Here is a 230,686-nt window from a genome sequence, read left to right as displayed (position 1 = left end):
GATAGATCGAGGGATCGCGCACAAGCGCGCGGCCGATGGCGACCCGCTGCATCTCACCTCCCGACAGACGGGTGGCGCGATTGTTCAGCTTGCTGGCGATATGCAGCAGTTCCGCCGTCTGCTCGACACGCTCGCGGATCAGCGGCTCCGGCACGCGCCGCGCCGGAGAGCGCAGCGGGAACGCCAAATTGTCGTAGACCGACAAATGCGGATACAGCGAATATTGCTGGAACACGAATGCGATGTCCCGTGCACCCGGCGGATCATGCGTCACGTCGCGCCCGTCGATCATGACCGAACCGGCGTCGGGGCTCTCGAGCCCGGTGATCAACCGCAGCGTCGTGGTCTTGCCGGCGCCGCTCGGCCCGAGCAGGACGAGGAATTCGCCGTCGTTCACCGTCAGCGAGAGGTCGCGCACCGCGTCCACCGCGCCGAAGCGCTTGCTGATATTGCGCAAGCTGACGTCAACCATGGCGCATGCCCTCCTCCCTGGCGGTCCTGATTGCAAGGCCGCTGCCGGCATCGAACAGCGAGAGCCGATCGGAGTTGAATTCGAGGCCGACGGTCTCGCCGATCCGCACCGAGGCGCTCGAAGGTAGCCGCGCCGCGACCCGCCCATACGCCGTGTCGATCGTGACGATCTGCGTCGTGCCGAGATATTCCGCGCCGAACACCTCGCCACGAACGGATCCGGCGTCGGCGAAGCGGATATGCTCCGGACGAACCCCGAGCGCCAGCGCCGCGCTTGCGCGGTCCTCGCGGATCTCGGGCACCGCGAGCCTGGTGTCGTGAAAATTGATCGCCCGGTCACCGGATCGCAGCCCGCCCTCGAAATGCAGGAAGTTCATCGACGGCGAGCCGATGAAGTCCGCGACGAACATGCAGGCGGGCCGGTCATAGACCTCCTGCGGCGTGCCGATCTGTTCCACGCGCCCCTTGTTCATGATCGCGATCTGGTCGGCCATCGACATCGCCTCCAGCTGGTCGTGGGTGACATAGACCGTGGTCGCCTTGATGCGATCGTGCAGGTCGCGCAGCTCGCCGCACATCAGATGACGAAACTCGGCGTCGAGCGCGCCCAGCGGCTCGTCCATCAGGAAGGCCTTCGGGCGCCGCACCATGGCTCGCCCGAGCGCGACGCGCTGGCGGTCGCCGCCCGAGAGCTTTGACGTCTTGCTCGACAGCAGATGCTCGATCCGCAGCATCCGCGCGGTCTCCTGCACCCGCTCGCGAATCTCGTGCCGCGCCATGCCCTGGCACTTTAGCGGGAAGCCGATGTTCTGCCCGACATTCATGTGCGGATAGAGCGCAAACAGCTGGAACACGAACGCGATGTCGCGGGCGGCGGCACGGTGGAACGTGACGTCCTCCCCGTCGAGCAGAATCTTGCCCTCGGTCGGCAGCTCGAGGCCGGCAATCATGCGCAACGTGGTGGTCTTGCCGCAGCCGGAGGGGCCGAGCAACGCGAAGAAGGTGCCGTCGTCGATGGTGAATGTCGAGCCTTCCACCGCCGTGAACTGATCGAACGACTTGCGAAGATATTCGATGCGGATCTGAGCCATGGCCTCATTCCGGAAAGTGGCTGACGATGACGAAGCCGACAGTGCCGGCGAGGATCGTCACGAATGAATAGCTGTACAGATCTATCGAGAAGGGTTGCACCAGCATGAAGATGCCGCCCCCGATCAGGGTCATCGCAACGGCCTCCCAGCGCCCGCGGCCGAAGAAGCGATGCAATGTCCCCTTGGCGCCCTTGGCAACGGCAGAATCGCTCATTTGCGCATCGCTCCGAAGGTGATGCCGCGCAACAGATGCTTGCGCAACAGCACGGTGAACATGACGATCGGGACGACGAACAGCGTGGTCGCGGCGGCAACCGCCGGCCAGTCCTGCCCGCCCTCCCCGATGATGAAGGGAATGAAGGGCGGCATGGTCTGCGCCTCGCCGCTGGTCAGCAGGACTGCGAAGGCGTATTCGTTCCAGGAGAAGATCAGGCAGAAGATCGCGGTTGCCGCAATTCCGGTGACGGCCTGCGGCAACACCACCTTGCGCAGCGCCTGCAGTCGCGTGTAGCCGTCGACGAGGGCCGCCTCCTCATACTCGCGCGGAATCTCGTCGATGAAGCCCTTGAGCAGCCAGACCGCAAGCGAGACGTTCACGGCGGTGTAGAGCAGGATCATGCCGAGCCTGGTGTCGGTCAGATTGAGCTGCCGGTACATCAAATAGATCGGTATCGCAACCGCGACCGGCGGCATCATCCGCGTCGACAGGATGAAGAACAGCAGATCGTCGGCCAGCGGAATGCGGAAGCGCGAAAAAGCGTAGGCCGCGAGCGTGCCGAGGAAGACGGCGAGGAAGGTCGAACCGAAGCCGATGATCAGCGAGTTGACGAAGCGCGGCACGACCTTGGACGGTCCGGCAATCACCATGTCATGCTTGCGGACGAGCTTGTCATACCAGGTCTCCGGCGGCGGCAACTTGGCGATGAAATCCGGTGTCTGGCGGGTGCGCACCGTGAACAGGTTGACATAGCCTTCGAGCGTCGGCTCGAAGATCACCTTGGGCGGATAGGCGATGGCATCGCTTTGCGACTTAAAGGCGGTGGCGACGATCCAGAGCAGCGGCAGGATCGTGATCAACGCATAGAGGATGACGAGAGCACCGGCGAATGCCTTGATGCGCGGCGAGGCCTCGACGATCGAGTGTGCGGTGGATCTGGCGACGGCAGCGGTCATCGTTGCTTCACCTTGTTGAGCGCTTTGACGTAGATGTTGGCGGCACCGAACACGGTCACGAACAGGATAATGGCAAGCGCCGAGGAATAGCCGGTGCGCCACTTCTCGAACGCCGCGCGCTTCAGCGTGATGGACACGAGCTCGGTGGTCGACCCCGGTCCTCCCGACGTCAGGAGATTGACCATGTCGAACATCTTGAAGTTCTCGATCGCGCGAAACAGCACCGCCAGCATCAGGAACGGCACCGTCATCGGCAACGTGATCGACCAGAACTGCCGCCAGGCCGAGGCACGATCGACCTCAGCCGCCTCATAGATATAATCGGGGATCGAGCGTAGCCCGGCGAGACAGATCAACATCACATAGGGCGCCCACATCCAGGTGTCGACGAGCACGATGGTCCATGGCGCCAGCGCGACCTGCCCTGTCATGCTGAACGAGCTCGGCGGCACGCCAGTGAACAAGCTGATCAGATGGTTGAACGGTCCGATCTGCGGCTGCAGCAGCAGCGTCCAGAAATTGCCGACAACTGCCGGGGACAGCATCATCGGCAGGAGGATGATCGTGGTCCAGAAGCTGTGGCCGCGGAATTGGCGGTTGATCAGGAGCGCGAGCCCAAAGCCGACCACCACCTGCAGGGCAACCGAGCAGATCACGAATTGCGCCGTGGTCTGGAGCCGGAACCAGACGTCCTCGTCGTTGAGGATGTCGCTGAAATTGTCGAGCCCAACAAACCGCAGCGGCAGATAGGACATGCTGAGGTTGAGGCTGGTGAAGGAGAGCCGGATCATCCAGACCAGCGGGAAGATGTTGATCGCGAGCAGCAGCGCAATCGTCGGCGCGACGAACAGCCACGCAATGGTCCGGTCGGACAGACCGTGGGCGCGGCGCGCGGCGCGGGATTTGGCGGACTCGCTCACGCCCGCGATCGTAGCATGATCGGGTTGCAGGATCGTCGTCATGTTGTCCATCGGCTGGGCTGTTTCGGCTTCCCCGAGGCTGACCTCGGGGAAGCCAGTTCAGTTGGATCGCGGAGTTCAGGCTATCGCGAGGCGACTTCCTTGCCCTGCTCCTTGAACACCTTGGTCCAGTCCTTGACCAGGAGATCGAGCGCCTGCTGCGCCGTACCCTTGTCGGCGACGACGTAGTCGTGCACCCGCTTCTGCATGTCGAGCAGCAGTTGGGCGTAGGACGGCTCGGCCCAGAAGTCCTTGACGATGCCCATCGACTCCAGGAATTGCGGCGCGAACGCCGCGCTCTTCGGGAAGTCCGGCGCATCGACCACCGCCTTGAGCGCCGAGTAGCCGCCGATCTGCCACCATTTCTGCTGCACGGCGGGCTGCGCGAACCACTTGATATAGGCGAGCGCGTCGTCCTTGCGGTCGGAAGTCGCAACCACCGAGATGCCCTGTCCGCCGAGTTGGGTGAAGTGCCCCTTCGGGCCGGCCGGATTGACGAAGAAGCCGATCTTGTCGCCGCCGACATTCGGATCCTTGTAGAGGCCGGGGAAGAAGGCGAACCAGTTCATCTGCATCGCCACCTGGCCCGACTTGAAGGCATCGAGCCCTTCCTGCATGTAGGCGTTCGTCATGCCGGGCGCGGTGCAGCACTTGTACAGCTCCTTGTAGAATTCGAGCCCCTTGGCGGCATCGGCCGAATTGACGATGCCCTGCATCTGGTACGGCTTCTTCGGATTGTCGTAGCTGAAGCCGTAGTTGTAGAGCACGTTGGTCACGCCCATCGTGATGCCTTCGGAACCGCGCTCGGTGAAGATGTAGGCGCCATAGACCTTCTTGCCGTCGATCTCGCGGCCCTGGAAGAACTCCGCGATCTGCTTCAACTCGTCATAGGTTTTCGGCGGCGCCAGATCGCGGCCGTACTTGGCCTTGAACGCCGACTGGATGTCCGGTCGCGAGAACCAGTCCTTGCGGTAGGTCCAGCCCACGGCATCAGCCATCGCCGGCAGCGCCCAGTAGTTCGCCGAATTCTTCGGCCACTGCGAATAACCCACGACCGTCGCCGGGACGAAATCGTCCATCGAGATGTGCTCTTTGTCGAAGAACTCGTTGAGCTTGACGTACCACTTGTTCTCGGCGGCTCCGCCGATCCACTGGCTATCGCCGATGATCAGGTCGCAGAGTTTGCCGTGGGAATTGAGCTCGTTGAGGAAGCGATCCGCATAGCTCGTCCAGGGGACGAACTCGTATTTCATCTCGATGCCGGATTGCTTGGTGAAATCCTTGCCCAGCTCGACCAGCGCGTTGGCCGGATCCCATGCCGCCCAGCACAGCGTGAGCTGCTTGCCCTGAGCCGCAGCTTCGCCTCCGCCAAATATCCCCAGCAGCGCCGCCCCGAGAACCGTGGTGGCCACTGAGCTTTTCAGCCGATTGAATGTCCGCATATCCGTTTCCTCTCTCGTTGAAGCATCCAACCCGCTCAACGCGCCCCGCCGGAGCGACGCCGAGACCTTGAAACCGAGTTTGAGGAGCGATGAGTGAAGGACGAGACGGACCGCTGCCGGAGACGGCTCCGGAATGGCTTGGGCTCCTCCTACACATCGGCTCGATGCACGATGTTTAGCTTTTTTGTATTACTAAACGTAGTACTAAATTTTTGAGGCCGTCAAGCCGGTTCTCGCGCTCTTGGCGAAATATTTGCGACGCTCGCACGCACGAGCGGGGATGTTCGCGGTGCAGCAAAATGTCCGACTGTTGTAGCTAGTTTGGCGGCCCACGATTACCGATCTGGTCCGGCGGACACAATACGGCCCATCCCGACAGCAGGAGAGCCGGAAGGTTAGCCATAACCGGCATGTTTAGTAAGCTAATTTACTGAACGTTCGACAAAGCGATTGATAGCGAGCAGCCTCATCGGCCGAAATCTGCCATTGCCGCGGACCGCACCAGTTTCGCGCCAGCAACGACCTCGCCAAAGCGCAACGAACGCGATCGAACTCAAGCGCCGGCGCAGAAAAATCAACGAAGCTGACCGATGTTCTGCGGCTCATAACGGTCTGATTGCAGGTTCGCATAAGGCTGGCACGACCCGCGACTTGGTAGAGCCACTTGCATCCTATTTGCACTCCAACCCAGCCGAATTCGCTTCGTCTGGTGCATGCGCCTTTCACCGTCGTTCTTGTCTGCTCCCACGCGCGCCGTTGCCGTGTCCGGCTTCCTCGCGCGCTGATGTTTAACCGAGCTGCTTTGACGCATCGCGGAGCACGCTTGATCCCTTCTTCGCGCCTCGCGGCCAATTGACGTTCAGTCGGCGTTCATGGTTCGCAGCACAAACTCGAGTGTCAGCAATTCGGGAAGAAATGTCTGGAAAGTGTATGTGAGTTACTCTGCTCGGTGCGTGCCTCGGGCTAAGCGTTGTCGCACCGACAGGCCGCCCCGCTTGGACCGACGCCGATGTCCGTTGAGGGGCTGTTGCTACTTGCTCAAAGGCGTCCTTGATGTGCTGCTGCTCGATTACTTCAAGCGTTGCGAATTCGTGTGATGCCACGGCAAGGCAACCCGCTCAATCGCTTCAATCACCGCAATCAATGCGACGCCGAGCACCGCAAGAATGACAATCGCAGCAAAGACACGCGGCGTGTCGAACGTACCCTGCGCGGTCAGAATGACATAGCCGAGGCCGCGCTGGGACGAGACGAATTCGCCGACAATGGCGCCAACCAGAGCCAGCGACATCGCCACCTTCAGTCCGGCAAACAGATGCGGCAGCGCGCAATAGAGCTTGATGCGCAGCAGCACCTTCAGACGCGACCCACGCAAGGTCTTCGCCAGGTCGATCGTATCCGGCGACACCGATTGCAGACCAAGCGCGGTGTCGATCACCACGGCAAAGACTGCGATCAGAAAGGCAATGGCGATCTTGGGCTCCGCGCCTGTCCCGAACCAGATCAGAAAGAGCGGCGCCAGCGCCACCTTCGGCACGCTATTGAGCGCGACGAAGAGCGGGAACAGCAGACGATCCAGGATCTTCCACTCCACGATCGCAACCGCAAACAAGACGCCGAACACGACGGCGACGGCAAAACCGGCGAGCGTGATGCCCAGGGTATAGGCCGTCTGCACGGCGAACCAGCCCGGAGAGGCTGCAAGCTCCTCGATGATCAGCGACGGCGCCGGCAGCAGAATGGACCGCACGCCAAGCGCGCGCACGCCGATCTCCCACACCAAAAGGAAGATCGCAACCCCCAGTAGCGGCACGGCGGCTCGACGCGCGGCTTTCATCAAGCTCCTAGCCATGGATCAGGCCCATTTGCTCGAACAGAGCTCGGATACGGCTGGTATAGGCACCGAATTCCGGCGTTTCGCGCATCGCCAGTTTCCGCTCGGCCGGCAGGTCGATGGCGATGTCCGCGACCACGCGCCCCGGCCGTGGCGTAAAGACCACCACGCGGGTCGACAGGAACACCGCCTCGGTGATGCTGTGAGTCACGAAGACGACGGTCATCCGATGCTTGGTCCAGAGCCGATGCAGGTCGACATTGATCTGATCGCGCGTCAGCGCATCGAGCGCCCCGAACGGCTCGTCCATCAGCAGCAAACGCGGGTCGAGCAGCAGCGAGCGGCAGATCGCGACGCGCTGCCGCATGCCGCCGGACAACGCCCGAGGATAGGCGCGTGCGAATCCGTCGAGCCCCACCATCTGCAGCAATTGCCGTGCGCGCTCCTCGTATTTCTTCTTGCCGTAACCGCCGAAATCTGCCGGCAACAGGACGTTCTCCAGAACGTCGAACCATTCCAGCAAGGCATCCCGCTGGAACGCCATGCCGAGACGCTCCGGAGGACCGTCGATGGGTGCGCCATCCAGTTGCAGGCGTCCGCCGGTCGGCGCCTCAAGTCCGGCAAGACAGCGCAAGAACGTGCTCTTGCCGCAGCCGCTCGGCCCCACCAGGCTGATGAATTCGCCCTCTGCGATATCAAGCGAAACGCCTTGCAACGCAGTGACGCCGTCGGCGTCACCGTATCTTTTCACGACATCGGACGCTGCGATCATGGGGTCAACAGGATCGTGAGGGTCAGTTCTTGCCGCTGGCCACGTCCGCAACGACGCGCTCGTCGATCAGTTCATTGGTGAAGACTGCATCCGCATCGAGGCCCTTCTCGATGAGCCCGCCTTCGGCCAGCACCGCAACCGCCCGCTTCCAGTCCGCCGCAGCCATCGTGCCGAACGGCAGGTTCCGGGTTGCATCGGTGTACGCATAATCCTTCAGCGTATCGATCTGCTGCCTCAAGACGGCCGGATTGAGCTTGGCCTGCGGTCGTGCTGCGACGATCGCCTTCACGGCTTCGTCCTGATTGCCGGCAAAGATATAGGCCCAACATCCCGCGACCACACTCGCAAAACGCTTCAGCGCCTCGCGCTTCGAGGCGATCGACTTCTCGGTCGCCAGCAAGCCGAAGCTCGGGAATTCCAGCCCCTGATCGGCGAAGCGGATGGCGTTCGAGGGACGCTGGCTTGCGACGACGGCCAGAAAGAATGGTCCGGACGAGAATGCCGCGTCGGACCGGCCAGCCATGTAGAGGCCGGCTTTGCCTGCCGCGTCGACGCTGACGAGGTCGACGTCATTGCGAGTCAGCTTTCCGGCGGCGAGAAACTGGTCGATGAACGGCGCCTCGAGCGAACCGGCGGTGAAGGCGATCTTCTTGCCTTTCAAATCGGCGGGGCTGGCGATGCCGCTGTCCTTCGGAACCAACAGACCGATGTCGTTCTGCTTGATGAAGCCGGCAATCGCTTTCACCGGCAACCCCTTGGAGCGCGCGATCACCATCGGAGCCAACGACGCGTAGCCGACATCGTATTCACCATTACCGACGATCTGCACGGTGGCGACGGACCCGGTTCCGTCATCCAGCACGACATCAAGGTTGTATTTCGCGAACAATCCCTTTTGCGCCGCCAGATGAAACGGTGCCTGCGACCCCCAGGGCGTCCAGTCGAGTCGTACCGTCAGGCGGTCGGCCGCCGATGCGCTACAATTAATCAGTACACATGCAATAAGCGCTGTAACCGCAGTTAACTCTCGAAATCCCATCATGTGCACACCTCCCATATCTGCTCGGCGGTACCGCATTCCTTCAAAAGACTAACACGGCGCCTTGCCCGCGCAAGATATGATTATGTACTGATTAATTTGCCCATTGCCCAACAAGGAGGCTCGGGGGCGCGCGGCGCAGGCAACGACAGTTCAGAACGCGTCAGCCTGCGTGCTCGGTTCGGCAGTGCGGAAGGCGTCAAGTGCCATGCAGCGATCGGTGATCGCCAGCAGGATCGGATACGCGTCAACCGGACAATTGAAGCGCCGCGCGTTGAAGATCTGAGGGACGAGACATATGTCGGCCATCGTTACGGAATCGCCGTAGCAAAACCGGCCAAACAGGCGCTCGCGCCGCAGATAGTCTTCGAGTCCGGACAGCCCTTCCGCGATCCAGTGCCGATACCAGGCATTGGTGGCCGCCTCGTCCGCCTTGAACTGCGCCTTGAGATGCTTCAGCACGCGCACATTGTTCAGCGGATGAATTTCGCAACCGATGATCTGCGACACCGCCCTGACGTAGATCCGCCCGAGCGGATCCTTCGGCATCAGCGGAGGATCGGGATAGACTTCATCCAGATACTCGATCACGGCCATCGACTGGATGAGGCATCGGCCGCCTTCCACCAGAAGCGGCACCAGCCCTTGCGGATTGATATCGCAATAGGACGGGGTCCGATGCTCCATCTTCGGCAGACTGATATAGCGCGGCTCGTAGTCGAGCCGCTTGTGGGCCAGCGCGATCCGGAGACGGAACGAGGTCGAAGACCGAAAGAATGTGTAGAGTTGCCGCGACACGTCAGATCACTCTGCGGCGGCCTTCTGCAGGATGTCATCCGGCGTGGAGGATACGACCTCGACATATTTCGGGATGAACTTGCCGCCCTCGATATACTTGATGAAGGCCGGTTTGATTTCATTGGCGAGGATCTTGCGGATCCTGGCATGCTCCTCGATATCGCTCCATTCGGCGATCAGGAAGAACCGCTGCGGGTCCTCGGTATCGCGGCACAGCACGCCATCCTTCACCTGCGCCGATGATTTGTGCATCGGATTGCCTTCCGAATAGTCAAATTCCTCGAACAGCTTGATGAACTCTTCCTCATGCCCCGGCATGACGCGGAAGTCGTAGATGTGCAGATAATTGCCCTTGGTGGCGAGCGGCTCTTGCGCCATGAAAGTCTCCCGTTCCTGAACATATATGATGGTACACTGACTATCTTGGTTTCGCAACAGGCGCGATATCGCGCCGCTTTTGTGCGCAGCAGCGCTCTTCTTTTCGTCCGCAACAGCGCTCTTCACGGAGTTGCGAGCCTTAGAAATGATGTTATACTGATTATAAATTCCAGTGCGAGAGACGCCACAAATGGCATGGACGAGAGCGGCTTCGCTGAACGAGGTGCCCGAGGGCAAGGCCCTCGGCGTCGAAGTCGGCGGCATTCATATCGCGCTCTACAATCTCGACGGCAAAATCTACGCAACGCATGGCATCTGCACGCACGCGCTCGCGCTGCTGGCCGAAGGCTGGATCGAAGACGGCAAGGTGGAATGTCCGCTGCACCAGGGGCAGTTCGACATCCGCAGCGGAAAGGCCCTTTGCGCGCCGGTGACCGAGGATTTGCGGACCTATGCTGTTCGCGTCGAAGGCGATGACATTCTCATCGATCCCGACCAGCCGGCCACCGAATCCGCCTTCGAGAGCAAGCTCGCTGCCGGTGCGCCCGCGAAAGATACGACGGGTGTCGTGATCGTCGGCGCAGGTCAGGCGGCCGCGGCTGCAATCCGGGCCATGCGCACCGGCGGCTTCGATGGCAGCATCGATCTGGTAGGCGCAGAACCTCATCTTCCCTATGAGCGACCGCCGCTGTCCAAGGAATTCCTGCTGGGTACGGCCGAATTTTCATCCAGCGTTCGTTTGAGCGAGGCAGACGCGATTCAGCTCGGCGTGCGCCTGCATCTTGGCGTTGCCGCGACGACGATCGATGCCACGCAGCGCCGGATCACTCTCGCGAACGGCGAGGTTCTGGCTTACGATTCGCTCCTGCTTGCCACCGGCGGAACGCCACGGCGGCTGAGCATTCCCGGGGCGGATTTCCCGGGCGTTCACTATCTGCGCACGATCGAGGATTCCGCCGCGATCGGCGCAGCCCTTGACCGCGCGCAGCACGTCGCTGTGGTCGGCGGTGGGTTCATCGGTCTAGAACTTGCATCGACCGCAATTTCGCGCGGCGTTGCAGTAACTCTGCTCGAACGCGAACGCGAGATCATGGCGCGGATCATGCCGGCCGCCGTCGGCCGTGCCTTCCGGATCATGGCGGAGCGGCATGGCGTCGATATTCGCCGCAACGCCGGGGTTATCGAAATCACCAGGCGCGGCGAACGCCTCGGCGTCGTGACCAGCGACGACACGATCGAAGTCGACGCGGTTCTGGTCGGTATCGGCATGCAACCGGTGCTCGGCCTTGCGCTGCAGGCCGGCTGCGCCACCACGCCCGCCGGCATCGAAGTGGACGCGCAAGGACGCACCTCCGTGCCGGGCATCTGGGCGGCCGGCGATTGCGCGTTGTACCATGAGCCGATCGCAAGGCGGCGCCTCTCGCTCGAAAGTTGGCAGAACGCCGAGGAGCAAGGTGGCGCAGCCGGCCGCTCGATCGCCGGAAACAGCGCACCAGTGGCGCAAAAGCGCCCCTGGTTCTGGACCGACCAGTTCGGCTGCAATGTGCAGATGCTCGGAATTGTCGGCGCTGACGATCATGTCGCGCTCGTAGCCGCGAACGAAGCGGCCCCGGGCGCGATCTATCGCATGTTCGACAAAGCGACCGGACGGCTCACCGGCATCGTCGCGTTCTCGCACCCGCAGGCGATCCGCGCCGCGCGCGCCGAACTCGATTCCGCCCCGCCTTTCGATCCCGATATTCATGGCGCCATCATCTCATCCGATGGACAAGAAGGCGCCGATGCCATGGAGGCCAGCCTCATGAACGCCACCCCGGGACTGTCGCTCACCAAACGCTATATCTGGCCGGCCGATGGCCTCACCCGCATTCCGGATTGGGTCTATACCGACCAGGCGATCTACGAGCGCGAGGTCGAGAAGATCTTCCACGGCCGCACCTGGAATTATGTCGCGCTCGAATCCGAAATCCCCAATTCCGGCGACTTCATCCGCTCGCATGTCGGACCGACACCGGTCGTCGTCTCTCGCGCGGAAGACGGCTCGATCCATGTGTTCGAGAACCGCTGCGCGCATCGCGCCGCCGAGTTCTGCCGAGAGCTTTCCGGCAACGCAAAGGAATTCGTCTGTCCCTATCATCAATGGTCGTACGATCTGAAAGGAAATCTGGCCGGCGTTCCCTTTCGTCGCGGCGTCGGCGGCAAGGGTGGCATGCCGCCAGATTTCAGGAATGCGGATCATGGCTTGCGCCGCCTGAAAGTGACGACGCATCGCGGCGTGGTGTTCGCCTCCTATTGCGACGACATGGAGCCGCTGGCCGAATATTTCACGCCGGAGATCATGCGCGAATTCGAGGCGACCTTCGATGGCCGCAAGCTCAAGGTGCTCGGCTATTACCGCCACTCACTGCCCGGTAATTGGAAGCTCTATCATGAGAATTTGAAAGACCCCTATCACGCCACCCTGCTGCACACTTTCCTGGTCACGTTCGGCCTTCTGGTCGCGGGCAACAAGTCGCTGATGCTCGCCGATCCGAGCGGGCGTCATGGCGTGATGGCTTCGGCGAAATCCGACGGGAAAGCAGTGTCCAGCGACGCGAAGAAGGAAATGCGCGCCTACAAGGAAGGCATGACGCTGGCCGAGCCGCGCTTCATGGATTTCGTGGACGAGTTCGACAGCCCCTGGTCGGTGACAATGGCGACGATCTGGCCAAACCTGATCGTGCAGCGCGAGATGAACACACTGGGCGTACGCCAGATCGTGCCGACGGGACCGCATGAATTCATCATGAAGTGGACTATGTTCGGTTTTGAGGGCGACAGCGAGGAGATGACACGGCATCGCCTCCGGCAAGGCAATCTGATGGGGCCGGCCGGCTTCCTCGGGCTTGAAGACAACGAGGCGATCAAGTTCGTGCAGGACGGCATGCAGCGCGTGCCGAACGGCGAGCATCTGGTGAAACTCGATCCGGCAGTCGAAGCCGGCACCGCCGACAACCTGATCTCTGAAGCAGCGATCCGCGCCATGTACAAGCACTGGCGCGCCGAGATGGGACTGTGAGTCATGGATATGGCCCTTAAGCGCAACCTCTCATCCGACTCGCTCATGGATCCGCGCCTCGAGGCACTCCTGCTGCGGCACGAGATCGAGACCTTCAACGTGCGCTATGCGAACGCGCTCGACGAGCAGCGTCTCGCCGACTGGACCGAGATGTTCGCGGAGGACGCGACCTACGTCGTCCTGTCGCGCGAGAACCATGACCGCAACATGCCGGTTGGGCTGATCTATTGCGAAGGCAAAGGCATGATCCGCGACCGCGCCTTCGCTCTCAGCGAGACCGCGATGTTCGCGCCGCGTTATCTGCGGCACATCATCGGTAATCTCGACGTGCCGGGCGAAGAGCGCGACGGCACGATCAAGGCACGCGCCAACTACGTCGTGCTGCAGGTGCTGTTCGATCGGCCGGACGCTACATTGCATCAGGTTGGCGTGTATTTCGACGTGTTCCGCCGCGAGAACGGCGTGCTCAAATTGGCCAGCAGGCGCTGTGTCTATGACAACCTGCTGGTGCCGAATGCGCTTTGTCTGCCGGTGTGACCGCATATGACCTGCCGCGACGAACCGGCAGACAAGGCGCGCGGCCGGCGAACGATCTCAGCTTGGCTGAAAGACCGTGCGGCCGAGATGGTTGTTCGCATCAACCAGCCGCAGCAGCGCCGCCATCAGGGCCGCGCGCTCCTTGGGAGGCAAAGGCTCGAGCAGCCGCGCCTGCGCGCGCTGCATCGCCTTGAACATTTCCCGGGTGACCTTCTCCCCGGCCGGAGTGAGGCGCGCGAGCACGGCGCGCCGATCCTTCTCGCCCTTACGGCGCGTCAGCAAGCCGCGCTGCTCCAGACGACGCAGCACGTCGGCGACATTGGTGCGGTCGATGCCGACCTCCCGCCCGAGCGTGTGCTGATCGGTGTCGGGATTGAGGCTGAGCGTGGTCAGCAGCGCATATTGCACCGGCGTGATGTCGAAGCCTGCGCATTCCTCGAAGAACAGGGCGTAGTTGATCTGGTGCAGCCGCCGGATCAGAAAGCCGGGGCGGGCCCACAACGGCATGCTGGCATAAAGCGAGGTGTGCTCCGCCTTGTTTCCGGCGGGCTGGCTTTTCGGTTTTCGGGCCGGCTTGGATTTCCCGACTCTTTTGGGCTTTGCCAATTTCAACAATCTCCCTGCGACGGCTTCCGGCTGTTCTCTACCACCCCCAGCGTCCACTCGCATCTCCTTCGTCCCGGTTATTCATGACATGCCGCCTCACCGCGGCCTGGGGCTTAAGCATCGGCCGCCAGGAAAATAAGCAGTACGCTGTCTAATATAGGGAGGCCGCGGTGATCCGCAATCGAATGATACTTTCGCCCTTCGGCTTTAGTTTGCAGATGCAGCGCTCGGGAAACGTCCCTGATCTTATCGAAACCAAGTATTTCGATGGCATTATGCGTCCGCCCCTCATGACGCAAACGGGGCATTCCATACCCTCAACCACCACGGTCCTTCAGTTGGTGCAACTTTTGCATCTTCAAAAATAGGATATATGCTGACTAATATGCACCACACATGGCCATAGATGGCGTAACCGACATGGTTCTTGGCGAACGGGATGTAATCCACCGGCGCGATATCCGCAGCCGCCCCGCACTCGCAAGCGACGGCATTTCTCAAGCGAAGAAAGGATGGGGACTATGAATCGCCGCAAACTGCTCTTGGGCCTGGCGGGCGGGACCGCCGGCGCCGCACTCGCTGCACCGGCCATCGCCCAAACTCAACCGGCGGTCCGCTGGCGGATGGCCACCGGCTGGCCGAAGAGCCTCGATACGATTCACGGCTCGGCCGAAGACCTCTGCCGCCGCGTCAACCAGCTCACCGAAGGCCGTTTCGAGATCCGCTGCTTCGCCGGCGGCGAAGTCGTCCCGGCGCTGCAGGTGCTCGACGCCGTGCAGAACGGCACCATCGAATGCGGGCATATTCTGTCCGCCAATTACATCGGCAAGAGCCCGACCTACGCGTTCGATGCCGGTTTGCCGTTCGGCCTGAATGCGCGGCAGCAGGCCGCCTGGCTGTACGAGGGCGGCGGCCTGCCGCTTGTTCGCGCCTTCTACAAGAAATCGAACGTCATCCCCTTCCCCGTCGGCAACGTCGGCACGCAGATGGGCGGCTTCTACCGGAAGGAGATCAACACCGTGCAGGATTTGCAGGGCCTGAAGATCCGCATCGGCGGACTTGGCGGCACCATCCTGCGCAAGCTCGGCGCCGTACCGCAGCAGCTGCCGCCGTCCGATATCTATTCTGCCCTGGAGCGCGGCACCATCGACGCGTCGGAATGGATCGGCCCATACGACGACGCCAAGCTCGGCCTGAACAAAGTCGCCAAGTTCTACTACGCCCCCGGATGGTGGGAAGGCAGCGCCGGCATCACCGCGCCGGTCAGCCTGCCCGCCTGGGAAGCCCTCCCCGAGCCGTTCAAGGTCGCGTTCGAGACCGCGTGCAATGAGCAGATGATGTTCATGATCGCAAAGTATGACGCCCGCAATCCGGATGCGTTGCGGCGGATGATCGGGGAAGGCACGCAACTGCGGCTGTTCCCGCGCGCGGTTCTGGACGCGTGCTACAAGGCGAGCTTCGAGACGTTCGAAGAGATTGCCGCCAAGGACGCAGACTTCAAGACCATCTACGACCCCTGGAAGCGCTTTCTCGAAAGCTCCAATCCGTGGTTCCGGGTCGCAGAGCAGAGCCTCGACGCCTACCGCTTCACGCACGACATCCCGACGGCATCGCAATGATGCTGCACGCCCGGTGGCTACTGACGCTGCCGGGCGACGACCTTTGAGGTTCGCGGGAAGTCGGCGCGCTCACGGCGCCAGTGTAGGAGAGATCGATGCATGCCTTGCTCGCCTTTAGCCGGAAGATCGACGCCGCCAGCGCCGCATTCGGACGCATCGCGGACTGGATGGTCGGTCTGTCATGCGCTATCAGCGCCGCGAATGCCATCATTCGCTACGGCTTCAGCTACAGCTCGAATGCATGGCTGGAAGCGCAATGGTACATGCTCGCAGGTATCGTCATGCTCGGGGCGAGCCACACGCTGTTTCGCAACGAGCATGTCCGCGTCGACCTGCTCTATGGCAATTTCGGTCCGCGAACCCGGCTATATGTGGACGTTTTCGGCATCATCTTCTTCCTGCTTCCGGCGACAATCCTGCTGACATGGATGACATGGCCGTTCTTCGTCACGAGCTGGGTGACCGAGGAAGGCTCGTCCAACGCGGGCGGACTGATGCGCTGGCCGGTGAAGCTGATCCTTCCGGTCGGCTTCCTACTGCTCACCCTTCAGGGCATGTCCGAGCTGGTCAAACGCATCGCGCTGTTGCGCGGCGTGGCGCCGGAGGCCGAGGTCATGACCGAATATCACCGTATGGAACAATGACCGCTTCCGCCGCACACATCCGATCCTCGAAAGAACTGTCCCGATGCTGACGGTGGCCCATATGCCGCCGCTAATGTTCGGCGGCCTTGTTCTGTTCCTGCTGATCGGCTTTCCGGTCGCCTTCTCGCTTGCGGCCGTTGGCCTGTTTTTTGGTTTCCTGTCGGTCGGATTGGGCTTTTTTTCCGAGGCCTATCTCGGAAACCTGCCGCTGCGCATCTTCGGCATCCTGTCCAACGATCTGCTGCTGGCTATTCCCTTCTTCACGCTGATGGGCGCGATTCTCGAACGCAGCGGCCTTGCCGAAGACCTTCTGGAGGGCACCGGCCAGTTGTTCGGCGGCGTGCCCGGCGGGCTCGCTTATGCGGTCATCGTCGTCGGCGCCATCCTCGGTGCAATCACCGGAACCGTCGCCGCCTCGGTGATCGCCATGGGTATGATTTCGCTGCCGATCATGATCCGCTACGGCTACGACATGCGCATCGCGACCGGCGTGATCGCAGCCTCCGGAACGATCACGCAAGTCATACCGCCGTCGCTCGTGCTCATCGTACTCGCTGACCAGCTCGGCCGATCCGTTGGCGACATGTATGCCGGCGCGATCGGGCCTTCGATCCTTCAGGTGCTGCTGTTCCTGGCCTTCATCGCCGCTATTTCGATCATTTCGCCGCAGCGCGTCCCGCCCTTGCCCAAAGAGGCGCGCGCGCAGCGTGGATGGGTGCTGGTGCAACGCGTCTTGTGGGGCATGGTGCCGTCGATCGTCCTGATTTTCGTGGTGCTTGGCACTATTTTCATGGGCCTCGCGACGCCGACAGAAGCCGGCGCCATGGGCGCGGTCGGCGCGATCATTCTCGCCGCCTTGAACCGTCGACTAAGCTGGCCGCTGGTCAATCAGGCGATGCAGAACACCATGCGCATCACATCCATGGTGATCTTCATTCTGATTGGATCCACGGTGTTCAGCCTGGTCTTCCAGGGCGTCGACGGCTCGCGCTGGATTGAACACCTCCTGAGCCATGTGCCGGGCGGACAAGTCGGCTTTCTGATTTTCGTCAACATCTTCGTATTCTTCCTCGCCTTCTTCCTCGACTTTTTCGAGATCGCTTTCATCATCATTCCGCTGCTGGTGCCCGTCGCAGACAAGCTCGGCATCGACCTCGTCTGGTTCGGAGTACTGCTCTGCGTCAACATGCAGACGAGCTTCATGCACCCTCCCTTCGGGTTTGCACTGTTCTACCTGCGCGGCATCGCTCCGAAGGAGGTGCTGTCCCGTGACATTTACCTCGGAGCGCTGCCGTGGGTCGGATTGCAACTCGTACTGGTGGCGATCGTGATCTTCTGGCCTGCGAGCGTCACCTATTGGATCGACAAGCGATCGAACGTCGATCCGGCTGCGATCCGCATCGAGCTGCCGAAAACCGACAGCGGTGACGGCGACATGTCGACAGTAAACTTCAAATAGGAGTGGCTGCGCTCTTCTCCCGCATGGCGGCCGCTTGACAGCATGGGTGATATCGTCAGTATACCTCTCATTTAGGACCACTGACTTCAACGGCACATGCAGATCGATCTCCGCACCGGAAAGCACAGCATCGAGGACGCGATCTCCGACACGATCAAGCGCTGCCAGCAGAGCCAGCCGACACTCAACGCCTTTGTCCGGATCGACCGCGACGGCGCGCTTGCCGCAGCGCGCACCGTCGATGCGAGCGGGGCAGCCGCCGGACCGCTCGCCGGTGTTCCGGTCAGCGTCAAGGACATCCTGAATGTCTGCGGCCTGCCGACGAACTGGGGTTCGCGGCTGATGCAGGACGCCGCTCCCGCCGCGGCGGATACGATCGCGGTCGCGCGGCTGCGCAAGGCCGGAGCAATCATCATCGGCAAGAGCACGACCACCGAATTCGCCCATACCATGATGGGCTCCTCGCCCCTGACCGGACTCACCATCAATCCCTGGAATCCGGCGGCGACGTGCGGCGGATCGAGCTGCGGCGGCGGGGTGTCCGTCGCCGCGGGCCTGGTACGCCTTGCGCTCACCACGGACGCGGGCGCATCGACGCGGCTGCCGGCCGCCTGCACAGGCGTGCTCGGACTGAAACCCACGCTCGGCCGTATCCCGCACGATCTCGTGCCGGAAGGGTTTGCCAACTTCATCCATCTCGGCATGATCACGCGCAGTGTCGCGGATATGGCGCTCGCGCTCGAAACCATGGCCGGCCCGGCGCCGAGCGATCCGCATTCGCTCGGCCTGCCGCGGTTCGACGCATCACAGATCAGCACGCAGGCAGAAAACCTCACCGGCAAGCGCATCGGCCTCATCATGCAGGTCGGTAACGCGCGCGTTAGCCGCGGGATGACCGAGACGATTCGGCGTGTTGCGAAGACGTTGGAGGGGTACGGCGCCTCCGTTACGGATATCGAATGGGCGATGGACAATCCGGAACCGACCTGGCGCATCCTTCAGCAGTCGAACTGGGCGGCGCGGCTCGGCAAGATTATCGACGAGGTCGAGAACAAGATCGAGACGAGCTTGACCGAAGGCGTGCGCGTCGGTCTTTCCTATTCCGGACAGGACCTTCAGGGTGCACTCAACAAGCGTACCGCGCTGTTCCGGCATGTGCAAAAGCTGTTTGACGGGTTTGACTTCTTGCTGACGCCGGCAATGAGCCGGGAGCCGCTGGATGCGCTGCACAAGCCGCTCGATCCGATCAGCATCGACGGGGAGGTGGTCGGCGACATGCGACGCGAATGGACGCCGTATCTCAGTCTGTTCGATCTGACCGGGCATCCCGCGATCAGCGTGCCTGCCGGCCTCTCGGACAGCGGTGTTCCGCTGGCGTTCCAGCTCATCGCCCCTTGGTATGAGGAGGCCAGACTGCTCGGAGCCGTCGCATTCCATGAGCAGCACCACCCCTGGCAACTTCTCGACGCGCAGTGATGAGGTAAGGTGTCGGACCGAGCGCAGGGAGCATGACGCAGATGGCACACGACAACGACGGCGAAGGCATCGGCGCCCGGGCGCCCCGGAAAGAAGATGCCCGGCATCTACACGGCCGCGGCCAATTCACCGCCGACATTCGCATCCCGGGGATGCGCGAAGTCGCGTTCCTGCGCAGCCCCGTGGCGCACGCGCTCATCATGCGACAGAGCAAGCCGCAAGGCTCCGAGGATTGTGTCTTCTTTCACAGCGATCTCGCCGGAGTCGCGCCGATCACCACCCGCTCCTCCATTCCCGGCTACAAGGTCTCCGACTATCCCGCGCTGGCAAACGGACGCGTGCGCTTTGTCGGCGAGATCGTGGCGATGTGCGTCGCCGACAACCGGGCGGCGGCGGAAGATCTCTGCGAGCTCGTCGATGTCGATTACGATGCAATCCCTGTGATTGCATCGAGCACCGCCGGCCGCCAACGCGAGGCGACGCTGCTGCATCGCGAATGGGGCGATAATCTCTTCCTCGAAACCAACTTCGATCGCGGCATGGATGGGATCGCCCAAACGGCGCCAATTAGCGTCGAGCTGGAACTGTCGACCGCCCGGCAAGTCATGCATCCGATGGAAGGCAAGGGCCTTGTTGCGTGGTGGGACCATCGCGCTGGGCAGCTTGTCGTGCATACCTCCACGCAGGTGCCGCATCTGATCCGCATCGGTCTGGCCGAATGTCTCGGCATTCCGCAGGCGATCGTGCGCGTGGCGCCGCCCGATGTCGGTGGCGGCTTCGGCTACAAATGCATGCTGATGCCGGAGGAGATCGCGGTGGCCTGGCTGGCGCTGACGCAGAAGCAGCCGTTCCGCTGGATCGAGGACCGCCGCGAGCATCTGACCGCCGGCGCCAATGCGCGCCAGCACGAATACAAGTTGAAAGCCTATGCCGACGCACGCGGACGCCTGCTTGGTCTCGACGCCGAAGTATCGGTCGATTGCGGCGCCTACTCGGTCTGGCCGTTCTCGGCCTGTCTCGAAGCCGCGCAGGCCGGCGGAAACCTTCCGGGCCCCTACGACCTCAAATCCTATCGCTGCAAGACCTATTCGGTCGCAACCAACAAGCCGCCCTTCGCTCCATACCGAGGCGTGGCGCGACCGGGCGTCTGTTTCGCGATCGAACTGACCATCGATGCCATCGCGAAGGCGGTGGGACGCGAGGCGTGGGAAGTGCGCATGGAAAATCTCGTCGCGGCCGCGGCGATGCCCTACACCAACATCACCAACAAGCATTACGACAGCGGCGACTACCCGGCTTCGCTTCTGGAAGTAAAGCGCATGATCGATTTCGACGCGCGGCGCAAGCTGCCTGCACGCGACGACAAAGGCCGTTATCTCGGGATCGGCTTTGCGACCTATACAGAACAATCTGCGCACGGCACCAAGGTGTTTGCCGCCTGGGGGCTCCCGCTGGTGCCGGGCTTCGATCAGGCCCATGTCAAGCTCACGCCCGACGGAGCGCTCGAAGTCAAAGCCGGTATCCACACGATCGGACAAGGGCTCGAGACCACGCTGGCGCAGGTCGCGCATGAAATGACGCGCGTTCCGCTGAAGGATATCCGGGTGACGCTGGGCGACACCGCGACCACGCCCTTCTCCACGGGCGCCTATGCCTCGCGCGGTATCGTGATGACTGGCGGCGCGGTGTCACGCGCGGCGGACATCGTTGCCGGCCGCATCAAAGCCATCGCGGCGCATCTGCTGCAGGTCAAGCCGGACGATATCACTTTCCGCGACGGCCGGATTTTCGGCGGCGCCGCGAATGTCTCCTATGCGGACGTTGGCCGCGCCTGGTACATCCGCCCCGACGAATTGCCTGACGATGTCGACCGCGCCGGCCTGGAAGCGACGGCCGCCTACAAGCCCGAGGTCGACAGCGGCGTCTTCTCCTATGCGAGCCACGCCGCCTATGTCGCCGTGGACGCCAGGACCGGTCTCGTGGAAATCCTTGACTACGCCATTGTCGAGGATTGCGGGCGCATGGTGAACCCGATGATCGTCGAAGGGCAAACCTTCGGCGGGGCAGCGCAGGGTGTGGGCACAGCGCTGTTTGAAGAGAGCCCCTATGACGACAATGGCCAGCCGCTGGCCTCGACCTTGATCGATTACCTGTTGCCGGGGCCGACTGAACTGCCGCGTTTCCGCATCCATCATATGGAAACACTGTCGCCCTATTCCGCACATGGCATCAAGGGCGTCGGCGAAGGCGGCGCGATCGCGCCGTCAGCAGCGATCGTCAACGCCATCAACGATGCGCTTTCGCCGCTGAATGCCGTGCTGCGCGACATCCCGGCGACGCCGGAGCGCATACTTGCCGCCATCGCGAAAGGCGGACGCGCCAACACCAGGGATGCGGCATGAAACCGGCGGTTCTGGATTACGCGCGGGCGCGGACGCTCGACGACGCGCTCGAGTGGCTCGCCGCCGGCGATGGACAGGTCAAGGTGTTCGCCGGCGGCCAGTCGCTTGGGCCCATGCTCAATCTGCGCCTCGCGCGCCCGGCCAAACTCATCGATATCAGACACATCCCGCAATTGCGCGCGATCGAGGCGGACAGCCGCATGTTCTCGCTCGGCGCGACCTGGACGCATGCCGAGATCGAAGACGGCATGCTCGAAGACCCGACGCGCGGGCTTCTGCCTTTCGTCGCCCGCGGCATCGCCTATCGCGCGGTGCGCAATCGCGGCACAGTGGGCGGCAGCCTTTCGCACGCCGATCCAGCAGCGGACTGGGTGTCCACGATGGCCGCGATCGGAGCCATCATCGAAATCCGCAGCGCCATAGCCCCAGCGCGATCCGTCGTAGCGTACGACTTCCTGCGTGGCGCATTCACGCCGCAACTTGCGGCGGAGGACATCCTGTGCGCCGTGCAGATCCCGCGATTCTCCCCCGATATGCGTTGGGGCTATTACAAGGTCTGCCGCAAGACCGGCGAGTTTGCCAAGGCGATCGGCGCATGCGTCGTCGACCCGAGGCTGGATATCTGCCGCGTCGTCGCTGGTGCCCTGAATGGCCGCCCGCTGCTGTTGTCGCGCACGGCCGCAGCGTTACAGCAGGACGGCACGGACAAGGCCACCGCCCTTGTCCGCGACGAGATCGAGGACATGCTCGCTACGCTCGACGTCGCACATCGGCAGCAACTCGCCGTGGCTGTGGAGCGTAGCCTGGCGCAGCTCAACGATCCCTGGAGATCCTGACATGCTAGCGATCGATATCTCGCTTTCGGTGAATGGCCGATCGGTGCGCACCAGCGCGGAGCCGCGCACGCAATTGCTAGAATTGCTGCGCGAAGATCTCAACCTGACCGGCGCGCATGCCGGTTGCGAACAGGGCGTCTGCGGTGCCTGCACAGTGGTTGTCGACGGCAAGCCGCAGCGCTCTTGCATCAGCTATGCCGGAGACGCCGATGGCGCCTCGGTGACGACGATCGAGGGATTCGACAACGATCCGCTCATGGGTGAGCTGCGCGCCGCGTTCACCAGGCATCACGGCCTGCAATGCGGCTTCTGCACGCCCGGCATGCTGATCACGGCACGTGATATCGTGGTTCGCCTTGGCGAGGTTACGCCGGCGCGCATCCGCGAGGAACTGTCGGGCAATCTGTGCCGCTGTACCGGCTATGTCGGCATCGTCGAGGCGATCCTAGAGGTCAGCGCAGGCAAGCAGCCGGCCGCAACTGTCGCTGCCGCCGTAGCCACCGCGGTCCGAACCGCCCCGCCAGCGTCCGAATTCGTGAAGCAGGCTGTTTCACCAGCCAAGAGACCTGCTTCGGCAAGTGTCGCGGCCACGCCGTCACGGCAAGGATGGACCTCGATCCAACAGCGGCTTCAGATCGCCTCGTCACCGGCCGACGTATGGACGACGCTCACTGATCTGAAACAGGTCGCGACCTGCCTGCCCGGCGCGGAAATCACGACCATTGACGGCGACCACATCGAAGGCCGCATGCACATGGCGCTGGGGCCGATGAAAGTTGCGTTCAAGGGCGACGGCAATGTTACCCTGGATGCGACGGCCCGTCAGGGCCGCATGACCGGCCGCGGACGCGACACTGGATCTGGATCGAGCGCCGAGGGCGAAGTCGAATGGCACGTGTTGCCTGGCGACGCCGATCCGGCTGCCGCGAGCACCCTGGCCATCACTTTGTCATGGCGTTTGAGCGGCCGGCTGGCGCAGTTCAATCGCGCCGGTCTGGTGCAGGACGTTGTGCAGCGCCTGACGTCTGACTTCACGGCTAATCTCGAACGTTCGCTGAAGGGCGAAACGGCTTCGTCGGACCTATTCAAGCCAATCAGCTTCTGGTCCCTGGCATGGGCCATCCTGAAGGGCCGCCTGACCGGACGGCGCTGATCATCGCGATCGGGAGATCGACCTTACCTTCACCATCTGCAGTACCAACCTGCAGGAAATCGTCGGTTGACGTAGGAAATCGTTGTCTGTGTAGCGGGCGACGACTCGAAGGACAGGAATTCAACCGCCCCCACAATGGGATTGTCCGCCAGCAACGTTTTACCTGCGCGGCCGTACGGCGAGCCATTGATTGCCACGACCTCAATCGAGAAGCGGCACATGGTTCGGCTCCGTTGCATCTCCGTCATTCGGCACGATGCCGCGCTGGCGCTCACAGATAGGATTTCGGCAACAGCATATGGATGCCCTTGTTGCCGTCGACGAGCTGGGTGACCCGCAGATTTCCGGCAAGCGAGCAGAGCATATAGGCTTGGTTGCGAGACAGGTTGGTGCGCGCGCAGATGTGCTTGACCATCTCGCGCACCGCCTGCTTCGCGGCATCGTCGAGATCCTCATCGAGGCCGATCGACATCAGATGCGTCGAACTCTCGGCAAACGGCCATGACAGCTCCATGTCCTTACGCACCGTCAGGCGGAACGTGCCGGTCACGCCGGTTTCGAGCGCGGTAATGCAGACCTCGCCGTCGCCCTGCACGCCATGTCCGTCGCCGGCGAAGAACAGCGCGCCTTCATTGTAGACCGGCAGATAGAGCGTCGTGCCGGGACGAAGCTCCTTGTTGTCCATGTTGCCACCGAAGCTGCGCGGTACCGGCGAGCCGCAACGGCCCCAGGCCGCCGGCGGCGCGGTGGCAATGATGCCGAAGAACGGGTCGAGCGGGATCTCGAGGCCCCAAGGCATCACGCAGACATTGCGTTCATGATCGACCTTCGGATGAATCGTTTCGTATTCCGTGAACTCGTCCGGCAAGGTACCCAGCAGCGGCAAGATCGACACGAAGCCCCAGTCCTGCCGCACCTTCACGCTGAGAATGTCGACCTGGAGGACATCGCCGGGCCTCGCACCCTTCACGTAGACCGGGCCTGTGATGAAATGCGGGCCGGGTCCCTGAGCCAGCGTGTCCAGCGCCAGCAGATAGTCGGCCGGCACGATGCTGCGATCCTCCGGCAGGCACTCCTTTCCACCGGCGGGGAAGGAATGCAGCGTGACAGTGTCGCCGGACGCGACCTCCAGAACCGGCGGCGTGGTGCTGTCGAGATAGCCCCAGACCATGTTCTCGGGTGCGGAGGAAATTTCATGACGGCGCGACATGGGCTTGCTTTCTTGTTGTGATGTCAGATGGCGATGTGGCGACTTAACAACTCGCGGCTCGACTGATCCATTCGGCCCGCTTCGACTACCGAGCCGCGCGACAGCACGACGAAGGCGTCGGCAAGGCTGACGGCGAAGTCGAGATATTGCTCGACCAGAAGCAGCGAGATCCTGCCCTTGAACGAGGCCAGCACATCCTTGATCGCGGCCACGAGATTGGGCTGGATCCCTTCGGTCGGCTCGTCGAGGATCAAGAGGCCCGGCCTCGTGACGAGCGCGCGGGCGATCGCAAGCTGCTGCTGCTGTCCACCGGAGAGCGCGCCGCCGGCGCGTCGCCACATCTGACTGAGCGCGGGAAACAGCGCGATAGTTTCGTCCACGACGTCCGTTCCGAACGTGCCGTGCGCACGGGCCGCAGCCTCGATGTTCTCGCCGACCGTGAGTTCTGAGAAAATCTCGCGGCCCTGCGGCACGTAGGCCAGTCCGACCGCCGAGCGCCGATGCGACGACCAGTCCGATATCTCAGTGTCGTCGACCAGCACGCGGCCTCGTGACGCCGGCAGAATGCCCATCAGGCATTTCAGCAGTGTGGTCTTCCCCGCGCCGTTGCGACCGAGCACGGCAAGACACTCGCCGGGCATGATCTCGAAGCCCACCTTGCGCAGAACCTGCGCGCTGCCGTAGTGCTGATCGAGGCTCTCGACGCGGAAGCGCATGCCTATCGTCCCAGATAGACGTCGATGACGCGCGCGTCCGCCCTTGCATTCGCCATCGAGCCCTCGAACAACGTCTTTCCTTCGTGCAGGACCGTGACGCGATCGGCGATCTGCTCGACGAAATCCATGTCGTGCTCGACCACGACGATGGCACGATCGGCGCGCTTGAGACTTCGCACGAGAGCGGCCGTGCGTTCGGTCTCTTCGTCTGTCAAGCCTGCGACCGGCTCGTCCAGCATCAGCACGGACGGGTTTGACGCCAGGACCATGCCGATCTCCAGCCACTGCTTCTGTCCATGTGCGAGTTCGGATGCGGAGCGATTGGCCAGGGCCAACAGGCCGACAGCATCCAGAACCTCTGCGACGCGTTGATCGAGTTCGGCTCTCGAGAGAGACCATTTCAGCCCGCCCTGCGCACCGATCTCGATGTGCTGGCGTACGTTCAGGCCCTCGAAGATGCTCGGCTTCTGGAATTTCCGCCGGATGCCCGCACGGGCGATCTGGGATTCACCGGCGCGCAGCACATCGGTGGCGTCGCCAAAGATCACCCGGCCCTTCTTGGGTTGCGTGATGCCGGAGATCACGTCCAGCAACGTCGTTTTGCCCGCGCCGTTCGGCCCGATCACCGCCCGGACCTCGCCGAAATCGATCGCCAGCGACAGCGTGTCGATGGCACGAAAACTGCCGAACTCGACCGTCACCGCGTCGATCACCAGCGCGGTCCCGCTCACCGGTTCAGCTCCGCCGGTTCGGAAGACAGCCGTGAGATCAGCGGGCGATGAAGCCTGAACCTGGCGAGATCGACGAGCCCGTTCGGGAATACGAACACGACCAGCACGATGAGCCCCGAAAGGATGAACGGCCAGAGCTCGGGCGCCGCAGCCGACAGCCAGAACTTGATCGCATTGACCAGCACCGCGCCGATGACGGCGCCGATCAGGTGCCCTCGTCCGCCGATCGCGACCCAGACCGCGATTTCGAGCGACAGATCGGGCGCGAGCAGCCGGGGATTGATGATGCCGACCTGCGGCACATAGAGCATGCCGGCGAGTGCCGCGATCAGCGCCGACAGGCACCAGACGGCGAGCTTCAACAACAAGGTGTCATAGCCGAGCGTGCGCAGCCTCACCTCGTCGTCCCGCGCCGCGATCATGAGCATGCCGAATCGGCTCTGCAGCAGCAGGCGGCAGCCAAGCATCGTCAAGGCAAGGACAACGACCGAGATCGCCGCGATCGAGATGACGACGCCGCGCGAGCCGATCGGCCAATCGAAGATGACGGCGAACCCGGTCATGCCATTGTTGCCGCCGAAGCCGGTATCGTTGCGGAACATCAGCAGCATCGCGACATAGACCAGCGCCTGGGTGATGATCGCGAAATAGACACCGCCGACGCGGGAGCGGAACGAGACGTAGCCGAACACGCCGGAGATCAGGAGAGTCACGGCAACAGCGACAAGCGCAGCATAGACAAAGTAGCCAAAGCCCGCCCAATAGAACGGGAACGCCGTCCAGCCCATGAACTGCATGAAGTCCGGCACCTTGCCGGTGACCTCGAATGAATGCTTGAGGAGATACATCGCGACGACATAACCGCCGATGCCGAAGAACAGCCCGTGCCCGAGCGAGAGGATGCCGAGATAGCCCCAGATCAGGTCGAGCGACAGCGCCAGCACCGCGAAGGCCGCGAGTTGCCCGATGGCATTGGCGAGATAAGCGGACAAGCCGAACGGAACCGCAATGGACGTGACCAGCGACAGCGCTACCGCAAGCACTGCAGCCAACACAGCCAGGAACGGCCGGTCCGACCAGATTGAGCTCATTTCCGGCGTCCCTTGATGGCGAACAGGCCTTCCGGCCGCCATTGCAGGAAACCGATGATCATCAAGAGCACAATGACCTTGGCCGCAACCGCGCCCCACAGCGGCTCGATCAGCACATTGATCTGTCCGATGCCAAGGGCTGCGACGATCGTGCCGGCGATCGTGCCGACGCCGCCGAGCACCACCACCATGAAGCTGTCGATGACAAAGTTCTGTCCCATCTGCGGATTGACGCTGTAGATTGGCGCAAGCGCCAACCCTGCCAATCCTGCAAGTCCCGAACCAAGTCCGAACGCCAGCATGTCGACGCGGCGCACGGCGATGCCAATACAGCCGGCCATGGTCCGATTCTGGGTCACGGCCCGGATGTTCAGCCCCAGCGGGGTCAGGCGCATCAAGCCCCAGGTCAGGCCAAGCGTGACCACCGCAAACGCGATCGCAAACATGCGGTTCCAGGTAAAGATGAAATCACCGATCACGGGCACCCCGCCGGTGACGTAGAACGGCGTGACGAATTGGAGGTTCTGTGTGCCGAAGGTCACGCGCACCAGATTGATCAGGAACAGGCTGACCGCCCAGGTCGCAAGCAGGCTCATCAGCGGACGGCGATAGAGATGGCGCAGAAGGATCGCTTCCAGCACGATGCCGATCGCAGCGGTCACCAGGAAGACAGCGGGAATCGCAATGATGAGATACCACTGCAGCAGGCCGGGCGCGATCAGCCGCAAGGCTTCCTGCACCAGCCAGGTGATATAGCCGCCGAGCATGATGAACTCGCCTTGCGCGAGATTGATTACGCCCATCAGGCCGAAGATGACCGCCAGCCCGATCGCGGCCATGAACAGGATGCTCGCGAAGCTCAGGCCGTTGTAAAGCGTGGCGAGCACGTCGCCGATCGTGATGCCTCGACGGATCGCTGCGCTCGCCGCATCGACGGCGCGCCTGAAGTCGGTATTCGCGCCGTAGGCGGGATCATTGATCAGCGGTCCTACCAGCGCCAGCGCGCGCCGGTCCGGACTGGACGCGATGCGGCCGATCGCGGCGATGCGCTTGTCCATGTCGGGTGAGTTCAAAGCGGCGCCCTGCGCAACTGCCGAGATCTGCGCTTTCAGGCCAGGATTGCTCTCGTCGCGGCCGGCAGTCTCGAACAGTTGCTCGGGCAGATTCGAGGCCTGCCGTTCCAGCGTGCGCAGGGCTGCAGCGCGGCGTGCGGGATCCGGCGAGCTGCGCAAAGCGAGCGCCGCGTCGGCTGTCTCAAACACCGCTCTGTTCTTCAGGCTAAGCAATGGCAAGCGGCTGCCGTCGGCGGCGCTCCGTGCCGCCCGCGTCAGCGCGTCAACCGACCCGTCAGCCGAGGCGACGACGGCGCCCGTGGCATCGCAGGACAGTTTCCGATCCATCACGCTGCGTGCAATCGGCGCGGCCCAGGCGCGATCGTCGGGGGAGCCCTCCGCCGCGATGTCGATCATTGCGCGACCTGCCTCCCCCATCGCCGCCGCGTCGCCGCACACTTTGCCGATCAGATCGGCCCGCTCCATGGCATAAGCGGTCGAGCACCACGCGACAACGAGCACCCACAACACAAGCGCAAGGCCACGAATCATGCGCGACCATCCGAGCGAAGCCGACGGGCCAGGCGAGCCTGCGATCACGGATCAACTGTAAGGGCTAAACGGAACAGGTTTTGGCGTGTCCGTGGACTGCCAAAGAATGTCAAAGCCCTGCTTCTCGTTGACCGAACCGATGAAGACGCCACGCGAGACATAGTTGTTGTCGGCCGTCATTGAGAGCTTGTATCCGGACGGACAATCGAAGGAGAGACCCGCGAAAGCCTTCGTCACCTCCGGCACATCGAACGAATTGGCCTTGGCGGACGCCATGGCCCAGAGGTGAACCGCATCATAGGCCGAAACCATCGGATCGATGGCGACATCCGCCTTGAACGGCACGTTGTTGGCCTTCACGTAATCGGCCCACAGCTTGAGGAAAGCCGTATTCGCCGGCGCCTTCGCGTTCTGCAGATAAGCCCAGCAATTGAGATGGCCGACCAGCGGCTCCGTGTTGAGACCTTCGAGATCGGCTTCGACCATGTCGAGCCCGAGCACCGGCACGTCGGTCGCCTTGATCCCCTGATTAGCGAATTCGCGTAGGAAGTCCGGGATTGACGAACCAACCACCGTCAGCACCACGATCGGCTTGCCGCCGCCCGCGTCCGCGAAGGCGCGGATCTGGTTGACCAGCGTCTGGAAGTTGGAGAAGCCCAGCGGGACATACTCTTCCTTCCACGCGCTCTCGGCGATGCCCTTGGACTTCCAGTAACCCTTGAGCTGCTTGTTGATTGTACGCGGCCAGACGTAATCCGAGCCGAGCATGAAGAAGCGCTTGGCGCTGACACCGTCTTCGCTCATCAGATAATCGACCGCCGGCAGCACCGAGCTCGCGGGTGGCGAATTGACATAGACGACGTTCTTGGAGTTCTCGTCACCCTCGAAATGCAGCGGGTAGAACAGCAGCCCGTTGGCCTGCTCAACCACGGGAAGCACGGTTTTGCGCGAGACCGAGGTCCAGCAGCCGAACAGTGCGGCAACCTTGTCCTGGTCGAGCATCTGCTTGCCAATCTGCGCGTAGAGCGGCCAGTCGGAGGCGGGATCGGAGACCATGACCTCGATGGTGCGGCCGTTGACGCCCCCCTTCGCGTTGATTTCCGACGCGGCCATCCTCACGACGTGATTCAAGCGGCCCTCGATGTTGGCCATCGTCCCCGACGACGAAAACAGGCAGCCGAGCTTGACCGTGCCGCCGGCTGCATTTGCGGAACGCACGATTGCCGGCATAGCGACCGATGTCGTCAGCGCCGCCGCCGCGCCAAGTCCAGTTCCGCGAAGAAACGAACGCCGTGAAAACCTTGCCATGGATCGGACCTCTGCTCTCCGAGTGCTGTCCGATTTCAAATCATGGCATTTGGTCAGGCAACGCCAAATAGTATTCAGGTGTGCTCAAGCGCTCGGCAAGGACTTTGCTTCTCGAAGCGTGATGTCACTTTTGCCATTTAGGATGTTACCTTTGCCTTGCGGGGCGACCGCAATGACGCAATGTGCGCAACACCCGCGATGCATCAAACGGCGTTGCGTCATGCCGGCAGCGCAAGCATCGCGTCTCTATCAAATGGCTGAAATCTATGCGATATGCCCGTAATCGGTCATGTATGAGGGTCCACGCCGATGCGCCGCTCACAGCACACTGAACACGAAATTTTATTCCTGCTCGAAGAGGCAGATGCCGGCATTTCGATTGCCGAAATTTGTAGCACGGCCCGTGTCTCGCTGCGGACCTTCTATCGTTGGCGCAAGCGTTATGGCGGTCTCACCTCGGCCGCCCTTCGTCATCTGCGGGAGCTTGAGATCGAGAACCAGCGCCTGCGCACCATGCTCGACAAGCTGTCGGAGAACCGCCACGACGGCCGCGCGAGAGCAACGCTGGACAAAATCCCGCGTCAGGATTTCGGCTCGAGCCGGGCGTCGGTGGAAGCTGCAGAGCGGTCGCGCGGCGCCTGCCTGGGTCGTTTTGCCTCGATCCGCTACATGCGCTGACGCCTTCAAACGAGGCGGCATTTCGCTGATTTCGAACAACAATTTTGGCCCGCCCGGTATGGCTGGACGGTTGCCAAGCCGCTGGTGAGCAGCTTTGTTGCAATCGAAAGCTGAGCAGATCCGTTCCTTCCCCTGCCAGCGCTGGAGAGTATTTCATGATGACGGCGAAGCGACCCGCGAAACAATCCGATCGGGACGTCTGGCGCGTCGGCGTGCTTTTTTGGCGTACCGGTTTGATGGCGGTCTCGGAATCCGAGCATTTCTTCGACACGGCGCTCGCCATGTAGGAGATCAACGAAGCTGGCGCCATCCTCGGTCGCGAGATCGAAGTCGTCGCCTACGATCCCGGCTCGATCCCCGAAACCTATCGCAAGATGGCCGACCGACTGCGGGAGGGCGCTCGGCTGTTCGAATGGCGCAACCGTAGCGCCAGGCCCGGTCAGATCCGGGACGGACGATGGCTCATAGGAATGGGCATGGCGGCAGCGACGCGCCGGCCTGCGCGGGATTTGCGCGATCTGGAGTGCAAGCGGCAGCAGTTATAGCGCTAACCCGGGCCACGACAAGGCTCGTCACGAGCCAATAGGCAAAGAGCACCCCGAGCGATCCCTTGGACATCAGCATCGACCGCCGGAAAGCATCTTCGGCCTTGTCGCCGATGACGATCGCGAGCACCAGCGGCGCCAACGGATAGAACAGCTTCTTGAAGAGATAGCCGACGACGCCGAAGCCGAGCTTCATGACGACGTCGAGATAGGAGTTCGGCACCGAGTAGCCGCCACTACATAGATGATCACGATCAGGGGCGCGATGATGACAAACGGAATCCGCATCAAGGCGGCGAATATCGGAACGGTGAGCAGCACCAGCGCGACGGCGACCACGTTGCAGCCGAGTATCAGGTCAGGCAGCTCTGGTTGCATCTGAAATACGATACTCCGACAGGATCGCCTTCAGCGCGGCTTGATTTCCGATAATACGTCCCTTCTTCTTGAGGCACGCCCCACTGTGGGAGGATCAGCGAAGCTCAGACGAGGTTTGGCCCTGCGCCGATGCGAGAAGCCTCTCGAGAAAATGGGGATCTGTGTGCGGCACAAACCGATCGAACGCGTCGATCGTGACACTTTTGAACAGTCCCGCCCGCATGTACGGCTCGTTGGCAAGAAAGACTTCGACCGCTTCGCGCGTCTCGTGACGCAGCATCAGAAACATGCCCTCGACGACAGCGCCATCGGCTGACAACAGGGCGCCGCCCTGCTCGAGCCAGCGGCGGTTTTCGATCATGTAAGCGATATGCACATCGCGGATCGCGAGACGCTCCTCTGCACCGCCGTTTCGGTAGAGGCCGCGGATGATTGTCAGCATGGCGGCCTCATGCGACATCCGTGATGCGACCTGGGGCCGGATTCCGAATTGCCTCGAACTGCTGCAGCAGCCGCTGCTCTTCCCGCTTCGCCATCTCCGCATTCGCCCGCTTGACGTGACCGAATCCTCTTATTTTTTCCGGCAGCATTGCGAGCTTCGCCGCGATGTCGAGTGTAGCCGGCGACAGGCCGGCCAGAAGGCTGTCGACTAGCGCCTTGTAGTCATCGATCAGACGTCGCTCAAATCGCCGTTCCTCGGTATAGCCGAACGGATCGAACACCGTTCCGCGCAGGACACGCAAACGTGCGAGCACCGCGAAAGCACGCAACATCCAGGGACCAAATGCGATTTTCTGCGGCACCGCGCTTCCGGCGCGTGGCCGTGCCAGAAATGGGGGCGCGAGATGGAAACGGAGCTCGAAGTCTCCCTCGAACTGCTGCCGTAGCGCAGCGATGAATTCAGGCCTCGAATAAAGTCGGGCGACCTCGTACTCGTCTTTGTAGGCCATGAGCTTGAACAACGCGCTCGCAATGATCTTCGTCAAAACGAACCTATTGGCGTCCTTCAGCTTGTGCTGCTCCATCGCGGCGCAGTGAGCGACGAAAGTCTGATACGATGTCGCGTAGCTTGCGTTCTGGTACCGGGTGAGTTCGTCGGCTCGCCGGTCGACCAGAGCCTCCCAGCGCTCCGGCTGCATCAAGGTGACGGACTGGGTGGCGCATGTAGGGATCCCCTGTGCGGCGACAACACGACCGCAAGCAAATGCACGCTTGTTCGCATCCACCGCCACTCCGTTGAGGGTAATCGCCTGGATCATCGCGGCCTCGCTCACCGGGATCAGTCCCTGCTGCCAGGCGTGTCCGACCAGGACCATATTGGCGCCTGTCGTCTCGCCGAACTGCTCTTGAGCCAATTGCTGAGCATCGAAACTCGACACACTGTCCGCGCCGGCTGCATGACGAACTTTGGCCAAGAGGTCGTCGCGCCGTGGATCTGCATCTGGATCGCGGGTGAATTCCGCAGTCGACCCCAGATGGGTATTGACCAGGATGCGGGTCCTATCCTTCCGAACCGTCCCGAGACTGTCGGGCAGGCAACCGACGATGAGGTCGCCCATTACCACCCCGTCGGCCTCGCCCCAGTCGATGCGGGGCTGGTTGATCGCGCTCCCGCTTGCTGCGATCCGAAGGTGGCACATCACGGAGCCGCCCTTCTGCGCAAGCGCCGTGAAATCGAGCTCGGCCACCTCCAAACCGTCGAGATGGGCAGCCATTGCGATGATGGCACCAACCGTGATGATGCCGCTGCCGCCGACGCCGGCCACGAGAAGATTGTGCGGCCGCCCGTCAGGCAACTCCAACGATGGCCGCGGAAGGGAGTTGGCGTGAGCAATCCAATCCCGGCCTGACGCCGGCTGTTTGCGCAGCCCTCCGCCCAGAACAGAGACGAAGCTCGGGCAGAAGCCCTCAACGCAGGAAAAGTCCTTGTTACACGACGTCTGATCGATCGCGCGCTTGCGGCCGAGATCGGTCTCAAGCGGCACAATCGAAAGGCAGTTGGACGCCTTTCCGCAGTCGCCACATCCTTCACATACGGCGCTGTTGATGAACATCCGTCGGGCCGGATCGGGGTATGCGCCCTTCTTCCTCCGCCGACGTTTCTCCGCGGCACAGGTCTGATCATAGATTAGCACCGTGACGCCCTTGATCGCGCGCAATTCGCGCTGGACCGGATCGAGATCGAGTCGATCATGGATGGTAACCCCGTCCAGCACCGTACCCGCATAACGAGCGGTGTCGTCGGTCACGATCACCACCCTCTTCGCCCCTTCACTCGCCACCTGCCGCGCGATCTGAGGAACCGTAAGTTGGCCGTCGACCGGCTGCCCCCCCGTCATCGCCACGGCATCGTTGAACAGGATCTTGTACGTAATGTTGTGCCCCGCGGCGATCGATTGCCGGATGGCGAGATGACCGGAATGGAAGTAGGTGCCCTCGCCCATGTTCTGAAAAACGTGGGGCGTGGTGGTGAAGGCCGCCTGCCCCACCCAATCGACTCCTTCGGCGCCCATCTGGGTCAGTCCGGACGTCTGCCGATCCATCCAGCTCGCCATATAGTGACAACCCACTCCGGCAAGGGCGATGCTCCCCGCGGGAATCCTGGTGGACGAGTTGTGCGGGCAGCCTGAGCAGAAGTATGGCAGCCGCCGCATGCCGTCCGCCGCATTGCTCAACGAAACCGACCGTTCAAACAGGCCAAGCCTGTCGCTAAAGGCGAGGTCTGGCCGCATGTTGGAGAGCCAGGCCGACAGCGGCGGTGCAAGCGAAGAAGGACGATGCTGGCCAAGCGCCGTGATAAGGGGCGATCCGTCAAGGCTACCGCGCCCCCAAACGCTCGGCCTGCGATCCGCAGGCCAGTTGAAGATCGCATCCTTGATCTGCCCTTCAACGAGGTTTGCTTTCTCCTCCACGACCAGGATGTGTTTCAGTCCATGCGCGAACTGCCCCAAGCGGTCGCGATCGAGCGGAAATGTCAGACCTGGCCGCCAGATTCTGACGCCCTTCTCCACCAGAGCCTGCTGCGGCAAGCCGGCGCGCTCAAACACTTCCAGAACGTCCTTCGCGTTCTTGCCAATGGCAACAATGCCGATGTCAGCGCCTGGTGCGTCAACCAGCATTCTGTCCAACGGATTTGCCCGCGCGAACGCAGCGATCGCTTCCAGGCGATGAGCAATTCGCAGTTCAATGGCAGGGGTCAGAAAATCGCGGGTGGTATATCCGAGACCGCCTTCCGGAAAGCCGCCTCGCGACGGTACCGCAAACCGCGGCAGCACGGGAACGGCGAAGCCGCGGCTGCTCTCCACCGTTTCGGAGATCGCCTTGAAAGCAACCCAGGCACCGGAAAAGCGCGAAGCCGCCCAGCTCCACAGCCCAAATTCCACATATTCGTCGACGCTTGCCGGATGAACGATCGGAATTCCCCATCCCATCAAGGACATGTCACTGGCGTTCGGGATCGAGGAGGAGGTGGCGGCATGATCGTCGCCAACCGCGAGGACAACACCCCCCTTGACTGAAGCACCAGCGGCATGGCCGTGCCGGATAGCGTCGCCAGCGCGATCAACGCCGGGGCCCTTGCCGTACCAGAGGGCGAATACCCCTTCGACGGTCCGGTTTGGATCGTCTGCGACCCGTTGTGTGCCGGAGACGGCCGTCGCGGCCAAATCTTCGTTGATACCCGGCAGAAATCTGATGTCGTGATCCGCTAATGCGGATTTCGCCCGCCACAGCTCCGTGTCCACGCCGGCGAGCGGCGAGCCGCGATAGCCGCTGACGAAGCCTGCGGAATGGATGCCATCGCGCCGGTCCGCAAGCCGCTGCATCACCAGCATGCGGACGAGCGCCTGCGTGCCCGACGCAAAAACACGCCCTTCGGTTTTGGTGATCGCATCATGGAGGCGATAGTCGAGATCGACGCGGGTTGCAGTTTCGCGAAGGGTCATGATGGATTGCTCTTTTTTCGACTGTTCAGTACTCATGAGGCACCGCGCGATCGACGTCATTGATAGGGTTGATAGTCAGCGACGCGCAGGACCTTTCCGGGATTCATGATGTTGCGCGGATCAAGCGCACGCTTGAGCGAAGCGAGCGCCATCATCGCCGTCCCTCGCTCGGCAACAAGGTAATCCATCTTGCCGGTACCGATGCCATGTTCGCCGGTACACGTACCACCAACGGCATGGGCTCGCGCGATCATGCGGGTGTTCAGCTCCACGATCCGGCGCTTCTCGTCCTCGTCCTCGGGATTGACCAGAACGCAGAGATGAAAGTTGCCGTCGCCGACATGACCGCACAGCGGCGCAATCAGATCGAGCTCGGCAACGTCCTGGCGGGTCTGGGCGATCACGCCAGGTAGCTCGGATATCGGCACGCAGATATCGGTTGGTACTCCCCGCGATCCGGGACGGAGTGCCAGCGCTGCCCACCAGACGTCATGGCGGGCTTGCCAGAGCTTTGTCCGGTCTTCGGTCGCAGTCGCCCATCGGAATGTGCCACCGCCGAACTCCGTCGCAATCGCGGTCATCAGGCCGACCTGTTCATCGACCGCCAGCTGCGTCCCATGAAATTCCAGAAACAGCGTCGGCCGAACGGCAAGATCGAGCTTCGAATAACGGTTGCACGCCTCGATCTGCAGCGCGTCGAGCAATTCCGCGCGTGCCAGCGGGATGGCGCTCTGCGTTGCAGCGACGACGGCCGACACTGCCGCCTCCACGGTTGGAAAGGTGCAGACCGCCGCCCCGATCCGTTCCGGGATCGGTGCAAGCCGCAACGTAACCTCGGTAATGATACCGAGCGTACCTTCGGCACCGACAAACAGACGGGTCAGATCATAACCGGCGGACGATTTCCGCGCGCGAGAGCCGGTGTCGATCAGTTGGCCGTCGGCCAGCACGACGCGTAGCGACATCACCAGTTCGCGCATGGTTCCGTAGCGCACCGCGTTGGTACCGGATGCACGGGTCGATGCCATCCCGCCGATCGAGGCATCCGCTCCCGGATCGATCGGAAAGAACAGCCCCGTGTCCCGCAGGGCGGCGTTGAGCGCCTTGCGGGTCACCCCTGCCTCCACGGTGCAATCGAGATCGGCAGGCGACACCCGGACGACGCGGTTCATTCGCGACAGGTCGATCGTGAGCCCGCCATGCTCAGCGCTGATCTGCCCTTCCGTCGACGTACCGGTGCCGAATGCCACCACCGGACACCGATAGCGATGGCAGATAGTGACCGCATCCACGACGTCCTGCGTCGAGGCCGGAAACAGGACCGCATCGGGCGCGACCGTCACGTGCGAGGTGACGCTGCTCGCGTGATGGCTGCGGATCGCGGCGGACGTCGACAACTTGTCCCCGAATCGCTCGCTCAGCCTCGCGATCGCATCTGGTATGGCGCGCTTCATCCCACCTTGCCCATCTGTCGCTCATCCGGATTTGATGGAGTCGCTGCCGACATTCCAAGGTAGGCGTCGATGACGCGGCTGTCCGCAGCAACATCCGCAGCTTTCCCGGCCAATTGAATCGCTCCGCCTTCGAGCACGTAGGCACGATCGGCAAGACGCAGCGCGGCGCGCGCGTTCTGCTCGATCAGGAGAATCGACACGCCTTCGTTTTTCAGCCGTGCGATGATCCGAAACATTTCCGCGACGATCAGCGGCGCGAGCCCGAGGCTTGGCTCATCGAGCATCAGAAAGCGCGGCTTCAACATCAGAGCCCGCCCCAGAGCCAACATCTGGCGCTCCCCCCCGCTCAGTGTGCTGGCCTGCTGGTTTTGCCGTTCGTCGAGGCGAGGAAAGAGACGAAATATGCCGGCGAGTCGCGCGCGCATATCGAAGCGTGGTTCCATCCGCGCCGAGAACGCGCCGAGTTTGAGATTGTCGAGCACCGTCATCGGTCCGAACAGGTCGCGCGTTTCCGGTACCAGCGAGATCCGGGCGCGGACCCGCGCCTCGATCGACCGAGAAGCCTCCGGCCATTGCGGGAACACCAACCGACCGCCAGACGGCACGAGTCCCATCACCGCATTGACCAGAGAGGTCTTGCCAGCGCCGTTCGGTCCGATAACCGCAGTGACCTCCCCCGCCCGCGCTTCCAGCGAAACGTCATTGACCGCGGTCAGACGGCCATAGCGGACCACAAAACGCTCGAGCTGCAGCAGGACCGTCATGCAGCGACTCCCAGATACGCTTCCTGGACACCGGTGTCGGCGCGAACCTCGTCGGGATCACCGAATGCGATTCGGCGCCCGAAATTCATCACCATCAGCCGATCGGCCAGGCGGAAGACGAATTCCATATCGTGTTCAACGAGAACGATGGCGAGGCCCTCGGCTCGCAACCGCACCAGCAGCTCCGCAAGCAATGTCTTTTCGTTTGCGCGCAAGCCGGCGGCGGGCTCGTCGAGCAGCAGCAGCACCGGATCGGCCGCCAGCGCGCGTGCGATCTCCAAGATCCGCTGATGACCGAGGGACAGCGTCCCGGCAAGCTCCCACGCTCTGTCGCCGAGCCCAACACGGTCGAGAAGGTGCTGGGCCCAACCCAATAGCTGCCGCTCCTCGCGAGCATCGAGTCCCAACGACGCAGCCACAATTCCGCATCGGCCGAGATGAGTGGCGCCAATCGCGACATTCTCGATCAGGCTCATCTCCGGAACCAGCGCGGCGTGCTGAAATGTCCGCGACAGCCCACGCACGCACATGTCGCGCGCGCTCACGCGTGCCAGCGGCGCCCCGAGGAAGCTCAGCTCACCTCCGCTCCGCTGCAAGCCACCGCTGATCAGGTTGAACAGGGTGCTCTTCCCTGCCCCGTTGGGACCCAGAACGCCGAGAATTTCGCCACTTCGAACATCGAAGCTGACGTCGTCCACTGCGACGAGGCCGCCGAACATCCGCCGCAAGCCGATCGCAGTCAGGACCGGCAGCCCCTGATCGGGCCTGCCCCTCCTGCTCGTCAACGTGACGGGTGCAACCGGAGCTCGAGGCGGCATATGGGATGCGACCACCTGCTGCAGGAAGGGCCACAGGCCCTTGCGCGCCTTGTGCAGCACGATGATCATCAGCGCGGCGAAGACCAGCAGTTCAAATCGTGCCGTCGCCCCGAATAGAGGCCGGAGCAGGTCCTGCAGCTCATGCTTGATGACTGTCACCAGCCCGGCACCGACCAACGCCCCCCAGACCTGCCCACTGCCGCCGATCACTGTCATGAACAGATAGTCGATACTGGCGTTGAGACCGAAAGGCGTCGGATTGATGAAGCGTTGCACGTGCGCGTAGAGCCAGCCTGCCAGCGCGGCGACCACTGCCGCAGCGACGAATGCCAGCAAGCGATGCCGTTGCGCATTCGCTCCGAAGGTCTCCGCGATCGTGCTTCCCGTACGGAGCGAGCGCAACACGCGCCCGCAACGAGATGCCAGCAGCCGCCGGCACCAGGCAACGGATAGCACGAGCGCGACCAGGACAAGGCCGAAGGCCTGCCGCTCGGATCGCAACTCAAAACCACCGACCGTGACCGGTGGGATTCCCGTCATTCCGTTGAAACGGCCGAACGCATCGGCGTTTCCGATTCCAAAATAGAAGCTGATGCCAAAGCAAAGTGTCGCCAGCGCGAGATAATGGCCGCTCATTCGCACCGTAACCACGCCGATCAGGGCAGCGGTCGCCGCCGCGCCGATCGTCGCCCCGACAAGACCCAGCCAAGGCGACAGCCCAAACTGCGTCGACATACAGGCCGAGGTATACGCGCCGAGGCCGACGAAGGCGGCCTGTCCGAAGGAAACCATGCCCGCGATCCCGGTCATCAGCACCAATCCGGTGCATACGATCGACGCGATCATCACGTAGGTGGCCACCGACACCTGATAGGCCGGCAACACGAGCGACGCGAGGGCCGCAACTGCAACGGCGCTGAACGGCGCGAGAGCAAGAAGCCGACCGATCATTCGATTCCATCCTCCGCGTGGGGATTGACCACCGAGCGCCAGAACAGGATCGGGATGATCAGCATGAAGACGATGATATCGCGATAGGCGCTCGCCCAGAACGAGGCAAAGGACTCCACCGCTCCAACCAACACGGCACCGGCTGCCGCGAGCGGATAGATCGCGAGCCCGCCCACGATGGCGCCGACAAAGCCCTTCAAGCCAAGAATGAAGCCAGAATCATAGTAGAGCGTTGTCATCGGGCCCACCAGCAGACCCGATACCGCTCCCACGAAGCCGGCGACGATGAAGGCCGTGCGCCCGGCCGCGGCCGCGCTGATGCCCACGATCTCCGCGCCACGGCGGTTGTATGCAGCCGCCAGGAGTGCGCGGCCACGCAACGAGCGATGAAAGAACAAGTAGAGCACGAACACGAGCACGATGCTGCTGGCGACCACTCCGGCCACCTGCTGCGAGATCAACTGTCCGGCGAACGAAAGCGGCGGACCGGAGAAACCTTGCGTCCGCACTCCCTCGGCCCCGAACACCTGCAAGCCGATACTGTTCATTCCCAGATGAGTTGCGATCGCTGCAATCAGGAGCACCAAGGGCGAAGCAGACGCGATCGGCTGGAACACGATCCGATAGATCACCGGACTGATGCAGGTGACCAGTGCGCATGTGACCGCCATCTTCCACAGGAGTGGTGCATCCTTCGGGACCAGCAGAACAGCCAGCAGCGCAACAGCGACCGGCACGACGCCGAACTGAACGATCGATCGGACACAGCGCGCGCGATCGCGCCGTGCGCCTGCCTCCAGCATTTCAAGTGACAGCGCGATGGCGGCCCCGAACAATAAGATCCACACCGTGCCTGGTATGGTCCCGGCATCAAAGGCCGCCAGGGTCAGGGCTGTAAAGGCGACCAGATCCCCTTGCGGAACGAAGATCACGCGCGTCACCGTGAACACGAGGACGAGCACTGTCGCAAGCAGGATGTAGATCGCGCCATTGGCGATGCCATCCTGCAGCAGGATCGCCGCAATATCCGCAGTCATGGCAGGGCTCCGCCGTCGGGCTCACGCCTCGGCACAGCCATCGAATGAAGACGTCGGAATATCATGGGACCAGCCGCCAGCCGCCGTTGACGATCTGTGTCATGACGCGCGAGCGCTCGTCGAGACCGAGGTGATCGGTGAACGACATGTTGTAGACGCCGTTCGGACCGGCGACGTCACTGGTCGCTTCAATCGCATCCCGCAACGCAATTCGAAACGCGTCTGTCCCGGGCTGCGCCTTGACCGCGGCTGCCGCGATCGCCCTATCGAGGATAAGTTGCGCATCCCAGAGATAGGCCGCAAATGTCGAGCGGGCTCCTGCTCCGGGGATAGCCTCATAACGGCGGACGAAATCGAGCGCCGCGGCCTTGGCCGGATGGCTATCCGGCAGCTGCTCGGCGACCAGCACCGGTCCCGCCGGCACGAACGTCCCCTCGAGGGCCTTGCCACCAATACGCAGGAAGTCGTTATTGGCGACACCGTGTGTCTGGTAGACGACACCCTTGTAACCCCGATCCGCGAGCGTCATCTGTGGCAACGCTGCCGGGGTGCCGGACGCCGCAATAAAGATCGCATCGGGACTTTGCGACGTGATCTTCAGAATCTGCCCGAGCACGCTGCTGTCGGTTCGCTGGTAACGCTCAGAGCCCACCACCTTGATGCCGGCCGCCTCGGCCAGCGCCGTCATCACCTTGATCCAGCCTTCACCATACGCATCGTTGAACCCGATCAGCGCTAGCGACTTGATGCTCCGACGCTTCATATGATCGAGCACAATGGACGCCATCTGGGCATCGCTCTGCGGGGTCTTGAACACCCAGCGCCGCCGGTCAACCGGCGGCTCGACGATCAAGGCCGATCCGGCCAGGCTGATCATCGGCGTCCCGGTCTCGGCGACGATATCCAGCAGCGCGAGCGAATTCGGGGTCAGGCTCGGACCGACGATGACGTCAACGCGGTCCTCCGTAATCAGTTTGCGGGCGACCGTGACCGACGTCGAGGTGTCCGACGCATCGTCCATCAGAATGTAGCGGACATCCTGGCCGCCGAGTTTCGGCGGCAGAACACTTACCGTCCGCTGTTGCGTCACTCCGACGGATGCCGCCGGCCCCGTGGCGGACACAATGATTCCAATCCTGACCTCGGCCAGCGCAGGTGCGGCCCACGATACAGCCGCAACAAGTGCAACGATCAGCTTGTTCAATTCGACCTCCTTGAACGTTGTTTCCTCCGCCGGTTCGACCGGCTGGTTCCCTTGACGGCCATCCTTTCGGTGGCTCGCATATCTCGTTGGTGCTTTACTTAGACCAAACGTTCGGTCTAAGAAAGAGAAAAATTGCCGTGGTTTCCCAACACACGGTCGCCAGGGATGAATTCGCAGGAGGAACCCGGGATGCTTCACCCCGATATCGAATGCCTAGACTATCCGGCCATCTGCCGCCTTCAGCAGGAGCGACTGAGCAAGCTTGGCCGACGCCTCGGCGAGCGGCCGGACTGGCTCGCGCATTTCGCGGCCGCCGGCATGAAGCCCTCGGACCTCGCCGCCGCGGACGGGCTCGAGCATGCGCCGCTGCTCGACAAATCCGCCCTGCACAGCCGCTATCCATTCCCGTTCCTGGCCACGCCGATGGACTCGGTGGGGAGATTCACGGCAACCTCAGGGACGACCGGGCTGCCGGTCCTATTCGGCATGACGGAGCACGACTATGGTCAGCTCCTGCCCTATCAGATGGCACGGATCCTGACGGCCGCTGGCGTGCAGCGCGGCCAGCGCGCCTATCAGGGCTATGGTTACGGTCTCTGGATCGGAGGACCGGCACTCGATGTAGGTTTCGCGGCGCTCGACTGCACCACGTTTCCGATCGGGCCCGGTCGCGGCGAACTCGTGGTGAAATGGCTGCACGACCACAGCTACGACGTCGCCTCGATGTCACCACTTTGGCTGATGTCGCTAGTCACCACCGCCAAGCAGATGGGCATCGATCCCAAGACGGAGTGGACGATGAAGCTCGCCATTCTTGGCGGACAATCAGTATCTGCCGAATTCCGCAACCAGCTGGAAGCGGAAATGCCGGAAGGCTTCGTGAGCCAGAACATCTACGGCACAACCGAAGCCGGCGGCCCGGTGCTGGCGATTTCCACCCCCTTCACCCATGACGAGGACGAACTGCAGCTCATCAACGAAGATACGATCATCACCGAGATCCTTGATCCGGCGACGCTTCGCCCCGTTGCCCCTGGCGAGGTCGGCGAGATTGTCATCACGACGCTGTGTCGCGAAGCCTCGCCGGTCGTGCGCTGGCGCACGCGCGACCTGGTGCGGCTGTCGACCTCGCCCTTCGACTGTCGCTCCGGGCGAAGGGGCATGCGCAAGATCGGGCGCATCATTGGCCGCAGCGACGACATGATTAAAGTCAAGGGGGTCATCGTCTTCCCTTCGCAGATCGAAGACATCATCGCCGCGACGCCAGGAACAGTGAAAGAGGCCTGGCAGATCTATGTCGACAAGGAGCGCATCACGATCGGAACGATGTGCATCGCTGTCGAGGCGCAACATACGGCCGGCCGCCCCGCCGAACTGATCGTTGCGGATATCAAGCGCGAGGTGCGCGCCCGTCTCGGCATGGGCGTTGACGTCGAGTGTCTCCAGGAAGGGACCTTGCCGCGCTACGAAGCCAAGGCGACACGGGTGCTGCATCGTGCCGAGCGCGCCTGACAGGAGGGCGGCGACCTTCAGACATGTAGCGGATTCCGGCGCGGGACGGACATCATCAACCGCGCGCGCTCAGCGCGAACGCGGTCCTGATGGGACGCAACACGCCTGTACGGTGCCGCCGCCGGCGAACCCGGCATCGCCCATGTCATCTCGATCCTCGGGACCGAGCTGGAGCGCGCCATGACACTGCTCGGCACCGCGCCTGAGCGATATCTCAGCCGAGCATGTCCGCTATCTCGGCACCACCACATCTGCCATTGATCGCTGCCACGCCTGGACGGTGACGAGGCGGCGTCAAACCGGTCGCAAAATTGCCAAGTCAGCCACCGGGCGGTATAGTCCGATCGTTCGGACGATTATTTCAGGACACCTGTGACACGACCTCGCTCCCCTGACTACGACTCCATCCAGGCTTCGATCATCAAGCAGGCAGCTGGGCTGTTTGCAAACCGCGGCTATGCGGCGACGTCGATCGGCGATATCGCCGCCGCGTGCGACTGCTCTAAATCCCGCCTCTACCACTACTTCGAATCGAAAGAAGCTATCCTCGTCTTCATGCTGACGGAACATGTCGACAAGCTGCTGGCCGGCTGCGACGACATCCTTTCGGGACGCGAGGATGAGATCGCCTGTTTCCAGAAACTGATCAGGTTTTTCCTCCAGATCTATTCCGTCTCCCGTGACAAGCACGTGGTGATGCTGACCTGCATGGAGTTCCTGCCCAACAACGTGAGAAAGGACGTCATTAAGAAACAGCGCCAGCTGATCTCGATCGTCACCGACATGCTGGCGAAAATCCGCCCGGAGCGAGCGAAGGACGAGGCGAGCGCCCATGTCGATGCGATGCTGTTCTTTGGCATGATCAACTGGACATATACCTGGTTCAAGCCGGACGGCCGCATGATGCCTACTGATCTTGCCGACCGCTGCGTCAGCCTCTTCCTCGATGGCTACAGGAATTCGAGAGTATTCTGATTTCACCCGGGCCTCGCGCCTTCACGGGAGCAGACTGCGGGGATCAAACGCTTGATCGGTAAGCTTCGACGGATCGACGTTGATCCCTTGCGACAGCAGCTTTTTCGCCACCATGAAGGTACGGGCGTCGTTGATCGAATCCACCGCGACTAGGCGCCCTTCCCGGTAATACCAGTTGGACACGCCACGATCCGTGTCGCATGCAACGACCTCGGTATAGCCGCGATTCCAGCCGGCAATCTGCAGCTTGGAATCATACTGATCGGACCAGAACCAGGGCACCGGTGCGTAAGGCGCGGCCTCGCCTAGCATGTCATCAGCGACCGCTTCAGCCTGTTCGATAGCGTTCTGAACGCTCTCGAGGCGGATCAGTTCGCCGCATAGCGGAAGCCGCGCAATCCCCCGCCGCCCACACATCCGCAGCCGAGGTACGGCCGTGCTCATCCACCAGGATGCCGTCCCCTGTGTCGATACCTGCACGCGCGGCGAGCTCCGCATTGGGCAGAACGCCGATGCCGACAAGCACCAGGTCGGTTTCAAGGCGCTCACCGGAGGTCAACTCCGCTTCGCGCACGGGGCCGCCGACCACCCGTCTCACCGCACATCCCTCGACGATACGAACGCCCTTGGCGTAATGAAGCCGGCGGAAGTATTCTGATGTTGCCGGGCAGACGGCGCGTTCCAGGATGCGGGCAGCACTTTCGACAACGGTGACACGAAGGCCTGCTTCTGCGGCGACGGCGGCCGTCTCCAGTCCGACGAAGCCACCTCCGATCACCAACAGCCTGCGGCCTTTCCTGAAGTGGCGCTGCATGCGCTCGGCATCGTGCAGCGAGCGGAGCTCGCAAACGTTTTCCAAATTGGTGAGCCAGGATGGTAACGGCCGCGGCGAAGCGCCAGTAGTCAATGCGAGCTTCGTCCAAGCCGACCGAATCGTCGCCGCGCCCGAGCGTCCGGCGCACCGGGTCGAGTGACGTCACCGCGCGTCCAGCACGGATGTCGATGTCATTGTCGCTCCAACAGGATGGCGAACGAAGCAGCAACCGCTCCCTTTCCCACTCTCCGCTGAGATACTTCTTCGACAACGGCGGACGCTGATACGGGGCCCAGGGCTCATCACCATAAATCGTGATCCTGCCTCGAAACCCCTTGGTGCGCAGCCGGATTGCCAGGGCGGCAGCGGCCTGCCCGCCCCCCACCACCGCAACATGTTCCTCCGTGGCCCGAGACCTATCGTTTATTTATAGATCGAACGTTCGAACTATGTATTGTGCTTTCTTGGATTGCAAGCAGACGATTGGTGGTTGCATGAACGACAGGGATGATCTCGAAGCCGTCAAGAGCCGTATCGTGGCGGCGGTCGCTTCATGGCGTGTGGCCGCCTCGCTGACCTCCATTCGGGAGAGCTTTGATGCCCTCTTTGCCGACGGTTCCGAAACCTTGGGTGAAGCGATCCATATCGGACCCATGGCGGCCGCGTGGATCACGCCACCAGGAAGCTGCACAGACCGCGTCGTGCTGTTCTGCCATGGCGGCGGTTTCCAGGTCGGCTCGCTCCGCTCCCACAGCAGCTTGATGGTGCGCCTTGCGCGCGCCAGCGACGCACGCGTGCTCGGCTTCAATTACCGGCTTGCCCCCGAACACAAATATCCCGCAGCGGCCGAGGACGCGATCTCAGCCTATCTCTGGCTGCTCGGCCAGGGCCTGCCGTCGTCGCGCATTGTCGTCGGTGGCGATTCCGCCGGCGCTGCGCTCGCCATGAACATCGCGCTCCGCGCACGTGATATGAGCCTGCCGCTTCCGTCAGGCCTGGCGCTGATCTCGCCCTGGCTCGATCTGACCATGCGTGGTGCCAGCTATGCGAGCCGGGCCGCCCGCGATGTCTTTTCAAAACCAGCGCAACTCGCTGCAATGGCCCGCGCCTATCTCGGCCGTAACGGCAACGTATCAGCACCATCAGCCTCACCGGTCGATGCCGACCTTGCCGGCCTGCCACCGATCCTGATCCACGCCGGCGACCACGACATCACGCTCGACGATGCCTTTCTACTGGCGGCGCGGGCGCGGCAGAGCGGCGTGGACGTGAAGGTGCGCGTATGGGACCACATGTTCCATCATTTTCAGATGTTTGGTGAGTTACGGCAGAGCCACGAATCGCTGACCGAACTCGGTCGCTTCGTTGCAGAGCGAACGAGCGGCCGCTGATCCGTTCCGCGCGGCCCTCCGGCTCAGCAGACACCACACCCCATGCCGCCGGACACGCCCAACACCTCACCGGTCACGAACGATGCGGACGGCGAAGCAAAGAAGGATACCGCCGCCGCGACCTCATCCGGTTCGCCGAGACGCCTCAGCAGCGTCAGGCTTGCCATGTCGCGTCGCAGCTTGTCACCGAACTGCGCGATCGCCTCCTCGACCATCGGAGTACGGATTGGTCCCGGCAGAACGGCGTTCACTGTGATGCCGTACCGGGCGTTCTCCCTCGCAATCGACCGGGTGAATCCGATCACCCCGGCCTTGGCGGCTGCATAGACCGCCCCGCCCTTCGAACCGAGCCGCCCGGCTTCCGACGCGATGTTGATGACACGGCCATAACCCGCCCGTTGCATCGCCGGCAGGACACCGACGGTGAAGGCGAATGTGGCTTCCAAGTTCACCGCGATCAGGCGGCGCCAATCTTGCGGGCCGGTTTCGGTGAAGAAGGCGTGCTGATCGACACCGACATTGTTGACCAACACCTCGAACGGACCTCTCTTGGCAACGAAGCGCGCAACGGCGGCACTGTCCGTCGCGTCGATCGCCTCGAAATCGGCGCCGATCCCGCCGGCGACCACCCCGGCGCTTTCCGCGTCAAGGTCACAGAGCGTGACTGCGAAGCCGTCGGCGGCGAAGCGACGACAGATGGCCGCCCCGATACCCCTCGCGCCGCCGGTCACGAGAGCCCGCTGCAAGCGCCCTCCCGGCATCTTCGATCAAGCTCCGGTAAAATTCGGCGTGCGCTTTTCAAGTACGGCCGCCAAACCTTCTCGCGCATCAGCGGTGGACGACAGCTCTGCCACCGTCCGCGCCTCCTCGGGAAGGCAAGACTCGACGCTAAGGCCGATCCCGCTCCAGAGCAGCCGCTTGGCGGCCGCACTCGCCCTGGGAGCGTTGGCGGCCAGCCTCCCGACGAGCTTGCGCGTCTCTCCCGCGAGCCCATCGTCAGGAACGATACTGTTGATCAAACCAATAGCCTGGGCTTCCTCGGCTCCGAGCACGCGGTTGGTCAAAACAATCTCCGCGGCCCGCCGGAAACCCACCAAACGCGGCAGGATAACCGAGGCACCACCATCGGGCGCCATTCCGACCCGGGTGGCGCCCGCCATGAACCTGGCGGACTTCGCCGCCACGACGAGGTCGGACGCGCAGACAAGACCAAGCCCGCCCCCGCCTGCCGCATAGCCCTGCACTTCACTCACCACTGTGGCGTTCAGGCGGATCAGTCCACCCACAGCCATCTGCAGATAAGCCGTCACTGTGCGCAGGAAGTCACCCAGCGCCTCTCCCTTGGATGCGAACTCACGCACATCTCCGCCGGCACAGAAATTCGCTCCGGCACCTCGTACATGTACGACGCGCACGCGCGGGTCGCCATGGCAGCGCATCACCGCCTCGTGGATCGCCTGCATCATGGCGATATTCATCCCGTTCGAAGACTCTGGCCGGTTGAGGGTCAATGTCGCGACATGGTCAGCATAATCCAGAAGAACCGGTCCTTCTGCGACCCAGCACTCGTACCCCAAGGCCGTCTTGAGCTCTGATGTCATGTTCGCCTCCGTCGTTCGCCGCGACACTCAAATGAGAAAGGACAGGGTGAAGATCGGCTTGTGGTTGTTCACAAGACCGACCTTTTTCCGCACAAGCTTGAAACCACCATCTGTGATCCGCAGGCGATATTCATTGCGTGACGCCCAGAGGGTTTCGCCGCGCAGGTTATCCTCGAAGATGAACGCATTCGCCCTCACCTCGATCTCGTCACCGACCTGAGTGACGAGTTCGACATTCGAGATGATCCGCGCCAGCTCCGACCTCGGCGTCTGGGTATGGCGGCGCCCGGTCTTGAGCTGATCAATACGCACGCCAATACGCGAGCGGTTATCGTAGATGATCGACATCTGCCGCTCCGGATCGGTATCCGATCCATTGGCCGGCACCCAGTATGTCGCATCGTCCGCCCATAATGCCTCCCACTCGTCATAGGCATGGGTGTCCTGAAGGCGGGCTTCGAGAAACAGAAACTGCTCGACGCGTCGCAGAAGATCCGTTTGTTCCGCTTCGAGATGCAACATCGCGGTGGCTGTAGACTGCGGCATACCAACCTCACGCCGTCATCAGTTCGGTATAGTGACGCCAGATGGCGCGTTGCGGCACCTCGTCGGTCGAATGACCGACGAGGTAGCCGTTTTCGTCCCGGCGCTCGCGATGCAGGCCGCGTGTTAGCGTGACCCATTCAGGGTCATTGATCACTGCACCGCGATGATTGCGCTCATACATCTCGGTATCGTCGGCAAGCAGCAGCCCGGCCGGGCCGACCGAGCCCATGGTCTGCTGGCGCAAGCGCCGATTGAGCTCGGGCGCTCCCTTGAACTGTAGCGCGGTGACATGCTGGATTGTCTCGTCGACGGCGATCGGCTGCAGCACGAACAACTGGATTTCGGCGATGAACAGATTGGGGAAGATCATGATGTGCGGCGTCCCGTCGATCATGATCCTGCGCGCCCGCTCAGCGCCATAGGCCTGCTCCATCGCCTTCACGTATTGCGGAAAGCGCGTCTCGCTGGTGCCGAACCACTCGAGCGGCTTGCCGATCCGGCGCCACTCCGGCCGCAAGTCGAATTCGGTGTGGCCATTGCCGAAATCACGCGTGAGCGCGGTGGACTGCGGACCGTAGAGCTTGCCGATGCCACTGTCGGTAACCTGGAACACCGACCCGTGGACGAACGCCGGATGGTAGCCGTCCGTCTCGTTCTCGAGCATGAACTTCCAGTTCGCTTTGGTACGGTGCTGCAGGAAGCCTGCGGTCAGCTCGAGTTCGCCTTCGGGCGAGTTTTCCAACAGCTGGTCGATCGAGGCCGTCGCACCGCCGAGGTGTTCCTCCAGGGACGGCCCCTCGTTCGCGAAAGATCCGAAGACGAACCCCCGGTAGATGCCGACGCGCGGCACCCTGCCGAGCGAGAACCCCGACTTGTCTGCATCGCCGTAGCCGTCGGCATAGGCATAGCCGATCAGATCTCCCGTATTGGCGAATGTCCAGGAATGATAAGGGCACGTGAACGTGCCGCGGTTGCCTTGCCGGTAGGCGCAGAGCTGATTGCCGCGATGCGGACACTTGTTCAGAAGTAGACTGATCTTGCCATCGCGATCGTGAACCATCAGCACCGGAGTCGACCCGATGGATTTCGTCACATAGTCGTTTTTATTCGGGACCTCGCTGATGTGGCCGACATAGACCCACGTCCGATGCCAGATGCGCTCCAGTTCCTGCTCAAAGATCTGCGGGTCGTGATACACCACACTGCGAACCCGCGTCGGTTCAATCAGCGTGCGATAATCCGGGTTTGGCGACTGACCAGACATGACTCCTCCCTTTAACCTCCCGCGCGCTTTCTTAGATCGATCGTTCGGACTATTAATGGCACCTGCAAGAGGGCCGTGTCAAGCAGCTCCACCAAGCCGCCGAACATCGTGATGTCGCCGGCATAGCAAAATGCTAGCGCCGGGCCTGGCGTCGTCGACCACAAGCGGACCGATGCTGGTAGTCGAACCCTGGTCCTCCTGGGTGATGTTGCGTCCGGCGGAGACCAGCAGCAGTCCGGGGCCGGCGACCTCGAAATTGCCATGAGATGACATCGCGCCCCGCCGACACCAGCGAAACGTCGGTGAGATCGTTGTTCAGCATGAAGCCCGACACGTTGACGATATCCCTCCCCGCCTTTATCGAAATGGGTTTTGCTCGGTAGGACGAGACTGTGCCATCAAAGTTTGTAACGATGTCCCCCGCCGTCAGATTGAGAATGTCGCCATTCAGCGCGTAGAGACGAACCGGCACCGGATCGTCTGCATGCAACGGAATGGAATGGATTGACCAAGATCGAACGACGTACTTGGCTTGGTAATGAATCACGGGTTCAAGGGATCAAACGATGCTGATGGATCGGCTGCGCTCATGGTGACCACAGCACCGGCACCGTAGATCGAGCCGAATGCAAGCAACTCCAGCATCCCGCGCGAAGCAGGTGCGAGATCGGCGCGGCCATTGAGATAGATGCTGCCCCTGTCCGCGATTGCGAACAGCGACGGAGGCATCGGCATTATCGCGGTGTTTGCGCCGCCGAGGTTGCTGTTGGTCGAGACCTGCTATCTTCGGGACCTGGCGCAATGGACTTGCGCTCACCCGGTTTGCGCCGGACGTGCGCGATCTGCAGCGCGAGCGGAAGCAGCAACAGCGCCAGCCCGGCCAAGACAAGGCTCGTCACGAGAGGGTTGGCAAAGAACACCCCGAGCGATCCCTTGGACATCAGCATCGACTGCCGGAAGGCATCCTCGGCCTTGTCGCCGATAACGATCGCGAGCACGAGCGGGGCGAGCGGATAGAACAGCTTCTTGAAGAGATAGCCGACGACGCCGAAGCCGAGCATCATGACGACATCGAGATAGGAGTTCGACACCGAATAGGCGCCGACGACACAGATGATCACGATCAGGGGCGCAATGATGACGAACGGAATCCGCATCAAGGCCGCAAATATCGGAACGGTGAGCAGCACGAGCGCGACGGCGACAATGTTGCCCACATACATCGAGGCGATCAGGCCCCAGACGAAATCCTTCTGGTCGACGAACAGCATCGGCCCGGGATTGAGGCCCCAGATCATCAAGCCGCCCATCATTACCGCGGCGGTCGCCGAGCCGGGAATGCCGAGCGACAGCATGGGCAGAAGCGCGCTGGTGCCGGCCGCGTGATCGGCGGTCTCCGGGGAGATGATCCCCTCGACTTCGCCCGTGCCGAAATGGCGGCCGCGTCGTGAGAAGCGTCGGGCGATGCCGTAGCTCATGAAGGACGCCGCGGTCGGGCCGCCCGGCGTGATCCCCATCCAGCATCCGATGGCCGCGCTGCGCAGCAGAGCGATGCCATGCCGCGGCAGGCGGACGACCGCGCGGAAGACTTCCTTCCAGTCGATCCTTGAGGAGACCCCGCGTGCGTGAAACTCCTCTTCGACGGCAACCAGCAGCTCGCCGATGCCGAATAATCCCATCACCGCCACGACGAAGCTCACGCCTTTCACGAGCTCGTCGATCCCCATTGTCAGGCGTACGCTGCCGGAGACGGTATCGATGCCGATCGCAGCAATCGCAAAACCAATCGCGAGAGCGACCACCGTCTTGATCGGCGCCGCGCCGCCCATGCCAACGAAACTGGCAAAGGCGAGGAAATAGACGGCGAAGTACTCCGGCGGCCCGAAGGCGAGCGCAACCTGCGCCACCCACGATGCGAGGAAGGTGATCAGAATGACCCCGACCAGGGCGCCGAACGCGGCCGAACCGAAGGCGGTGGCAAGCGCCGTCGTCGGCCTGCCGTCGCGCGCCATCGGATAGCCGTCGAAAGTGGTTGCGACCGACGACGGCTCTCCGGGAATGTTGAACAGGATCGAGGTGACGGAGCCGCCGAAGAGCGCGCCCCAATACATGCTCGAAAGCAGGATGATGGCCGAGACCGGCTGCATCCCGAAGGTCAGCGGCAACAGCAACGACACGCCGTTCGGCGCGCCCAGGCCCGGCAACACGCCGACGAGAATGCCGAGCAGGACGCCAATCACCATCAGCACCAGATGCGGCACGGTGACTGCGATCGTGAAGCCGTGCACGAGCTCCTGGAGATTTTCCATTCGCTCTCCTCCTCAGAGCCCGAACGCAGCGGCGAGCGCGCCGTGCGGCAGCGTCACCTGGAACATGCGCTCGAACACCACATAAAGCGCGAGCGGCGTCGCCAATGCCATCGCCAGTGAGCGAAGCAGCGATTGATGCCTCGGCAGCGCCAGCACAGCGAAGATGTAGCCGGCTGAGGCCACATACATCCCGACGATCGGGATCAGCGCCACGAAGAGAGCGGCAGGCACGAACAGCCCTGCGAGGCGGCGCAGCTCGATTCCTGTGATGGCCACGGGCACGCTTGCCAGCGTGCCGCCCGGCAGGACACCGCGGGCGAGATTGTAGAGGCTGCCAGCAACGATGATCACACCGGTCAGCAACGGAAAGGTGCCGGCATCGACCCCGGCGGCCGACCAGCCGATGCCATTGTCGAAGCTGGACACGACCACGGCGACACCGAAGCTGCCGGTGAGAATGGCGGTCGCAATTTCGAGAGCACGGCGTGAGATCATCGACTGCTCCAGCCCGGCGCTAAGCCCCGGATAGTTTCGCTGACGTGGCCGACCGGCTCACTTGACGAGCCACCCCTGCTCGGCCGCGACCTGCCTGATATGCTCGAGGTCCTGCTTGATGTAGCTGTCGAACTCGGCTCCGGTCAGGAAGGCATCGACCTGCGAGGTTTTCTCGATGTAGTCCTTCCATTCCGGTGTCGCCCGCACCTTCTTCATGAGTTCGACATAGAAGGCAGCCTGCTCCGGCGTGACCTTGCCGGGCAGCCAGACGGTACGGGGCTGCTCATATTGCGGGATGTCGAGTCCCTGTTCGACGCAGCTCGGCACGTCGCTCCAGCCTTCGGTCGCGGTGACCTTGGGCCCCTGCGGCAATCGCTTTGGACTGAAGACACAGAGCGGGCGCTGCGTTCCGCCGCGCCACTGCCCCAGGCTTTCAGAGGGGTTGTTGACGTGAGAGTCGATATGACCGCCCGCGAGCTGCACGGCGGCCTCGGCGCCGCTCTTGAATGGAATGTAGGTCAACTTGATGTGCCCGACTTTTTCGATCATGCGGGTCAGCACCTCGTCGGTATCCTTCGACTGCGCTCCGCCCATCTTGAATTCATTCGCGGCCGCTGCCTTCAGATAGTCGTTGACGGTCTTGTACGGGGCGTCCTGCTTGACCCAGAGCAGGAACTCATCTTGCGCCATCGCGGCGATCGGAGTGAGATCTGTGTAGTTGAAGGCGACCTTGGACACGAGCGGCTGCTGCCATGCGTTCGACGTGCCGAAGATCACCTTGTGGGGATCGGCGGCCGAAGCCTTGCCGTACACATAACCTTCCGCACCGCTGCCGCCGCCCTTGTTGACGACCACGATCGGCTGGTCGGTCAGCTTGTACTTGGTGATGATGTTCTGGACCGCACGCGCCAGATTGTCGGTGCCGCCGCCCGGCCCTGCGGTCGCGACGAACTCGATCGGCTTCTGCGGCTGCCACGCCGCGCCCGCCGGAATCGTGCCGGCGAGCAGGATTGCCGCGGCAGGCAGCAGGAATCTCGACGTGACGTCCATGGTTTCCTCCGGCTGATTTTTTGCCTGTTTTACCTGTCGTATCGGCCTGTCGCGACGTTGCGCGACCGGCTTTTATCGACCACCTGCTGCCGAGACGATTGCGCCTTCTTTCTCGAGCGCTTTGATCTGACTGTCATCGAACCCATACTCGGACAGCACCTCGCGCGTATGCTCACCATAGACCGGCGCGCCCGAACGCACTTTTCCTGGTGTCACGGAGAACTTGACCGGGAGCCCAATCGTCTTCACCGGTCCGAGTGTCGAATGCTCGACCTCGACGACCATCTCGCGTGCAAGCGTCTGCGGATCGTTCAGCGCTTCCAGCATGTCGTGTACAGGACCGCATGGCACGCCCTTCTCTTCCAAGAGCGTGAGCCAGTGCGCCCGTGTCCCCGTGCGGAAGCGCTCGCTCAAGACCGCTTCGAGCTCCTTCAGATGCGCCATGCGATCAGCGCCGGTCACGAAGCGCGGATCGGATGCAAGCTCGGCTGCGCCCAGCGCCTCCAGCATCAACAGCCAATTCTTGTTATTGGCGCCCCCGACAACAAGCCAGCCGTCCGAAGCCTCGAAAGCCTGGTATGGCGCGTTGAGCGGATGCGCCGAGCCCATCGCGCGCGGTGCCGTGTTGGTGGCGAGCGCGATGGTCGATTGCCAGTAGGTCTGCACCAGCGCCGCCTCATACAGCGAGGTCTCGACCCACTGCCCTGCACCGGTCTTCAGCCGATGCGCGTACGCAGCCAGAATTCCCATGCAGGCCAAGAGGCCGGCGGTAATGTCCGATAGGGGTGGACCACACTTCACAGGCGGGCCGTCTGGCCGCTCGCCGGTGAAGCTCATGATCCCGCTCATGGCCTGGGCGACCAGATCGAAGCCGCGGCGATGCTTGTAGGGTCCGGTGCGGCCGAAGCCCGAGAGCGAGCAATAGATCAGCGCCGGGAATTCCTCGTGCAACGCCTGATAGCCGAAGCCCAGCCGCTCCATGGCACCCGGCGCGAAATTCTCGACCAGCACGTCGGCACGTGCGATCAGCCGCCGCAGCACCTCCTTCCCGCCGGCGGTTTTCAGGTCCAGCACCACGCCGCGCTTGTTGCGGTTCATCATCAGGAAAGAGGCCGCCTCGTCGCCAATCTTCGGCGGCACCGAATAGCGGGTGTCATCGCCATTCGGCCACTTCTCGATCTTGATGACATCGGCGCCCATGTCGGCGAGCATCAGCGTGCAGGTCGGTCCCGCCATGACATGGGTGAGGTCGACGACCTTGAGGCCGGCGAGCGGTCCTTGCGGACGGGCAGCGGGCTGCGATTGGTTGCCTTGCATCGTCATATCCCTATCGCCCGCGCCATTGCGGTGCGCGCTTGTTGAGAAACGCGTCCAGCCCCTCGCGAAAATCCTCGCTCATGTAACACATGACGATGAGGTCCTCGCCCTCCTCGCGCGTCAGCCGCTTCTGCAAGCGTGCGACCGCCTGCTTTGTCGCGTTGAGCGTCAGCGGTGCGTGGCCGGCGAGGAGCCGAGCGACCTCATCGGCACGCCCGTCGAGCGCCGCGAGATCATCGACCACCTCCGTGAGCAGGCCGATCGCCGCGGCCTCGGCGGCTTCGACCAGCCGCGCCGTGAAGATCAGATCCTTGACGCGTGCCGGTCCAACGAGGGCGGCGAGCCGGCTGACATTCGACATCGACAGGCAATTGCCGAGCGTGCGGGCAATGGGAAAGCCGATCCGCGCGCTTCTGGTGCCGATGCGCAGATCGCAGGCCGCGGCGATGCCGGCACCGCCGCCGGTGCAGAAGCCGCTGATCGCGGCGATCGTCGGCACGCGGCACTGCTCGAGCGTGGTGAGCACGCGGTCGATGCGGTTCTCGTAATCGACTGCATCCTGCGGTGTCGTGAAGGCACGGAACTGGTTGATGTCCGTTCCCGACGCGAAGGCCTTGTCGCCAGCGCCGCGAAGCACCAGCACCTTGATTGCCTGATCGCTGTTCGCCTGCTCGCAGATTTCGGCGAGCCGCTCGTACATTTCGAAAGTGAAGGCGTTTCTGGCCTGAGGACGATTGAACGTGACCCGTCCAATGCCGCTCGCGACCTCGAAAACGAGATCTTCCGCCACGTCCTGATCCATTTCCTCTACCCAGTCGTTTTCCTAACTTTGAATGCAAAATAGGGAATTATCAAGCTGGAACTTGGGCGATTGGGTCGATATTCTCCATTTTTGAATTCAAATCGGAGCCTCGACGAAATGCTGCATGAGGAGGTCGTCAGCCGCATTCGCGCGATCCTGCTCGACGGCGAAATTCCGCCTGGCGCCCGAATTCCCGAGCGCGATCTATGCGAACGGCTGCAGATCTCGCGCACACCGCTGCGCGAAGCCCTCAAAGTGCTGGCGGCCGAAGGCCTTGTGCAGTTGCTGCCAAACCGCGGCTCCCGCGCAGCCAGGCTTACTGACAAGGACATGCGTGACCTGTTCGAGGTCTGCCAGGGGCTCGAAGCCCTGGCCGGCGAGCTTGCATGTGAGCGCGTCACCGAGGAAGAAATCGGTGAGATCGCCGCTGCGCATGCCGCGATGGCACATCACTATCGTAACGGCGATCTGATTCAGTACTACCGCTGCAACCGGGCCATCCACGAGGCGATCGTGGCGGCGGCCGGCAATCCCGTGCTCGTCGGTCTGTACAATTCGGTCACAGCGCGCATTCGGCGCGCGCGCTATGTCACGCCGATGACGTCGGACCGTTGGGCGTTAGCGCTTCATGAGCACGAAGCGATCCTCAACGCGCTGCAGCGTCGCGATGGCGTCGGCCTCTCCCACATCTTGCGCACCCATCTCCGTCACAAGCGCGAGGAGGTTCTGCAGGCGGGGTTCGCCGAGACGGAAAGCGGCGATCCCACCATGCCGCCGGATCGAGCCCGGGTCTGAAATCGGCCAGCCTGCTCTCAGCAGGCGGCCAGTGGCTCATCCTAGCAGAGCCTTCGGAAGCTTATGCATGATTTCCATCACGCCAGGCGCTCCCTCGCCGGGCGTCAGGTGCGCCGTAGCCGCCTTGGCGGCGGCGGATGGATCCTGTTCGAGAATGGCTTGGAGGATGAGGCCATGATATTGATAAGCTTTACTGATGTAGCCCATCGCATCGAACGAATGATTGCGATAGGCGCTGGTTCGCGTACGCATGCGCAGGATCTCCTGGCGGAGATACGGATTGCGGGAGCCCGCATACAGCACCTCATGAAACGCCATGTTGGCCTGCTGCCAGCCGAGCGCGTCGTTACGTTCGACAACGCTGCGGGACGCCTTATGGGCGTCAGCCAAGGCCTCGCGCTCCTTGCTGGTCATGCGTTCGCAGGCGTAGCGGGCCGATAGCCCTTCGAGCTCCGCCAGCAACTCCCACACCGACAGGAGCTGTGCGAAATCCATCTTCGACACGATGGCGCCGCCGCGGGAGATGCTGGACACCAGCCCCTCGGCCTTGAGGCGCAGAATGGCCTCGCGCACCGGCGTACGCGACACGCCGAATTGGATCATCAGGTTTTCTTCGTCGACCGGATCCCCAGGCAGCAACTCGCGCTGGCTGATCTGCCTTTCGACAACACTGTAAATGCGGTCGCTCACCTTCATTTCGGTCACTACATGGGTCCTTGGCAACTTCGGAAGGCGATCGTCCGGGCCATGGTCGACACGTTTAGGTCCCCGACGCAAAAGGAAATAGCTTCAGTTCGAATAGCGATCGCGCTTCAGTCTGCCTCCATGCATGATCTCCACGCAAAGCGCGTTCCGTCATTGACGGGAAACCGGTACCCGGTTTCCCCCAATCCACGCAAGCCGATCAGAGCGTCAAGTTGACCGTTACGGTCTTCAACCGCGAAAAGCCCTCGAGCATCGACCCCAGCGACATTTCCTTGCCGAGCCCGCTCTGCTTGAAGCCGCCATAGGGCTGGCCCATGATCTGGCCCTTGCCCTGGTTGACCTGGACCCAGCCGGAATCGATCTCATGGGCCATGCGGATGGCGCGCGACGTGTTGCGCGAGAATACATAGCCTGCCAAGCCGTAGTGGCTGTCATTGGCCATCTTCAGCACCTCGGCCTCGTCGGTCCAGGGGATCGCCACCAGCACCGGACCGAAGATTTCCTCCTGAGCGAGACGCCAGTTGTTCGACGTGCTGGCGAACAGCGTCGGTATGGTGAAATAGCCGGCGCTCAACGGGCCCTCCTTCGGCGGCAGGCCGCCGGCGATCAGCTTGACATCCTTGTTCTTGAGGCCGTCTTCGATGTAACCGCAGACCCGACCATATTGCTTGTTGTTGATCAGGCTCCCCATGTCGGTGGCTTCGTCGAGCGGATTACCGATCTTGTAGCTGTTCATCAGCGCGACCAGCTTGTCGAGAAACTTGTCGTAGATCGACCGGTGCAAGAATAGCCGCGATCCGGCGGTGCATGACTGGCTTTGCCGCGTGAAGCGCATCGCGGATGCAACGCCCTGGACGACCCAGTCCTCGTCGGCATCTTCGCAGACGATGGCCGGGCTTTTGCCGCCAAGCTCGAGCGATACCGGCACGATGCGGTCCGCCGCGCCAGCCAGGATGCTGCGGCCGACCGCGGTCGAGCCGGTGAACGACAGCTTGCTGATGCGCGGATGGGTGGCGAGCGCTGCGCCGCATTCTGGACCAAGGCCGGTCACGATATTCAACACGCCTGGCGGCAGATGCCGATTGCAGATTTCGGCAATGAACAAGGCGGCGAACGGTGCGTCTTCGGCCAGTTTGAGCACCAGCGTGTTGCCGGCGCACACGGCCGGCGCGATCTTGATCGACGACAATGTCGCCGGCGCGTTCCAGGGCACGATGGCACCAACGACGCCGAGCGGCTCACGCCTCGTGTAGCTCAATATGTCATCGCCGAGCGGCAGCGTATCGCCCTTCAGTTCGCTGGCCAGACCGCCAAAGTAGCGGAAGACCTCCACGCAGGTCAGCGCCTCCGGACGCGCCTGGGTGCGCAGCGCATTGCCGGTTTCGTGGGCGATGATGCGGGCCAATTCTTCAACGCGGACTTCAAGCTCGTCCGCGACCTTGAGCAGCGCCTTGCCGCGCAGGGACGGCGTGACCTTCTTCCAGCTCACGAAGGCCTTTTCCGCCGCGACCACCGCGCATTCGACATCCTGCCCGGACGCACGCGGGGTGTGGGCGATCGTCTTCTTGCTGGCGGGGCATTCGACCGCCAGCGTGCGACCATCGACGCTGCCGACCCATTCGCCATTCAACAGTTGAAGCGTCGGTCCAAGGCGCACGGAGCTGTCCGCCTCGCTCACGGATGCCTTCAGCCCTCCATTGATTTGAACTTGTACAGTCATGGTCTTTCCTTCCATCGTTATAGCAGCCACCGGCCGAGCCGCATCTTTCATGAGTAGCCGGCGGAGCGATCAGGTGGCACGTACGCCCCGATCGGCAGCGGCTTTCACAGCCGTTTTCTCGGCGCTTTTCGCAGCAGCTCTATCGGCAGCTTTCCTGGCCTCGCGCCGACTGCTGGTAATCTTCATGAGCGAGCCGACGATCCCGTTCGGCATCAGAGTCATGCACGCAATCAGGATACCACCATAGACCGCACCGGAGAACGCCTGGCCGAGATCCGAGGCATAGGACGGCACGAACTGCAGGAACAGGCCGGCGACCAAAGCTCCCCAGATCGTTCCGAGCCCGCCCACGACGATCGCCGCCAGGAAGCTGATCGACAGCATCAGCGTGAACGAGTCCGGGCCAATGAAACCGATCGTAAAGGTCGCGAGCGCACCACCGACGCCGGCCAGCATCGAACCAACCCCGAACACGATCACCTTGAGCCTGTTGACATCGACGCCCATCGATGACGCGGCGAGTTCACCTTCGCGGATGCCGGCCAGCGCCCGGCCATTACTGCCGCCGACGAAGTTCCTGACCAGCCAGAAGACAACGACGGTAAACGCCAGCACCATGTAATAGATCCATGCATCTTGGCCCAGGGTGAACCATGCCGGCGGCACCGGCTTGTCGACCATCAGGCCGGCCGCGCCGCCGGTATAGGCCTTGAACTGCTTGACCAGCGGGATGACGGATACGGCGAGGATCAGCGTGATCAAGGCCAGATACAGCCCCCGCAGCCGTTTGGCCGGATACCCCGCCAGCACGCCGGCGATGAATGTGACAATCGCCGCAATCAGGACCGCCAGGACATCGTTGACGCCCAGGTACGCGACGCTGAGCACGGCGGCATACGACCCCAAAGCAAAGAAGGCATTATGGCCGAGCGAGACTTGACCGACATAGCCGGTGATCAGGTTGAGGCCCAGCGCCGCCACGGCATAGGTCATCACGCCGGTCAGTTGGAATGTCTGATATTCAGGAATCACAAGCGGCATGCCGAGCAGGATCACCGCCAGTACGAAGCCGATACCGATCTTGGTGACGGCCACATCGCCGTGCCGAACCGATTGCATGGCAGGAATTCCGATGCTGCTCATACGCGTACCACCACCGTGCTGCCGAACAGACCTTCAGGCTTGATGATCAGCACAGCGACGATCAGCATCAGCGGCAGCAGGATCTGCAGATCGGAACCGAGCCAGGGAAGATAAGCCATCGATAGGGCTTGCGAGATGCCGACGATGGCACCGCCAACAACCGCGCCGCGATAGCTCGTCAATCCGCCGACCACGGCCGCAGCGAAGGCGTAGATGATGATGGCGCCCATCATGTTCGGATCGAGCGTCAGCTTCGGGCCGACCAACAGGCCAGACACCGCCCCGAGCCCGGCCGCCAGTCCCCATCCGATCGCCATCATCGCCGTGAAGGGAACGCCGACCAGCATCGCGGATGTGGCATTGGAGGCCGAGGCGCGCAGTGCGGTGCCGAGCCGCGTATGCTGCAACAGTAGGAACATGCCGGTCGAGATCGCAATCAGAATTACGATCGTGCCGACCAGCTCGGCATTGAACCTGAGCGCGCCGATGGCGAAGCTCTTCTCGGGGAACGGGCTCGGCAATGAGAGCTGCAGAAATCCCCAGATCGCGCCGTTGAAACTATTGAAGGCCAGGAACAGGCCGAGCGTGACGATGACGATCGTCAATTCATCCCGGTGCTGAACCGACCGGACCAGCAGCAGATAGGCCAGCACGCCAACGATCATCGATACAACGATGGCAATGAGAAACGACCACCACAACGGCACGCCCCAATCGACCATCTGCCAGGCTATGTAGGCGGAGAATGTCGCCATCTCGCCTTGAGCGAAATTGGCGATGTTCGTCGTTCGATAGATCAGCACCAGGGCAAGGCCCAGCGACGCGTAGATCGCGCCATCCCCGATGCCGTTGACGATCTGCTGAAAGAAGTACTGCATCGTCAGCTTCTCTATTCAGTTATTGGAGTAGCCTGCATGAGCCAAGACCGGTCGCGGATATTCAGTTACCAAGATAGGCAGCGCGGACGCCGTCGTTCTCGGACACATCTCGGGCCGTGCCCGACAGCACCATCGAGCCGGTCTCAAGCACGTAGGCGTCATTGGCAATCTCCAAAGCCAGATTGGCGTTCTGCTCGACGATCAGCATCGCGATGCCCTGCGATCGGTTGACGCGTTGCAACGCCTCGTAGAGGTCATCGATGATGACCGGCGCGAGCCCGAGCGACGGCTCGTCGAGCAGCATTACCCGCGGCTTGAGCATCAGCGCCCGGCCGACGGCCAGCATCTGCTGTTCGCCGCCGCTGAGGCTACCCGCCTTCTGCTTGCGGCGCTCGCGCAAGCGGGGAAACAGCGCGTACATCTGCTCGATATCGGCTGCGATCTCAGCCTTGTCGCGGCGACGGAAGGCGCCGACCGCCAGATTGTCCTCGACGGTCAGGTCGCTGAAGGTGCCGCGTCCCTGCACGCCGTGGGCGATGCCCAGGCGCGCGATCCGGTCGGGGCCCAGTCCCTTCAGGTCCTTGCCGTCCAGCAGGATCTGTCCCGTATATTTGACCATACCGCTGACGGCGCGCAGCGTCGTCGTCTTGCCTGCACCGTTGGCGCCGAGCAGCACGGCGATGCTCTTTTCGCCGACCGCGAGCGAAACGTCGTGCAGCACCGGGATGCGCCCGTAGCCGGCGCTAACGCCCTTGATTTCGAGAACGTTCACGCTGTTTCCCCAAATAGGCCTGGATGACGCGAGGGTCCGACTTCACGTCGGCCGGTTTGCCTTCGGCGATCTTGTTGCCGAAGTCCAACACGACGATGTCGTCCGAGACATTCATCACCATGCCCATGTGATGCTCGACCAACAGCAAAGTCATGCCGAATTCGTCACGCACCCGGACCAGGGTCCGCGCGAGTTCATCGACCTCCGAATGCGACAGCCCACCAGCCGGCTCGTCCAGCATCAGGAGCGAGGGACGAGACGCCAGCGCGCGGGCAAGCTCGACCCGCTTGAGCGTCGGATAAGGCAGGCTGTCGATGCGTTCATCGTGCAGGTGATCGAGTTGCAGGCGCGCCAGCAACTCCATCGCCGCGCGGCGCTGGGCGGCTTCTTCGGACCGCCGCGACACCGGCACGAACGGCGCGCGCAAGAGCGAGGTGCGACCGTGGTGATAGCCGCCGAGCATCACGTTCTGCAGGACCGTCAGCGATTTCATCAGCGCCAGGTTCTGGAACGTACGAGCAATGCCGAGTTTCGCGATGTCCTTCGACCGATAGTGTGTGATGTCAGTTCCGTCGAAGGTGATCCTGCCTTCCGTCGGATTGTAGAGGCGGCTGACACAATTGAACAAACTGGTCTTGCCGGCGCCATTGGGGCCGATCAGGCCGCAGATGACGTCCCGCCTGACCTGGAACGATAGTGCATTGATCGCAACGAGGCCGCCGAACCTGAGCGACAGATTGTCCACCGCCAGCTTCGGCGGCGCCGTGGAAGCCGGCGCCGTCCGCGAGGAGAGATGAGCCGTTGAGCCGTTCATGCGATCTTCGTCCCCACCGTGAGGGCTAAGGGAAGCTGCTTCTCCAATCTCCCCGGCGTTACAGGCCGAGGGCCGCTTCAGCCTGCTTGGCGACGACCGTCATGTCCGAGCCGGGCGCCGCGCTTGCCAGCGCCTTGGCCCAGATCGCGGCCGTCGTGCGCGAGAGCTGGGCATCGGATCCCATCGCGTCGAACAGCGACATTGCCACGCGGACATCCTTCTCCATCAACGCGAGCGCGAAGCCGAACTGGAAGGTGCGGTCGATGACCGCCTTCTGCCAGACATGGGTGGTCTGGAAGCTCTGGCCGGACGACGCATCGATCACTTTGAGCATCGTCGCTGGATCAAGACCGAACTTGGCGCCGACCGCGAAGACTTCGCTGGTGGCGGCAAAGGCCGTGGCGGCGAGCAGGTTGTTCAGTGCCTTGACCGCGTGGCCCGACCCGACCTTGCCGACCAGGAAGACCTTGCCGCCCATCTTCTGCAGCACCGGCAGCGCCCGATCGAAATCAGCCTGCGCACCTCCGACCATGATCGCCAGGCTAGCGGCTTCCGCCCCCTTGACGCCGCCGGAGACCGGCGCGTCGATGAAGTGGACGCCCTTTTTGGCAGCGATCTCCGCGTTCGCGACCGAATTGGTCGGCGCGGACGAGCTCATGTCGATCACCATGGCGCCGGCGGGCAGATAATCGAGCAGTCCCCTGCCGCCATCGGCGTCATGCAGCACCTGATCGACGATCGCGCTTGTCGGCAGCATCAGGATCACCGCATCAGCCGAGCTCATGCCGCTCACACCGTCGACGATCCGGCCACCGCTTGCCCTAGCGGCCTCAGCCGCACGGGCCGCATCGGTATCGTAGACGAGAATGTCGGCGATCCCCTTCAGATGCTTCACCATCTGACTGCCCATGGCGCCCAGCCCGATGAATCCGATGGTCTTGAATGTGTTGTTGGTCATGGACGTTGTCTCCTCGTTGCGACGTGTCATTGCGACTTGGCTGGGGGTTCGTAGAGCGGCGTCTTGCCCTCGTAATTGAGGACAGGGCCGACCGGCACGAACTTCACGCCGTCGAACTGGGAGATCTGCACGGACTCGATCGGGTAGCCGTCTTCGGCACCATTGGTGTTCAGCGTGATGCCATCGAGCATCAGCGGCTCCTTCTGGTTCTTCATGCTACGAGCTGCCTTCATGAAGGCCTCGCGGGTCGGCTGCTCCATCCGCTCGAACAGGCCCTTGGTCGCGTGGCAGGCGTACCAGCCGGCCGCCGCATTCTGGTCGGCGGGATTGAGCGAGCCGCCATATTGCTTGAGCTTGGCGACGTAGAGCTTCATGTCTTCGTCGTTGGCGTAGACCGGGTTGGTCTGGTCCTTCATCCACTGGCCGCTATAGACGCCCTTGGCGGTCTCGACGCCGGCCGGCTCGAACACGCCACCGATGCTCGATCCGACACCCCAGATGATGTGCACCGGTTTCCAGTTGATTGCCGCCATCTGCTTGAGAGCCTGCACGACGAATTTTGGCGTGGTCGCATCGACGAACAGATCGGCGCCCGAAGCGGCAAGTCGGCTGATCTTCGCGTTGATCGTCGGTTCGCTATAGGTGTGTTCTTCGCGAGCGACGATGTTGAGACCAAGCTCCTTGGCCGACTTCAGGAACGCATCAGCAAAGAATGGACCGCCGCTGTCATCGTTGAGCAGCGCGATCTTGGCGTCCGGGAATTTCTGCTTGATGAACGCCGCATAGATCGCGGCTTCGGTGTTATAGGCGAGCCACGCGGCCATGGTCCAAGGGTTCTTTTCGACCTCGGACTTTGCGCCGAACATCGGGCCACCCGTTGCGATGAACATCTGCGGCACATGCTCGGCGTTATAGTACGGCCGCGATCCGAGATTGGCGCCGGTGCCGACATTGCCGACGACCGCGAACACCTTGGACTGGCTCACCAGCCGACGCGCATTCTGCACCGCACGCGCGGGCTCCATCGCATCATCCAAGATATCAAGCCGGACCTTGCGCGTCTTGCCGTCGCCGAACTTGACGCCGCCCTGCTCAGCATTGAGGTAATTGAAGCACGCTTCGGTGCCGCGGGCGATCGCGCCGTAACCCGCATTCGGGCCGGACAACGCGGCCGAGATGCCTATCACAATTTCAGTATCGGTAATGCCGTTCTCTGCGTGCGCCGGTGTGACGATGGTGGCTGTCCCCACCCCCAACGCTAACGACAACAGACAACCCCACGCATCGCGTGGCCGCGCGTGCGACATCGTCTTCCTCCCTGATATTTTTTGGATGCTGCGCACCCTTGGCGCGAATTAAGACACGAAGTATTTTTTCGATCAAGCTATATATATTTATAAAGCGCCTAAGGATATTGCGCTGCGACGTGCCCCTCCGGGCGGCGGCGCTGCCCACCGCAACAGCCATTCATTCTTGGTTGGAGCTGTCATCGTTGTACAAGCAAATCCGTCGATGTCGCGCGGATCGAGCCTGGCATCACTGCAGGCGGCGAGGATCGCCTTCAGCGCGAGCTCAAATTCCGCGTCCGGCGAGGCGCCGTGCCGATAATACTCGGTTTCACCGATCCCGACGACGGCAACGCGGCCCCGAGCGTACGATCGCTCCGCCCGCTCATGCCTGCTTGTCCGCCGATGCCGGCTGGCGACGAGCGCCGAGAGCGCCCTCTTCCGCAAGGCGTGCCAGTCGCGCGTCGTCGTAGCCGAGCACCTCGCGCAGAACTTCCTCCGTGTGCTGGCCCACGGCCGGCGCAACGACGGGATCCACGACCGGGGTTTCAGAATATCGGATCGGCAGGCTCACATTCGGCACCCATCCGACCGTGGGATGCGGGATGCGTGTCACGATCGCACGCTCCCGCGCTTCCGGAGAACGAATGGCCTCGCCGACGCTGCGCACCTGCCCGCAGGGCACGCCCGCCGCCCGCATCCGCGATTGCCAATACGACCATGGCTGCTGCGCGAAAGCTTCACCAAGAATCGCGAACAATTCGTCGCGCCGGCGAATGCGTTCGGGACCGGTCGCGTAGATTTCGGCCGTGGCCATGTCGGCGCGGCCGATCACTTGCGCCATCAGCCGCTGAAAGATCTTGTCGTTGCCGCAGTTGATATAGAAGGAGCGGTCCTGCGCCTGGAACACGCCCGACGGGCACGTATCGGGAGACGTGTTGCCATGCCGCTGTGTATCAGCGCCGCTGAACAGATGTTGCAGCGTGGCGTAACCCGTCATCAGCACCGCGGTGTCGAACAGGGACACCTCGATGGCTTGTCCGACACCGCTGCGCTGGCGCGCGACCACCGCGCCGAGGATCGCATTGGAGGCCATCATCGCCGTTGAGATATCCATGACCGGCGACAATGCGCGCACGCCTTCGCGATCGGCATAGCCGTTCATGGACACGAACCCGCTCTCGACCTGCGCGATCGGATCGAACCCGAGCCGATCGGCAAAGGCGCCGTCCCGGCCATAGGCTGACACCGAACAATAGATGACGTCACGTTTGATTCTGCGGCAATTGTCGTAGTCGAGGCCCAGTCGCTTCATCACGCCGGTCGAGAAATTCTCGACGACGACGTCCGCCGTGGCAATCAGTTCACGCGCGACCTTGAGGCCTTCCGGCGACTTCAGGTCGACCGCGACGCTGCGCTTGTTGCGGTTGGTCCAGAGAAACGGAGCGCCGTGCCTGAGATCGGGATGCAAGGGCGGATAACGGCGAAGATCGTCGCCCTTCTCCGGCGCCTCGATCTTGACGACCTCCGCACCCATGTCGGCGAGGATCATCGTGGCGAAGGGGCCGGCGATGAAGTGCGAGAAATCGATCACCCGAATTCCATCCAGCGCTTTTGGCGCATCGGAAGGGCGCGGCGCATGTTCCGGAAATTCCGCTTCGAGCTGATCCAGCATTCTTCCTCCCGTCGGTTTGTTGTTTAGATCTCCAATCACAGATCCAGCACGAGCGTCGCTGATTTCGAACCTGAGCAGCAGATCATCATTGTTTTGTTGGCCGCTCGTTCCTCCGCGCTGAGAAACTGATCGCGGTGATCGGGAATTCCCTCAATCACCCGGGTCTCGCAGGTGCCGCAGACACCTTCGGCACAGGCGTAGTTCGCTGTCATTCCTGCATCCAGGAGCGCGTTCAGGATCGTCTTGCCTGGTTCAACCGTTATCGTTCGGCCACTGCGCGCAAGCCTCACTTCAAACCCACTTTCGGCGGCCGGCTTTTCCCTTGCCTTGAAATATTCCACGTGCACGTGAGCGGCGGGCCGAGCAGTGGTCGCCGCTTCGAATGCCCCGAGCATCGACAGCGGGCCGCAGCAATACAGATGCGCTTCTGCAGGGGCGCCTTCGACGATCGCCGCAAGGTCGAGCTTGCGGCCGAGTGGCGCGTGGTCGAACGTCACGTGCAGGTTCTCTTGAACGTCCGGTCGAAGCGCATGCAGTTCGTCAAGGAACGCCGCGGCGAAACGAGTCCTGGCTGCGTAAAACAGCTCCCAGGAGCGACCTAGCATCTCGAGGCGGCGGATCATCGAAAGCAGCGGCGTGATTCCGATTCCGCCCGCGATCAGCACCGAATGCGCCGCATCCTCCTGAAGGACAAAGTTGTTCCTGGGATGCGAAATCGTCATGATATCTCCGACCCGCACCGTGTCATGGATGAGCCTGGAGCCACCCCGACCTTCAGCATCCCTGTTGATCGCGACCACATAGCGCTTCCGTTCGCTCTGGTCATTGACGAGCGAATAGCCGCGGATCATTCCGTTCGGCAGATGCAGATCGATGTGACAGCCGGCCGTGAAAGGAGCGAGATCGCCGCCTCCCGGAGCGACCAATTCGTATGAATTGATGCTCTCGGCCTCGTAGCCGATCCGTTTGACGCGGACCCGCATGGTGCTCTCAGCCATGAGCCCCGGCGCCTCCGCTTGCACGATGATTGCGCTTAATACGAGCGAACGAGCTCACAGCTTGTACCCGAAATCGGCGCCGAGCTGCGCGCGCATGAAGCGGGCGCCGACGTCGACCCACGAGTCTTCCGGCGGCAGTTGCAGCGACACGGCGCGGACCATGAACACGTCGGGGTCGGTCACGCCCTTTGGCTTGGTGCCATGATCGCGATAAGTGCCGAGCGCTTCGAGCAGGAAGCGCCGCGTCATCGCAATGCCGGTGTCGCTGGAGCAGAGGTTCTCCTTGGTACGGTCGTAGATCGGCGAAACACCGCTTTGACAAGCGCCGTCTTGCACCCACAGTCCGGGCAACCCCGAGAACCAGGTGGTCTGCTGCGCCTCATAGTCGAACTGGAAGCCGTTCTGCGGATTGTATTTGGTCCAGTATCCGGCGTAGGGAACGGTCACGGGGTGCTGGACGAGTGCATGCCTGCTGGCGTGCCCGCTCTCCCGACCGTTGTGCCCCTCTGCGAATATCTGACGGGTCTTCTGCGCCAATGGCTGCGAGGGATGATACGAGAACATGATGCACAGCGTATTCTCGTCATCGATCGGCACCCAGGCGTGCCCGCTCAAATCGGGGAACGGCGACAGTGGCGGGACGAGCGTATAGAACGGCAGGAGGAACTGGTTGACGCGCCAGTACAGTGTGTTCTCGTCGTAGTTCCGCCGGGCGGCGATGCTCATCCCGAAATCCTGCTTGATGCATTCAAACGTCGGACGGAGGTCGCGCTTCTGAATCCACGCGCTCGTGGTGCCCTGGGAGTCGAGCCGGCCGTGCAGCAGCGGCGCGTGGGCGGAATCGATCTCGCCTTCGACCGCCTGCAGCCAGTTGCACTCCTGGACGCGCACGGAGACATGCACCTGGTCCGCCGGCACCAGATTCCACTCCACGTTCGGAAGCGGCGGAGGGCTCGCAGCATCCGGCCCCATGTAGGTCCAAAGCATCCCGTTGCGCTCCTGGCAGGGATAGGCCTTGATCCGGACCCGCTCTTTCAGGCGGCTGCGAACCGGCTCGGCCGGCATGTCCGTCGCCGCGCCTGTCACATCGAACTTCCAGCCATGATAGACGCATCGCAATCCGCAATCTTCGTTGCGGCCGAAGATCAGCGGTGCGCCGCGATGCGGACATGCATGATCGACCAATCCGACGCGGCCATCGGTGTCGCGGAAGGCGACCAGATCTTCGCCCAACAACCGGATGCGCTTCGGCTCTCCGTCGTTGACGAGATCGGCTGACGGCAGAAAGGGAATCCAATACAGCCGGAACAGTTCGCCAAGTGGCGTGCCCTTCCCGACCCGGACCAGTCTTTCATTGTCTTCGTGCGATAGCATGACCTTCCTCCGCTCAATTCAACAATTCGTCGCGAGGCCTCATTTGGCCGCGCGCTCGAGGAGAGCAGCGATGCGTGGTGACAAGCCCAGATCGCGGGCGGTCCAGAGCGGATCGGATGCGGCAAGCGGCTTTCGGGGAATGGGAGGCTCACTGCCCGCCTCCACCAGGCTCACGATCTGTTCGATCCGTCGTCGTTCGAGCTCTCTGAGCGTGTCTTCGACGACAAACCCTTCTGCGATGCAGCCGGGCAGTTCCGGATAAGCGAGCCGCAGAAGCCACTTGCCTGGCTCGGTTTCGACGGCTTCAGCCTCAAGGAGATACGGGATCGACAAAAACTGGCGCAGATCCAAAACCATCCTCCCCGTGCGAACCTTGATCCATTCGCGTCCGTATTTGTTACGTGTACGTACTATATCGACGCTTGTGTTGCAAGGCCGACGCGGCGTCCAACTCGCGTTCAGATCCGGCTCGCTCTCGGCACCCGGCCCGAGGCTTGAGGACGGAACACCAAGCTGCTAACGGCTATGCCGATTTGGGGTCAGATGACGACAGCGCAGGTCGACAACGGCATGTCAGCCGACAAGACAATGAAGACGGATTCAGTTGCGGAGCTCGCCCGAAACTGGCGGCTGGAAGGTGGCATCGGCTTTCTTCTTCGGCTGCTCGAAGCCCGCTACGACGTCCTCTATCAGAAAGTGACGCGCCAGAGTGACATCACCCCCCGGCAGTTCGGCGTGCTCATGGCGCTGTATCAACGCGGCCCGCTCACGCCATCGGTCCTCGCGGAGCACATCAGTTGCGACCGGAATACGCTGAGCGAGATGCTCAAGCGGATGACGGCGCGAAAGCTGATCTCGAAAAAGAGCAATGCGGAAGACCGGCGCTCCGTGCAGGTTCAGATCACCGCCAAGGGAGAGGCTGCCCTCTTCAGCGTTGTTCCGTCCGCTGCTGAACTGCAGGACCTGATGCTGGCGCCGCTGCGCAAGGAAGATCGCGCGCATTTTCTGAAATGCATGCTGGCGATCGCAAAGGCGACGCCATCGGGCTCTTCCGGATCATCCGAGGATTGAATTCTTCTGCAGCATTGCTGGCGCGGGCGAACTATTTTCCGAACGCTCCTGCTTCTGCCAGGCTGGCGATTTCCGCGGGTGACAAGCCCAGCGCCCGTGACAGCACCTCGTCGCGGTGCGCGCCGACCGCCGACACCTCGCGCCGCATGGAGCAGTCCGCTCCCGACATCTTCCAGGGTGGATTGACGCCGAAAAACTCGCCTGCGCCGTCAGCAATCGTCGCGAAGGCGCCGCGCTGCGAAAGATGCGGATCCGTCAGCGCCGCGCCGGGATCGCGATATTCGGCGCAGGGAACGCCGGCGCGATCGAGCGCCGCGATACATTCTCGCACCGTGTGGCGCTCGGTCCACGTCCCGATTTGCCGCATCATTGCGCCCCAGTTTGCGCCGCGCGCCGGCACAGTGTTGAAGCGGGCATCCTCGGCCAAGGCGCGGTCCCCCGTCACCTCGCAAAGGGCGGCGAAATTGCGCGACGTCACCGGCGCGATCAGGATATCGCCATCGCTGGCTCGCACCGGACCATAGGTCGGCCGCGGCGCATGCACCGGAAACTGCGCCTCCTGGAGTTCGTAGACGAGCAGGTTCAGCATGCAATCCATCAGCGCGACGTCGATCCGCTGCCCCACTCCGGTGCGCGATCGCTGCACGAGTGCGGTCTGGATCGCCGAATAGCCGAAGATGCCTCCGAGCAGATCGGCGACGAACACGGCGCCCGCTGCGGGACGATCGCGATCGCCCGCATACCGCATCAGCGCACGGTCGAACCCGCTTTCTGCGTGAACGATCATGGCATAGGCCGCACGTTCCGCCGCCGGACCGGACTGGCCATAGCCGGAGATCGAACAATAGATCAGGCGCGGATTGATCTCGCGCAGCGCCTCATAGCCGAGTCCCAGCCGGTCCATGACACCGGGACGAAAATTCTCCACGACGATATCGGTCTGCTCTACCAGCCTGTGAACGAGGCCGATCGCTTCGCTGTTCTTCAGATCGAGTGCCAGACTCCGCTTTCCGGCATTGAGCTGGCCGAAATAGGCGCTGTGGCCGTCGCGGAGCGGGGCACGCAGCCGCATGTCGTCGCCCTCCGGCGGCTCGATCTTGATGACCTCCGCACCGACGTCCGAGAGCAGCCGCGCACAGTAGGGACCAGCCAGCATGATCGAGAAATCGAGCACCCTGACGCCTTCCAGGGGTGCGGTGGCGGTGTTGAGCTCCGGCATGCGGCCACTCCTATCTCGGCAACCCAAGCGCCCGTTGCGCGATCAGGCTGCGCTGAATTTCGTTGGTTCCAATGCTGATCACCCACATCAGCGAATGACGCAGGTTCTGTTCGAACCGTCCATTGTCGATTGCATCAGGCATCCCTTCGGAAAGCGCGGCGCGCTGGCCTAGAATGTCGAAGGCGGTTTCGCCGAAGCGCTCCATCAGCTCGCTGGAGAACACTTTGCTGATCGCGCCATATTCCGGCGGGGTGACGCCATCAGCCGCCAGTTCCGCGCAATGCATCATCAACTGACGGCCGACCTCGATTTCAGACGCGAGTACGGCCATTCTGTCGCGGACGATCGGGTCATCGGCAAGCACCGGCCGGTCGCTATCGGTCGCCATGATATGCCGGCGCAATTGTTCGAAGGCGTGGGCGACCTTCAGGACGATGCCGCCGCCGACCAGACCGCGCTCAAAAGCGAGCGCCCCGGTCAGCACCTTCCAGCCGCTATCGACCTCACCGACGAGGTTGTCCAAGGGAATGCGGACGTTGTCGTAGAAGATATTGGCAAAGGAGCCGTCATACATCGTCGTCGCCGGCTGGATGGAGATGCCCGGCGTGTTCATCGGCACGATGAACATGCTGATGCCGGCATGCGGCGGCTTGGCGTCCCTGTCGGTGCGCGCGGCCAGGAACATGTACTTGCCCCACCACGTCGTGGTCCAGATCTTCTGGCCGTTGATGACCCACTGATCGCCATCGCGCTCGGCACTGGTGCACAGCGCGGCGAGATCGGAGCCTGCCTGGGGTTCGCTGTAGCCCATGCCGTGCATGGCTTCGCCGCGGAGAATCTCCGGCAGATATTTTTGCTGCTGCTCCGGCGTGCCGAACATCATCAGAGCGTTGGCCTGGATCGCGGCGCCAATCCGCGGCGCTTCGCCCCGCTCCATCGTCTCGATGAGGGCGATCTGCTCCAGCGGCGAGCGCCCCTGCCCGCTGAATTTGCTCGGCCATCCCAACCCGATCCAGCCGGTCTTGCCGACATCAAGCGCGAACTCGGCATCGAACTCGCGCTTGGCGAACGGCTGCGCGTCGAAGGCGGCCTTGCGCTCGCCCGACCAGTTCTGCTCCAGCCATTGCCGGACCTGTTCGCGCAGCGCATTGCCGGCCGGACCGAGATCGTATCGCGGCAGTTCCGCACCGCCATCATCCAGCAGGAAAGAGCCTATTCCGAGCCTCGCATGTGCCGCGCCGCCGAGCGCGATCGTATCGAGATGAACCCGCTTGAAGTGCAATGGCGCCTCGTGCTCCTCGGCATAGCCGATGGCGCCGAACGTATGCTGGGTCTCGAGCGAAACACGCCGCAGCGCCTCCGCGGAAAAGGAGGCGGCGCAATCGGCGAAATACGGCCAATGACGATCGCCACGATCATGCAGTTCCGCTGCATGGCCAATGATCAGGCGCACGCCTTCGAGCAGGATGAAGCAATTGGCCAGCTTGTGCTGGATCGCCTGGAACTTTCCGATCGGCTGGCCGAATTGTCGGCGCTCCTTTGCATAGTCGACGGCCAGTTCGAACGCGCGCCGGGCGGCACCGTGCGCCCGCGCCATCAGCGCCAGCTTGGCCTCGCGCAATAGCTCATGGACGGCAAGGAATTCGACTTCGATGATGTCAGCCGGCGCAGCGTTCAGCCGAACCTGGTGAAGGCCCCAGGCGCCCATCGCGCGGGTTGGTTCAACGCCGACACCCGGGCCATCCATCGCAACAAGCGCAAGCGCCGATGGACTGATCGGCACAAGCAGATGCGTACAGCTTCCCGCCGCCTCGACAAACCGCAGCAGTCCGCTTGCCCTCATGTTCGTGACCTCGATGGCTCCAGCCGCGCGGTCCGGATCAAATGTCCCAAACGAGAGCGCGATGCGCGCGCTGCCCGCATGCAGGCGCCTTAGCAAATCGACCGAAGCCTCGGACCTTGCTCCCGCGAGCGCGAAATTGGCGAGAGCTGCCGACCACATCGGCGCCGGGCATGCGGCGCGGCCCAGCTCCGCCATCACCACCAGGACCTCGCGCAGCCCTCCCATGTCGGGATCGTTGCCAAGCGACGCAACGCCCTGACCCACGAGCTTGCTCCAGACGGCGGCGATCTCCTCGGGGCACGGGCCGTGCTTCATGGCGTCGGCGCGCCAATGCTGGCCGAGAAATCCGCGCAGGGAATCCCGGAGCATCTCCCTCGTGTCTTCAGTCGCGAGCTCGGTCGCGCGCATGACTGGGCTAAGCCTGGCCGAATTTCGGCTTGCGCTTCTCCTTGAAGGACGTGGTCGCTTCCTTGTGGTCGGCCGTCTCGAACGTCACCTGCTCCAAGGCCATAGAGGCTTCGAGCAGCATGTTGACGCGATCCTTGACGATCTGGTTGATCGACAGCTTGGTCCAACGAATGGCCCAGGTGGGGCCGTTCGCAAGCTCCACGGCGATATCGCGGGCCCTGGCCAGCACCTCCGCGCGCGGCGCCACATGGTTGACCAGCCCGATCCGCTCGGCCTCCTTGCCGCTCAGGAGCGTGCCGCGGATCAGGAATTCCTTGGCCTTGTTGATCCCAACGAGCAGCGGCCAGATCACGGTGCCTCCGTCGCCCGCGACCAGGCCGACCCGCGAGACATGCGTGTCGCCGATCCGCGCGTCTTCGGCCATCACCGTTATGTCGCACAGCAACGCGTGGGTCGCAGCAAGGCCAATCGCATCGCCGTTGATGGCAGCGATGATCGGCTTGTCGAGCTCGAGTTGGCGGGTGACCCCGCGCCGGCTGATCATGGGGTCATGGACCTCGCCCTCCTCGAGGACGTCGCCGCCCGGCCGTTCCGACATCGCCTTCACGTCGCCACCGACGCTGAAGAAATCGCCGGCACCGGTCAGCACCACGACATTGACGGCGTGATCATCGGCGAGGTCGTCCCAGATCGTCCGCAGTTCACGGATCAGCTTCTGATTGATCGCGTTGCGCGCCTGCGGGCGGTTCAAGGTCACGGTCGCCACCTTGTCCGCAACCTCGATCTTCAGGCACTCGTAATTGGCGTATCTGGACACATTTTCCTCCGTTTATATTCTTGTTCAGGCGAGGCTGGTCGTCACATGCCGCCGCTCAACGGCGGAAACCGGGCTGGACCTCCGCCAAGGCAACATGAAGTGACATGGCGCCGGGATCCTGCTCCAGCATCCGCTGCACAGATTCGAGATGCGTGCGCATCAGGCGAGTGGCGGACGAGACATTGCGCTCGCGCAGCGCGGCCAGAAACTGCCGGCGTTTCTCGGCGAGCCGGGCCATCGCGACGCCGCTCGATGCCACCTTGGCATAGACGAAGCGCATGTGAATCTCCGTGACCGAATCCATGATCATGGCGATCACCTTGTTTCCAGTCGCCGCGGCCAGCAGCTTGTAGAACTCCCGCGAGCACTCGACCCGGTCGAGCAGCCGGCCTTCGCGCGTGGCAAGTTCGGTGCGCGCGACATTCGCCTCAAGCGCGTCGAGATCGGCCGCCCGCACATTCGCACACGCCAGCCGTACGACGAGATCAAGTACATGGACACGCGCTTCAGACAATTCGCGCACTGAAATCGTGCCAAGGCTCAGCATGTCTCGCATGACGTCGTTCATGCGACTGGTATCGCCCTCGCGGATGAAGGCCCCTCCCTTGACGCCCTTCTGCAGCCGCAGCACGCCCGCCATCTCGAGGCTTCGCAGCGCCTCGCGCAGGACATTGCGGCTGACGCCGAGTTGCTGGGCCAGGTCGCGTTCGGCCGGAAGCTTGTCCCCGGGCTTCAGCACGCCAAGCGCCAATTGCTCACGAATACGCTCACAGATTTCCTCGAATGCGCGGCGGGTATGGATCGGCCGGAATTGCGGTGCAGCCGGTGCCCCGGCTGCACGGTGATCGGGGGCCCGTTCCCGCCGGTTGAGCGAGGCCAACCGCGGCCGGGTGGAGCTACGAGGGCTTGACTTGGTGTTCATCGGGTGAATTATTAAATGGTTCACCCATTCAATGGAAGTCCCTTTTTGGGCTTCTTACAAAAAAACAGGCGGAAACCCCATGAGCTTCACCGAGGAGCAGACCGCGTTTCGCGACAACATCCGGAGAATGGTCGCCCGGCATGTGGCGCCGATCGCCGCCGAGATCGACGAGACTGATCGTTTCCCACTCGATATCGTGAAGCTGTTCGGCGAGATGGGGCTGATGCAGCTTTGGGTGCCGGAACAATATGGCGGCCCGAACGGCAATCTGACGATGGCCTGCATCGCGCGCGAGGAGATCTCGAAGGTCTCGCCCGCCTGCGCCTCGATCGCAGCCCTCAACACCATGTTCATCATGCCGCTGCTTCACTTCGGCTCAGAGGAACAGCGCAAGAAATACCTGCCGATCATCGCCAAGGGCGGCGTCGTGACGGCGATCGCGATCTCCGAGCCACAGGCCGGCTCGGACGTCTCCGCGCTCAACACCCGCGCCAGGAAAGATGGCGACTGCTACGTCCTGAACGGCCGCAAGCAATGGTGCAGCTATGGCGTCGTCGCCGACTATATCGTGGTGATGGCGCGGACGAGCGACAGTGCCGGTGCGGACGGCATCAGCGCCTTCATCGTCGAACCGAAGCAGATGCCGGGCATCTCGTTCGGGCGACACGAACGAAAGCTGGGCTTTCACGGCGCTCCGAATACGCCGATCTTCTTCGACAATGTGCGGGTTCCGGCCGAGAACCTCGTCGGCGAGGAAGGCAAAGGCTTTCGCGCGTCAATGCGCGCGCTCGATCTCAACCGGCCGACCATCGGCGCCCAATCGGTGGGATTGGCGCAGGGCGCGCTCGACGCCTGCATCGCCTATGCGAAGGAACGCAAGCAGTTCAAGCGATCGATCTCGGAATTCCAGGGCGTGCAGTTCATGCTTGCGGACATGGCCATGCAGATCGAGGCCGCGCGCGCACTCGTCTACGAATGCGCGCGGGCCGGCGATGAAGGCGACTGGAAGCGATTGAACCTGCTCGCCAGCATGGCCAAATGCATCGGCAGCGACGCCGCCATGAAGGTCACCACCGATGCCGTCCAGATCTTCGGCGGCTACGGCTACACCATGGATTATCCGGTCGAACGCATGATGCGCGACGCCAAGCTGACCCAGATCTTTGAAGGCACCAACCAGATCCAGCGCGTGGTGATCGCCCGCGAGTTGCTGCGATAACAACAATGAACAATCAAATACGCATGGAGGAAACGATCTTGACCTGCACCATCTATCGGATTTGGCCTGCCGCAGCCATATCCGCGCTGCTTGCCGCAGCACCTGCCTACGCACAAAAGGCCTATGGCCCGGGAGCCAGCGACACCGAGATCAAGCTGGGACAATCGACCCCGCTCAGCGGTCCCGCCTCTGCTTTCGGTGCGGGCGCAGGACGGGCCGTCGTCGGCTATTTCGAAATGCTGAACGCACAAGGCGGGATTAACGGGCGCAAGATCAGCTTCACGCAACTGGACAACGCCTACAGTGCGCCCAAGGCGGTCGAGCAGTCGCGCAAGCTCATCGAGGACGTCGGCGTGCTCGCTGAGGTCGGCACCATCGGAACGGCGCCGAATGTCGCGATTCAGAAATATCTGAACTCCAAACAGGTGCCGCAGCTTTTCATCACCGCCGGCGGACGCCGCTTCAACGATCCCAAGGCTTTTCCGTGGACCGTGCCGCTCTACCCTGATTTCGAGACGGAAGGCCGCGTTGTCGCCAAATATATCGCGAGGGCAAAACCCGACGCCAAGATCGGCGTCTTGTACCAGAACGACGATTACGGAAAGGACTACCTCAAAGGCTTGCGGGCCGGGCTTGGCGAAAAGGCGGCGCAGATCGTCACGGCGGTTTCGTACGAACTCGCCGATCCGACGATCGATTCGCAAATCGTTCAGTTGAAAGCCGCCGGCATCGACACGCTGATTGAACAATCATCCTCGAAGGCGGCCGCGCAATCGATCCGGAAGGTCTACGAGCTCAAGTGGCGCCCGCTCCACGTAATCGGCGGCTCGACGGCATCCGTGGAGACCATCCTGAAGCCGGCGGGCCTCGAGGCATCAAAAGGTCTGGTCACGACACAGTTCCTCAAACAACCCGGCGACCCGACATGGGTCGATGACGAAGAGGTGAAGGCCTACAAGAGCTTCCTGAAGAAATATGCGCCATCAGCCAATCCGGACGACTATTCCGTCCTGGTCGCCTACATGAACGTCCACGCCGTGACGCTCGCCCTGAAGAAATGCGGCGATCAGTTGACGCGGGACAACCTCATTCGCCAGGCGACATCGCTCCATGGCGAACGGCTGCCGATGATGCTACCGGGTATCTCGATCAGCATGCATCCCGACGACTACACGCCCTTCAAGACGCTTCGGATCGCGATTTTCGACGGAGAGAGCTGGACACTGGCAGGCGATCCGCTGTCCGCCGAGTGATCCATCCGGGCGTTCGCAGCGTTGCTCGCGAATGCAGTTTCTCCATCAGAAAAGGCGAGCGCGGCATTTGCCGCCCTCGCCCAGCGGTCCCGGAGATTCGCGAGAGCTCAGGACGCAATCGCACCGAGATCGATCATGTCGCCGACGGGAATCCAGTTCCCACCATCGAAGCGGGAAATCTGCAGATTGTGGATGGCGCGATAGTCGGTTGGAGAATTTTCGACCTTGATGCCGTCGAGGAAAAGCGGCGGCAGTTCGCCCTTGAGCGACGTCGCCTGCTTCAAGAGGTTTTCCCGCGTCAGATCGTTGCCGCAACGCTTCAGAACCTGCTCGATCATGTAGGCGTTGTTGTAGCCCGGCGTCGCCGTATTGTCGTCAATGCCGACCGAGGGCATGTATTTCTTCATGAAGTCGACATAGGCCTTCACCCTTGGCTTGTCCCGGTGTCTTGGATCGGTCACGACGATCTCCCACCATGCCGAGATCAATTCCTTCGCATTGTCCAGGCCGGCCGGCGCAAGCGTGGCTCCGATCGAGCTGCAATTCGAATTGACGACGTGCAGCGGCTTCCAGCCCATTGCCGCCACCTTCCGGATGCCTTGCGCGGCAAATTTGGAGTAGGTGAGCTGGACGAACACATCGGCACCGGTCGCCCTGCAATCGGCGACCTGATTGTCGATGGTGGGCTCGGTGATCTCGTGACTGACCTCCTTGACGATGGCGCTCGCCTTGCCCCCGAGCCCCTTTTTCAGGCCGCGAAGGAAGTCCTTGCCGAGATCGTCGTTGACATATTGGACAGCGATCTTGGCGTCCGGCTTTTCATTCAGGATGAATGTGGCCAAGGCCGCACCTTGCGCGACATAGATTGGATAGAACGGAACGATCCAGGGAAACTCCTTCGGATCATTGAAGCGTTCGGCACCTGATGTCAGGAACAGGCTCGGCACCTTCTTCGCGTTGAGATATTTTTGCACGGCGGCATTGGTTGCCGTTCCCAGGAAACCGGCGATCGCAAAGACTTCCTCCGACTCCACCAGCTTTCGCGTCTGCTCGACGGCTTTCGGCGGCGAAAAGGCATTATCCAGCGAAACCAGGTTGATCTTCCGGCCGTTGATGCCACCATTATCGTTGACCATCTGGAAATAAGCGGTCTGCGCCTGTCCGTAGACGCCATAGCCGGACGCCGGCCCGCTATAGGGTGCCGTGGTCCCGAGCTTGATTTCGGTGTCGGTTACTCCAGGTCCGTAATTGTTTGCAGCGCGTGCGCGCGACGCTCGACCGAACGTGAGTGCCGCTGCGCCGAGGCCGGCGATGGTTGTTCGCCGCGAGATCAATGTCATGTCGGCTCCTCCCTTTCATTTTTGCTATAATTGAATGCTGCAACGGGCCCGCTGCTCTGCGGCAGCGAGGGGCCCCGTGAGCTACACGAACGAAACACTCACTGGAGCGAACCCCGAAATCCTGGCTTCGTAGAATTCGCCCGCGGAGACCGGCGACACCGGTCCCAGCGCGCCGGTCAGCACGGCATCGCCAGACCGCAGCGGTTGGCCGGCTTTGGCCATGGCGCGGGCAAGCCAGAGCGCGGCGCGCAGGGGATGGCCGAGACAGGCCGCGCCGCAACCGACGGAGACGATGGCGCCGTTGCGCGTCATCGTCATGCCGCAGGCCTCCAGATCGACATCAGTCAGGCGGCGCGGCGAGGCGCCGAGCACGTAGCGTGCGCTTGAGCCGTTATCGGCCACCGTATCCAGTATCGTGATCTTCCAATCGCTGATACGGCTGTCGACCACCTCGAGCGCGGGGACGACATAGGCCGTCGATCGCATCAATTCGCCGAGAGTGGTGCCACCGTCCGCAAGATCCCGCTCCAGGACCAGCGCTATCTCCGCCTCGACACGCGGCTGGATCAGTCGCGCGACCTCGATTCGCTCGCCGGTCGGGATCTCCATGTCGGCAAACAGCGCGCCGTAGTCGGGCTGATCGACCCCAAGCTGCTGCTGCACTGCTTTCGATGTGAGCCCGATCTTGCGGCCCACGAGCCGGCGGCCGCCGGCAATCCCGCGCCGCGTGACTTCGGCCTGAATCGCATAGGCCACCTCCACTCGCCCCTCGCCGATATCGCTTGCGATCGGCGCGATCGGGCGGCATGCCGCCTCGGCTTCCTGCAGGCGTGTCGCAATATTCTCGATAATATTGCTCATGGCCGGTCCAGGAAGTCAGCGACCAGCGCATTGAATTCGTCGGCCTTCTCCCACTGCGCCCAGTGCCCGCATTTGGGAAAGACGTGAAGCTGTGCGTTCGGCATGGTCTTGAGCAGGATGAAGCTTGAATCGAGCGGCACGACCCGATCCTCGCGTCCCCAGATCAGAAGCGTGCGATGCTTCAGCGCGGCGAGATTCTCACGCCAGATATCGAGCGGCGGCCGCTTGAAGATGTCGATGACATCGGGGCGGGTGGCGGCTTTGAGCCGCTCGGCCAGCAGTTCTTCGGTGATCGAGGACTGATCGAACACCAGAAGATCGATCACGCCCTTCAGCTTCTGCAACGTCGGCCCCTCGCCGCCATGGAACATCGCCATCCGCCGCAGGCCTTCGGTCGGCATCGGCGAGAAGATCGCCTGGCTTCCGCCGGTCCCCATCAGCACCAGCCGGTTGACTCGTTCAGGCGCGCGCAAGGCGACCATCAGCGACGTCGCGCCTCCGAGGGAATTGCCGACGAAGCTCGCCTCCTTGACGTCGATCGCGTCCATGAAGGCGCGGGTGAAGTCACCCATCGCTTCGAAGATCGGGCCGTCCTTCAGCTTCCCCTCGGTCTCGCCAAATCCGGGAAGGTCGAACACGATGACGCGACGGCGCGCCGCAAGAGCCTCGACGTTCTTGCGATAATTGCTCAGGCCGGAAGCCCCCGGCCCTCCGCCATGGATGAGGATAGTGGGCTCCCCTTGCCCGACGTCGTAGTAGTGCGTACGCGTACCCGCGACATCGACATGCTTACCCTTCAGTTCCACTATTGATCTCCGACTTCGATGATGAATTCTGTTAGCCTCGCGCGTTCGCCTGCAGATAGGCGTCGCGCAGTTTCCGCTTGAAGATTTTTCCGCTCGCCTCGCGCGGCAGCGCGTCATGAAACACGAACCGCTTCGGGATCTTGAATCGGGCGATATGCCCTTCCAGGAATGTCGCGATGGCTTCGGCCGCAAGCCGAATCCCGCCCTCGGCTTCGATGGCGGCGATCAGGCTTTCTCCGAACTCCTCGTCGGGTGCGCCGAACACTGCGCAGTCCCGTACGCCCGGACAGTTCACCAGGACATTTTCGATCTCCGCGGGATAGATGTTGACGCCGCCGGAGATGACCATGTCGCGCTTGCGGTCGCAGATGAAGAGATAGCCGTCAGCATCCACGTAGCCGACATCGCCGCAGGTCACGAGCCCGCCCCGATCGATCTGTTCGCGCTGCTCCGGCCTGCCGTGATAGGTGAAATCGGCATAGGCCTCCGTGCGCAGGTAGATTTCACCGATCTGTCCTGTGCCGATCTCGCGACCCTCGTCGTCGTAAATACGTAAGGTCGTGCCCGCCATCGCCCTGCCGACGGTACCCGGATGGGCAAGCCATTCATGCGAGTTGCAGCCGACGGCCGGTCCGGTTTCGGTGGCGCCATAGGTTTCGTGGATCACCGGCCCCCACCAGTCGATCATGTGCCGTTTGACATCAGGCGGGCACGCGGCGCCGGTGTGGGTCGCCCAGCGAATGGACGAAACGTCGTACTGCGATCGGACCGCGTCGCTGAGCCGAAGCAGGCGTACGAACATCGTCGGCACCATCGTGAGATGGGTGATGCGATGTTCCTCGATCGTCTTCAGCAATTCTTCGGGATCGAAATTTTGCTGCAAGACCACGAGATCGGCATGCTGAAACGCCTGCCTGGCAAACGCACCGGGTGAGGCATGATAGAGCGGGCCGCACACGAATGCGCGCATGCCTTGCTCGATGCCGTAGATCTGTCGCAGCAAGGCGGCGTTCTTGCTCACCTGCTCGGCGTTCATCGGCGCGCGACGCACGCCTTTCGGTCGGCCGGTGGTGCCGGAGGTGTAGATCATGGTCCCGCGCGGGGCGCGCGCCGGTTCCGGCCATTCGGCAAAACCGTCACGATGCGGAGCCCAGGCGCGGGCGCACGAAGGAGCGTCCGACGAGGCCATGGCACCGGACGGCGCAAAAAACGTCGGAAGGTCGGCCGGAATTGCGGCCGCAACACCCTGCAACAGGCCAGCATGGCCGATCAGCGCATGCGGCGCGCAATCGGCGAGGATGTAACGGATTTCGTCCGCGGTGCCGTGCCAGTTGAGCGGTACGACATAGGCCCCGAGCAGAGAGGCTGCCTGCATCACTTCGAAATAGATCGGATCGTTCCGGATCAGGAGTGCGATCGCATCGCCTTCGTTGACGCCGGCTGCCGCAAGCGCTGATGCAGCGCGCCTGCCCTGTGCGAGCAGCGCGTCGCACGAAACGCTGTGCGTTCCGATGACGATCGACCTGTCCCGCTTCACTCCAGGCATATCATCGCCTCGGCGCGAACAGAGGGCAGATAGACGTGGTCGAGCGCCTCGAAGTCCGCTTCCGACAAAGTGATCGACGTCGTGAATGTCAGTGGATCCATGTGGCCATTGAGCACATCGGGATAGTTCCAGCGCGTCGTCGCCACCGTGCGGTTGCCGGCCTTCAGCTCCACGGTGAGCGGTGCCGCCGCGCTCGAGCCGTGCCCGCTCTGATAGCCGTCGCCGATGCAGTAGATCTCCAGGGCGAATTCGTTGCGGCCCCGACGCTGAACGGCGATCTCCATGTCGAGCAGGCCGAACACGACGTCATCGGGCTCATCCTCGCTGTAGAAATACACATACGAGATACGCCCGTAGCGGCTGACGCCGAGCGCAGCGTCGGACGGCACCTGCGCATCGCTCCGGCCCGGTGTCCGCGGCGGAACAGGACCGAGCAGGCACATTTGTGGAAGCGACCTGCAGGCAATCATGACGCTATGCCTGCTGTGATGCGTCGGGATGACGATCGCTAGTTGCTGCATGCTGGGTTTCCAGATCGAAGGTGCGGCCAAGAAAAGCGAAGGCGTTGTCGGCGAGAACGCCCGGGCAGTCCGGCAGCGCTGCTTGGACAAATGCGCCGGGATGCGTTTGGCGAATGGTGAACGGATAGTCGGAGCCGACCACGATGCGGCTCGATCCCACGACCGAAGACATGAACTGAAGCGCGGGGCCGTCGTAGAGAATCGAGTCGTAGAAGAAGCGGCGCGCGATTTCCCTTGGCGATCTCGTCATCCGTTTCTGCATTTCGCCGCCGAGCGACCAGCCGCAGTCGAGCCGCGGCAGGATCCAGGGCAGCGCGCCCCCGCCATGGCTGAGCAGGATGCGCAGCCTGGGAAATTTCTCGAGCACGCCGGCCGCAAGCATCGACACTGCGGCAAGCGCGGTCTCGACTGGAAATGCTGCCGTCGCCGCGAATTCGGGTCCCGCCCCGATCCGCTCAACCCCGGCCGGATGCAACGGATGAACGAAGATGCAGAGGTCGAGCGCCTCAGCGGCTTCATAGAGCGGATGGAGCGCTTCGCTGCCGAGCGCGACGCCATCGATATGACTTCCGATTTCGATGCCGGCGAGACCAAGCGCCTTGATGCGCTGCAATTGCGCCAGCGCGCGCGGCACATCCTGAACACAGGCCATGCCGATTCCGGCGAACCGGCGCGGAGCCTCGCCAATCATCGCGGCGATGTGTTCGTTGATGATCTCGGCGAGGTGCTCGGCGTCATCAGCCGGCAACCAATGCGACAGCAGCTCCGGCATCGGGGACAGCACCTGCATTGCGGTGCCGTCCTCCTCCATGTCCGCCAGCCTGCGTCTGACGTCCCACGAGCGCGAGTCGATTTTGCGGAACACCTTTCCGCCAATCATCACCGCGGCCTTGTCGCCGGAAAGCTCGACGCTCGGCCACAGCGGGTCGCGCGCCTTGTCAGCCGGGAGTCGTGCAGGCACGACATGCGTATGGGCATCCACCACTGGCAATGGCGCCCTCCTTTCCTTCCCTGATCCCTGCGCTGCAGCGAACCGCTTTTCGAGTTGCGCGGGATAATTCACTTTACAAACAGGAATGATTGTTTTTATCCTGCTTGTCAAGCGGCCGCGAGAGGTGCGCTGCGAGCGGCAAAGAACCGCTCAAGGGGAGTGAACGCATTGGATCTATCCCGGACACGCATCGTCATCGTGGGCGCAGGCCAGGCCGGCGCGCGCGCTGCCGAGGCGTTGCGGGCCGCCGGGCATCGCGGGCCGATCACCTTGCTCGGCGAAGAAGAGCATCCGCCCTACGAGCGACCGCAACTTTCGAAGGCCATGCTGGTCAATGTGGACGAAGAACCGCGCTTCATCCGAAATTCGCAGGATTGGGCAGCGATCGACATCGAGCTGAGCACCTCCACGCCGACTGTTGCGATTGATTTGAATCGTCGTGCGATCGGGCTGTCGGACGGCCGCGAGATTTCATTCGATCGCCTGCTGCTAGCGACCGGCACGCGGCCGCGTCGGTTGCGCGATCTCGACGATTGCGGATTGCGCGTCTGCTATCTGCGCTGCATCGACGATGCGCGAGCACTCAGACGCAATCTCACGCAGGACGCCAAAGTGGTGCTGGTCGGTGGCGGCGTGATCGGTCTCGAGGTCGCCTCGGCGGCCATCGTCCGCGGCTGCGAGGTCACCGTGCTGGAGAAGGCCGATCGGCTGTTACCACAGGTCGGCTCGCCAGTGCTGAGCGGGTATCTGAGGCGGCTGCACAGCGACCGCGGCGTCGCTGTCTGCTGCAACGTGACCATCGTGGGCGCCACGGCCAAAGGGATTCAGTTGTCCAACGGAAGGATGGTTCCGGCCGATCTCGTCGTCGTCGGTGTCGGCGTTGAGCCTGCGGCCGACCTTGCCCGCCAGGCGGGGCTCGCAGTCGATCAAGGCATTCGTGTCGGCCCCTCCGGCATGACCGACATCGAAGGCGTCTATGCAGCCGGCGACGTCGCCGAACAATGGAGCGACTGGCACGGACGCTGGATGCGCGTGGAGAACTGGGCCAATGCGCAGAACCAGGCGATCGCGAGCGCCAGGAACATGGTCGGTCAGGATAATGCCTACGAGGCGCCGCCCTGGTTTTGGTCCGACCAATTCGAGTCGAACATCCAGGTGATCGGCCACCCCGGCGGCGCCGACGAGATCGTGCGCGGGGATGTCGAGCGCGGACGCTTCACCACCATCAGCCTCCGCGACGGCGAAGTGGTCGGCGCCGTCACCGTGAGCTCACCCAAGGACATGGCGCTGCTACGAAGGCTTGCCGCTTCCCGGAAGCGGGTCAATCCATCCGACATCGCCAATCCCGCTTTCGACTTGAAACAAGCTCTCGCGTCATGAAGAGCGCAGACGGAGGAAACGACATGCAGACCGACAGCCGTCAGCCAGCGATCCTGGTTGATCCCGCCCAGCAGATCTTCAAGGTTGCACGCCGCAACTTTACCGATCCCGAGATATTCAAGGCGGAGAAGGAGCTCGTGTTCGAGCGCTCGTGGCTCTATCTCGGCCATGCATCCGAGCTTCCCAAGCCCGGCGACTTCGTGAGCCGGACCGTGGCCGGTCGCAGCATCCTGTTCACGCGCGACAGCAAGGGGACGCTTCGCGCGCTTCTCAACACCTGCCCTCACCGCGGCGCGCAGGTCTGCCGCGAGCGGAAAGGGAATGCGAAATCGTTTCAGTGCTTCTACCACGGATGGGTGTTCGGAGCCGACGGCAAGCTGCGCAGCCAGCCCGGCGAGGAAGCCTATGCGGAAGGATTCAAAAATCGCGAATCTTCCAACATGCAAGCGGTTCCGCGCTTCGAGACCTACCGCGACTTCTGCTTCGTCTCCTTTGACAGGAACATCGTCCCTCTCGTCGATTACCTCGCCGGCGCGAAGGAATATCTCGATCTCATCTGCGATCAGACTGACGCGGGCCTCTCGATCATTGCCGGCACCCAGGAATACTCGATCCGGGCGAACTGGAAGCTTCTCACCGAGAACAGCATCGATGGCTATCATGCGACCACCACGCATGCGAGCTACTTCGACTATCTGATGAACACGACGGATGGACTTGCCGGCGGGATGGGCGGGGGCGGATATGGCTACGACCTCGGCAACGGCCACGCCGTTCTCGAATACGGCGCGCCGTGGGCGCGGCCGGTCGCGCAATGGATTCCAGCGTGGGGCGATAGCGGAAAGCAGGAAATCAGCCGCCTCTACGACAATCTGGTGCAGCGCTTCGGCAAGGAACGCGCCGACCGCATTTCCCGCAAGAACCGGAATCTCTTCATCTTCCCGAATCTCGTCGTCAACGACATTATGGCGCTGACCGTCCGCACCTACTTTCCGATGGCCGCTGATTATATGGTCATCAGCGCCTGGGCTCTGGGGCCGAACGACGAGACCTCATGGGCTCGCAAATATCGCCTGAACAACTTTCTCGAATTTCTCGGGCCCGGCGGCTTCGCGACGCCTGACGATGCCGAGGCGCTCGAACATTGCCAGCGCGGCTTCAATAATGCCAAGGAAGCGCAATGGAACGACATCTCCAAGGGAATGGGCAAGGAGCGCCCCGCCCACAATGACGAGCTTCAGATGCGCGCGTTCTGGACCCAGTGGAACGCCATGATGTTCCCGGCGCCCATCTCCAGCATCAAGAACGTCGCGGCCTGAAGGAGATCGTCATGTGCGCAATCGAACGATCAGACGTGGAAGACTTCCTGTTTCACGAAGCAGACCTGCTCGATCAATGGCGACTGCCGGAATGGCTGGAGCTCTTTACCGATGACGCAACCTACGAGGTCCCCTGCACCGATCTGCCGCCGGACGCTTCGGCGGACAACAACCTCTTCTATATAGCCGACGACCGGTTCCGGCTGGGTGAGCGGGTGAAGCGCCTGATGAAACGAACCGCGCACGCCGAATTCCCGCACTCCAAGACCAGCCGCATCGTCGGCAACGTGCGTATCCGTGGGCGAGGCGAAGATTCCGTCGACGTCAGCGCGGTGTTCCAGACCTTCCGCACCAAGGACGGCACGACCGATCTCTATTTCGGCACGAGCAATTACCGCCTGAAGGTCGATGAGAGCAGGATAAGGATCAGCGAGAAACGCTGCCTGCTTGGCGGCGAAGGCCTGCGTCCGCATGGCCGGATTTCCATTGTGCTCTGAGAGACAGCCCCGATGGAAAAACGATTTGCCGAACGGATTGTGGTGATCACCGGCGCCGCCAGCGGCATCGGCGCGGTGATCGCGCAGCATTTTGCCCGAGAGGGCGCCAGGCTGGTGCTTTCGGACCTCGACGAGAATAGGTTGACCGCTACGGCCGACGGTCTCTCCTCGCTCTGCCGCGAAAGGCCGCTGGTCCGAAGCGGCGATCTCTCGAAGGAAGATGTCGCCGGCCGATTGATCGGCGATGCCGTCAAGGCGTTCGGCACGATCGACGTCCTCGTGAATAATGCCGGCGGCGGCATCATCAAGCCGTTCCTGGAGCACACTCCTGAGACACTGCGGACGACCATCGACCGTAATCTCTGGACGATGCTGTGGTGCACGTGGCACGCCGTGCCGGTGATGAAGGCGAAGCGCTACGGCCGGATCGTCAATATCGGCGCCGACTCCGTCCGCAACGGGCTTTATGATCACGCGGCCTACAACGCGGCAAAGGGCGGCGTTCACGCCATCGCCACAGGGCTCGCGCGCGAATTCGCGACCGACGGGATCACCGTCAATGTCGTTGCACCCTGCATCGTCAATACGCCCCAGGTGCAACGCGCGGCCGCCAAGGCTCCGCAATCCATCCGAAAATTCGTCGACGTGGTGCCGATGGGACGCCCCGGCGAGATGGACGAGATCGCGTCCATGGTGTGCTATCTGGCCTCCAGGGAAGCCTCGTTCGTCACAGGCCAGGTCATCAGCGTGAATGGCGGAAGCACGATGCTATGAATACGATGACCAAAGATGTGCTGATCGGAAGGCTGGACGAGTTCCCGCCGGGAGAAGTCCGCCAGGCGACGCTGCCGGATGGCACCAACATCGCCGTGTACAATGTGGACGGAGCAATCTATGCCACGGCCGATCTGTGTACCCATGGCGAGGCTTCGCTGTCGGAAGAAGGCATTCTGACGGGGAAAATCGTCGAGTGCCCGTGGCACTTCGGCACGTTCGACGTCACCAATGGGCAGCCGACCGGCATGCCCTGCACGGTCGCGCTGAAGACCTTCCGCGTCAAACTGAGCGAAGAGGACGTTTATGTCGAATGCTGACAAGACGAAGCCAGGCGCACACGGAGGCCGGGCGTCCCTGCCCCGCACCGCGGCGCGGCAACGGCTGCAATCACGCCGCAACAGCTCGAGCGAGCCGAAATACGCCCCCAAGCGAACCCAGGCGGAGCGCAGCGAAGCGACGCAGACCCAATTGATCGAGGCCGCGGTGAAGCTGGTGCGCGCGAACGGACTGCGCGGCCTGCGCACCGTCGAGGTGGCCGAACTCGCGGGCGTCTCGCGCGGCGCCCTGCTGCATCATTTCAAGAGCAAGCACGATCTTCTGGTCGCCGTCATCAGGCACGTCAACGAAGTCTCGCTGGTGGAGAGCGCCCGCCGGGCCCACCTCGCCCAGAACAGCGGAAACGATCCAATCGAAGGGATCATCAAGGACGCGCAGGATTTCTATTTCGGCGACTATTTCTTCATCGAGCTCGCGATCGCAATGAGCGCGGACAGCGACTCGCGCATTCTCAAGCGGGAGACGTACAGGAACTCCCGCACCAGCCGGTTTTCGGTCGAGGCCGCCTGGCTCGAAGCGCTGATGTCGTCGGGCGTTCCCAAGCAACTCGCCAGCGATATCCTCTCGCTCACGCTGAGCGTGGTCCGCGGCTATTCGGTTCGAACCCTGATCGAAAAAGATCCTGAACAGTTCAGTCGCCTGCTGAAGGTGTGGCGCGACATCGTTCGCCAACACCTCCAGACGGCGATGGCGAACGACCAAAAGAACCGTGGTTGAAAATGGACGCCAAGCACTTCACCCCTATCCCGTTGATCCAGCTCTGCTATGTGAGGCTTGCGGTACAGAACGGCCCGGCCGCCGCGGCCTTCGCGACCGACATTCTGGGGCTTCAGCGCGTCACTGATGACAAGGAGCAATTTCTGTTCCGTTCCGACGAGCGCTTCCACACGCTCTGCCTCGTCGAAGGTGCTGACAGGTCAAGCATCGGCGTGGAAATTGCGTCCGCCAACGACACTGATCGAGCGGTCGACACCCTGAAGCGAGAGGGATTTGAAGTCCGCGAGGCATCGGCGGAGGAATGCAGCCGGCGTTTTGTCCGGCGCGCGCTGATCGTGCGCGACGCGAGCGGCAATGAAATCGACCTTGTGTCACGCCCGGCGGTAAGCGGCCGGCGCTACTTCCCGAGCCGCGATGCCGGTGTCACCGGCCTGCAATGCGTGGGCCTTCGCAGCCGCGCGATGGCGGATGACCTGAAGCTGTGGACCACGATCCTGGGAGCGGCGATCAGCGATTGGGTCGGCGATATTGCCTATCTCAGCATCGACCGGAAGCATCACCGGATTGCGCTCTACCCTTCCGATCGGGCGGGGCTGCTTGACGTCTGCTACGGAGTCGAAAGTCTCGATTCGATCATGCAGAACCACTATTTCGCGCAGGAGCGACAGATCAAGATCCTGCACGGCCCAGGCCGCGAAGCAGCATCCGGCCAGATCTTTCTGCGATTTGCCGGACCGGAAGGACAAGTCTTCTCGTACGGACATGGGCTGGCCGACATCGATACCCGGCACCATGCGAGGCAGTTTGCGCCGGCAGCTTCCTCACTATGCGAATGGGGAAGCGAATGCTCCGAGATTCCGGAGCTGCGGCAAGCCATCACCTGATCTCTGCAAAGGAGCGCAACCATGATCCAGCTCAAGGATGTCACCTATGCGCGGCTGGGGAGCTCGAGCCTCGAGGAAGCGGAATCATTTGCGACCAGATGCCTCGGTCTTCAGGTGAGCGAGAGATCGCGGAACTCGCTCTATCTGCGTTCAGACGAACGTGCGCATACGCTGTGCTACTTTGAGGGCGACCCGGCCGATCAGACCATCGGATTCGAAGTCGAGAACGAGAGCGAGTTGAACGAGGCCGCCACGACCCTGGACGCGCTCGGTCATCCGGTGCATGTCGGCGCGGCCGCCGAATGCTCGGCACGCAAGGTTCGCGCCTTCATTGGCTTCAAGGATCCGAGCGGCAACCAGATCGAGCTGGTTGTCCGTCCGGAGCAGCATGGCCGCCGCTATTTTGCTTCACGGGACGCCGGCATCACCGGCTTCAGCCATGTCGGCTTGAATTCGACCAATCCGGTCCGCGACGAGAAGTTCTGGACGGAGGTCTGCAACGCGCGCGTCAGCGATCGCATCGGAGATATTGCGCTGATGCGCGTGAACGCGATCCATCACACCATCGCGCTTGCGCCGGCCAGAGGTCCCGGGATCCAGCACATCAACCATCAGGTGCAAAGCAACGACGACGTGCTGCGATCCTTCTATCACTTGTCCGAGCAACGGGTGCCGATCGTCTTCGGCCCTGGCCGTCACCCGACGTCCGGCGCGCGGTTCCTTTACTTCCAGGGCCCCGACGGCATGGTGTTCGAATATTCGGTCGGGGTGGATGAGATCGAGGACGAGGAATCGCATCGGCCGCGCCAGTTCGGGTTCGAACCGACAAGCCTCTGCATGTGGGGATCGAAATCAAAGCGCGCGCGGTAGACGCGGCAAACGACACTCGGTATCGGTCCGCGGCCTGATGCGCGGGCTGCAGCCGAGCGGCCCTTTCCAAATGCCACCGGCGCGTGGGACATCAGATCGCGTCGTCGACGATCAAATGTGGCTTGCCCTGCGAACAGGATTCGATACGTGCCCTAATGCGAAAGGTTGCGGCAAGGTTTTCCGGCGTCAGGACTTCAGCCGCCGTGCCGAAATCGTGCAACGTTCCATCAGAGAGGATAGCGACCTTGTCTGCGAATTTGAGCGCCAGGTCGAGATGGTGCAGCGCGATCAGCACGAGCATACCGTCGTCATGCGCAAGGCTGCGCACCTGCCGCATCGCTTCCAACTGGCGGTGCATGTCCAGCGCGCTGGTTGGCTCGTCCAAGAGCAGCACCTGCGGTTCGCGCACGAGACATTGAGCAAGCCCGACGAGCTGGCGCTGTCCGCCGCTCAGCTCGGAAAGGATTTCATTGGCAAGATCGCCCATATCGAGTGACGCCAGCGCCTGGTCCACCGCCACAAGATCGGACCTCTCCAGACGCCAGCCGCTGACCTGCTTACGCGCAAGAAGCACGGATTCGAATACAGTCAGCACCGCGCTTGCCGTTTGGTCTTGAGGCATATAGGCGACGGCGCGATCTGCATCGCGCACACCTTCCAACCGGCACTCGCCGGGCCCCGGAAGAATGGCTGCCAGGCGCCGGAACAGCGTCGACTTGCCCGCAGCATTCGGTCCAATGACCGCCACGACCTCGCCGCCATAACAGGGCGGAAGGGTCACATCACGTAGTACCTCGCGTGATCCGAAGCGGGCGCCGAGGCGATGCGTGCTCAGCACTACCATATGTCTCTTCCGCTTTTCAGAATCAAATAGAGGAAGACCGGCAATCCGATCGCCGAGGTGACGATGCCGATCGGCAGGACGGCGCCGGGTACCGCGATTTTGGCCAGGATGGAGCTGAACGACATTATCAGCGCGCCAGTCAGCGCGCTCGCGGGCAGCAGGAAGCGCTGGTCTTCGCCGACCATCATGCGTGCGATGTGCGGAGCTACGAGACCGATAAAGCCGATCGTGCCGACAAACGCGACGGGGATCGCCGTCAAAAGAGAGACAAGGATCAGGGTTTCGAGCCGCAGGCGGCGCACGGGAATGCCGAAGCTCGCCGCGCGCGCCTCGCCAAGGCGTAAGGCCGTCAACTGCCACCGGCGGCGCAGAAAGACCGGCAAGGTTAGACCCACGACCAGCGCGGTGATGGCGAGCTTGGGCCATGTCGCCTTGGTGAGGCTGCCCATGGTCCAGAAGACGATGGCCGCGACCGCCTGCTCGGCGGCGAAATACTGGATGATAGCGAGTGCCGTATTGAAACTGAAAACCAGCGCTATACCCAAGAGCACGATCACATGGATCGAGGCTCCGCGCCGAAGGCTGGCCAAATGGATCAGGAAGGCGGTTGCCATGGCCATGACGAAAGCATTGGCCGCGACGACATAGTCGCCTGCGATGGGAACCAGCGCGACACCGAAGGCGAGCGCAAGGGCCGCGCCGAAGCTTGCACCGGCGGAAAGGCCCAGCGTGAACGGGCTCGCCAGCGGATTGTTCAAGATGGTCTGCATCTGAGCGCCGCCGATGGCAAGCGCCACACCGACCACGACGCCCATAAGGGCCGACGGCATGCGGATCGACCAGACAATGACGCGCATCTGCGCATCCGCTTCCGCCGGCAGAACGAGCGTGCGCACAACCTCTCCAAGCCTGTAGCTGGCTGGTCCAGTCGAAAGGTCACCGACCAATGCGACGCAGACACCGACCACCAGCACAAGGAGAACGATCCATCGCCTGACGCTGAGCGCTTGATAGGCGTCGCCTCCGGCTAAGGGCAGTGTTTCGGTATGGACATCGGTCATCACTGGCTGTCCGAAAGGCTGACGCTATAGCCGGGCCGGTACTCGATGGGCAGGAAGCGACGATGGTATTCGGCAAAAGTTGCATTGGGGTCCAGATTAGCAAACAGGTCGGGGTGAATCCACTTCGCCAATTGTTGGACGGCAACAAATTCGTATGGGCTGTTGTAGAACTGGTGCCAAATGCCGTGAAAATTCCGCGTCTTCTTTGCCGCGATACCGGTATAGGCGTCCCGAGTAGCGAACCATTCGAGCTTCTTGCGCGTCACCCGAGGATCCGCCCCTGGTCCAAGCGGAATCCAATGGCCCCCGGGCACATAGGCTTGCCAGTCAGCGCTGGTAACCACCACATGCTCGGGATTGGCGACGATGACCTGCTCGGGGCTGATCTGCCCGAAGGTCGAAGGAATGATATCGCTGCCGATATTATGGCCGCCAGCGAGTTCGACATATTTGCCGAAATTCTCGGCACCGAAAGACAGGCAGCAATCCTGCGAGTAGCCACCGATCCGCTCGACGAACACATTGGGGCGCTTCGGTTGTTTGGCGGCAAGGACGTTGGCAACCGCAGCCATGGCCTGGCGGCGGAACGCGATGATCTCCTCCGCACGCGCCTCGCGCCCCATGATCCTGCCCAGGAGCCGAATGGTCGGCTCGGTGTTTTCCAGGGGACGGTGACGAAAATCGATATATAGAACCGGTATGTTCAGTGCCGCGAGCTTTTCGATGTAGCTGGCGTCCTTGTTGGCCTGCATGGCTTCAAGATTGAGCAGCACCACATCAGGCTTCTGGATGATCGCCGATTCGATGTCGATCAGGCTGTCCTCCTGCCCCTTAAAGGAAGGCAGCTTCGCCAACTCGGGAAACACTACGAGATACTGCGCGTAAGTGGCCGGGTCGGCCGCGATCAGATCGGTGCGCCAGGCAACGACGTGGGCCAAGGGATCTTTGGGTTCCAGCGAGGCGATGAGATAGAGCTGCCGGCCTTCGCCCAGAAGCATCCGTTTGACAGGCGCGTTAAGCGTCACCTGGCGGCCTGCGATATCAGTGAGGGTAAGCGGCGCCTGTGTCTGTGTCAGTCCAGGTTCGCCGGCAAATGCTGCTGTTGGAAGCAAAGCGATCAGGACAATAGCCGTCACCGCGGCGTGCAGCAGCGATCGGTATTCCGTCATGGTCGACTTCCTTCTTGAGCGGAGTGCGCAGTTTTGAGCCAGATGCCGAGAGCCGACAAAAATGACAAGGCGTAAAGCGTGGCGACGAGCGGGAAAGCGGCTTCGAGACCAAAGAGCTGGGTGACCCCGACACCGGCAACGATGCCGCTCGCAGAAGCAACCTGCTGGCAGGCTTGAGCAAGGCCCAGAACCGAACCTTGCCTATCATTAGAGACAGCTGCCGAAATGAGCGCGAGAAGCACCGGCGTCGTTCCCCCAAGAAGCGCGCCCCAGATAAAATACAGGAACGCGAACACGGCAACGGAGTTCGTGCTGCCCGCCAGATGCGTAACCAAAACGCACGCGGCCGAAATCGGCACGCTCCCGCCCAGCACATAGGATGGCGTTCGTTTCTCGAAGAGCCGCGCCCATAGGGGCGCGGCCACGACAAAGCCGCACGCCAGCAGTCCGTAAGTGAGGCCGGCGACCCAGTGCGGCGCGCCAAATACCCGGGTCATGTACAGTGAGAAAGGAACCTGCAGGACCATGCGGCTGGCAAGCAGCATCCCCATCAAGGCAAGAAGAGCTCCGATCGGAGCACCTGTCGACGCCGTAGGCTTTGCGGTACCCGCGTTTCCGGGATTGGCGGCAGCAGCTCCTGGCGTCGGTACGGGCAGGCTCAACCAGGCAACGGCAGCGCACAGCGCACAAATCGCCCCGGCGGTCAGATTTACTGCAGCAAAAGGGAATCGATCGAGAATGAGCCCGCCCAGGAAGGCGCCGCCCAGCGAGCCCACATTGGTCGCAACCTGAAGCCAGGCGAACAGGCTTGCGCGATCCTTCCCGCCGGTAATCTGCACGCCATAGGCCTGCGCTGGGGCGATATAGCCGGCGCAGGCGCCCTGCAAGAAACGCAACGCGATGATCGTCCAGACATCCTGTGCAACAGCGACAAGGAGTTGCGTGACCGCTAGCCCGCCGAGCGCCCGAACCATCATCAGCCGATTGCCGTAGCGATCGCCCATTCGCCCCCAAAAGGTGCTGGTCAGCGACATACCAATCATCGGGCCCACATAGACACCCACGCCTGCGAGTCCAAAGACGCTGTCGGAAGGGCTCAACGCTTTGATTTGGATCGGCCAGAATGGACCACTCATTTCCATGGCGCCCATGGAAATGAATTGCAGCCCGAACAGCAAGACAAAAACAGGACCGAAGCCGCGAAACAAGGCAGAAGCAGTTGTCATTCCGCTCCCGCCAGTGGATTCGGCAGCTCGTGCTCAACCCGATAGTCGCGATAACGCTCCAGGTGCATCCGCAGCACGGAGCGGCTCGGCCAGGGTTTCTCAAGAAAGGCCTTGCGTTCTTCCTGCCAGAATGCGTCCGACAACATGCGCGGCTTGAGCGCATCGAAAACTGCCTCGGCCTCTTCCCGCAGGATGCGCCAAAGGCTTGTGCCCGACAGTGGATAATGTTGGTCGAGGCACAGTGCGACTTCATGAAGGTGGCAGACGAAGCAGGCATCGATGACGAATGAGCGCACAAGACTGATATTGTCATCAAATGTGGTGGGTAATATCCCCGTGCGAGTGAAGGGCTTGAGGTGGTACCCTCGTTCCTTGAACAGGGGCGCAAAACTGCGGCCGTCGCCGAAATCACGGATCAGCAGTTTTCGCGGGCGGCCGGTTTCATCGAACAGGATCGTGCTGTTTTGCTGATGCGCCTCAAAAGCAATTCCGTAAAGCAGATACATGGCGAGCGTTGGCCGGATGACAGTCCCTACATAGGCACGGAAGAACGCCGATACGGCTGCTTCACTTTCATCGCCGCTTCTGGCAATCAATTCGCAAATGAGCGGGCGGCCATCGATCGGGCTTGCCGTCAAGAGTGCCGCAACAGTGACCGGCAATAGCCCATCATTTCGCGCCAGAGCGTCGCAGTTGCGGTAGACGACCGATAGAAAGCGGCCCGGATGCTCGTCGCCCGTTACGGGGTGGTGCAGGATTGCGCCGAGCTCTTCGGTGAAGATCTCCAACCTGTCAGAAAGATCCCTCTCCTTTGACAGAATATCGGAAATCAGGGTGCTGAGACGCGGCCCCATGTAAATCGATTTGGCCTGCAGAGTGCGCTGTTCGCTGGTCATCCAGATCGCCACCGGCAGTTTGATAAAGGGCCTCGGCTCCTGTGTGTCCGGCAGCATTGTGCGGAACGACATTGACGGCAGCGTTATGACCTCCGGGCCATCCGGATCGAAAACTTCGGAACTAATCTCGGACGTGAACTCACGGCACAGGAAATTGTCAAGGTGCCAGATATGGACAGGGAGAGGCAGCCAGTCCTCGCGAGACTTTCCACGTTTATGCAATCCTTCGGCCCAGTCGCGCCAGAGCTCGGGGAAGTTCTGCGAGAACCATTCCGAATAGCTGCCGACATGCGGCATCTTCTCCACATACGACCATTCTTTGCGCAGCGCTGCTATTCGGACGCGCACGCGAGCACCGAACTCCGGCGACAAAGCCGCGACGTCCTCGGGCGAGAGGTCGGGTTTGGCCTTCCATGTCGGATAAAAGGGATGACCTTCCAGCGCGCCCCACTGATCGAGCGTCGTAGCCGCCAGATGCGGCGGCAGGCTCTTTTCCAAATATGCGAGGAATCCCTGCACGCCTGCTTCGGCTACTTTCCCTCGCAGCTCGGCGCTCCAGTGCTCCCGGTGACGACGCGCCAGGATGTCGTTGCGCATGCTGTCCTCGACGTCGCGTATGAGATGCTCGACGCCGTCCGATGCTGGCGAGATCGCCAAGGCGGGCGCGACCTGCCGGATGAGGTCGGAGGGACCACCGATCCGGTAGCGAGCACCGGTCTCGTCTAGTATTTCGACAGAACCACGATTTTGCAATGTCCCCGCAGGCGCACGACGCAGGTCGGTGAAATGCAGGACCCAGCGTGACTGCCAAAGGGGGAGCCATGCTTGGTTGCCGTCGCGCGCCCACAACAATGCATCCGGTTCAAGAAGGCGCTCGGCGAACAGGCAGCGGACCAACCGGTTGACCGCATTGCGCGATGCGTCCGACCAAAGCCGCCCGGCGCGCGCCTGAGCTTCGGCATCTGCGGAGGAAGGCATCCACTCGTCCACTACGCTTCCTCCGGCCAGTTGGCGGGCAAAAAGGCCGGCGCGCCTTCGGTGAACCCGCCATGATAGTTGAGCGCCCAGTTGTAGGTTTTCGTGATAGCGGGAGTTGCCACTTCAAGCCGCGTGGCCAATTCCACCAGCAACGCCTGCCCGAAGGCTATGTCTTCGTGGAAAGCGCGGCTTGCGCGATCGATGACAAGGCCGGGCCCGTCCGGATTGGGAACAAGTGGGGCGCGAATGCCCGCATAAGCACGGTTTGTTCGCAGCAGCGTATACATAGTCCGGTCGTCCTCGATCTGGCTGCCATAAGCGTCGATCAATTCCTGTCGGAGCGGCTTCACCGAACTCAGATCAATGCCCAGGCGCAATTCGACCGCATGGCGGATTGCCTGGTTTTCCGCATCGCAGGCCTCCAGCAATTCGGCGCCGGCGCGTGGGCAATCGCTCCACCAGCAAAGGGGACGGTCAAACGGCTTGTTTTCCCAGGGCGCGCCAGGGCCGATCAGGGCATAGAGCACGGCGGGATGCATCAATGCGTTGCCCGGTGTCAGCGTGATTTCGAGATAGTCCTGCAGCAGGGTGACGGGGGCTTCATAGATGTGACCCAGCATCGCCTGGAGCTCGGCGCGGCTCGCTGCGGTCTCGCGACGATGAAGCGCCGCGAAGAGCTGAGCCTTGGCCCCTCCCATGCGCACCCGCTCGCCTGGCACCAAGTCAAAGGCCGTATGGGGCACGTCCTTCATGCCCCAGATCACCACATTGTCCGTACCCGAAAGGGCTTCGGCTGCGAGCCAGTTGAAGCCGCAAAAGCCGGGAATCGCGCCAACATAGACGTGCTTGTCCCGGGGGAGATGCCCTGCGAAGGAGTGTAGAAGCGCAGGCCGCGCGTGGGCCGGCAGCGTCACGATCACCATGTCCGTGCCTATAAGTGCCTCGCTCGGATCGGTGCCGACATAGTCGGGCCGTCCGCTCAAGAGGTGGCCGTCCGGCGTCTGGGCCCACCAAACACCGTCTCCCCTCGTCCATCGATCGGCGACGGCAGCCGCCCCCGTCAGCACGGAAACAGTGATACCTGGACGCTGATTGAAGAGCACGGCATTCAACTGCCCAGTGCGCCCCGCACCGCAGATCGTCACCTTCATGCTGCGCGCGCCCTTCCGGTGAGCCAGGCGTCGAGCTGTGCGGCGATGGTCGGATCCAACAAATCGCGCTTGGCCATCCATTCATCGTCGAAGACCGAGCCAAGATATTTCTCGCCACCGTCGGCAACGGGCGTGACCACCGTGCCGGACAACCTGCCGGCTGCAATGAATTCCAGCGCCTTGTAGATGGTGCCCCCGGTCGAGCCCCCGACCAGAAGCGCGTGGCGCCGCGCGATAAAACGTGCTGTTTCGAAGGCCTGCGTGTCGGTGACCTGCACCCCTTCATCGATGCATCCATAGTCGAGCACCTTGCCGATTTCATCGCCGGCGGGCGTTCCCGTGCCCGACTGGTAGTAGGGATGGCCAGGCTTGCCGAAGACGATCGAGCCGGCCGGTTCCACAGCGATTGTCCGGACAGCAGGGTTAACCCGCTTCAGACGCTGGGCGATACCGGTCATTGACCCGCCGGTGCCGACACAGCCGACAAAGGCATCGATGCCGTCTGGAAGCTGTGCCAGGAGCTCGTCGACGAAACCGGCATAGCCTTCCGGGTTTGCCGGATTGTCGGACTGGTTCATGAACAACGCATCAGGAAGCTGGGCGCCGAGTTGGGCGGCCAGCCGTTGGCGCTCCACCACCGCAACCTCGTCCTCCCGATAGTCGCCTTCGACATAACGAATTTCCGCGCCCAGCGCGCGCATCATGCGGATCTTGTCCGGCGCGGCGTGATGATCGACAACGGCAATGAAGCGCAGGCCCAATTCCACTGCGGCTAACGCCAGTCCGATCCCGGTGTTTCCGGACGACGATTCGACGATCGTGCCGCCCGGCGGGAGCCGCCCGTCCTCAAGCGCGGCAAGCACCATGCTGCGCGCCATGCGGTCCTTGATGGAGCCACCCGGATTGTTCTTTTCAAGCTTCAGCACGAGCGTGGCATCGCTGTTGGGCACGGCAATCGGCATCACCGGCGTTTGGCCGATCAGCTGGCTTACGGTCCTGCAGAGCATTGTGCCTCTCCTACTGTGTCGGGGACGAGCGTTAGCTGTCCTTTTACATCCCGAACCACGCAAAGGCGGCTCGGCATCGGGTGGCGATGGAATTCGTTTTCCAGGAGGTCCATCTGCTAACCGCCGGTGTTGGCGTAAACCAGAAGGTCTCCCGCTCGCGGAGCGATGGGAAAGGTGAGCCATCTGTTGCTAAGGACGTCCTCGTCCAAGCAGCTATGGCCGGCCAGATAACCTCGGATAGATTTTGCGGCGATCGGCGGCGATGTGGCCGGAACCAGGATGGGATCGACCAAAAATTCGGAGCCAAACCAGGTTTCGCAAGCGCTGAAGCTGCTGCCTTCGACGAAGACGACATGGGCATCAGGGCCAACGGCTTTCACGCGCAACACCCGGAAGACGGAAATCGCGGCCTGATCGGCCAGTGCTCGCCCGGGCTCCATCCCCAGCACCAGCCCCTCATGGACAAGATAGTTCGCAAAGCTGCGGCCATCGGCCATCGGTGCGCTCAGCAAACAACGCAGCCACTCGGCAGCGGAAAGCTCTCCCCCGTAGGGATAGAAGGAATCCGGTATCTTCCCGGTGCGGTAGTCCTCGGGCATCTGTGCCCCAAGATGCGCCTGATAGGCGCGCTGATCGACATATTGGATCGGCAACCCGCCCCCAATGTCGATCATGCGCGGCGCAAAACCTTGTGCGCGGGATTCGCTGAGCAGACCGGCGGCCTCTCTAATCGCTTGCGCGCGAGATTCCCAACTATAGCCACTCAGGTGGAAGTGCAGCCCGTCAAAGCGCAAGCGGCCTTCGCCAGCAATGCGCGACAGACAATGCCGGATGGCCGCGGCCGGCATGCCGAAGCGACTCCGCGCCTGGTTGGTGGGACGCAAACGCAGCAGCACCGGCTGAAGCGGGCCGCTTGCCGGAAGCCCGCGGATCAGATCCTCGAGCTCTTCCGGTGAATCCACCGATATGAGCGCGTTGCAGTTGATAAGCTCGTTGTGGAATGCCGCCGTCTTCGCCGGGCCTGTCGCCACAAGTTGTGCGCCGTCGGCGCCGAGCCGTCTGGCATCCCGCAACTCATAATGGCTTGAGACGTCAATGCCGGCCCCTGCGCGCAATGCTGCGGCTAACAGCCCCGGCGATTTGTTGACTTTCGCTCCGTAGTAGACCGCGTGTGCGACACCGCTCTCCCGCAAGGCGCCTCTGAGTACCGCGATATTCCTCTGCAGCTCTTCGGGCCAGATCAGATTGACCGGCGACCCATGTCGGGCGACCCAATCGATCAGCAGCGGGCCGTTGCCGGCCAAGAGCTCCGCCGTGCTTGGCCGCAGAATCGGTGACAGGCCCGCGCCGGGCTTGTAGCAATGCAAGGTCATCGCCTCGCCCTTTCGGCATAGGCTACGGCGCGTTCTGTCGGAGCAAGGTGGCGCAAGCTCTCCAACGGCAGGTTGCAATTGGGCAGGCTTTGATCAAAAATATGTCGCGTCGTCTTGCAGGGGAATTTTCGGCCGCTGCGCGCCATCGCGAGGATGCTCGCAGGCGTGATCGTCTGGCCCGCGCGCCAGCTCTCCACCCGCACTGCGCTGTAGTCCAAGAGAATCACCGGCACCAGTGGCAGTTGCAGGCGGTGCGCGACTGCTAGCCGGTGATGACCGTCCATCACGAAGAGAGCGTCCTTCTCCGCCGTGATCGGAACAGTCCAACAACCCGCGCGGAGGATTTGCATCTGCAGCTCCGCTACCGGTTGGCATCGACCTCTTCGGTCGGGATCAAGCATGTTGGCGAAAGGAAGCGAACTTGCATATCGACCAGCCTGATTTTTTGTCAGCAGGAACCGTTCGGGAAGCGCCTTCAGGGTGGCGCTGCGTCGTTGGTGCCAACGCGCAGCGACAAGGAACAGAGGGTTTGCAGGCACGCCGGCTGTTCGCGAACGAGCTGCTCGGTCTGCGTGTCCAGCAGCGGGGTTAACGCGCGAACAAATGCGCTGACACCTCCTCCCACGACCGAGCCATCATAAGCATCCATAAAGCCTCTCACCAAACTGTAAGAGCAGCGATTACATGTCCACGGTCATCGACAGGAGATACGTGCGCGGTGCTCCCAGGAAGAACGTTCCGAATGAGGCTACGCTCGACCAGTAATTCGTACCGGTCACATTCTGAACGTTCGCGCGGAAAACCGTCCTCCTGCCGTTGATCGCCGTCGTATAGCGGGCACCGAGATCGAGACGCGTCCAATCCGGGATCGGCTGCTTGTTCGCTGTATCGACGAACTGCTTGCCCGTGTAGATGACTGCCCCATTCAAAGTGAGCCCGGTCACCCACGGGAGATCCCACTCGGCTCCAATATTGGCCTGCACGTTCGGAACGCCGATTGGCGTGTTGCCCACGTTTGCCGCGAGGGCGGTCTTCGTCAGGGTGCCATCCAGCAGCGAGAAGCCTCCGAGGACACGAATCTCGGGCATGAGTTCACCGTAGACGTTGAACTCGAGCCCACGGACTTGCTGTTCGGCGGTCGCCGCGAAGCGCCCGGCGGACAGCTCGCCGCTCGCCTTCGATATCTGGAAAGCGCTGAAGGTGGTTGCAAGCCGGCCGAAATCCACCTTGACGCCGGCCTCGTACTGCTTGGCGATGTAGGGCGGGAGCACTTCGCCGAAGTTGGAAGCGGTCTGCGGCGCAACATCGCCCCGGCTTAGACCTTCGATGTAGTTCGCGTACAGAGAGACGTTGTCCCAGGGACGGACGACGAGGCCGACCACGGGAGTGGTCGCGCTCTTGTCGTAGGACGACGTCAGTGTTCCGACATTGGAAAGATAGTTGTTCGCTTCGATGCCCTGGCGCCGGACACCCAAAGTCAACAGGACACGCTCATTCAGCACAGATAAGGTGTCAGCAATCGAGAGCCCCGTGAGTTCACTGTCCGAGAGCGGGGGGCGCCCGCTGATCTCGTTTGCGAACTGAGTTGGCGCCACGGTCGGATTGTAGATGTTCGACGCGACCAGACTGCCATTGGTGAGCCGCCGGTTCAACGCGTCATGATAGAGGGAGGCCTGGAAGGCGACCGCATGGTGGACGAAGCCGGTATCGAAGCGGGCGCGGACGCCGCCATCATATGTGTATCGATCAACGCTAAGCCCGAAGAATTGGGGCGTCGAAGTCGTGTCGCCGCTCGTATTGATGATCGTCGGAAGACCGAAGAATCGCTTGACATCGGTCCGCGATCCGCCGACGTCAGCGAACAACGTCACCTGATCGGTTACATCGTATTCGGTGCGCAACAAGGCAGACTGATCGTTGATACGCGACCATTCCCAAGGTTGCGTCACGTTCAGCCGACCGTCCGGCGCGTTCGGCACTTGTAGGCCGGGAGCCATGAGGAAAGGACGTGACGGCGCGTCGAACCGATCGGTCTGGGCGATGAGATAGAGCCAGGACCTGAAGCGCTCGCCCTGATAGTCGAGGGCCAGCGATCCGACGCCCGTCGTTTCGGACTGGCGGTCAATGGGCGTGTCGCCGTCGCGCAGGCTGCCGGTGGTGCGCACGCCCCATTCCTTGCTGTCGCCGTAGCGCCTCGCAATATCCCAGTGACCGCCGAACCGTGCGGCCGAACCGTAACCCGCGGTGAAGCGCGTCAAGTCCTCTCCCGCACGCTTAGGCACAACATTGATGACGCCGCCGACGCCGCCGTTGGGTGCGATCCCTGAGAGCGCAGCTGAGGGACCCTTGAGCACTTCGATGCGTTCGATGTAATCCGTGAATATGCGGTAGTTCGGCGCGATCCCGTAAAGGCCCTCGAAGGCGAACTCACCGCTATTGCCTTCGTTAGTTGGGAAGCCGCGAATGTTGAAGGAATCGACCGTACCTCCCGTTGGGTGGGAACTGCGCACGGAAGGATCCAGGATCAAGGCATCCGCAACCGTCGCCGCCTGCTGATCCCGGATGAATTTGTCCGTGTAGCTCGTCAGATTGAACGGCGCCTTCATTGTGTCGGCGTTTCCGAGCAGTCCCAGCCGCCCGCCTTGAGCGACCTGGCCGCCCGCAAAGGCGGGCACGACACCCGGCTGCGATTGCACGACAGCGGTTTCGGTTTGCGGGGCGCTAGGCGCCGTGGGGCGCCGTGAAGTTGATCGGACCCGGGCGGCATTTCGTTTGGTCGGCGCGCTGCGGACCGACCGTTGCGTCGGAGCATCGACAGTAATGGGAGGAAGGGAGTTGCCGCCTTGCGGTGTTTGGGATTGAGCGGGCGATTCGAACCACGCCATCAACGCCACTCCACCTAGCAGTGTCGCACCAAAGCGAACTACCGCCCCAACCTCACCTGCACGTCGCATTTCCAGAAAGCCCCTCATCAAACAGCACATCGCCCAACGTGAAATGGCTCCACGACCGGGCTTCAACGACCATGGATCGAAAATCCGCTCTCTGCGTCCGAGCTCGGCCGACACTTACGACCGGTGAATCAGCTCCCCCGCAAACGCGCGTTCCGGGTTGGTTGCCTACGTCCTCATGTGCAACTTCGGATTGTTGGCGATCTGCACCGCCTCTTTAGAGAGACGCTATCGTGACTGCAACGCAAATGCGTGCGGTGCGACTTAGAATGTCTCGATCATCGATCGACTCGAGTCAGCGACACTATGTTTGGAAGTATTCCAAAGGTACTTTGGAAGATTCTAAGTCAGTGCTGTTGAAGTTGACGGGAAAGATAGACGAGAGTGCTTTCGCCAGAGAGCCATGCTTTTCCTGGAAGCTGTAACGCAATAGGCCTCGCTTCTTCAGGAACGCTTTAGACCTCGTCATGGACTGACTGTTGCGCGTCAAGCGCCGTCGCCTCAATTCCCAGGACCTGTGCGTATTCATTGATCTTATCGGCGCGCTTGCGAATCCGTAGCCCAGACCACTACCGCTAAATGGACGAGGCTGAAGATCGGCGCATTTCGAAGGCTTGCGCAGGCTCTCGAATTTGCGTCCGACGATCGCGGGCGCGAGCACCTCATTGACGAGCCGGGCGCGATGCCCGGCGCCGGGTGCGGGAAAGTTCGACCAGGCCTCCCTCTCCCCTGGACGCCGTCTTCATCGATTGCGCAAATGAAGACGGCCGGACGGTTCAACATCTTGGCGAACGACATCACCACCGGCGTCGCCAAAGGATAGCGATAGCAGAATCGCCCGGATCGAGCCGATCGTGAAGCCGCCAGACGTCATGTTTTCTTCCGCAATGGGCCACACTAAATGGATACTCGCGGGTACTTGCCGTTGATTCGCAGCTCCTCACGAGTTAGCGCGAAGACCGGTCGCGCGTCGACCGCTGTCGACCTTGGTGAGCCCGGCGGCGGTCGATACTCGCTTCTCGATGGCTCCTTCAGACGCGAGATCGCTACGGTTCGGCCCGCAGCGCGGGCTGATGGATGTCGATGATCGCCACCGCCACGAACGTAATGGCCACACACCCGGCGATGACGGCGAAGAACATGGTTGCACCGAAATTCAGGGCGAAGGTGCCGACATATGCGCTGACGATAGCCCCCGCTCGACCGAAGCCGGCCGCAGCACCAACGCCGGTCGATCGAACGTTCGTCGGGTACACGTAGGCGGCCAGCGCGTACAGCGAGCCCTGCGCGCCGAGCAGACAGAAGCCTTCGATAAATAGAAGTGCCATCAGCAATGGTTGGGTTTCGGTCGACAGCGGTATCGATGCCAGGATCGCCGCGCCGACGGTCGCCGCACCAGCGACCGTCAGGATCGCTACCCGCGAACCGTATCGGCCGATCGCCCACCCGGTGACGATGCAACCACCGACGCCGCCGAAGTTGAACAGCGCCAGGCCGAAGCTCGCCGTCTGCACGTCAAAGCCCTTGCCGGTCAGGAGAGTGGGAGCCCACGCATAAAGGACGTAAACCGGCAACAGGCAGAAGAAGAATGCGATCCAAAGCGCCGTCGTCGTGCGACGGAGGGCAGCAATGAACAGCGCGGTGACCGATGCGCGTTCGCCCCCGACATCGCGCCGATCGACGAAGACGCTGGACGCCGCAGCAGTCTTGTCGAGAATCCGTACCGATTTCGCCACCTTCTTCGTATCGACGCCCCGCGCCAACAGGTACTGCGGAGATTCAGGTAGCGCGAACACAAGGATCACTGCGACGATCATCGGCAATACGCCGCTAACCACGAACAACATGCGCCAGCCGTACTCGGGCTGGAGCTGGGCGGCGAGCAGGCCGCCGATCATACCGCCGACCGGAATGCAGACGATCCCCAACATCACGGACAGGCTGCGGTTTCGCTTAGGGGTGAATTCGGCGATCAGGGCCGTCGCAGCCGGAAGCGCGCCGCCGAGCCCGAGGCCCGCCAGAAAACGGCACAGGCTGACTTCACCCACGCCAGGTGCGGCGGCGATTGCCAGAGTTGCCGCACCGAACAGAAAGACCGACGCGATGAGAGCCACCTTGCGTCCAAGCCAATCTCCGACGATGCCTCCAATCGGCGTGCCGATCGTCATGCCGACGAAGCCAAGCGCGAGGGCCGGCGCGAAATCGCCTCGCGTGACGCTCCAGTCCTTGATCATCGATGGTATGGCGAATCCGAGAATCTGATTGTCCAGACCATCGAGAATGATGGCGAGCGCACACAGGAGCAGCACCTGCTTTCGCGAGGTATTCCACGCCCCCTCCTCGGCCAGTGATCCGATGTCGATGACTGGCTGCTTTGTCGTTTCCAAGACCTGTGTCGTCACGTTCTTTCTCCCCCCTTTTGTTATGGATCTTCGAATTTTTCTTCCTGGAAGCCACGCGACGCGGGCTTCGCAAGCCCTTGCTGCTCTCGCCAGAGGCTCCGGTCAGACGGCGGTCATCCTGTCGATTCCCGCCGCCTGCGATCGGGCGGCTTCCATTTGGGCAGCGCTCAAAGTGTTGGCGAGCAGACAGGCGATGGTCATCGGCCCGACGCCACCGGGCACGGGCGTGATCGCGCCGGCGACGTCGATCGCCTCGTCGAAGGCGACGTCGCCGACGAGCCTTTCGGCGCCTGTCTCAGACTTGATGCGGGTGATGCCGACGTCGATGACTGTCGCACCCGGCTTAATGAACTGACCCCGGACCAGACCAGGAACGCCGGTCGCGACCACGAGGATGTCCGCTTCCCTGCATCGCCGCTCGAGGTCGGTCGTGCGGATGTGCGCAATGGAGACCGTGCACAGTTCCTGCAACAGCAGCCGCGCCATCGGACGGCCGACAACGTTCGACGCGCCCACAACGAGTGCTCCGAGCCCCGCAATGTCGTCGTGCACCGACTTGATCAGACGCATCACGCCGAGAGGTGTGCAGGGAACCAAGGCTCCTTGCATGCCGGCCGCAGTCCGTCCCACGTTCAACGGATTGAATCCGTCGACATCCTTGTCTGGACGGATGGCGGTCACAACGCGCGCCGTATCGATGTGGGGCGGCAGCGGAAACTGGACCAATATGCCATTCACCGCCGGGTCCCGGTTTAACTCCTCGATCAGATCCAGAAGCCGTCGCTCTGTCGTGTTCGCATCGAGCGCGAACCGACGTGACCGCATGCCGACGGCTTCGGTCTGCCGCACCTTGTTCGAGACGTAGACGTGGCTGGCAGGATCGTCGCCGATCAGCACGACGGCCAGCTCCCGGACTGCCACACCGCCACCGACGAGAGCGGCCACGCCCTCGGCCACCTGCTTCTGAACCTCGGCAGCGAGCGCCTTTCCGTCGATGATGCGCGCGGTCATGGTTGCGGTTCAGACCTTGGAAAGGTCGGAGCGCCGGTTGTCCTTCTTGTAGGGCGCCGGAGCCACCTTCGCGCGAATGTGCTTCTGCCGACGTCCGGGTTCGCCCCAGACCACGACGACTTCGGTGCCGATCTCGGAATGATCGACGTCGATGGTGCACAGTGACAGCATCTCGCGGAAGAAGTAGCTGTATCCCCGCGACGTGGTCACGCCGACGTCCTTGCTGCCGCCCAGCACGCGGTCGGCATACATGAATCCGCGCTGGTCGCGGGGCATTTCCATGTACTGGTAGGGCTCCTGCTCCTTCTGGAAGAGCGAGGCGTGGACATCAGCCACGTCGTCTCCGTTCCAGACCAAGGTGCGGATCACGCGCCGCGGATTGGCGACTTCTTCCTCGAGCGCCGCGCGCCCGATGAATTCGTGGTCGAACTTGATGTTCTTGCCCCAGCCGAGTTCGACCGGGCTTCGGTACCAAGCCCGGATGTCATCGGACTGGAAGCTGCCGGCGATGTTGAACGTGGACGCGAAGCCCGGCATCGCTGCGCGGAATTCGTCCTGATAGTCCTTCATGTCCTCATCGAAGATCGCAGGCATGTAGTCAGTTACGATCGTCGGGAAGCACGCTTCGAGGTGGTTGATGAAGATCGCCCGGCCGCCAATGCGGCGGAGGCCGAACTCCTGGCCGGCGGCGACAATAGCGTCGTAGACAGCCGCAGCCTGCTCCATGGGGCCTTGCAGTTCGAAACCGATCTCGCCCGACATACCCTGTCGCAGCGCGAGCATCTTGCAGCCGGCGATCTCGATCTCGCCCGAATGCATGAACTTCACGTCCCTCAGCGACTGCTTCGAGACCTTCTCAAGCAGCGCCACGGACGTCGGCCCTTGGACCTGGAAATTGAACCAGTCGTCGGCTGCGGATATGACATTGTAGTCGCCGTGGCGACGCACGTAGTCGACCCAGAACGTGCCGCGCCCGAACAGCATGAATTCGTCGTCGGACAGGCGCGTGAGGATTCCCTCCGCAATGACCTTTCCCTGTTTGGTGGTATGGACGACGTGTTTCGACTGCCGTATGTCGAACTTCTGGAAGCTGTTGACGGAGGTGTCCGAGAACAGCTTCAGCGCATCGGGTCCCTTGAAGCGCCGCTCCCAGAGGAACGACCAGTCGCCGAGCGCGCAGGTTTCCTTCCAGGACATGCTCTCGTCGATCCAGTCGGTATATTCGGGAAGGCCCCAACGCGAGGTGAAGTAGCCTTCGGGCGTCCTGCGCATGCCCTTGGGTGTGAGCATTGATGATTCTCCGTTCTGCTCAGTTGGCGAAGACAATGGTCCGTTCGCCGTTGATGATGATGCGGTCCTCGAGGAAGAGATGGACCGCGCGCGAGAGGACCCGGCGCTCGATGTCGCGCCCCTTGCGGACCAGATCTTCCGGCGTGTCGCGGTGGCTGACTCGTTCGACGTCCTGTTCGATGATCGGACCCTCGTCGAGATCGCTCGTTGCGAAGTGCGCGGTCGCCCCGATGAGCTTCACGCCGCGCGCGTGCGCCTGATGATAAGGCCTGGCTCCCTTGAAGCCCGGCAGAAAGCTGTGATGAATATTGATGCAGCGGCCATGGAGATGGCGCGCAAGATCGTCGGAGAGGATCTGCATGTAGCGCGCAAGGACGACGAGATCGGCTTTCGTCTCCTCGACAAGCGCCTTGATCTGCGCTTCTTGATCCATCTTCGTTTCCTTCGTGACCGGAAGGTGATGGAACGGAATATCGCCCACCAGGCTGACGGTGAGCGCCGAGCGCGGATGGTTCGAGACAATCCCGACGATGTCCATGTCGAGCTCGCCGAGCCGATGGCGGTACAAGAGATCGCCAAGACAGTGATCGAATTTGGAGACGAACAGCAGGACCTTCTTGCGTTCGGCTTGGGACCGGAGCTTCCATTCCATTCCGAATTTCCGGGCGATCGCCTCGATTCCGCGCCGCGCCGCCTTCGCGCCCCCTTCTGAGAGAGTGACACCGATCCTCATGAAGAAGCTTTCGCTTACGGTCTCGTCGACCTGCGCGGCCTCGACGATATTGCCGCCGTTTTCAAACAGGCAGCGCGAGACATCGGCCACGATTCCCGGCACGTCGCGACACGACAGGGTGAGGATGTATTGCGTATTCGATGCAGTTTCAGCGTGCATAAGCGGGCGATTCCTCGCAGCCACGGGCGATCGATTCCAGCGGCACCGACGTAAGGTGAGCGGATGTTTGAAGAATGAGAGGTGGACCGAGAAAGTGTGGCTGAGAGGCCTGAGCCTCCCGGGGGGCTACGCCTCTGATTTCACTCCCAAAGTCGCCTCTACGGGACGTTACAGAAGCACCATTGCGCAGAATGCCGCCATTGAAAATCCGGTATTATCCAATACAAGCTATCAGCATTATGGATATCAGACGGCTCGATCTGAACTTGCTTCTCCTGCTCGACGGGCTCTTCCGCGCCCAGAACCTGTCGGCGGTCTCTCGTCAGCTTGGAATGAGCCAGCCGATGGCCAGCGCTGGCCTGCGAAAGCTACGGGACTTCTTTGGCGATCCTTTATTTCTGTCGACAGGGCGCGGAATGCGGCCGACGCCATTTGCGGAATCGATCGCCGAAGCGGTGCGAACAGTGCTCTCGACGGTCGACGAGCAGATACTGCGCAAGCCACGCTTCGTACCGGAAGAGAGTGACCGCGTATTCACGGTCACGACCTCGGATATCGGCGTTCTGATCTTCATCCCGCCGATCCTCCAACGCATACGCATGATGGCTCCCGGAGCGGGCCTGCGATGCGTACCGACGTCCCACGAACAGCTGGAGGACGCGCTCGAAAACGGCGAGATCGATCTGGCGATAGGCTACTTTCCGGACCTCGTCGGCCCGAATATTGTGACCGAAGACCTCTTCGATCACCCCTTCACCTGCATTGTTCGAAAGGACCATCCGACGATCGGTGACACCCTGTCGCTTGAGCAGTTTCTCACGGCGGACCATATCGTCGTGAACCAGCAGGGGCGCAGTCAGGAGATATTCGAAAGGCGGGTCCGAGAACTCAAGTTGCAGCGCCGGGTCGTCCTACACTTGCCGCATTTCATGAGCGTGCCGCAATTGATCGCGACGAGCGACATGATCTCCACCGTACCGTTCTCGCTCGGGGCCTGGTACGCAGACGCGGGTCTCAAGCTTCTGCCGCCGCCGGTCTCCATACCTCTGATCCAATTGAAGCAGCACTGGCACCGCCGGATGGACAACGAACCTGCCGTCCGCTGGCTTCAATCGATCGTGGCCGAGGAGTTGCGTCACCGCGATCCCGCGCTGGCCATGTCGGCCGATTATGCCAAGTCCCGTGCCAAGGCCGCGGAGCCCGCTATCGCGGGGCGGTCAGTGTCCGAAGGGACGTCGCTGCGTCGGTGATCTACGAATGCCATTGTGAGTGACAGCCGATCCCTCAGTCTGGCCGTGCGCCGTTAGAGCGCGATGACTTTTCTTCGAATCGTCATCCCGCTCTAGCTCTTTGTTTGAGCATGATCTTTTTCGGAGAACCGGTGTCCACTTTTCCGGATCATGCTCTAGATGAGGACAGCTCGACCGATGTCAGGTCTCGCATCTCGCGATCGCGACCGGACTGTGCGTAGTCTCAGTAGGCGCGCGCGAAGTCGCCCTCTTGCTTGATGTCGGTGAACACCGGAAAGCGAGCCTTCCACGGGGTTCCCTTGGCCGTCGTCAGATCGTTGAGACGCTCGCGCACGGCGAGGCCATCCTTTCAGCGCAGCCGTCGCTGCCGAAAACGCCATGGCCTCGCGCACATCAAGGCCGACGCCGATCGCAAGCGCATAGGCGCCGTGAAAGACGTCGCCCGCGCCGGTAGTGTCGACGACGTCGACGGCAAAGGCGGCCTGCCGGTGCAGGCGGCCGCTCTCACGCCAGTCGCGGGCGGGAACGGCCGATCGACGACATGCCGAGCGCCACTCAAATTGGAATCTGGACCCGCCGCACCGGCGGAGGAAAGTAGATGTCAGTGGACCAGTTCAGATGCAGCCAACAAGAGCGCGCCAGACCCGTAGAGCTGGGTGTCCGCGATCTGAACGGCGTCCGGCCTGTCGCCAATCTGCTGCACGCGGCCGAGCCGGCCGTTGACCGTCGCCGATGCCAGAGCCCGCCAGCCTTGTTCAATCACTGGACTAAACCGCTTTGCGTCGAGAAGTCCCATCCGCACCCCGGCGGCCAGGCCGTAGGTCAGCAATCCAGTGCAACTGGATTCCGGGGTGCCGACCTCGGGCGGAGCGAGCAGCGACGTGGACCAGAAGCCATCCGGGCGCTGCAGGCTCGCTACGCGATCTGCGATCTCGACGAACAGGTTGACGTACTTCTCGCGCAGCGGGTCGCCGGGACGAAGCTCTCGTAGGATGTTGGCAAGCCCAGCGAGCACCCAGCCATTGCCGCGGCCCCACAATATCTTTTCGCCATGCGCGCCAGTTTTCCCGATGAAGCGGCTGTCGCGGTAGAACAGGTGCTCCTGGCTATCGAATAGGAAGTCTTTCGTGGCCCAGAATTCCCTGTCGGCATAGTCACGGAAGCGCTGGTCCTTCTGGATGCGCGCAATGCCGAACCAGGTCGCCGGCCCCATGAAGATGGCGTCAGACCAGCACCATCGCTGCAGGCACTTTGCGTTGTCGAATTCGAGCGAGACCTGTGGCGGGTGCTGCAGGATGTATTCCAGCCGCTGCACGGTCGGCTCGATCATGCGTCGATCGCCGAAATGATCATAGGCGGCAATGTAGACCTGCCCGATGGCATGATCGTCCGCAAGGTAGATCGGGGGTGCCCAGTTGCTGTTGCCGATCTGCCAATCGGTGCGCTCTCCAAGCTCTCGGATCACGTCGAAGTACTTCATCTGACCTGGTGTCGCGGCCCATCTTGCGAGACCGATATAGAAGGCGGCGCGTGTCCAATCTGTCTCAGCCGCCTGGGGTACTTCATGAAAGTGCGACATTTGCCAGCTCGCGACTTGCTGGGCGGTAGTGCGCACGGTTTCCGGCGCAACTGAAGCAGTGAGCAGGATGGCCATCAGTGCAACTGCCTTCATGCTCCCGCTCCTGACGTTCCTAACTACTGACTATCATCGGCCCATCGGCGGATCGTACCGCGGCGCGACGGCACAGCGCTATCGTAACCGTAACATCGCTTTTAGCCCTTTGCAGCAGTGGGACGGCTTGCGAAAATCCGGTTTGCGCCACGAGACGCGCATGGCGTCGATTGGTCGGCGCCGATTACTTTCGTCGGCGCCGTGTTCGTTTTAGGGGACCCAAGTTCGATTTGGTGAGCCGCTTCGCATTCGCTGCGACGCGCCGTCGATACCGACGAACTATTTCATCTCCCGAAGCTCCAGACATCAACCTTGTGCCGGCTTCGACGGCCGCATCGATCTTTTCGCTAATCATACGTTCGGCTTCGCGCCGGGCCCCGCTGCCACCCAACATCAGCTTCATCAGCCGCAGCGCAATCACATGATTGGCCTCAACCGCCAGCATCGTCAAAGAATTGAACCTTCGCCGCCCCCTCAATCGCCGCATTACCAACTCCCCTACTGGACCATTGACCCACGGAGAACTCGCGCGACCTCCATTGGGCCCCGATGGCGGCGCCGCGGTGGCTACCCAGTATATGCGCCGTGCTTAAGAGAACAAACGTTCCGGTGCCCCAACGCGGCCGGAAATGGGCACGAGATGGCCGCTGGCGCTCCTCCTTCCAAATGTCACCACATGACTGCCACGCGAAGAACAAAGCCCAACCGCGAATCCAGCGCAAAGATGGCGGAGGCTTGCAGCTTAGTTGATATTTGAGATCCGGAGCGATTCCAATGTTGAGTGCGGATGGGAATAAACCGGTCGGAAAATCCAGCCAGCGTAAGGGGAAGACAGGACAGCAGCGCAAGAAGGTCGAGCCGAGCAAGGAAGCCCGCGCACGACAAGTTCCCGAGCCGGCGCCTGTGGCGGTCCAACTGGAGGACGCCCGGGAACAAATCAGTGAACAAATCAATGAAGCTGAGCAGATCAGCGAGGAGGTCCAGTTCAGCGAGCCGATCAGCGCACCGGTCGCGTCGATCGAAAGCGCTTCGGTTGAGGCTTCCGCGACTGATACCGTCCACGCCCTCCCCACCGTAGCGGCCGAGCCCGTCGCCGTCAGCGTTGCAACGATCGCCGATGCCTACAGCGACTACACCAGGAAATCGCTGAACCAGACCTTGTCCTTCCTGGAGAAGCTCGCGGCCGTCCGCTCGCTCGACAAGGTGTTCGAACTTCAGACGGAATTCGCGAAGCAGGCTTTCGAGACTTTCATCGCCGAGTCGCAGAAAATCAGCAAACTCCACGGCGAATTGGCCAGGCAGAGAGTCTTGGGCTTCGAAGGGTTCGTCGCCAGGATCACCCAAACCACACTGGAGCTGCGCGCTACGCGCCACTAACTGAGTTCTAATGGCTGATCATCCAGGGGCGCGCGGTCGGAAAGCCCTTGGCGCCGGTCTTGCTCTTGGTCACCAAGCGCGCCGGCTTCTTGCCGGAGCAGCAGCCGCAGCCGGGGCCGTGTGAGGCCTTGTACTGGTCGAGCGTTTTCGGCGCGTGCGCGCTGCGCTCATTGGTGGCGTGGGCCTTGCGCTTATCGGAGGGCATGCAGAAGAAGCTCGGGGCGGTCAGGATGACGCGCGGCGATTCCGCTTCGCATTGCGGGCAGTCTTGCGGCAGGTCGCATTCGGACATCGACCGCATGTCCTTGAACGGGCCGCACTCGTTGCAGAGATATTCGTAGACGGGCATTTTTCCTCCTTGCGCATTCAGGCTTGAAACTCGCGGCGGATGCGGGGCGGCAAATACGCGTCGTCCCGCATCCATCGCGCAGGGAGCTACTTGTCCGGCGAGATCGGCATCTGGATGTCGCCCGTGATGTGCTTGATCGGGCCTGCCGACGACGGCATCACGTCGAAGTCGAAAATCTCCGTCGGCAGCCACAGCGTGGCGCAGGCGTTGGGCACGTCGACCACGCCGGAGATGTGGCCCTGGCACGGCGCGGTGCCGAGGATCGAATAGGCCTGCGCGCCGGAGTAGCCAAACTTCTTCAGATACTCGATCGCGTTCAGGCAGGCCTGACGGTAGGCGATGTGGACGTCGAGGTAATGCTGCTTGCCGGTTTCGTCGACGGAGATGCCCTCGAAGATCAGGAAGTCCTTGTAGTTCGGCGTGATCGGCGACGGCTTGAAGATCGGGTTCTTGATGCCGTACTTCGCCACGCCATCCTTGATGATTTCGACCTTGATATGCAGCCAGCCGGCCATCTCGATCGCGCCGCAGAAGGTGATCTCACCGTCTCCCTGGCTGAAGTGCAGGTCACCCATCGAGAGGCCGCCGCCGGGCACATAGACCGGGAAGTAGATCTTCGAGCCGCGCGAGAGGTCCTTGATGTCGCAATTGCCGCCATGTTCGCGTGGCGGCACGGTGCGTGCACCTTCCGCGCCGATCTTGGCCTTCACGTCGCCCTTGGCACGGCCGCCATGCGCGGTCGGACCAAACGGCGGATTGGCGAGTCCGGGCACGCGGGTCGGGTTGGTCGCGATCAGTTCGGCCTCGCGCGCGTTCCAGGTCGCGAGCATCTTCGGGTCCGGCAGGCAGCCGATCAGGCCGGGATGGATCAGGCCGGCGAAATTGACGCCGGGCACGTGGCGCGAGGAGGTGTAGAGACCCTTGATGTCCCAGATCGATTTCTGCGCCAGCGGGAAATGATCGGTGAGGAAGCCGCCGCCGTTCTGCTTGGAGAAGAAGCCGTTGAAGCCCCACAGGCTCTCCTTCAGCGGGCCGACGTCGAGCAGATCGACCACCAGGAGGTCGCCGGGCTCGGCGCCCTTGACGCCGATCGGACCGGACAGGAAGTGCACGATCGAGAGATCGATGTCGCGCACGTCGTCGGCGGAATCGTTGTTCTTGATGAAGCCGCCGGTCCAGTCATAGGTCTCGATGATGAAGTCATCGCCGGGATTAACCCATGCCACGATCGGAATGTCCGGGTGCCAGCGGTTATGCACCATGTCGTTGTCGTAAGCCGATTTGGTGAGATCGATCTTGATGAGTGTCTCTGGCATTAAAAGCTCCCCTTCTTACTTGCCTTGGTTAAACGGACAGATATTTCGAGATCTGGACGGCATCGACTGCATCGCGCGGATCGTCACGGACGATTTCGCCGTTCTCGATCACCAGCACGCGGTCGGCGATGTCGAGGGCAAAGCTCAGCGCCTGCTCGGAGACGACGATCGAGAGGCCACGCTCGTCGCGGATGCGCTTCAAGGTGCGCGCCATCTCCTTGATGATCGAGGGCTGGATGCCTTCGGTCGGCTCGTCCAGCAGCAGCACTTTCGGCTTGGTGGCTAGCGCGCGGGCGATCGCGAGCTGCTGCTGCTGACCGCCGGACAGATTGCCGCCGCGGCGGTTCTTCATCTCGAGCAGCACCGGGAACAGCTCGTAGATGTCGCCTGGCACCTCGGACTCACCGTGCACGACGAGGCCGGTCTCGATGTTCTCCTTCACCGTCATGGTGGAGAAGATCATGCGGCCCTGCGGGACATAGGCAAGCCCCTTTGCCACCCGCTCATAGCTTTCGAGCTTGTTGAGCTCGGTGCCGTCCATGATCACCGAACCGCTCTTGGCCGGAAGGATGCCCATCAGTGACTTCATCAGCGTGGTCTTGCCCATGCCGTTACGGCCCATGATCGCCACGATCTCGTTGGGCGCGACCGAGACGTTGAGGCCGTGCAGCACCTCGCTCTGGCCGTACGCAACGTGAAGATCGGAGATTGCCAGCATGATCGCCTCCTAGAGCCGGATGCTTTTCTTCACCTCTCCCGTAGGGAGAGGTCGGCGCGTAGCGCCGGGTGAGGGAATCAGGTCCCACGAGAGCGCGAGCCCCCTCACCCGGATCGCATCTTTCGATGCGATCCGACCTCTCCCCGCTGGGGAGAGGTCGACGGTGCGCGTGGCGGCGGCTATGCGAAACGTCATGCTCAATGTCCGAGATAGACTTCGATGACTTTCGGGTCGTTCTTGACGTGCTCCATCGTTCCCTCGGACAGGATCTGTCCCTGGTGCAGCACGGTGACCTTGTGGGCGATGTCCTCGACGAACTTCATGTCGTGCTCGATGACGAGCACGGAGCGGCCCTTGATGATGCGGTTGAGCAGTTCGGCGGTCTTGGCGCGCTCGGATACGCTCATGCCGGCGACAGGCTCGTCCAGCATCAGGAGGTCCGGATCCTGGATCAGCAGCATGCCGATCTCCAGCCATTGCTTCTGGCCGTGACTCAACTGGTCGGCGTACGTGTCGAGGCGGTCCTTCAGGAAGATCATCTCGGCGACTTCCTCGACGCGCTGTTTCACGGTGGCGTCGCGCTGGAAGGTGAGCGAGCCGAATACGGTGCGGCCGCGCGGGAAGGAGATTTCGAGGTTCTCGAACACGGTGAGGTCCTCGAACACCGACGGCGTCTGGAACTTGCGGCCGACGCCGGCCTGCACGATCTCGTTCTCGCGTAGTTTCGTCAGCTCCTTGCCGCGAAACTGGATCGAGCCTGACGTGGCTTTGGTCTTGCCGCAAATCAGGTCGAGCACGGTGGTCTTGCCGGCCCCGTTGGGGCCGATGATGACGCGGATCTCGTTGTCCTCGACATAGAAGGAGAGATCGTTGACTGCCTTGAAGCCGTCGAAGGAAACGGTGAGCCCGGAGACAGCGAGCAGGAAATCCTTGGGCTGATGACCGATGAGCATGACCACTCCTCACTCCGCCGGTGCGCCGTCGGCGACTGGGAAGCCGTTGCCGGGTTTTGATTTCCGCGAGGCCAGCAGGCGGTCGATATGCGGCTGGACATAGTCCTGCCAGATGCCTGAGAGCCCGTTCGGGAACGCCAGCACCACTGCGATGAACAACGCGCCGAGGCCAAACAGCCAGAGCTGCGGGAAGGATTCCGACAGGCTGGTCTTGGCAAAGTTCACCAGCAGCGAACCCCAGACCGCGCCGAAGATCGACATCCGGCCTCCAACGGCGGTGTAGATCACCATCTCGATCGACGGCACGATGCCGACGAAAGACGGCGACATGAAACCGACTTCGAGCGTGAACATCGCGCCGCCGATCGCGGCGAAGATCGCGGCGGCGCAGAAGGCAAAGATCTTGAAATTGGCGACGCTGTAGCCGGAGAAGCGGACGCGGTCCTCTTGCTCGCGCATCGCCACCAGGATGCGGCCAAGCTTCGTCAGGCGGATGAACTGTGCGGCTATGATGCAGGCGAACAGCAGCACGACCTCGATGAAGTAGAGGATGAACTTGGCATGGTCGGTGCGAATGTCCCAGCCGTGTAAGGTGCGCAGGTCGGTGATGCCGTTGATGCCGCCGGTGTAGCCCTGCTGTCCGACGATCAGGATGGTCATGATCGCGGCGATCGCCTGGGTGATGATCGCGAAATAGACGCCGCCGACGCGCCGCTTGAACATCGCCGCGCCGATGATGAAGGCAAAGATGCCGGGTACCAGGATGATCGCGATCAGCGTGATCGGGAAGCTGTGGAACGGCTTCCAGAAGAAGGGGAGCTGCGTGAGCTGATTCCAGTCCATGAAATCGGGAATGCCCGGTGTCGACTGGATCTTGGTGTTCTCGACGCTGGAGGCCTCGAGCTTCAGGTACATCGCCATGCAGTAGCCACCGAGGCCGAAGAACACGCCCTGCCCCAGGCTCAAAATGCCGCCATAGCCCCAGCACAGCACGAGGCCAATTCCGACGAAGGCGTAGGTGAGATATTTGGCGACCAGGTTGAGGCGGAAGATATCCAGCGACAGCGGCAGGATGACGAAGAGGAGTAGCGCGAGCGCGACGAAGCCGATCAGCTCGGAGCGATTCAAAAAGCGCGAGTTGATGATCATGACCAGAGCCTGCTTGTTCTTATTTGCGGACCTTGAGTGCAAACAGTCCCTGCGGCCGCATCATCAGGATCGCGACGATCGCCAACAGGGTGAGCACCTTCGCCATCGAGCCCGACAGGAAGAACTCCATGGTCGACTGCGCCTGCGAGATGGTGAAGGCGGACGCGATGGTGCCGACCAGCGAGGCCGCTCCGCCGAACACGACGACGAGGAAAGTGTCGACGATGTAGAGCTGGCCGGCGGTCGGTCCCGTGGAGCCGATCATGGTGAAGGCCGAGCCCGCGATGCCGGCGATGCCGCAGCCGAGGCCGAAAGTGTAACGGTCGACCTTCTCGGTGTTGATGCCGACGGCGCCGGCCATCACGCGGTTCTGCACGACGGCGCGGACCTGACGTCCCCAACGCGACCAGAACAGCACATAGGCGACCACGATGGTGATCAGGACGGTCAGCCCCATCACGAACATGCCGTTGATCGGAATCTGGATCGCGTCGGTCGCCTGCCAGGAACCCATCATCCACTCCGGCAGTTCGACGCCGACCTCGCGGGCGCCGAACACCGAGCGATAGGCCTGCTGCAGGATCAGGCTGAGGCCCCAGGTCGCAAGCAGCGTATCCAGCGGGCGCTTGTAGAGATGGCGTATCAACGCCCATTCGACGAGCATGCCGAGCGCGCCGGAGGCGATGAACGCCAACGACATCGCGACGAAGAAATAGCCGGGAAACAGCGCGGGCAGATATTGCTGGAAGGCGCTCGACGTCATCCAGGTGACGTAGGCGCCGAGGATCATGAACTCGCCATGGGCCATGTTGATGACGCCCATCTGGCCGAAGATGATGGCGAGCCCCAGCGCCATCAGCACGTAGACCGAGAACAGGATCAGTCCGGCAAAGCCTTGCATCGCGAAGATGGCGCCGAGATCGCTGAGCGAATAGTCACCGAACATGATCCGTCCTCTGCATGGGTCAGGCCTGCGCCCGCGCTTGGCGCGTGCGTTGGCGATCGCGTGGGCCGACCGGCCCACGCCGCTTGCGAGTTGGGAGAAGCGCTCAGCCGAGGCGCGTTCTCACTGATAGCCCTTCGGGAACGGGTCGGGCTCGACGAGATCGGCGGTCTCGTAGATCAGTTCGTACTGGCCGTCCGCCTTGGCGCGGCCGACGCGCGTCTTCGACCAGAGGTGATGGTTCTCGTGGATACGGACATAGCCTTCCGGCGCGCCCTTGAACTCGACGCCCGGCGAGGCCGCCGCGACCTTGTCGATGTCGAAGCTGCCGGCCTTCTCCACCGTCAGCTTCCACAACCACGGGCCGAGATAGGCAGCCTGGGTGACGTCACCGATCACCGTTTTCTCGCCCCACATCTTCTTGAAGGCAGAGACGAAGGCCTTGTTGTTGGGATTGTCGAGCGACTGGAAATACTTCATGCAGGCATAGGCGCCTGCGATGTTTTCACCGCCGATGCCGTCGATCTCGTCTTCGGTCACCGATATCGTCAGCAGCGTCTGCTTGAAGAGGTCGATGCCGGCCGCTTTGAGCTGCTTGTAGAAAGCGACGTTGGAGCCGCCGACGATGATGGCGTAGATCACGTCCGGCTTGGTCAATTTGATCTTGTTGATGACCGAGTTGAACTGGGTGTGGCCGAGCGGGAAGTATTCCTCGCCGACCACCTTGGCGCCCTGCAAATGGCCTTCGATGTGCTTGCGCGCGATCTTGTTGGAGGTGCGCGGCCAGATGTAGTCGGAGCCGAGCAGATAGAACGTCTTGGCGCCCTTGGTCTTGTTGACCCAGTCGAGGCCCGCGATGATCTGCTGGGTAGCTTCCTGGCCGGTGTAGATCACGTTCTTGGACTGCTCGAGGCCTTCATAGAAGGTCGGGTAGTAGAGCATGCCATTATACTGCTCGAACACCGGCAGCACCGCCTTGCGGGAGGCCGAGGTCCAGCAGCCCATCACGGCGGCGCATTTGTCGTTGACGAGGAGCTTCTTCGCCTTCTCGGCGAAGGTCGGCCAGTCGCTGGCGCCGTCCTCCTGGATGAACTTGATCTTGCGGCCGAGCACGCCCCCGGCGGCATTGATCTGCTCGATTGCCAGTTTTTCCGCTTCGACCGATCCGGTCTCCGAGATCGCCATGGTGCCGGTGACGGAGTGCAGGATGCCGACGGTCACTTCGCTATCGGTGACGGCAAGGCCAGTGGTATTGACCGCGGACGTTGCCGGACCCTCTGCGAACGAGGCGCGCGGAAGCATCGAGATGGCCGGCAGCGCCGCCATTCCCATCAGTAGCTTGCGCCGAAGCGGCGACTTCAGGCCCGGTTTCTTTTCGTCTGACATGAGCACCCCAGTGGTTCGAGAACGCGCTTAATGGTCAGGCGAGGATTGCCCAGATTTGTGCAGCGCACTGATACGCAAGATTGCGTATACTGCACCGCAAAATAGCGACGTAGGTTCTGGTACGGGATTTGCGAGCAGGACGGGCGGGACTACCGGGCGGGACCGACGTCGGCTCAGGAGGTGGGGAATTGGCAGGGCGGCAGCGGATAGACCGCGTCAGGCGCCAGTATAATCAGTGGGTTGCCAACCAGACGCTGGAGGATTATGCGCTGCGCTTCACCGCAAAGAGCGCGCGCCGCTGGTCCGCCGGCCGTGTTGCCAACACTGCGTTAGGTGCGATCTCATTCCTGGCGCTGGAAGCGATCGGCGGCACCATCACGCTGAACTATGGCGCGATGAACGCGACCGCGGCCATCCTCGTGGTCAGCGCCATCATCTTCTGCTGCGGACTGCCGATCGCCTATAACGCCGCCAAGTTCGGCATCGACATCGATCTCTTAACCCGCGGCGCCGGCTTCGGCTATATCGGCTCGACCATCACCTCGCTGATCTACGCCTCCTTCACCTTCATCTTCTTTGCGATCGAGGCAGTGATCCTGGCGACCGCGCTCGAAATGTGTTTCGGCATCCCGCGGCCGATCGGCTATGTCATCAGCGCAGTCGTGATCATCCCGCTGGTGGTCTACGGCATCACCCTGATCAGCCGCTTCCAGTTGTGGACGCAGCCGATCTGGATCGTGCTGCATATCCTGCCCTTTGCCGCGATCGCCTACGCCCATCCGCGCTCGTTCATCGAATGGCGCAATTTTTCCGGCGAGCATGGCAACCCATCCGGCCAGCTCGACCTCTTGCTGTTCGGCACTGCGGCCTCCGTGGTGTTCTCGCTGGTGGCGCAGATCGGCGAACAGGTCGACTTCCTCCGCTTCCTGCCACGCGACCGGCGCACGTCGCGGCGGGCGTGGTGGATCGCGCTGCTCAGCGCAGGGCCCGGCTGGATCGTCCTCGGCGCCCTGAAGCTGCTGGCCGGATCGTTCCTCGCCTTCTTCGCGCTGAGTCACGGCGTCTCCTATGAGCACGCCGCCGAGCCGGCCAACATGTACCTGGAGGCCTATCGCTACGTGCTGTCGCAGCCGGATCTGGCGCTGGCGCTGACGGGAACGTTTGTGATCCTGTCGCAGGTCAAGATCAACGTGACCAACGCCTATGCCGGCTCGATCGCCTGGTCGAATTTCTTTTCCCGCCTCACCCACAGCCATCCCGGCCGCGTGGTCTGGCTGGTCTTCAACGTGGTCGTTGCGCTGCTGTTGATGGAGATCGGCGTCTACAAGGCGCTGGAGCAGACACTCGCGCTCTATTCCAATGTCGCGATCGCCTGGGTCGGTGCGCTCGTTGCTGACCTCGTCATCAACAAGCCGCTGGGCCTGCGGCCGCAGCACATCGAGTTCAAGCGCGCGCATCTCTGCGACATCAACCCGGTCGGCGTCGGCGCGATGCTGATTGCGACCATCGTCTCGATCAGCGCCTTCTACGGCGTGTTCGGGCCAACGGCAAAGGCGCTGTCCGCCTTCGTCGCGCTGGCGGTGGCGTTTATCGTTGCGCCGCTGATCGCCTGGGCTACCGACGGCAAATACTACATCGCGCGCAAGCCGAAACGGAGCTGGCAGAACCTCGAGCAGATCCAGTGCTGCATCTGCGAGCATTCGTTCGAGCCCGAAGACATGGCCGCCTGCCCCGCCTATGCCGGCCCGATCTGCTCCTTGTGCTGCTCGCTCGACGCGCGCTGCCATGACCTGTGCAAGCCGCATGCGCGCATCCAGTCGCAGGTGTCGGAGACATTGGGCAAATTGCTGCCGCAGCCGATCTATGCCCGCATCAATTCGCAGCTCGGGCATTATCTCGGCGTGTTCGCGGTCTCGGCGGGCCTTGTCGGGCTGGTGCTCGGGCTGATCTACCTGCAGACCTCGGCCACCGTGCAAGCCGGCAACCTGTTGTCGGACGTGCTGTGGAAAGTGTTCTTTGCGCTGATCATCATCATCGGCGTGGTGGCTTGGCTGTTCGTGCTGGCGCAGCAGAGCCGGCGCGCGGCGGAGGAAGAGACCCGACGGCAGACCGCGCTGCTGATCCAGGAGATCGATGCCCACAAGCGAACCGACGCCGAACTGCAGCGCGCCAAGGAAGTCGCCGAGTCCGCCAACCTCGCCAAGAGCCGCTATGTCGTCGGCCTGAGCCACGAATTGCGCTCGCCGCTGAACGCGATCTCCGGCTATGCGCAACTGCTGGAGCAGGACAATACCCTGCAGACGCGGCCGCGCGAACAGGTCCGCGTGGTCCGTCGCAGCGCCGACCATCTCTCCGGCTTGATCGACGGCATCCTCGACATCTCCAAGATCGAGGCCGGCCGGCTTTATCTCTCGCGCGACGAGGTCCGGCTGAACGATTTCCTCGACCAGCTCGTCGGCATGTTCCGTCTGCAGGCAGCCGCGAAAGGCATCGATTTCGTGTTCAAGCGGCCGGCGGTGCTGCCGGTCGTGGTCTATGCCGACGAGAAGCGGCTGCGGCAAATCCTGATCAACCTGCTGTCGAACGCGATCAAGTTCACGCAAACCGGCCACGTGCAGTTCGTCGTGCACTACCGCAGCCCGGTCGCCGAGTTCGAGGTGATCGACACCGGCCCGGGCATCCAGCCTGACGATCTCGAGCGCATCTTCGCGCCGTTCGAACGTGGCGCGCTCGGCGTCTCGCAGCCGCAGACCGGCACCGGTCTCGGGCTCACCATCAGCCGGCTGCTGGCGGGCGTGATGGGCGGCGACATCAAGGTGACCAGCACCGTCGGCGCCGGCAGCACCTTCCGCGTCAAGATATTGCTGTCGGAAGTGACAAACCCGCGGCGCAGCGCGCCGACCGATGCGCCGGTCTATGGCTATCATGGCCCGCGCAAGACCGTCCTGATCACTGACGACGATCCGACCCACCGCGATCTCTTGCGCGAAGTGCTGGCGCCGCTCGGCTTCATCCTGCTCAGCGCGCCCGATGGTCCCGGGTGCCTCGCGCTAGCGCAGCATTGTCGGCCCGACCTGTTCCTGCTCGACATCTCCATGCCCGGCATGGACGGCTGGACTGTTGCCGAGGCGCTGCGCTCGGCCGGCCATCACCAGGCACGCATCCTGATGATCTCGGCGAGCGCGCTGGAAGCGCATGGCGCCCCGCTCGCGCAACCGTTCCACGACGGCTACCTGATGAAGCCGATCGATATCCCGCGCCTGTTAGAGACCATCCGCCTGCTGCTCAAGCTCGACTGGCAGCACGATGCCGACGAGGTGCCCGTGCCGCAGTGGCAGCCGGAGAGCGGCTCGCGGCCGCCGGTGAAATATATCGAGGAACTGATCGGCCTCGGGCAATTGGGCTATATCCGCGCGATCCAGCTGAAACTCGACGAGATCGGCACTGAACATCCCGAGCATACCGATTTCGTCTCGCAGATGCGCTCATTGGTCGATCGCTTCGACCTCGATCAGTACATGGCGACCCTGAAGGCGCTGCACAGCTATGACCACTGAAACCAAGAAGCGAGACATCGCGCTCGTCGTCGACGACTCCCCGGAGACGCTGCGGCTCCTGACTGACGCGCTCGACGGCGCCGGCATGACCGTGATGGTGGCGCTCGACGGCGCCTCCGCGATGCGGATCGTCGACCAGATCACGCCCGACATCGTGCTGCTCGACGCCGTCATGCCCGGCATGGATGGTTTCGAGACCTGCCGCCGGCTGAAGCGCGATGCCGGGCTCGACCATGTGCCGATCATCTTCATGACAGGTCTCGCCGAGACCGAGCACATCGTGCGCGGATTGGAAGCCGGCGGTGTCGATTACGTGACCAAGCCGATCGTGGTGCAGGAAATGCTGGCGCGCATCCGCGTCCACCTCGCCAATGCGAGACTGACGCAGAGCGCCCGCGCTGCGCTCGACGTCTCCGGCCGCTATCTTCTCGCGGTCAACGGTCACGGCAGGATCTTGTGGGCGACGCCGCAGGCGCAAAGGCTGCTGTCGGACACGCTGGCGGAGGACGGCGACGACCTCGCGCTGCCCGATCCGATCCCGCAATGGCTTGAGCAGACGCAGAAGGGAAAGGCTGCAGCGAAGACCACGACCATGGCCTCGTTTCCAGCCAACGAGCAATTGCGGCTGCAATATATGGGCAAGCTTGGCGTCAACGAATTCCTGCTGCGGCTGGCGAAGGACACCAGCGCCGACATGCCGGCGGAATTCTCCAGCGAACTCGGCCTCACCACGCGCGAGGGCGAGGTGCTGTCATGGCTCTCCAAGGGCAAGACCAACCGCGACATCGCGCAAATCCTGGGGCTCAGCCCGCGCACAGTCGACAAGCATCTGGAGCAGATCTATTCCAAACTCGGGGTGGAGAACCGCACCGCGGCCGCGGCGATCGCGGTGAATGCGAGGAACAGGAAGTCGTGAGGCGTTCGCGCCGTGGTGCAGCGCTCCTCCTTTCCGTCATGCCCGGACTTGTCCCGCGCGTCCACGTTCTTTGGTGCAGCTCGGAAGAGCGCGGATGGCCGGGACAAGCCCGGCCATGACGGCGTGGCTACATTTCCAATCTTCTTCAGCCGAGCACACTGATATCCGCCACCAGCACCGTGCCCGTCGCGGACTCCGTGATGTAGAGCCGGTCGCGGTTCTCGCCGCCAATGGCGACGTTGGTGACGGCATTCCCTGCGCAGGACTTGATACGCGCGATCAGCTCGCCTGACGGTGCGAACACGAAGACGTGGCCGAGCGAGACATGGGCGACGAACAGCCGGCCGGCTTTATCCATTGTGATCCCATCCGGACCGCCGGGGCCGAACATCGAGCAGAAACGGCCGACCTTCGACACGCTGCCGTCCTTCATGAACGGCGCGCGCCACACCGCGTTGTCACGGGTCATGGCAACGAACAACACGGCCTCCTGCGGATCGAGCACCAATCCGTTGGGGCTGATGCCGGTGTTGATCAGGCAATCGAGCTGCCCGCTCGCGCGCAGGCGATAAACCCGGCCGCTCGGATCGTGCAGCCCGGTCTGGCCCTGGTCGGTGAAATAGATGTCGCCGTTGGAGGCGATGTGCAGATCGTTGCAGCCGCGGAAGGATTCCGAATTGCGCGAGGTCAGTACCGGAAGCATCCGCCCTGCCCGCGCGTCGAGCTCCATGATGCCGTGCCGGTAATCGGCGACGAGGATGCGGCCTTTGGAATCGATCTTCAGACCGTTGGGCCATCCCTGATATTCGACGGCCAGCGACCATTTCTTATTTGGCGAAATTTTGAAGATGCGGCCGAAGGGGATGTCGACAATGTAGAGATTGCCGTCGGCGTCGAAGGACGGCCCTTCGATAAAGCAATCGGTTGGCTGACCCGGGCGGTTGGCATCGGCCCACTCGGTTGACTGCTTGCGGCGGAATTCGTCCGGCATGGCGGAGAAGATCGTGGTCTCGATCAATTTCGGCGGCGTTTCCAGGTACAGCATTTCTTGGTTCACCCGTTAGCGGAACGGACGGCACCATAGAGGACATCCTTGACACAGTCGACCGCCTCTCCGCCGTCATTGCGAGGAGCGTAGCGACGAAGCAATCCATCTCCCCCCGCATGGAGAGATGGATTGCTTCGCTCGCAATGACGTGGGGAGAGATCTAGTTGGCAGCAGCCAACGGAGGCTGCTCAGAATCTCGCGCTCCCGTCTGCGCAATCAGCCGCTTCAATTCCGGAATACAAGACCCGCAATTGGTGCCGGCCTTGAGTTGCGCGCCGATCTCCGCAGGAGAGCCCGCGCCGGCGGCGATTGTGTCGCAGATCGTGGCGCGGCCGACGCCGAAGCAGGCGCAGACGATCGGGCCGGCGTTGGCGACGCCGTCCGCCGATTTGCCTGACAGCAACATGCGACGCTGCGCATCGCTGAGTGCATCGGCAGCAAACAAGCCTTTCACCACGTTCCAGTCGCCGGCATCATCGGCGGGACCGAGGAACAGGCAGGTTTCGATGCGGCCGGCGTTGAAGGAGGCGCCGCGGTAGATGCCGCCGCCGAAATCCTTGTATTCGGCAAGATCGCCTTCGGTGTTCATCCTGAGCCAGAGCTGCCAGCCGAGCAGGTCGGCATTATCAGCGAACAGATAGCCGTGACCGCCATTGACCGCGACGCGCGCGACCCAGGCATGAACAGGCAATTGCAGCGGTTGGCGCGACAGCGCAAAGCCGCGGAACACATATTCGTAAGGAGCGATCGAAGCCGGCGTCGCCTTGTTCTCGGGCTGACCGGAGAACGGATCGGTGAAGGGTGCGACCAGCGAGCCGACGCGGGCGCCGGTCGCGGTGGACTCGCTCCAATGGATCGGCGCAAACAGCATGCCGCGCTGCTGGCGCTCGCTGACGACAACGCGGAGCGTACATTGTCCGTAGTCCGTCGTGACGCGGGCAAAGCTGCCGTCGCTCACGCCGTAGCGCAGCGCATCATCAGGGTGAACCTCCACGAACGGTTCGGGCAGATGCTGGCCGAGCCTCGGGCTCGCGCCGGTGCGCGTCATCGTGTGCCACTGGTCGCGGATGCGGCCGGTGTTGAGCCGCAGCGGCCGCGCCGGCGTCGTCTCGGTCCGCAGCGTCGGAATCTCCGGCGCGACGAACCGCGCCTTGCGATCATTGGCGAAGAAGCCGCCTTCGGCGAAGAAGCGTGGCTGCGGCGACGCATCCTGCCGCATCGGCCATTGCACCGGCGCCATCGCGTCAAAGGCCTCGTCCGACAGCGATGTCAGCGCACCGATATCGAAATCCCTGTTGCCGTTGTTCTCGAATGCCGAGAGCGCCGCGTGCTCGCGGAAAATATCGGCCGCGGACTTGAAGTCGAAGGCGGCACCAAAACCGAGGCGCCTTGCGACCTCGCAAAGGATCCACCAGTCCGGCTGCGCTTCGCCGGGAGATTCCAGGAACGCGCGCTGGCGCGAGATGCGGCGCTCGGAATTGGTCACCGTGCCGGATTTCTCGCCCCAAGCCTGCGCGGGCAACAACACATGCGCGCCCACATCGACAGTGTCGTTGGAGCGAACATTCTCCGACACCACGAACAGTTCGAGCTCCCGCAATGCCTCACGCGCGGCATCGGCATCCGGCAGCGATACTGCCGGGTTGGTGCCGATCACCCACAACGCCTTGATCTCGCCGCGCCCGATTGCCTCGAACATCTGCACCGCCTTCAACCCCTCATGGGTGGCGATGCGCGGCGCCTTCCAGAACCGGCGGACGCGGTCGATATCCGGCGGCGTGAAGACCATATGGGCGGCAAGCTGGTTGGCGAGCCCACCAACTTCGCGCCCGCCCATCGCGTTCGGCTGGCCCGTCAGCGAGAACGGCGACGCGCCGATCTTGCCGATGCGACCCGTGGCGAGATGGCAGTTGAGGATGGCGTTGACCTTATCGGTGCCCTGCGCCGACTGGTTGACGCCTTGGGAATACAAGGTCACCACGCGCGGCGTGCTGGCAAACATCTTGAAGAACGTCGCAACGTCCTGCTCGGAGAGGCCGGTGGCGAGCGCGGTCGCGCCGACACTGCCGGCCATGCCGCGGGCGCGCGCCAGCGCCTCGTCGAAGCCGCTTGTGTTGCGGTCGATATAGGCGTGATCGAGCGCGCCGCTGTCTGCGAGATGCACCAGCAGGCCGCAGAACAGCGCGGTGTCGGTGCCGGGCTTCAGGCCGAGGAAGAGATCGGCATCTTCCGATGTATCGGTGCGGCGTGGATCGATCACCACGATGCGCGCGCCGCGCTGCTGCTTGTTGGCGAGCATGCGCTGGAACAGCACCGGATGGCACCAGGCGGCGTTGGAGCCGACCAGCACCAGGAGGTCGGCCTGCTCGAGATCCTCGTAACAGCCGGGCACGGTGTCGGCGCCGAAGGCGCGGCGATGGCCGGCCACGGAGGACGACATGCACAGCCGCGAATTGGTGTCGACATTGGCGCTGCCGATGAAACCCTTCATCAGCTTGTTGGCGACATAGTAGTCTTCGGTCAGCAACTGCCCGGAGAGATAGAATGCGACGGCGCCGGGGCCATCGCGCGCGATGATGTGCTTGAAGCGATGCGCGACATGGTCGAGCGCGTCGCTCCAGGCGATGCGCTCCATCCCCTTGTCGCAGCGGATCATCGGATAGAGCAGCCGGTTGTCCAGCCCCAGCGTCTCGCCGAGGGCGGAGCCCTTCGAGCACAGGCGGCCGAAATTGGCGGGATGATCGGGATCGCCCGCGATCGCGGCGCCGCCCTTGCCGTCAGGCGTCGCCAGCACGCCGCAGCCGACGCCGCAATAGGCGCAGGTGGTATTGACGGTGCGAAGCGCGGGATCGGCTGCGCTCATGCTGCCTCCGCCAGCGAACGGCCGAACATCATGTCGCCGCGGATCTTGGCAATCGGCCTCGCGCTGCGGATCAGGTCGAGATACCAGAGCGCATCTGACGTGTCGCCGATCAGGACCGCGCCGGTCAGGCGTCCGTCTGCAATCACCAGCTTCTTGTAGCTGCCGTGGTTAACGTCGCTGAACACGATGCTCTCGCTGCCCTCGGCGCCCATGAAATCGCCGGCGGAAAACACGCTGACACCGGACACTTTCAAATTGGTTGCCACGATGCTGCCGGCATAGGCGACATCCTGTCCGGCAAGATGCCGCGCCAGCACCCGCGCCTGCTCATAGGCCGGCTCGACGAGGCCGTAGCAGATGCCGCGATGCTCGGCGCATTCGCCGATCGCGAACACGCCTTCGGCGCTGGTCTGTAAGCAATCGTCAACCACGATGCCACGATTGACGACAATGCCGGCTTCCTTTGCCAGCGCGATGTTCGGCCGGATGCCGGCGGCGAAGATCACCGCGTCCGCCTTGATCAATCGTCCGTCTGCAAGCTCGACACCTTCGACACGGTTCTCGCCGTGGATGCGCGCGGTGCTGGCCTCGAGCAGGATCTCGATGCCTTTCCGCTCGACCAGCGATTTCAGGAGCGCGCCCGCCGGTGCATCGAGCTGGCGCTCCATCAATCGGTCCATCAGGTGCACCAGCGTCACTGGCGCCCCCGCTTTCGCCAGCCCATAGGCCGCCTCGAGCCCGAGCAGGCCGCCGCCGATCACGACCACGCGCGTCTTGCGCGCGGCGAGCGCCAGCAACAGGTCGACGTCGCGGCTATCGCGGAACGTATGCACGCCGGCGAGCTCGGCGCCGGCCACGTTGAGCCGCAGCGCCGACGAGCCGGTGGTCAGGACCAGCTTCGAGAAGGTGATGCTCTCCTCGCCTTCGATCTTCAATTCGCGGCGGCCGACATCGATCTCGGTGGCGATGCAGCCATATTTCAGCGTCACGCCGCGGTCGCGCCACCACGATGCCGGCTGCAGCTCGATATCCTCCGACGTGGTCTCGCCGGCAAGGACGGAAGACAACAGCACACGGTTATAGGCGAGCCGCGGCTCGCTGCCGATCACCGCGACGGCGTAGCGCCCGAGCGCCACCTTCGACAATTCGTCGACCAGGCGCGCGGCCGCCATCCCATTGCCGACAATGACCAGCGGTTCGCTCACGGCGCTTCCTCTATTCGGCAGCCTGCGTGCCGCCGTAAGCTTCCGAAATCATATAGCCGGACAGCGTGCCGTAGGCAGCGGTCCAGGCGTCCGCGATCTCTGGCGTCCAGCCTTCGCCGAGGCCCTTTTCCAAGGTCCACAACAGCGCACCACCTACAACGGAATAGTGCTCCGCCTTGGTCCCGTAGCTCACATGCCGCTTGGCGAGCGCGCTTGCGGCGGGCAGCACGGATTGCAGATTGCTGAGCCCATTCACCACCACAGCCAGCACCGCCATCAGCTTCTTGCGCTGTTCGGTCATGTCGTCCGGAAACATCGCCCTCACCGTCGGTGCGACCTCGAATAGGCGATCATAGAAGAGGATCGCGGCTTGCTCGGAAATCGGCGCGACCTTCGAAAAACTCTCTTGCACGAGCTTGACTTGCTCCGGTGTCATGCTTTCTCTCCATCTCCACTCGTCGTGCGCGGGCTTGACCTACGCATCCATCCCAGAAAATCTTCCGCCTTCGATGGACTGCCGTGTCATTTTTGCGAAGACGCGCTGCGCGCTCTAGCCCGGCAATAACAACTGCCGGCTACGCCGCTTCCACGAAGCGATGCCGCTCGTAAAGGAATTCGAGCACCCGCTGCCGGCACTTGAGGTAGCCAGAGTTGGTGGCAAGCTCGAGCCGCTTGCGCGGGCGCGCCAGCGGCACTTCCAGCACTTCACCGATCCGTGCGCTCGGACCGTTGGTCATCATTACAATGCGGTCCGACAGCAGCACCGCCTCGTCGACGTCATGAGTGATCATCAAAATGGTGTTGCCGAGCTTCTGGTGCAGGGCCATCACGGAATCTTGCAGATGCGCGCGGGTCAGCGCATCGAGCGCGCCGAAGGGCTCGTCGAGCAAGAGCACCTTCGGCTCCATCGCGAGCGCCCGCGCAATGCCGACGCGCTGCTTCATGCCGCCTGAGATCTCGTTCGGCCGCTTGTCCTTGGCATGCGCCATCTGCACGAGGTTCAGATTGTGCATCACCCAGGCGTCGCGCTCGGCCCGCGTCTTGGTCTTGGAAAACACCTTGTCGACGCCGAGCTTGACATTCTCATAGACCGTCAGCCACGGCAGCAGGCTGTGGTTCTGGAACACGACCGCGCGATCCGGGCCCGGCGAGTTGACCTCGCGGTTCTCGAGCAGCACGCCGCCATGGGTGGCACCGGTGAGCCCGGCCACGATGTTGAGCAGCGTGGACTTGCCGCAGCCGGAATGGCCGATGATCGAGACGTACTCGCCCTTCTCGATCGTCAGGTTGATGTCCTTCAACACTTCGGTGGTGGCATTGCCGCGGGTGAAGGTCTTGTCGATATGGTCGAGCTTCAGATAGGCCTGCATGACATGTCCCCTCAGTTCACGGCGGTGCCGCGGGTCACGATCTTCGCGACGCCCGCAATCAGGCGGTCGAGTACGAAGCCGATGATGCCGACATAGAACAGCGCCAGGATGATTTCGCTGATGTGCGAGGAATTCCAGGCGTCCCAGATGAAGAAGCCGATGCCGACGCCGCCGATCAGCATTTCGGCCGCGACGATGGCCAGCCAGGATAGGCCGATGCCGATACGAAGGCCGGTGAACATGTAGGGAGCAGCCGCCGGGATCATGATCTTGGCGAAGAACTCGAGCGGATTGAGCTGCACCACCGCGGCGACGTTGCGGTAATCCTGCGGGATATTGCGGATGCCGACGGCGGTGTTGATGATGATCGGCCACACCGAGGTGATGAAGATCACGAAGATCGCCGACGGATGGCCGTCGCGGAAGGCCGCAAGCGACAGCGGCAACCAGGCGAGCGGCGGGATGGTGCGCAGCACCTGGAACAAGGGATCAAGTCCGCGCATCGCCCAGACCGATTGACCGACCAACGTGCCGAGCGCGACGCCGATGATTGCGGCAAGCGAATAGCCGTAGGCGACGCGCTGCAGGCTCGCCGACAAATGCCAGAACAGGCCCTTGTCGATGCCGCCATGATCGAAGAACGGATCGAAGATCAGTTCCTTGGTATCGCTGAACACACGCGAGGGCGGCGGCAGCGTCGAGCCGGCGCGCCGGCAGATCAGCTCCCAAACCACGAGCAGGAACGCGACGACGATCAGCGGCGGCACCACGCGCACCGCGGCCTCCTTCGCCATCTTGGCGTATTTCTCGGACTGCGGCGCACGCTTCGGTGTCATGGTCACGACCGGCGCGGCCGTAACCGGAAGTGCCGTCGATGCGGCGTCGGTTTTCAGTGCAGGCATAGACATCGAAAATCTCTCTCCGTGTTCAGGTGCCGGGCGACGCGCAGATGCGCGCCGCTTTGCGCGGATCAGACGTCAACACGCTTGATGGACAGCGACTTCAGATAGGCCGACGGATTCTCGGGATCGAACACCTTGCCGTCGAAGAACGTCTCCTTGCCGCGCGAGGTCGAGGTCGGGATTTCGGACGCGGGCACGCCCATTTCCTTGGCGGCCTCACGCCACATATCTTCGCGATTGACCTTCGCGATCAGCGCCTTGGTGTCGAAGCCCGCTTCATACTTGCCCCAGCGAATGTCTTCCGTGAGGAACCAGAGATCGTGACTCTGGAACGGATAAGACGCGAAGTCGCGCCAATACTTCATGATGTGCGGCGAGTTCTCGACCACCTTACCGGGGATGCCATAGTCGAACTTGCCGGCGCTGCGGTCATAGACGTCCTCGACCGGGCAATTCATCCATTGCCGCTTGCCCATGATCGAAGCGAGCTCCTGCTTGTTCTCCGCCTTGTCGGACCATTGCTGGGCTTCCATCACCGCCATCAGCAGCGCCTTGGCGGCTTTCGGATATTTGTCGACGAAAGCGGCGCGCATGCCGAACGACTTTTCCGGATGCTTGTTCCAGATTTCCCCGGTCGTGACCGCGGTGTAGCCGATGCGCTGATGGATCAACTGCAGATTCCATGGCTCGCCGACGCAAAAGCAATCCATGGTGCCGACCTTCATGTTGGCGACCATCTGCGGCGGCGGGACAACGATGGTCTCGATGTCCTTGTCGGGATCGATGCCGCCGGCCGCGAGCCAGTAGCGGATCCAGAGATCATGGGTGCCGCCCGGGAAGGTCATGGCAGCTTTCACGGCCTTGCCGGAGGCCTTCTTCTTTTCCAGCGCCGCCTTGAACGGCGTGGCGTCGACGCCGAGTTTGAGATCGGCATATTCGCCGGCGACCGAGATGCACTGACTGTCGAGGTTGAGCCGCGCCAGGATGTACATCGGCGTTGGCTGGTTGTTCTGCGTCACCTTGCCGGCGGAGATCAGGTAAGGCATCGGGGTCAGGATATGGGCGCCGTCGATGCCGTTGCCTTCCGAGCCGAGCACGAGATTGTCGCGCGTCGTGCCCCATGAAGCCTGCTTCTGCACATCGACATCGGGCATGCCGTATTTGGCAAAGATGCCCTTGTCCTTGGCGACGAACAGCGGACCGGCGTCGCTGAGCGCGATGAAGCCGAGCTTGGCGCCCTTCACCTCAGGACCTGCACCTTGTGCGAACGCGCCGGCCGGGAAATTCAGTTTCGCCGCGGCCAGCAATGCGGCCGTTCCGCCTGCCGCCTTCAGAATCTGGCGGCGGCTGACGCCATGGCGGGAGGTCTCTTTGGTCGGCTTCGTCATGCGTGCAAATGTCCTTTGCGTCTGAATGTCCGTCCGCTTGTGGCACTGCCCCGAAGCGCACGGGGTCGCGTGCTGGGGAGGCCCCAGTCTGGCGGTGTCACAATTCGGATGATTGGTTTCGAGGGACGGCTTCAATGGCGTCGCAAGCTAGCTATTCAAGCTTCGTGCCAAGCCGCGAGACTGGAAAAATTCTAAGAAATGTAACGGGTTGGGAGTCGCACCGCTCCGCGCGGATCGCCCGGTTCCGCCGCCAAATTTTGCGATTCGCTCAATGTTTGTGCGACGCACAAAAAATGTGCAAGCGCTGCTTGAGCGGTAGCCCGAGTGAAGCGCAGCGCAACCCGGGGATCCCTACGCGCGTGGTCAGGAGCGATCCCGGGTTATGCTGCGCTTCCACCCGGGCTACCGCCGCCTACGCGTCTTCGCCGACCTTCTCGGCCTTCACGCCGAGCGGTGCCGGCGGCGCGCCCTCGCCCGGCTTGATGCGGAAGTCGTAGGTCATCAAATGCCACGGCTCGCTCGTCTTGGTGCCGTCCGGCATGACAGGATCGGTGCGCTTTTCTATCTTCGCGACCAGCTCGTCCTTGACGCCGAACACCACGTCGGAGTCGAGATATTTGTCGCCCTCCATGAAGACGTGGGTGATCAGCGGCTCATAGCCCTTCGCCGCGACCAGGAAATGGATGTGCGCGGGACGCATCGGATGGCGCCGCGTCTGCATGATCATCTCGCCGACCGGGCCGTCGGTCGGGATCGGATAGCTGCAGGGCAGGATGGTGCGAAAATGGAAACGGCCGTCACCGCCGGTGATGAAGCGCGCCCGCGACGACGGGCCCTGCGTCGCATAGCTCGGCTTTTGTGAATCGTAGAAGCCATCGTCGTCGGCATGCCAGACGTCGACCGGCGCGCCGGCGACCGGCTTGCCGTCGAGATCGGTGACGCGCGCCTGCACGTAGAGCCGCTCGCCGGGCAGCGTCGCCGAGATATCGGTGCCATCAGGCGTCACCTTGTGCTCGCCGACATAGAACGGACCGAGCACCGTGGTCTCGGTGGCGCCATCGCGGTCGCGATGGTTGACTGCATCGACCAGCATGGAGACGCCGAGCACGTCGGAGAGCAGGATGAACTCCTGGCGGATATCGGTGCATTTGTGACCGGTGCGGGTCAGGAAATCGATCGCATATTCCCATTCCTCGAAGGTGAGGTCGGTGCGGCGGACATAATCGTGCAGCGACTTCACCAATTCCTGAAGCAGGAATTTGGCCCGCGGATTTGGCGTTTCCTCGAAGCTCTGGATGACGGCGGCGGTCAGCTCGGTGTCATTGAATTGCGGCATTGCTTCCATCCCTGCGAATTGGTTTCGCTTGGCTTCAGCCTACACGACGACCCACGGCGGTGTAAGCGCCAGGTGATTGGAACGCGGGACACTTTTCGGCTATCAAGGCCTGCCCACAACCGGAGAAGAGCGATGTTGGCCCCCACCCCCGCTTCCCCCGAATCCGCCGGCATGTCGCAAGCGGCGCTGGACCGCCTCGAGGACCACCTGAAGCGGCGCTACATCGAGGCCGGGCGGTTTCCGGGCACGCAGCTTCTGGTCTACCGCCGCGGCAAGATCGTGCATTCGACTGTGCAAGGCTTTGCCGATGTCCAGCGCAAGGTGCCGGTCAAGGACGACACCATCTTCCGCATCTATTCCATGACCAAGCCGATCACCTCGGTCGCCTTCATGATGCTGGTTGAGCAAGGCCTCGTGGCACTCGACGAGCCCGTCCATAAATACATCCCGGAATGGAAGAACCTCGGCGTGTTCCAGGCCGGCACCGCGCCGGCGTTCCTGACCAAGCCGCCGTCGCGGCCGATGCTGATCGTCGACCTCCTGCGGCACACCTCGGGGCTGACTTACGGCTTCCAGCAGCGCTCCAATGTCGATGCAGCCTATCGCGAGAACAAGATCGGCGAGGTCGTCAAGGCCGGGACGCTCGACAGCATGATCGAGGATCTCGCCAAGATCCCGCTCGAATTCTCACCGGGTGAGGCCTGGAATTATTCTGTCGCCACCGACGTGATCGGCTATCTCGTCGGCAAGATCAGCGGCATCCCGTTCGAGCAATTCCTGAAGGAGCGTATCTTCAACCCGCTCGGCATGAACGACACCAATTTCTTCGTGCCGGCAGACAAGGCGCATCGCCTGGCGGCCTGCTATTCCGCCGACCCGCAAGGCGGCATGACGTTCCATGCCGCCGACCGCAAGGGCGGGCTGACGCTGCAGGATGACCCGGCCACCAGTTCGTTCCTGTCGCCGCCCTCGCTGATATCAGGCGGCGGCGGATTGTGCTCGACGGCCGCCGACTATCTCACCTTCTGCCGCGCGCTGCTCAATGGCGGCGAGGTCGGCGGCGTGCGGCTGATCGGACCGAAGACCTTGAAGCTGATGACGTCGAACCATCTGCCCGGTGGCGTCGACCTGCCGGCCCTGTCGCGCTCGCTGTTCTCGGAAGCGGCCTATAACGGCATCGGCTTTGGCCTCGGCTTTGCCGTGACCATGAACCCGGCGCAGACGCTGATTGCCGGCAGCCCCGGCGAATACAATTGGGGCGGCGCCGCAACCACGTCGTTCTGGATCGACCCGGCGGAAGAATTGATCACGATCTTCATGACGCAGGTGCTCCCCTCCAGCGCCTACCCGCTGCGGCGCGAGCTGCGCACCATGGTGTACGCCGCGATCACCGACAGCAACCTTTGACCCTCTTTGTTCCGCGGCGCATCGCGTGAAGCGCCGCGGAACTTCGACAGCTTTCGAACCGTCGCGACGCGTGCTTGGCATGCAAGTTGCTACGCATGGGCAAAACCCATGGGAGCAGACCATGTCGAGCATCACAGCCGCAGCAGCTACCGAAACCCGCAAGCCGCTCTACACATCCCTCTTCGTCCAGGTGCTTGCCGCGCTGCTGCTCGGCATCGCGCTCGGCGTGATCGCCCCCGACTTCGCGATCGGGCTGAAGATCTTCAGCGACGCCTTCCTCAAGCTGATCTCGATGATCGTGGCACCGATCGTGTTCTGCGTGGTCGTGCACGGCATTGCCGGCGCCGGCGACCTAAAGAAAGTCGGTCGCGTCGGCGTCAAGGCGCTGATCTATTTCGAGGCGATGACGACGATCGCGCTGGTCGTCGGCCTCCTGCTGGCCTATCTGTTCGGGCCCGGCCATGGCATGAACATCGATACCTCGACGCTCGATGCCAAGGCGCTCAACACCTATGCCGACAACGCCCACAAGCTGCAGGGCGGCGGCATCGGCGCTTTCCTCCTGAACATCATTCCGACCACCTCCTTCGATGCGCTGGCGCGCAACGACGTGCTGCAGGTCTTGTTCTTCGCGGTGATCTTCGGCGTCAGCCTGGCGCTGGTCGGCGGCGAAAAGGGCGAGAAGGTCACCTCCATGATCGACGCTGTCTCGGCGGTGCTGTTCCGCGCGATGGGGCTGATCGTGCGCGCCGCCCCGCTCGGCGTGCTCGGCGCGGTGGCCTATACGGTCGGCAAATACGGCGTCGGCTCGCTCAAGCAACTGGTCTCGCTGGTCGCGCTGTTCTACATCTCGGTCGCGATCTTCGTGTTCGGCGTGCTGGGCGGCGTCATGGCCCTGGCCGGCATCAATATCCTCAAATTCCTGGCCTACCTTCGCGAGGAATTGACCATCGTGCTGGCGACTGCGTCGTCCGACGCGGTGCTGCCGCAGATCATGCGCAAGCTGGAGCGGTTGGGCGTCAAGGACTCCGTCGTCGGGCTGGTGATCCCGACCGGCTATTCGTTCAACCTCGACGCCTTTTCGATCTATCTGACGCTGGCGGTGGTGTTCATCGCGCAGGCGACCAACACGCCGCTGTCGTTCGGCGATCTGTTGCTGGTGCTCGGCGTCTCCCTGATCACCTCAAAGGGCGCGCATGGCGTGCCGGGCTCGGCGATCGTGATCCTGGCGGCGACGCTGAATGCGGTGCCGACCATTCCCGCCATCGGCCTCGTGCTGGTGCTGTCGGTCGACTGGTTCATTGGCATGGCCCGCGCCGTCGGCAACCTGATCGGCAACTGCGTTGCGACAGTCGTGGTGGCGGCGTGGGAAGGCGATCTCGACCGCGAAAAGGCCACGCGGGTCCTCGACGGCGACGAGCTGGTCGACGTGACGGCGGGGTGAGGTGAATCGTAGCCCGGATGGAGCGCAGCGTAATCCGGGGCGCCACACGATCTGGCTAGGCCCCGGATTGCGCTGCGCTCCATCCGGGCTACGCGCAAACGAGCGCTATTTGACCAGTTTCAGATACGGCGGCAGCGGCTTGCCGGAGACCGACCTTACTTCCTGCGGCGGCCGCTCCTCCGGAGTCATCAGGTCGCACAGCGCCTTGAGCTCGGCGTCGGTCACCTGATGCAGCTCCATCCTGAGTTCGAGGATGGCCAGCGACAGCAAACGCGCCGTTTCCGGACTTGCCTTGTCCGTGAGGAAGTCCCTGCACTCCTCAAGCGTCGCAAGCAGCGAGAGCAACCGTTCTTCGGTATGGACAACCGGCATTTCTTCCGCTCCCGAACTTGCGAGATAGATTCGCGGCGTTTCATTTCTTCGCTTCATGAGCCTCTCCACAAAGGTCTGCGGGTGGTCGGGCGCGTGAATGAACAGATGATCCAGAAATTTTGCGAAATTGTCCAGCGGGTGATTGGTGCTCTGTTTTCCTTCTAATGCGCCTAACGCGCGGGAGGGATGCGCCACGCGGCTATGTCCGCTGTCATTTTTTGGCCAAATCCAGAGCCGTTCAGGTCCCGTACAAGTACGGGATGTAGAACCACGCATGCAGAGGCCGGTAGTAAGCATGCGTTCAAAATCTGTGTCGACCCAACCCGTAGTAGTTGTGGTTTGTCCAATATTTTGCCAAATACACAGTGCGGGATATCGTAAGTTATCTCGGGCGTTGACGACTTTAGGTAGTCTGACCACGCCGGTATCTGGATACTTCCAAAGCACGCGGCGTTTGGCTACCATTCGACAGTCTGCTTGGAGTACCGTGGTTCGCGAGACGAACTCACGATCCGGACAAAGTTAACGCTGAAGTATGGACGAATCCCTGACCAATCTGCGCAGGGCCTCCCGATTTGAAGGACGGGTAACCAGAATGAACAGATCAGCAGCAAAGAAGATGAAGCAACGCAGTGCCGGCAAGCCCGACATTGAGTTGGGCAAACGGATTCGCCTGCGGCGTGTGGAGCAAAAGATCTCGCAAGCGGAGCTGGGCGAAAAGCTCGGCGTCAGCTTCCAGCAGGTCCAGAAGTACGAGAAGGGCGTGAACCGTGTCGGCGCTGCTCGCCTTCAGCAGATCGCTGCCGCGCTCGACGTGCCTGTCACGTTCTTCTACGACGGCGACAACAAGTCGCGCGAGGTCGAAAGCCTCCTCTTCCTGGACAGCGCTTTCAGCCTGAGGTTGCTGCGAGCCTACAGCAAGATCAAGGACCAGACGGTTCAACGTCAACTGGTGTCCTTGATGGAATCGATCGCCGCGAACGAAGGCTGAGCCGTCGGCCCTTCTCCGTTTCGTGGCGCGGACCGCATCGATCCGCGCAAGCGCGTCGAACCGTGGCAAAACGCTGCACCGGGCTATGCGTTGGTTCGGATCGAGGCTTTGCTGAAGCGCTGCCATCTCGATGGCGGCGCTTTTTGCATTTGGCCCTTTTGCAGAAGCGCGTCCGTTCCAGCATCGATGCCGAGAGCGACAATCGGTCGCGCGATCGTCGGGCCCCTCTTCTCGCGGGTTCGAAGCTACAACAGCGCCAGCACGGCCTTGGCGATGTCGGCGGTGCCGTTGCCGCCGCCGATCTCGATCGGTTTGATGCCGCCGGCATAGGCCTTGTCGACGGCGCGCTCGATCCGTTCACCGGCTTCCGCCGCGCTCTCCAGCACATGCTTGTCGGCAAGCCAGTCCAGCATCATCGCGACCGACAGGATCATCGCAGTCGGATTGGCCTTGCCCTGCCCCATGATATCGGGCGCGGTGCCGTGGCAGGGCTGAAACACCGCGTAGCGGTCGCCGATGTCGGCTGACGGCGCCATGCCCATACCGCCGATCAGTCCGGCAGCAAGGTCGGAGAGAATGTCGCCGAACATGTTCTCCGTCACCATGACGTCGAAATCCCACGGACGCTTCACCATGAGCGCCGAGCAGGCATCGATATAAAGGTGATCGGCCCTGACATCCGGATGCCGCTTTGCGGTCTCGTCGAAGATGCCGCGGAAGAATGCAAAGGCCTTGAACACATTCGCCTTGTCGACGCAGGTCAGCCCGCCGCCAACGCGGCCGCGCGCCTTGCGGCGTTCGGCGAGGCGGAACGAGAACTCGAACAGGCGCTCGGAGGTCCTGCGCGTGATCAGCATGGTCTCGCGCGCCTCATCCTCGGTGACGACGCCCTTGCCCATCGAGGCGAACAGGCCTTCGGTCGATTCCCTGATCACGACGAAGTCGATGCCGCGCTGCTCCGCGCCGACGATCGGGCTCGGCACCCCCGGAATCAGCCGCGCCGGCCGCACGCCGGCATAGAGATCGAAATGGAAGCGCAACTCGATCTGCGGCGCAATCTCGGTGTTGTCGGGGTAGCGCACCGACGGCAGGCCGCAGGCTCCTAACAGGATCGCATCCGCCTCCTCGCACAGCCTCACCGTCGATTCCGGCAGCGAGACGCCGGTCTCTCTGTAATGGTTGGCGCCCGCGGGTGCCTCGGTGAAGCGGAATCGAAGCCCGGTCGCCGCCTCGATCTTGCGCAACACTTCGAGTGCCGGCGCCATCACCTCCGGACCGATGCCGTCGCCGCCGAGCACTGCGATATGGAGGGCGTTGTTTGCGGACATGGGATTCCCCCATTCGAAACAATGAAGGTTTTTGAACTCGTCATCGCCGGGCCTGTCCCAGCCATCCACGTTCTTACCGCTGAACGACCATAAGACGTGGATGCCCGGGACAAGCCCGGGCATGACGGCGGAGTACGGTGGCGGCCTACGGCGTCAGCACGGCGCGGCCGACTAGTTTGCCCTTCTGCAATTCGAGCAGGGAGTCATAGGCCTTGGCGAGCGGCACAGGAGTCACGGGGATCGGCGCAATCTTCTTGGTCCGGACAAGGTCGAGCAGTTCCTGCGTCTCGCGAAGGTTGCCGACATAGCTGCCCTGGATCGTGATCGCCTTGATCGGGATCAGCGGCAGCGCGAAGGTTGCGCCACCGCCGAACAAGCCGACGATCACGAGCTTGCCGCCCTTGGCCAGGCAGTCGAAGCCGAGCTGCGTGGTCTGGGCGTTGCCGACCAGGTCGATCACCGCGCGGATCGGGGCGCCCGCCTTCTTCGCCAATTGCTCCAGCGCATCGCCCGCCCCGCCGTCGACAGTGCCGAGCGCGCCGGCGGCTTCCGCCGCCTCGCGCTTGCGCGCGTCGATGTCGACAACGATCGCCCCCTTGCCACCCATCGCCTTCAGCAGCGACAGCGCCATCAGGCCGAGGCCGCCGGCGCCGATGATCACGATCGGCGAATCGAAGGCGAACTCGACCTTCTTTAGTGCGCTGTAGGTGGTCACGCCCGAGCAGGCATAGGGCGCGGCGGTGACGGGATCGAGCCCTTTGAGGTTGAGCAGGTACTTTGGATGCGGCACCAGCATGTGATCGGCGTAGCCGCCGTCGCAATAGACGCCGAGCGAGTTCGGCTTGACCGCACACATATTCTCGTCGCCGGCGAGGCAAGTCGGGCATTTGCCGCAGCCGAGCCAGGGATAAACCAGCGCCACGTCGCCGGCCTTGAGGCCACCGGTGTCGCCCGGCTTCACGTCCGGCCCGAACGCCGCCACCTCGCCGACGGTCTCATGCCCCATCGTGCGCGGCAGCGAGACGCCGCGATCCTTCAGCGACAGCGGCTTGCGCCCGTGGCCGAGATCGTAGCCGCCTTCCCAGATATGCAGATCGCTGTGGCAGATGCCGGCCGCCTTCACCTTGATCAGCACCTGCGTGCCGGTCGGCTCCGGCGTCGGCTGGTCGACTTCCTTCAAGGGGGCGTTGAACTCGGCAACCTGGAAACTCTTCATCTTTATTCTCCCAACATTCTTTGTTGTTACGGCAACATTGCCACGTCTGCCGACGCGAGACAAACCTCGGCGGGCGACGATCAGCCTTGCCGGCTGTTAGCCTGCGAATGCGGCAATCTCCGCGTCGGACAGGCCCGCCTCCTTGAGATAGGCGCGGGTGTGCTCGCCGAGCGTCGACACTCGCTTTACGGCTGCAACCTTCGCGCCGGACATCCGGAACGGCAGGTTGACCACCTCGAAGGTGCCGCCGCCGTCCTCGACCTCGGCCAGAGCGCCGCGATGCGCGAGCTGCGGATCGGCCAGCGCTTGCTCCACCGTGCGATAGGCGGATGAGGGCACGCCCTCCTCATTGAGCGCGGCGAGGCATTGTTCTGTCGTCACCCGGCGCGACCAATCCTCCACGCCATCCATCAGGGCCGCCCAATTTTCCCGGCGGTCGGAATATTTGGCGAATCGTGGATCGCTCACCCATTCGGGACGACCGATCACCTGCATCAAGCTCTGGAACGTCTTCTCGCTGGCGATCGCGAGCATGACGTAGCCGTCGGAGGTCTCAACAGGGCCGAACATCGGCCGCGCCGTTGGCTGCACCTTGAACTGCGCCCACTGCACCTCGTTCAAGGTCAGGCTCAGCATCGCTTCGAGCATGGAGACGTCGATGTGCTGGCCCTCCCCGCTGCTGTGCCGCTGATGCAGCGCCGCTCCGATCGCGCCAAACGCATAGACGCCGCTCAGCACGTCGGCGATGTAGATACCGCAATAATCGGGCCTGCTCCGCCCGGCCTGGTAGGCCAGATGCGCCATGTCGTAGCCGGAGGCGGCATGGATGACCGGAGCATAGGCCGGCAGGCCAGCCGACGGCCCGGTCTGGCCGTAGCCGGAGATCGAGCAATAGATCAGCCGCGGGTTCAGCCCGCGCAGGCTGGCGTAATCGAGCTTCAAGCGCTGCATCACGCCGGGGCGGAAATTCTCGACCAAGATGTCGGCGGTCGCGACGAGGCGGCGTACCACCTCCACCCCTTCCGCCGACTTCAAGTCGAGCGTCAGGCTCTTCTTGCCGACATTGAGCTGGCCGAACGCGGTCGAGCAAAGCTTACGCATCGGTGGGCGGGTACGCATCATCTCGCCTTCAGCAGGCTCGATCTTGATGACTTCCGCTCCGAGGTCGGCAAGCATGCGCGTGCAATGAGGGCCGGCGATCGTCGTCGAAAAATCAAGCACACGAAGGCCGCCCAGGCTCTTTGTCAAATAGCCCTCATCGTTCTCGACTATCGTCATTCGCAAAGCTCCCTCGAGCCGTACCTTTTATCGGCGCGGCGTGAACCTAGAGCATGATCCGGAAAAGTGGAAACCGGTTTTCCCTCGCGACAAACGCGAAGCGCTTGCGCGGGGACCATGCTCAAACAAGAAGGTGGAGCGGCTTCTGCAGGGAAGCGTCTGAACCAGACCGGACCGGGCGGGCCCTTTGATTTTCGTCAAAGGAAAACTGGAACCATTTTTGCATAGTCGTTTACAGGTTGGAGCGAGGCGCTTTTTTGAGGGTCTTATTCATCACCACTGAAATGGACGATTTCGTCCGCGTCGGCGGCCTTGCTGCTGTTTCAGCCGCCCTTCCCAGAGCCCTGCGTCCCCTGAGCGATGTCCGGATCATGCTCCCCGGATATCGGGACGTGGTCGAGCAACTCACTCATATTGAAATCGTTGGCGAATGCGCGCCGCTTGCGGAGATGCCCGCATGCTCGATCGGCCGCGCCTCGACCCGCGACGGCATGCCGGTCTACGTCGTGCTGTGCCCACAGCTCTATGACCGTCCGGGCAACCCTTACGGCGACGAGAGTGGACGCGACTGGCCGGACAACGACATCCGCTTCGGGCGATTCGCGTCGGCCGCGGCAGAACTCGCCGCAGGCAGTCTGGACAAGAATTGGGCAGCCGACCTCGTCCACGCCAATGACTGGCAGGCCGCGCTGGCGCCGGCCTATCTGGCCTGGCGCGGCGCGCGCATCCCCTCGATCCTGACCATCCACAATCTCGCGTATCAGGGACTTTTCCCGAAAGACTCGTTGCGGCGGATTGGCGCGCCGGAAAGCTCCTTCCACATCGACGGGCTCGAGTTCTACGACAAGCTGTCCTTCCTCAAGGGCGGCATCATCTACGCTTCGCATCTGACGACCGTCAGCGCGACCTATGCCAAGGAGATCACGACGCCAGAGCTCGGCTGCGGGCTCGAGGGCCTGCTGCGCATCCGCTCCGACGCCGCGCAGCTCACCGGAATCCTCAACGGCATCGACGAGAGCTGGGACCCGCGCTTTGACGCCAAGCTCGCGCAGCAGTTCGGTGTCGGCGACTGGGCCGGCAAGCAGGCCAATGCGGATTACGTCCGCAAGCAGTTTGGCCTTGCCGTCTCCCGCGGCCCGATGTTCGGCCTGGTCGCCCGCCTGGTGCACCAGAAGGGCGTCGATCTCGTGCTGTCTGCGGCCGATGAGATCGTCGCGGCCGGCGGGCAGATCGTCGTCACCGGCTCCGGCGAGCCGGGAATCGAGCAGGCCCTGGTGGAAGCACACCGGCGGCGGCCGGACGCGATCGGGGTCGCGATCGGCTTCAACGACGCCCAGGCGCGAAGGATCTTTGCCGGCAGCGATTTCACGCTGATGCCGTCGCGCTTCGAGCCCTGCGGCCTGAGCCAGATGTATGCGCAGCGCTTCGGCTCACTGCCGATCGGCCACCAGACCGGCGGGCTGGCCGAGACCATCCAGGACGGCGAGACTGGATTCCTGTTCGCGCAGCCATCGGCGGAATCCTTCCTCGGCGGCGTGCACCGCGCGTTCGAGGCGTTCGTCGCCAAGGACCGGCTCGACGCCATGCGCCGCAGCGCCATGGCGCGGAGCTTTAGCTGGAGCATCTCGGCCGCCTTGTACGGCGCGCTCTATCGCAAGCTGGCGCTGCCGCAGGCCATCTCGTAGAGCCGTAGCCCGGGTGGAGCGCAGCGCAACCCGGGCTACGGGGACTCACGCCGGCGCCGTTCGTCGCGTCTCGGGCATGATCAAGAGGATCATCAGGAGGCCGAGCGAGGCGATGCCCGCGAGGCCCAGGAAAGCGATGTTGCTGCCGAACTTGTCGCTGACATAGCCGGCGAGCACTGTGCTCAGCGATGCGCCGATTCCGACCGCGGTGCCGATGATGCCCTGCGCCAGGTTGAAATGCCCGCTGCCGAAGGCGACGTCCGCCACGATCAAGGGCACCATGACGCTGAATACCGCCGCGGTAATGCCGTCGAAGATCTGCACGGCCACCAGCAGATAGGGATCGTGCACAGTCGCAAACAGCACGCCGCGGATCACGAGCGCGCCGAAGGCGAGCAGGAGCAGCGGCCGCCGGCCCCAGGCCTGCGCCTTGCGTCCGACCGAAGGCGAGGCGAGCGCCACGATCGCCTGCGGCACGATGATGCAGGCCGCGATCAGCACCGGCGCCCACTGACTGGATCGCATCGTCACCACGCCCGCCATCAGCGGCAGCATCGCCGCGTTCGCGAGTTGGAACAGCAGCATGCTGACGGCGAAGATCAGCAATGCCCGCTTGCTGCACAGCGCGAACACGCTGGTCGCTTTCTTGTCGGGCACCTCGCGGACAACGGCGCCATGGGCTTGCGCGATATCGATCTCCTTCTCGCGAATCCGCGACAGCGCGATCAAGGTCGGTATCGCGAGGATGAAGGTGACCAGGAACACGGAACGGCTCGAGATCAGATACCCGGCGGCGCCCATCAGCGCTGCCGCCGAACCGTTGCCGAGCGAGGCGAAGCGGGCATTGCGCCCGAGCCGCTCGCTGATCGCATATGGCCCCACCAAGCCGAGGCTGATCGCCGCGATCGCCGGCCCGAGCACGCAGCTTGCGAGCGCGTGCAGGGTCGCTGCCGCCACCACGATCGGGAAGATCGGCCACACCGCATAGGCCAGCGCGGCGCAGCCGATGGTCGCGACCGCGAGCCCGGCGACCATTTTTTCGGAGCGCGCCGCATCGACGATTGCGCCGCCCGGCATCTGCCCCAGCAACGCAATGATGCCGCCGATCGAGAGCACGAAGCCGATCTCGACCTGGGTCCATTTCTGCGTGGTCAGATAGACCGCCACGAACGGGCCGAACCCGGTCTGCACATCGGCGAGGAAAAAGATGAACCAGTCTAAACCGCGCTGGCTCTGGGATGAAGGCTTGCGCGACGGCTCGGGTGCCGGCAACTCCGGAACCAGTGGCGCACCGTGATCGTCCGCCGTCGACCGCCTGCGATCGCCGCCAATCCTGTCCGTTAAAGAGGAGGGACGAGCGATCAATGTATCTCCGACTTTAATGGTCATATTGCCATGGACGCAAACTGCCGGCAGCGCCGAGCACGATGAGAGGCGTATCCTCCTTGTATTCCGGCGCCGCGCTCACCTGCTCCTTGTTCAGTTCGAGCGTGATACTGTCGCTCTTGTTGGCGACCTGGCCGAAATGCAGTGCATTCCAGTCAACGACGATCTTGCGGCTGCCGACACCGAGGAAGCCGCCGAAGTCGATCACAGCGGCGCGCACGGTGCCTTCGCGATCGACGATCACGTCGACAATTCGTCCCATGTCCTCATTGGCGGCGCTGCGCACGTCGCGTCCGAGAATGCCATGCGCATCCCTGGCGCCGATCACCGTCACCGAGGGTGGAGGCGCCGGTTCCTTTTGCGCAGCCGGGGGTTTGGCCGGCGCCGGTGCCGCCGGATCATCGGCCGCTTGGGCGGCCGCAATTGCGGCAAAGACCGCGGCAATAATTGTCATCACCATGTTCGCCCACATCGGGGGCCTCCAATCCAGGAATAAAGCTAGACATTCTGGCCGACATTCAATGCGTCAGCACGATCGACACCTGGATTTGACCGCGTGTACGCAGCACTTCCAGCGATACTTCGCCATCATGGCGGCGGACTCGCAGATCGACGCTGGAGGCGCCGAGCTGCAGGTCGCGCAGGATCGCCTCATTTAGGAATTCCGGCAAGCGCGGATCGCGCAGCCTGATCTCGCCGCGCGCGGCGTCGAATTCGAGCCCCAGCGCCGCCTCCATCAGCGTGAAGGGGGTCGCACTCGCCCAAGCCTGCGGCGCACAGGCTACCGGATAGAGCACCGGTCCGCGCCGCCTTTCGCGCTGGAACCCACAGAACAGTTCGGGCAAACGCCGGAGATCCATGTAGCTGGCGGCGTCGAACAGCCCCTTGAACAGGTGCGCCACTGAGTGTTTCAGCCCGTAGCGCGCGAAGCCGAGCGCGATCAGCGCATTGTCGTGCGGCCAGATCGAGCCATCGTGATACGACATCGGGTTGTAACGGACCTCATTCCTGCCGACCGTGCGGATGCCCCAGCCCGAGAAGAAGCTCTGGCTCATCAGGTCGGCTGCGACCAGCCGCGCGCGGTCTTCGCGCACGATGCCGGTGAACAGGAGCTGGCCGGCATTCGAGGTCCGCACCCGGCAGGGTTCCTTCTTGCCATCGAGCGCCAGCGCATAGGTTCCGAGTTCCTCGCACCAGAAGGCGTCCTCGAAGCGCTGGCGCAGCGTCTCGGCCTCTTTGTCGAGCTTCTCTGCCCTGTCGGCATAGCCGAGCCGGCGCGCCACCCTGGCCAGCAGCCGCTTGGCCGCGAACACATAGCCCTGCACTTCACAGAGCGCGATGTAGCCCTCCGCCAGCCTGCCGTCGGCATGGAAGATGGCATCAAAGGAATCCTTCCAGCCCTGGTTGGCGAGGCCCTGCTCGGTCGCGCGCTGATATTCGATGAAACCATCGCCATCGGGATCGCCGGGGCCGTCGATCCATTGCAGCGCCGCCTCGATCGAGGGCCAGAGTTCCGCAAGCGTCGCTTCGTCTCCGGTGCGCTCGAAATAATGGCCGGCCAGCAGCACGAACAGCGGCGTCGAATCGACGCTGCCGTAATATTGCGCGAACGGCACCTCGCGCAGCGCCGCCATCTCGCCGCCGCGCATCTCATGCAGGATCTTTCCGGGCTCCGCATCGGAAAGCGGATCGACGCTCTTGGCCTGGAAGAACGCAAGCCGCTTCAAGACGCCTTTGGCGATGCGCGGATCGATCCACAGCATCTGCAACGCGGTGATCAATCCATCGCGGCCGAAAGTCGTGGAGTACCAGGGGATGCCGGCATAGGGATAGCGGCCCTGCGGCGTCTCCGTCATCAGCATGTTGAGGTCGGCCATTGCCTGGCACAGCACCTCGTTGAAGATGTTGTTCGAGGTCTCGATGCTGGCTGCACCAGCCGTCGAGCGCCGCATCTCACGGCGATGCGCGAGCAGCCCGCGAAAGAACGGCACCGGCTTGTGCATGACCGGCTTGTTGCAGGACACCGCGATGAACAGCGAGGTGACCGCCTTGGGCTCCAGTTCGAAATGATAGGTCGCGGCATTGACCGCGAGCCGCGTCGGCTTGGGATCGAAATGCAGCGCCGTGATCCGTGACTGTTCGTCCAGTCCGACATATTCGAGCACGACGTCGGTCGGGCCGAGCAACCTGCTCGAGCCTACGCCACGCCGGGGCCGGCGCTCGCCGCGCACTTCGAACAGATCAGCAAAATCATTGTCGAACAGCAAGGTGAGATCGAAGCTCGCCAGCCGATCGCCGTGATTTTGCAGACCGATGCGCTGATAGGCGGTGCCGCGCCAGAGGAAGATCGAGCGCACGATGTGCAGCGTGTCCTTCTGCAGCATCAGCCGGCCGCCCCGATAGACGTCGGAGTTGGTGAGATCGACAGTCAGCGCCGAGTTGTCGTCGCGCAGATTCGAGCCGAGCAACAGCGGCTGCACGTCGTCGAGCACCATCTCCAGCCGCGCGAGATAGCGCGTATCGGCGTTGAACAGGCCGTCGGGTCCGCCGGCGGAAGCGCCGATGTCGCCATGGCTGTCGAGCACGATGAACGTGTCGTCATGCTTAAGCGACCGCCGCGGCCTCGCGGCGGGACCGGTCATCGGAATGTAGAAGGGCGATTCCGCGATTTGCTCGACGACACGCACGGTCGAAATCTGCGTAACGATCTCCGCTGCCATTTAGACCTCGAGCGCCTCTCTCTCGGGTTTGCGATGGACGCTGACTATACGCAACTATTATGGATCAGGCAGCCTGGGTGGCGAGGCGGCCCATTTCGCGCACCACCAGTTCGCGGTATGGCCCCCTGCCCTGCACAAGGATATCGGGCGGCCCGTCCTCGACGATGCGGCCGCCCTGCAGCACGACCACACGATCGAAGCTGCGCAACGTGGCCAGGCGATGGGCAATCGCGACCACGGTGCGCCCGCGCATCAGGCGCGACAGCGCTTCACGTATGGCCTCCTCGGACTCGCTGTCAAGCGCCGCGGTCGCTTCATCGAGCAGAAGGATCGGCGCGTCTTTCAGGAACGCACGGGCGATTGCGATGCGCTGGCGCTGCCCGCCCGACACCTTGATGCCGCGGTCGCCGACGATGGTATCCATACCCTCCGGTAAATTCTCGATGAAGTCGCAGCGCGCTGCGATCGCCGCGCGGAGCACCTCGTCGTCGGTCGCGTTCGGCCGTCCGTAGCGGATGTTTTCCATGATCGAGCGGTGGAACAGGGAGATGTCCTGCGGCACCACCGAGATCGCCTCGCGCAGGCTCTGCTGCGTGACCCGCGCAATATCCTGGCCGTCGATGGTGATGCTGCCGCGCTCCACGTCGTAGAAGCGCTGCAGCAGCGTGAACAGCGTCGATTTGCCGCCGCCGGATTGCCCGACCAGCCCGACCCGTTGACCGGGCTGGATACGCAGGTTGAACTTGTCGAACACCTGCATGCCGCCGGGGTACTGGAACGAGATGTTGTTGAAGGCGATCGCAGCCCCGCTCTTGATCAACGCTTCGGCCTCCGGGTGATCCTTCAGTTCATGCGGGGTCAGCAGCGTCGCGAGCGCCTCCATCAGGCGGGCGACATGCTGGGTGGCATCGACCAGCGCCACCGCCAGATCGCGCGTCGCGCTCAGGATGCAGATCCCGAGCGTGCAGACCAGCACCACGTCACCGGTGGTGGCGGCGCCCTGCTGCCAAAGGTTGACCGCCCACGCTAGCATGCAGATGGTGAGGACCACCGTCACCGCCGCATGAGTGAGCCGCAGCTTTTCGAGGTAGCGCAGGCTGCGGCCCCGGGCGGTCAGTTCCCGGTTCACGGTCGCGTCGAACCGGGCGTGCTCGAAGCTCAATCCGCAGAACGCCCGCACCAGCGGCATGTTGTTGATGACGTCGACCATCTCGCCATCCACGGCGGCCGCCTTGTCGGCATAATCATCGTGCAGCGGCCGGCCGGCGGCTGCCATGCGGAACATCGCGAACACCATGGTTCCCGCAATGACGATCAGCACCGCCGACATGGTCAGGCTTACAGTCCCGATCAGCGCGATCGCGGCGAAGGTCGCAACACATGGCGGCAGCACGTTCCAGACAAACATGTTCTCGACCGTATAGACCGCGTTCGAGGTCGCGGTGATCCGGCTGGTCAACATGCCTGGCAGGCGATCGGTAAAGTAGCTCGGCGCATGACCGGTGAGGTGGCGGAACAGGTCGCGCCTAAGATCGCCGGTGACGCCGACGAAAGCGTAGCTCGCGATCCAGCTTGCGATCCGCCATAGAAAATTATCTGCCGCGATCAGTGACATGAGCAGAACGAATGCCAGCCATACGCCGCCGGCCTGAGCGGGACCGCCCGATAGGCTGTCGACGAGGTTCTTCACCCCGTACTGCGTGCCTACGGAGCAGGCAACCGCGCCGAGAACGCACCCCAATATTACGGCGTGTGATGCTGGCCGCCGCCGCAGATAGCGCAGCACAAAAGGAAAGGGGCGGTGCGCGTATCCTGAAAGATTGTCCATGTGCGCCTGCAAACCTGTTGAGCAGCAAGGTGAATTTCTTAGTGAACCGCCCCGCACACGATTCCGTGAGGGACAGTGATCGATGTTTCGTACCGCGAAGCCATTACTGCGCAACAATTCTGCAGCACCGATAGTTGCGAAAATTTGTTCGCGGCAAATGGCATCAGCAAGACCACACTGTGAAGGAAGAAAGAACGACCCACACAGCAAAGGAACTTCGCACGTGCGGGAACGTTCCCGTTACGGCATGCCGGTGCCGGACAAATGGGGTTGGGCTTGATTATCCCACATCACACAGAGGAGACGAAAGCATGCGCATCGCGCAGGTTGCGCCACTGACGGAGGCTGTTCCCCCGAAGCTCTATGGCGGGACGGAACGGGTCGTGCACTGGTTGACTGAAGAACTGGTCACGCTAGGCCACGACGTTACCCTGTTTGCCAGTGGGGACTCGCAGACCTCGGGCAAGCTGGAGGCGACCTGGCCGAAAGCATTGCGGCTGGATGGATCGGTCCGCGATCCCAACGCGCTGCACATGGTGCTGCTCGAGCGCGTCCGACAGAAATGCGATCAGGAGGAGTTCGACTTCCTCCACTTCCATCTGGATTATTATCCGTGGTCGCTGTTCCAGCGGCAGCCGACGCCGTTCGTGACCACCCTGCACGGCCGGCTGGACCTTCCCGAGCACCAACCGGTGTTCGATACGTTCCCGGAGGTGCCGGTGATCTCGATCTCCAACGCCCAGCGCCGTCCGGTGCCGCAGGCGAATTGGGTGAAGACGATCCATCACGGCCTGCCGGAGAACCTGCTGACCCCGCAGGCGGTCAACCCGTCCTATCTGGCGGTGCTCGGCCGCATCGCGCCGGAAAAGGGGGTCGACCGCGCCATCAAGATCGCGATGCGCTGCGGCATCCCCTTGAAAATGGCGGCAAAGGTCGACCGCGCCGACCAGGAATATTACGAGGCGGTCATCCGTCCGCTGATCGTGGACAACCCCCTGGTAGATTTCATCGGCGAAATCAGCGACCGCGAGAAGCCGGAGTTCCTGAGCGGCGCCATCGCCCTGTTGCTGCCGATCGACTGGCCGGAGCCGTTCGGCCTGGTGATGATCGAGGCCATGGCCTGCGGCACGCCGGTCATCGCCTTCAACCGCGGCTCGGTGCCGGAGATCATCGAGGATGGCCTGACCGGCTTCATCGTCGAGGATGAGACCAGCGCCGTCGGCGCGGTCGGCCGGCTTCCGGCGCTGAGCCGGCAGACGATCCGCAAGCGGTTCGAGACCCGCTTCACCGCGCGCCGCATGGCGCTCGACTACCTCAACTGTTATCGCGACCTGATGGAAGCGGCCGAGCCGCGCATCAAGCTGGTCGCAAGCGCGGAGTGAGGGAAGAGCGGAGATGCCGTAGGGTTGGCAAAGCGTAGCGTGCCCACCGTTACGAGCGAACACTTGGTGGTGGGCACGGCGCTAACGCGCCTTTGCCCACCCTACGCGCTACGCGCCAGTCAACTCACCGTCGTTCGCTTCGGCTCGACGATCTCGAACATTCGCGGAAACTCATCCATCAGCGTCATCAGCTCAGTCAGCCGCGTTGCATCGCCGCTGACGCTGATCCTGCCGCTGGCGACCGCCTCCGGAAACGTCGTCAACTTGGCAATGACTTCATCCAGCGTGCTGCGCGCCAGCGTGAAGCTTGCATCGGCGTCCCCAGTTTGCGTGTCGGCGACATAGGTCAGCGCGCAATTCTCCAAATTGAGGATGAAGGTCTCATTGGTGTCGGTGAACTTCCAGTTCAGGACGATGCGCTTGCCATCGGCCTTGGGGCCGTTGAGGCGAATGCCGAGCACGTCCCAGAGCTGTCCGGTGCGGAGCGCGGCGAGCGTTTCGCGTGGCATCGCCGGCCGCGCCGGCGCCTTCGGCATGCCCTGCCGTAACTCCTGCGCGCCGAACAGATAGCTGTTGCGCCAGGTCGCGCTTTCCGCGGCATAGCCGAGCTGCTCGAACGTGTCGGCGAGCAGCGCGCGGGCCGCGGCATTGCCCGGCTCGGCGAACACCAGATGGCTCACCGCCTGCGCGACGAAGCGGAATTCGCCGTTGGCGAAATCCTTCCGCGCCCGTTCCAGGATCGCATCCGCGCCGCCCATATACTCAACGTATTTTTTGCCCGACTCGACCGGCGGCAGCGGATCGAGATTGACGGGGTTGGCGTCATACCAGCCGAGATATTTCTGATAGATCGCCTTCGCATTGTGCCGGATGTGGCCGTAATAGCCGCGGCCGTGCCAGGCGCCCTCCAGGCTTTTCGGCAGCCGAATGGTCTCCGCGATTTCGCTCGCGGTCAGCCCATGGTTCATCAGGCGAATGGTCTGGTCATGCGCGAACTTGTAGAGATCGCGCTGCTGGCGGATCATGGTGTCGATCCGCTCTCGACCCCACACCGGCCAATGATGCTGGCCGCACATCGCCTCCGCTTTGCCGCCCCACAGCTTGAGCGCCTCGCCGAGATATTTCGACCACGCCAAGGCATCGCGCACATCGGCGCCGCGAAACGGCAGCAGATTGTGGAAATTGTGGGTGCAGTTTTCCGCGAGGTTCAGCAGCTTGTAGCGCGGCAGGTAGAAATGCATCTCCGCCGGTGCCTCGCTGTTCGGCGCCATCTGGAACTCGAATTCGACGCCGTTAATCACGCGCCTGTCGCCGGTGGCGAGGATCAGATCGGTCGGCCGCAACAGTGCCACCGATCCGGCCGCCATCGACTTGCCGAGCCCGCAATCGACCTGCCCCCGCGCCCCCTTCGCCAGGAACGGCCCGAATTGATATTGCGCACGCCGCAACATCGCGGGGCCTGCGATGATGTTCTCGGAGACCGCATGCTCCATGAACATGTCAGGGGCGATGATCGGCACCTGCCCGCTCGACAATGTCTCGTCATCGAGCACCCCGCGGGCGCCGCCCCAATGATCGGTGTGGGTATGGGTGAAGAGCATTGCCACAACCGGACGCCTGCCGCGGTGCCTGAAATAGAGCTCGATGGCGGCGCGGGCGCCCTCGATCGAGGTGAGGGTATCAACCACGATCACGCCGCTGTCGCCCTCGATCAGCGTCATGTTGGCGATATCGAGCCCCCGCACCTGGTAGACCCCGGGCACCACCTCGAACAGGCCGTGATGCATGTTCAATCGCGATTGCCGCCACAGGCTGGGATTGACGGTGGGCGGAGCCTCCTCCGATGAGAGGAAGCCGTAAGGCGCAAGACTCCAGACCACTCTGCCTTGGGCGTTGGCGATATGCGCGTTTTCGATGGTGCCGAGGAAGCCGCGCGCGGCATCGTCGAAATCACCCGTATCGGAGAACGGCAATGCATCCAGCATCGCCGCGTGCTGCGCGACCACGGAAGGCGAGGCGTCCTTAGGAGCTTCGCTGGCGATTGTGTTGGTCATGTCTGTTCCTCCCCGCCGCGAGCCAAAGCGACCACGGCTTACGCAGGAGGATTATGAGCGTGTGACCGATGGCGTCAAATGCTCGTCATGGCCGGGCTTGTCCCGGCCATCCACGCTCTCCTTCGGGTGCCCAAGTGCGTGGATGCCCGGGACAAGCCCGGGCATGACGGAAGCAAGTGGTATAACGGCCGCGCTACTTCTTCACCTTGCTCGCGTCCATCTTGATGCTCGTGTCCAGCATCTTGGTCGAAAACGCCGTGTTCACGTCGAACGGCTTTTCCATCCCGAGATAGCTGTGCACCAACTCGTAGTCCTTCTTCATCCGCTCGGCGTCGATCCAGCCGAGCGCCTTGGTCGTGGTGAACTCGTCCGTCATCAGGATCTTGATGCGCTCCCATTGCCGTTCCTGGTTCTCCCGGTCGAGGCCGGAGACCTGGTCGAGCAGCGCCTTCAGGCAGGGCGCGACGTCGGCGACGCAGGCGGCATAGGCCTTCTGCGTGACCCGCACGAATTCCTCGACCAGTTTCGGATTCTTCTGCAGGAATGCGCCGTTGACGATCAGCGAATTGCCGTAAGGATTGAGCCCGATGTCCTTCCAGTTGACGTAGCCGAGATCGGCACCGAACTCGATCGCCTTCAGATCGTGCTCGTTGTAGAAATCGCTGATGATGTCGACCGTGTGGCTCTTCAGCGCCGCGATCTTCGCGGTCGGGCCGACATTGACGAAAGTGACGGAGTCAGGCGCGATCCCGGCCGCCTTGGCGAAGGCCGGCCACATCACGCGCGAGGCATCGCCCGGCGGGTTGCCGATCTTGTGGCCGGGAAAATCCTTCACCCCGTTCACGCCGTAGCTCTTCAGCCAATAGAAGGTCTGCCCGGTATTGGCGTAGATGCTCATCAGCGCCACCACGTCGGCGCCCTTGCTCTTGGCCACCAGCATGGTCGCGAGATCGGCGATGCCGAACGGCGAGCCGCCGGAGCCGACCTTCAGCGATGAGACGCCGGAGCCCTTGCCGGTCTCGATCGTGAGATCGATGCCGGCCTTCTCGTACCAGCCCTGCGCCTTGGCGTAATAGAACGGCGAATGATCCGCCGTCGGCGTCCAGTTCAGGATCAGATTGACGGATTCGGCGGCGCGCGCCGGCGCAACCCACGCCGCCAGCGCAAACGCCAAGGCCGCCGCAAACCCCAGCGTCAAGGCTGCAAGCCTCAAACCCTTCATCGCAACTCTCCCCGTGCGCAACCCGGCCTTGTCGCACCTTGCTTGTGACGTTACCAATGCAACAAGGGACAGGCGTAATTGTCAACTGTTTGGTTGAAAATGCTGAAGAGACGATCCGACGACACAAAGCCGCAGCGACGCGATCCCGTCGCCACGCAACGGAAGCTCCTGACCGCGGCGCGGCGCGAATTCGCGCAAAACGGGCTTGCCGGCGCCAGGGTCGACGAGATCGCGGCCAGAGCCGGCGTCAACAAGCAGCTCGTCTACCATTATTTCGGCGACAAGGACGCGCTCTACCTCGCCGTGCTCGAATGGGTCTATGAGGAGATCCGCGAGCAGGAGCGCGAGCTCAACCTGGAGGGACTGCCGCCCGAACAGGCGATCAAGAAGCTGATCGAAGCCTCGTTCGATCACCTCGCCGCCCATCCCGACTTCATCGTGCTCCTGAACGACGAGAACCGCGGCGGCGCCCGGCACGTCCGCGGCTCCCGCCGGCTGGAGGCCATGCACTCGCCGCTCGTCAGCATGGTCTCGAAGATCCTCAATGAAGGCGTGCGCGCCGGCGTGTTCCGACGCGGCGTCGATCCGGTGCACCTCTATATCTCGATCGCGGCACTCAGCTACTTTTTCTTCTCCAATACGCCGACGCTGTCGGCGATCTTCGGCAAGGACCTGTCGAGCACGGCCGCGCGCCGGGCCCGGCGGCGGCACGTAACCGACCTGGTGCTGCAGTCGCTCCGGCCGTAGACCCTGGCACCGCCGTCATTGCGAGCGCAGCGAAGCAATCCACGTCTCCGCGGACGGCGCCATGGATTGCTTCGCTGCGCTCGCAATGACGGGGCGATATAATCAACCAGATGGTTGAAAGATGGATACGACCGGGCTAGGCTGAGAGCGGGGGCCGGGAGCGGCCGGCATTTTCGAGGGAGCAATCGGTGTTCAGTGACGGCGGGCGGTCCACGCGGTCCATCGCGATCATCCTGATCGTGCATCTTGCCGTGATCGTGCTCTGGCAGGTCCTGGTCGACGCGTTCCAGGTGCCGAAGTTCATCCTGCCCTCGCCGCTCGCGACCGTCGCGACGCTCAGCTCCGCCAAATATGCCTGGCTGTCGAACCTGCTCGTCACCGCCGCTGAAATCCTCGGCGGCTTCTGCCTTGGCGCGCTGGTGGGCGTCGCGCTTGCCGTCATCTTCAGTTGGTCGCCGCTGGTGAGCCTCGTATTGCTACCATTGTTCGTGACCCTGAACATGATCCCGAAAGTGGCGTTGGGCCCGCTGATCATCGTGTGGTTTTCCTACGGCATCATTCCGAACATCCTGATCGCCTTCAGCATCTGCTTCTTTCCGATCCTGCTGACGACCGCACGCGGCCTGCGCGAGGTCGAGCCCGACCTGCTCGACCTCGTCAAATCGCTGCGCGGCTCGCGCTGGACGCTGTTCCGCAAGATCCAATTGCCGGGATCGCTGCCTTACGTGTTTTCCGGCATGAAAGTCGGCGCTATCCTGGCGGTTGCCGGCGCGATCGTCGGCGAGTTCATCGCCTCCGAGCGCGGGCTCGGCTATCTCATGATCCAGGTGCAGTCCTCGCTCGACACCCCGGCCATGGTAATGGCAGTCGTTCTGCTGACTCTGCTCGGCGTTGCGCTTTACGGCCTGGTGCTCGGCCTTGAACGGCTGTTCGTGGTCTCCGACATCCGGCTGCAATAAGAAACCAGGGGAAGAACCATGCTGCTCACGCGCGACACTTTGCCGAAGACGATCCCGGATATTGCAGCGCTCGACGACCTGCTGTGCCGGCCGAGCCAGGCCTTGATCGACGATATCAGCAAGGTCGACGGCGACATCATGATCCTCGGCGTCGCCGGCAAGATGGGACCGACGCTGGCCGGCCTTGCCAAGGCCGCCGCACCGGACCGCCGCGTCATCGGCGTCGCCCGCTTCAGCGATCCCGCGGTGAAGGACTGGCTGGAGGAGCGCGGCATCGAGACAATCAATTGCGACCTGTTGGATGAGGCCGCGATCAGGGCGCTGCCGAAGGCGCCGAACATCATCTTCATGGCTGGCCGCAAATTCGGCGCCGAGGGCGACCTGTCGCTGACCTGGGCGATGAATGCGCATGTCCCAGCGCTGGTCGCACAGGCTTTCCCTGCGTCGCGGATCGTGGCGTTCTCGACCGGCTGCGTCTATCCATTCGTGCCGGTTGACGGCAAAGGCTCCGATGAGGACATGGCGCCGAACCCGCCGGGAGAATACGCGCAATCCTGCGTCGGGCGCGAGCGCATGTTCGAATACTTCTCCAGGAAATTCGCAACACCCGGCCGCCTGTTCCGCCTGAACTATGCGATCGACATGCGCTACGGCGTGCTGCACGACATCGCGACTAAGGTGCTTTCGGGCACACCGATCGATGTCAGCCTCGGCCATGTCAATTTCATCTGGCAGGGCGATGCCGCCTCGCAGGCGCTGCGGTGCCTGGCGCATTGCACGACGCCGACTTCGCCCATCAATGTCAGCGGCCACGAGATCCTCGCGGTGCGCGATCTCGCCGCCAGGTTCGGCGCGCGCTTCGGCCGTCAGCCCGTGATCGTCGGCAAGGAAGAGCCGACGGCGTGGCTGACCGACACCTCGCTAGCGGTCAAGCTGTTCGGCCTGCCGGTCGTCGACACCGAGCAGTTGATCGCCTGGACCGCGGACTGGGTGGAACGCGCGATGCCGAGCCTCGGCAAGCCCACCAAATATGAGGTGCGCGATGGTCGATACTGAGCCTGTCGCCATTGTCCAACTCGGGGTCGACGACGCTGCGGCCGGGCTCGCGCTGTCGACCGAAGCGCACTGGAACCAGAACGAGGCCGACTGGCGCTTCTTCCTCGGCAATGGCATCGTGTCCGGCGTCCGCGACGGAACGCATCTGGTCGCAACTGCGGCGCTGCTGCCGTATTCCGCCGGTAATGCCTGGATCAGCATGGTGCTGGTGACCGAACGCTGGCGCCGCCGCGGCATCGCGACCCGGCTGGTCGATGCCTGTCTCGACGCGGCAAGACAGCGCGGCCTCACCACCTGGCTCGATGCGACGCCGGCGGGCGCCACGGTGTACGGTCCACTCGGCTTCACGCCGACATTGCAGCTTCGGCGCTTGCGGCTCGAACATCCGGCGCAAGAGGCGCCCGTGACGCTCGCGGCCTCCGATATCGACACGTTCACCGCACGCGACCGGCGCGCCCTGGGATTTGAGCGCAACGGCCTGCTCGCGGAATTCGGCGCCCGCACCGGCTCGCGTATTGTGTCCCACGGCAACGCGATGGCGCTGGTGCGCGACGGCCGCACCGCGCGCCAGATCGGACCACTGTTCGCGGATAGCGCGGCGGACGCGCTGGCGCTGGTCGATGCGATCAGCCGAAACGAAACCAGTCCGCTCCTGATCGACGCGATTGCGTCGCAGGAATCATTCATCGCCGGATTGACAGCCGCGGGCTGGAACATCGAACGGCCGTTCCAGCGCATGCGGTTCGGCCGCGCCACCACGCAAAGCGAAGAGCTTCCCTTCGCCGTCGCCGGCCCGGAATTTGGATAGGATTGGCCATGCACCACAGCGAGATCAAATCCGAGATACGCAAGCTGATCGCCGACGGCACCGTGCTGCCCGCACACCCGCTCGCGCTCGACGCCAATCGCGCGCTCGACAAGAGGCATCAGCGCGCGCTAACGCGCTATTATATCGACGCGGGCGCCGGCGGCCTTGCGGTCGGCGTCCACACCACGCAATTCGCGATCCGCGAGGTCGGGCTTTATCGGCCCGTGCTCGAGCTCGCCGCCGAGACGGCAGCGAACTGGACCAAGCGGCCACTGGCGATGGTCGCAGGTCTCGCCGGCCCGACGCAGCAGGCGATCTCCGAAGCGCGGACCGCGCGCGATATCGGCTATCACGCTGGCCTGCTCAGCCTCGCCGCAATGAAGACCGCGTCGGAAGACGACATCATCGCGCATTGCCAGGCGGTCGCGCGCGAGATCCCGCTGGTCGGCTTCTACCTGCAACCCGCGGTCGGCGGCGTCATCCTGAGCGCGGACTTCTGGCGGCGCTTTGCGGCGATCGACAATGTGATCGCGATCAAGATCGCGCCGTTCAACCGCTATCGCACCCTGGACGTGTTGCGCGGCGTCGCCGCGGCTGGTGCCCTCGACCGCGTCGCGCTCTATACCGGCAATGACGACCATATCCTGCTCGACCTCACCTTGCCGTTCGACCTGCGCGAGAATGGAGTTACGACCCGCACCTACTTCAAAGGCGGCCTGCTCGGTCACTGGTCGGTGTGGACGCAGACGGCAATCAGGCAATTCGAGATGTGCAAGGCGGCGCGCCACAAGGATACGGTGCCTGCCGATCTGCTGGCGCTCGATGCCCGCGTCACCGATTGCAACAGCGCATTCTTCGACGTTGCCAACAATTTCCACGGCTGCATCGCAGGCTGTCACGAGATCCTCCGCCGCCAGGGCTTGCTGGAAGGCATCTGGTGCCTCGATCCAAACGAAGGTCTCAGCCCGGGCCAGATGCAGGAGATCGACCGCGTCTGCCGCGAGCATGCCGATCTCTCGGACGACGGCTTCGTCGCCGCGAACCTGCAGAAATGGTTGACATGACGGCCGAGCCTTTCATCAGCCTGCGCAACGTCCGCAAGGTCTATCGGTCCAAGGGAGCCGAGTTCCTTGCCGTCTCCGACGTCACAATGGACATCGCCGAGGGCGAGCTTGTGGCGCTGGTCGGGCCATCCGGTTGCGGCAAGACCACCGTGCTGAAGATCCTTGCCGGCCTGCACAGCGCCGATGGCGGTACGATCAAGATCGGCAACGCGAAGACGCCGTTCGATCCCGCGCGAGATATCGGCATGGTATTCCAGCAGGCGCTGCTGCTCAAATGGCGCACCATACTGGACAATGTGCTGCTGCCGGCCGAGATCGTCGGCCTGCCGATCAAGGCGGCGCGGGAGCGCGCCCGCGACCTGCTCAAGATGGTCGGCCTCGCCGGCTATGAGGACAAATATCCGCAGCAGCTCTCAGGCGGCATGCAGCAGCGCACCGCAATCGCTCGCGCGTTCATCCATGACCCGAAACTGATCCTGATGGACGAGCCGTTCGGCGCGCTGGATGCGCTGACGCGCGAGCAGATGAATCTCGAAATGCTGCGGATCTGGCGCGAGAGCGGCAAGACCATCATCTTCGTCACCCACAGCATCCAGGAGGCCGTGTTCCTGGGCTCCCATTGCGCCGTGCTCACCGCCGGGCCCGCTCGGATGGCGGAATATTTCCCGATCGAATTGCCCCTCCCCCGCGCGCTTCCGATCAAGACCACGGACGAATTCGGCGCCTACGCCCGGCGCATCTATGACCGGCTCGGCCTCAGCACCAACGCCTGATCCGCCGCGCGTGGACGGCTGACGCCAAGCCGGAACGCAGAATTGCGCATACGCATCATGCAACCGCATACCTGTGGCAACCCGTGCGCGCGTAGTAGATGACCGAGAGGACGGGATCCTGTCCTTCCGGAGAATCTGACCACAATGGACATGCTCGCGGCGAAGGCGCCAGTCGCGCCCGTCATGGACGGCTTGCCGCCGGAGCGGCGGCGCTGGGCCGTGGCCGCGATCTTCACCGCGCTCGCGATGGCTTCGCTTGACACCGCGATTGCCAATATCGCCCTGCCCGCGATCGCGACCGATCTTAAGGTCAGCCCGGCCGATGTCGTCTGGGTCGTCAACGTCTACCAGATCGCGCTGGTCGCAACGCTGTTGCCACTTGGCGCGCTCGGGGAAATCGTCGGCCATGAGCGCATCTATCTCGGCGGCCTCCTCTTGTTCACGCTCGCCTCGCTCGGCTGCGCGCTCGCATGGTCGCTGGACAGCCTTCTCATTGCGCGAACGCTGCAAGGGCTCGGCGCCAGTGGGCTGATGAGCGTCAACACCGCGCTGGTCCGCTACGTCTACCCGAGCAGGATGCACGGTCGCGGCTTCGGCCACAACGCGCTGGTGGTCGCGACCGCCTTCACCCTCGGGCCGACGATTGCCTCCGCCATCCTGGCGTTCGGAACCTGGCCGTGGCTGTTTGCGATCAACATCCCGTTCGGCCTGACCGCACTGGTCATCGGCATGAAGACCTTGCCGCAGACGCCGCGGGCCGCGCATGCCTTCGATCTCCCCGGCGCCGTGCTGGCCTCAGGCTGCCTCGGTCTTTTCATCATCGGCATCGGCAGCGCCGCGCACAAGACCTCGCCGGGACTGGTGCTGGTCGAGGTTGCGGGAGCCGTTGTGCTGGGCTGGCTGCTGACGCACCGGCATCGGGATCATCCGGCGCCAATGCTGCCGATCGACCTGTTCCGCCGCCCAATGTTCGCCTTATCAGCGGCAACCGCGGTCTGCTCGTTCGCAATCCAGGGCCTCGCCTTCGTCTCGCTGCCGTTCTATTTCGAAGCCGTGCTGATGCGCTCGCAGGTCGAGACCGGCTTCTTCATGACACCTTGGCCGCTGGTTGTTGGAATCATGGCGCCGATCGGCGGCCGCCTGTCCGACCGTTACCCGGTCGGCATCCTTGGCGGTATCGGGTTGATCCTGCTCGGCCTCGGCATGACGCTCTTGGCAACACTACCCGCCTCCCCCAGCATCCCCGATATCGTCTGGCGCATGGTGATCTGCGGGATCGGATTCGGCTTCTTCCAGACGCCCAATATGAAGGCACTGATGAGCAGTGCGCCGCCGCATCGCAGCGGCAGCGCCAGCGGCATCGTGGCGACCGCGCGCCTGACCGGGCAAACCATCGGCGCCGCGCTCGCCGCTTTCTGCTTTGCCATCGCCGGCCACGAAGGCGCCACCTACGCACTCGCGCTAGGCGCCGGATTTGCGGTGCTCGGAAGCGCGATGAGTTTCCTGCGGCTGGCTGTCGCACCCAAGGGCGCATGATCTGCGCGAGGCGCAAGAGATCAAGAACACCGCGCCCTCGGGTTTGTTCCTGCTTCCTCGCATACGCATTTTCTTGATTTGAATCGTTCTAGTGGCCGGGTCACACTCGCCCCGAGGTCTAGTTGATGGAACTGGATCAAAAGGGGATTGCGATGGCTAACCTCACAATTAACGGCAAGAAAATCGAGGTCGATGTCGAGCCGGATACGCCGCTGCTCTGGGCGATTCGCGAAAACATTGGACTGACCGGCACCAAATATGGCTGCGGCATCGCACAATGCGGCGCCTGCACCGTTCATGTCGACGGCGTGGCGATGCGATCCTGCGGCGTGCTCGTCAGCGAAGTTGATGGCAAGGAAATCACGACGATCGAGGGCCTTGCCGCCGAGGGCAAGCTGCACAAGGTGCAGCAGGCCTGGATCGAGCACGACGTTCCCCAATGCGGCTATTGCCAGACCGGCATGATCATGGCGGTGGCGGCGCTCCTGAAAGACAACCCGAAACCGACCGACCAGGAGATCGACGAGGCCATCACCAATATCTGCCGCTGCGGCACCTTCGCGCAGGTGCGCGAAGCGATTCACGCCGTCGCGAACGCGTGAGGTGCCGTCATGAATCAGCACGTCAAGCTCAACCGCCGCGCATTTGTGATTGGCACCGCCGCAGCAGGTGCCGGCCTTGCACTCGGCTTCAATCTTCCGTTTGGCGGGGCGGTGGCGCGCGCCGCCGATGGCTCGCCTGAAGTCAACGCCTGGGTGGTGATCCGCCCGGATGATACGGTGGTGATCCGCATCGCGCGTTCGGAAATGGGCCAGGGTTCGCTCACCGGTCTCGCGCAGCTCGTTGCCGAAGAACTCGAATGCGACTGGTCGAAGGTCACGACCGAATATCCGACACCGGGCCAGAGCGCCGCGCGCGGCCGGCCCTGGGGCGATTTCTCGACCGGTGGCAGCCGTGGCATCCGCGGCTCGCATGAATACGTCCGCAAGGGCGGCGCCACCGCGCGGCTGATGCTGATCCAGGCCGCCGCGAACGAATGGAAGGTGCCGGCCTCCGAATGCTCGGCCGCGAGCAGCGTCATCACCCATCTGCCGACGGGCCGAACCACGACCTACGGCAAGGTGGCGGAAGCAGCTAGCAGGCTCTCTCCGCCGTCCGATGTGAAGCTGAAAGACTCGAAAGACTGGAAGATCGCGGGCAAGGGCCTGAAGCGCCTCGACACCGCCGACAAGACCACCGGCGCGATGGTCTATGGCATCGACTTCAAATTGCCAGGCATGTTGAACGCTGCGATCAAGGATTGCCCGGTGTTCGGCGGCAAGCTGAAGAGCTTTGACGAGGCCAAGATCGCCAACATGAAAGGCGTCAAGAAGGTGGTGCGCGTCGGCGACAGCGGGGTTGCCGTCGTCGCCGACACCTGGTGGCACGCCAAGACTGCACTCGATGCGCTGCCGATCGAGTGGGACGAAGGCCCGAACGCAAAGACCTCGAGCGAGACGATCAGCAAATGGCTGGCCGAAGGACTCGAGCCGTCGCAGGCGGCGTTCGTCGGCAACCAGAACGGCAATGCGATGGCGGAGATCGCGCGTGCCGCAAAGGTGGTCGAGGCCGTCTACAACTATCCTTACCAGAATCAGGCCACGATGGAGCCGATGAACGCGACCGCGCTTCATACCGGCGACAAGCTCGATGTCTGGTGCGGCACGCAGAACGGCGAAGCTGCCTTCGCCACCGCCGTGCAGGCCTCAGGTCTTCCGCCTGAGAAATGCGACGTGCACAAGCTGATCCTCGGCGGTGGCTTCGGCCGTCGCGGCCAGAGCGATTACGTGCGGCAGGCGGTGTTGATCGCCAAGGAGATGCAGGGCACGCCGATCAAGTTGTTGTGGTCGCGCGAAGAGGACATGCAGCACGGCTTCTATCATCCGGTCACCCAGTGCCGGATGGTCGGTGCCTTCGATGCCGACAACAACCTGACCGCGCTGCGCATGCGGATCTCCGGCCAGTCGATCCTGGCGCGGCTACGGCCAGAGGCCATGATCAACGGCATGGATCCCGCGACATTCCAGGGGCTCGCGCCGAGCGGCGAAGCGGCGATCGGCTATTCGATCCCGAACCTGTTGATCGAACATTCGATGCGCAATCCGCATGTGCCGCCGGGCTTCTGGCGTGGCGTCAACATCAATCCGAACACGATCTATCTCGAGAGCTTCATGGACGAACTCGCGCATGCGGTCGGCCAGGATCCGCTCGCGTTCCGTCGCAAACTGATGGCGGGTCATCCGAAGCATCTGGCGGTGCTGAACGCGGTCGCCGAACGGATCGGCTGGGACAAGCCGGCGCCGCAGGGCGTCTATCGCGGGCTCGCACAGGTGATGGGCTATGGCAGCTATGTCGCCGGCGCCGCCGAGATCTCGGTGACCGACGGCAGCAAGATCAAGGTGCATCGCATCGTCGCTGCCACCGATCCTGGCTACGTCGTCAATCCGGCGCAGGTGGAACGGCAGGTCGCGGGTTCCTTCGTCTACGGCCTCTCCGCTTTGTTCTATGGCGGCTGCACCGTGAAGGACGGCCGCATCGAGCAGACCAACTTCGACACCTACAACTCGATGCGCATCAGCGAGATGCCGAAGGTGGAGACGATCCTGATGCCGAGCGGCGGCTTCTGGGGCGGCGTCGGCGAGCCGACCATCGGCGTCGCTGCGCCCGCGGTGCTGAATGCCTACTTCGCGGCGACCGGAAAACGCATCCGCTCGGTACCGCTACGGCAGCAGAACATCAGCTTCGCGTAAGGAAGTTGTGGCTCACGACCTGACAAGCGAGTCGTTCCGGGCTTGACCCGGGACGACCAAGCGACTGGTCCGCCGCTCCTCGATGAACGCACTATTTTACGGACCGCATCAATCATCCCGCAACCAACGCTGTTGATCACGGCAAGTGTCGCTTGCGCGTCAGGCGAATGGCCGAATACTGCCGCCCGGCGAGGAATCGGTGCGAATCACGGGCGGGGGAATCGGCATGCAGCGCTACGTCGGCTTGGCGGTGGCGGCTTTATTGTTGTGCGGTAGCGGTGCGGGCGCCAGGGCGCAGGGCCTTCCATCCTACATGGCGCCGATCTCCGGCAAGACGAGCACCACACCCGCCGACACCGCAACCAAGGACCTGCTCGCGCTCAACACCGCGATGTTTGAGCTGTATGGCGACGCGGCAAAGATCTTCCAGAAGAACATCCTGAGCAAGCATCCGGTCATCCTTGCGCTGTTTTCCGGTGCCGGCGGCAGGATGATCCTTTACCGTCCGGGAATGGCGCCGACAGAGGCGCCGCAGGTGCCGATCGTCTATCAGCTCCTGAAGTCGGTGGGGCACAGCACGATGGCCTTGGCCGAAGTGGCCGGCCCCTATGTCGACAATCTCGACGACAAATCCTGGCGCGGCTCGATGCTCGCCTATCGCAGCCGCATGCAGTCGGCGCTCGATGGGCTCGACCGCACGCCGATGGAAGTCGGCTGGCGCGACAACAACCGCGCCATCCTGCAGAACAACCTCGCCTTCATGGACGAATGCCTCGCCAAGGACGTCATCCCATTTGCAACGCTTAAGGCTTTCGGCAAGAAGCAGGCGCCACACCTCGCCAAGAACGTTGCATGGGCGGCAGAGACCCAGGTTGCGCACTGGATGGGCGTGCTGGCGGACTGGAAAGCCCAGCTCGGCGCCGACTGGGACAAGACCTATGCCGCGAGCAACACCATCTATGTGGCGCGCCAGAACAACGTGCTGTTCAGCGTGCTCGCGCAGTTCTTTGGTCCCGATGCCATCAATGACCGCCTGCTCCTGATCGAAACCATCTCGTTCACAACGACGCCTGCGGACATGCTGGAATCGCTGACGCGGATCATCGCGGATCGCTCGGTGGGTTCGCTGTTCTTCGGCAACTATCATCTGATGGACTATGAATTGATGGGCGGCGATGCGCGTGTCGCGATTGCTGCCGAGACCAAGAAGCGCGGCATGACGACGTTTCTGCCGCCGGCCGTGCCATTCGGTTCGAAGCAATGGCCGACCTTGGTCACGCCCGGTCCCGGCCCCGCATCGATCGCGGACTTGCGATAGTGTTTTTCGTATCGGTGCGTGATTCGGGCGCAACGATAATTTGAGATCGGGCACGCCTGACAGCGTTGACCGAGGGGGGTAAGGGGCATGCGGCCTTCGCGAAGGGAGTTCGTGAAGTGGGTCACGGCGAGCGGGATAGCGCTCAGCCTGTCACGATTGGGAGCGGCCGAGCCGGCGGGCTTTCCGGCGCGCGCGGTGTTGCCGGGACGGCAAAACTGGAATCCGGCGGCCGATGGCCGCGGTCGCATCGACGGCGTCGCCAAGGTCACCGGCGCCAAGCTCTACGCCTCCGATTTTCGCGCTGCCGACCTGCCGGGATGGCCGGCCACGACGTCGCACGCGATCCTCGTCCGCGCGAGCGATGCGACGCGCGTCTATCTCGGCATGGACCTCGCACGCCTGAGCGGCGCGCTGAAGCCGTCGGTCGTGGTAACGGCCGAGGAGCTTGCGAAGATCGGCGCCCGCGTCCCTGAATTCTATGCGGGCGATCTGTTCTGCCCCGTCGGCAAGACGCCGCTTTATATGGGACAGCCGGTCGCGCTATTGATCTTCGAGCAGTTCGACGCCTTCGATCGTGCGCGGCTGGCGCTGCGCGACGGCACCTTCGTGAAGTCAGGCGAAGAGACCGGCCCGGTCTCCCTGCCCAATTACGCCGCCTTCCGCTTCACGCGCGTGGCCGGCCCAACGCCCGAGTCGCCCGATGTGTATTCGCCGATCCAGGCCGGCTGGGTGACGCCGGGGCGGCTGCAGGACACCACGCTTCCGGTCTGGTCCTCCTTCGCGAAGGAGACGCAGGCACCCTACGGCAAGGCGGCGCGGTACGGCGAGCAGATCCGCGCCGAGCTGGATGCGAAGAACCCCGCAATGGTGGTGCTCGACCGCAGCTTCGAGACCCAGTCGGTCGATCCAATGTTCCTCGAGCCGGAATGCGGCCTCGGCTGGTACGACAACAGGGGCGGCAATCTCGAACTCGTGCTTGGCGTCCAGTCGCCCTATGAAGCCACCGAGTCGATCGCGTATCTGCTCGGACAGGCGCGCGCTCCCTTCAAGCCCGCGCAGATCAACACGCAGTTCACCTATATCGGCGGCGGCTTCGGCGGCCGCGACCACACGCCCTTCGTGCTCTATGTCGCGCTGGCCGCAATGTTCTTTCCGGGACGGCCGGTTCGGCTTGCGCACGACCGTTATCAGCAGTTCCAGGGCGGCATCAAACGCCATCCGTTCAAGATGCGATCCCGGATCGGGATCGACCGCGCAACCAGCAAGATCCAGGCTTTCGCGGCCGATCACGTGCTCGACGGCGGCGGCCTTGCGAACTTCTCGTCGAGCGTGGCGGTCGTCGGCGCCACGGCGGCGATCGGCATCTATGACGTGCCGAAGGTCGACGTCACTACGGTGGCCGTGCATTCGCGCGGCGTGACCGCGGGCTCGATGCGCGGCTACGGGACCATACAGACCATGACCGCGCTCGAAGTGCTGATCGACGAGGCCGCAGACGCCTTGCTGCTCGATCCGATCGAGTTCCGGCGGCGCAATGCTCTCAAGCAGAACGGCCGCACCATGACGGGAAATCCGTACATCGTGTCGGTCCGCACGCCCGAAATCCTGGACAAGCTCGAGACACATCCGATCTGGCGGCAACGCGCCGAGGAGAAGGCGCGGCTTGCAAGCAGCGGCGTCTTGGTCGGCACCGGCGTCGCCTGCGTCACCAAGGACTACGGCACCGGCGCGGACTGCTCGCTCGGACGCGTCGAGATCGCAGCCGACGGCAGGATCTCGATCCATTGCGATCATGTCGAGATGGGCAATGGCATCGGAACCGCGCTCGCCAACCGCGTCGCGATCCATCTTGGCGCGGTGGCCGACGAAGTGTCGGTGGCCCGGATCGATACCTATGATGCGCTCGGTCTCGTCACCTCTGGCGATCCCTACACGATGGATCAGAAGACCCAGGACGCGGCTGCGAGGAATCCGCGCTGGGTGCCTGCGATCAGTTCGGCCACCAGCGCCTCGATCGGCGCGCATGTCGGGACACATGCGGCTGCCGAGGCCGCGCGCGTCATCTTCCGCTACGGCCTGTGGCCGGCGGCGCTCGAACTCTGGCGCATCCCGCCCTCCGATCCGCGGGCGAAGGATTTCGCCAAAGCGCGCTGGAAGGATGGGCAGCTCATCCTGCCCGGCCTTCCACCGCTCGCACTGCCGGCGCTCGCCGCAGCCGCGCATGCGCGCAACCTCGTGACCGGCGCGATCACCCACAGCTTCTCGCGCTGGGCTTGGTCGCGCGCGGGTTTCCGGTTTGGCAGCGAGCAGCACCGCGCCGAGATCGATGCGCTCGCGGTGCGCAGGGGCAGCGGGAAATTCACCGCGCTCAATCGCACCAGCGTGTGGTTTCCGCCAACCGACAACAACAGGATCGGCACGGCCTACGCCTCCATGTGCGGCACGCTGGTTCGCGTCGAGATCGAGCGCACGACCGGCGCGCTGCGCATCGCCAAGGCCTACAGCGTGCTCGAATGCGGACAGCCGCTGGTGCCGGAAGTCGTGCTCGGCCAGTCACAGGGCGGCTTTGCCATGGGCGTCGGTTACGCCTTGCTGGAATCGCTGCCTCCTCACGAAGGCGGTCCCGGCAACGGGCAATGGAACCTCGGGCAATATCTGGTAGCGCGGGGATCGGATCTGCCGCTGCGCGATCTCGAGATCGAGATGCTGCCGCCACTGTCGCCGGACGAGCCGCCGAAAGGCATGGCCGAAGTCGTGATGGTCCCCGTCGTCCCTGCCCTTCTCAACGCCATCTTCGACGCCACCGGCCACCGCTTCAATTCGTTGCCGGTCACCCAGGCCATGCTCAAGGGAGCGCTCGCGTGACAAGGCTTGCCATCACGATCAACGGCCGCGCGATCGATCCGATTGAGGTGCGCGACGATCTCTCGATGAACGACTTCCTGCGCGAATATCTCGGCATGACCGGCACCAAGTTCGGCTGCGGCGCCGCGCAGTGCCTGAGCTGCGCGATCATCGTCGACAACCCCGATGGCACCAGCGACACAACTCCGACCTGCGTCGTGCCGGCCGCAAGCTTCAACGGCAAGGCGATCCGGACCGTCGAAGGACATGCGAGAGATGGCCAGCTCACCGCGCTTCAGAAGGCCTTCATCGATCACTTCGCATTCCAGTGCGGCTACTGCACCGCCGGCTTCCTGAACGAAGCCCAGGTCCTCTTGGAACGTCTCGCGAAGAAGCCGGTGGCGCGCACCGAACTCGAGAAGACCATCGAAGAAGCGCTCGACGGACATATCTGCCGCTGCACCGGCTACATCAAATATCACGAGGCCGTTCACGACGTGATCCTCGCCGATCCCCAGCGTTATCTGGCCTGACCATGATCTCAGAAACGCGCTTTCGGATTGTCGTTGTGGTCGCGGCGCTCGGCCTCAGCATGGTCACGGGTTATGCGGCCTCGCAGACCGCATCACACGGCCTGGCTTCGCCTGAGAGCTTTGCCGGGATCGCCGACAGCGACGCGCGATCGGCTGCGATGTTCACCGAACTCGGCAAGGTGCTGACGCATCCGCGCTGCGTGAACTGCCATCCTGCCGGTGACCGGCCGCGCCAGGGCGAGGAGGGCCGGCTGCATCAGCCGCCGGTCACACGCGGCACCGACGGCCACGGGCTGGCGGCGCTACGGTGCTCGAGCTGTCACGGCAACGCCAATTTCGAGCCTGGCCGCATACCGGGCCACCCGGAATGGCACCTGGCGCCGCGGGAGATGGGCTGGGAAGGCAAGTCGCTTGCCGAGATCTGCGCCCAGATCAAGGACCCCGCCCGCAATGGCGGCCGCAAGGTCGAAGAGCTGATCCACCACATCGGCGAGGATACGCTGGTCGGCTGGGCATGGCAGCCTGGCTTCGGCCGTTCCCCCGCGCCGGGCACACAAAAACAGGCGGGCGCGCTCGTCGAAGCATGGGCGAAGAGCGGCGCAGCTTGTCCTGTGAAGTAGTTCGAAACCGCACCATTATGGGTGCGTGCAAAATCGTGGGTAGGATGGGTAGAGCGGCAGCGAAACCCATCGCGATGGAGCGAGCCGCGCGAATGATGGGTTTCGCTGCGCTCTACCATCCTACAACTGCAGTAAACCTCGCACCGCCGTCGTCCCCGCGAAGGCGGGGACCCATAACCACAGGAGTTCGTTGTGGTGCGAGCAAGCGGTTGCAGCGGAGCGCACAACAAAGGCGTGTGGTTATGGGTCCCGGGTCAAGCCCGGGACGACTTGGGGAGGGGGTCGGATTCAAATTTCAAACAGCGTGGGGATGTGCGTTCGCATTCTCGCGGCGAGTTACGCCCGAGGTTTGCTTCACTTTCCACCCTCCTCGATAGCAGAGGGCGCAGGGAAAGCCGGGTGCTGGTTGCACCCGTGGGTCCCGTGCAACAAAAAGCACGGGGGTAGGACCACAGGTTCAACCGAAGCATTCCGGCTTTCCCTGCGCGATGGTGTTACGGTTTCCTTCGCGCTCTCCCCGGTGACCGGGCTTTTTTGCCACCGTCGTCTCTCGCGCGAACGTGTTCACGCGAAAAACTTAGCGCCAGCGTCGGGGCGCCAGGACCACACGACTTCGCCGTCCGCGTTACCTGCGCTCGTCAGTCGCACGCATCGCGTCCACCGCATCTCACCGCAACGTTCGTGACGATCGCGACCCGCCCCTCATTCGCGTGAGACGCGCGGAGTTAAATCACTGATTTGCCCGACGGCGAAAGCGGAATGTTTTTTCCGCGAGGGGTGGACAGACTTTTGCTGATTTGCCCGTCGGGTTGTTTTGTCGCACGCGGCCGCTCGGCCTGAGCCGGCTTTCGCGGACCGAATGGTCGCGTCTACCCAACCCTCGGTGATGGGTTTTGCTCGCGATCAATCCGCCGTATCAACTGTCGCCTGTTGATTCAGAACAGCATGACGGACCGACGATTCCTGTGTCCTCGCCGCGCACTACCAAGCCCTCTTCTCGCAGGATGCGCGTCAGGAGAGGCTGGAACAGGTTCCTCCCTCGCCTTCGCCACTGGCATGGCGCGCGTTGGGTGCGACAAAAACTCACGACAGCACCGCGGGCGGTTGCGGTCGTTGGCGTTGTCGCGATCCTCCTGGCGGCATTCCCTCTGATGAACCTCGTCTACCACGTGGTCCGTAAGCCGACCGAGTTGTTCTTCCTCGTTGGCGGCGCACTCGACAAGAAGCCGAGTGAAACGTGGCGGCAGTACGGACCGCTCTTTCGCGCCTACTCGACCAGCACGATTACGCCCGAATTGCTGGCCGCGTTGGCGCAAGTCGAGAGCACCGGCAACCCGGTGGCGCGCACCTACTGGCGTTGGCAACTCAACTGGAATCCTCTCGCAGTCTACCAACCGGCCTCGAGCGCCGTCGGCCTATATCAGATGACCGATGCAGCTTACGCCGAGGCCGCCCGGTCTTGCATCCGCAAGAACGCGGTCGTCGATGCCGACTGCGGATTCACCAGCCTGTATCTTCGCACGCTTCCAAGCCATGCCGTCGAACTGGCGGCCGTGTATTTGGACCGCAATGTCACGGCGGTTCTCGCCCGCGCGACGAATGCGACGGCAAACCCGCAGCAGAAGCAGGATCTGGCCGCATTCATTCATCTCTGCGGCGCCGGCCCGGCGGCGGCTTTCGTACGGCGGGGTTTTCAAACGATGGCTGGCGAGCGCTGCGGCGATCACCTCGTCGCGGCCTATCTCGCCAAGGTCAATGCGATGAAGCGCCAGTTCCTACGCTTTGCTGCCGACGGCCGGAATTAGGGCCGCCCCGGTTACCCGTTAATCTCCCTTAGGCCCGGGCGGGCCCATCGGTCCTGCGGGGCCTGGAGGACCCGCCGGCCCGGGCGGGCCGGCAGGACCGGGAAGGCCGCAGTTTTGTATCACCACGTCTCTCGTATCCTGCCCGGAGGTGATCTTGACAATGCAGGTGGAGGGAAACTCTGGTCCAATCCACCTAAACCCTCCAGTCGAAGTGCTCTCGACCTGCACTGTTTTATTTGGGCTAATCTTGATCTCCACGCCGGGCTCGCGAGGCCGCCTAACCCTTCCTACGATGACCAACTCGCCTCGCGATATGGTGGCAGTCGTGATCAATATCTCTGCATATGCATTTCCATGCCATGTGGTCACACAGGCAGTTATGACAGCCAGGACGGTGCCGATGAACCTAGCGAGCATGACGGGCTTTCCCTCGTGCGTCCTGTCATAATCCGAAATTCATCACCAGAGCTTCGGTTCTGATTCAATCAGAACCGAAGCTCTAAATTCTTGTGTTGACGCGTTTTCTTCACGCGAACCGGTATCCACTTCGCTCGAAAACGCTCTAAGAATAAGAACTCGACTACGCGAGAAGATGTTAACAGGCGCGTTCCGGATAGGAAGCGAAATCTATCATGGCGGCCGGGAAGCGATGCCGAACGCTGCGTCCATGGAACTTAAGCTGATGCTGCTGGCGCAGTCAGTTGTCGACCAATTTCGACGATCACCTCGAATGCGGCATCCGCATCGGCTTCTGTCATATCGAATGAACCCGCCTGAAATCGGATGACGATGGACTTTGGTCTGCGTGAGATAGATCCGTCCGTCGTTGTTGATCGCATTGATCAGTCGGAGATTGTGTTCATCAAGGTCGGCGACGTTCTTGTTGATGACGAAACGAGAACGATGGGAGCGTCGCAATCGCGACGTTCCCATCGGAAGATTCAATTGCGAACGCTCATTTCTTGAACTTCGCCTGCCCGGTCTTTCCGACGGCGCGCGTTGTCGTCCGGCCAGGACCGATCTTTTCGACCACCAACCCATCCGCTTCAGACAGCATCTTTAGCCACCTTCAGAGGTGACGCCTTGACCGACCTGCTGGCTGGCTTGGCCGCGAACTCCATAGGCTCTTTCGTAAAAGGATTTATACCGCTGCGGGCTTCAGTAGCAGGCTTATTTACGACCGACATTTTGACGAAGCCGGGAATGACGAACTCGCCGCACTCATTCAGCTCCTTGTAGCCTACAGTCGCCATCTGCTCGATGACGGCCTTTACGTCTGCCTTGGAAACCTGCGTTCCTTCTGCAATTGCATCAATCAACTGATTCTTGGTCATCTTGGCCATGATGGATTCCTTTGTGGAGGCTCAGAACAGTTTTGAAGCGCATGCGCTACCCGGGCTACGTCACCCTGATCGGAGGCGACAAGCCACGCGGTTCGCTTCTCGTTCGTACCTGTGATCGTGAAGTCTCCGGCCTTAAAACCTATCAAGGCCCAAAACGCAAGGAGCAGGTCGGCACTGTTGGTCAATCGCGTACCGGATTCAGCGGATTGACCCACACAGAGACAGTGCCCATATGGGGTACAAGAATCGAATGAAGCCTGCCGTTTCGGACAAGCTTGGACGCGGCCCAGTATCTCTGGCAGCGTCATTCCACACAGAGGGTTTCGTTCGGGAGGTCCTATGACGACACTGTCTATCCTCGATCTCGTCCGCGTCACTCAAGACACCGATGCCCGCGGCGCGCTCGATAACGCCCGCGACATCGCGGTCCATGCCGAGGCTTGGGGCTATCGCCGCATTTGGGTGGCGGAGCACCACAACATGCCGGGCATCGCGAGCGCCGCGACGTCGGTTGTGATCGGTCATATCGCAGCGGGAACAAAAACGATCCGCGTCGGCGCGGGCGGCATCATGCTCCCCAACCATGCCCCCTACGTCATCGCCGAGCAGTTCGGGACGCTGGCGCGCCTGTTTCCAGGCCGCATTGATCTCGGGCTGGGCCGTGCACCGGGGACCGACCAGCTGACGCTGCGCGCGTTGCGCCGTGCGCCCGAAGCGGCCGAAAATTTCCCGCAGGACGTTCTCGAAGTGCAGGCCTTTCTGGCTCCTGCCGGTCCCAATCAGCGCATCCAGGCGGTGCCGGCGGCGGGAACGGAAGTGCCGTTGTGGATTCTCGGATCGAGTAATTTTGGCGCGATGCTGGCAGCTGAGCTCGGGCTTCCCTATGCCTTCGCCTCGCATTTCGCTCCTGACCTGCTGATCCCCGCGCTGCAGATCTACCGCAGCCGCTTCAAACCGTCCGAGCAACTTGACCGTCCCTACGCGATGGTGGGCGTCAACATCATCGCCGCCGGCAGCGATGACGAAGCGCGCAGGCTGGCGACGACCCAGCAGATGTCCTTCACGAACATCTTCCGCGGCGCGCGGGGCCTCAGCCAGCCGCCGATCGACGATATTGAGAGCTACTGGTCGCCTGCGGAAAAAGCGCAGGCGATGAGCATGCTCGCGCGCTCCATCGTTGGCTCGCCCGATACGGTTCGTTCGGGCATCGATGCGCTCGTTGCGGAAACAAGCGCCGACGAACTCATGATCGTGTCCGATGTCTACGATCACGCAGCTCGGCTGCGCTCCTTCGAACTTATCGCCAGCGCCGCCGGTGTTGCCTAAGAACTGTGTCTTGGTCTTGGGCCGGCCAAGACCGTGCTTGCCTGATCCTGCTCCGCTGGCCAGGGTGATGACGGCATGGCTTGCAACGCGGCAAATTGGGGGACAGATTGGGCGTGTTCGAACAGATCGGCGAAATCGCCGTGCTGCTGGTCCCGCATCATTATTCAGAACCGTGAGCCCTGATGGTTTCCTTCGACGAACCCTTTCGCCGACAACTGCGCGAGCTGTTCGTGTGGCGTCGCGACGTCCGGCGGTTTCGTCCTGATCCGCTCCCGAGCGACGCCATCGAGCGGCTCATCGAGATCGCCTGCCTTTCCCCTTCGGTCGGCCTGAGCCAGCCTTGGCGGTTCGTCATTGTCGAGGACAAGGCGAGACGGCGGGCCGTGATCGAGAACTTCAAGGCCTGCAATGCTGATGCCTTGCAGTCCTATTCGGGCGAACGCGCGGCCCGATATGCAGCCCTCAAGCTCTCTGGCCTCGAAGAGGCGCCGGGACACCTGGCTGTGTTCGCGGAAACGACAGGCAACGTGGGTCACGGCCTCGGGCGTGCAACCATGCCGGAAACGGTCGAATATTCCGTCGTCGCGGCGGTCTGCTCGATGTGGCTCGCCGCGCGTGCAGAAGGCATCGGGGTTGGCTGGGTATCGATCCTGAACCCAGCCAGTATCCACGAGATTCTTGAAGTGCCGGAGTCCTGGAAATTCATTGGCTACTTATGCGTCGGGTACCCCGAGGCAGAGTTCGATCGACCAGAACTTGAGCAGGCCGACTGGGAATATCGGCGAGCGCCGAAGGAATTTGCGATTCGACGCTAGTCCGTTCCGCCGTAGAAATCCGGTCAAGACGTTCCTACTTCAACATCTTCGCGACGTTGTCCTTCGTCACAACGTCGAGACCAGTGTGGATGATCTCCGGCACCTTCTGGCCCTTCTTGATTGCAAGGAGAGTATCCATCGATTTCTCGCCCATCTCGAACGGACGCTGGCCGACCAGCGCATTGGCATAACCTTCGTTCAGAAGCTCGAGCTGCATCCTGAGGGTGTCGGCCACGACAAGCGTGAACTTGCCGGCGTCCATGTCCTTCTTGCTCTTGCTGGCGAACGCCTTGAAGCCTTCCGGCGCGAACATGGGCCAGCCGCCGATCGGAATGATCGCCGCGAGGTCAGGTGTCGCGGTGCGCAGATCCGTCATCTGCTGCACGCCAAGCGCGGGATCGTCGTTGCAGAAGGTCGGCGAGCCCGGGACTTCGGTCCACTTCGAACCTTTGAGCGCTTCGCGGACGCCATTGACGCGTTCGGCCAAATTCTGCGCACCCGGCCCGCCGGAGATCATTGCGTATTTGCCGCCATCGGGCCGGAGCTTCAGCAATTGCTTGCCAAGCGCGAGGCCGAACTCCTTGTTGTTGGTGCCGATGTAGGCGATCCGCTTCGAGCCCGGCGCGTCCGAGTCAAACGTGATGACGGGAATACCGGCTGTCGTTGCCGCCTCGATCGACTTCGTCATCGCCGCAACATCGGCGACCGAGATGGCCAGGCCGTCCACCTTTTGGGTGATGAAATCCTGGATGATCTGGGCTTGCGTCGCGGGCTCGTGCTCGACGGGACCTTTATAGATGCATTCGATGTTGCCGAGCTCCTTGGCGCGTTTCTGGCAGCCGTCGCGCGCGAAATCAAAGAACGGATTGTTCATGGCCTTGGGCACGATCACGAATTTGTAGCTCTGAGCAAACGCCGGCGTCGCCATCATGGCGATGGCCATGCCGGCAAGAAGTACCTTCCTCATTGCTTCCCTCCACATTTTTTGTGCCTATCCCTTGAAATCAGCGGCTCCGGGAGGCGGATAGACGAACATTTCGTTATCCTCCCGGAGGAGCTCTTTAGGCCATGCGCGATCGGATGCGATCGACCAGCACCGCCGCGATGATAATCACGCCCACGAGGGTCTGCTGCCAATAGGAGTTGACCTGCGCGAGCACGAGGCCGTTGCGGATCACCTCGAGCAGCACGCAGCCGACAATGGCCCCGAGCGGGCCGCCGACGCCGCCGGCGAGATTGGCACCGCCGATGACCGCGGCCGCAATGACATTGAGCTCGTAGGACGTCGCCATGTTTGCAGGCGCCGATCCCAGCCAGCCGGAGATGATGATGCCCTGCAGACCCGCCGCGAGCGCGCAGATCACATAGACCTCGACCTTCACGCGCACGACCGAAATTCCCGTCAACGCGGCCGCCTTCTCATTGCCGCCGAGGGCAAAGACGTGGCGGCCGAAACTGGTGTGATGCAGCACGACCGCCATCGCCACCGCGAGAACCACGAGATAGATGAACGACACGGGCATGCCGAGCACAACGCCCGATGTCAGCGCGTAGAAATAATCGGCGTCGGGGCCACCGGGAAAACTGCCGCGGCCGTTGGAGACGACGTAGCCAAGGCCGCGCACGATCGAGAGCATGCCGAGCGTGGTGACGAAAGGCGACAGCCCAAGCACCGCGATGCAGAAGCCGTTGACGAGGCCGACCATCAGCGCGACGCCGAGCCCCGCCAGGACCGAGACGAGCAGGATCAAACCGGGCACATTCGCGACCACAGTCTTGCCGTCAGCCGCCAGATGCACGAACCACTCTGCGCCAGGCGTGCCCGGCGTCGAGATGTACGTCATGACCATCGAGGTGATCATCGCGGAAAAGCACATCATCGAGCCGACCGAAAGATCGATGCCGGCCGTGATAATGACGAGGGTCACGCCGAGCGTGGCGATGGCGATGAAGGAAAAGTTCTTCGCCACATTCTGCATATTGCCTTCGGTGAAGAAATACGGGCTCGCGAAGTTCATCACCACGAACAGAGCCACCAGCGCGATCAGGACGTAGCCGGTCTGCGAGGCAAAGAAGCCGCTCTGCCACCATTTGGCCTTGCCGATATTGGTGAAGGTGATGGGAGATTCCATGCGCGTGGCCATCACGCAGCCTCCTTCGCTCCCGTGATGAGGGAGGTGACTTCCTCGGGGCTGGTGTCATCGATCGCCTTATCGGCGCACTTCTCACCGCGGCGCATGACGACGACGCGGTCGCAGACCGCGAATACGTCCGGCATGCGGTGCGAGATCAGCATCACCGCGACTCTCTGCTCCTTCAGGTGATGGATCAGGCTTAAGACCTGCTCGACTTGGCGGACCGAGATCGCGGCCGTCGGCTCGTCCATCATCACGAGCTTGGCATTGGAGAGCCGCGTCCGGGCGATCGCGACAGCCTGGCGCTGGCCGCCCGACATCTGCTTGACGAGGTCATGCGGACGGGTCTCCGAGCGCAGTTCTCCGAACAGTTCCAGCGCGCGCGCCGCCATCGCCTTGTGATCGAGAAAGGCGAACGGACCAAATTTGCGCTTGAGCTCACGGCCGAGGAAGACATTGGCGGCCGCCGTGAGATTGTCGGCGAGCGCGAGGTCCTGGTAGACGACCTCGATTCCGACCGCGCGGGCATCGATCGGACGGGCGAAATGAACCGCCTTGCCGTCAAAGCGAATCTCGCCGTGACTCGGCGGGAAATTGCCGGCGATGATCTTGACGAGCGTCGACTTGCCGGCACCGTTGTCTCCCATCAAGCCAACCACTTCGCCGGGGAGGATGCGCATGTCGACCCCGTGCAGCGCGCGAATGGCACCGAACTCCTTGCCGATGCCTTTCAACTCCAGAACCGGTTGCCCGGCAGCGTGAGGGGTTGCCATGGTTGGCCTCGCTCAGACATGCTGGTTGACCAGCGATTCCAGATATTGACACCTGATCTTCGCGTCGAATGGGACCGGTCCGTCGTCACCTGCGCTGGTTGTAGACATCGATGCAGACGGCGGCGAGCAGCACCAATCCCTTGATCACCTGCTGGTAGTCGATGCCGACGCCAAGGATCGACATCCCATTGTTCATCACACCCATGATCATGGCGCCGACCACGGCGCCGCCGACCCGCCCGACGCCGCCATAGGCGGAAGCGCCGCCAATAAAGCACGCGGCGATGACGTCGAGCTCGAAACCGGCGCCAGCCTTGGGGGTTGCCGTGTTGAGACGCGCTGCAAAGATGAGGCCGGCAAGCGCGGCCAGAACTCCCATGTTCACAAAAGTCAGGAAGGTGAGCCGTTCAGTCTTGATGCCGGACAGCTTGGCGGCTTTGGCATTGCCGCCGACGGCGTAGATTTGGCGCCCGATGATCGTCCGGCGTGTGACGAAGCCATAGAGCGCGATCAGCGCGGTCATAATCACGAGCACATTCGGCAGCCCGCGATGCGAAGCGATCAGGTAGGTGAAGTAGAGGATAACGGCCAGAAGCGCAGCACTTTTTGCGACGAACAGCGCATACGGCTCGACCTCGATCCCGTGCGATTTCTCACGGGCACGGGTTTTGGCGCTGGCATAGACCAGCGCCAGCGCCAGGACAGCGCCGATCAGCAACGAGGTCGGGTGCAGCGTGTCGGCGCCAGGAAAGAGCTCCGGGATGAAGCCTGAAGACAACTTCTGGAAGGTCGGCGGAAATGGCCCTACGGATTGTCCCTGCAGAACCGCCAGGGCAAGGCCCTTGAACACCAGCATGCCCGCAAGCGTGACGATGAAGGATGGAATCCCGAAATAGGCAACCCAGTATCCCTGCGCCGCACCGATCGCCGCGCCGACCAGCAGGCAGGCAATGAAAGCGAGCGGATAGTCGACGTGATAGCGGACCATGAGCACGGCGGCGATCGCGCCGATGAAGCCGGCGACCGACCCGACCGAGAGGTCGATATGGCCGGTGACGATCACGAGCAGCATGCCGAGCGCCATGATCACGATATAGCTGTTCTGCAACACCAGATTGGTAAGATTGAGCGGCTGCAGCAGCGTGCCGTCGGTGACGATCTGGAAGAACAGCATGATCGCGAACAGCGACAACAGCATGCCGTAGTTGCGCAGACTGTTCTTGATGAACCCCGCATGCCCGCGTTGCACAGGCAGCGAAACCGTCTTGTCGCTCATGGCCGCACTCCACCCATCTGCATCCTGTTCCGCTCCGCGCTGCCTTGTATTGGCTTGTTGCGCATGATGGCGCGCATGATCTTCTCCTGCGTCGCTTCGCTGGCAGCAAATTCGCCGACAAAGGCGCCATCGTTCATCACGCAGATCCGGTCGCAGATGCCGAGCAACTCCGGCATTTCCGAGGAAATCACCACGACGCCCCTGCCCGCCTCCGCGAGTTCATTGATGATACAATAGATCTCGTATTTGGCGCCGACGTCGATCCCACGGGTCGGCTCGTCCAGGATCAGGACTTTTGGGTCCGTCATCAGCCATTTTGACAGCACGACCTTCTGCTGGTTGCCGCCGGAGAGCTGGCCGGTTTCCTGATAGACATCGGAGCAGCGGATTCGCATCCGGTTGCGATAGTCGCTGGCTGCCCTCAACTCTCTGATGTCGTCGATCACCCATCGCGGCGCGACCTGGGAAAGGCTCGCGAGCGTGATATTCTTGCGGACGTCGTCGGCAAGGATCAAACCGAGCTGCTTGCGGTCTTCGGTCACATAGGCGAGCCCCGCGTCAATGGCCGCCGGCACGCTGGAGAGGTCGACCTCGCTGCCGTCCAGCGACACCCGTCCGCTGATGTTGTAGCCCCAGGCGCGGCCGAACAGGCTTGTCGCGAATTCAGTACGGCCGGCACCCATCAGGCCGGCGATGCCGACCACCTCGCCGCGCCGCACGTGGAAGCCGACATTCTTGATCACCTGGCGCTCGGGATGGAGCGGGTGATGGACGCTCCAGTCCTCCACCACCAGCACGGGGTCCCCGATCCTGGCGTCGCGCGGCGGGAAACGATGGGCGAGATCGCGATCGACCATGCTGCGTATGATGCGGTCTTCCTCGACCTGCTCGGTCCGGCAGTCGATCGAGTCAACGGTGCGGCCATCGCGCAAGATGGTGATGCGGTCGGCGACGCGCGCGACCTCGTTCAGCTTATGCGAAATCAGGATCGAGGCGATGCCCTGCTGGCGGAACGCCATCAGCCGGTCGAGCAGCGCCGCGCTGTCGGTCTCATTGAGGCTCGCGGTGGGCTCGTCCAGGATCAGGAGACGCACCCGCTTGGAGAGCGCTTTCGCAATCTCGACCAGTTGCTGCTTGCCGATACCGAGGTCGGTAATGAGCGCATCCGGCGGTTCGCGCAGACCGACCTGGGCCAACAGTTCCCTTGTGCGCCGATACACTGCGTCGCGGTCGATCACGCCGAACCGCGCCGGCGGATGCGACAGAAAAATGTTCTCGGCAATCGACATCAGCGGGATCAGTGCCAGCTCCTGATGGATGATGATGATCCCGAGCGCCTCGGAATCGTTGATGTCGCGAAAACGCTGTTCCTCGCCATCGAAGATGACGGTGCCTTCATAGTCGCCATGCGGATAGACGCCGCTCAGCACTTTCATCAGCGTCGACTTGCCGGCGCCGTTCTCGCCGACGAGGGCGTGGATCTGCCCGGCCTCCACTGTGAAATTGACGTCGCGTAGCGCCTGCACGCCTGCAAAGCTCTTGCTGACGCCGCGCATTTCCAGCATTGCCGTCATCGTATCATGTCCTGCAGTGGAACCGAGCTGTCGTCCGGCAAGCGGGCCTTCTGCGCTTGCCGGACCAGTTTGCTCACTCGAATTGCGAACGCTTGTAGTAACCGCTGTCAACCAGCACCTTGTCCCAATTGCTCTTGTACACCACCACCGGCTTGAGCAGATAGGACGGCACCGTCTTGATTCCGTTGTTGTAGGTCTTGGCGTCGTTGACGGGTACTTCCTTGCCGTTGAGCACGGCGTCGACCATATCCGCCGTCACCCGCGCGAGATCGCGGGTATCCTTGAAGATGGTGGAATATTGATCGCCCCGCAGTATTGCCTTGATCGACGGCACCTCTGCGTCCTGGCCGCTGACGATCGGCATCGGCTGATCGGGCGTGCCATAGCCGACACTCTTCAGCGAGGAGATGATGCCAATGGAGAGGCCGTCATACGGGGAGAGCACCGCGTCGACGCGCTTCTTGCCGTAGAAGGCGCTAAGCAGATTGTCCATGCGCGCCTGCGCGGTCGCACCGTCCCAGCGCAAGATCGAGACCTTGTCCATGCCCGTCTGCTTGCTGCCGACGACCAGCTTGCCGCTGTCGATATAGGGCTGCAGCACTGACATCGCACCGTTGTAGAAGAAGTAGGCGTTGTTGTCGTCAGGCGAGCCGCCGAACAGTTCGATGTTGAACGGGCCCTTGCCCTCCTTCAGCCCCAGCCCCTGTTCGATCGACTGCGCCTGCTGGACGCCGACCTGGAAGTTGTCGAAGGTCGCATAGTAGTCGACATTCGGCGTGTCGCGGATCAGGCGGTCATAGGCGATCACGGTGATGCCCTTGGCCTTGGCCTGCTTGAGCACGTCCGAGAGAGTGGTGCCGTCGATCGCCGCGATCACCAGCACCTTGGCTCCCTTGGTCACCATGTTCTCGACCTGCGCGAGCTGGTTCGGAATATCGTCCTCGGCATATTGCAGGTCAGTGCCGTAGCCGCGCTCGCGCAGCACCTTGGCCATGTTGTTGCCGTCGTCGATCCACCGCGCGGAGGATTTTGTCGGCATCGCGATGCCGATCGTCGCTTTCTGTGCAAGCGCGACGCGGCCGGATGCCGCGGCGGTAAGGCCCGCCAGTGCGAGCATAAGCAACGTGGTTTTCAGTCTGGCCATATTTTCACTCCCGTTGGGTTAGGAACGTTTCTGTCGTTGCAGTGAGGATTTGGGCGGGACTATCTCCTAGGAATTAGCAAGCCTGACGTCCGGCTCCGGTCGGCCGCGTGCAGCCACGTCCAGGACGAACGTGCGCCCATGATCCGGGTCGGCAGCACGCGCCCCCGCATCCATGTCTTGCCAGGCCGAGGTGACCAGGAGACGCGACAGATCGGGCCCGACGAACGCCGGGCAGCTCGGCTGACGCGCCGGGACAAGCAGGCAGCGCAGATGCTCGCCTTGCGGACTATAGACATCGACGCAACCGCCAGCCCAGCGCGCATTCCAGATCTGGCCATCGGCATCGACCACCGCACCGTCAAGGCCGCCAACACCACGGTGTCGCAGCAAAACTTCGGGTGCGCCGCGCGGCAGGCCTGTCACGGGGTCGAGCGCGATGCGATAGAGTTCGTTCTTCGCGGTGTCGGCGAAATAGCCGAGCGCGCCGTCGACTGAAAAGCAGATGGCGTTCGGAATCGTAATGTTCGCAAATAGGCGCGAGAGCTCGCCGTGATGGAGCGCGTAGACGCTGCCTGCCCCCGCCTCCGCCTTGCGTCCCATGGTGCTGATCCAGATCGTTCCGGACGGATGCACCCGCGCATCGTTGGATCGGGTGACGTGATTGTCGGCCTCGAGCGGACGATAAAGCGTCATCGAGCCATCGGCGATGGAACGGACATAAAGACCGTCTTCCGCGACAACAAGTTGACGCTCGGCGTCAATGCGCGCAAGCGCGCTCGCCATCCTGCCGAGCCGGTGAACGCGGACCTGTCTGCTCGCGAGTCGAGCCTCGAACAACCTGCTCTCGAGGATATCGAACCACCAGGCGGTATCTGTCGCCGCATCATAGGTCGGGCCCTCGCCGAGGTGGCAGCGCTCGGCGCACAGAATGGACGTCGGCACTTGCTCCATCATGTCGGCCCGCCCGCGGAACTAAACCGATAGACGCTGTGGTGCCGATAGACCGAGCCGGGCGCAAGGCGCGCGCTTGGAAAGTCTGCGCGGTTTGGCGCATCAGGCCAGACCTGCGGTTCGAGGCAGATAGCGTCGGATTGCCGGTAAAGCCGGCCTCGCTTTCCGACAACCGAGCCATCGAGATAGTTTCCGGAATAGATCTGCAATCCAGGCTGATCGGTCAGGAGCTCGAGAATCCGCCCCGATCTTGGCGCCTCGAGCCGGGCCGCGAGGCGTAGCTCGCCAGCATCATCGAGGCAGAAGTTATGGTCGTAGCCTCTACCGTTTCGAAGCTGCGCATCATAGCAGCGGATCCTGGCACCGACTGCCGTGGACTTGCGGAAATCGAAGGGGGTATCGGCGACCGCGCGCGGCGCCTCCGGCAACGGAATCGCGCTCGGATCGATCGCGAGGAAACGGTCGGCGGCGATCGTGAGCCGGTGGTCGAGGATGTCCACGCCTGACGCAGCGCCTTCGAGATTGAAAAAGCTGTGGTTGGTCAGGTTGACGATCGTCGGACGATCGACCCGTGCTTCGAAGCTGACGGATAATTCCGTCGGCCCGGTCAGCCGATAGCCGACGCGAATGTCGAGCCGGCCGGGATAGCCCTCCTCACCGTGAGCGCTGACATGGGCCAAGGTCACCATCGGCTCCGCCCCATCCTCAATGTCAGCGATCCGCCAGAGCTTTCGGTCAAAACCCTCCGGGCCGCCATGGAGCGCATGCGCGCCGTTGTTGGCCGCGAGCTGAACGACCTCGCCATCGAGCACGAAACGGCCATTGGCGATGCGATTGGCGTAGCGGCCGACCGTCGCGCCGAAGAAGTGCCGCTCGCGCAAATAACCTGCAAGATCGTCGTGACCGAGCACGACGTCTTCGCAGCGGCCAACCGCATCGGGCACGATCAGCGCCTGAAGCGCTGCGCCATAGGTGATGACATGCGCTTGGAAGCCGCGCGCACCCGAGAGCACCACCCGATCGACCGGGCGGCCATCGGGCAGCGCGCCGAAAACGTCCCTTGCAATGCGTGGCGTTGTCTCGGTCATGGCTCAGTCTTCGAACACTTCGACGATCCGGCGCATGCCCATAACCCGCCTGCGATGCGGCGGCCGCATTTCCAATGGTCGCAACGCCGGTGAGCAGTGCGGCAGCGATCCGCCGGCTTTTCTCCTCTCGGCATGCCCGCATACGGGCATGCACACACCTTTCGCGTCAGAGTAGCTCAATGTTTGACCCGGACGGGCTACCGTCGCATCAGAAATGGACCTCGGTGCGCAGACCAAGAACCCAGGCATTATCGGTCTTCACGCCGTCGGCATTATACCCGCGCCCGCCGGGATTGATCACATACTGGAGGTCGAATTTGAGGTTCATCCAGCCGGTCGCCTGCCACCCGTACCAGGCTTCGATCGGAATTTCGTTACCGCCTGCATTCGGGCTGAGAGCGGCCGAGTTCACGTGGGTCGTGCCCACCGCGAAGCCGACTTCGTCCTGGGGGCGCGAGGCGAACGTTCCAGTGTGCTTGACGCCCCAGGCGATCTGGTAGTCCTGGTACGACGTCCGGTGATCGGCAACGGTCGTATTGAGGAAGGTATACCAACCCAGCGCACCGGGACCGTCAACGGTCAACCGCTGCAGGATCGACTCATAAACGCCGAAGCGGCCTCTTTGATCTCCCAGATTTTGATCCGGGACACCACCGACGCCCGGGATGGTAACAATGATACCCGGCAGGCCACCATCAATCGTCGACTGACTGTCGTACCAGCCGCCCAATCTCCAGGTCCCGTACAGGGCACCGCTCGGACTCCAGGTCAGCTCCATCGGCACGAACACACCCGAGACGGGTTTTGAGGAGGGGACGCCTGGCAAGAAGTAGATGCTGGGCTCTGAGGTCGTCAGATAATTCGGATTGGAGTCGTAGACGCCGACCGAAAACGTCCATTCCTTGGCGAAGTTGTAGTGGACGACGCCGGCCCATTGGCTCACCGGCCAATTATAGATGTAGCCACCCAGGATGTTCCCGGGCTGGCCGCCGCAGAAGGTCAGGTTGATGAACTCGCACAGGCCGAAGAAGAAGTCGGAGCCGACCGGAAGACGGCCGGCCTTGAGTTCAAGCCGATCATCGAAAAGCTTCTGCGAGTAATAGAGTTGGGTCAGGCGAAAGATATTGCCGCGGCCGAAAACTTCATTGGTCAATTGCAAGGCCGGAATGCCTGCCTCGGTATTCAGGTTGTCGCCGAAGCGCTGGACCAACGTGAGGCCGACCGTACCCCCCGGGATGCCGGCAAGCTTCGCCATATCGAGCTTGGCCCCGAACCATAGCTGTCCAGCGTTGGCCGCGGTGTTCCTGTTTCCGCCCGACAGGTTGCCGACGGATTCATTACCCAGCGTCAGGCCGATATCGATGCCCTGCTCCTTCAGCTGGGTCCTGCCGAGATCGCCAAACAGATACGGTCTCGTCCAGAAATCATCGGCCGTAACATAAGGAAGCGGCGGAGCTTTCGTTGAAAAATCGGCCGCATGCGCTCCACCGCTCAACAGAGATGACAAAGCAATCCCCACCCCGCACACGCGCGCGATGTTTACAGATCTATGCAACATTTTCTGGCACTCCCAGCGTCCCCAGGCTTTGTCTATTTTGTGTCACGTTCCCGCCCAAAGCCCTCGAGCCTGGAACGTGCATCCTCCCCAGCCCAGACCGATTTCAGCCGCCGAAGAAACAGTCTGTATGGCAACTGGCGGTTGAAGTCGTGATTCTCCTTACCGAGCCCTCATGCCTGATCACCCGTTCTCGTTTGGCAACGCAGCCGCGCCGCGCGGTGATGCGCTCTGCTTTCCTTGCACAAGTGTCGATCTCTGCGCCGTGCGGGCCAGGCCGGCCAGCGCCACCTTGCGCCGCCGACGGCTCTGCAATTGCTGATCCGCCAGCACGCCGAGCAGAATCACTGTCCCCATCACCGCGAAGTTCAGGGAATTGGGAATGCCCAGGATGTTCACAAGGTTCTGCAGCACCTGCAGCAGCGCCGTCCCCAGCACGATACCGAGAATGGAGCCCTCGCCGCCGCGCAGGCTGCACCCACCGAGAACCGCAGCCGCGATCGCATAGAGCTCGTAGAAATTGCCGAACGAACTCGGAGAGACCGAGTTCGTGTAGAATACGAACAACACCGTTGAAACGCCGGCGAGCCCGCCGCTGATGATGTAGGCGGTCGCGATCACGATATCTGTGCGGATACCGGAGAAGCGCGCCGCTTCCTCGTTCTTGCCCACGGCATAGAGCCAGCGCCCGTAGACCGAGCGGTGCAGCAGCACGCCGAGGATCAGCGCAAGGATGATCAGGAAGATGAAGGTGTTCGGGACGCCCGCGATATTGCCGGAGGCGATGTTGCTCAGCGTGCTGGCCTCGTCACCGTAACCGAAGCCGCGTGTCGAATCGCTCGTATAGTAGCGGGCGGCGCCGCGATAGATCAGCAACCCGCACAGCGTCACGATGAAGGGCTGCATTTTCAGCCGTGTGATCAGGAAACCCTGGATGCCCCCTAGCGCCAGTCCGCCGAGCAGGACGAGCAGCAGCGCGAAGGGCCAATAGACCTGATAAGTCGTCAGAAGGTCGATGAATACGACGCCAAGCAGCGCGAACATCGAGCCGACCGAAAGGTCGATGCCTCCGGTGATGATCACAAGCCCGACGCCGAGAGCGAACACGCCGAACAGGCCGATCAGATTGGCCATATTCAGCAAGTTCACCAACGATAGAAAGGCCGGATTGATCGCGCCCGTGATGGCGGAGATCACCACCAGCAGCAGACACAGGCCGAGTTCTTTCTTCATCATGGCGCGGCGGCTTCCATGGTTTCCAGCGCTTGGCCGACCGCCAGCCGCAACACGTTATATTCGCTGAACTGCTCGCGCTCGAGCACGCCGCTGACACTCCCTTCATGCATCACCGCCACGCGGTCGGAGACGCCGATGACCTCCTCCATGTCCGAGGAGATCATCACGATCGCGACGCCCTGGTCGGCGAGGTCGCGCATCAGCACATAGATCTCGCTCTTGGCACCGACATCGATGCCGCGGGTCGGCTCGTCGAAGAACATCACTCGCGGCTGCATGGAGAGCCACTTGCCCAGCACGACTTTCTGCTGGTTGCCGCCGGAGAGCGTCACGGCCTCCATATCGATGCTCGGCGCCTTTATGGACAGGCTCCGAACCTGTTCTTTTGCGACCTTGCGCTCGGCCGCACCGTTTACCAGCCACATCCGCGCATAGTTCAGCAAGCTCGCGAGCGTCACGTTCTCCCGGATCGGCAGTTCAAGCACTAGCCCGGATTTCTTGCGGTCCTCCGGCATCAGATAGATCCCTTGCCTGATCGCGTCCCGCGGCGACGCGACACCGACCGGCGCGTTGTCGATCCTGATCTCGCCACCCAGCAGCGGGTCAATGCCGAAGGCCGCGCGGGCGAGCGAGGTGCGGCCAGCGCCCACGAGCCCCGCCAGGCCGAGAATCTCGCCGCTCCGCACGGAAAGATTGATCTGCCGGTCGGGAAAGGCTGACGTCACGAGGCCGACAATGTCGCAGCCGCCCGGCTGCGGCGGCCGTTTCGGCGGCGTATACAGCGCCTTCAGGTCACGGCCGATCATAAGCCGGATCATTGCGGCATGGCTCAGCTCGTCGCGCGCCAGCTCCCCCACCGTGCGCCCGTCGCGCAGCACCACGACGCGATCAGCGCAGGTCATGATCTCGCCCAGCCGGTGAGAGATAAAGATCACCGAGATGTCGTGCGCCTTCAGCTCGGCAATCACCTCCAGCAGCCGTTCTGTCTCCGAAATTGTCAGGCTGGAGGTCGGCTCGTCCATGATGATCACGCGGGCGTCAATCGAGAGCGCCTTGGCGATCTCCACCATCTGACGCTGCGCGATGGACAGGTCGTCGACCAGCGTGCTCGGGGTGAAATCGGCGCCCAGCCGCGCCAGCAGCGGCGTCACGCGGGCGCGCATCTCCGCGTTGTCCACCAGCTTCAGCGGGCCCCCGGTGAGCTTCTCGCGCCCTATGAACACGTTGGCCGCGACGTCGAGATTCTCGAACAGGTTCAGTTCCTGGTGCACGAAGGCGATGCCGGCCCGCGTCGCCTCGCTCACCGTCAGCCGGGCGTGGTCGGCGTGGTCGTTGCCGCCGATGCGGATCACGCCTTCGCTCGGCGCGATCACGCCGCCCAGCACGCGCATCAGCGTCGATTTGCCGGCGCCGTTCTCGCCGATCAGGCCCAATACCTCGCCGCGGTACACGCGCAGGTTGACATTGTCGAGGGCCCTGACACCGGGATAACTCTTGCTGATCCCGGCAAGTTCAAGCAGCGTTTCCGCCATTTGGCGCTTCCTCCCGCACAACGCCCGGTCGCCTGTGGCAGCCCGGCGGTGAAGCATACTGAAGTCACTTCTTCAGCAGTTCCTTCAGAGATGCGGTGAACTCCGCGACGTTGGACTTGCCGATCACCTTGGTCGGCACGATCAGCTTGCTATCCGCCGGGATCCAGGACTTGTCGCCGTTCAGCGTTTTGATGATGTTGGTGGCGGAGAGATAGCCGAACTCGTACGGCTGCTGCACGACCGTGGATTCGATCGTGCCGTCGGAAATGCCCCGCAGCGTGCGCTGGTCCTCGTCGAAGCCGACAATCTTCACCTTGCCGACCTTGCCCGCCGCCTTCACCGCGTCATAGATCAAGGGTGTCTCGTAGCTCCACAGGCCGGACAACAGCGCAATGTCGGGATATTTGACGAGCACGTTCTCCATATTCGCCTTGGCCTTGGCGAAGTCCACCTGGTCGGTGAACACGTCGACCAGCTCGACCTTGGTGCCGGCGATCGCTTCCTTGATACCCTGCACCCGCTCGCGGGCGTTGTCAGCGTCCATCGTTCCGACAAACAGTGCGATCTTGCCGCCGTTCGGCAGCGCCTTCTTGATCTCCTCGCCCGCCTGCCGCCCAGCCGCGACGTTGTCGGTGCCGATATAGGCGAGACGATTGCTCTGCGGCGCGTCGCTGTCCGTCGTGATCAATACGGTCTTGGCCGCAACCTTGTTGAGTTCTTCGGTTGCGTGCGGCGCATCGTCTACAGAAATAGAGATGCCGGCGACGCCGCGCACCAGCAGGTCATCCAACTCGCGCCGCTGGCCCGCCGCAGTTCCGTCGTTGGTGACGATCAACTCGATATTGTATTCCGGGTGCTCCTTCTGCGCCTTCTCAAGCCCGCGGCCGGCGATGGTCCAGAAGTCGGCCGCGACATTGGTCACCAGCGCGATGGTCTTTTTCTGCTGCGCTTGTGCCGCGCCCGTGGCCATCGCGAGCGCCGTTGCGCTCACCAGCAGCGGCACGATCAATGTCTTCATTGAGCTCTTCATGTGCACCTCCCTGTCGTCACCCCATGGGGCTTCACGCGCGGCGCTTTGTGCGCTTTATTTTGTTCACGCTACGAATAAATTATCGGAACTCTATATCGAGTCAAGGATGTTATTGTCCGCCACCTCACGCAACAATAGTATAATTGGTACGATAAGGTAGCCTTCATTGTTCTTTTTGGCCATCTTCCGCGCCGCACAACGTTGATTAATTTCACTGAACGAATTAAAAGACCCGCATGGATGAGCAGCCCGAGCCGCCGAGACGTGCTTCAAGCGTGGCCCGCGGATCGAATCGCGGCCGCCTCGTCGAAGTCTTGCGACGTCAGGGGCCATTGCCGCGCGTGGAGCTCGCACGTAGTACGGGGCTGAGCTTCGCGGCCATTTCGGCCATAACGTCCAGACTGATAGCGGAAGAACTGTTGTGCGAGGCCGAGACCGACGCCGGAGCGGCGACGTCGTGGCCCGACGATACCGACGAAGAGGATACGGACGGGCTGAATGGCCGTCGCCGTGGCCGGCCTGCGGTATTGCTGACCCTGAACCCGGAGTTTGGCCGCATCATCGCGGTCTCGCTACGCATGAACCTGATTGAGACACTGATCGCAGACTTCAGTGGCTCTGGCTTGGCGCAATCGCGACTTGCACTCACGACGCGCGCTCTCGATGCAGACGCGTTGTGCGATCTCATGATCGCGCAGATCGATGCTATGCTTGACGCGACGGCAACGCCGCGCCATCGGCTGCTGGGAATCGGGATTGCGCTGCAGGGCATCGTGAACGCCGACACCGGACGGCATCTGTGGAGTCCGGCGCTGTCGGTCACCGACATCGATCTGGCGAAGCCGATGCGTCAAGCATTCGGGGTCGAGGTCGTGATGGCGAACGACGCTGTCGCAGTTGCGCTGGCCCTCGCAGCCGCGGAGCCGGCACTGGCGCAGGGCCTCTCGGCCACGATCATGGTCGGCCACGGCGTCGGGATGGGCGTCGTTGTCGACGGCGAAGCGCGCTGGGGCGCCGGCGCCGGCAGCGAGATCGGCCATGTCAAGTTGGCGCCGAACGGTCCGCAATGCCGCTGCGGCCAGCGCGGCTGCATCGAGGCCTATCTCGCCGACTACGCGATCTACCGCGACGCCCGCACCTTTCTCGACCTGCCCCCGGCAGTGTCGCAGCAGCCTTCCGAGGCGCAGATGGCTCTACTGCGCCAGCGAGCACTGGACGGCGATCCCCGTCTCGAGCACTTATTCCAGCAGGCAGGCCACGCGCTTGCAGAGGCGGTCGCCGCGACGATATCGGTGCTGCGCCCACACCATGTCATCCTCGCTGGCCCCGGCCTGCAGGCATTTGACATGATGCGCCGCGCCTATGAGGAGCGGCTCGAGCAGGCGGTGTTACCGTGGCTGCTCAAGTCCACGGCAATATATGTGCGTCCAAGCGAGTCGGCGGCAATTGTCGACGGCATGGTGCGGCGGACGCTGCGGGTCGTGGACCGAAACCACATGGAGACGACCGAGTGAACACCGGGAGCCGTGGCCCTTGTTGGAGCCGCAGCAAACGCAACTGACGCCCTTCAGGCGCAAAATCGAGAGGATGCCAATGCAAGGCGCCATCTATCCAAGTCTCAAGGACCGGACTGTACTGGTGACCGGCGGCGGTTCCGGGATCGGCGAGGCCATCGTCCGCCGGTTCGTCAGCCAAGGCTCGCGGGTCGGTTTCATCGACATCGATGTGGAGGCCTCAAAGCATCTCCTGACCAGCCTGCCGGCGCATGCGGGCGTGCACTTCGAGCACGCCGATCTGCGCGACATCGCCGCCCTGAGACGCGCGGTCGCCGGCGTCCGCGAGATGTTCGGGCCGATCACCATCCTGGTCAATAACGCGGCCCGCGACGACCGTCACGCGATCGAGGACGTCACGCCGGAATACTGGGACGAGCGGATCGCGGTCAATCTGAAGCATCAGTTCTTTAGCGCGCAGGCGATCGCGCCGGACATGATCCAGGCAGGGGGCGGTTCGATCGTCAACATCGGCTCGGTGAGCTGGGTGATCGGCCAGGGCAACATGCCCTGCTACACCACCGCCAAATCCGCGGTTCAGGGCCTGACCCGTGCGCTCGCCCGCGATCTTGGGCCGAACAATGTGCGGGTCAATTCCATCCTGCCCGGATGGATCATGACCCAGCGGCAGCAGGATCTGTGGTTGACGCCCGATGGTGAGGCCGAAATCATGCAGCGCCAATGCCTCAAGCGCAAGCTCGTGCCTGATGACATCGCTCGTGCCGTCCTCTTCTTCGCCGCCGACGACAGCGGCGCCTGCACCAACCAGAGCTACATCGTCGATGGCGGCTGGGTCTAACCACATTGCCGACTGCGTTGACGATATCTCGCGAGCTGGACCATCCGCCTCCAGCCTGAAGTAGCACTGTCGCAGTCAGACAATCGCGATAAGCCTTCGTTTCCGGCGAAGGCAGTCGCCGGTATTTCCAGATTGTCCAGCCTGCCCGTGTCGGTCATGCTGCGATGATGAAAAATCATTCTGCCGCAAGCGGATCGGATGTCTTGCTGGGTGTGATCGCGATCCGGCTTGCGGCCCTGGTTTTGACAGGTTCGATCTTGCTGCTGTTGCCGCGGCAACCTCGTGACGATTCAGCCTGCGTCCCCTCCCTCGCGGGAGGGTCTGACCTGCAAATTGCATCGAAGGCAGAACGCCTGCACGTCAGCGATCCGGTGGCGGGCGATATGCTCCTGCATGATTAGAGTACTTTCGGTTCTGATGGAATCAGAACCGAAGCTCTAGATTCTTGTTTGACGCGTTTTCTTCACGCGAACCGGTGTCCACTTCGCTCGAAAACGCTCCAGGGCATGATCCGAAAAAGCGGATACCGGTTGCTCCGCGCCGCCTGTCGCCGATCAACCGGCTGGGCTAGTACCATGCGCGCGCAAGCCACGGCGAACCAGTGAGGCCCAACCATCTTCCGCGGTCTCCGCAAATTCAAAGAGACCGGGGTCGGCCGCAGAAATCATGCCCTCCTCGACGAGGGCGTCAAAGTTAATGATTTTGCGCCAGTACCTTTCGCCGAACAGCACAATGGGCGCTGGAGGGGCCTTCTGCGTTTGCTGCAGCGTCAGCACCTCGAACATCTCGTCCATGGTTCCGAAACCGCCGGGAAAAATCGCCAAGGCGTTCGCACGCATGGCCAAATGCATTTTGCGCATTGCGAAGTAGTGAAATCGGAAGCTGAGCTCCGGCGTGATGTAGCGATTGGGAATTTGCTCATGTGGCAGGGTGATGTTGAATCCGATGCTTGGAGCACCGACGTCGGACGCGCCTCGGTTTGCCGCCTCCATGATGCCGGGGCCGCCGCCAGTAGCGACAACATTGTCGCGCCACCGGTTCTTGGGATCGAAGGCGCCGCCGCGTTGCGAAGCGATGCGCCCGAATTCGCGCGCGACCTGGTAGAACTCGGATTGCTGCAGCAATCTCTCAGCTACCCTCTTCTCGGTCTCCGTCCGAGCCGCTTCGACGGCGGCGGCAGCCTGCTCCGGAGACGGCACACGCGCGCTGCCAAAAACAATGATAGTCGAGCGGATTCCCCAATCCCGCAACGCGAGTTCAGCTTTGGCATATTCGAGGGCAAAGCGGATCGATCGCATCTCGTCCCGAAGCAAGAATTCGGTATCTTCAACCGCCAGCAGCGTGCTCCGCGAGCTATGCGGGGTCGTCTGTTCATTCATATCGCTATTGTCCATTCTGCAGACTAAGTTCAACACGTTCTACGGTAGCGCAGGCCATGACGCCGGGATATTGCCTCATCGAATCTATCAAAATATACGTCAATGATGCTACTCGACACTCGCAACCTGCCGCGGTGGATCGTGCGCAGGGCGTTGACGCGATTGCGCGCATCTGATGCAGATTGCCAACGGGCAGCAACCTCGAATGTGCCTCCCAACGATTTACGCTGAATGTCCATGAAAAAGATCGGCTTTCTATCGTTCGGGCATTGGACGCCTTCACCGCAATCGCAGACGCGATCGGCATCCGACGCCCTTCTGCAATCCATCGAACTTGCCGTTGCCGCCGAAGAGTTGGGGGCAGACGGTGCGTATTTCCGTGTGCATCATTTCGCTCGTCAGCTCGCTTCACCGTTTCCGTTGCTGGCAGCCGTCGGCGCGAAGACCCGCCGGATCGAGATCGGCACGGCAGTCATCGACATGCGATATGAGAACCCGCTGTACATGGCCGAGGATGCGGGCGCGGCCGACCTCATTGCCGGTGGGCGCTTGCAACTCGGCATCAGCCGGGGATCACCCGAGCAGGTCATCGATGGGTGGCGCTACTTCGGTTACGTTCCACGCGACGGCGAGACCGCTTCCGACATGGCCCGGCACAATACGGAGATCCTGCTCGAGCTGCTGCGCGGCGAGGGCTTCGCAAGGCCCAATCCGCATCCGATGTTTCCGAACCCTCCCGGCCTCTTGCGCATCGAGCCGTATTCGGAAGGCTTGCGCGACCGCATCTGGTGGGGCGCCGGGTCGAACGCTACCGCGGTCTGGGCGGCCAAGCTGGGCACGAATCTGCAAAGCTCCACCCTGAAGGACGACGAGACCGGAGAGCCGTTCCACGTCCAGCAAGCGAACCAGATCCGAGCTTTCCGCTCGGCCTGGAAGGCGGCTGGTCACAAGCGCGAGCCTCGCGTGTCAGTCAGCCGCAGCATCTTCGCGCTGGTCGACGACCGGGACCGCGCCTACTTCGGACACGGTGGTCAGGACGCGGACCAAATCGGCTTCATCGACGAAAAAACCAAGGCGATCTTCGGCCGCAGCTATGCCGCCGAGCCGGACGTGCTGATTGCGCAATTGGCCAAGGATGAAGCTATTGCGGAGGCCGATACGCTGCTTTTGACCGTGCCCAATCAGCTTGGCGTGGATTACAACGCGCACGTCATCGAGGCGATCCTGACTCACATCGCCCCGGCGCTTGGTTGGCGCTAACCCTTATTGTGGGGTCACACCCGCAACCCGGTACAGGCACGGGCGCCGTGGACCCGAGCAATGCTATTTGATCGTCGCGTGCACAGTGATTACCGAAGTGCCAGAAGCCGTCGGCCCCTGTCCCACTGCTTTGATGGCAAAGTTATCGCTCCCCTTGTACCTAGCCTTCGCTTTGTATTCGTAAGTCGTCATGTTGAACTTTTTCAAGCTGCCATGTGCCGGCTTTTGTAAGATGTCCGAGCTGCTCACCGTGCCGCGTATCGTAATCGGAAATAGGCAGCTTTCTCCTGAGCTGACGCTAATGTCGCCGGTCGAATTCTCGCCCCAATCCGCTACTTCCAGTAATCTGGGACAGTCAGAAGCGGCTATCGCTGGAGACGCGGACATGGAGCCTGCAGCTGCAGCGATAAGCATCAAAACAGCGACTCTAGACAACCGCATCGTAGACTTCCTCGTTTTGCGTCGATGGCGGTATTGTCGGACGTCCAAGAAAACTTGGCTATCACAGACGCATCAACGATCCTGCCGGGCCGGTTGAAAGCGGCACCTGCGAACATCTCACGAGGCGCGGGTCGCGGCACGCTCTCGTTCGATGCGCTCGGTCACGTCTCGCGCCACGGCAACCGAGCCAAGCACTTCGCCAGCGGCGCTGTCCTTGACGATCGCGAATGTCATCTCAACGTAGACCTTGCGTCCGCTCTTGTGCAAGGCGCGCGTCAGCGTGGGCTTGCCTTGAAGCTTCATGGCGCCGCCAGTCATTGCCGCCTCAAAGCCGCGCCAATGCGCGGCCCGCAGATGTTCGGGGATGATCAGATCGAGGCTTTGGCCGAGCACCTCCTCCAACGAATAGCCAAACAACGCGGCGGCGGCGGGATTCCAGCGGGCAATCGCGCCGGAGCGATCGGCGTAGATCACCGCATCGGCCGTTTGATCGAGAATTCTTTCCGCTAACTCGGAGCGCTCTTCCATGGGGCACCTGTTTGGTTCTGTCACGTCTAACCTTTCTGCGCAACAATGTAGACCGCGCTCAAGTTCCGCAGATAGCGCTCGAACACCTCCCACATCGCAAGAACCCGCATATGGCATGATGGTCACGGCTTTGCCGACATTCACCGAAATGCGGCGAAGCCATTGAGCTTTTCGGGATTTTCTACGAGTAATGTCGCACTGTTTGTTCGTCCGGCAGCCACGCCCACGAGGCATCGAGCACACCGCCGTCGTCGGGCATGGCCCGATAGCGCACCGGATGCGGCCAGTTCGTTCCCCAGACAAGGCGATCGGGCCGGATTGCGCGAGGCGGCGGGCGGAAGGAGCCATGGCGCGGACCTTAAGTTGCCCATATTTGCCCCACATGTCAGGATAGATACCGACGTTATTGCCGCCGATGCTGGTGCAGTCGAAGGTCTTTTCGATCAACCGGCTCACAGGTCAGATCGCCGTCCGCGCGACCGCGGCGGATCAGCCGCCGAGATAGGCCTTTCGCACATGCTCGTTCGCGATCAGCTCCGCGCCGACGCCGGACAGCACGATGCGACCGCTCTCGATGAGGTAAGCCTGATCGCACATCTCAAGCGCAGCAAAGGCGTTTTGCTCTACCAGTAAAACGGTTGTGCCGGCATCGCGGACGCCGCGGATGATAGCAAACGTTCGCTCAACAATATTCGGCGCGAGCCCAAGCGACGGCTCGTCAAACATGATGAGGCGAGGCCGCGACATCAGCGCCCTGCCGATCGCCAGCATCTGTTGCTCGCCGCCCGACAGGGTACCGGCCGCCTGCCGCCTCCGCTCCGCAAGACGCGGAAACTCAGTGAAGATGCGGTCACGGTCCGCGGCGATCCCGCTCGGGTCGTTACGGAGATAGGCGCCCATGTCAAGATTTTCCTCGACAGTCATGTGCGGAAACACGCGCCTTCCCTCCGGGCAATGCGCGATACCGCTCGCCAGCACGCGCGGCGGTCGCGCCGCGGTCATATCCTTGCCGTCGAAGAGCATCTGTCCGGAACGCAGCGGTACCAATCCGGAAATCGCGCGCAGCGTCGTGCTCTTGCCGGCGCCATTGGCGCCGATCAGAGCGACGAGCTGTCCGGCCTTCACCTGCAGCGAGATACCCCGCAGCGCGGTAACGCCGCCATAGCCGCAGACGATGTCGCGGATCTCAAGCACGCGCGGCTCCCTGCCCGAGATAGGCTTCGATGACATCCGGATCGTTCCGGATCGCATCCGGCGGTCCTTCCGCGATGATCCGGCCGTAGTTCAACACCACGATCCGATCCGACACGCTCATCACCATCGGCATGTCATGCTCGACCAGAAGGATGGTGACGCCGCGGTCGCGGATATTGCGGATGAGTTCGACAAACGTGTGGGTCTCCGACGCATTCATGCCAGAGACCGGCTCATCGAGCAGCAGCATCGACGGCTCCGCGGCCAGCGCCAGCGCCACGCCGACGAGGCGCTGCTCGCCATAGGACAGCGAACCTGCGGGGTCGTGGGCGCGACGCTCGAGCCCGACCCATTCGACGAGTTCGGCGGCGCGCTCGCGCAGCCTGCGCTCCGACGCGCGTCCGCGCGGCAGCCCAAGAATCGCTTCGAACAGGCCAACCCGGCCCTGGCGGTGCAGCCCGATCAGAAGATTGTCGTAAACCGTGTCGTTCGGGAAAACACTGGTCCGCTGAAAGGTGCGGATCAATCCGAGATCAGCGATCTGATGCGGCTTCAGTCCGTTCAGTGTGGCCCCGCGATAGCTCACCTTGCCGTGGGCTGGATCCAGAAAGCCGGTCATGACGTTGAACGCGGTGGTCTTGCCGGCGCCGTTCGGGCCGATCAGGCTGACGATCTCGCCCTCGCCTACCGTAAAGTTCATATCCGAGAGCGCGACGAGCCCGCCGAAGCGAACGGCGACCTGCTCCACGTCCAAGGCGATCGCACGCGAGGTCACTACGCAGGCTCCTTGGCACGTTCGGAAAAGGCAACCGGAGCAACCATTGCGGCTTGGCGCTTCCGTTTCGCGAACCGCTGCGCCAATGAAGGTACGATGCCGCGCGGCAGTACGAAGAGGATCACGATCAGCACGCCCCCATAGGCGATCCATTGTGCTTCCGGCGCCATGATCGGACGCAGGACGACCGGCAGCAATCCGAAGATCAGGCCGCCGATGACCGGTCCGGCCAGTGAGCCCTTGCCGCCGCTGATGACCATGATCACCATCGTCACCGTGTTGATGAAGGCGAACACCTCTGGATCGATGATTCGGATATAGTGCGCATAAAGGCTACCGGCCGCGCCCGCGATAGCAGCCGAGATGACCGCGGCGAGCGTAAGCGTCTTCGTGACGTCGATCCCGACCGACACCGCCAGCGTTTCGTTTTCCATCAGCCCGCGCATGGCACGGCCGAAATGGGAGTGCACGAGCCGCGCGATCAGGAGGTAGGCGACGACTGCGACTGCGAGCACGAGATAATAGTTCTGCAGCTTGGTGCGCAGCGTCAATTCACCGAGACCCGGCAAGCCAATCGCGATCGACGGGATATTGGTTAGCGCCAGCGGCCCCTGCGTCAGCTCGACCCAATTCAGCGCCACCAGCCGCACGACCTCGGCAAAGGAAATCGTGACGATCACGAAATAAGCGCCGCGGACGCGGAAGGAAAGCAACCCGACGAAATAGCCGCACAATCCCGCGACCAGGATCGCCAGCGCAAGCCCCGCAATCGGTGGCCATGGTTCGTGAACCAGGCGGAAGCCGCCGGGCAGGCCGATATCGAAACCGAGCGAGGTCAGCGCGCTGACATAGGCGCCAATGCCGAAGAAAGCGATGTGACCGAGGCTGAGCTGGCCGGTGAAACCGAGCAAGAGATTGAGGCTCATTGCAGCGATGATGAAGATTCCGGTCGTGATCAGCGCGTTCAGGAGATAAGGATCGCGCAGCCAGAGCGGCACGGATGCGAAGGCCGCTAGCATGAGCATGGTGATCGCTGCCCTCATCCCACGCGCTCCGAACGCGCGAACAAACCGGTGGGCTTGAAGATCAGCACCGCGATGATGATCAGGAAGCCCATCGCGTCCCGATATCCCGACGATATGTAGCCGGCGCCCAGCTCCTCGGCCAATGCCAGGATGAAGCCGCCGATCACCGCGCCAGTGATGTTGCCGAGACCGCCGAGGATCACGATCGCGAAGGCCTTGACCGCGGCAAGATCGCCCATCTGCGGAGAGATCACATAGACCGGGCCGAGCAGCGCGCCGGCCGCAGCGGCCAGGCTCGAGCCGATCGCAAAGGTCGAGGTATAAATGAGATCGACATTGACCCCCATCAGCGACGCAGTGTCCTGGTCCTGGAACGTCGCGCGCATCGCGCAGCCGAGCTTGGTACGGTTGATGAGCAGGTACGTCACCACGATCAGAAGCGCTGCGGCGGCCAGGACAAACAGCCGCAGCCAGGAGACGGACACCGGCCCCAACACAAGCGGCGCTTCCGGAAACGGTGTCGCAACCGATTTCGCGACCCCGCCCCAGATCCACAGTGTGGCCGACTGCATCGCGATCCAGGCGCCGATCATCACCAGCATGGTGGTGTCGATATCGGAGCCGCGCAGCGGTCGCAGCAAAGTCAACTCAATCACCGCGCCCAGGAGCCACCCCGCCACGACGGCAACGGGCAGCGCGAGGAAGAAGTTGAGCCCAAGCTGCTGAACCACGATGAACATGATGTAGGCGCCGAACGTGTAGAGCACGCCATGCGTAAAGTTCACCACGTTCATGATGCCGAAGATCAAGGTCAGCCCGATCCCGAGCAGCGCATAGGTGCCGCCGAGGACGAGCATGTTGATCAGATGTTGCAGAAACTCGCTCAAGGCGGCTCCGTGCTATCCTGGTGCGGGCGAGGACCGCAGCGCGGCCCTCGTCGATAGATGACGCGAGATCAGAGTGTCTTCATGTCGACCTTGCCGTCGCTGATCTCGATCAGGTAGACGTTCGGCTGGCTCTGGCCGCTCTCCTTGCCTTCCGGGCCGGACTTGCGGAACACGATATCGCCGTTCAAGCCCTTCACGTTGATGTCCCACAGCGCCGCCTTGATGGCCGCGGGCTCCGCCTTGCCCGCCTTCTCGATCGCGGCCGCCGCAGTACGGATGCCGTCATAGCCGCGGAAACTCTCGGTGCAGCCGGCAAAGTCGAAGCCGCGCTTCTTCCATTCCGACACGAAATAGTTGGTCGCTTCCGGATTCGGCGTCTTCTCGGGGAACCAGGGCAGGAAGGTCGTCAGATGCATAGTGCCGTTGGCCGCTGCGCCCGCCTGCGCGATGATCTGATCTGGATTCTGCGAGCCGCCGGTGGTGATGATGCGCTTCTTGAGGCCCAGCGCCGCCGCCTGCTTGAAGATCAAGGTGAGCTGGTCGACCGCGGTCGTAACGATGACGGTCTCTGAGTCCGAGCCCTTGATCTTGGAGAGCTGCGCGCTCATGTCCTGCGCGCCCTGGTCCATGGTCTCGACCAGGCCGATGCCGATCCCCTTTTCCTTCATCATCTTGCCGAAATCGTCCGCCGTGCCGCGGCCCCAGTCGTTGTTGATGACGAGGAAATCGACTTTCTTGAGCGCGAGCTTGTCGACGATCCCTTTGAAAGCCGCCGCCTCGACCGACGATGGCGGCGAGATGCGGAAGATGAAGGGGTTGCCAGTAGTGGTAATCTTGCTGGACGACGACGTCTCGACGACCATCGGCGTCTCGTACTCGATCAGCTTCGGCATCACCGCGAGCGTCAGGCTCGAACCCCAGGCGCCCATGAGCACCGGCACCTTGTCGCTGGTGATCAGCTTCTCGGCGACGGCGGCAGCTTCGGTCGGATTGCTCTTGTTGTCCTCGATGACAAGCTCGATCTTCTTGCCGAGAATGCCGCCCTTGGCGTTGATCTCGTCGGCCGCGATCTTGGCGCCGTTGACAACATAAGTGCCGGACGCGGCGAACGCGCCGGTAAGTGGCTCGTTAACACCGATCTTGATGGTTTGCGCCTTGGCCCCGCCGCCAAGCAAAACCGCCGCCAGCGCAATTGCCGGAACAATCTTGGAAGTCCTTACCATGTGGCTCTCCAATCCCTCTGTTGATTCCCGAGCAGTACCGACCTCGCCGCCCCGCGACATGGGGAGACGCCGAAACATCACGCCGCTCCGTCTCGTCTAACGAAGCGCCGGAACCAGCGCGCCATGCGCGCGCGCAGAACTCCCGAGATCATGGACAATCCCTGCAACTCCGTCGCGGTTGCCCGCTCGGACGAAGCTCCCGACATGCGGCGATCGAGATTGGCGGCAAACTCCGCGATCAGCCGCTCGGAGAGGTCGCGCACCAGTCCCGGCCGCCCGATCTGCGCCAGCATTCCCGTCAGTGTGTATCCGATGGAGAGAACGACGCGCGTTGCCGCGCCATCTTCGATCGGTGTTAACTGGTAGCGGATCTCGCCCTGCGTCGCTGACCGGCTGCGCCGGTCGTTACCGATACCGACGATGCGGCCAGCGAGATTCTTGGCATCGCGCTCGATGCGGGCCATACCCAGGAAAGTCGCGGCGACCGGACCAAGCTTGACGCGGATAGCACCCTCGACCCGCTCAGGTCTCGGCGCTGCCGTCAACGACGCTCCTGGCAAGCAGGCCGCGACGGCCGCAATGTCGTCGAACATCGCAAAGACATCCGTTGGCGAGTGCAGAAGGATCAACTCCCTTTCGAGCCTGTTGGCCGGCGCGAAGTCCGGTATCTCGGCCGGCGCTGCCATCGTCTCGGATGCATAGGCGGGTTCAGCGTGGATTGGTCGCGGCGCCTGGATCGCCCCCTCTCGCTCACTTCGCCCAGAGCCGGCCGGACCCAGGAGCTTTCGGCCGCCGTCCGGCTCGGGCGCGATGTTACGGGCGCGCCGTGCCTCGATCACTGACTGCACCGCACGCACGATACCGACATAGCCGGTGCAGCGGCAGAGATTGCCGCTCAGCCCGGTCCGAATCTGGCGCTCATCGGCAGTAGTCAGGCGCACCACGAGGTCGCGCGCGGAGACCAGCATGCCCGGCGTGCAATAGCCGCATTGCAGAGCGTGCTCGCGGGTGAAAGCCGCGCGCAATTCGGTCGTGATGTCGTCCTCATCGAGGCCTTCGATGGTGGTGACATCGGCGCCCTCACAAGCCACCGCATAAGTGATGCATGAGCGCGCCGGCACGCCGTCGAGCAGCACCGTGCAGGCGCCGCAAACACCATGCTCGCAACCGAGATGCGTGCCAGTCAGATCGAGCTTGTCGCGGACGAAGTCGGCGAGACTCGTGCGAGGCTCCGCGACCGCCTGCACCGCACGATGGTTGACGTTGAGCGCGATCATGTTCATGCGGCCGCCTCGCGGACCGCGCGCCTGAGCACGCTGACATGGATATGTCGGTCGGCCGCATTATCGATGCCACTCTTGGCGAGAAGAGCGTCGACGACGCGCGTATCAAGGCGCTCCTTGTAGTCGCCGGCGATGCGCCCACCGAACAGTTCCGCAGCATCCGTGATCACGATCGGCGCGGTGTCGATGGCGCCCATCACCACGCGCGCCGTCGCGGCGCTCGGATCGATCATGACGGCGCTGAGCGCATGCGCGAACTCGCCGGTCTTGCGGCAGCTCTTGACGTAACCCCAATGCGCCGATGGCGGCCGCGCCGGAACATGGATGGTCGCGACGATCTCGCCCGGACGTAAAATGGATTCCAGGGCTCCAAGGATGAAATCTTCCAGCGCGACCGTGCGTGCCCCCGCAAGGCTGCGCAGCGTCAATCGGGCGCCGAAAGCTGCAAGCGCCGACACCCAGTCCGCGGCCGGATCGGCATGGCTGAGCGAGCCGCCGATCGTTCCGCGGTTGCGCACGGCGCGATAGGCAATGTTGGCGGCGACACCCCGCATGGCGCCACGCGTCACATCCGGCGTTCGTCCATCCTCGATATCGGCGTGCGTGATGCAGGCCCCGAGCACAAGCTCGTCGCCGCGTCGCTCGGCTTGTTTCAGTTCGGCAAGGCCAGTGATGTCGACGACCAATTCCGGCTGGACCAACCGCAGGTTCAGCATCGGACCTAACGACTGCCCACCGGCGATGATCTTTGCCGCACCGTCGGTTTCAGCCAGCAGCGCAAGCGCCGCCGGCAGATCGCGTGGACGCTCATAGCTGAAGGGCGCGGGTTTCATGCCGCCGTCCTTTTTGCATCGCGAGCGGCCAGGATGGCCTCGACGATGCGGTGAGGCGTGATCGGCGATTGCATCATCTCGACGCCAAGCGGTCTCAATGCATCATTGACGGCATTGGCGATCGCGGCCGGCGGTGCGATCGCGCCGCCCTCGCCGATGCCCTTCACCCCGAATTGCGTATAGGGCGACGGCGTCTCCATGTGGTCGAGGCGCGGTGCGGGCACTTCGGTCGGTCCGGGCAGGAGATAGTCGGCGAGCGTCGTCGCGAGCGGCTGGCCGGATCCGTCGAACGGCATCTCCTCGTAGAGCGCGGTGCCGACGCCCTGCGCGAGGCCGCCATAGATCTGGCCGTCCACGACCATCGGATTGACCAGCACGCCGCCATCCTCGACGACGACATAGTCGAGGATTTCGACCTCTCCCAAATCGCGATCGACAGCGACAACGACTGCATGCGCTGCATAGCTGAAGGTGCCGCTGTCACGCTGCGGCTTGTAGCCGGCGGTGACCTCAAGCCCGCCGGGATCGACATCGGCAGGCAGGTCCTGCGGGCGGCGATACCAAGTGTAGGCGATCTCCTTCAACGTCACGCTGCCGTTGACGCCGCGCACCTCGCCGTTCTGCAGCACCACCGATGCCGGGTCGTGCTGCAACAGCTTGGCGCCGATGCGCCTGGCGCGCTCGCCGAGTTCGCGGCACGCGGTGGCGACTGCGCCACCCGCCATCACCATCGAACGCGAGCCCCAGGTACCCGTCGAATAGGGCGTCATCGCGGTGTCGCCAAGGATGATGCGCACGCTTCCGACATCGACGCCGAGCATCTCGTGGGCGACCTGGGCAAGCGTCGTCTCCATGCTCTGCCCGTGCGAATGCACGCCGACGCGCAGTTCGAGACCGCCGTCGGGCGTCAGCCGTGCCGATGCCTGCTCGTGGCCCGGCACCATCGGAATGCCCCAGCCGGCATAGACCGAGGTGCCGTGTGCCGCCTGCTCGCAATAGATGGAGACGCCGATGCCGATCCGCCGTCCATCAGGCTCTCCCGCGCGCTGGCGTTCGCGCACCGCATCGATATCGATCGCCGCCAGAGCCCGCCGCATCGCCTCGGGATAATCGCCGCTGTCGAAGTGCTTCTTGGTGATGTTGTCGTATGGCATCTGCTCCGGTTGGATCAGATTGCGCAGCCGCACTTCGCCGGGCTCGAGGCCCGCCTCCGCCGCAACCAGATCGAGCATCAGTTCCAGCGCAAAGCAGACCCCGGTGCGCGCGACGCCACGATAGGGCAGGATCGGGCACTTGTTGGTCGCGACCGAAAAGGTTCGGCAGCGATAGGCCGGCATCAGGTAGGGACCGGGCAGGATGCTTGCGACCTGCGCCGCCTCGAGGCATGCCGAGAACGGATAGGACGAGTAGGCACCGGAATCGACCGTTGCCTCACAATCGATGCCGCGCAGCGTTCCGTCACTGTTGGCATAGACCGTGATGTTGTAATGATGCTCCCGACAGTTTGAGCTCGCGGTGAGATGTTCGCGGCGATCCTCGGTCCAGCGCACCGGATGGCCACAGCGCATGGTCAGCCAGGAGAGGCAGACTTCCTCGGGAAGCAGAATTCCCTTGTGGCCGAAGCCGCCGCCGACATCGGGCGAGATCAGGCGAATCCTCCCCTCCTCCATGCCAAGGCACTCGGCAAGGCCGCTGCGGGTGACGTGCGGCATCTGGGCGGCGGAATAGAGCGTGAGCTGATCGAGCCGGTGATCGAAAGTGGCGACCACGCCGCGCCCTTCGAGCGGCGACATGCATTGTCGTGCGGTCGAGATCTCGCGCGTCACCTTGATCGGCGCATCCAGCGCTGCTGAGATGTCGACCTCATAATTGGTCTCGAGGAAGACGTTGTCGCCCCAGTGCTCGTGCACCAGCGCCGCACCAGGTTCGCGCGCCTTCAGCATGTCGTAGACCGCGGGAAGCTCTTCGAGATCGAGCGTGACAGAAGCCGCGATATCCTCGGCTTCGGCACGCGTCGGCGCCACGCATATCGCGACGAGTTCGCCGACTTGACGGACCTTGCCGGTGGCGAGCACCGGCTGTTCGGAAATCTTGAAGCCCGGCAGCGCCGACACCGCGCGGATCGGCTTGACGCCGACGAGATCGGCGGCGGTGAACACGCTTGCGCGGTATTGCTCGGGCACATGGATGCCACGAATGCGCGCATGGGCCAGCGGGCTGCGCACGAACGCAACATCCTGCAGCCCGGCGAGACGAATGTCGGCCACGAACTGGCCGCGGCCACGCATCAACCGATCGTCCTCCTTGCGCGGCAGCCGCGCGCCGACGCCCTGCCCGGCGCCTGCCCCTGGTGCGGAAGAAAAGTCACGCTCGTTGCGCATAGTGGCGTCCCCCGATCGGCTGCTACGGCCTCCCTACGCCGCGACCGCTTGCGGCAGGATCGGCGCGACCGCGTCGTAGCGCGTGCCGGCACGCAAACAGAACGTCGGCTGCAGTAGCCGTTCGGCAATGACTTCAGTCTTCTCGTTGTCGCGAAGGACAAATCGCCCGGTGTGCTCCGTGAGCACCGAGACATCGGCATCCCTGCCGACTTTGAGCGCGCCGATCTCCTCATCACGGCCAAGCATCTTCGCCGGATTGGAGGTGACCATCGGCACCACCTGCTCGAGCGAGAGCCCGAGCGCCATCATCGAACTCATCGCCTGCACCAGGCTGAACTTTGCCTGGCCGGCGAACGGATGGTTTTCTTCATCCTCGTGCTGTTCCGGTGTACCGGCCGGCGCGGGCACATGGGTGTTGTAGCCGTGGATGTCGGCGCCGAGCGTGGTCGGAACGATGCCGGCACTGATCGCCTTCTTGGCTAGCCGGTAGGAGAAATGGCTGCCGTGACCGACATCGACCTTGAGGCCTCGGTCGAGCGCTGCCTGGATCACCGGATGCACCTCGCCCTCGCGGTTGACGAAGCCGCCGGGATGGCGCGTGAACGGATGCGCCAAGATATCCCCTTCGCGCAACAGCGGGATCACACGCGTCAGGATCGTGTCGGCATCCTCGCCGTTCGCACCGCTTTCGGGCAGACCCCAGAGCTGACCGAAATGGACATAGACAGGCAGATCGGCGCGGCGACCGATCTCCGCGGACATTTCGATGACGCGAATGCCCCAGCGTGCAAAGCCGCCGATCTCAGCATGCGCCTTGATGCCGCGAACGATATCAGGATTGGCCCTCGCCGCCTTGACGGTGGCGTCGATGTCGACACCCTCGGGGCTATAGAGCTGCGGATAGTAATGTCCTTCGAGCCCGCCAACGAGATAGGCCGACAGGAACGCATAGACGCGCGACTTCGCAGATTCGGCGATGAAGTGGCGAAAGCCCGGAAGCGTCATGCAGGATGGACCGCCCTGATCGACCAGCGTTGTGACGCCCGACTGCACTCCGACCATGTCGGCATTCATGCCGAAACGTCCGGTGACATATTGATAGACATGCGCGTGCGTATCGATCAGTCCCGGCAACACCAGCTTGCCGGCGACGTCGATCACTTCCCTCGCGCTGGTTGGCAGGATATCGGCCTGCACCACCGCGATCTTGCCGTTGCGAATGGCAACATCCCGGATGCTATCAATGCCGGAGGACGGACAGATGACGCGGCCGCCACGCAAAAGCAGGTCGAAGCTGGCGCTGATGGACATGAATGTTCTCCTTAAGCTCTCGCCGGCGGGTTGGTCCCGCTCTCGCGGAAATACGAAGCATGCTTCGTATTTTCCAAAAAGCAAGCTTCATGCCATGATCTGGTGATGGCGCGTGCGTCCGAATCGGGCTAGTCGCGCCACGTTCCAAGGCTGGAGAGTGTGCGTTGCAGCAAGCGAAGAACCGTCGTGGTGAGATCAGACATCGACCTTGGCCGTTGTCACAAAGACCTGGGTTCCTGATCCGGCGCCTGCATCAGATCCACGTCGCGCTGTTCCAGGAAGCGTGCGGCGAATTCGAAATAACGCCACTGCAATACAGCCTGCTTTCGGCGTTGGCGGTGCGAGGAACCGCCGATCAGACCACCTTGGCGGGCGATATCGCGTTGGATCGGACCACGACGACCGGCGCGCTGAAGCGGCTCGCTGCCCGCAATCTGGTCGAACGGGCCGTCAACAAGGACGACCGACGCGCCCGGCTGTGCCGGTTGACATCGGCCGGAACGGCCCTGCTCTCCCGGATCGAGGCATCGGCGCGGGCCGCCCATCGCGCCACTCTTGCCGGCTTGAAAGAGAAGGAACGCGGCTTGTTCATCGAAATGATGCAACGCATCGTTGCAGGCAACGCCAGTCGCGACAGCGCCACTGCCCTTTTCGACTAGATGGAACATGAGCCGCTGGCTGTCTTTTTGGCGCGGGCTGCACAATCTGTGATCGCACGCTCGCTATTGCGGTCCCGGCTCTGCTGACGCCCGGACTGGCATGACCAAGCGATGCAACAGCCGGCCTGCACGTCGACATCGACCAAGAGCGATGCCGTCTCGGCCTTGAAAAGACAGCGTCAATTCTTCGAACCACCCGCCGCGTCGGCGCGCGGAGCAGCAGGCTTCGCGGCTACACCCTACTTCCATGGCACGATTGTTGCTCCGCCCGCCGATTACGAAGCGTGCTTCGTATTGAACGGGGGATGTCATGACGGATTCCGAGCTTCGCGCCGATATTCATAGCATCGAGCCTATTCCTGACGCCGACCGAGACTCCACCGGACCGCAGCAGATGTGGATCTGGGCAGGCGCCAATATCGCGCCGGTCAACTGGGCCCTCGGCGCGCTTGGCATCATCCTGAAGCTCGGCCTTATGGAAACGATCGCGGTGATCGTGATCGGCAACATCATCGGTTGCGCGATCTTCGCGTCCTTTACGGTGATGGGTCACAGGACCGGCGTCAACCAAATGGTCTTGAGCCGCTCGGCCTTCGGCGTTCGCGGCGCCTATCTGCCGAGCATCCTGATGTTCCTGATGACGCTGTGCTGGATCGGCGTGAACACCTACTTCCCCGTGAAGATCGCAGTCGCCATCCTTGGTCAGTTCGGCATTCCCGACACCTGGCTGGTCGAGATCATCATCATCACGCTGGTGATGGTGCTGCAGGTCGGGATCGGCGTGTACGGCTTCTACGCGATCCGGACCTTCGAGAAGTACACGGTGCCAGCGACGGTTGCCATCATGATCCTGATGAGCGTACTGGCGTGGTCGCGTCCGGGCGTCGTCAATTGGGGCCTCACCACGTCCCTTTCGGGTGGCGCGCATCTGGCGATGCTGACGCTGCTGATGACGGCGATCGGCGTCGGCTGGGGCATCTCCTGGGTCACCTGGGCATCGGACTATTCGCGCTTCGTGCCGAAGAGCGTGCCCTCGAGCTCCGTGTTCTGGTACAGCTATGTCGGCATGTTCGTCCCGAGCGTGTGGCTCGCCATCCTGGGCGCGACGATCGCCAGCACGACACTGGATACCGATCCGGCCAAGATGGTCAGCGCGGTGTTCGGCGGTCCGACCAGCATCCTGGTGCTGCTGATGGTGCTGCACGGACCGATCGCGACCAATATCCTCAATGTCTATTCGGCTGCGCTCGCCGCGCTTAGCGCAGGCCTCAAGCTCTCGCGCGTCGCGCTAGCGATCATCGTCGGCATCGCCGGCTACCTGGTCACGCTCTACTTCATCTTCGCACCGTCCTTTGCGAAGGCGTTCGACAACTGGATGATCAGCCTGTTGTTGTGGATGAGCCCGTGGGCCGGTGTCGTGCTCGCCGACTTCTACATCAAGCGAAAGGGCCAGATCGACGTCGCCGAGCTCTACCGCTCGCCGGAAACCAGCGCCTATGGCGATATCAATTGGGGCGGAATCATCGCCTTCCTGGCAGGTCTCGTTGCAGGCTGGTCGGTCGAAGACGGCCTCGTCAGCGCGTTGCAGGGACCAATCTCGACGGGTCTGCTCGGCGGCGCCGATCTGAGCTGGCTCTTTGGCATCGGCGTATCGGCTGCGGTATATCTGGCAGTCGGCAAGCGGGCGACCGCGACAACGCCTGTTGCCGCGACCAGCGCGAGTCAGTGAAGGGGCAATGGATCGCCACCTGACGTCACCTCTGAAGGTGATCGGTTCAGCGCTGGGCTAAGCGCCGACGCGCTCCGACTATCGAGCACCTCTACTCTTAGCGGAGCGTTACGCCATCAGTTCACGCGCGATCACCAGACGCTGGATCTCGCTTGTCCCCTCAAGGATACGAAGGACCCGGGCTTCGCCGAGAAGCCCTGATACCTCATACTCTTCGAACGCGCCGTAGCCGCCGTGAACCTGCAGGGCGATATCGGCAACCTCACTAGCCATTTCGGTCGCAAACAACTTGGCCATGGATGTCTCGAGACGGAATGGCCGGTCTGCGTCTGCCAAGCAGGCAGCATTGCGGATCATGAGCTCGGTCGCGTGAATTTTCGTAAGCGCATCGGCCAGCGGGAATGTCAGTCCCTGGTGTTTGAATATCGGCACCCCGCCAACCTTGCGGCCTGTCCCATAGGATTTCGCGAGGTCCATCGCCTTGCGGGCGAGCCCCAGGCCAGTGGCACCGACAAGAATACGGCCGATGCTGAGGGTGGTCAGTATCTGCTTCAGCCCGTCCCCGCGCTCGCCAATCATATTCGCTTTGGGTACGCGACATTCGTCGAGGAACAGTTCCACCGAATCTGCAATCCGCCAGCCAATCTTGCGGCCGGGCTTGCCGACCTTGAAGCCAGGCGTTCCAACCGGTACGACGAAGGTCGAGAGTCCCTTGGGGCCCAGCTCGGGGTCAGTGACAGCGACGAACGTCGATGCTCCGTGCAGAGGCGTGCCGGCATTGGTGGAGAACACCTTCGATCCCGACAGCACAAAGGAATCGCCATCTTCCACAGCCCGTGTCTTGATGCTGGCGACGTCCGACCCGCCGCTGGGCTCGGTGACACCGAACGAGGCGATGAAATCGCCGCGGCATAGCGGCTCCAGCCACTTCTTCTTGACTTCGTCGGAACCGTAGCGCGCGATCACCGTCATCGGTGCGCTGTTGCAAAGATAGATCGCGGCGAATCCCGGTTCTGCGCGAGCCAGCGTCTCGGCCACGATCGCCGCGCCTCGCGTGCCAAGTCCGCCGCCGGCAAAATCCGGATCGTAGGCGGTGCCCATGAAGCCGAGTGAGAGAAACTCTCTGACAAGTTCGGTGGGAAACTCATGCCGATCCACAAACGGCTTGATCTTCGGCCGGATTGAGCCTTCTGCGAACTGTTCAAGACCTTCTTTCAGGAGCCTTTCTTCTTCGTTGAGGTCAAGAAGCATCGGTCCAGTCCTTCCTGGTTGGGATGGCAGCCATCAACGGTGCCGGAACTTGTCGAGGGTCGCCTGGGCCGCTCTCTCCCGACAATTGTCGAGGAAGAGGCGATTGGCTTCGAAGTCCATCGCTTCGGCATTTTCCATCAGATAGCTGGAAAAGAAGCGCTTGGTTGCCGCAACCGCCGGCCGCGGAAGCGAGGCCAGCTTTTCAGCGATACTGATAGCGGTCGAAAGCGCCTCGCCATCGTCGCAACAATAGTCAACCACGCCGAGTTCTCGCGCCCCTTCGGCAGTCAGCGGCTCAAGGCAGAAACAGAGCAAGCGAGCCTTGACCAACCCTACGCGAGCAACCAGCGACTTGATGCCCCAGGGGGTGAGCCAGCCATGCGGGACCTCAGGCAGGCTCCACTTCGATCCGCGCCCCGCGACAACGACGTCGCAACAGGTGGCGAATGTAAATCCGCCGCCGATCGCGAACGCTTCGACCGCGGCAACGACGGGCTTGCTGATGAAACCGATCAGGCGGCCCAAGTCTCCACATTCCTGCTCGAACCGCCCCATCGCCTCAAGACCGAGCGCACCGATGAACTTCAGGTCGCTGCCGGCGGAAAAGCCAGGTGGCGCACCGACGAGGACAATGGCACCGACACTGTCATCGCGATCCAGCTCGATCAGCGCCGCCTTCACCCCGTCCACGAGATCCTGATTCATCGAATTGCGGCGCGAAGACCTCAACAAGGTGATGACGGCAATATCCCCCCGCTTCTCGAGACCAACAACTTCCTGCTTTTCGTTCATGGATCACCAGCCAATAGACTTCACGCGCCGAGATACATCTGCTTGACTTCGGGAGCTTCCGAGAGATGTTTCGCATCACCCGATGTCACGATGTTGCCGGACTGCAGCACGTAGGCGCGATCCGCGCATCCCAGTGCCATCACCGCATTCTGCTCGGCGAGCAGGATCGCTAGGCCCTCCTTGGCCAGCTCGCGGATGATCCGCCCAAGCTCTTCGATAATGATCGGCGCGAGACCGAGCGTCGGCTCATCGAGCAGCATCAACTTCGGCCGAGACATCAATCCACGTCCGATGGCGAGCATCTGCTGCTCGCCCCCGGACATCGAGCCAGCTCGCTGCGTGCTGCGCTCGCGCAAGCGAGGGAACATGGAAAAGATTCGTTCGATGTCGCCTTCGACATGGTCGCGATCGGACCGATGGTAAGCTCCCATCAACAGGTTCTCGAGGACCGACATTCGCGGAAAGATCTGGCGGCCTTCCGGAACCAGCACCAGCCCGCACTTGACACGCTCGGCTGTCGATATCGAAGCCATGTCACTGCCATCGAAGGCGATCTTGCCGGAGTCGTTCCTCTTCAATCCGGCAAGCGTGCGCAAGGTCGTCGATTTTCCGGCGGCATTCGGCCCGATCAGCGTGACGACTTCACCCTGCTGAAGCTCGAAGGAGACGCCTCTAAGGACCCTCTGCTTGCCGTAACTGACGTTGAGATCGGAGACATCAAGCATGCTTCTTGCCCAAATAGGCTTCGACGACTGCCTCGTTGGCTAGAACGTCCACGGTCTTGCCGATGGCGATGACCGCGCCGTGATGAAGTGCAATCGACCGATCCGCCAGCCGGCCCAGGAACCCGACCTTGTGATCAATGATGCAGAGCGTCACCCCGTGCGTTCTCAAATCGCGCAGCACCGCATCGAGGTTCATGATCTCGTCGTGGCCAAGACCCGAGGCCGGCTCGTCGAGCAACAGCAACTCCGGCTCGCAGACCATTCCCATCGCCACGCCCAACATCTTCTCACCGCCATAGGACAGAGCCCCCGCCTCTTCGTTCCGCTTGTCGGCCAGCCTGCACAGTTCGAGCATCTGGTCGATCTTGCGAGTCAACGTACCGTTCAGTGCAGCGGGCATACCTCCGAACAATGTCCACAGGCGACCGAAGCCCAACGTGCGTTTTATGTGGAGGTGACACGCAATGCGCATGTGCTCGGCGACAGTCAGCTCTGGAAACAGTTGCGGATTCTGAAACGTCTTCACCAATCCGTGCTGCGCGACTTCAAACGGCGGAAGCGCGCTGATATCCTCGCCTTTCCAGAGAATACTGCCCTGCGTCGGCTGGAGAATTCCCGCGATCAGACTGAGCGTCGTGGTCTTCCCGGAGCCGTTCGGCCCGAAGATCCCGATGATTTCGCCCCGCTCGATTCCGAAGGAGACATTCGAAACGGCCGTTAGGCCGCCGAACCGCTTGGTCAGATTCCGGATATCAAGCAGCATTTCTTTTGCTCCCGATCAGGCCCACGATGCCCTTCGGCATGACCAGGATGACAAAGACCAGAATCGAACCGTAGAGCGCGATGCGGAGCTCCGCGCTCAACTCGATGACGTGCGGAAGCGCTGTCAACACGAACGCGCCGATCACGGGCCCGATCAGCGACCCAACCCCGCCGAGCAGAACCATCGCAATAATGTCAAGCCCGAGCGGTATCGAGAGATAGTGCGGCTCAACGAAACCTGAATAAAACCCATAGAAAGCTCCAACCAAGCCTGCGAGCGCGCTTCCGATCGCAAAGCTCAGTAGCTTGTACTTGAAAACATCAATACCCAGGGTTTCGCCTAGCTGGTCATTCAGGCGGATCGCCGCAAGGCAGCGTCCGATCCACGATGAAAGGACCCCTTGGCAGACAACATACACGATAACCAACAGCGCCAGCGTCAGGTAGTACCAGGCAACCCCGCCCGAAATCGCAACGTTGCCAATCGGCGTCCAGAGGCTCGGCTTGTCGACAACGGTGATGCCGAGTGAGCCGTTCGTCATTCCTTTCCAGTTCAGTATGATCAGCCGCAGCACCTCCGAAAACGCCATCGTGACGACGGCGAAATAGAATTCCTTCAGCTTGAATCGGAAACAGATCGTTCCAACGATCAGCGACAGGACGAAAACGACGGCCAGAGCGGGCGCTATGGCCAACCAAAAATTCCAGCCGAACGTCGTGACGAGGATCGTGACGATATAGGCCGACACGCCGAACGATGCGGCATGGAACATCGACAACTGGCCAGTGAATCCAAATATCAGATTGAAGCTCACGGCCAGAGATGCGGCCATGAAGGCGTAAATCGCAATGGCAAGAAGCGAATCGCTATGAGCTGTGAGCGGCGCCAGGAGCGCGACGAGCAATCCGACGGCGATCGCATATCTCATGGCCGATCTCCAAAGAGGCCAGCCGGACGAACGAGGAGAATCGCGATCAGGAAGACGAGCCCGTAGGCGTCGCGGAAGGCGGATGGAAGGAAGACGGAGCCTATGTTCTCGCTGATACCGAGAATGATGCCACCGCCCAGCGCTCCAATGACGCTGCCGACACCTGCAAGGATCGCAGCTTCCACCGCCTTCAGGATGTATCCGGAGCCGATCGTCGGCTCGATGGAGTACATGCTGGCGTAGAGTCCGCCACCAAGGCCTGCGAGCGCTGTCGAGTACACGACGACGATCGTCTGCAGCCGTCCGGTGTGAACCCCCATCAGCGCAGCGGCCTCGGGATTCTGCGCATAAGAGAACGCCGCACGGCCAAGCCAGGTGCGTGTCAACGCGACATAAGTGCCGAATATCACGGCCAGGAAGACGACGCAGACAACGACCTTGATCTTGGGAAGGACAATCCCCGCGATGTTCAACGCGCCAGGCAGCACGTAAGTGAGGTCCTTCGGCGTCGTGGTGAAGGCCGCGAGCACGAGCGCCTCGAATACCGAGATCATGCCGATCGACACAAGAAGGCCATTGACGAGATTGCCGCGCGTGAACTGAAACAGCGCACGATCCGAGACGTAACCGACGACGCTGACGGCGCCGACGGCACCAAGCACGGCCAATGCATAGGGACAGCCGAGTACGTCGTAGAAATACCACGTTGCGTAGGCGCCGAGCATCATGAAGGCGCCTAACGCGAAATTCACAATGCCGGTCAAACCGAAAGTGAGCGTCACGCCGAGCGCGATGATGCCGTAGAGCGAGCCGACGATCACGCCGTTGAGCATCTGCCCGATAATTAGCTGCGACATGGATACTGTGTCCGTTGGGAGAACGGGCCGGGGCAAGTGCCCCTCCCTCACCGATGGAATGGCCTTCCCGGACGAGCATTCCGGGAAAGCCGAAGTGCGACAATCTCAGCTATTCTTTGGTCGGGTCGTATTTGACGATTTCAATCGAACCGCCCTTGCGCACATGCACCACGTCGAACCCGAACACCGCCTCTCCGGTTTTGTCGTATCGGATCTTCCACAACCCGTCGTAAGTCATGGCCAGCAACGTGGACCGGATCTTGGAAATGTCGTCGACCGTACCTGCGCTCTGCATCGCCTGGACGAGCATGTAGACATGGTCGTAGCAGGACGACGAGCACAGAGGCGCCTGATCATAGGGGAATTCCCGATTGAAAGTCTTCCTGTAACTCTGGATGAACGCCTTGACCTTCGGCTCGCTCTTTTCCGCTTCCTCGAAGTACTTCGGAACGTAGGCTACGTAGTCCGCGATGGCGTCCTTGTTCTTGAGCGCGGGGCCGATCGAGCCACGAACCAGGAAAAAGCGGTTCGCGAAACCGGATTCAGTCGCCTGCCGCACGATGTCGTAGAGCACCGCATCCGAATAGCCGGGGAAGAGAATATCGGGCTTCCCGGCGGCGAGCTTCGCAAGTACCGCACTGAAGTCCTTCGTGCCCGGTTCAAAGAGTTCGACCTGAAGCTCGATGCCGGCAGTCTTGAACAGGCCCGTATAGATGTCGACGGCGGTCTTACCGAAGGCATCGTTCTGGAACAGCATCGCCACCTTCTTGGTGTTCAGCTTCTTCAGGTAGTCGACCATCAACTGGCCGAACCCGGCCGAGCCGGCATCCCAATTCCAGGTGCGCAACAGATAGTCGTGATCCGGTTTTCCAAGCGCGGCATGGGCCGATGTGGCTCCTGAAAACAGCAGGAACTTGCCGTTATTCTGGTTCGCGATCGGTTCAATGGCGTTGAAGATATTGGTCAGGAATGGACCGAAGACGAAGCGAACCTTGTCTTCCATCATCTTGCGAAACTGAACCGTCGCCTCGCGTGGCTCGCCACGCGTATCCGCCTGGATCAATTCGAGCTTGTAGGTCTTGTCGCCGACCTTGAAGCCGCCCTTGGCATTGATCTCCTCGACGGCAACCTTGGTGCCTTGCGCCGACATCCATCCATAGGTGGCGGTGGCGCCCGTTAGTGCCTCGATCTGACCGATCTTGACGACATCTTGAGCGCTAACAGCCGGCGCCGCGAGCAGGCTGCACGCCATCAATCCTGTGAGCAGAAATCCTCTTGACCCGAGCACGTCTCTCTCCCTGACGATATTTGTATTATCTCACTAACGTACTAGTAATATCTTACGGGCCAAGCGTCAAGCCTGGCGGCCTCGTTCGCATGCCGAGCGACCGAAGAGCAGTCGGCTAAGGCTGTCGGAGAAAGGTCGCGGGAACGGCGACGGACAACAAACCGGTATAGATCAGGCGCTGCTCGGTTGACTGGTGCTTGCGAGTTCTTCAATACGACCCGGTGTACTGCAAAGGCTTAGACATCTTATGGGTAAGAAAGCTGCGATCGATGTCACAACAGAATCACAGGCCGATGCTGCGCATCGACGCCTGGAAGAGATGATTGTCACCTTGCAGCTTCCTCCTGGGAGCCACTGGTCCGAAGAGGGTCTTGCCGACAAGATCGGGATTGGCCGCACGCCGGTCCGCGAAGCAGTCAAGCGCCTGCAGGCAGACTATCTGGTCAGCATCTTGCCGCGGCACGGCTTGATGATCACCGAGATCAATCTCCATGAGCAGTTGCTCGTCATCGAATTCCGCAGGGAACTTGAGATTTTCATTTCCACACGAGCGGCACGAAGGATCATGGCTACCGATCGCGAGCGGCTCATTGCGGCGGCCAACGAAATCGATGCGGCCGGCAAGCAGGGCAATCTGGAAAAATACCTACGCGAGGTGTTCAATGCGAATCAGCTCATCGCGAAGGCGGCGGGCAATCCTTTTGCAGCCCGATCGATCTCACCGCTCCACGCGATGTCCCGGCGCTTCTACTACAAATATGAGTCCGACCTGCAGAACCTCGAAGCGATGGGTAAACTGCATGCCGAGCGGGCGCGCGCCGTCGCACGGCAGGACGAGAAGAAGGCGCTTGCCCACGCTACGGCCCTGATGGACCAGATCGAAGGCTACACGCGCAAGATCTTCGAGCGCGGGATCGGACTGGCGTAGCCTGATCGAATCAGTGTTTGGCGACCTTCAACTGGCCCTCGCCTGGCGAGGTATATCCAGGAAGAACGCCTCATCCATGAGCTTGAGGTCGTCCGCCACCTTCCATGGGGCGAATTCCATCTGATCGAGCACGTCGCGGCGAACATCGATCCCTGGCGCGACTTCGGTGAGGGTCAGGCCTTCGGCCGTGATCTCGAACACGGCGCGCTCGGTGATCACGCGGGCCGTCTGACCACGCTTCACACCATCGATCACGGAATAGGTAATGTGTTCGGCCTTGTTGACGAATTTGCGTACCTTACCCTCTTTGATGATGCACAGCTTTCCATCTGCGAATGCGACGTCGAGGCCGCCGGTGGTGAAAGTGCCAGTGAACACCAGCCGCTCTGCGTTTTCCGCGATATCGATGAAGCCGCCGGCGCCGGGATTTGCGGCACCGAATTTGGAAACGTTGACCAGACCACCGCGGTCGAATTGGGCAAAGGCCAGCGCTGCAAACCGGCAAAGACCGCCGTCGATGGCATCGAACTGGTAGACCCCGTCCAAGATCGCATCAGGATTGAGGTTGGCTGAGAACTGCCAACCGGACATCACGATGCCCCCGTAGGAACCGTGCTCGGTCGTGAACCAGTAGTCCTTGAGGCCACCGTTCTCGAACACCCCCTGCTCGGCCATCACCAAGGGTACATCGGCGGCAGCCCCGAAGCCGAAGATGGATAGTTCTCGCTTGCGGACTTCTTTCGCTGCACGCAACGCAACGACCTTGTCCGCCGACATCGGAATGGGCGGGAGCTGCGACAAGGGACGCCGTTCTCCGCCGAAGTAGGCTGGCTCGAACTTGACGTCAGTCGTCATCATCATCGACGGATCGACCACGACGGCGTCCACGAACATGCCGGGAATCCGCACCTCCGAAGCGGGCCGCGTTCCATGGGGTACCGCTCGGCGCACCTGAGCTATGACACGGCCACCATGCGCCTTGGCCGCAAGGATCAGCGCGATGTTGGAGGAGACGAGCGCCTCGTTCTCGAATGAGAGGTTGCCTTCCTCGTCCGCCGATGAGGCGTAGACAAAGACCGTGTCGAGCTTCCACGTCGGATAGAACAGATACGGTTGACCTTCGAAATCGATTCGCCGGACCAGATCATCTTGTGCGCGCTCGGTGAACTTGCCACCGCCGTTTTCGGGATCGATGTAGGTCCCGAGACCGATCCGTGTCATGTAACCGGGGCTACGACGCGCAACTTCGCGAAGCCAATGCATGGTCGCTCCGATCGGCCACGAATAGGCTTCGATTCTGTTTTCACGGATCAAGCGCATCAACTCCGGGCGCTTGCCCGTCGTCGGATCGACCGGATTGATGTAGGATCCGCCGACGATGCGCTTCATCAAGCCTTCTTGCGCGACGTGATCCATTCCCCTGATGCCTTGGGCATCGCCCGTCCCGACAGGGAAATAGAACGTCAGATCTTTCGGACACGCCGTTTTGCGGAAACGCTCTCCGAGCGCTCTGAGCAGCGCATCCGGCGTCACCCAGCCGATTACACCGACGCAGCCGACAGTGGATCCATCCGGGATCGAAGCGACCGCGGTCGCGGCATCAACAATCTTGCTCACGCTTTCACCATGAAACGTTCGAAGGTCTTGCGCGAGCTCGGCGTTTCGCAATTCAACGCGAACTCCCTGGATGCGACTTCATCCAGGCGCTCCGCATCCGCCATGATGAATGGTTCAAAGAATCGCTTGGTGGACGCGATCGCTTCCCGTGGCACCGCGGCGAGCCCGTCGGCCACACTGATCGCATGCTCGAGCGCCGCACCCGGCTCGACCACATCGTCAACCAGTCCAATACGAGCCGCTTCGACACCGTCGATCGGCGCAGCACCCCAGGTCAAACGGCGCGCTCGAACGGGTCCAGTTCGCGCCAGCAGCGCTGCCAGCCCCCAAGGGGGCAGCCAGCCGTTTGGCGCCTCGGGCAAATGCCAGCGCGCCGTGGAGGCACTGACGACGATGTCGCAGGATGCGGCAAGGATAAAGCCGCCGCCAAGTGCATACCCCTCCACCGCGGCGATGACCGGCTTTGCGCGATAACCAATGGCACGCGCGAATGCAGCCGTCTCCGACTCATGCTTGCACATATCCGCTATCGATAGACCAGCCAGTTCCTTCAGGTCGCTCCCGGCGCAGAATGCCGGCGCCGCACCGGTCAACACGACCGCCCTTACCGCATGGTTCTGTTCGGCACCGGATAGCGCCTCCCCGAGCTCTCGCATCAACTGCGACCCCAACGCATTGCGGCGCTCAGGACGATTTATTGTGACGATCGCAATCGCCCCATTGATTTCAAACTTGATCATTTCGGGATTGTCCTCATCCAATGCGCGCGCCGTCCGCGTTGACCGCAGCCCTGACGTCCTTGCCGTCGATAGCGCGGGGCAGCACGTTCTCGCGAACTGCAATCGCCGCGGCGAGACCTATTGCGTGACCATAGGAAAAGCATTGCGCGGTCACGCGTGCCGAGGCCACGGCCTCATGTTCTGCCGACAAGCACCGACCCGCGACCAGCAGCGCCTCGCCACGCTCGGGGACGAAGCATCCGTAAGGCACTTCGTAATAGTCGTTCAGCAGCCACTCCACCCTGGGTTTGTCTCCCGAGTGCAACTCGATCGGCCAGGGCGACACGGCGATGCCGTCGGCGAACTTGGCGCCTCGAACGACGTCTGAATTCGCGAGCGTCTTCACGCCCGACACCTGGCGGGTCTGGCGCACGCCGACCTGAACGCCGGTATCATTCAGGAAAGCGCTCTCGCAACCGACCAGATTGTCACGGAAGAAGCGCGCATATTCACGAGCCTGCAGCCGACCTTCGATTTCCGCGTCGGTAAAGTCCTGGTAAGAAAGCGTGTTCAGCTCTCGGCCATCGGGCCCGATCACGCGCGTGCAATTGCACAGTAGCTCTCCCGGACGAGTGGTAGGAAACAACCAGATCTTGGCGCGTGGGAGCTTGTAGTCGCCGGCATTATGCTTGGCTCGGATCATCGCGGAGACCTTCTCCGGCATGATCGTGTCCACGCCGTATTCGCCGACAAAGCGGTCGACATCGACTCCCATCATACGGAAGATCATCGTCGGATTTTGCACCGCTCCGTTGTCGCCGATGAAACTCGGCAGTCCCGCCATCGCGACCACGTCGGCATCGCCGCTCGCGTCGATCACGACCTTCGCGCGTGCATCCACCGGCCCCTGCTTGGTCCAGATGCCAAGTCCTTCGACCTTGTCGCCTTCCATTCGCACGGACTGGGCGACGGCATGGAAGATGACGCGAACGCCTGCCTCCCGCAGCATCGCGTCGGCAGCCTCACGCCACACCAGCGGATCGTGGACGCGAGCCCATGTCTTGCCGTAGAGCAATGGCTCGCCCAACCCTCCCATCGCCTCAAGCCGACGGCAAAACTCGTCGGCAAAGCCGAAAACGACCTGTTGCGGGCCCGCCGCAACATTGTTTGTCGCTTCGTAAAGACCGCAGACAGTGCCCGAGAGCCCGGCGACGGCACCGCCGCCACAGAATCCGTAGCGCTCGACCAGCGTAACGCTCAGCCCCTTGCGCGCCGAGGCGATAGCTGCCGCAACACCGGCTGCTCCGCCCCCGACAATCAAGACATCGCTATCAACTCGAATGGAACCGCGAGCGTCCAACCTTCATTCCTTTTAGTATAGTAGTGATGTATTACAAATATCTCAATGGCCCGGCCGTTGCAAGACGCGCGAATGCAAAAACCGGGAAATTCAGAAAAGGTCGCGCATGGCGACACGCGGGCGGTGACACGACTTGGACGACGTGGGCCGCAGCTCGCGGCTCACTCGGTGGAAAACTGCGCCATCATTGCTTTTGCGCTTCTCAGGTCCGAAATCTCGAACCCCTCGGTGAACTTTCCGTACACGGAGGCAAGGATGTGGTGCGCGTTGGCAGGACGGTCCTGGGTGGCTCTCAATCGCGCAAAACTGATTGCCGTCCTCAACTCCCAAAACAGCGCGCCCTGGCTGCGCGCCACCTGGAGCGACTTGTCGAAGGACTGCTCGGCGGCGACAAGCGAACGACGTTCACCGGCGTGGAGCAGCAGCTCGCCTTTGATGCGCAACAGCTCGGCCTGGTACCATTGCTCTTCCCTCGCCTCGCAACGCGCAAGCGCCTCATTGACGGCAATAAGCCCCTGCGCGACGTCGCCTGCCTCGCCGAGACAGATCGCCAATTCGCCAAGAGGAAGCAGGAAGCGCGGCAAAAACCGCGCCTCGCCCGCCAGCTCGAGCGCTTTCCGCAGCACCGGCAATCCCGTGGCAACGCCGCCGCGCTTAGCCATCACCATGCCTCTGAAGGCGCGGGCCCACAAATTCCACAGGCGGATCGGGTGCCGCTCGGTATGCTCGATCAACAGTGCACAGTAGCGTTCCGCCGCATCGAGGTCGCCGGCAAGGAAAGTGATCGGGCAGGCGCCCTGCCCCAGCACGCTGCAGAACGTCAGCGCGTGGCCGCTCGCTCGGCCTTCCTCGATGTTGTGTTCGACCACGCGCAAGGCCTGGTCGGCTAGCCCCATGAGCCACAGGATGCGAGCCTGGAAATAGTGCGCCGATACTCTTAGGTCGAAGCGAAAGCGGATCACCTGCGGCTTTGGCGATAGATCCGAAAGGCGCGACAAGGTCCGCGTGATGTAATGATGCGCGAGGTTCTGGTCGCCGAGGTAGTGCAGCGTGGTAGCCAGCAGCCGATCGGCCATCATCAGGTCGACGGAGTTGCTCGAGCCACCTGCGATTTCGGCGAAGCGGTGCGCAAACTCCAGCGCCTTGCGAAATTCTCCGTTGTTGAACTGATCGATGCACAGTCCCCACAGCGCGCGCAGCAAATAATCGGCGTCGCCGAGTTGCTCTGCGAGTTGCAACGCCAAGGCCCAGGCGGGACCGGCCTCGCGGGCCCTACCGACGCCATACATCAGCGACCAGGCGTGTGCGGCCGAAAGCTGCATGCGCAGGCGCAATGCTTCCGGGCAACCTTCATCGATCCTTGCCAGCGCCAACCCGGTGCGCTCGCGGCACTCCGCGAGCAGCGACAGTTGTACCCAGAGCGGCACCGCGGCCGCGGTCAATGCCACGCCAGTCTGCGCATCGCCGCTGGGGGAGAATGCCCAATCAAGGCTGGCACGCACGTTGTCGATATGCCGGCCGTAAATGGCAAGCCACTCCGCCTGCGGCTTCAGCTCGCTTTCGGCTTCTGCATTGGCGAAGAAAACGCGATAATATTGCGCGTGACGGCGCGCTGCATCGAAATATTCCCCTGAGCCATGCAGCTTTTCCAGCGCGTAAGCGCGCGTCGTATCCAGCAGGCGGTAGTGCGGCCGGTCGCCACGAATGTCGGCGACGGCAAGGGATTTTGCGACCAGATTGGCGAGGTGGTCGGTGACTTCGTCCCTCTCGTGATCGCCGGCAACCGCAATCACTGCGTCGAGCAGGAAATCGCCGGCGAAGATGCCGAGCCGCCGCAGGACCCGCGCCTCCGCCTCCGGCAGCAGGTCATAGCTCCAGTCGAGCGTCGCGCGCAGCGTTTGCTGCCGGGGCAGCGCAGTGCGCCGGCCCGTCGTGAGGAACTTAAATCTGTCGTCCAGAAGCGCCGCGATCTTGGGCGGGCCAAGCATCGCCGCGCGTGCCGCGGCAAACTCAATGGCGAGCGGAATGCCGTCGAGCCGGCGGCAAATAGCGGCAATGGCGCCAAGATTCTCCTCGTCGCGCTCGAAGCTAGAACCCTGCGCCTTCGCCCTGGTCATGAACAGTTCGACTGCGGTGTGTTCAAAGATAGCGTCCGGTGCAAGCAGAGGCTCAGGCGGCACTTCCAGTGGAGGCACGCGATAGACATGTTCGCCATCGATGCGCAGGGCCTCGCGGCTGGTCGCGATAGTGGTGGTGCCGGGGCAGCGGCTGACGATCGTCTCCGTCAGCTTGGCTACGGCACCAATGACATGCTCGCAATTGTCGAAAACGACCAGCAATTGCCGCGCTCCGATGGCACGCGCGATGGCCTCTGCGCAGATATCTTCGCCTTCCAGTTTGATACCGAGCACGCCGGCAACCGCTGAAGGCACGAGTTCGGGATTCGAAAGCGAGGCCAGTTCGATGAGGAACCGGTCGGCCGTCATTCCGGCCGGCGGCGATCTGGCCGCCTGTAGCGCCAGCGCTGTCTTGCCGATCCCGCCGGGTCCGACGAGACTCACCACTCGATACGCAGACAGGAGCTCCCACAGGTGAGCGATCGCCGTAGCGCGACCGATGAGATTGAACGTCGCGGCCGGAATGTTGGTAGACGGCGACAGTTCGGGCGCAGCCGGCTGAGCCGGCGCATCGACATGCCGGATCTGCCATGATCCCAGAAGGCGATATCCCCGGCCGACCGTCGTGGCCAGCATGTCGCGATCGGGACCGAGGGCCTTGCGGATCGCCGCGATGTGCACACGAAGCGCGCCCTCCTCGACGAATACCCCTCGCCAGACCCGCTTGGTCAAATCACTCTTGGAAACCAGTTCGCCTTCTGCCTGGACCAATTCCGCAATGATCTCAAAGGCCCGTCCACCCAACGGCACGGGCACTCCCTGAGAGCGCAATTCCCGTCTGGCAAGATCGATTTCCCATCCCGCGCATGCATAGATGGGGCGCAGGCCTGATGCGGCCGTCATTTAGAGAAGCCCCAAGCAGTTGGTAAATTTCCACCCAGGCGACCAGCCTATCATCAGCCCAGTCGAAAGAAACCAACCCAGGCGAGAACCAATCGAGGACTGCTTCGCCTGCAGTCTGCCGCACCGGATCGGTTCAGCCTTTTCAAGAACGGAAGCAGGCGCCTGATGAGAACTCCGCGCGCGGCGCATACGTCGACCCTAGCTATCGCACCGCACAACGGCATCCGTGTACGTGGTCCACGGCCATTGAGGTTCCTGGACGGAACCCCATATCTTCGACAAGGGAGTCCTTGCCGTGCAGACCGTAAAGGCGGCCCTCGTCGCGGCGATTGCAATCGTCGCTCTGGTTGTCTCCCTCCTTCCCGGCTTAGCGGAGGAGAACCGCAGTCTTGCACTGACCATTTCGCTCGACGGGGCTATCGGACCGGCGTCGGCAAGTTACGTGAAGGACGCTCTGGCCAAGGCATCCGAACGACGCGCGGACATTGTCATTCTGCGTCTGAATACACCGGGCGGTCTCACCACCAGCATGCGCGAGATCATCTCGGATGTGATCGCTTCGCCCGTTCCTGTCGTAGGTTACGTAGCTCCCTCCGGAGCCCATGCCGCAAGCGCCGGGACCTATATTCTCTACGCGACCCATATCGCGGCAATGGCGCCGGGCACCAATATCGGTGCCGCGACGCCAGTACAGATTGGCGGTCCGATACCGGGCCTGCCGGGCGGTACTCCGGACAAGGACGGCAAAGACAAGGATAGCGACCACCAGCCCGAGCCAAAGGATGCGATGACGGCAAAGGCGACGAATGATGCCGTCGCCCTCATCCGCAGCCTCGCCGAACTGCGCGGCCACAATGCCGACTGGGCCGAGAAGGCGGTGCGCGAGGCCGCGACCCTCTCCGCCAACGGCGCGTTGCAGGACCATGTCATCGATCTCATCGCACGCGATCCGGCCGAACTGCTCGCGAAGGTCGATGGTCGCGTCGTCGAGGTTGCAAGTGGCAAGACACAACGTCTGGCGACGAAAGACGCGGTCGTCGAAATAATCGATCCCGGATGGATCTCCCGGTTCCTGGCGGTCATCACTGATCCCAACGTCGCGTTCATTCTCCTGATGGTTGGCGTCTACGGGCTCATCTTCGAATTCATGTCCCCCGGCACGGTCGCCCCCGGAGTCGTCGGCACGATCTGCCTGCTGCTGGGCCTTTACGCCCTCAATTTGCTGCCGATCAGCTACGCCGGCCTCGCCTTGATGCTGGTCGGGATCGCGCTTCTTGCCTTCGAGGCCTTCAACCCGACGGTCGTGATCGGGCTCGGCGGAGTCATCGCCTTTGTACTGGGAGCGGTCATGCTCTTCAGGGTCGAAGCGCCCGGCTACCGACTCTCGTGGTGGCTCATCGCCGTCGCGACGGCGACGTTCATCGGCTTTGTTCTCGTCGTGCTCGGCTCGCTTCGGCGCGCTCGCACCGGTCCCGTGCGGGTCGGCGCGCAAGCCATGCGAGGCCTATCCGCCAAGGTCCTCGATTGGTCCGAGAATGAAGGTCATGTCTTCACGCACGGCGAGCGATGGCAAGCACGCGGCACCGAAACCTTCAGGCCGGGTGAGATGGTTGAGGTCGCCAACATCGTCGATCTGACGCTGGTGGTGCGGCGCGCGCCAGTCCCGACCGGCGAAGGAGGGAAATCATGATGCTTGATTACTTGACCTATGCAGCGCTTGTGCTGGTCGTCATCCTTTTCTTGACCCAGGCCATTCGCATCCTGCGGGAATATGAGCGCGGCGTCATCTTCACGCTCGGCCGTTTCACCGGAGTGAAGGGCCCGGGCCTCATCATCCTCATTCCGGCCGTGCAGCAACTCGTGAAGGTGGATCTCAGAGTGATGGTGCAGGTCGTGCCGCCCCAGGACGTGATTTCGCGCGACAACGTCTCGGTGAAGGTCAATGCTGTTCTCTACTTTCGCATCGTCGATCCTGAGCGCGCGATCATCAAGGTCGGCGATTACATGGCCGCGACCAGCCAGCTCGCACAAACCACGCTGCGCTCGGTACTCGGCAAGCACGAACTTGACGAGATGCTGGCAGAACGCGACAGGTTAAACGCTGACATCCAGGAGATCCTCGACAAGCAGACCGATGTGTGGGGCATCAAGGTGACTGGAATCGAGATCAAGGATGTCGATATCAACGAAACCATGGTGCGCGCAATCGCCAAGCAGGCCGAAGCGGAACGGCTGCGACGCGCCAAAGTGATCAATGCGATGGGCGAACAGCAGGCCGCCGAGAAGCTCGTCGAGGCCGGCCGGATCCTCGCACAGGAGCCGCAGGCGATGCAGCTACGCTATTTCGCGGCGCTGCACGACATCGCGGGCGAACGGTCCTCGACCGTGGTCTTTCCGCTCCCGATGAATCTGTTTGACCACCTTACTCGGCGGGAGTCAGCGTGATCTGGCCGTTTTCCTGATGGGGTACCGATCGTGTGAGGCAAGCGCGAGGATGATTGTTTCCCAAGATCATCGCGCTTTAGGCTCGACGGCAGGCTCCAGGCTGCGCAGCCAGGCAAGCCGGGCGATGGCACGCTCGGCCAGCATCTGCAGAAGCTCAAGACGCGCCGGATCGTCCGAGCGTTCGGCACCGTCGAGATAGGCGTCGGTCAGAGCCTCGGCGATGGCCTGGGCATCAGTTGCCTGCAGCAGCGCCGGAGGAAAGGATCCGAATCCGGCGGCGCGGGCCGACATCAGTTCGGCCTCTTCGCGAAGCTCGCGAGCGCGGCTCTGCGAACGTCCTAGGAGTCGCGCCTCGAGGTCCGCAAGCCGCACAGCCAGACGAGTTTCCAATGCGCCGGCATCCACGCGAGCTGCCGCGTCAGTGGCCCCCTCGCCCGCGCGCTCCTTGTGCTCAAGATGATAGGCGCTGCGGCGTTCCTTGCGCAGGGGCGCCACATGCGCAAGCTCCTCCCGTGCCATGGCTTCGGCGGCCTTCCTGATCTCGGGATCGGCGGTGAAGGCCGCGACATAAGACCAGAAGGCAAATGCGCGCTCTTCATTGCGCACCGCCATCGCCAGGGCTCGATAAGGTGTCGTCAGCCGCGACGCCTTGATCTCCGCCATGGTCTCGGCATCGAAAGTCTCCGGCGCATCCCAGCGTACGAGTGCCGGATCAGGCGCCTTGCCACGGCGCGACAGCGACCAGCGTGTCACACTATCGACATGCTCCCGCTCGGCGGCCGCAAGCTGCGCGAAGACTGCTGCAAGATCATCTCTGTCCTGCGCCCGCATCTCTTCGGCAAGCTCCGAATAGCGATCCGCGGCCTCCTTCTCCATCGCATTGGCAAGAGCGAACAGCTCATCCAGCGACTGCAAGGTTCCCGCCGGCTCGTCTTTCAAAAGCAATGCTCGCGTCAGCAGCATGAGCCACCTGCATAGCTGTGTTTGATCCAGAACAAACTCACTTGTCTCGGTTACGACTAGACAGCCGGTCTGAACAGGAGTCAAACTTTCGGTGGTTGGATCGGGGATCCCTTTAGGGTTGTCAGCGCCGACGCCCCCTTGTTCCAGTTCAGCGTGTCATGGCCCCCGACGAGCGGCCGCACTCGCGCTGGCCGTGATTGTCGCCGTCGGCATCATCTTCTGGACACGCGCGGCCCTCGCCGCGAGCGATCTCGCCACCTATCTGCCAAAAATCCACCCCGGCGACTTCTTCACAGGTGCGGATCGATTTGGTCCGCCGCAAGGAGACCCGCCGATCGTCCCCATCTATCGCGGCGACCAACTGCAGGGCTTTGTCTATCTAAACTCGGATTTCGCCAATTCGATCGGCTATTCCGGCAAGCCGATTCACATCCTGGTCGGCATCGATACTGATGGCATCGTCAGAGGCCTGAGGCTCGTCGACCACAAGGAGCCGATCGTCCTGATCGGAATTCCTGAGCCGCGCATCGTTGCCGCCGTGAACGGCCTGATCGGCAAGGATATGAGGCCGATCGCGCAAGGCTCGGAACGGCCGCCGCAGGTCGACATCGTCAGCGGCGCGACAGTGAGCGTGCTGGTCATGGGCGACAGCATCGTACGATCCGCGGTACGGCTGATCCGGACCGGACGAATTGGCGGCGGAAGCGCCGCCGCGGCGGCGGCATTGCCGCCCGTCACCAAGACGCTTGACCTCGGAAAGGGCGAGATTCGCGACTGGGCCAGCCTTGTCGGCGACGGCTCGGTGCGGCGGCTGTACCTGACGATCGGCGAGGTCAATGAAGCGTTCGCGAAATCAGGAAATGCGGCCGCCGCACAGAACCCTGAAGCAGGCGACGCTGGCGATACCTTCATCGATCTCTATGTCGCGCTTGCCAGCGCCCCGACGATCGGTCGCAGCCTGCTTGGCGACGATGGTTATGAGAGGCTGAAGGAGCGCCTGCAACCGGGACAGCAGGCGATCATGATCGCCGGCGAAGGCCTCTATTCTTTCAAGGGTTCGGCTTATGTGCGCGGCGGCATTTTCGACCGCGTCGAGATCCTTCAGGAAGGCTCCAGCACCCGCTTCCGCGACCGGAATCATATGCGCCTGGGCGCGCTTGCCGCCGACGGTGCACCGGATCTCCACGAAATCGGATTGTTCGTCACGCCGCCCGAATTCACGCTCGACCCGGTCCAGCCCTGGGAACTGCAACTGCTCGTGCAGAGGAACGTCGGCAGCCGCGACAAAGCGTTTCTCACCTTCGATCTCGACTACAATCTGCCCGATCGCTACCTGCGATCCGAGCAGCGCGCGGTGACGGTGCCGTCTAGCACGCCCGCGGCGCAGACCTCTGCTCCCAGCGCACAGGTGTCCCTGCCGGCGGATGACGGCGAAGAGCCGCTATGGATGCGGATTTGGCGCTCGCAGCCGGCCTCGATCGCGATCACGGCGATAGCGTTGATTGCACTGACCGCCATCTTCTTCTTTCAGAACATCCTGGTACGACGACCGACGCTCTACACCTGGGTTCGCCGGGGTTATCTCGCCTTTGTGCTGATCTGGCTTGGCTGGTACGCCAACGCGCAGCTCTCCGTCGTCAACGTGGTGACCTTCACCAGCGCGCTCGTGACGGGCTTTCACTGGGAGTTCTTTCTCGCCGCACCGCTGATCTTCGTTTTGTGGTCGGCAACCGCTGCCGCGCTTCTGTTCTGGGGACGCGGTCCGTTCTGCGGATGGCTGTGCCCGTTCGGCGCGCTGCAGGAGCTGACCAACACGGTCGCGAAATGGCTCAAGGTACCGCAGATCACGGTGCCCTGGGGCCTTCACGAACGTCTCTGGCCGATCAAGTACATCATCTTCCTCGCCGTGTTCGGTCTGTCGCTCTACTCCGTTGCGCTTGCAGAGACCTTCGCGGAAGTCGAACCGTTCAAGACCGCGATCATCCTGAAATTCGCGCGCGGCTGGCCGTTTGTCGCCTATGCGGGCGCCCTGCTCTTCATCGGCCTGTTCATCGAACGCTTCTTCTGCCGCTACCTCTGCCCGCTCGGCGCTGCACTTGCGATCCCCGGACGCATCCGGACCTTCGAGTGGCTGCGCCGCTGGAAAGAGTGCGGCTCGCCCTGCCAGCGCTGCGCCAAGGATTGTCCGGTGCAATCGATCCATCCCGAAGGGCACATCAACGTCAACGAGTGCATCTACTGCATGCACTGCCAGGAGCTCTACTACGACGACCAGCGCTGCCCGCACATGATCCAGGTGCGGCTCAAGCGCGAGAAGTTCCAGGCCATGTCATCGCCCTCGATGCGCGCGGGCGGAAGCGGACCGAAGACGGTCATCACGCATGCCGGAAAGCCGGTGCTCGCCGCCGCGCACTCACAAGCTCCAACCAGCCGTTCACACAAAGGAGACGAACATGGCTAGTGAGAAACATGACGATGACAAGTCGACGGCGATCAGCCGTCGTCAGATGGTAGGAACAGCAGCGATCGGCGCTGCCGGCATCGCCGGTGGACTGAGCATCGGCAGGGGTCTTGCACCCGAGCCGGCTGCGGCACAGACCAAGGCAGCACCGGCGCGCGCCGGTGGCCTGAAGTCGGAGATCGCGCCAGGCGAGCTCGACGAATATTACACGTTCTTTTCCAGCGGCCAGACCGGCGAAGTCCGCATCGTCGGCATGCCCTCGATGCGCGAATTGATGCGCATTCCCGTGTTCAACCGCTGCAGCGCGACTGGTTGGGGCCAGACCAACGAAAGCCGCAAGATCATGACCGAGGGTCTGATGCCGGAGACCCGCGAGCGGCTGAAAGACCGTCTCGGCATCTGGATGAACGGCGATTGCCATCACCCGCATATGTCGTTCACGGACGGGACTTATGACGGCCGCTACGTCTTCATCAACGACAAGGCAAATACCCGCCTGGCTCGCATTCGCACCGACATCATGAAGTGCGACAAGATCATCGAGATTCCCAACCAGTACACGATCCACGGCATGCGCCTGCAGAGATATCCGCGCACCGGATATGTGTTCTGTAACGGCGAGTACGAGGTGCCGCTGCCAAACGACGGCAAGGTGCTGGACGACAAAAGCAAATACTGGTCGATCTTCACCGCCGTTGACGGCGACACGATGAAGATCGCGTGGCAGGTGATGGTTGACGGCAACCTCGACAACACCGACGCCGACTACCAGGGCAAATATGCGTTCGCGACCTGCTACAACTCCGAGAAGGGCGTGACGCTGGCCGAAATGACCGCAAGCGAGCAGGACTGGGTCACCGTCTTCAACATCAAGCGGATCGAGGAGGCCGTCAAGAAGGGCGACTACAAGGAGATGAATGGCGTGCCCGTGATCGATGGGCGGCATGGTTCGCCTTACACGCGCTACGTTCCCGTCTCCAACAGCCCGCACGGATTGAACGCCGCGCCCGACGGGATTCACGTCGTCGCCAACGGCAAACTGGCCCCGACGGTAAGCGTCTTGGACGTCCGCCTGCTCGATCAGCTGTTCGACGACAAGATCAAGCCGCGCGATGTCGTGGTCGCCGAGCCCGAACTCGGACTCGGACCGCTGCATACGGCCTTCGATGGCAGAGGCAACGCTTATACGACTCTGTTTCTCGACAGCCAGGTGGCTAAGTGGAACATCGATCAAGCCAAACGAGCGTTCAAGGGCGAGAAGGTCAACCCGATCATCCAGAAACTCGACGTGCAGTACCAGCCGGGTCACAACCATTCCTCGATGGGCGAGACCAAAGAGGCCGACGGAAAATGGCTGCTGTCGCTGAACAAGTTCTCCAAGGACCGCTTCCTCAACGTCGGTCCGCTCAAGCCGGAGAACGATCAGCTTATCGACATTTCGGGGGA

The 230,686-nt window shown here is 62.5% G+C and carries 198 protein-coding genes and 6 pseudogenes (2 of these 204 running past the window's edge); 63 read left to right on the top strand and 141 right to left on the bottom strand.

Features of this window, described 5'->3' with window-relative positions; all coding sequences use genetic code 11:
• The 11 genes from AC5ZG1_RS12250 to AC5ZG1_RS12200 all read right to left on the bottom strand — a co-directional run.
• Positions 1-472, bottom strand: partial view of an ABC transporter ATP-binding protein gene (locus AC5ZG1_RS12250; protein WP_496132979.1) — the start only. It extends 554 nt beyond the left edge of the window; 472 of the gene's 1,026 nt are visible here — the first part of the coding sequence; it begins with the start codon at positions 470-472; the stop codon falls past the left edge of the window.
• Positions 465-1,562, bottom strand: coding sequence for an ABC transporter ATP-binding protein (locus AC5ZG1_RS12245; RefSeq protein ID WP_130222518.1), 1,098 nt, complete (start codon positions 1,560-1,562; stop codon positions 465-467). The genes AC5ZG1_RS12250 and AC5ZG1_RS12245 overlap by 8 nt, the downstream gene beginning before the upstream one ends.
• A 4-nt stretch (positions 1,563-1,566) precedes the next feature.
• On the bottom strand, positions 1,567-1,776 hold the full coding sequence (locus tag AC5ZG1_RS12240) for a hypothetical protein (RefSeq protein ID WP_028163192.1): 210 nt from the start codon (positions 1,774-1,776) through the stop codon (positions 1,567-1,569).
• Positions 1,773-2,735 carry a carbohydrate ABC transporter permease gene (locus AC5ZG1_RS12235; protein ID WP_130222516.1) on the bottom strand — a complete coding sequence of 321 codons (963 nt, stop codon included), beginning with the start codon at positions 2,733-2,735 and terminating at the stop codon, positions 1,773-1,775. The genes AC5ZG1_RS12240 and AC5ZG1_RS12235 overlap by 4 nt, the downstream gene beginning before the upstream one ends.
• Positions 2,732-3,706, bottom strand: coding sequence for a carbohydrate ABC transporter permease (locus AC5ZG1_RS12230; protein ID WP_496132978.1), 975 nt, complete (start codon positions 3,704-3,706; stop codon positions 2,732-2,734). Before AC5ZG1_RS12230 ends, AC5ZG1_RS12235 begins: the two co-directional genes overlap by 4 nt.
• Before the next feature lie 71 nt (positions 3,707-3,777).
• Positions 3,778-5,136: an ABC transporter substrate-binding protein gene (locus AC5ZG1_RS12225; protein ID WP_035689766.1), complete on the bottom strand. Its 1,359-nt coding sequence runs from the start codon at positions 5,134-5,136 to the stop codon at positions 3,778-3,780.
• Between the two features lie 1,069 nt (positions 5,137-6,205).
• Positions 6,206-6,973 carry an ABC transporter permease gene (locus AC5ZG1_RS12220; RefSeq protein ID WP_210164689.1) on the bottom strand — a complete coding sequence of 256 codons (768 nt, stop codon included), beginning with the start codon at positions 6,971-6,973 and terminating at the stop codon, positions 6,206-6,208.
• A gap of 7 nt (positions 6,974-6,980) precedes the next feature.
• The gene (locus AC5ZG1_RS12215; protein ID WP_496132977.1) at positions 6,981-7,742 is read right to left on the bottom strand and encodes an ABC transporter ATP-binding protein; all 762 of its coding nucleotides are present in this window, start codon (positions 7,740-7,742) and stop codon (positions 6,981-6,983) included.
• Positions 7,743-7,764: 22 nt separating this feature from the next.
• Positions 7,765-8,784 carry an ABC transporter substrate-binding protein gene (locus tag AC5ZG1_RS12210; protein ID WP_496132976.1) on the bottom strand — a complete coding sequence of 340 codons (1,020 nt, stop codon included), beginning with the start codon at positions 8,782-8,784 and terminating at the stop codon, positions 7,765-7,767.
• Between the two features lie 150 nt (positions 8,785-8,934).
• Positions 8,935-9,579, bottom strand: coding sequence for a maleylacetoacetate isomerase (maiA, locus tag AC5ZG1_RS12205; RefSeq protein WP_130222506.1), 645 nt, complete (start codon positions 9,577-9,579; stop codon positions 8,935-8,937).
• A gap of 6 nt (positions 9,580-9,585) precedes the next feature.
• Positions 9,586-9,957 (bottom strand): antibiotic biosynthesis monooxygenase family protein, encoded by a 372-nt coding sequence (locus AC5ZG1_RS12200; protein ID WP_028163184.1) that lies wholly within the window; start codon positions 9,955-9,957, stop codon positions 9,586-9,588.
• A gap of 190 nt (positions 9,958-10,147) precedes the next feature.
• On the opposite strand from AC5ZG1_RS12200, the gene AC5ZG1_RS12195 reads away from it, so the two are divergent.
• A complete protein-coding gene (locus AC5ZG1_RS12195) occupies positions 10,148-13,015 on the top strand; it encodes an FAD-dependent oxidoreductase (protein WP_496132975.1) in 2,868 nt (955 codons plus the stop codon).
• A 3-nt stretch (positions 13,016-13,018) separates the two neighbouring features.
• Positions 13,019-13,552, top strand: a complete 534-nt coding sequence (locus AC5ZG1_RS12190) for an aromatic-ring-hydroxylating dioxygenase subunit beta (RefSeq protein WP_496132974.1) — start codon at positions 13,019-13,021, stop codon at positions 13,550-13,552.
• Positions 13,553-13,609: 57 nt separating this feature from the next.
• Here AC5ZG1_RS12190 and AC5ZG1_RS12185 read toward each other — a convergent pair whose 3' ends face one another.
• Positions 13,610-14,158 (bottom strand): MarR family winged helix-turn-helix transcriptional regulator, encoded by a 549-nt coding sequence (locus tag AC5ZG1_RS12185; protein ID WP_496132973.1) that lies wholly within the window; start codon positions 14,156-14,158, stop codon positions 13,610-13,612.
• A gap of 521 nt (positions 14,159-14,679) precedes the next feature.
• Between AC5ZG1_RS12185 and AC5ZG1_RS12180 the strand changes: the two genes are divergently transcribed.
• The 7 genes from AC5ZG1_RS12180 to AC5ZG1_RS12150 all read left to right on the top strand — a co-directional run bounded on the left by AC5ZG1_RS12180 (position 14,680) and on the right by AC5ZG1_RS12150 (position 23,747).
• Positions 14,680-15,777, top strand: a complete 1,098-nt coding sequence (locus AC5ZG1_RS12180; RefSeq protein WP_496132972.1) for a TRAP transporter substrate-binding protein — start codon at positions 14,680-14,682, stop codon at positions 15,775-15,777.
• A gap of 95 nt (positions 15,778-15,872) precedes the next feature.
• Positions 15,873-16,421: a TRAP transporter small permease subunit gene (locus AC5ZG1_RS12175; RefSeq protein ID WP_496132971.1), complete on the top strand. Its 549-nt coding sequence runs from the start codon at positions 15,873-15,875 to the stop codon at positions 16,419-16,421.
• A 43-nt stretch (positions 16,422-16,464) separates the two neighbouring features.
• Positions 16,465-17,880, top strand: coding sequence for a TRAP transporter large permease (locus AC5ZG1_RS12170; RefSeq protein ID WP_496132970.1), 1,416 nt, complete (start codon positions 16,465-16,467; stop codon positions 17,878-17,880).
• A gap of 96 nt (positions 17,881-17,976) precedes the next feature.
• Positions 17,977-19,356 carry an amidase gene (locus tag AC5ZG1_RS12165; protein ID WP_496132969.1) on the top strand — a complete coding sequence of 460 codons (1,380 nt, stop codon included), beginning with the start codon at positions 17,977-17,979 and terminating at the stop codon, positions 19,354-19,356.
• 41 nt (positions 19,357-19,397) lie between these two features.
• A complete protein-coding gene (locus tag AC5ZG1_RS12160; protein ID WP_496132968.1) occupies positions 19,398-21,758 on the top strand; it encodes a xanthine dehydrogenase family protein molybdopterin-binding subunit in 2,361 nt (786 codons plus the stop codon).
• The gene (locus AC5ZG1_RS12155; RefSeq protein ID WP_496132967.1) at positions 21,755-22,594 is read left to right on the top strand and encodes an FAD binding domain-containing protein; all 840 of its coding nucleotides are present in this window, start codon (positions 21,755-21,757) and stop codon (positions 22,592-22,594) included. The genes AC5ZG1_RS12160 and AC5ZG1_RS12155 overlap by 4 nt, the downstream gene beginning before the upstream one ends.
• Position 22,595: 1 nt before the next feature.
• Positions 22,596-23,747 (top strand): xanthine dehydrogenase family Fe-S subunit, encoded by a 1,152-nt coding sequence (locus AC5ZG1_RS12150; protein WP_496132966.1) that lies wholly within the window; start codon positions 22,596-22,598, stop codon positions 23,745-23,747.
• A 271-nt stretch (positions 23,748-24,018) separates the two neighbouring features.
• Here AC5ZG1_RS12150 and AC5ZG1_RS12145 read toward each other — a convergent pair whose 3' ends face one another.
• The 6 genes from AC5ZG1_RS12145 to AC5ZG1_RS12120 are packed head-to-tail and all read right to left on the bottom strand — an operon-like array spanning position 24,019 to position 30,407.
• Complete coding sequence (locus AC5ZG1_RS12145) at positions 24,019-24,957, bottom strand: acetamidase/formamidase family protein (protein ID WP_130222481.1); 939 nt, start codon at positions 24,955-24,957, stop codon at positions 24,019-24,021.
• 23 nt (positions 24,958-24,980) lie between these two features.
• Positions 24,981-25,673 (bottom strand): ATP-binding cassette domain-containing protein, encoded by a 693-nt coding sequence (locus tag AC5ZG1_RS12140; RefSeq protein ID WP_496132965.1) that lies wholly within the window; start codon positions 25,671-25,673, stop codon positions 24,981-24,983.
• A gap of 2 nt (positions 25,674-25,675) precedes the next feature.
• A complete protein-coding gene (locus tag AC5ZG1_RS12135; protein WP_028163170.1) occupies positions 25,676-26,404 on the bottom strand; it encodes an ABC transporter ATP-binding protein in 729 nt (242 codons plus the stop codon).
• Positions 26,401-27,495, bottom strand: coding sequence for an urea ABC transporter permease subunit UrtC (urtC, locus tag AC5ZG1_RS12130; RefSeq protein WP_130222477.1), 1,095 nt, complete (start codon positions 27,493-27,495; stop codon positions 26,401-26,403). Before urtC (AC5ZG1_RS12130) ends, AC5ZG1_RS12135 begins: the two co-directional genes overlap by 4 nt.
• The gene (gene urtB / locus AC5ZG1_RS12125; RefSeq protein ID WP_496132964.1) at positions 27,492-29,099 is read right to left on the bottom strand and encodes an urea ABC transporter permease subunit UrtB; all 1,608 of its coding nucleotides are present in this window, start codon (positions 29,097-29,099) and stop codon (positions 27,492-27,494) included. The genes urtC (AC5ZG1_RS12130) and urtB (AC5ZG1_RS12125) overlap by 4 nt, the downstream gene beginning before the upstream one ends.
• A 51-nt stretch (positions 29,100-29,150) precedes the next feature.
• Positions 29,151-30,407: a substrate-binding domain-containing protein gene (locus tag AC5ZG1_RS12120; protein WP_496132963.1), complete on the bottom strand. Its 1,257-nt coding sequence runs from the start codon at positions 30,405-30,407 to the stop codon at positions 29,151-29,153.
• Positions 30,408-30,716: 309 nt separating this feature from the next.
• Here AC5ZG1_RS12120 and AC5ZG1_RS12115 point away from each other — a divergent pair, with 309 nt between their 5' ends.
• Positions 30,717-31,085 (top strand): transposase, encoded by a 369-nt coding sequence (locus AC5ZG1_RS12115; protein ID WP_456643444.1) that lies wholly within the window; start codon positions 30,717-30,719, stop codon positions 31,083-31,085.
• A 155-nt stretch (positions 31,086-31,240) separates the two neighbouring features.
• A complete protein-coding gene (locus AC5ZG1_RS12110) occupies positions 31,241-31,372 on the top strand; it encodes a hypothetical protein (protein WP_456643445.1) in 132 nt (43 codons plus the stop codon).
• A gap of 204 nt (positions 31,373-31,576) precedes the next feature.
• On the opposite strand, the pseudogene AC5ZG1_RS12105 reads toward AC5ZG1_RS12110, so the two are convergent.
• The 8 genes and pseudogenes from AC5ZG1_RS12105 to AC5ZG1_RS12070 all read right to left on the bottom strand — a co-directional run.
• Positions 31,577-31,972: pseudogene (locus AC5ZG1_RS12105) on the bottom strand (tripartite tricarboxylate transporter permease); the annotation flags it as partial.
• A 130-nt stretch (positions 31,973-32,102) separates the two neighbouring features.
• Positions 32,103-32,450 (bottom strand): YciI family protein, encoded by a 348-nt coding sequence (locus tag AC5ZG1_RS12100; protein ID WP_165435014.1) that lies wholly within the window; start codon positions 32,448-32,450, stop codon positions 32,103-32,105.
• Positions 32,451-32,457: 7 nt separating this feature from the next.
• Positions 32,458-35,952 (bottom strand): indolepyruvate ferredoxin oxidoreductase family protein, encoded by a 3,495-nt coding sequence (locus AC5ZG1_RS12095; RefSeq protein WP_496132962.1) that lies wholly within the window; start codon positions 35,950-35,952, stop codon positions 32,458-32,460.
• A gap of 56 nt (positions 35,953-36,008) precedes the next feature.
• Positions 36,009-37,406, bottom strand: coding sequence for an FAD-binding oxidoreductase (locus tag AC5ZG1_RS12090; protein WP_456643448.1), 1,398 nt, complete (start codon positions 37,404-37,406; stop codon positions 36,009-36,011).
• Positions 37,403-38,170 (bottom strand): ABC transporter ATP-binding protein, encoded by a 768-nt coding sequence (locus AC5ZG1_RS12085; RefSeq protein ID WP_456643449.1) that lies wholly within the window; start codon positions 38,168-38,170, stop codon positions 37,403-37,405. The genes AC5ZG1_RS12090 and AC5ZG1_RS12085 overlap by 4 nt, the downstream gene beginning before the upstream one ends.
• Positions 38,167-39,939 (bottom strand): branched-chain amino acid ABC transporter ATP-binding protein/permease, encoded by a 1,773-nt coding sequence (locus AC5ZG1_RS12080; protein ID WP_456643450.1) that lies wholly within the window; start codon positions 39,937-39,939, stop codon positions 38,167-38,169. The genes AC5ZG1_RS12085 and AC5ZG1_RS12080 overlap by 4 nt, the downstream gene beginning before the upstream one ends.
• The gene (locus AC5ZG1_RS12075; RefSeq protein ID WP_463326718.1) at positions 39,936-40,976 is read right to left on the bottom strand and encodes a branched-chain amino acid ABC transporter permease; all 1,041 of its coding nucleotides are present in this window, start codon (positions 40,974-40,976) and stop codon (positions 39,936-39,938) included. Before AC5ZG1_RS12075 ends, AC5ZG1_RS12080 begins: the two co-directional genes overlap by 4 nt.
• A 61-nt stretch (positions 40,977-41,037) precedes the next feature.
• The gene (locus AC5ZG1_RS12070) at positions 41,038-42,180 is read right to left on the bottom strand and encodes an ABC transporter substrate-binding protein (protein ID WP_456643452.1); all 1,143 of its coding nucleotides are present in this window, start codon (positions 42,178-42,180) and stop codon (positions 41,038-41,040) included.
• A 189-nt stretch (positions 42,181-42,369) separates the two neighbouring features.
• Here AC5ZG1_RS12070 and AC5ZG1_RS12065 point away from each other — a divergent pair, with 189 nt between their 5' ends.
• The 3 genes from AC5ZG1_RS12065 to AC5ZG1_RS12055 all read left to right on the top strand — a co-directional run bounded on the left by AC5ZG1_RS12065 (position 42,370) and on the right by AC5ZG1_RS12055 (position 44,667).
• Positions 42,370-43,692, top strand: a complete 1,323-nt coding sequence (locus AC5ZG1_RS12065) for a phenylacetate--CoA ligase family protein (RefSeq protein WP_496132961.1) — start codon at positions 42,370-42,372, stop codon at positions 43,690-43,692.
• Between the two features lie 105 nt (positions 43,693-43,797).
• Positions 43,798-43,953 (top strand): alpha-hydroxy-acid oxidizing protein, encoded by a 156-nt coding sequence (locus AC5ZG1_RS12060; protein ID WP_496132991.1) that lies wholly within the window; start codon positions 43,798-43,800, stop codon positions 43,951-43,953.
• A 111-nt stretch (positions 43,954-44,064) separates the two neighbouring features.
• Positions 44,065-44,667, top strand: coding sequence for a TetR/AcrR family transcriptional regulator (locus AC5ZG1_RS12055; protein WP_130222457.1), 603 nt, complete (start codon positions 44,065-44,067; stop codon positions 44,665-44,667).
• A gap of 21 nt (positions 44,668-44,688) precedes the next feature.
• On the opposite strand, the gene AC5ZG1_RS12050 is transcribed toward AC5ZG1_RS12055, so the two are convergent.
• The 3 genes and pseudogenes from AC5ZG1_RS12050 to AC5ZG1_RS12040 all read right to left on the bottom strand — a co-directional run.
• Positions 44,689-44,979: an oxidoreductase C-terminal domain-containing protein gene (locus AC5ZG1_RS12050; RefSeq protein ID WP_456643454.1), complete on the bottom strand. Its 291-nt coding sequence runs from the start codon at positions 44,977-44,979 to the stop codon at positions 44,689-44,691.
• Between the two features lie 16 nt (positions 44,980-44,995).
• On the bottom strand, positions 44,996-45,601 hold the full coding sequence (locus AC5ZG1_RS12045; RefSeq protein WP_496132990.1) for an NAD(P)/FAD-dependent oxidoreductase: 606 nt from the start codon (positions 45,599-45,601) through the stop codon (positions 44,996-44,998).
• Between the two features lie 13 nt (positions 45,602-45,614).
• A pseudogene (locus AC5ZG1_RS12040) lies at positions 45,615-45,866 on the bottom strand (FAD-dependent oxidoreductase); the annotation flags it as partial.
• 109 nt (positions 45,867-45,975) lie between these two features.
• On the opposite strand from AC5ZG1_RS12040, the gene AC5ZG1_RS12035 reads away from it, so the two are divergent.
• Positions 45,976-46,872, top strand: a complete 897-nt coding sequence (locus AC5ZG1_RS12035) for an alpha/beta hydrolase (RefSeq protein ID WP_496132960.1) — start codon at positions 45,976-45,978, stop codon at positions 46,870-46,872.
• Positions 46,873-46,895: 23 nt separating this feature from the next.
• On the opposite strand, the gene AC5ZG1_RS12030 is transcribed toward AC5ZG1_RS12035, so the two are convergent.
• The 11 genes from AC5ZG1_RS12030 to AC5ZG1_RS11980 all read right to left on the bottom strand — a co-directional run bounded on the left by AC5ZG1_RS12030 (position 46,896) and on the right by AC5ZG1_RS11980 (position 56,256).
• The gene (locus AC5ZG1_RS12030; RefSeq protein ID WP_464346940.1) at positions 46,896-47,603 is read right to left on the bottom strand and encodes an SDR family NAD(P)-dependent oxidoreductase; all 708 of its coding nucleotides are present in this window, start codon (positions 47,601-47,603) and stop codon (positions 46,896-46,898) included.
• Between the two features lie 36 nt (positions 47,604-47,639).
• Complete coding sequence (locus AC5ZG1_RS12025) at positions 47,640-48,473, bottom strand: enoyl-CoA hydratase/isomerase family protein (protein ID WP_035689795.1); 834 nt, start codon at positions 48,471-48,473, stop codon at positions 47,640-47,642.
• Positions 48,474-48,500: 27 nt separating this feature from the next.
• Positions 48,501-48,995 (bottom strand): aromatic-ring-hydroxylating dioxygenase subunit beta, encoded by a 495-nt coding sequence (locus AC5ZG1_RS12020; protein ID WP_130222542.1) that lies wholly within the window; start codon positions 48,993-48,995, stop codon positions 48,501-48,503.
• A 31-nt stretch (positions 48,996-49,026) separates the two neighbouring features.
• Positions 49,027-50,283, bottom strand: a complete 1,257-nt coding sequence (locus AC5ZG1_RS12015; protein ID WP_130222449.1) for an aromatic ring-hydroxylating oxygenase subunit alpha — start codon at positions 50,281-50,283, stop codon at positions 49,027-49,029.
• 78 nt (positions 50,284-50,361) lie between these two features.
• Positions 50,362-50,556, bottom strand: coding sequence for a hypothetical protein (locus AC5ZG1_RS12010; protein ID WP_496132959.1), 195 nt, complete (start codon positions 50,554-50,556; stop codon positions 50,362-50,364).
• Positions 50,557-50,826: 270 nt separating this feature from the next.
• Complete coding sequence (locus tag AC5ZG1_RS12005; protein WP_496132958.1) at positions 50,827-51,012, bottom strand: hypothetical protein; 186 nt, start codon at positions 51,010-51,012, stop codon at positions 50,827-50,829.
• 5 nt (positions 51,013-51,017) lie between these two features.
• A complete protein-coding gene (locus AC5ZG1_RS12000; RefSeq protein ID WP_496132957.1) occupies positions 51,018-52,592 on the bottom strand; it encodes a tripartite tricarboxylate transporter permease in 1,575 nt (524 codons plus the stop codon).
• A gap of 12 nt (positions 52,593-52,604) precedes the next feature.
• Complete coding sequence (locus AC5ZG1_RS11995) at positions 52,605-53,087, bottom strand: tripartite tricarboxylate transporter TctB family protein (protein ID WP_456643460.1); 483 nt, start codon at positions 53,085-53,087, stop codon at positions 52,605-52,607.
• Between the two features lie 57 nt (positions 53,088-53,144).
• Positions 53,145-54,137 carry a Bug family tripartite tricarboxylate transporter substrate binding protein gene (locus AC5ZG1_RS11990; protein ID WP_496132956.1) on the bottom strand — a complete coding sequence of 331 codons (993 nt, stop codon included), beginning with the start codon at positions 54,135-54,137 and terminating at the stop codon, positions 53,145-53,147.
• A gap of 72 nt (positions 54,138-54,209) precedes the next feature.
• Complete coding sequence (locus tag AC5ZG1_RS11985; RefSeq protein WP_130222437.1) at positions 54,210-55,454, bottom strand: CaiB/BaiF CoA transferase family protein; 1,245 nt, start codon at positions 55,452-55,454, stop codon at positions 54,210-54,212.
• Between the two features lie 10 nt (positions 55,455-55,464).
• Complete coding sequence (locus AC5ZG1_RS11980) at positions 55,465-56,256, bottom strand: enoyl-CoA hydratase/isomerase family protein (protein ID WP_496132955.1); 792 nt, start codon at positions 56,254-56,256, stop codon at positions 55,465-55,467.
• A gap of 117 nt (positions 56,257-56,373) precedes the next feature.
• Here AC5ZG1_RS11980 and AC5ZG1_RS11975 point away from each other — a divergent pair, with 117 nt between their 5' ends.
• Positions 56,374-57,051 (top strand): GntR family transcriptional regulator, encoded by a 678-nt coding sequence (locus tag AC5ZG1_RS11975; protein ID WP_028163133.1) that lies wholly within the window; start codon positions 56,374-56,376, stop codon positions 57,049-57,051.
• Positions 57,052-57,087: 36 nt separating this feature from the next.
• On the opposite strand, the gene AC5ZG1_RS11970 is transcribed toward AC5ZG1_RS11975, so the two are convergent.
• From AC5ZG1_RS11970 to AC5ZG1_RS11915, 12 genes are all read right to left on the bottom strand, one after another.
• A complete protein-coding gene (locus AC5ZG1_RS11970) occupies positions 57,088-57,747 on the bottom strand; it encodes a GntR family transcriptional regulator (protein ID WP_028163132.1) in 660 nt (219 codons plus the stop codon).
• Positions 57,748-57,955: 208 nt separating this feature from the next.
• Entirely contained in the window at positions 57,956-59,476 is a 1,521-nt protein-coding gene (locus AC5ZG1_RS11965) for an aldehyde dehydrogenase family protein (protein WP_496132954.1), read from the bottom strand.
• 69 nt (positions 59,477-59,545) lie between these two features.
• Positions 59,546-60,595, bottom strand: coding sequence for a branched-chain amino acid ABC transporter permease (locus AC5ZG1_RS11960; RefSeq protein WP_496132953.1), 1,050 nt, complete (start codon positions 60,593-60,595; stop codon positions 59,546-59,548).
• A gap of 20 nt (positions 60,596-60,615) precedes the next feature.
• Positions 60,616-61,497: a branched-chain amino acid ABC transporter permease gene (locus AC5ZG1_RS11955; RefSeq protein ID WP_028163130.1), complete on the bottom strand. Its 882-nt coding sequence runs from the start codon at positions 61,495-61,497 to the stop codon at positions 60,616-60,618.
• 61 nt (positions 61,498-61,558) lie between these two features.
• Positions 61,559-62,269, bottom strand: a complete 711-nt coding sequence (locus AC5ZG1_RS11950) for an ABC transporter ATP-binding protein (RefSeq protein ID WP_028163129.1) — start codon at positions 62,267-62,269, stop codon at positions 61,559-61,561.
• A complete protein-coding gene (locus AC5ZG1_RS11945; protein WP_496132952.1) occupies positions 62,241-63,083 on the bottom strand; it encodes an ABC transporter ATP-binding protein in 843 nt (280 codons plus the stop codon). Before AC5ZG1_RS11945 ends, AC5ZG1_RS11950 begins: the two co-directional genes overlap by 29 nt.
• A 58-nt stretch (positions 63,084-63,141) precedes the next feature.
• Positions 63,142-64,041: an NAD(P)-dependent oxidoreductase gene (locus tag AC5ZG1_RS11940; protein ID WP_496132951.1), complete on the bottom strand. Its 900-nt coding sequence runs from the start codon at positions 64,039-64,041 to the stop codon at positions 63,142-63,144.
• A gap of 26 nt (positions 64,042-64,067) precedes the next feature.
• Complete coding sequence (locus AC5ZG1_RS11935) at positions 64,068-65,309, bottom strand: ABC transporter substrate-binding protein (protein WP_456643467.1); 1,242 nt, start codon at positions 65,307-65,309, stop codon at positions 64,068-64,070.
• Positions 65,310-65,712: 403 nt separating this feature from the next.
• Complete coding sequence (locus tag AC5ZG1_RS11930; RefSeq protein WP_496132950.1) at positions 65,713-67,002, bottom strand: CaiB/BaiF CoA transferase family protein; 1,290 nt, start codon at positions 67,000-67,002, stop codon at positions 65,713-65,715.
• A 35-nt stretch (positions 67,003-67,037) separates the two neighbouring features.
• The gene (locus AC5ZG1_RS11925; RefSeq protein ID WP_496132949.1) at positions 67,038-67,853 is read right to left on the bottom strand and encodes a PDR/VanB family oxidoreductase; all 816 of its coding nucleotides are present in this window, start codon (positions 67,851-67,853) and stop codon (positions 67,038-67,040) included.
• Positions 67,854-68,054: 201 nt separating this feature from the next.
• Positions 68,055-69,374 carry a Rieske 2Fe-2S domain-containing protein gene (locus tag AC5ZG1_RS11920; protein ID WP_496132948.1) on the bottom strand — a complete coding sequence of 440 codons (1,320 nt, stop codon included), beginning with the start codon at positions 69,372-69,374 and terminating at the stop codon, positions 68,055-68,057.
• A gap of 39 nt (positions 69,375-69,413) precedes the next feature.
• Positions 69,414-69,725 carry a hypothetical protein gene (locus tag AC5ZG1_RS11915; RefSeq protein ID WP_130222417.1) on the bottom strand — a complete coding sequence of 104 codons (312 nt, stop codon included), beginning with the start codon at positions 69,723-69,725 and terminating at the stop codon, positions 69,414-69,416.
• Between the two features lie 192 nt (positions 69,726-69,917).
• Between AC5ZG1_RS11915 and AC5ZG1_RS11910 the strand changes: the two genes are divergently transcribed.
• Entirely contained in the window at positions 69,918-70,445 is a 528-nt protein-coding gene (locus AC5ZG1_RS11910; protein WP_496132947.1) for a MarR family winged helix-turn-helix transcriptional regulator, read from the top strand.
• 31 nt (positions 70,446-70,476) lie between these two features.
• Here the strand turns inward: AC5ZG1_RS11910 and AC5ZG1_RS11905 are convergent, their stop codons facing one another.
• Genes AC5ZG1_RS11905 through AC5ZG1_RS11890 form a run of 4 tightly spaced genes read right to left on the bottom strand, consistent with a single transcriptional unit; the run spans position 70,477 to position 75,654 of the window.
• Complete coding sequence (locus AC5ZG1_RS11905) at positions 70,477-71,664, bottom strand: CaiB/BaiF CoA transferase family protein (protein ID WP_496132946.1); 1,188 nt, start codon at positions 71,662-71,664, stop codon at positions 70,477-70,479.
• Between the two features lie 10 nt (positions 71,665-71,674).
• Complete coding sequence (locus AC5ZG1_RS11900) at positions 71,675-73,876, bottom strand: acyl-CoA dehydrogenase family protein (RefSeq protein WP_496132945.1); 2,202 nt, start codon at positions 73,874-73,876, stop codon at positions 71,675-71,677.
• Positions 73,877-73,922: 46 nt separating this feature from the next.
• A complete protein-coding gene (locus AC5ZG1_RS11895) occupies positions 73,923-74,732 on the bottom strand; it encodes an enoyl-CoA hydratase/isomerase family protein (RefSeq protein WP_028163119.1) in 810 nt (269 codons plus the stop codon).
• Between the two features lie 55 nt (positions 74,733-74,787).
• Positions 74,788-75,654 (bottom strand): FadR/GntR family transcriptional regulator, encoded by an 867-nt coding sequence (locus tag AC5ZG1_RS11890; RefSeq protein WP_130222407.1) that lies wholly within the window; start codon positions 75,652-75,654, stop codon positions 74,788-74,790.
• A gap of 79 nt (positions 75,655-75,733) precedes the next feature.
• Between AC5ZG1_RS11890 and AC5ZG1_RS11885 the strand changes: the two genes are divergently transcribed.
• The gene (locus AC5ZG1_RS11885; RefSeq protein WP_496132944.1) at positions 75,734-76,873 is read left to right on the top strand and encodes an acyl-CoA dehydrogenase family protein; all 1,140 of its coding nucleotides are present in this window, start codon (positions 75,734-75,736) and stop codon (positions 76,871-76,873) included.
• A gap of 23 nt (positions 76,874-76,896) precedes the next feature.
• Positions 76,897-78,126, top strand: coding sequence for an ABC transporter substrate-binding protein (locus tag AC5ZG1_RS11880; RefSeq protein ID WP_496132989.1), 1,230 nt, complete (start codon positions 76,897-76,899; stop codon positions 78,124-78,126).
• A 107-nt stretch (positions 78,127-78,233) separates the two neighbouring features.
• Here AC5ZG1_RS11880 and AC5ZG1_RS11875 read toward each other — a convergent pair whose 3' ends face one another.
• The 6 genes from AC5ZG1_RS11875 to AC5ZG1_RS11850 all read right to left on the bottom strand — a co-directional run bounded on the left by AC5ZG1_RS11875 (position 78,234) and on the right by AC5ZG1_RS11850 (position 84,185).
• Positions 78,234-79,466: an ABC transporter substrate-binding protein gene (locus tag AC5ZG1_RS11875; RefSeq protein ID WP_496132943.1), complete on the bottom strand. Its 1,233-nt coding sequence runs from the start codon at positions 79,464-79,466 to the stop codon at positions 78,234-78,236.
• A gap of 81 nt (positions 79,467-79,547) precedes the next feature.
• Positions 79,548-80,327, bottom strand: coding sequence for a 2-keto-4-pentenoate hydratase (locus AC5ZG1_RS11870; protein ID WP_130222399.1), 780 nt, complete (start codon positions 80,325-80,327; stop codon positions 79,548-79,550).
• Positions 80,324-81,133: an alpha/beta fold hydrolase gene (locus AC5ZG1_RS11865; RefSeq protein WP_496132942.1), complete on the bottom strand. Its 810-nt coding sequence runs from the start codon at positions 81,131-81,133 to the stop codon at positions 80,324-80,326. The genes AC5ZG1_RS11870 and AC5ZG1_RS11865 overlap by 4 nt, the downstream gene beginning before the upstream one ends.
• A 31-nt stretch (positions 81,134-81,164) precedes the next feature.
• Positions 81,165-82,670: an AMP-binding protein gene (locus AC5ZG1_RS11860; protein WP_496132941.1), complete on the bottom strand. Its 1,506-nt coding sequence runs from the start codon at positions 82,668-82,670 to the stop codon at positions 81,165-81,167.
• Positions 82,667-83,068 (bottom strand): hypothetical protein, encoded by a 402-nt coding sequence (locus AC5ZG1_RS11855; RefSeq protein WP_496132940.1) that lies wholly within the window; start codon positions 83,066-83,068, stop codon positions 82,667-82,669. Before AC5ZG1_RS11855 ends, AC5ZG1_RS11860 begins: the two co-directional genes overlap by 4 nt.
• Before the next feature lie 85 nt (positions 83,069-83,153).
• Positions 83,154-84,185 carry an amidohydrolase family protein gene (locus tag AC5ZG1_RS11850; RefSeq protein ID WP_456643524.1) on the bottom strand — a complete coding sequence of 344 codons (1,032 nt, stop codon included), beginning with the start codon at positions 84,183-84,185 and terminating at the stop codon, positions 83,154-83,156.
• A gap of 174 nt (positions 84,186-84,359) precedes the next feature.
• On the opposite strand from AC5ZG1_RS11850, the gene AC5ZG1_RS11845 reads away from it, so the two are divergent.
• The 8 genes from AC5ZG1_RS11845 to AC5ZG1_RS11810 are packed head-to-tail and all read left to right on the top strand — an operon-like array spanning position 84,360 to position 90,971.
• On the top strand, positions 84,360-85,571 hold the full coding sequence (locus tag AC5ZG1_RS11845) for an NAD(P)/FAD-dependent oxidoreductase (protein WP_456643482.1): 1,212 nt from the start codon (positions 84,360-84,362) through the stop codon (positions 85,569-85,571).
• A 23-nt stretch (positions 85,572-85,594) separates the two neighbouring features.
• Positions 85,595-86,890, top strand: coding sequence for an aromatic ring-hydroxylating oxygenase subunit alpha (locus AC5ZG1_RS11840; RefSeq protein ID WP_496132939.1), 1,296 nt, complete (start codon positions 85,595-85,597; stop codon positions 86,888-86,890).
• Positions 86,891-86,901: 11 nt separating this feature from the next.
• Positions 86,902-87,387, top strand: coding sequence for an aromatic-ring-hydroxylating dioxygenase subunit beta (locus AC5ZG1_RS11835; RefSeq protein ID WP_130222385.1), 486 nt, complete (start codon positions 86,902-86,904; stop codon positions 87,385-87,387).
• Positions 87,388-87,399: 12 nt separating this feature from the next.
• Positions 87,400-88,161, top strand: a complete 762-nt coding sequence (locus AC5ZG1_RS11830; RefSeq protein WP_496132938.1) for an SDR family NAD(P)-dependent oxidoreductase — start codon at positions 87,400-87,402, stop codon at positions 88,159-88,161.
• Positions 88,158-88,481 (top strand): non-heme iron oxygenase ferredoxin subunit, encoded by a 324-nt coding sequence (locus AC5ZG1_RS11825; protein WP_207230889.1) that lies wholly within the window; start codon positions 88,158-88,160, stop codon positions 88,479-88,481. The genes AC5ZG1_RS11830 and AC5ZG1_RS11825 overlap by 4 nt, the downstream gene beginning before the upstream one ends.
• Entirely contained in the window at positions 88,468-89,217 is a 750-nt protein-coding gene (locus tag AC5ZG1_RS11820; protein ID WP_456643485.1) for a TetR/AcrR family transcriptional regulator, read from the top strand. The genes AC5ZG1_RS11825 and AC5ZG1_RS11820 overlap by 14 nt, the downstream gene beginning before the upstream one ends.
• Before the next feature lie 2 nt (positions 89,218-89,219).
• Positions 89,220-90,101, top strand: coding sequence for a VOC family protein (locus AC5ZG1_RS11815; RefSeq protein WP_456643486.1), 882 nt, complete (start codon positions 89,220-89,222; stop codon positions 90,099-90,101).
• Between the two features lie 21 nt (positions 90,102-90,122).
• On the top strand, positions 90,123-90,971 hold the full coding sequence (locus AC5ZG1_RS11810) for a VOC family protein (protein WP_456643487.1): 849 nt from the start codon (positions 90,123-90,125) through the stop codon (positions 90,969-90,971).
• A 91-nt stretch (positions 90,972-91,062) separates the two neighbouring features.
• On the opposite strand, the gene AC5ZG1_RS11805 is transcribed toward AC5ZG1_RS11810, so the two are convergent.
• From AC5ZG1_RS11805 to purU, 14 genes and pseudogenes are all read right to left on the bottom strand, one after another.
• Positions 91,063-91,815, bottom strand: coding sequence for an ABC transporter ATP-binding protein (locus AC5ZG1_RS11805; protein WP_130222375.1), 753 nt, complete (start codon positions 91,813-91,815; stop codon positions 91,063-91,065).
• Entirely contained in the window at positions 91,809-92,876 is a 1,068-nt protein-coding gene (locus tag AC5ZG1_RS11800) for a FecCD family ABC transporter permease (protein WP_496132937.1), read from the bottom strand. The genes AC5ZG1_RS11805 and AC5ZG1_RS11800 overlap by 7 nt, the downstream gene beginning before the upstream one ends.
• The gene (locus AC5ZG1_RS11795; protein ID WP_496132936.1) at positions 92,876-94,045 is read right to left on the bottom strand and encodes an ABC transporter substrate-binding protein; all 1,170 of its coding nucleotides are present in this window, start codon (positions 94,043-94,045) and stop codon (positions 92,876-92,878) included. Before AC5ZG1_RS11795 ends, AC5ZG1_RS11800 begins: the two co-directional genes overlap by 1 nt.
• Complete coding sequence (locus tag AC5ZG1_RS11790) at positions 94,042-95,271, bottom strand: MFS transporter (RefSeq protein WP_130222369.1); 1,230 nt, start codon at positions 95,269-95,271, stop codon at positions 94,042-94,044. The genes AC5ZG1_RS11795 and AC5ZG1_RS11790 overlap by 4 nt, the downstream gene beginning before the upstream one ends.
• On the bottom strand, positions 95,268-97,157 hold the full coding sequence (locus AC5ZG1_RS11785; protein ID WP_496132935.1) for an IucA/IucC family protein: 1,890 nt from the start codon (positions 97,155-97,157) through the stop codon (positions 95,268-95,270). Before AC5ZG1_RS11785 ends, AC5ZG1_RS11790 begins: the two co-directional genes overlap by 4 nt.
• The gene (locus AC5ZG1_RS11780; RefSeq protein WP_496132934.1) at positions 97,157-98,296 is read right to left on the bottom strand and encodes an NAD/NADP octopine/nopaline dehydrogenase family protein; all 1,140 of its coding nucleotides are present in this window, start codon (positions 98,294-98,296) and stop codon (positions 97,157-97,159) included. The genes AC5ZG1_RS11785 and AC5ZG1_RS11780 overlap by 1 nt, the downstream gene beginning before the upstream one ends.
• Positions 98,293-99,303, bottom strand: a complete 1,011-nt coding sequence (locus AC5ZG1_RS11775) for a PLP-dependent cysteine synthase family protein (protein ID WP_496132933.1) — start codon at positions 99,301-99,303, stop codon at positions 98,293-98,295. The genes AC5ZG1_RS11780 and AC5ZG1_RS11775 overlap by 4 nt, the downstream gene beginning before the upstream one ends.
• Positions 99,285-100,676: pseudogene (locus tag AC5ZG1_RS11770) on the bottom strand (Y4yA family PLP-dependent enzyme). The gene AC5ZG1_RS11775 and the pseudogene AC5ZG1_RS11770 overlap by 19 nt, the downstream one beginning before the upstream one ends.
• Positions 100,673-101,103: pseudogene (locus AC5ZG1_RS11765) on the bottom strand (ParB N-terminal domain-containing protein). The pseudogenes AC5ZG1_RS11770 and AC5ZG1_RS11765 overlap by 4 nt, the downstream one beginning before the upstream one ends.
• Before the next feature lie 253 nt (positions 101,104-101,356).
• On the bottom strand, positions 101,357-103,561 hold the full coding sequence (locus AC5ZG1_RS11760) for a TonB-dependent receptor (RefSeq protein ID WP_496132932.1): 2,205 nt from the start codon (positions 103,559-103,561) through the stop codon (positions 101,357-101,359).
• 1,112 nt (positions 103,562-104,673) lie between these two features.
• A complete protein-coding gene (locus AC5ZG1_RS11755; RefSeq protein WP_456643496.1) occupies positions 104,674-106,029 on the bottom strand; it encodes an MFS transporter in 1,356 nt (451 codons plus the stop codon).
• Positions 106,030-106,131: 102 nt separating this feature from the next.
• A complete protein-coding gene (locus AC5ZG1_RS11750; RefSeq protein WP_496132931.1) occupies positions 106,132-107,040 on the bottom strand; it encodes a bifunctional 5,10-methylenetetrahydrofolate dehydrogenase/5,10-methenyltetrahydrofolate cyclohydrolase in 909 nt (302 codons plus the stop codon).
• A 9-nt stretch (positions 107,041-107,049) separates the two neighbouring features.
• Entirely contained in the window at positions 107,050-108,330 is a 1,281-nt protein-coding gene (locus tag AC5ZG1_RS11745) for an aminomethyltransferase family protein (RefSeq protein ID WP_456643498.1), read from the bottom strand.
• Between the two features lie 19 nt (positions 108,331-108,349).
• A complete protein-coding gene (gene purU, locus AC5ZG1_RS11740) occupies positions 108,350-109,222 on the bottom strand; it encodes a formyltetrahydrofolate deformylase (protein WP_496132930.1) in 873 nt (290 codons plus the stop codon).
• A gap of 239 nt (positions 109,223-109,461) precedes the next feature.
• Between purU and AC5ZG1_RS11735 the strand changes: the two genes are divergently transcribed.
• A complete protein-coding gene (locus tag AC5ZG1_RS11735; protein WP_496132929.1) occupies positions 109,462-110,472 on the top strand; it encodes a LysR family transcriptional regulator in 1,011 nt (336 codons plus the stop codon).
• A gap of 347 nt (positions 110,473-110,819) precedes the next feature.
• On the opposite strand, the pseudogene AC5ZG1_RS11730 reads toward AC5ZG1_RS11735, so the two are convergent.
• The 3 genes and pseudogenes from AC5ZG1_RS11730 to AC5ZG1_RS11720 form a co-directional block, all read right to left on the bottom strand.
• Positions 110,820-111,023: pseudogene (locus AC5ZG1_RS11730) on the bottom strand (PfkB family carbohydrate kinase); the annotation flags it as partial.
• A gap of 50 nt (positions 111,024-111,073) precedes the next feature.
• A complete protein-coding gene (locus AC5ZG1_RS11725) occupies positions 111,074-112,144 on the bottom strand; it encodes a glycoside hydrolase family 88/105 protein (protein ID WP_496132928.1) in 1,071 nt (356 codons plus the stop codon).
• A gap of 184 nt (positions 112,145-112,328) precedes the next feature.
• Positions 112,329-112,589, bottom strand: a complete 261-nt coding sequence (locus AC5ZG1_RS11720; RefSeq protein WP_456643526.1) for a hypothetical protein — start codon at positions 112,587-112,589, stop codon at positions 112,329-112,331.
• A gap of 329 nt (positions 112,590-112,918) precedes the next feature.
• Between AC5ZG1_RS11720 and AC5ZG1_RS11715 the strand changes: the two genes are divergently transcribed.
• A complete protein-coding gene (locus AC5ZG1_RS11715) occupies positions 112,919-113,521 on the top strand; it encodes a phasin family protein (protein WP_496132927.1) in 603 nt (200 codons plus the stop codon).
• A gap of 7 nt (positions 113,522-113,528) precedes the next feature.
• On the opposite strand, the gene AC5ZG1_RS11710 is transcribed toward AC5ZG1_RS11715, so the two are convergent.
• From AC5ZG1_RS11710 to urtA, 7 genes are all read right to left on the bottom strand, one after another.
• Entirely contained in the window at positions 113,529-113,870 is a 342-nt protein-coding gene (locus AC5ZG1_RS11710; RefSeq protein WP_496132926.1) for an FmdB family zinc ribbon protein, read from the bottom strand.
• A gap of 86 nt (positions 113,871-113,956) precedes the next feature.
• Positions 113,957-115,186, bottom strand: a complete 1,230-nt coding sequence (gene fmdA, locus AC5ZG1_RS11705; protein ID WP_496132925.1) for a formamidase — start codon at positions 115,184-115,186, stop codon at positions 113,957-113,959.
• 28 nt (positions 115,187-115,214) lie between these two features.
• On the bottom strand, positions 115,215-115,904 hold the full coding sequence (gene urtE / locus AC5ZG1_RS11700; protein WP_496132924.1) for an urea ABC transporter ATP-binding subunit UrtE: 690 nt from the start codon (positions 115,902-115,904) through the stop codon (positions 115,215-115,217).
• A gap of 197 nt (positions 115,905-116,101) precedes the next feature.
• Positions 116,102-116,857, bottom strand: a complete 756-nt coding sequence (gene urtD, locus AC5ZG1_RS11695) for an urea ABC transporter ATP-binding protein UrtD (RefSeq protein WP_028163084.1) — start codon at positions 116,855-116,857, stop codon at positions 116,102-116,104.
• A gap of 9 nt (positions 116,858-116,866) precedes the next feature.
• Positions 116,867-118,006: an urea ABC transporter permease subunit UrtC gene (gene urtC, locus AC5ZG1_RS11690; RefSeq protein WP_496132923.1), complete on the bottom strand. Its 1,140-nt coding sequence runs from the start codon at positions 118,004-118,006 to the stop codon at positions 116,867-116,869.
• A gap of 19 nt (positions 118,007-118,025) precedes the next feature.
• Entirely contained in the window at positions 118,026-118,952 is a 927-nt protein-coding gene (gene urtB, locus AC5ZG1_RS11685; RefSeq protein WP_464345730.1) for an urea ABC transporter permease subunit UrtB, read from the bottom strand.
• 120 nt (positions 118,953-119,072) lie between these two features.
• Positions 119,073-120,335 carry an urea ABC transporter substrate-binding protein gene (gene urtA / locus AC5ZG1_RS11680; RefSeq protein WP_496132922.1) on the bottom strand — a complete coding sequence of 421 codons (1,263 nt, stop codon included), beginning with the start codon at positions 120,333-120,335 and terminating at the stop codon, positions 119,073-119,075.
• A 188-nt stretch (positions 120,336-120,523) separates the two neighbouring features.
• Between urtA and AC5ZG1_RS11675 the strand changes: the two genes are divergently transcribed.
• Together AC5ZG1_RS11675 and AC5ZG1_RS11670 are read left to right on the top strand one after the other, a co-directional pair.
• Positions 120,524-123,892, top strand: a complete 3,369-nt coding sequence (locus tag AC5ZG1_RS11675; protein ID WP_456643502.1) for a hybrid sensor histidine kinase/response regulator — start codon at positions 120,524-120,526, stop codon at positions 123,890-123,892.
• A complete protein-coding gene (locus AC5ZG1_RS11670; protein ID WP_496132921.1) occupies positions 123,882-124,808 on the top strand; it encodes a response regulator in 927 nt (308 codons plus the stop codon). Before AC5ZG1_RS11675 ends, AC5ZG1_RS11670 begins: the two co-directional genes overlap by 11 nt.
• Positions 124,809-124,953: 145 nt before the next feature.
• Here AC5ZG1_RS11670 and AC5ZG1_RS11665 read toward each other — a convergent pair whose 3' ends face one another.
• The 8 genes from AC5ZG1_RS11665 to AC5ZG1_RS11630 form a co-directional block, all read right to left on the bottom strand.
• Positions 124,954-125,853, bottom strand: coding sequence for an SMP-30/gluconolactonase/LRE family protein (locus tag AC5ZG1_RS11665; RefSeq protein WP_207230888.1), 900 nt, complete (start codon positions 125,851-125,853; stop codon positions 124,954-124,956).
• A 163-nt stretch (positions 125,854-126,016) separates the two neighbouring features.
• Entirely contained in the window at positions 126,017-128,719 is a 2,703-nt protein-coding gene (locus AC5ZG1_RS11660; RefSeq protein ID WP_496132920.1) for a nitrate reductase, read from the bottom strand.
• Positions 128,716-129,924: an NAD(P)/FAD-dependent oxidoreductase gene (locus AC5ZG1_RS11655; RefSeq protein WP_496132919.1), complete on the bottom strand. Its 1,209-nt coding sequence runs from the start codon at positions 129,922-129,924 to the stop codon at positions 128,716-128,718. Before AC5ZG1_RS11655 ends, AC5ZG1_RS11660 begins: the two co-directional genes overlap by 4 nt.
• Positions 129,925-129,934: 10 nt before the next feature.
• A complete protein-coding gene (locus AC5ZG1_RS11650) occupies positions 129,935-130,360 on the bottom strand; it encodes a globin family protein (protein ID WP_456643506.1) in 426 nt (141 codons plus the stop codon).
• A 139-nt stretch (positions 130,361-130,499) separates the two neighbouring features.
• Positions 130,500-131,294 (bottom strand): ABC transporter ATP-binding protein, encoded by a 795-nt coding sequence (locus tag AC5ZG1_RS11645; protein WP_454617845.1) that lies wholly within the window; start codon positions 131,292-131,294, stop codon positions 130,500-130,502.
• Between the two features lie 11 nt (positions 131,295-131,305).
• Positions 131,306-132,202, bottom strand: coding sequence for a nitrate ABC transporter permease (gene ntrB, locus AC5ZG1_RS11640; RefSeq protein ID WP_028163075.1), 897 nt, complete (start codon positions 132,200-132,202; stop codon positions 131,306-131,308).
• 62 nt (positions 132,203-132,264) lie between these two features.
• Positions 132,265-133,584, bottom strand: coding sequence for a CmpA/NrtA family ABC transporter substrate-binding protein (locus AC5ZG1_RS11635; protein WP_496132918.1), 1,320 nt, complete (start codon positions 133,582-133,584; stop codon positions 132,265-132,267).
• 412 nt (positions 133,585-133,996) lie between these two features.
• Positions 133,997-134,920 carry an intradiol ring-cleavage dioxygenase gene (locus tag AC5ZG1_RS11630; protein ID WP_456643510.1) on the bottom strand — a complete coding sequence of 308 codons (924 nt, stop codon included), beginning with the start codon at positions 134,918-134,920 and terminating at the stop codon, positions 133,997-133,999.
• Between the two features lie 132 nt (positions 134,921-135,052).
• Here AC5ZG1_RS11630 and AC5ZG1_RS11625 point away from each other — a divergent pair, with 132 nt between their 5' ends.
• On the top strand, positions 135,053-136,327 hold the full coding sequence (locus tag AC5ZG1_RS11625; RefSeq protein WP_496132917.1) for a serine hydrolase domain-containing protein: 1,275 nt from the start codon (positions 135,053-135,055) through the stop codon (positions 136,325-136,327).
• 121 nt (positions 136,328-136,448) lie between these two features.
• On the top strand, positions 136,449-137,771 hold the full coding sequence (locus AC5ZG1_RS11620; RefSeq protein WP_028163071.1) for a dicarboxylate/amino acid:cation symporter: 1,323 nt from the start codon (positions 136,449-136,451) through the stop codon (positions 137,769-137,771).
• A 105-nt stretch (positions 137,772-137,876) separates the two neighbouring features.
• On the opposite strand, the gene AC5ZG1_RS11615 is transcribed toward AC5ZG1_RS11620, so the two are convergent.
• Entirely contained in the window at positions 137,877-138,338 is a 462-nt protein-coding gene (locus tag AC5ZG1_RS11615) for a hypothetical protein (protein WP_130222315.1), read from the bottom strand.
• A gap of 400 nt (positions 138,339-138,738) precedes the next feature.
• On the opposite strand from AC5ZG1_RS11615, the gene AC5ZG1_RS11610 reads away from it, so the two are divergent.
• Positions 138,739-139,134: a helix-turn-helix domain-containing protein gene (locus AC5ZG1_RS11610; RefSeq protein WP_130222530.1), complete on the top strand. Its 396-nt coding sequence runs from the start codon at positions 138,739-138,741 to the stop codon at positions 139,132-139,134.
• Between the two features lie 245 nt (positions 139,135-139,379).
• Here AC5ZG1_RS11610 and AC5ZG1_RS11605 read toward each other — a convergent pair whose 3' ends face one another.
• The 3 genes from AC5ZG1_RS11605 to AC5ZG1_RS11595 form a co-directional block, all read right to left on the bottom strand.
• Positions 139,380-140,462 (bottom strand): isocitrate/isopropylmalate dehydrogenase family protein, encoded by a 1,083-nt coding sequence (locus AC5ZG1_RS11605; protein WP_456643514.1) that lies wholly within the window; start codon positions 140,460-140,462, stop codon positions 139,380-139,382.
• A gap of 145 nt (positions 140,463-140,607) precedes the next feature.
• Positions 140,608-141,678, bottom strand: coding sequence for an alcohol dehydrogenase (locus AC5ZG1_RS11600; RefSeq protein WP_456643515.1), 1,071 nt, complete (start codon positions 141,676-141,678; stop codon positions 140,608-140,610).
• A 96-nt stretch (positions 141,679-141,774) separates the two neighbouring features.
• Complete coding sequence (locus AC5ZG1_RS11595; protein ID WP_456643516.1) at positions 141,775-142,956, bottom strand: CaiB/BaiF CoA transferase family protein; 1,182 nt, start codon at positions 142,954-142,956, stop codon at positions 141,775-141,777.
• Positions 142,957-143,213: 257 nt separating this feature from the next.
• Here AC5ZG1_RS11595 and glgA point away from each other — a divergent pair, with 257 nt between their 5' ends.
• A complete protein-coding gene (gene glgA / locus AC5ZG1_RS11590) occupies positions 143,214-144,641 on the top strand; it encodes a glycogen synthase GlgA (protein ID WP_496132916.1) in 1,428 nt (475 codons plus the stop codon).
• A 45-nt stretch (positions 144,642-144,686) separates the two neighbouring features.
• Here the strand turns inward: glgA and AC5ZG1_RS11585 are convergent, their stop codons facing one another.
• The 4 genes from AC5ZG1_RS11585 to AC5ZG1_RS11570 form a co-directional block, all read right to left on the bottom strand.
• Positions 144,687-146,030 (bottom strand): MFS transporter, encoded by a 1,344-nt coding sequence (locus AC5ZG1_RS11585; protein WP_130222306.1) that lies wholly within the window; start codon positions 146,028-146,030, stop codon positions 144,687-144,689.
• Complete coding sequence (locus AC5ZG1_RS11580; RefSeq protein ID WP_456643517.1) at positions 146,020-146,499, bottom strand: PRC-barrel domain-containing protein; 480 nt, start codon at positions 146,497-146,499, stop codon at positions 146,020-146,022. The genes AC5ZG1_RS11585 and AC5ZG1_RS11580 overlap by 11 nt, the downstream gene beginning before the upstream one ends.
• Positions 146,500-146,545: 46 nt before the next feature.
• Positions 146,546-148,747, bottom strand: a complete 2,202-nt coding sequence (locus AC5ZG1_RS11575) for an amylo-alpha-1,6-glucosidase (RefSeq protein WP_456643518.1) — start codon at positions 148,745-148,747, stop codon at positions 146,546-146,548.
• Positions 148,748-148,811: 64 nt separating this feature from the next.
• The gene (locus AC5ZG1_RS11570; protein ID WP_456643519.1) at positions 148,812-150,575 is read right to left on the bottom strand and encodes an ABC transporter ATP-binding protein; all 1,764 of its coding nucleotides are present in this window, start codon (positions 150,573-150,575) and stop codon (positions 148,812-148,814) included.
• 311 nt (positions 150,576-150,886) lie between these two features.
• Between AC5ZG1_RS11570 and AC5ZG1_RS11565 the strand changes: the two genes are divergently transcribed.
• A complete protein-coding gene (locus AC5ZG1_RS11565) occupies positions 150,887-151,957 on the top strand; it encodes a glycosyltransferase family 4 protein (protein WP_028163060.1) in 1,071 nt (356 codons plus the stop codon).
• 119 nt (positions 151,958-152,076) lie between these two features.
• Here the strand turns inward: AC5ZG1_RS11565 and AC5ZG1_RS11560 are convergent, their stop codons facing one another.
• Together AC5ZG1_RS11560 and AC5ZG1_RS11555 are read right to left on the bottom strand one after the other, a co-directional pair.
• On the bottom strand, positions 152,077-154,011 hold the full coding sequence (locus tag AC5ZG1_RS11560) for an alkyl/aryl-sulfatase (RefSeq protein WP_456642016.1): 1,935 nt from the start codon (positions 154,009-154,011) through the stop codon (positions 152,077-152,079).
• Positions 154,012-154,204: 193 nt separating this feature from the next.
• The gene (locus AC5ZG1_RS11555) at positions 154,205-155,233 is read right to left on the bottom strand and encodes an ABC transporter substrate-binding protein (RefSeq protein WP_456642015.1); all 1,029 of its coding nucleotides are present in this window, start codon (positions 155,231-155,233) and stop codon (positions 154,205-154,207) included.
• Between the two features lie 99 nt (positions 155,234-155,332).
• Between AC5ZG1_RS11555 and AC5ZG1_RS11550 the strand changes: the two genes are divergently transcribed.
• The 14 genes from AC5ZG1_RS11550 (at position 155,333) to AC5ZG1_RS11485 (ending at position 172,085) form a co-directional block, all read left to right on the top strand.
• Complete coding sequence (locus tag AC5ZG1_RS11550; RefSeq protein WP_208820749.1) at positions 155,333-155,980, top strand: TetR/AcrR family transcriptional regulator; 648 nt, start codon at positions 155,333-155,335, stop codon at positions 155,978-155,980.
• 188 nt (positions 155,981-156,168) lie between these two features.
• The gene (locus AC5ZG1_RS11545) at positions 156,169-156,939 is read left to right on the top strand and encodes an ABC transporter permease (RefSeq protein WP_464345717.1); all 771 of its coding nucleotides are present in this window, start codon (positions 156,169-156,171) and stop codon (positions 156,937-156,939) included.
• Between the two features lie 18 nt (positions 156,940-156,957).
• Positions 156,958-157,995 (top strand): NAD-dependent epimerase/dehydratase family protein, encoded by a 1,038-nt coding sequence (locus AC5ZG1_RS11540; RefSeq protein ID WP_130222292.1) that lies wholly within the window; start codon positions 156,958-156,960, stop codon positions 157,993-157,995.
• The gene (locus tag AC5ZG1_RS11535) at positions 157,982-158,803 is read left to right on the top strand and encodes a GNAT family N-acetyltransferase (RefSeq protein ID WP_496132915.1); all 822 of its coding nucleotides are present in this window, start codon (positions 157,982-157,984) and stop codon (positions 158,801-158,803) included. The genes AC5ZG1_RS11540 and AC5ZG1_RS11535 overlap by 14 nt, the downstream gene beginning before the upstream one ends.
• Before the next feature lie 8 nt (positions 158,804-158,811).
• Positions 158,812-159,867 (top strand): dihydrodipicolinate synthase family protein, encoded by a 1,056-nt coding sequence (locus tag AC5ZG1_RS11530; RefSeq protein ID WP_130222288.1) that lies wholly within the window; start codon positions 158,812-158,814, stop codon positions 159,865-159,867.
• On the top strand, positions 159,855-160,640 hold the full coding sequence (locus tag AC5ZG1_RS11525) for an ABC transporter ATP-binding protein (RefSeq protein ID WP_130222286.1): 786 nt from the start codon (positions 159,855-159,857) through the stop codon (positions 160,638-160,640). Before AC5ZG1_RS11530 ends, AC5ZG1_RS11525 begins: the two co-directional genes overlap by 13 nt.
• Before the next feature lie 144 nt (positions 160,641-160,784).
• Positions 160,785-162,176, top strand: a complete 1,392-nt coding sequence (locus AC5ZG1_RS11520) for an MFS transporter (protein ID WP_496132914.1) — start codon at positions 160,785-160,787, stop codon at positions 162,174-162,176.
• A gap of 152 nt (positions 162,177-162,328) precedes the next feature.
• On the top strand, positions 162,329-162,778 hold the full coding sequence (locus AC5ZG1_RS11515; RefSeq protein ID WP_496132913.1) for a (2Fe-2S)-binding protein: 450 nt from the start codon (positions 162,329-162,331) through the stop codon (positions 162,776-162,778).
• Between the two features lie 9 nt (positions 162,779-162,787).
• Entirely contained in the window at positions 162,788-164,965 is a 2,178-nt protein-coding gene (locus tag AC5ZG1_RS11510; RefSeq protein WP_496132912.1) for a xanthine dehydrogenase family protein molybdopterin-binding subunit, read from the top strand.
• Positions 164,966-165,191: 226 nt separating this feature from the next.
• Positions 165,192-166,283 (top strand): hypothetical protein, encoded by a 1,092-nt coding sequence (locus AC5ZG1_RS11505; RefSeq protein WP_496132911.1) that lies wholly within the window; start codon positions 165,192-165,194, stop codon positions 166,281-166,283.
• A gap of 87 nt (positions 166,284-166,370) precedes the next feature.
• Positions 166,371-169,148, top strand: a complete 2,778-nt coding sequence (locus tag AC5ZG1_RS11500) for a xanthine dehydrogenase family protein molybdopterin-binding subunit (protein ID WP_496132910.1) — start codon at positions 166,371-166,373, stop codon at positions 169,146-169,148.
• Positions 169,145-169,660, top strand: a complete 516-nt coding sequence (locus AC5ZG1_RS11495; protein ID WP_496132909.1) for a (2Fe-2S)-binding protein — start codon at positions 169,145-169,147, stop codon at positions 169,658-169,660. The genes AC5ZG1_RS11500 and AC5ZG1_RS11495 overlap by 4 nt, the downstream gene beginning before the upstream one ends.
• A gap of 2 nt (positions 169,661-169,662) precedes the next feature.
• A complete protein-coding gene (locus tag AC5ZG1_RS11490; protein WP_496132908.1) occupies positions 169,663-170,280 on the top strand; it encodes an Isoquinoline 1-oxidoreductase subunit in 618 nt (205 codons plus the stop codon).
• A 1,004-nt stretch (positions 170,281-171,284) separates the two neighbouring features.
• Positions 171,285-172,085: a transglycosylase SLT domain-containing protein gene (locus tag AC5ZG1_RS11485; RefSeq protein ID WP_496132907.1), complete on the top strand. Its 801-nt coding sequence runs from the start codon at positions 171,285-171,287 to the stop codon at positions 172,083-172,085.
• 674 nt (positions 172,086-172,759) lie between these two features.
• On the opposite strand, the pseudogene AC5ZG1_RS11480 reads toward AC5ZG1_RS11485, so the two are convergent.
• Together AC5ZG1_RS11480 and AC5ZG1_RS11475 are read right to left on the bottom strand one after the other, a co-directional pair.
• A pseudogene (locus AC5ZG1_RS11480) lies at positions 172,760-172,955 on the bottom strand (aspartate aminotransferase family protein); the annotation flags it as partial.
• A 176-nt stretch (positions 172,956-173,131) separates the two neighbouring features.
• The gene (locus AC5ZG1_RS11475; RefSeq protein ID WP_028164672.1) at positions 173,132-173,428 is read right to left on the bottom strand and encodes an HU family DNA-binding protein; all 297 of its coding nucleotides are present in this window, start codon (positions 173,426-173,428) and stop codon (positions 173,132-173,134) included.
• Between the two features lie 339 nt (positions 173,429-173,767).
• Between AC5ZG1_RS11475 and AC5ZG1_RS11470 the strand changes: the two genes are divergently transcribed.
• Positions 173,768-174,754: an LLM class flavin-dependent oxidoreductase gene (locus AC5ZG1_RS11470; protein ID WP_130223883.1), complete on the top strand. Its 987-nt coding sequence runs from the start codon at positions 173,768-173,770 to the stop codon at positions 174,752-174,754.
• Positions 174,755-174,936: 182 nt separating this feature from the next.
• Positions 174,937-175,569, top strand: a complete 633-nt coding sequence (bluB, locus tag AC5ZG1_RS11465) for a 5,6-dimethylbenzimidazole synthase (protein ID WP_496132906.1) — start codon at positions 174,937-174,939, stop codon at positions 175,567-175,569.
• 34 nt (positions 175,570-175,603) lie between these two features.
• Here bluB and AC5ZG1_RS11460 read toward each other — a convergent pair whose 3' ends face one another.
• The 12 genes from AC5ZG1_RS11460 to AC5ZG1_RS11405 form a co-directional block, all read right to left on the bottom strand.
• A complete protein-coding gene (locus AC5ZG1_RS11460) occupies positions 175,604-176,536 on the bottom strand; it encodes a sugar-binding protein (protein ID WP_464345861.1) in 933 nt (310 codons plus the stop codon).
• Between the two features lie 94 nt (positions 176,537-176,630).
• A complete protein-coding gene (locus AC5ZG1_RS11455) occupies positions 176,631-177,713 on the bottom strand; it encodes an ABC transporter permease (RefSeq protein ID WP_456642001.1) in 1,083 nt (360 codons plus the stop codon).
• Positions 177,713-178,477, bottom strand: coding sequence for an ATP-binding cassette domain-containing protein (locus tag AC5ZG1_RS11450; RefSeq protein WP_456642000.1), 765 nt, complete (start codon positions 178,475-178,477; stop codon positions 177,713-177,715). Before AC5ZG1_RS11450 ends, AC5ZG1_RS11455 begins: the two co-directional genes overlap by 1 nt.
• An 85-nt stretch (positions 178,478-178,562) precedes the next feature.
• Positions 178,563-179,753, bottom strand: a complete 1,191-nt coding sequence (gene mmsB / locus AC5ZG1_RS11445; protein WP_130223873.1) for a multiple monosaccharide ABC transporter permease — start codon at positions 179,751-179,753, stop codon at positions 178,563-178,565.
• On the bottom strand, positions 179,750-181,327 hold the full coding sequence (gene mmsA / locus AC5ZG1_RS11440; RefSeq protein WP_456641999.1) for a multiple monosaccharide ABC transporter ATP-binding protein: 1,578 nt from the start codon (positions 181,325-181,327) through the stop codon (positions 179,750-179,752). Before mmsA ends, mmsB begins: the two co-directional genes overlap by 4 nt.
• 73 nt (positions 181,328-181,400) lie before the next feature.
• On the bottom strand, positions 181,401-182,471 hold the full coding sequence (gene chvE / locus AC5ZG1_RS11435; protein WP_456641998.1) for a multiple monosaccharide ABC transporter substrate-binding protein: 1,071 nt from the start codon (positions 182,469-182,471) through the stop codon (positions 181,401-181,403).
• Positions 182,472-182,537: 66 nt separating this feature from the next.
• On the bottom strand, positions 182,538-183,422 hold the full coding sequence (locus tag AC5ZG1_RS11430; RefSeq protein ID WP_496132988.1) for an SMP-30/gluconolactonase/LRE family protein: 885 nt from the start codon (positions 183,420-183,422) through the stop codon (positions 182,538-182,540).
• Positions 183,422-184,510, bottom strand: a complete 1,089-nt coding sequence (locus AC5ZG1_RS11425; RefSeq protein WP_456641997.1) for an aldose epimerase family protein — start codon at positions 184,508-184,510, stop codon at positions 183,422-183,424. The genes AC5ZG1_RS11430 and AC5ZG1_RS11425 overlap by 1 nt, the downstream gene beginning before the upstream one ends.
• Before the next feature lie 208 nt (positions 184,511-184,718).
• On the bottom strand, positions 184,719-186,068 hold the full coding sequence (locus AC5ZG1_RS11420; protein ID WP_456641996.1) for a carbohydrate porin: 1,350 nt from the start codon (positions 186,066-186,068) through the stop codon (positions 184,719-184,721).
• 180 nt (positions 186,069-186,248) lie between these two features.
• On the bottom strand, positions 186,249-187,301 hold the full coding sequence (locus tag AC5ZG1_RS11415; protein ID WP_456641995.1) for an ABC transporter permease: 1,053 nt from the start codon (positions 187,299-187,301) through the stop codon (positions 186,249-186,251).
• A complete protein-coding gene (locus AC5ZG1_RS11410; RefSeq protein ID WP_456641994.1) occupies positions 187,298-188,833 on the bottom strand; it encodes a sugar ABC transporter ATP-binding protein in 1,536 nt (511 codons plus the stop codon). The genes AC5ZG1_RS11415 and AC5ZG1_RS11410 overlap by 4 nt, the downstream gene beginning before the upstream one ends.
• A 64-nt stretch (positions 188,834-188,897) precedes the next feature.
• Positions 188,898-189,863 carry a sugar-binding protein gene (locus tag AC5ZG1_RS11405; protein ID WP_130223863.1) on the bottom strand — a complete coding sequence of 322 codons (966 nt, stop codon included), beginning with the start codon at positions 189,861-189,863 and terminating at the stop codon, positions 188,898-188,900.
• 236 nt (positions 189,864-190,099) lie between these two features.
• On the opposite strand from AC5ZG1_RS11405, the gene AC5ZG1_RS11400 reads away from it, so the two are divergent.
• The 3 genes from AC5ZG1_RS11400 (at position 190,100) to AC5ZG1_RS11390 (ending at position 192,616) form a co-directional block, all read left to right on the top strand.
• On the top strand, positions 190,100-191,377 hold the full coding sequence (locus AC5ZG1_RS11400) for an ROK family protein (protein ID WP_456641993.1): 1,278 nt from the start codon (positions 190,100-190,102) through the stop codon (positions 191,375-191,377).
• A gap of 79 nt (positions 191,378-191,456) precedes the next feature.
• A complete protein-coding gene (locus AC5ZG1_RS11395; RefSeq protein WP_456641992.1) occupies positions 191,457-192,215 on the top strand; it encodes an SDR family NAD(P)-dependent oxidoreductase in 759 nt (252 codons plus the stop codon).
• A 164-nt stretch (positions 192,216-192,379) separates the two neighbouring features.
• Entirely contained in the window at positions 192,380-192,616 is a 237-nt protein-coding gene (locus tag AC5ZG1_RS11390; RefSeq protein ID WP_456641991.1) for a hypothetical protein, read from the top strand.
• A gap of 153 nt (positions 192,617-192,769) precedes the next feature.
• Here the strand turns inward: AC5ZG1_RS11390 and AC5ZG1_RS11385 are convergent, their stop codons facing one another.
• Positions 192,770-193,594, bottom strand: coding sequence for an LOG family protein (locus tag AC5ZG1_RS11385; RefSeq protein ID WP_456641990.1), 825 nt, complete (start codon positions 193,592-193,594; stop codon positions 192,770-192,772).
• A gap of 237 nt (positions 193,595-193,831) precedes the next feature.
• Here AC5ZG1_RS11385 and AC5ZG1_RS11380 point away from each other — a divergent pair, with 237 nt between their 5' ends.
• On the top strand, positions 193,832-194,854 hold the full coding sequence (locus AC5ZG1_RS11380) for an LLM class flavin-dependent oxidoreductase (RefSeq protein WP_496132987.1): 1,023 nt from the start codon (positions 193,832-193,834) through the stop codon (positions 194,852-194,854).
• A 558-nt stretch (positions 194,855-195,412) separates the two neighbouring features.
• Here AC5ZG1_RS11380 and AC5ZG1_RS11375 read toward each other — a convergent pair.
• The 10 genes from AC5ZG1_RS11375 to AC5ZG1_RS11330 all read right to left on the bottom strand — a co-directional run bounded on the left by AC5ZG1_RS11375 (position 195,413) and on the right by AC5ZG1_RS11330 (position 206,735).
• A complete protein-coding gene (locus AC5ZG1_RS11375; RefSeq protein ID WP_496132905.1) occupies positions 195,413-196,279 on the bottom strand; it encodes a PAS domain-containing protein in 867 nt (288 codons plus the stop codon).
• Between the two features lie 33 nt (positions 196,280-196,312).
• Positions 196,313-197,017 carry an ABC transporter ATP-binding protein gene (locus AC5ZG1_RS11370; RefSeq protein ID WP_456641988.1) on the bottom strand — a complete coding sequence of 235 codons (705 nt, stop codon included), beginning with the start codon at positions 197,015-197,017 and terminating at the stop codon, positions 196,313-196,315.
• Positions 197,010-197,792 (bottom strand): ABC transporter ATP-binding protein, encoded by a 783-nt coding sequence (locus AC5ZG1_RS11365; RefSeq protein WP_028164693.1) that lies wholly within the window; start codon positions 197,790-197,792, stop codon positions 197,010-197,012. The genes AC5ZG1_RS11370 and AC5ZG1_RS11365 overlap by 8 nt, the downstream gene beginning before the upstream one ends.
• A complete protein-coding gene (locus AC5ZG1_RS11360; RefSeq protein WP_496132904.1) occupies positions 197,792-198,835 on the bottom strand; it encodes a branched-chain amino acid ABC transporter permease in 1,044 nt (347 codons plus the stop codon). The genes AC5ZG1_RS11365 and AC5ZG1_RS11360 overlap by 1 nt, the downstream gene beginning before the upstream one ends.
• Positions 198,832-199,704 carry a branched-chain amino acid ABC transporter permease gene (locus tag AC5ZG1_RS11355; protein WP_464345878.1) on the bottom strand — a complete coding sequence of 291 codons (873 nt, stop codon included), beginning with the start codon at positions 199,702-199,704 and terminating at the stop codon, positions 198,832-198,834. Before AC5ZG1_RS11355 ends, AC5ZG1_RS11360 begins: the two co-directional genes overlap by 4 nt.
• A gap of 68 nt (positions 199,705-199,772) precedes the next feature.
• The gene (locus AC5ZG1_RS11350; protein WP_496132903.1) at positions 199,773-200,927 is read right to left on the bottom strand and encodes an ABC transporter substrate-binding protein; all 1,155 of its coding nucleotides are present in this window, start codon (positions 200,925-200,927) and stop codon (positions 199,773-199,775) included.
• 77 nt (positions 200,928-201,004) lie between these two features.
• On the bottom strand, positions 201,005-202,210 hold the full coding sequence (locus AC5ZG1_RS11345; protein WP_496132902.1) for a xanthine dehydrogenase family Fe-S subunit: 1,206 nt from the start codon (positions 202,208-202,210) through the stop codon (positions 201,005-201,007).
• Positions 202,207-203,043, bottom strand: coding sequence for an FAD binding domain-containing protein (locus AC5ZG1_RS11340; protein ID WP_496132901.1), 837 nt, complete (start codon positions 203,041-203,043; stop codon positions 202,207-202,209). The genes AC5ZG1_RS11345 and AC5ZG1_RS11340 overlap by 4 nt, the downstream gene beginning before the upstream one ends.
• Positions 203,040-205,424, bottom strand: a complete 2,385-nt coding sequence (locus AC5ZG1_RS11335) for a xanthine dehydrogenase family protein molybdopterin-binding subunit (RefSeq protein ID WP_496132900.1) — start codon at positions 205,422-205,424, stop codon at positions 203,040-203,042. The genes AC5ZG1_RS11340 and AC5ZG1_RS11335 overlap by 4 nt, the downstream gene beginning before the upstream one ends.
• A gap of 33 nt (positions 205,425-205,457) precedes the next feature.
• On the bottom strand, positions 205,458-206,735 hold the full coding sequence (locus AC5ZG1_RS11330; protein WP_496132899.1) for an amidohydrolase/deacetylase family metallohydrolase: 1,278 nt from the start codon (positions 206,733-206,735) through the stop codon (positions 205,458-205,460).
• A gap of 215 nt (positions 206,736-206,950) precedes the next feature.
• Here AC5ZG1_RS11330 and AC5ZG1_RS11325 point away from each other — a divergent pair, with 215 nt between their 5' ends.
• Together AC5ZG1_RS11325 and AC5ZG1_RS11320 are read left to right on the top strand one after the other, a co-directional pair.
• Positions 206,951-207,394 (top strand): MarR family winged helix-turn-helix transcriptional regulator, encoded by a 444-nt coding sequence (locus AC5ZG1_RS11325; RefSeq protein ID WP_496132898.1) that lies wholly within the window; start codon positions 206,951-206,953, stop codon positions 207,392-207,394.
• Positions 207,395-207,704: 310 nt separating this feature from the next.
• Positions 207,705-209,123, top strand: coding sequence for a cytosine permease (locus AC5ZG1_RS11320; protein WP_496132897.1), 1,419 nt, complete (start codon positions 207,705-207,707; stop codon positions 209,121-209,123).
• A 108-nt stretch (positions 209,124-209,231) separates the two neighbouring features.
• On the opposite strand, the gene AC5ZG1_RS11315 is transcribed toward AC5ZG1_RS11320, so the two are convergent.
• From AC5ZG1_RS11315 to AC5ZG1_RS11285, 7 genes are all read right to left on the bottom strand, one after another.
• Complete coding sequence (locus tag AC5ZG1_RS11315) at positions 209,232-210,374, bottom strand: acyl-CoA dehydrogenase family protein (RefSeq protein ID WP_496132896.1); 1,143 nt, start codon at positions 210,372-210,374, stop codon at positions 209,232-209,234.
• Between the two features lie 33 nt (positions 210,375-210,407).
• Entirely contained in the window at positions 210,408-211,166 is a 759-nt protein-coding gene (locus AC5ZG1_RS11310; RefSeq protein WP_496132895.1) for an enoyl-CoA hydratase/isomerase family protein, read from the bottom strand.
• Positions 211,167-211,186: 20 nt separating this feature from the next.
• A complete protein-coding gene (locus AC5ZG1_RS11305; RefSeq protein WP_496132894.1) occupies positions 211,187-211,891 on the bottom strand; it encodes an ABC transporter ATP-binding protein in 705 nt (234 codons plus the stop codon).
• Positions 211,884-212,654 (bottom strand): ABC transporter ATP-binding protein, encoded by a 771-nt coding sequence (locus AC5ZG1_RS11300; protein ID WP_496132893.1) that lies wholly within the window; start codon positions 212,652-212,654, stop codon positions 211,884-211,886. Before AC5ZG1_RS11300 ends, AC5ZG1_RS11305 begins: the two co-directional genes overlap by 8 nt.
• On the bottom strand, positions 212,644-213,558 hold the full coding sequence (locus AC5ZG1_RS11295) for a branched-chain amino acid ABC transporter permease (RefSeq protein ID WP_496132892.1): 915 nt from the start codon (positions 213,556-213,558) through the stop codon (positions 212,644-212,646). The genes AC5ZG1_RS11300 and AC5ZG1_RS11295 overlap by 11 nt, the downstream gene beginning before the upstream one ends.
• Before the next feature lie 20 nt (positions 213,559-213,578).
• A complete protein-coding gene (locus tag AC5ZG1_RS11290) occupies positions 213,579-214,439 on the bottom strand; it encodes a branched-chain amino acid ABC transporter permease (RefSeq protein ID WP_456641975.1) in 861 nt (286 codons plus the stop codon).
• Between the two features lie 109 nt (positions 214,440-214,548).
• Positions 214,549-215,727, bottom strand: a complete 1,179-nt coding sequence (locus AC5ZG1_RS11285) for an ABC transporter substrate-binding protein (RefSeq protein WP_496132891.1) — start codon at positions 215,725-215,727, stop codon at positions 214,549-214,551.
• Positions 215,728-215,920: 193 nt separating this feature from the next.
• On the opposite strand from AC5ZG1_RS11285, the gene AC5ZG1_RS11280 reads away from it, so the two are divergent.
• Positions 215,921-216,655, top strand: a complete 735-nt coding sequence (locus AC5ZG1_RS11280) for a GntR family transcriptional regulator (RefSeq protein ID WP_245474555.1) — start codon at positions 215,921-215,923, stop codon at positions 216,653-216,655.
• Positions 216,656-216,682: 27 nt separating this feature from the next.
• Here the strand turns inward: AC5ZG1_RS11280 and AC5ZG1_RS11275 are convergent, their stop codons facing one another.
• From AC5ZG1_RS11275 to AC5ZG1_RS11260, 4 genes are all read right to left on the bottom strand, one after another.
• On the bottom strand, positions 216,683-218,272 hold the full coding sequence (locus AC5ZG1_RS11275) for an acyl CoA:acetate/3-ketoacid CoA transferase (protein WP_456641973.1): 1,590 nt from the start codon (positions 218,270-218,272) through the stop codon (positions 216,683-216,685).
• Positions 218,269-219,012: an enoyl-CoA hydratase/isomerase family protein gene (locus tag AC5ZG1_RS11270; protein ID WP_496132890.1), complete on the bottom strand. Its 744-nt coding sequence runs from the start codon at positions 219,010-219,012 to the stop codon at positions 218,269-218,271. The genes AC5ZG1_RS11275 and AC5ZG1_RS11270 overlap by 4 nt, the downstream gene beginning before the upstream one ends.
• 13 nt (positions 219,013-219,025) lie before the next feature.
• Positions 219,026-220,312 (bottom strand): FAD-dependent oxidoreductase, encoded by a 1,287-nt coding sequence (locus AC5ZG1_RS11265; protein WP_496132889.1) that lies wholly within the window; start codon positions 220,310-220,312, stop codon positions 219,026-219,028.
• A gap of 200 nt (positions 220,313-220,512) precedes the next feature.
• Positions 220,513-223,278, bottom strand: a complete 2,766-nt coding sequence (locus AC5ZG1_RS11260; RefSeq protein WP_456641970.1) for an ATP-binding protein — start codon at positions 223,276-223,278, stop codon at positions 220,513-220,515.
• Positions 223,279-223,666: 388 nt separating this feature from the next.
• Between AC5ZG1_RS11260 and AC5ZG1_RS11255 the strand changes: the two genes are divergently transcribed.
• The gene (locus AC5ZG1_RS11255; protein ID WP_496132888.1) at positions 223,667-225,061 is read left to right on the top strand and encodes an NfeD family protein; all 1,395 of its coding nucleotides are present in this window, start codon (positions 223,667-223,669) and stop codon (positions 225,059-225,061) included.
• Positions 225,058-225,816, top strand: coding sequence for a slipin family protein (locus tag AC5ZG1_RS11250; protein WP_130223813.1), 759 nt, complete (start codon positions 225,058-225,060; stop codon positions 225,814-225,816). Before AC5ZG1_RS11255 ends, AC5ZG1_RS11250 begins: the two co-directional genes overlap by 4 nt.
• A gap of 66 nt (positions 225,817-225,882) precedes the next feature.
• Here the strand turns inward: AC5ZG1_RS11250 and AC5ZG1_RS11245 are convergent, their stop codons facing one another.
• Positions 225,883-226,779, bottom strand: a complete 897-nt coding sequence (locus tag AC5ZG1_RS11245) for a ferritin-like domain-containing protein (RefSeq protein ID WP_496132887.1) — start codon at positions 226,777-226,779, stop codon at positions 225,883-225,885.
• Between the two features lie 193 nt (positions 226,780-226,972).
• Between AC5ZG1_RS11245 and AC5ZG1_RS11240 the strand changes: the two genes are divergently transcribed.
• Positions 226,973-229,240, top strand: coding sequence for a 4Fe-4S binding protein (locus AC5ZG1_RS11240; protein ID WP_496132886.1), 2,268 nt, complete (start codon positions 226,973-226,975; stop codon positions 229,238-229,240).
• On the top strand, positions 229,233-230,686 hold the 5' portion of the coding sequence (nosZ, locus tag AC5ZG1_RS11235; protein ID WP_496132885.1) for a TAT-dependent nitrous-oxide reductase. It continues 493 nt past the right edge of the window; 1,454 of the gene's 1,947 nt are visible here — the first part of the coding sequence; the start codon lies at positions 229,233-229,235; its stop codon lies beyond the right edge, outside the window. The genes AC5ZG1_RS11240 and nosZ overlap by 8 nt, the downstream gene beginning before the upstream one ends.

It is taken from the genome of Bradyrhizobium sp. Leo78 (genome assembly GCF_059512425.1).
This window is presented reverse-complemented; position numbering and strand designations above follow the sequence as displayed.

What these genes read in the sequence shown, in the direction of transcription:
- AC5ZG1_RS12245 (WP_130222518.1), bottom strand. Translation starts at nt 1,562, where the DNA reads ATGGCTCAGATCCGCATCGAATATCTTCGCAAGTCGTTCGATCAGTTC.
- AC5ZG1_RS12240 (WP_028163192.1), bottom strand. Translation starts at nt 1,776, where the DNA reads ATGAGCGATTCTGCCGTTGCCAAGGGCGCCAAGGGGACATTGCATCGC.
- AC5ZG1_RS12235 (WP_130222516.1), bottom strand. Translation starts at nt 2,735, where the DNA reads ATGACCGCTGCCGTCGCCAGATCCACCGCACACTCGATCGTCGAGGCC.
- AC5ZG1_RS12230 (WP_496132978.1), bottom strand. Translation starts at nt 3,706, where the DNA reads ATGGACAACATGACGACGATCCTGCAACCCGATCATGCTACGATCGCG.
- AC5ZG1_RS12225 (WP_035689766.1), bottom strand. Translation starts at nt 5,136, where the DNA reads ATGCGGACATTCAATCGGCTGAAAAGCTCAGTGGCCACCACGGTTCTC.
- AC5ZG1_RS12220 (WP_210164689.1), bottom strand. Translation starts at nt 6,973, where the DNA reads ATGAAAGCCGCGCGTCGAGCCGCCGTGCCGCTACTGGGGGTTGCGATC.
- AC5ZG1_RS12215 (WP_496132977.1), bottom strand. Translation starts at nt 7,742, where the DNA reads ATGATCGCAGCGTCCGATGTCGTGAAAAGATACGGTGACGCCGACGGC.
- AC5ZG1_RS12210 (WP_496132976.1), bottom strand. Translation starts at nt 8,784, where the DNA reads ATGATGGGATTTCGAGAGTTAACTGCGGTTACAGCGCTTATTGCATGT.
- AC5ZG1_RS12200 (WP_028163184.1), bottom strand. Translation starts at nt 9,957, where the DNA reads ATGGCGCAAGAGCCGCTCGCCACCAAGGGCAATTATCTGCACATCTAC.
- AC5ZG1_RS12195 (WP_496132975.1), top strand. Translation starts at nt 10,148, where the DNA reads ATGGCATGGACGAGAGCGGCTTCGCTGAACGAGGTGCCCGAGGGCAAG.
- AC5ZG1_RS12190 (WP_496132974.1), top strand. Translation starts at nt 13,019, where the DNA reads ATGGATATGGCCCTTAAGCGCAACCTCTCATCCGACTCGCTCATGGAT.
- AC5ZG1_RS12180 (WP_496132972.1), top strand. Translation starts at nt 14,680, where the DNA reads ATGAATCGCCGCAAACTGCTCTTGGGCCTGGCGGGCGGGACCGCCGGC.
- AC5ZG1_RS12175 (WP_496132971.1), top strand. Translation starts at nt 15,873, where the DNA reads ATGCATGCCTTGCTCGCCTTTAGCCGGAAGATCGACGCCGCCAGCGCC.
- AC5ZG1_RS12170 (WP_496132970.1), top strand. Translation starts at nt 16,465, where the DNA reads ATGCTGACGGTGGCCCATATGCCGCCGCTAATGTTCGGCGGCCTTGTT.
- AC5ZG1_RS12165 (WP_496132969.1), top strand. Translation starts at nt 17,977, where the DNA reads ATGCAGATCGATCTCCGCACCGGAAAGCACAGCATCGAGGACGCGATC.
- AC5ZG1_RS12160 (WP_496132968.1), top strand. Translation starts at nt 19,398, where the DNA reads ATGGCACACGACAACGACGGCGAAGGCATCGGCGCCCGGGCGCCCCGG.
- AC5ZG1_RS12155 (WP_496132967.1), top strand. Translation starts at nt 21,755, where the DNA reads ATGAAACCGGCGGTTCTGGATTACGCGCGGGCGCGGACGCTCGACGAC.
- AC5ZG1_RS12150 (WP_496132966.1), top strand. Translation starts at nt 22,596, where the DNA reads ATGCTAGCGATCGATATCTCGCTTTCGGTGAATGGCCGATCGGTGCGC.
- AC5ZG1_RS12145 (WP_130222481.1), bottom strand. Translation starts at nt 24,957, where the DNA reads ATGTCGCGCCGTCATGAAATTTCCTCCGCACCCGAGAACATGGTCTGG.
- AC5ZG1_RS12140 (WP_496132965.1), bottom strand. Translation starts at nt 25,673, where the DNA reads ATGCGCTTCCGCGTCGAGAGCCTCGATCAGCACTACGGCAGCGCGCAG.
- urtC (WP_130222477.1), bottom strand. Translation starts at nt 27,495, where the DNA reads ATGAGCTCAATCTGGTCGGACCGGCCGTTCCTGGCTGTGTTGGCTGCA.
- urtB (WP_496132964.1), bottom strand. Translation starts at nt 29,099, where the DNA reads ATGATTCGTGGCCTTGCGCTTGTGTTGTGGGTGCTCGTTGTCGCGTGG.
- AC5ZG1_RS12120 (WP_496132963.1), bottom strand. Translation starts at nt 30,407, where the DNA reads ATGGCAAGGTTTTCACGGCGTTCGTTTCTTCGCGGAACTGGACTTGGC.
- AC5ZG1_RS12115 (WP_456643444.1), top strand. Translation starts at nt 30,717, where the DNA reads ATGCGCCGCTCACAGCACACTGAACACGAAATTTTATTCCTGCTCGAA.
- AC5ZG1_RS12110 (WP_456643445.1), top strand. Translation starts at nt 31,241, where the DNA reads ATGATGACGGCGAAGCGACCCGCGAAACAATCCGATCGGGACGTCTGG.
- AC5ZG1_RS12100 (WP_165435014.1), bottom strand. Translation starts at nt 32,450, where the DNA reads ATGCTGACAATCATCCGCGGCCTCTACCGAAACGGCGGTGCAGAGGAG.
- AC5ZG1_RS12095 (WP_496132962.1), bottom strand. Translation starts at nt 35,952, where the DNA reads ATGACCCTTCGCGAAACTGCAACCCGCGTCGATCTCGACTATCGCCTC.
- AC5ZG1_RS12090 (WP_456643448.1), bottom strand. Translation starts at nt 37,406, where the DNA reads ATGAAGCGCGCCATACCAGATGCGATCGCGAGGCTGAGCGAGCGATTC.
- AC5ZG1_RS12085 (WP_456643449.1), bottom strand. Translation starts at nt 38,170, where the DNA reads ATGACGGTCCTGCTGCAGCTCGAGCGTTTTGTGGTCCGCTATGGCCGT.
- AC5ZG1_RS12080 (WP_456643450.1), bottom strand. Translation starts at nt 39,939, where the DNA reads ATGATCGGTCGGCTTCTTGCTCTCGCGCCGTTCAGCGCCGTTGCAGTT.
- AC5ZG1_RS12075 (WP_463326718.1), bottom strand. Translation starts at nt 40,976, where the DNA reads ATGACTGCGGATATTGCGGCGATCCTGCTGCAGGATGGCATCGCCAAT.
- AC5ZG1_RS12065 (WP_496132961.1), top strand. Translation starts at nt 42,370, where the DNA reads ATGCTTCACCCCGATATCGAATGCCTAGACTATCCGGCCATCTGCCGC.
- AC5ZG1_RS12050 (WP_456643454.1), bottom strand. Translation starts at nt 44,979, where the DNA reads ATGCTAGGCGAGGCCGCGCCTTACGCACCGGTGCCCTGGTTCTGGTCC.
- AC5ZG1_RS12035 (WP_496132960.1), top strand. Translation starts at nt 45,976, where the DNA reads ATGAACGACAGGGATGATCTCGAAGCCGTCAAGAGCCGTATCGTGGCG.
- AC5ZG1_RS12025 (WP_035689795.1), bottom strand. Translation starts at nt 48,473, where the DNA reads ATGACATCAGAGCTCAAGACGGCCTTGGGGTACGAGTGCTGGGTCGCA.
- AC5ZG1_RS12020 (WP_130222542.1), bottom strand. Translation starts at nt 48,995, where the DNA reads ATGTTGCATCTCGAAGCGGAACAAACGGATCTTCTGCGACGCGTCGAG.
- AC5ZG1_RS12015 (WP_130222449.1), bottom strand. Translation starts at nt 50,283, where the DNA reads ATGTCTGGTCAGTCGCCAAACCCGGATTATCGCACGCTGATTGAACCG.
- AC5ZG1_RS12010 (WP_496132959.1), bottom strand. Translation starts at nt 50,556, where the DNA reads ATGTCATCTCATGGCAATTTCGAGGTCGCCGGCCCCGGACTGCTGCTG.
- AC5ZG1_RS12005 (WP_496132958.1), bottom strand. Translation starts at nt 51,012, where the DNA reads ATGCCTCCGTCGCTGTTCGCAATCGCGGACAGGGGCAGCATCTATCTC.
- AC5ZG1_RS12000 (WP_496132957.1), bottom strand. Translation starts at nt 52,592, where the DNA reads ATGGAAAATCTCCAGGAGCTCGTGCACGGCTTCACGATCGCAGTCACC.
- AC5ZG1_RS11995 (WP_456643460.1), bottom strand. Translation starts at nt 53,087, where the DNA reads ATGATCTCACGCCGTGCTCTCGAAATTGCGACCGCCATTCTCACCGGC.
- AC5ZG1_RS11990 (WP_496132956.1), bottom strand. Translation starts at nt 54,137, where the DNA reads ATGGACGTCACGTCGAGATTCCTGCTGCCTGCCGCGGCAATCCTGCTC.
- AC5ZG1_RS11985 (WP_130222437.1), bottom strand. Translation starts at nt 55,454, where the DNA reads ATGCAAGGCAACCAATCGCAGCCCGCTGCCCGTCCGCAAGGACCGCTC.
- AC5ZG1_RS11980 (WP_496132955.1), bottom strand. Translation starts at nt 56,256, where the DNA reads ATGGATCAGGACGTGGCGGAAGATCTCGTTTTCGAGGTCGCGAGCGGC.
- AC5ZG1_RS11975 (WP_028163133.1), top strand. Translation starts at nt 56,374, where the DNA reads ATGCTGCATGAGGAGGTCGTCAGCCGCATTCGCGCGATCCTGCTCGAC.
- AC5ZG1_RS11970 (WP_028163132.1), bottom strand. Translation starts at nt 57,747, where the DNA reads ATGAAGGTGAGCGACCGCATTTACAGTGTTGTCGAAAGGCAGATCAGC.
- AC5ZG1_RS11965 (WP_496132954.1), bottom strand. Translation starts at nt 59,476, where the DNA reads ATGACTGTACAAGTTCAAATCAATGGAGGGCTGAAGGCATCCGTGAGC.
- AC5ZG1_RS11960 (WP_496132953.1), bottom strand. Translation starts at nt 60,595, where the DNA reads ATGCAATCGGTTCGGCACGGCGATGTGGCCGTCACCAAGATCGGTATC.
- AC5ZG1_RS11955 (WP_028163130.1), bottom strand. Translation starts at nt 61,497, where the DNA reads ATGCAGTACTTCTTTCAGCAGATCGTCAACGGCATCGGGGATGGCGCG.
- AC5ZG1_RS11945 (WP_496132952.1), bottom strand. Translation starts at nt 63,083, where the DNA reads ATGAACGGCTCAACGGCTCATCTCTCCTCGCGGACGGCGCCGGCTTCC.
- AC5ZG1_RS11940 (WP_496132951.1), bottom strand. Translation starts at nt 64,041, where the DNA reads ATGACCAACAACACATTCAAGACCATCGGATTCATCGGGCTGGGCGCC.
- AC5ZG1_RS11930 (WP_496132950.1), bottom strand. Translation starts at nt 67,002, where the DNA reads ATGCTGGATCAGCTCGAAGCGGAATTTCCGGAACATGCGCCGCGCCCT.
- AC5ZG1_RS11925 (WP_496132949.1), bottom strand. Translation starts at nt 67,853, where the DNA reads ATGATCCGCGGCTATTCGCTCGTCAATGACCAGAGCGAACGGAAGCGC.
- AC5ZG1_RS11920 (WP_496132948.1), bottom strand. Translation starts at nt 69,374, where the DNA reads ATGCTATCGCACGAAGACAATGAAAGACTGGTCCGGGTCGGGAAGGGC.
- AC5ZG1_RS11910 (WP_496132947.1), top strand. Translation starts at nt 69,918, where the DNA reads ATGACGACAGCGCAGGTCGACAACGGCATGTCAGCCGACAAGACAATG.
- AC5ZG1_RS11905 (WP_496132946.1), bottom strand. Translation starts at nt 71,664, where the DNA reads ATGCCGGAGCTCAACACCGCCACCGCACCCCTGGAAGGCGTCAGGGTG.
- AC5ZG1_RS11900 (WP_496132945.1), bottom strand. Translation starts at nt 73,876, where the DNA reads ATGCTCCGGGATTCCCTGCGCGGATTTCTCGGCCAGCATTGGCGCGCC.
- AC5ZG1_RS11890 (WP_130222407.1), bottom strand. Translation starts at nt 75,654, where the DNA reads ATGAACACCAAGTCAAGCCCTCGTAGCTCCACCCGGCCGCGGTTGGCC.
- AC5ZG1_RS11885 (WP_496132944.1), top strand. Translation starts at nt 75,734, where the DNA reads ATGAGCTTCACCGAGGAGCAGACCGCGTTTCGCGACAACATCCGGAGA.
- AC5ZG1_RS11880 (WP_496132989.1), top strand. Translation starts at nt 76,897, where the DNA reads ATGGAGGAAACGATCTTGACCTGCACCATCTATCGGATTTGGCCTGCC.
- AC5ZG1_RS11875 (WP_496132943.1), bottom strand. Translation starts at nt 79,466, where the DNA reads ATGACATTGATCTCGCGGCGAACAACCATCGCCGGCCTCGGCGCAGCG.
- AC5ZG1_RS11870 (WP_130222399.1), bottom strand. Translation starts at nt 80,327, where the DNA reads ATGAGCAATATTATCGAGAATATTGCGACACGCCTGCAGGAAGCCGAG.
- AC5ZG1_RS11840 (WP_496132939.1), top strand. Translation starts at nt 85,595, where the DNA reads ATGCAGACCGACAGCCGTCAGCCAGCGATCCTGGTTGATCCCGCCCAG.
- AC5ZG1_RS11835 (WP_130222385.1), top strand. Translation starts at nt 86,902, where the DNA reads ATGTGCGCAATCGAACGATCAGACGTGGAAGACTTCCTGTTTCACGAA.
- AC5ZG1_RS11830 (WP_496132938.1), top strand. Translation starts at nt 87,400, where the DNA reads ATGGAAAAACGATTTGCCGAACGGATTGTGGTGATCACCGGCGCCGCC.
- AC5ZG1_RS11825 (WP_207230889.1), top strand. Translation starts at nt 88,158, where the DNA reads ATGAATACGATGACCAAAGATGTGCTGATCGGAAGGCTGGACGAGTTC.
- AC5ZG1_RS11820 (WP_456643485.1), top strand. Translation starts at nt 88,468, where the DNA reads ATGTCGAATGCTGACAAGACGAAGCCAGGCGCACACGGAGGCCGGGCG.
- AC5ZG1_RS11815 (WP_456643486.1), top strand. Translation starts at nt 89,220, where the DNA reads ATGGACGCCAAGCACTTCACCCCTATCCCGTTGATCCAGCTCTGCTAT.
- AC5ZG1_RS11810 (WP_456643487.1), top strand. Translation starts at nt 90,123, where the DNA reads ATGATCCAGCTCAAGGATGTCACCTATGCGCGGCTGGGGAGCTCGAGC.
- AC5ZG1_RS11805 (WP_130222375.1), bottom strand. Translation starts at nt 91,815, where the DNA reads ATGGTAGTGCTGAGCACGCATCGCCTCGGCGCCCGCTTCGGATCACGC.
- AC5ZG1_RS11800 (WP_496132937.1), bottom strand. Translation starts at nt 92,876, where the DNA reads ATGACCGATGTCCATACCGAAACACTGCCCTTAGCCGGAGGCGACGCC.
- AC5ZG1_RS11795 (WP_496132936.1), bottom strand. Translation starts at nt 94,045, where the DNA reads ATGACGGAATACCGATCGCTGCTGCACGCCGCGGTGACGGCTATTGTC.
- AC5ZG1_RS11790 (WP_130222369.1), bottom strand. Translation starts at nt 95,271, where the DNA reads ATGACAACTGCTTCTGCCTTGTTTCGCGGCTTCGGTCCTGTTTTTGTC.
- AC5ZG1_RS11780 (WP_496132934.1), bottom strand. Translation starts at nt 98,296, where the DNA reads ATGAAGGTGACGATCTGCGGTGCGGGGCGCACTGGGCAGTTGAATGCC.
- AC5ZG1_RS11775 (WP_496132933.1), bottom strand. Translation starts at nt 99,303, where the DNA reads ATGCTCTGCAGGACCGTAAGCCAGCTGATCGGCCAAACGCCGGTGATG.
- AC5ZG1_RS11760 (WP_496132932.1), bottom strand. Translation starts at nt 103,561, where the DNA reads ATGGCGTGGTTCGAATCGCCCGCTCAATCCCAAACACCGCAAGGCGGC.
- AC5ZG1_RS11750 (WP_496132931.1), bottom strand. Translation starts at nt 107,040, where the DNA reads ATGACCGCGCGCATCATCGACGGAAAGGCGCTCGCTGCCGAGGTTCAG.
- AC5ZG1_RS11745 (WP_456643498.1), bottom strand. Translation starts at nt 108,330, where the DNA reads ATGCTCACACCCAAGGGCATGCGCAGGACGCCCGAAGGCTACTTCACC.
- purU (WP_496132930.1), bottom strand. Translation starts at nt 109,222, where the DNA reads ATGCACGCTGAAACTGCATCGAATACGCAATACATCCTCACCCTGTCG.
- AC5ZG1_RS11735 (WP_496132929.1), top strand. Translation starts at nt 109,462, where the DNA reads ATGGATATCAGACGGCTCGATCTGAACTTGCTTCTCCTGCTCGACGGG.
- AC5ZG1_RS11725 (WP_496132928.1), bottom strand. Translation starts at nt 112,144, where the DNA reads ATGAAGGCAGTTGCACTGATGGCCATCCTGCTCACTGCTTCAGTTGCG.
- AC5ZG1_RS11720 (WP_456643526.1), bottom strand. Translation starts at nt 112,589, where the DNA reads ATGCTGGCGGTTGAGGCCAATCATGTGATTGCGCTGCGGCTGATGAAG.
- AC5ZG1_RS11715 (WP_496132927.1), top strand. Translation starts at nt 112,919, where the DNA reads ATGTTGAGTGCGGATGGGAATAAACCGGTCGGAAAATCCAGCCAGCGT.
- AC5ZG1_RS11710 (WP_496132926.1), bottom strand. Translation starts at nt 113,870, where the DNA reads ATGCCCGTCTACGAATATCTCTGCAACGAGTGCGGCCCGTTCAAGGAC.
- fmdA (WP_496132925.1), bottom strand. Translation starts at nt 115,186, where the DNA reads ATGCCAGAGACACTCATCAAGATCGATCTCACCAAATCGGCTTACGAC.
- urtE (WP_496132924.1), bottom strand. Translation starts at nt 115,904, where the DNA reads ATGCTGGCAATCTCCGATCTTCACGTTGCGTACGGCCAGAGCGAGGTG.
- urtD (WP_028163084.1), bottom strand. Translation starts at nt 116,857, where the DNA reads ATGCTCATCGGTCATCAGCCCAAGGATTTCCTGCTCGCTGTCTCCGGG.
- urtC (WP_496132923.1), bottom strand. Translation starts at nt 118,006, where the DNA reads ATGATCATCAACTCGCGCTTTTTGAATCGCTCCGAGCTGATCGGCTTC.
- urtB (WP_464345730.1), bottom strand. Translation starts at nt 118,952, where the DNA reads ATGTTCGGTGACTATTCGCTCAGCGATCTCGGCGCCATCTTCGCGATG.
- urtA (WP_496132922.1), bottom strand. Translation starts at nt 120,335, where the DNA reads ATGTCAGACGAAAAGAAACCGGGCCTGAAGTCGCCGCTTCGGCGCAAG.
- AC5ZG1_RS11670 (WP_496132921.1), top strand. Translation starts at nt 123,882, where the DNA reads ATGACCACTGAAACCAAGAAGCGAGACATCGCGCTCGTCGTCGACGAC.
- AC5ZG1_RS11665 (WP_207230888.1), bottom strand. Translation starts at nt 125,853, where the DNA reads ATGCTGTACCTGGAAACGCCGCCGAAATTGATCGAGACCACGATCTTC.
- AC5ZG1_RS11660 (WP_496132920.1), bottom strand. Translation starts at nt 128,719, where the DNA reads ATGAGCGCAGCCGATCCCGCGCTTCGCACCGTCAATACCACCTGCGCC.
- AC5ZG1_RS11650 (WP_456643506.1), bottom strand. Translation starts at nt 130,360, where the DNA reads ATGACACCGGAGCAAGTCAAGCTCGTGCAAGAGAGTTTTTCGAAGGTC.
- AC5ZG1_RS11645 (WP_454617845.1), bottom strand. Translation starts at nt 131,294, where the DNA reads ATGCAGGCCTATCTGAAGCTCGACCATATCGACAAGACCTTCACCCGC.
- ntrB (WP_028163075.1), bottom strand. Translation starts at nt 132,202, where the DNA reads ATGTCTATGCCTGCACTGAAAACCGACGCCGCATCGACGGCACTTCCG.
- AC5ZG1_RS11635 (WP_496132918.1), bottom strand. Translation starts at nt 133,584, where the DNA reads ATGACGAAGCCGACCAAAGAGACCTCCCGCCATGGCGTCAGCCGCCGC.
- AC5ZG1_RS11630 (WP_456643510.1), bottom strand. Translation starts at nt 134,920, where the DNA reads ATGCCGCAATTCAATGACACCGAGCTGACCGCCGCCGTCATCCAGAGC.
- AC5ZG1_RS11625 (WP_496132917.1), top strand. Translation starts at nt 135,053, where the DNA reads ATGTTGGCCCCCACCCCCGCTTCCCCCGAATCCGCCGGCATGTCGCAA.
- AC5ZG1_RS11620 (WP_028163071.1), top strand. Translation starts at nt 136,449, where the DNA reads ATGTCGAGCATCACAGCCGCAGCAGCTACCGAAACCCGCAAGCCGCTC.
- AC5ZG1_RS11610 (WP_130222530.1), top strand. Translation starts at nt 138,739, where the DNA reads ATGAACAGATCAGCAGCAAAGAAGATGAAGCAACGCAGTGCCGGCAAG.
- AC5ZG1_RS11605 (WP_456643514.1), bottom strand. Translation starts at nt 140,462, where the DNA reads ATGTCCGCAAACAACGCCCTCCATATCGCAGTGCTCGGCGGCGACGGC.
- AC5ZG1_RS11600 (WP_456643515.1), bottom strand. Translation starts at nt 141,678, where the DNA reads ATGAAGAGTTTCCAGGTTGCCGAGTTCAACGCCCCCTTGAAGGAAGTC.
- AC5ZG1_RS11595 (WP_456643516.1), bottom strand. Translation starts at nt 142,956, where the DNA reads ATGACGATAGTCGAGAACGATGAGGGCTATTTGACAAAGAGCCTGGGC.
- AC5ZG1_RS11585 (WP_130222306.1), bottom strand. Translation starts at nt 146,030, where the DNA reads ATGACCATTAAAGTCGGAGATACATTGATCGCTCGTCCCTCCTCTTTA.
- AC5ZG1_RS11580 (WP_456643517.1), bottom strand. Translation starts at nt 146,499, where the DNA reads ATGTGGGCGAACATGGTGATGACAATTATTGCCGCGGTCTTTGCCGCA.
- AC5ZG1_RS11575 (WP_456643518.1), bottom strand. Translation starts at nt 148,747, where the DNA reads ATGGCAGCGGAGATCGTTACGCAGATTTCGACCGTGCGTGTCGTCGAG.
- AC5ZG1_RS11570 (WP_456643519.1), bottom strand. Translation starts at nt 150,575, where the DNA reads ATGGACAATCTTTCAGGATACGCGCACCGCCCCTTTCCTTTTGTGCTG.
- AC5ZG1_RS11565 (WP_028163060.1), top strand. Translation starts at nt 150,887, where the DNA reads ATGCGCATCGCGCAGGTTGCGCCACTGACGGAGGCTGTTCCCCCGAAG.
- AC5ZG1_RS11560 (WP_456642016.1), bottom strand. Translation starts at nt 154,011, where the DNA reads ATGACCAACACAATCGCCAGCGAAGCTCCTAAGGACGCCTCGCCTTCC.
- AC5ZG1_RS11555 (WP_456642015.1), bottom strand. Translation starts at nt 155,233, where the DNA reads ATGAAGGGTTTGAGGCTTGCAGCCTTGACGCTGGGGTTTGCGGCGGCC.
- AC5ZG1_RS11550 (WP_208820749.1), top strand. Translation starts at nt 155,333, where the DNA reads ATGCTGAAGAGACGATCCGACGACACAAAGCCGCAGCGACGCGATCCC.
- AC5ZG1_RS11540 (WP_130222292.1), top strand. Translation starts at nt 156,958, where the DNA reads ATGCTGCTCACGCGCGACACTTTGCCGAAGACGATCCCGGATATTGCA.
- AC5ZG1_RS11535 (WP_496132915.1), top strand. Translation starts at nt 157,982, where the DNA reads ATGGTCGATACTGAGCCTGTCGCCATTGTCCAACTCGGGGTCGACGAC.
- AC5ZG1_RS11530 (WP_130222288.1), top strand. Translation starts at nt 158,812, where the DNA reads ATGCACCACAGCGAGATCAAATCCGAGATACGCAAGCTGATCGCCGAC.
- AC5ZG1_RS11525 (WP_130222286.1), top strand. Translation starts at nt 159,855, where the DNA reads ATGGTTGACATGACGGCCGAGCCTTTCATCAGCCTGCGCAACGTCCGC.
- AC5ZG1_RS11520 (WP_496132914.1), top strand. Translation starts at nt 160,785, where the DNA reads ATGGACATGCTCGCGGCGAAGGCGCCAGTCGCGCCCGTCATGGACGGC.
- AC5ZG1_RS11515 (WP_496132913.1), top strand. Translation starts at nt 162,329, where the DNA reads ATGGCTAACCTCACAATTAACGGCAAGAAAATCGAGGTCGATGTCGAG.
- AC5ZG1_RS11510 (WP_496132912.1), top strand. Translation starts at nt 162,788, where the DNA reads ATGAATCAGCACGTCAAGCTCAACCGCCGCGCATTTGTGATTGGCACC.
- AC5ZG1_RS11505 (WP_496132911.1), top strand. Translation starts at nt 165,192, where the DNA reads ATGCAGCGCTACGTCGGCTTGGCGGTGGCGGCTTTATTGTTGTGCGGT.
- AC5ZG1_RS11500 (WP_496132910.1), top strand. Translation starts at nt 166,371, where the DNA reads ATGCGGCCTTCGCGAAGGGAGTTCGTGAAGTGGGTCACGGCGAGCGGG.
- AC5ZG1_RS11490 (WP_496132908.1), top strand. Translation starts at nt 169,663, where the DNA reads ATGATCTCAGAAACGCGCTTTCGGATTGTCGTTGTGGTCGCGGCGCTC.
- AC5ZG1_RS11485 (WP_496132907.1), top strand. Translation starts at nt 171,285, where the DNA reads ATGCGCGTCAGGAGAGGCTGGAACAGGTTCCTCCCTCGCCTTCGCCAC.
- AC5ZG1_RS11475 (WP_028164672.1), bottom strand. Translation starts at nt 173,428, where the DNA reads ATGGCCAAGATGACCAAGAATCAGTTGATTGATGCAATTGCAGAAGGA.
- AC5ZG1_RS11470 (WP_130223883.1), top strand. Translation starts at nt 173,768, where the DNA reads ATGACGACACTGTCTATCCTCGATCTCGTCCGCGTCACTCAAGACACC.
- bluB (WP_496132906.1), top strand. Translation starts at nt 174,937, where the DNA reads ATGGTTTCCTTCGACGAACCCTTTCGCCGACAACTGCGCGAGCTGTTC.
- AC5ZG1_RS11460 (WP_464345861.1), bottom strand. Translation starts at nt 176,536, where the DNA reads ATGAGGAAGGTACTTCTTGCCGGCATGGCCATCGCCATGATGGCGACG.
- AC5ZG1_RS11455 (WP_456642001.1), bottom strand. Translation starts at nt 177,713, where the DNA reads ATGGCCACGCGCATGGAATCTCCCATCACCTTCACCAATATCGGCAAG.
- AC5ZG1_RS11450 (WP_456642000.1), bottom strand. Translation starts at nt 178,477, where the DNA reads ATGGCAACCCCTCACGCTGCCGGGCAACCGGTTCTGGAGTTGAAAGGC.
- mmsB (WP_130223873.1), bottom strand. Translation starts at nt 179,753, where the DNA reads ATGAGCGACAAGACGGTTTCGCTGCCTGTGCAACGCGGGCATGCGGGG.
- mmsA (WP_456641999.1), bottom strand. Translation starts at nt 181,327, where the DNA reads ATGACGGCAATGCTGGAAATGCGCGGCGTCAGCAAGAGCTTTGCAGGC.
- chvE (WP_456641998.1), bottom strand. Translation starts at nt 182,471, where the DNA reads ATGGCCAGACTGAAAACCACGTTGCTTATGCTCGCACTGGCGGGCCTT.
- AC5ZG1_RS11430 (WP_496132988.1), bottom strand. Translation starts at nt 183,422, where the DNA reads ATGGAGCAAGTGCCGACGTCCATTCTGTGCGCCGAGCGCTGCCACCTC.
- AC5ZG1_RS11425 (WP_456641997.1), bottom strand. Translation starts at nt 184,510, where the DNA reads ATGACCGAGACAACGCCACGCATTGCAAGGGACGTTTTCGGCGCGCTG.
- AC5ZG1_RS11420 (WP_456641996.1), bottom strand. Translation starts at nt 186,068, where the DNA reads ATGTTGCATAGATCTGTAAACATCGCGCGCGTGTGCGGGGTGGGGATT.
- AC5ZG1_RS11415 (WP_456641995.1), bottom strand. Translation starts at nt 187,301, where the DNA reads ATGATGAAGAAAGAACTCGGCCTGTGTCTGCTGCTGGTGGTGATCTCC.
- AC5ZG1_RS11410 (WP_456641994.1), bottom strand. Translation starts at nt 188,833, where the DNA reads ATGGCGGAAACGCTGCTTGAACTTGCCGGGATCAGCAAGAGTTATCCC.
- AC5ZG1_RS11405 (WP_130223863.1), bottom strand. Translation starts at nt 189,863, where the DNA reads ATGAAGAGCTCAATGAAGACATTGATCGTGCCGCTGCTGGTGAGCGCA.
- AC5ZG1_RS11400 (WP_456641993.1), top strand. Translation starts at nt 190,100, where the DNA reads ATGGATGAGCAGCCCGAGCCGCCGAGACGTGCTTCAAGCGTGGCCCGC.
- AC5ZG1_RS11395 (WP_456641992.1), top strand. Translation starts at nt 191,457, where the DNA reads ATGCAAGGCGCCATCTATCCAAGTCTCAAGGACCGGACTGTACTGGTG.
- AC5ZG1_RS11390 (WP_456641991.1), top strand. Translation starts at nt 192,380, where the DNA reads ATGATGAAAAATCATTCTGCCGCAAGCGGATCGGATGTCTTGCTGGGT.
- AC5ZG1_RS11385 (WP_456641990.1), bottom strand. Translation starts at nt 193,594, where the DNA reads ATGAATGAACAGACGACCCCGCATAGCTCGCGGAGCACGCTGCTGGCG.
- AC5ZG1_RS11380 (WP_496132987.1), top strand. Translation starts at nt 193,832, where the DNA reads ATGAAAAAGATCGGCTTTCTATCGTTCGGGCATTGGACGCCTTCACCG.
- AC5ZG1_RS11360 (WP_496132904.1), bottom strand. Translation starts at nt 198,835, where the DNA reads ATGAGGGCAGCGATCACCATGCTCATGCTAGCGGCCTTCGCATCCGTG.
- AC5ZG1_RS11350 (WP_496132903.1), bottom strand. Translation starts at nt 200,927, where the DNA reads ATGGTAAGGACTTCCAAGATTGTTCCGGCAATTGCGCTGGCGGCGGTT.
- AC5ZG1_RS11345 (WP_496132902.1), bottom strand. Translation starts at nt 202,210, where the DNA reads ATGAACATGATCGCGCTCAACGTCAACCATCGTGCGGTGCAGGCGGTC.
- AC5ZG1_RS11340 (WP_496132901.1), bottom strand. Translation starts at nt 203,043, where the DNA reads ATGAAACCCGCGCCCTTCAGCTATGAGCGTCCACGCGATCTGCCGGCG.
- AC5ZG1_RS11335 (WP_496132900.1), bottom strand. Translation starts at nt 205,424, where the DNA reads ATGCGCAACGAGCGTGACTTTTCTTCCGCACCAGGGGCAGGCGCCGGG.
- AC5ZG1_RS11330 (WP_496132899.1), bottom strand. Translation starts at nt 206,735, where the DNA reads ATGTCCATCAGCGCCAGCTTCGACCTGCTTTTGCGTGGCGGCCGCGTC.
- AC5ZG1_RS11320 (WP_496132897.1), top strand. Translation starts at nt 207,705, where the DNA reads ATGACGGATTCCGAGCTTCGCGCCGATATTCATAGCATCGAGCCTATT.
- AC5ZG1_RS11315 (WP_496132896.1), bottom strand. Translation starts at nt 210,374, where the DNA reads ATGCTTCTTGACCTCAACGAAGAAGAAAGGCTCCTGAAAGAAGGTCTT.
- AC5ZG1_RS11310 (WP_496132895.1), bottom strand. Translation starts at nt 211,166, where the DNA reads ATGAACGAAAAGCAGGAAGTTGTTGGTCTCGAGAAGCGGGGGGATATT.
- AC5ZG1_RS11305 (WP_496132894.1), bottom strand. Translation starts at nt 211,891, where the DNA reads ATGCTTGATGTCTCCGATCTCAACGTCAGTTACGGCAAGCAGAGGGTC.
- AC5ZG1_RS11300 (WP_496132893.1), bottom strand. Translation starts at nt 212,654, where the DNA reads ATGCTGCTTGATATCCGGAATCTGACCAAGCGGTTCGGCGGCCTAACG.
- AC5ZG1_RS11290 (WP_456641975.1), bottom strand. Translation starts at nt 214,439, where the DNA reads ATGTCGCAGCTAATTATCGGGCAGATGCTCAACGGCGTGATCGTCGGC.
- AC5ZG1_RS11270 (WP_496132890.1), bottom strand. Translation starts at nt 219,012, where the DNA reads ATGATCAAGTTTGAAATCAATGGGGCGATTGCGATCGTCACAATAAAT.
- AC5ZG1_RS11250 (WP_130223813.1), top strand. Translation starts at nt 225,058, where the DNA reads ATGATGCTTGATTACTTGACCTATGCAGCGCTTGTGCTGGTCGTCATC.
- AC5ZG1_RS11245 (WP_496132887.1), bottom strand. Translation starts at nt 226,779, where the DNA reads ATGCTGCTGACGCGAGCATTGCTTTTGAAAGACGAGCCGGCGGGAACC.